Annotated in this window: 207 protein-coding genes, 7 tRNA genes, 1 pseudogene and 2 riboswitches (2 of these 217 only partly in view); of the genes and pseudogenes, 96 read left to right on the forward strand and 119 right to left on the reverse strand. The window is 65.5% G+C overall.

The features are described from left to right. Positions 1-516, forward strand: the 3' portion of a protein-coding gene (locus tag BMX43_RS05700) for an ABC transporter ATP-binding protein (RefSeq protein WP_091298307.1). It extends 1,569 nt beyond the left edge of the window; only the last 516 of its 2,085 coding nucleotides appear in the window; its start codon lies off the left edge, out of view; it ends in the stop codon at positions 514-516. Between the two features lie 43 nt (positions 517-559). Here BMX43_RS05700 and der read toward each other — a convergent pair whose 3' ends face one another. The 4 genes from der to BMX43_RS05720 form a co-directional block, all read right to left on the reverse strand. Further along, positions 560-2,038 (reverse strand): ribosome biogenesis GTPase Der, encoded by a 1,479-nt coding sequence (gene der / locus BMX43_RS05705; RefSeq protein ID WP_091298310.1) that lies wholly within the window; start codon positions 2,036-2,038, stop codon positions 560-562. Positions 2,039-2,095: 57 nt separating this feature from the next. After that, positions 2,096-3,442: an outer membrane protein assembly factor BamB family protein gene (locus BMX43_RS05710; protein ID WP_245749382.1), complete on the reverse strand. Its 1,347-nt coding sequence runs from the start codon at positions 3,440-3,442 to the stop codon at positions 2,096-2,098. A 38-nt stretch (positions 3,443-3,480) separates the two neighbouring features. Next, positions 3,481-4,128, reverse strand: coding sequence for a hypothetical protein (locus BMX43_RS05715; RefSeq protein ID WP_091298313.1), 648 nt, complete (start codon positions 4,126-4,128; stop codon positions 3,481-3,483). Positions 4,129-4,244: 116 nt separating this feature from the next. Continuing rightward, a complete protein-coding gene (locus tag BMX43_RS05720) occupies positions 4,245-6,170 on the reverse strand; it encodes an ABCB family ABC transporter ATP-binding protein/permease (protein ID WP_091298317.1) in 1,926 nt (641 codons plus the stop codon). Positions 6,171-6,257: 87 nt separating this feature from the next. Between BMX43_RS05720 and BMX43_RS05725 the strand changes: the two genes are divergently transcribed. Beyond that, a complete protein-coding gene (locus tag BMX43_RS05725) occupies positions 6,258-6,650 on the forward strand; it encodes an ArsR/SmtB family transcription factor (protein ID WP_091298320.1) in 393 nt (130 codons plus the stop codon). Here the strand turns inward: BMX43_RS05725 and BMX43_RS05730 are convergent. Beyond that, positions 6,623-7,876 (reverse strand): LysM peptidoglycan-binding domain-containing protein, encoded by a 1,254-nt coding sequence (locus BMX43_RS05730; protein WP_245749383.1) that lies wholly within the window; start codon positions 7,874-7,876, stop codon positions 6,623-6,625. The genes BMX43_RS05725 and BMX43_RS05730 overlap by 28 nt on opposite strands. A 100-nt stretch (positions 7,877-7,976) precedes the next feature. Between BMX43_RS05730 and BMX43_RS05735 the strand changes: the two genes are divergently transcribed. After that, on the forward strand, positions 7,977-8,531 hold the full coding sequence (locus BMX43_RS05735; RefSeq protein WP_091298326.1) for an LOG family protein: 555 nt from the start codon (positions 7,977-7,979) through the stop codon (positions 8,529-8,531). Here the strand turns inward: BMX43_RS05735 and rarD are convergent. From rarD to BMX43_RS05775, 8 genes are all read right to left on the reverse strand, one after another. Further along, positions 8,468-9,406, reverse strand: a complete 939-nt coding sequence (rarD, locus tag BMX43_RS05740) for an EamA family transporter RarD (RefSeq protein ID WP_091298329.1) — start codon at positions 9,404-9,406, stop codon at positions 8,468-8,470. The two genes, BMX43_RS05735 and rarD, sit on opposite strands and share 64 nt — an antisense overlap. Before the next feature lie 61 nt (positions 9,407-9,467). After that, complete coding sequence (locus BMX43_RS05745) at positions 9,468-9,911, reverse strand: baeRF12 domain-containing protein (protein ID WP_091298333.1); 444 nt, start codon at positions 9,909-9,911, stop codon at positions 9,468-9,470. A 137-nt stretch (positions 9,912-10,048) separates the two neighbouring features. After that, positions 10,049-10,651, reverse strand: coding sequence for a superoxide dismutase (locus BMX43_RS05750; RefSeq protein ID WP_091298337.1), 603 nt, complete (start codon positions 10,649-10,651; stop codon positions 10,049-10,051). Positions 10,652-10,784: 133 nt separating this feature from the next. Continuing rightward, positions 10,785-11,201 (reverse strand): hypothetical protein, encoded by a 417-nt coding sequence (locus tag BMX43_RS05755; RefSeq protein ID WP_091298341.1) that lies wholly within the window; start codon positions 11,199-11,201, stop codon positions 10,785-10,787. 217 nt (positions 11,202-11,418) lie between these two features. After that, a complete protein-coding gene (locus BMX43_RS05760; protein WP_091298345.1) occupies positions 11,419-11,970 on the reverse strand; it encodes a sarcosine oxidase subunit gamma in 552 nt (183 codons plus the stop codon). After that, complete coding sequence (locus BMX43_RS05765; protein WP_091298349.1) at positions 11,963-14,941, reverse strand: sarcosine oxidase subunit alpha family protein; 2,979 nt, start codon at positions 14,939-14,941, stop codon at positions 11,963-11,965. The genes BMX43_RS05760 and BMX43_RS05765 overlap by 8 nt, the downstream gene beginning before the upstream one ends. Then, positions 14,938-15,261 carry a sarcosine oxidase subunit delta gene (locus BMX43_RS05770; RefSeq protein WP_091298352.1) on the reverse strand — a complete coding sequence of 108 codons (324 nt, stop codon included), beginning with the start codon at positions 15,259-15,261 and terminating at the stop codon, positions 14,938-14,940. Before BMX43_RS05770 ends, BMX43_RS05765 begins: the two co-directional genes overlap by 4 nt. A gap of 82 nt (positions 15,262-15,343) precedes the next feature. Beyond that, positions 15,344-16,591, reverse strand: coding sequence for a sarcosine oxidase subunit beta family protein (locus tag BMX43_RS05775; RefSeq protein WP_091298354.1), 1,248 nt, complete (start codon positions 16,589-16,591; stop codon positions 15,344-15,346). A 207-nt stretch (positions 16,592-16,798) separates the two neighbouring features. Here BMX43_RS05775 and ccmI point away from each other — a divergent pair, with 207 nt between their 5' ends. The 3 genes from ccmI to BMX43_RS05790 are packed head-to-tail and all read left to right on the forward strand — an operon-like array spanning position 16,799 to position 18,724. After that, positions 16,799-18,016: a c-type cytochrome biogenesis protein CcmI gene (gene ccmI / locus BMX43_RS05780; RefSeq protein ID WP_091298356.1), complete on the forward strand. Its 1,218-nt coding sequence runs from the start codon at positions 16,799-16,801 to the stop codon at positions 18,014-18,016. Then, entirely contained in the window at positions 18,013-18,498 is a 486-nt protein-coding gene (gene ruvX, locus BMX43_RS05785; RefSeq protein ID WP_091298359.1) for a Holliday junction resolvase RuvX, read from the forward strand. The genes ccmI and ruvX overlap by 4 nt, the downstream gene beginning before the upstream one ends. After that, positions 18,491-18,724, forward strand: coding sequence for a DUF1289 domain-containing protein (locus BMX43_RS05790; RefSeq protein ID WP_091298362.1), 234 nt, complete (start codon positions 18,491-18,493; stop codon positions 18,722-18,724). The genes ruvX and BMX43_RS05790 overlap by 8 nt, the downstream gene beginning before the upstream one ends. 149 nt (positions 18,725-18,873) lie before the next feature. Here BMX43_RS05790 and BMX43_RS05795 read toward each other — a convergent pair whose 3' ends face one another. Continuing rightward, entirely contained in the window at positions 18,874-19,692 is an 819-nt protein-coding gene (locus tag BMX43_RS05795) for a sulfite exporter TauE/SafE family protein (protein WP_091298366.1), read from the reverse strand. 166 nt (positions 19,693-19,858) lie between these two features. Between BMX43_RS05795 and BMX43_RS05800 the strand changes: the two genes are divergently transcribed. Next, positions 19,859-21,055, forward strand: a complete 1,197-nt coding sequence (locus tag BMX43_RS05800) for a multidrug effflux MFS transporter (RefSeq protein WP_091298371.1) — start codon at positions 19,859-19,861, stop codon at positions 21,053-21,055. Here BMX43_RS05800 and dusA read toward each other — a convergent pair. From dusA to fabI (BMX43_RS05820), 4 genes are all read right to left on the reverse strand, one after another. Beyond that, complete coding sequence (gene dusA, locus BMX43_RS05805) at positions 21,040-21,981, reverse strand: tRNA dihydrouridine(20/20a) synthase DusA (RefSeq protein ID WP_245749397.1); 942 nt, start codon at positions 21,979-21,981, stop codon at positions 21,040-21,042. The two genes, BMX43_RS05800 and dusA, sit on opposite strands and share 16 nt — an antisense overlap. Positions 21,982-22,154: 173 nt before the next feature. Next, positions 22,155-23,339, reverse strand: a complete 1,185-nt coding sequence (locus tag BMX43_RS05810) for an acetate/propionate family kinase (RefSeq protein WP_091299076.1) — start codon at positions 23,337-23,339, stop codon at positions 22,155-22,157. Then, positions 23,336-24,730, reverse strand: coding sequence for a bifunctional enoyl-CoA hydratase/phosphate acetyltransferase (locus BMX43_RS05815; RefSeq protein ID WP_091298379.1), 1,395 nt, complete (start codon positions 24,728-24,730; stop codon positions 23,336-23,338). The genes BMX43_RS05810 and BMX43_RS05815 overlap by 4 nt, the downstream gene beginning before the upstream one ends. Positions 24,731-24,763: 33 nt before the next feature. Further along, complete coding sequence (fabI, locus tag BMX43_RS05820) at positions 24,764-25,522, reverse strand: enoyl-ACP reductase FabI (protein ID WP_091298382.1); 759 nt, start codon at positions 25,520-25,522, stop codon at positions 24,764-24,766. A 248-nt stretch (positions 25,523-25,770) separates the two neighbouring features. Here fabI (BMX43_RS05820) and BMX43_RS05825 point away from each other — a divergent pair, with 248 nt between their 5' ends. The 7 genes from BMX43_RS05825 (at position 25,771) to uca (ending at position 34,208) form a co-directional block, all read left to right on the forward strand. After that, positions 25,771-26,229, forward strand: coding sequence for an RrF2 family transcriptional regulator (locus BMX43_RS05825; protein ID WP_091298386.1), 459 nt, complete (start codon positions 25,771-25,773; stop codon positions 26,227-26,229). 128 nt (positions 26,230-26,357) lie between these two features. Beyond that, positions 26,358-26,467: riboswitch (guanidine-I (ykkC/yxkD leader) on the forward strand. Positions 26,468-26,561: 94 nt separating this feature from the next. Then, positions 26,562-27,608 carry a putative urea ABC transporter substrate-binding protein gene (locus BMX43_RS05830; RefSeq protein WP_245749385.1) on the forward strand — a complete coding sequence of 349 codons (1,047 nt, stop codon included), beginning with the start codon at positions 26,562-26,564 and terminating at the stop codon, positions 27,606-27,608. A gap of 13 nt (positions 27,609-27,621) precedes the next feature. Further along, a complete protein-coding gene (locus BMX43_RS05835) occupies positions 27,622-28,440 on the forward strand; it encodes an ABC transporter permease (RefSeq protein ID WP_091298392.1) in 819 nt (272 codons plus the stop codon). Beyond that, positions 28,437-29,270, forward strand: a complete 834-nt coding sequence (locus BMX43_RS05840; RefSeq protein WP_091298396.1) for an ABC transporter ATP-binding protein — start codon at positions 28,437-28,439, stop codon at positions 29,268-29,270. Before BMX43_RS05835 ends, BMX43_RS05840 begins: the two co-directional genes overlap by 4 nt. Before the next feature lie 10 nt (positions 29,271-29,280). Continuing rightward, positions 29,281-30,084 (forward strand): urea amidolyase associated protein UAAP1, encoded by an 804-nt coding sequence (locus tag BMX43_RS05845; protein WP_091298400.1) that lies wholly within the window; start codon positions 29,281-29,283, stop codon positions 30,082-30,084. A 7-nt stretch (positions 30,085-30,091) separates the two neighbouring features. After that, the gene (locus BMX43_RS05850; protein ID WP_091298405.1) at positions 30,092-30,688 is read left to right on the forward strand and encodes an urea amidolyase associated protein UAAP2; all 597 of its coding nucleotides are present in this window, start codon (positions 30,092-30,094) and stop codon (positions 30,686-30,688) included. A 4-nt stretch (positions 30,689-30,692) separates the two neighbouring features. Further along, positions 30,693-34,208: an urea carboxylase gene (gene uca, locus BMX43_RS05855; protein WP_091298408.1), complete on the forward strand. Its 3,516-nt coding sequence runs from the start codon at positions 30,693-30,695 to the stop codon at positions 34,206-34,208. A gap of 70 nt (positions 34,209-34,278) precedes the next feature. Here uca and BMX43_RS05860 read toward each other — a convergent pair. Then, a tRNA-Val gene (locus tag BMX43_RS05860) sits at positions 34,279-34,354 on the reverse strand. A 272-nt stretch (positions 34,355-34,626) separates the two neighbouring features. On the opposite strand from BMX43_RS05860, the gene BMX43_RS05865 reads away from it, so the two are divergent. The 14 genes from BMX43_RS05865 to BMX43_RS05920 all read left to right on the forward strand — a co-directional run bounded on the left by BMX43_RS05865 (position 34,627) and on the right by BMX43_RS05920 (position 49,045). Then, positions 34,627-36,159 carry a tyrosine-type recombinase/integrase gene (locus BMX43_RS05865; protein WP_139201530.1) on the forward strand — a complete coding sequence of 511 codons (1,533 nt, stop codon included), beginning with the start codon at positions 34,627-34,629 and terminating at the stop codon, positions 36,157-36,159. A gap of 143 nt (positions 36,160-36,302) precedes the next feature. Next, a complete protein-coding gene (locus BMX43_RS19765) occupies positions 36,303-36,458 on the forward strand; it encodes a hypothetical protein (protein WP_175482032.1) in 156 nt (51 codons plus the stop codon). A gap of 277 nt (positions 36,459-36,735) precedes the next feature. Further along, positions 36,736-37,323, forward strand: a complete 588-nt coding sequence (locus BMX43_RS05870; RefSeq protein WP_139201531.1) for a hypothetical protein — start codon at positions 36,736-36,738, stop codon at positions 37,321-37,323. Continuing rightward, entirely contained in the window at positions 37,320-37,577 is a 258-nt protein-coding gene (locus BMX43_RS05875; protein ID WP_091298416.1) for a hypothetical protein, read from the forward strand. Before BMX43_RS05870 ends, BMX43_RS05875 begins: the two co-directional genes overlap by 4 nt. 14 nt (positions 37,578-37,591) lie before the next feature. Next, positions 37,592-38,095 carry a hypothetical protein gene (locus BMX43_RS05880; RefSeq protein ID WP_139201532.1) on the forward strand — a complete coding sequence of 168 codons (504 nt, stop codon included), beginning with the start codon at positions 37,592-37,594 and terminating at the stop codon, positions 38,093-38,095. After that, positions 38,092-38,385, forward strand: a complete 294-nt coding sequence (locus BMX43_RS05885) for a hypothetical protein (RefSeq protein WP_091298422.1) — start codon at positions 38,092-38,094, stop codon at positions 38,383-38,385. Before BMX43_RS05880 ends, BMX43_RS05885 begins: the two co-directional genes overlap by 4 nt. Continuing rightward, positions 38,382-38,690, forward strand: coding sequence for a hypothetical protein (locus BMX43_RS05890; protein ID WP_091298425.1), 309 nt, complete (start codon positions 38,382-38,384; stop codon positions 38,688-38,690). The genes BMX43_RS05885 and BMX43_RS05890 overlap by 4 nt, the downstream gene beginning before the upstream one ends. 222 nt (positions 38,691-38,912) lie before the next feature. Further along, positions 38,913-39,251, forward strand: a complete 339-nt coding sequence (locus tag BMX43_RS05895) for a hypothetical protein (protein ID WP_091298428.1) — start codon at positions 38,913-38,915, stop codon at positions 39,249-39,251. Then, positions 39,248-39,520: a hypothetical protein gene (locus BMX43_RS05900; RefSeq protein WP_091298431.1), complete on the forward strand. Its 273-nt coding sequence runs from the start codon at positions 39,248-39,250 to the stop codon at positions 39,518-39,520. Before BMX43_RS05895 ends, BMX43_RS05900 begins: the two co-directional genes overlap by 4 nt. Before the next feature lie 237 nt (positions 39,521-39,757). Then, positions 39,758-39,919, forward strand: a complete 162-nt coding sequence (locus tag BMX43_RS19770) for a hypothetical protein (protein ID WP_175482033.1) — start codon at positions 39,758-39,760, stop codon at positions 39,917-39,919. A 21-nt stretch (positions 39,920-39,940) separates the two neighbouring features. Then, positions 39,941-43,312: a hypothetical protein gene (locus BMX43_RS05905; RefSeq protein WP_139201533.1), complete on the forward strand. Its 3,372-nt coding sequence runs from the start codon at positions 39,941-39,943 to the stop codon at positions 43,310-43,312. A gap of 950 nt (positions 43,313-44,262) precedes the next feature. After that, the gene (locus BMX43_RS05910) at positions 44,263-44,706 is read left to right on the forward strand and encodes a hypothetical protein (protein WP_091298436.1); all 444 of its coding nucleotides are present in this window, start codon (positions 44,263-44,265) and stop codon (positions 44,704-44,706) included. A gap of 1,058 nt (positions 44,707-45,764) precedes the next feature. Further along, on the forward strand, positions 45,765-48,557 hold the full coding sequence (locus BMX43_RS05915; RefSeq protein ID WP_139201534.1) for a phage tail length tape measure family protein: 2,793 nt from the start codon (positions 45,765-45,767) through the stop codon (positions 48,555-48,557). A gap of 11 nt (positions 48,558-48,568) precedes the next feature. Further along, on the forward strand, positions 48,569-49,045 hold the full coding sequence (locus tag BMX43_RS05920) for a hypothetical protein (RefSeq protein ID WP_139201535.1): 477 nt from the start codon (positions 48,569-48,571) through the stop codon (positions 49,043-49,045). Positions 49,046-49,439: 394 nt separating this feature from the next. On the opposite strand, the gene BMX43_RS05925 is transcribed toward BMX43_RS05920, so the two are convergent. The 3 genes from BMX43_RS05925 to lon form a co-directional block, all read right to left on the reverse strand. Beyond that, a tRNA-Val gene (locus BMX43_RS05925) sits at positions 49,440-49,514 on the reverse strand. 19 nt (positions 49,515-49,533) lie between these two features. Then, a complete protein-coding gene (locus tag BMX43_RS05930) occupies positions 49,534-50,016 on the reverse strand; it encodes an HU family DNA-binding protein (protein WP_175482034.1) in 483 nt (160 codons plus the stop codon). Positions 50,017-50,134: 118 nt separating this feature from the next. After that, on the reverse strand, positions 50,135-52,543 hold the full coding sequence (gene lon, locus BMX43_RS05935; RefSeq protein ID WP_091298446.1) for an endopeptidase La: 2,409 nt from the start codon (positions 52,541-52,543) through the stop codon (positions 50,135-50,137). A 333-nt stretch (positions 52,544-52,876) separates the two neighbouring features. Between lon and BMX43_RS05940 the strand changes: the two genes are divergently transcribed. Continuing rightward, positions 52,877-53,194: a Hint domain-containing protein gene (locus tag BMX43_RS05940; protein WP_091298449.1), complete on the forward strand. Its 318-nt coding sequence runs from the start codon at positions 52,877-52,879 to the stop codon at positions 53,192-53,194. Here the strand turns inward: BMX43_RS05940 and tgt are convergent. Beyond that, on the reverse strand, positions 53,191-54,321 hold the full coding sequence (gene tgt / locus BMX43_RS05945) for a tRNA guanosine(34) transglycosylase Tgt (protein WP_091298453.1): 1,131 nt from the start codon (positions 54,319-54,321) through the stop codon (positions 53,191-53,193). The two genes, BMX43_RS05940 and tgt, sit on opposite strands and share 4 nt — an antisense overlap. Positions 54,322-54,558: 237 nt before the next feature. Between tgt and scpC the strand changes: the two genes are divergently transcribed. Next, the gene (gene scpC / locus BMX43_RS05950; protein WP_091298457.1) at positions 54,559-56,064 is read left to right on the forward strand and encodes a succinyl-CoA:acetate CoA-transferase ScpC; all 1,506 of its coding nucleotides are present in this window, start codon (positions 54,559-54,561) and stop codon (positions 56,062-56,064) included. Positions 56,065-56,121: 57 nt separating this feature from the next. Here the strand turns inward: scpC and cydX are convergent, their stop codons facing one another. From cydX to BMX43_RS05965, 3 genes are read right to left on the reverse strand one after another with little or no spacing between them, the layout of a single operon-like run. Further along, on the reverse strand, positions 56,122-56,244 hold the full coding sequence (gene cydX, locus BMX43_RS05955) for a cytochrome bd-I oxidase subunit CydX (RefSeq protein ID WP_091298461.1): 123 nt from the start codon (positions 56,242-56,244) through the stop codon (positions 56,122-56,124). A gap of 13 nt (positions 56,245-56,257) precedes the next feature. After that, entirely contained in the window at positions 56,258-57,421 is a 1,164-nt protein-coding gene (gene cydB, locus BMX43_RS05960; protein ID WP_091298464.1) for a cytochrome d ubiquinol oxidase subunit II, read from the reverse strand. A gap of 5 nt (positions 57,422-57,426) precedes the next feature. Beyond that, positions 57,427-59,028 (reverse strand): cytochrome ubiquinol oxidase subunit I, encoded by a 1,602-nt coding sequence (locus tag BMX43_RS05965; protein WP_091298470.1) that lies wholly within the window; start codon positions 59,026-59,028, stop codon positions 57,427-57,429. Positions 59,029-59,327: 299 nt separating this feature from the next. On the opposite strand from BMX43_RS05965, the gene BMX43_RS05970 reads away from it, so the two are divergent. Beyond that, positions 59,328-59,816, forward strand: a complete 489-nt coding sequence (locus BMX43_RS05970) for an RrF2 family transcriptional regulator (RefSeq protein ID WP_091298474.1) — start codon at positions 59,328-59,330, stop codon at positions 59,814-59,816. Here BMX43_RS05970 and cobA read toward each other — a convergent pair. From cobA to BMX43_RS06015, 9 genes are all read right to left on the reverse strand, one after another. Further along, the gene (gene cobA / locus BMX43_RS05975; RefSeq protein WP_217643940.1) at positions 59,806-60,600 is read right to left on the reverse strand and encodes a uroporphyrinogen-III C-methyltransferase; all 795 of its coding nucleotides are present in this window, start codon (positions 60,598-60,600) and stop codon (positions 59,806-59,808) included. The genes BMX43_RS05970 and cobA overlap by 11 nt on opposite strands. Further along, a complete protein-coding gene (locus BMX43_RS05980; protein WP_091298477.1) occupies positions 60,597-63,299 on the reverse strand; it encodes a nitrate reductase in 2,703 nt (900 codons plus the stop codon). Before BMX43_RS05980 ends, cobA begins: the two co-directional genes overlap by 4 nt. Before the next feature lie 92 nt (positions 63,300-63,391). Then, positions 63,392-63,739, reverse strand: coding sequence for a nitrite reductase small subunit NirD (gene nirD, locus BMX43_RS05985; protein ID WP_425431777.1), 348 nt, complete (start codon positions 63,737-63,739; stop codon positions 63,392-63,394). Further along, a complete protein-coding gene (gene nirB, locus BMX43_RS05990; protein WP_091299090.1) occupies positions 63,736-66,168 on the reverse strand; it encodes a nitrite reductase large subunit NirB in 2,433 nt (810 codons plus the stop codon). Before nirB ends, nirD begins: the two co-directional genes overlap by 4 nt. Beyond that, complete coding sequence (locus tag BMX43_RS05995; RefSeq protein WP_175482035.1) at positions 66,168-67,814, reverse strand: ABC transporter ATP-binding protein; 1,647 nt, start codon at positions 67,812-67,814, stop codon at positions 66,168-66,170. Before BMX43_RS05995 ends, nirB begins: the two co-directional genes overlap by 1 nt. Before the next feature lie 5 nt (positions 67,815-67,819). Continuing rightward, complete coding sequence (locus tag BMX43_RS06000) at positions 67,820-68,911, reverse strand: ABC transporter permease (protein WP_091298484.1); 1,092 nt, start codon at positions 68,909-68,911, stop codon at positions 67,820-67,822. Between the two features lie 68 nt (positions 68,912-68,979). Further along, positions 68,980-70,335 carry a CmpA/NrtA family ABC transporter substrate-binding protein gene (locus BMX43_RS06005; protein ID WP_091298487.1) on the reverse strand — a complete coding sequence of 452 codons (1,356 nt, stop codon included), beginning with the start codon at positions 70,333-70,335 and terminating at the stop codon, positions 68,980-68,982. Positions 70,336-70,616: 281 nt separating this feature from the next. Further along, positions 70,617-71,771 (reverse strand): ABC transporter substrate-binding protein, encoded by a 1,155-nt coding sequence (locus tag BMX43_RS06010; RefSeq protein WP_091298491.1) that lies wholly within the window; start codon positions 71,769-71,771, stop codon positions 70,617-70,619. Then, positions 71,768-72,352, reverse strand: coding sequence for an ANTAR domain-containing response regulator (locus tag BMX43_RS06015; protein WP_091299092.1), 585 nt, complete (start codon positions 72,350-72,352; stop codon positions 71,768-71,770). Before BMX43_RS06015 ends, BMX43_RS06010 begins: the two co-directional genes overlap by 4 nt. A 419-nt stretch (positions 72,353-72,771) precedes the next feature. Here BMX43_RS06015 and BMX43_RS06020 point away from each other — a divergent pair, with 419 nt between their 5' ends. Then, on the forward strand, positions 72,772-73,182 hold the full coding sequence (locus BMX43_RS06020; RefSeq protein ID WP_091298495.1) for a hypothetical protein: 411 nt from the start codon (positions 72,772-72,774) through the stop codon (positions 73,180-73,182). 47 nt (positions 73,183-73,229) lie between these two features. On the opposite strand, the gene BMX43_RS06025 is transcribed toward BMX43_RS06020, so the two are convergent. From BMX43_RS06025 to pdxH, 4 genes are all read right to left on the reverse strand, one after another. After that, a tRNA-Pro gene (locus BMX43_RS06025) sits at positions 73,230-73,306 on the reverse strand. 41 nt (positions 73,307-73,347) lie between these two features. After that, entirely contained in the window at positions 73,348-73,839 is a 492-nt protein-coding gene (locus BMX43_RS06030; protein ID WP_091298499.1) for a DUF192 domain-containing protein, read from the reverse strand. Beyond that, a complete protein-coding gene (locus BMX43_RS06035) occupies positions 73,812-74,345 on the reverse strand; it encodes a cold-shock protein (RefSeq protein WP_091298502.1) in 534 nt (177 codons plus the stop codon). Before BMX43_RS06035 ends, BMX43_RS06030 begins: the two co-directional genes overlap by 28 nt. Before the next feature lie 115 nt (positions 74,346-74,460). Beyond that, a complete protein-coding gene (gene pdxH, locus BMX43_RS06040; RefSeq protein WP_091298504.1) occupies positions 74,461-75,072 on the reverse strand; it encodes a pyridoxamine 5'-phosphate oxidase in 612 nt (203 codons plus the stop codon). 133 nt (positions 75,073-75,205) lie between these two features. On the opposite strand from pdxH, the gene fabI (BMX43_RS06045) reads away from it, so the two are divergent. The 6 genes from fabI (BMX43_RS06045) (at position 75,206) to trpE (ending at position 81,921) form a co-directional block, all read left to right on the forward strand. Next, positions 75,206-76,027: an enoyl-ACP reductase FabI gene (gene fabI, locus BMX43_RS06045; protein ID WP_091298507.1), complete on the forward strand. Its 822-nt coding sequence runs from the start codon at positions 75,206-75,208 to the stop codon at positions 76,025-76,027. Next, positions 76,024-76,638 (forward strand): LysE family translocator, encoded by a 615-nt coding sequence (locus BMX43_RS06050; RefSeq protein ID WP_091298509.1) that lies wholly within the window; start codon positions 76,024-76,026, stop codon positions 76,636-76,638. Before fabI (BMX43_RS06045) ends, BMX43_RS06050 begins: the two co-directional genes overlap by 4 nt. A gap of 11 nt (positions 76,639-76,649) precedes the next feature. Beyond that, on the forward strand, positions 76,650-77,153 hold the full coding sequence (gene gpt, locus BMX43_RS06055; protein ID WP_091298513.1) for a xanthine phosphoribosyltransferase: 504 nt from the start codon (positions 76,650-76,652) through the stop codon (positions 77,151-77,153). 108 nt (positions 77,154-77,261) lie between these two features. Continuing rightward, complete coding sequence (locus tag BMX43_RS06060) at positions 77,262-78,440, forward strand: aminotransferase (RefSeq protein WP_091298516.1); 1,179 nt, start codon at positions 77,262-77,264, stop codon at positions 78,438-78,440. Between the two features lie 97 nt (positions 78,441-78,537). Continuing rightward, positions 78,538-80,403, forward strand: coding sequence for a peptidylprolyl isomerase (locus tag BMX43_RS06065; protein ID WP_091298521.1), 1,866 nt, complete (start codon positions 78,538-78,540; stop codon positions 80,401-80,403). A gap of 9 nt (positions 80,404-80,412) precedes the next feature. After that, on the forward strand, positions 80,413-81,921 hold the full coding sequence (trpE, locus tag BMX43_RS06070) for an anthranilate synthase component I (RefSeq protein ID WP_091298523.1): 1,509 nt from the start codon (positions 80,413-80,415) through the stop codon (positions 81,919-81,921). A 97-nt stretch (positions 81,922-82,018) separates the two neighbouring features. Here the strand turns inward: trpE and BMX43_RS06075 are convergent, their stop codons facing one another. After that, positions 82,019-83,419, reverse strand: coding sequence for a divergent polysaccharide deacetylase family protein (locus tag BMX43_RS06075; protein WP_281243115.1), 1,401 nt, complete (start codon positions 83,417-83,419; stop codon positions 82,019-82,021). 162 nt (positions 83,420-83,581) lie between these two features. Here BMX43_RS06075 and BMX43_RS06080 point away from each other — a divergent pair, with 162 nt between their 5' ends. The 7 genes from BMX43_RS06080 to lexA all read left to right on the forward strand — a co-directional run bounded on the left by BMX43_RS06080 (position 83,582) and on the right by lexA (position 89,129). Continuing rightward, positions 83,582-84,163: an anthranilate synthase component II gene (locus BMX43_RS06080; protein ID WP_091298526.1), complete on the forward strand. Its 582-nt coding sequence runs from the start codon at positions 83,582-83,584 to the stop codon at positions 84,161-84,163. Further along, complete coding sequence (trpD, locus tag BMX43_RS06085) at positions 84,160-85,173, forward strand: anthranilate phosphoribosyltransferase (protein ID WP_091298528.1); 1,014 nt, start codon at positions 84,160-84,162, stop codon at positions 85,171-85,173. The genes BMX43_RS06080 and trpD overlap by 4 nt, the downstream gene beginning before the upstream one ends. After that, positions 85,170-85,814 (forward strand): uracil-DNA glycosylase, encoded by a 645-nt coding sequence (locus BMX43_RS06090; RefSeq protein ID WP_175482036.1) that lies wholly within the window; start codon positions 85,170-85,172, stop codon positions 85,812-85,814. The genes trpD and BMX43_RS06090 overlap by 4 nt, the downstream gene beginning before the upstream one ends. 67 nt (positions 85,815-85,881) lie before the next feature. Then, entirely contained in the window at positions 85,882-86,694 is an 813-nt protein-coding gene (gene trpC / locus BMX43_RS06095; protein WP_091298531.1) for an indole-3-glycerol phosphate synthase TrpC, read from the forward strand. Then, on the forward strand, positions 86,695-87,171 hold the full coding sequence (gene moaC, locus BMX43_RS06100; protein ID WP_091298534.1) for a cyclic pyranopterin monophosphate synthase MoaC: 477 nt from the start codon (positions 86,695-86,697) through the stop codon (positions 87,169-87,171). Continuing rightward, on the forward strand, positions 87,168-88,343 hold the full coding sequence (locus BMX43_RS06105) for a molybdopterin molybdotransferase MoeA (protein ID WP_091298538.1): 1,176 nt from the start codon (positions 87,168-87,170) through the stop codon (positions 88,341-88,343). Before moaC ends, BMX43_RS06105 begins: the two co-directional genes overlap by 4 nt. Positions 88,344-88,424: 81 nt before the next feature. Beyond that, on the forward strand, positions 88,425-89,129 hold the full coding sequence (lexA, locus tag BMX43_RS06110) for a transcriptional repressor LexA (RefSeq protein ID WP_091298540.1): 705 nt from the start codon (positions 88,425-88,427) through the stop codon (positions 89,127-89,129). Here lexA and BMX43_RS06115 read toward each other — a convergent pair. Then, positions 89,123-91,225, reverse strand: a complete 2,103-nt coding sequence (locus BMX43_RS06115; protein ID WP_091299101.1) for a ComEC/Rec2 family competence protein — start codon at positions 91,223-91,225, stop codon at positions 89,123-89,125. The two genes, lexA and BMX43_RS06115, sit on opposite strands and share 7 nt — an antisense overlap. A gap of 111 nt (positions 91,226-91,336) precedes the next feature. On the opposite strand from BMX43_RS06115, the gene gltX reads away from it, so the two are divergent. The 4 genes from gltX (at position 91,337) to BMX43_RS06135 (ending at position 95,501) form a co-directional block, all read left to right on the forward strand. Further along, positions 91,337-92,752 carry a glutamate--tRNA ligase gene (gene gltX, locus BMX43_RS06120; protein ID WP_091298542.1) on the forward strand — a complete coding sequence of 472 codons (1,416 nt, stop codon included), beginning with the start codon at positions 91,337-91,339 and terminating at the stop codon, positions 92,750-92,752. A 76-nt stretch (positions 92,753-92,828) separates the two neighbouring features. Next, positions 92,829-94,124 (forward strand): citrate synthase, encoded by a 1,296-nt coding sequence (gene gltA, locus BMX43_RS06125; protein ID WP_091299104.1) that lies wholly within the window; start codon positions 92,829-92,831, stop codon positions 94,122-94,124. Between the two features lie 97 nt (positions 94,125-94,221). Continuing rightward, a complete protein-coding gene (locus BMX43_RS06130) occupies positions 94,222-94,956 on the forward strand; it encodes a heparan-alpha-glucosaminide N-acetyltransferase (RefSeq protein ID WP_175482037.1) in 735 nt (244 codons plus the stop codon). 59 nt (positions 94,957-95,015) lie between these two features. Continuing rightward, entirely contained in the window at positions 95,016-95,501 is a 486-nt protein-coding gene (locus tag BMX43_RS06135; protein WP_091298548.1) for a PaaI family thioesterase, read from the forward strand. Here the strand turns inward: BMX43_RS06135 and BMX43_RS06140 are convergent. The 3 genes from BMX43_RS06140 to BMX43_RS06150 all read right to left on the reverse strand — a co-directional run bounded on the left by BMX43_RS06140 (position 95,491) and on the right by BMX43_RS06150 (position 100,045). Continuing rightward, on the reverse strand, positions 95,491-96,567 hold the full coding sequence (locus BMX43_RS06140) for a DUF2235 domain-containing protein (protein ID WP_425431783.1): 1,077 nt from the start codon (positions 96,565-96,567) through the stop codon (positions 95,491-95,493). The two genes, BMX43_RS06135 and BMX43_RS06140, sit on opposite strands and share 11 nt — an antisense overlap. Next, positions 96,554-98,812, reverse strand: a complete 2,259-nt coding sequence (locus BMX43_RS06145; RefSeq protein WP_245749388.1) for a xanthine dehydrogenase family protein molybdopterin-binding subunit — start codon at positions 98,810-98,812, stop codon at positions 96,554-96,556. The genes BMX43_RS06140 and BMX43_RS06145 overlap by 14 nt, the downstream gene beginning before the upstream one ends. Before the next feature lie 87 nt (positions 98,813-98,899). Then, positions 98,900-100,045 (reverse strand): type III PLP-dependent enzyme, encoded by a 1,146-nt coding sequence (locus BMX43_RS06150; RefSeq protein ID WP_091298557.1) that lies wholly within the window; start codon positions 100,043-100,045, stop codon positions 98,900-98,902. A 214-nt stretch (positions 100,046-100,259) separates the two neighbouring features. Between BMX43_RS06150 and BMX43_RS06155 the strand changes: the two genes are divergently transcribed. The 6 genes from BMX43_RS06155 (at position 100,260) to BMX43_RS06180 (ending at position 106,865) form a co-directional block, all read left to right on the forward strand. Further along, complete coding sequence (locus BMX43_RS06155; RefSeq protein WP_091298560.1) at positions 100,260-100,691, forward strand: Lrp/AsnC family transcriptional regulator; 432 nt, start codon at positions 100,260-100,262, stop codon at positions 100,689-100,691. Between the two features lie 165 nt (positions 100,692-100,856). Then, positions 100,857-101,219, forward strand: a complete 363-nt coding sequence (locus BMX43_RS06160; protein WP_091299107.1) for a DUF1428 domain-containing protein — start codon at positions 100,857-100,859, stop codon at positions 101,217-101,219. Continuing rightward, a complete protein-coding gene (locus tag BMX43_RS06165; protein WP_091298563.1) occupies positions 101,216-101,971 on the forward strand; it encodes a VOC family protein in 756 nt (251 codons plus the stop codon). The genes BMX43_RS06160 and BMX43_RS06165 overlap by 4 nt, the downstream gene beginning before the upstream one ends. Positions 101,972-102,075: 104 nt before the next feature. After that, positions 102,076-105,168, forward strand: a complete 3,093-nt coding sequence (locus BMX43_RS06170; protein WP_091298566.1) for a valine--tRNA ligase — start codon at positions 102,076-102,078, stop codon at positions 105,166-105,168. A gap of 218 nt (positions 105,169-105,386) precedes the next feature. Beyond that, positions 105,387-105,719: a DnaJ family domain-containing protein gene (locus BMX43_RS06175; RefSeq protein WP_091298569.1), complete on the forward strand. Its 333-nt coding sequence runs from the start codon at positions 105,387-105,389 to the stop codon at positions 105,717-105,719. A 36-nt stretch (positions 105,720-105,755) separates the two neighbouring features. Further along, on the forward strand, positions 105,756-106,865 hold the full coding sequence (locus BMX43_RS06180; RefSeq protein WP_091298571.1) for a pyridoxal phosphate-dependent aminotransferase: 1,110 nt from the start codon (positions 105,756-105,758) through the stop codon (positions 106,863-106,865). A 3-nt stretch (positions 106,866-106,868) separates the two neighbouring features. Here the strand turns inward: BMX43_RS06180 and BMX43_RS06185 are convergent, their stop codons facing one another. Further along, positions 106,869-107,225, reverse strand: coding sequence for a DUF4177 domain-containing protein (locus BMX43_RS06185; protein WP_091298574.1), 357 nt, complete (start codon positions 107,223-107,225; stop codon positions 106,869-106,871). Between the two features lie 148 nt (positions 107,226-107,373). Further along, positions 107,374-108,885 (reverse strand): Asp-tRNA(Asn)/Glu-tRNA(Gln) amidotransferase subunit GatB, encoded by a 1,512-nt coding sequence (gene gatB, locus BMX43_RS06190; RefSeq protein WP_091298577.1) that lies wholly within the window; start codon positions 108,883-108,885, stop codon positions 107,374-107,376. A gap of 180 nt (positions 108,886-109,065) precedes the next feature. Here gatB and BMX43_RS06195 point away from each other — a divergent pair, with 180 nt between their 5' ends. After that, on the forward strand, positions 109,066-109,656 hold the full coding sequence (locus BMX43_RS06195) for a transglycosylase SLT domain-containing protein (RefSeq protein ID WP_091299110.1): 591 nt from the start codon (positions 109,066-109,068) through the stop codon (positions 109,654-109,656). Positions 109,657-109,783: 127 nt separating this feature from the next. Here BMX43_RS06195 and pepN read toward each other — a convergent pair whose 3' ends face one another. Continuing rightward, positions 109,784-112,336 carry an aminopeptidase N gene (pepN, locus tag BMX43_RS06200; protein WP_091298580.1) on the reverse strand — a complete coding sequence of 851 codons (2,553 nt, stop codon included), beginning with the start codon at positions 112,334-112,336 and terminating at the stop codon, positions 109,784-109,786. Beyond that, positions 112,333-113,169, reverse strand: coding sequence for a hypothetical protein (locus tag BMX43_RS06205; RefSeq protein WP_139201536.1), 837 nt, complete (start codon positions 113,167-113,169; stop codon positions 112,333-112,335). The genes pepN and BMX43_RS06205 overlap by 4 nt, the downstream gene beginning before the upstream one ends. 232 nt (positions 113,170-113,401) lie before the next feature. Here BMX43_RS06205 and BMX43_RS06210 point away from each other — a divergent pair, with 232 nt between their 5' ends. Together BMX43_RS06210 and BMX43_RS06215 are read left to right on the forward strand one after the other, a co-directional pair. After that, positions 113,402-114,121: an ATP-binding cassette domain-containing protein gene (locus BMX43_RS06210; RefSeq protein ID WP_175482039.1), complete on the forward strand. Its 720-nt coding sequence runs from the start codon at positions 113,402-113,404 to the stop codon at positions 114,119-114,121. Positions 114,122-114,189: 68 nt separating this feature from the next. Further along, entirely contained in the window at positions 114,190-115,482 is a 1,293-nt protein-coding gene (locus BMX43_RS06215) for an FAD-binding domain-containing protein (RefSeq protein ID WP_091298589.1), read from the forward strand. 7 nt (positions 115,483-115,489) lie between these two features. Here the strand turns inward: BMX43_RS06215 and BMX43_RS06220 are convergent, their stop codons facing one another. The 3 genes from BMX43_RS06220 to BMX43_RS06230 are packed head-to-tail and all read right to left on the reverse strand — an operon-like array spanning position 115,490 to position 116,748. Further along, positions 115,490-115,942, reverse strand: coding sequence for an SRPBCC domain-containing protein (locus BMX43_RS06220; protein WP_091298593.1), 453 nt, complete (start codon positions 115,940-115,942; stop codon positions 115,490-115,492). Between the two features lies 1 nt (position 115,943). Then, positions 115,944-116,417 (reverse strand): SRPBCC family protein, encoded by a 474-nt coding sequence (locus BMX43_RS06225; RefSeq protein WP_091298597.1) that lies wholly within the window; start codon positions 116,415-116,417, stop codon positions 115,944-115,946. Beyond that, a complete protein-coding gene (locus BMX43_RS06230) occupies positions 116,386-116,748 on the reverse strand; it encodes an ArsR/SmtB family transcription factor (protein ID WP_091298601.1) in 363 nt (120 codons plus the stop codon). The genes BMX43_RS06225 and BMX43_RS06230 overlap by 32 nt, the downstream gene beginning before the upstream one ends. 184 nt (positions 116,749-116,932) lie before the next feature. Here BMX43_RS06230 and BMX43_RS06235 point away from each other — a divergent pair, with 184 nt between their 5' ends. Further along, positions 116,933-119,095 (forward strand): malate synthase G, encoded by a 2,163-nt coding sequence (locus BMX43_RS06235; RefSeq protein WP_091298606.1) that lies wholly within the window; start codon positions 116,933-116,935, stop codon positions 119,093-119,095. A 111-nt stretch (positions 119,096-119,206) separates the two neighbouring features. On the opposite strand, the gene BMX43_RS06240 is transcribed toward BMX43_RS06235, so the two are convergent. From BMX43_RS06240 to cobS, 3 genes are all read right to left on the reverse strand, one after another. Beyond that, positions 119,207-121,006, reverse strand: a complete 1,800-nt coding sequence (locus BMX43_RS06240; RefSeq protein ID WP_091299114.1) for an aminopeptidase P family protein — start codon at positions 121,004-121,006, stop codon at positions 119,207-119,209. 81 nt (positions 121,007-121,087) lie between these two features. Beyond that, positions 121,088-122,956 (reverse strand): cobaltochelatase subunit CobT, encoded by a 1,869-nt coding sequence (cobT, locus tag BMX43_RS06245; protein ID WP_091298609.1) that lies wholly within the window; start codon positions 122,954-122,956, stop codon positions 121,088-121,090. 246 nt (positions 122,957-123,202) lie between these two features. Next, positions 123,203-124,189, reverse strand: a complete 987-nt coding sequence (gene cobS / locus BMX43_RS06250) for a cobaltochelatase subunit CobS (RefSeq protein WP_091298612.1) — start codon at positions 124,187-124,189, stop codon at positions 123,203-123,205. A gap of 211 nt (positions 124,190-124,400) precedes the next feature. Here cobS and msrB point away from each other — a divergent pair, with 211 nt between their 5' ends. Next, on the forward strand, positions 124,401-124,859 hold the full coding sequence (gene msrB / locus BMX43_RS06255; RefSeq protein WP_091299117.1) for a peptide-methionine (R)-S-oxide reductase MsrB: 459 nt from the start codon (positions 124,401-124,403) through the stop codon (positions 124,857-124,859). A 180-nt stretch (positions 124,860-125,039) separates the two neighbouring features. On the opposite strand, the gene BMX43_RS06260 is transcribed toward msrB, so the two are convergent. Beyond that, a complete protein-coding gene (locus tag BMX43_RS06260) occupies positions 125,040-125,669 on the reverse strand; it encodes a J domain-containing protein (RefSeq protein ID WP_091298614.1) in 630 nt (209 codons plus the stop codon). Between the two features lie 73 nt (positions 125,670-125,742). Here BMX43_RS06260 and BMX43_RS06265 point away from each other — a divergent pair, with 73 nt between their 5' ends. Then, on the forward strand, positions 125,743-125,994 hold the full coding sequence (locus tag BMX43_RS06265; protein ID WP_091299120.1) for a BolA family protein: 252 nt from the start codon (positions 125,743-125,745) through the stop codon (positions 125,992-125,994). Positions 125,995-126,004: 10 nt separating this feature from the next. Here the strand turns inward: BMX43_RS06265 and BMX43_RS06270 are convergent, their stop codons facing one another. After that, the gene (locus BMX43_RS06270) at positions 126,005-126,424 is read right to left on the reverse strand and encodes a SufE family protein (protein ID WP_091298618.1); all 420 of its coding nucleotides are present in this window, start codon (positions 126,422-126,424) and stop codon (positions 126,005-126,007) included. Between the two features lie 126 nt (positions 126,425-126,550). On the opposite strand from BMX43_RS06270, the gene BMX43_RS06275 reads away from it, so the two are divergent. Next, positions 126,551-127,006, forward strand: a complete 456-nt coding sequence (locus BMX43_RS06275; protein WP_091298622.1) for a hypothetical protein — start codon at positions 126,551-126,553, stop codon at positions 127,004-127,006. A gap of 64 nt (positions 127,007-127,070) precedes the next feature. Here BMX43_RS06275 and BMX43_RS06280 read toward each other — a convergent pair whose 3' ends face one another. From BMX43_RS06280 to BMX43_RS06290, 3 genes are all read right to left on the reverse strand, one after another. Then, complete coding sequence (locus tag BMX43_RS06280; RefSeq protein ID WP_245749389.1) at positions 127,071-127,550, reverse strand: gluconokinase; 480 nt, start codon at positions 127,548-127,550, stop codon at positions 127,071-127,073. Then, complete coding sequence (gene rnd, locus BMX43_RS06285; protein WP_091298625.1) at positions 127,547-128,710, reverse strand: ribonuclease D; 1,164 nt, start codon at positions 128,708-128,710, stop codon at positions 127,547-127,549. The genes BMX43_RS06280 and rnd overlap by 4 nt, the downstream gene beginning before the upstream one ends. A gap of 152 nt (positions 128,711-128,862) precedes the next feature. Then, positions 128,863-129,972 (reverse strand): NADH:flavin oxidoreductase, encoded by a 1,110-nt coding sequence (locus tag BMX43_RS06290; protein ID WP_091299128.1) that lies wholly within the window; start codon positions 129,970-129,972, stop codon positions 128,863-128,865. 99 nt (positions 129,973-130,071) lie between these two features. Here BMX43_RS06290 and BMX43_RS06295 point away from each other — a divergent pair, with 99 nt between their 5' ends. Next, complete coding sequence (locus BMX43_RS06295; RefSeq protein ID WP_217643938.1) at positions 130,072-130,485, forward strand: winged helix-turn-helix transcriptional regulator; 414 nt, start codon at positions 130,072-130,074, stop codon at positions 130,483-130,485. Here BMX43_RS06295 and purN read toward each other — a convergent pair whose 3' ends face one another. Together purN and purM are read right to left on the reverse strand one after the other, a co-directional pair. Further along, entirely contained in the window at positions 130,486-131,073 is a 588-nt protein-coding gene (purN, locus tag BMX43_RS06300) for a phosphoribosylglycinamide formyltransferase (RefSeq protein WP_091298628.1), read from the reverse strand. Then, positions 131,070-132,116: a phosphoribosylformylglycinamidine cyclo-ligase gene (gene purM / locus BMX43_RS06305; RefSeq protein ID WP_091298631.1), complete on the reverse strand. Its 1,047-nt coding sequence runs from the start codon at positions 132,114-132,116 to the stop codon at positions 131,070-131,072. The genes purN and purM overlap by 4 nt, the downstream gene beginning before the upstream one ends. 139 nt (positions 132,117-132,255) lie before the next feature. Here purM and BMX43_RS06310 point away from each other — a divergent pair. Continuing rightward, positions 132,256-132,331: transfer RNA gene (locus BMX43_RS06310), tRNA-Ile, on the forward strand. 737 nt (positions 132,332-133,068) lie between these two features. On the opposite strand, the gene BMX43_RS19450 is transcribed toward BMX43_RS06310, so the two are convergent. Continuing rightward, positions 133,069-134,442 carry a calcium-binding protein gene (locus BMX43_RS19450; protein ID WP_139201537.1) on the reverse strand — a complete coding sequence of 458 codons (1,374 nt, stop codon included), beginning with the start codon at positions 134,440-134,442 and terminating at the stop codon, positions 133,069-133,071. A gap of 416 nt (positions 134,443-134,858) precedes the next feature. Continuing rightward, positions 134,859-135,403: pseudogene (locus BMX43_RS06315) on the reverse strand (transposase family protein). A gap of 223 nt (positions 135,404-135,626) precedes the next feature. Here BMX43_RS06315 and BMX43_RS06320 point away from each other — a divergent pair. Continuing rightward, a complete protein-coding gene (locus BMX43_RS06320) occupies positions 135,627-136,136 on the forward strand; it encodes a hypothetical protein (protein ID WP_139201538.1) in 510 nt (169 codons plus the stop codon). Between the two features lie 71 nt (positions 136,137-136,207). Here BMX43_RS06320 and BMX43_RS06325 read toward each other — a convergent pair whose 3' ends face one another. The 6 genes from BMX43_RS06325 to BMX43_RS06350 form a co-directional block, all read right to left on the reverse strand. Next, positions 136,208-136,999, reverse strand: coding sequence for a Clp protease/crotonase-like domain-containing protein (locus BMX43_RS06325; protein ID WP_091298638.1), 792 nt, complete (start codon positions 136,997-136,999; stop codon positions 136,208-136,210). Beyond that, complete coding sequence (locus BMX43_RS06330) at positions 136,999-137,772, reverse strand: CPBP family intramembrane glutamic endopeptidase (protein WP_175482040.1); 774 nt, start codon at positions 137,770-137,772, stop codon at positions 136,999-137,001. Before BMX43_RS06330 ends, BMX43_RS06325 begins: the two co-directional genes overlap by 1 nt. Continuing rightward, positions 137,769-139,745 carry an alpha/beta hydrolase gene (locus tag BMX43_RS06335; protein ID WP_091298644.1) on the reverse strand — a complete coding sequence of 659 codons (1,977 nt, stop codon included), beginning with the start codon at positions 139,743-139,745 and terminating at the stop codon, positions 137,769-137,771. Before BMX43_RS06335 ends, BMX43_RS06330 begins: the two co-directional genes overlap by 4 nt. Before the next feature lie 224 nt (positions 139,746-139,969). After that, positions 139,970-140,512, reverse strand: coding sequence for a head-tail joining protein (locus BMX43_RS06340; protein WP_091298648.1), 543 nt, complete (start codon positions 140,510-140,512; stop codon positions 139,970-139,972). Further along, entirely contained in the window at positions 140,512-140,868 is a 357-nt protein-coding gene (locus BMX43_RS06345; protein WP_342711246.1) for a DUF2190 family protein, read from the reverse strand. The genes BMX43_RS06340 and BMX43_RS06345 overlap by 1 nt, the downstream gene beginning before the upstream one ends. A 276-nt stretch (positions 140,869-141,144) precedes the next feature. After that, positions 141,145-141,234, reverse strand: a tRNA-Ser gene (locus BMX43_RS06350). Positions 141,235-141,495: 261 nt separating this feature from the next. On the opposite strand from BMX43_RS06350, the gene BMX43_RS06355 reads away from it, so the two are divergent. From BMX43_RS06355 to BMX43_RS06385, 7 genes are read left to right on the forward strand one after another with little or no spacing between them, the layout of a single operon-like run. Beyond that, positions 141,496-142,386: an SPOR domain-containing protein gene (locus BMX43_RS06355; RefSeq protein WP_091298655.1), complete on the forward strand. Its 891-nt coding sequence runs from the start codon at positions 141,496-141,498 to the stop codon at positions 142,384-142,386. A gap of 47 nt (positions 142,387-142,433) precedes the next feature. Further along, positions 142,434-143,600 (forward strand): D-alanyl-D-alanine carboxypeptidase family protein, encoded by a 1,167-nt coding sequence (locus tag BMX43_RS06360; protein WP_091299136.1) that lies wholly within the window; start codon positions 142,434-142,436, stop codon positions 143,598-143,600. After that, positions 143,601-144,227 (forward strand): dTMP kinase, encoded by a 627-nt coding sequence (gene tmk, locus BMX43_RS06365; RefSeq protein ID WP_091298658.1) that lies wholly within the window; start codon positions 143,601-143,603, stop codon positions 144,225-144,227. Between the two features lie 2 nt (positions 144,228-144,229). After that, positions 144,230-145,360: a DNA polymerase III subunit delta' gene (locus BMX43_RS06370; protein WP_091298661.1), complete on the forward strand. Its 1,131-nt coding sequence runs from the start codon at positions 144,230-144,232 to the stop codon at positions 145,358-145,360. 3 nt (positions 145,361-145,363) lie between these two features. Next, positions 145,364-146,179, forward strand: coding sequence for a TatD family hydrolase (locus BMX43_RS06375; RefSeq protein ID WP_091298665.1), 816 nt, complete (start codon positions 145,364-145,366; stop codon positions 146,177-146,179). Then, entirely contained in the window at positions 146,179-146,976 is a 798-nt protein-coding gene (locus BMX43_RS06380; protein ID WP_091298668.1) for an MBL fold metallo-hydrolase, read from the forward strand. Before BMX43_RS06375 ends, BMX43_RS06380 begins: the two co-directional genes overlap by 1 nt. Continuing rightward, on the forward strand, positions 146,973-147,908 hold the full coding sequence (locus BMX43_RS06385; protein WP_091298672.1) for an AEC family transporter: 936 nt from the start codon (positions 146,973-146,975) through the stop codon (positions 147,906-147,908). Before BMX43_RS06380 ends, BMX43_RS06385 begins: the two co-directional genes overlap by 4 nt. A gap of 191 nt (positions 147,909-148,099) precedes the next feature. Here BMX43_RS06385 and BMX43_RS06390 read toward each other — a convergent pair whose 3' ends face one another. The 6 genes from BMX43_RS06390 to BMX43_RS06415 form a co-directional block, all read right to left on the reverse strand. After that, positions 148,100-149,038 carry an ABC transporter permease gene (locus tag BMX43_RS06390; RefSeq protein ID WP_091298675.1) on the reverse strand — a complete coding sequence of 313 codons (939 nt, stop codon included), beginning with the start codon at positions 149,036-149,038 and terminating at the stop codon, positions 148,100-148,102. Between the two features lie 96 nt (positions 149,039-149,134). After that, on the reverse strand, positions 149,135-150,382 hold the full coding sequence (locus BMX43_RS06395; protein ID WP_091298678.1) for an ABC transporter permease: 1,248 nt from the start codon (positions 150,380-150,382) through the stop codon (positions 149,135-149,137). 85 nt (positions 150,383-150,467) lie between these two features. Further along, positions 150,468-151,538, reverse strand: coding sequence for an ABC transporter substrate-binding protein (locus BMX43_RS06400; RefSeq protein WP_091298681.1), 1,071 nt, complete (start codon positions 151,536-151,538; stop codon positions 150,468-150,470). Positions 151,539-151,623: 85 nt separating this feature from the next. Further along, complete coding sequence (locus BMX43_RS06405) at positions 151,624-152,727, reverse strand: ABC transporter ATP-binding protein (RefSeq protein WP_091299139.1); 1,104 nt, start codon at positions 152,725-152,727, stop codon at positions 151,624-151,626. Positions 152,728-153,302: 575 nt separating this feature from the next. Next, positions 153,303-153,389, reverse strand: a tRNA-Leu gene (locus tag BMX43_RS06410). Positions 153,390-153,534: 145 nt separating this feature from the next. Next, positions 153,535-155,049, reverse strand: coding sequence for a peptidoglycan-binding domain-containing protein (locus BMX43_RS06415; protein ID WP_091298686.1), 1,515 nt, complete (start codon positions 155,047-155,049; stop codon positions 153,535-153,537). Positions 155,050-155,141: 92 nt separating this feature from the next. Between BMX43_RS06415 and lipB the strand changes: the two genes are divergently transcribed. From lipB to BMX43_RS06430, 3 genes are all read left to right on the forward strand, one after another. Further along, the gene (lipB, locus tag BMX43_RS06420) at positions 155,142-155,813 is read left to right on the forward strand and encodes a lipoyl(octanoyl) transferase LipB (RefSeq protein ID WP_091298690.1); all 672 of its coding nucleotides are present in this window, start codon (positions 155,142-155,144) and stop codon (positions 155,811-155,813) included. Between the two features lie 144 nt (positions 155,814-155,957). Beyond that, positions 155,958-156,368 (forward strand): c-type cytochrome, encoded by a 411-nt coding sequence (locus BMX43_RS06425; protein WP_091298692.1) that lies wholly within the window; start codon positions 155,958-155,960, stop codon positions 156,366-156,368. Positions 156,369-156,537: 169 nt separating this feature from the next. Continuing rightward, positions 156,538-158,208, forward strand: a complete 1,671-nt coding sequence (locus BMX43_RS06430; protein ID WP_091298695.1) for a cytochrome c oxidase subunit I — start codon at positions 156,538-156,540, stop codon at positions 158,206-158,208. A gap of 241 nt (positions 158,209-158,449) precedes the next feature. Here the strand turns inward: BMX43_RS06430 and BMX43_RS06435 are convergent, their stop codons facing one another. Next, positions 158,450-158,773, reverse strand: a complete 324-nt coding sequence (locus tag BMX43_RS06435) for a hypothetical protein (protein WP_139201539.1) — start codon at positions 158,771-158,773, stop codon at positions 158,450-158,452. Between the two features lie 96 nt (positions 158,774-158,869). Then, positions 158,870-159,175, reverse strand: a complete 306-nt coding sequence (locus BMX43_RS06440) for a hypothetical protein (RefSeq protein ID WP_139201540.1) — start codon at positions 159,173-159,175, stop codon at positions 158,870-158,872. Positions 159,176-159,340: 165 nt separating this feature from the next. Between BMX43_RS06440 and BMX43_RS06445 the strand changes: the two genes are divergently transcribed. Next, a complete protein-coding gene (locus BMX43_RS06445; RefSeq protein WP_091298703.1) occupies positions 159,341-159,838 on the forward strand; it encodes a DUF2244 domain-containing protein in 498 nt (165 codons plus the stop codon). A 110-nt stretch (positions 159,839-159,948) separates the two neighbouring features. On the opposite strand, the gene BMX43_RS06450 is transcribed toward BMX43_RS06445, so the two are convergent. After that, positions 159,949-160,407, reverse strand: coding sequence for a GatB/YqeY domain-containing protein (locus tag BMX43_RS06450; protein ID WP_091298706.1), 459 nt, complete (start codon positions 160,405-160,407; stop codon positions 159,949-159,951). A 189-nt stretch (positions 160,408-160,596) separates the two neighbouring features. Here BMX43_RS06450 and carA point away from each other — a divergent pair, with 189 nt between their 5' ends. Together carA and BMX43_RS06460 are read left to right on the forward strand one after the other, a co-directional pair. After that, positions 160,597-161,751, forward strand: coding sequence for a glutamine-hydrolyzing carbamoyl-phosphate synthase small subunit (carA, locus tag BMX43_RS06455; protein WP_091298709.1), 1,155 nt, complete (start codon positions 160,597-160,599; stop codon positions 161,749-161,751). Between the two features lie 96 nt (positions 161,752-161,847). Beyond that, entirely contained in the window at positions 161,848-163,722 is a 1,875-nt protein-coding gene (locus BMX43_RS06460) for a glycosyltransferase (protein ID WP_091298711.1), read from the forward strand. Here the strand turns inward: BMX43_RS06460 and BMX43_RS06465 are convergent. Next, entirely contained in the window at positions 163,719-164,354 is a 636-nt protein-coding gene (locus BMX43_RS06465; RefSeq protein ID WP_091299142.1) for a GntR family transcriptional regulator, read from the reverse strand. The genes BMX43_RS06460 and BMX43_RS06465 overlap by 4 nt on opposite strands. A gap of 116 nt (positions 164,355-164,470) precedes the next feature. On the opposite strand from BMX43_RS06465, the gene BMX43_RS06470 reads away from it, so the two are divergent. From BMX43_RS06470 to BMX43_RS06480, 3 genes are all read left to right on the forward strand, one after another. Next, on the forward strand, positions 164,471-165,115 hold the full coding sequence (locus BMX43_RS06470) for a pyrimidine 5'-nucleotidase (RefSeq protein ID WP_091298714.1): 645 nt from the start codon (positions 164,471-164,473) through the stop codon (positions 165,113-165,115). 73 nt (positions 165,116-165,188) lie between these two features. Beyond that, the gene (locus BMX43_RS06475) at positions 165,189-165,419 is read left to right on the forward strand and encodes a hypothetical protein (RefSeq protein WP_091298717.1); all 231 of its coding nucleotides are present in this window, start codon (positions 165,189-165,191) and stop codon (positions 165,417-165,419) included. A 63-nt stretch (positions 165,420-165,482) separates the two neighbouring features. Then, positions 165,483-166,679, forward strand: coding sequence for a UbiH/UbiF family hydroxylase (locus tag BMX43_RS06480; RefSeq protein ID WP_091298720.1), 1,197 nt, complete (start codon positions 165,483-165,485; stop codon positions 166,677-166,679). Positions 166,680-166,693: 14 nt separating this feature from the next. Here BMX43_RS06480 and BMX43_RS06485 read toward each other — a convergent pair whose 3' ends face one another. Beyond that, positions 166,694-167,152: an Lrp/AsnC family transcriptional regulator gene (locus tag BMX43_RS06485; protein ID WP_091298723.1), complete on the reverse strand. Its 459-nt coding sequence runs from the start codon at positions 167,150-167,152 to the stop codon at positions 166,694-166,696. Continuing rightward, positions 167,149-167,613: an Lrp/AsnC family transcriptional regulator gene (locus BMX43_RS06490; RefSeq protein ID WP_091298726.1), complete on the reverse strand. Its 465-nt coding sequence runs from the start codon at positions 167,611-167,613 to the stop codon at positions 167,149-167,151. Before BMX43_RS06490 ends, BMX43_RS06485 begins: the two co-directional genes overlap by 4 nt. Positions 167,614-167,736: 123 nt before the next feature. On the opposite strand from BMX43_RS06490, the gene ilvC reads away from it, so the two are divergent. Then, a complete protein-coding gene (gene ilvC / locus BMX43_RS06495; RefSeq protein ID WP_091298729.1) occupies positions 167,737-168,759 on the forward strand; it encodes a ketol-acid reductoisomerase in 1,023 nt (340 codons plus the stop codon). Between the two features lie 45 nt (positions 168,760-168,804). Here the strand turns inward: ilvC and BMX43_RS06500 are convergent, their stop codons facing one another. From BMX43_RS06500 to BMX43_RS06545, 10 genes are all read right to left on the reverse strand, one after another. Further along, the gene (locus BMX43_RS06500) at positions 168,805-169,710 is read right to left on the reverse strand and encodes a glycosyltransferase family 8 protein (RefSeq protein WP_175482042.1); all 906 of its coding nucleotides are present in this window, start codon (positions 169,708-169,710) and stop codon (positions 168,805-168,807) included. Beyond that, positions 169,707-170,408, reverse strand: coding sequence for a hypothetical protein (locus BMX43_RS06505; protein ID WP_091298735.1), 702 nt, complete (start codon positions 170,406-170,408; stop codon positions 169,707-169,709). Before BMX43_RS06505 ends, BMX43_RS06500 begins: the two co-directional genes overlap by 4 nt. 5 nt (positions 170,409-170,413) lie before the next feature. Further along, the gene (gene glmM / locus BMX43_RS06510) at positions 170,414-171,760 is read right to left on the reverse strand and encodes a phosphoglucosamine mutase (RefSeq protein WP_091298738.1); all 1,347 of its coding nucleotides are present in this window, start codon (positions 171,758-171,760) and stop codon (positions 170,414-170,416) included. After that, positions 171,757-172,782 carry a dihydropteroate synthase gene (folP, locus tag BMX43_RS06515; RefSeq protein WP_091298740.1) on the reverse strand — a complete coding sequence of 342 codons (1,026 nt, stop codon included), beginning with the start codon at positions 172,780-172,782 and terminating at the stop codon, positions 171,757-171,759. Before folP ends, glmM begins: the two co-directional genes overlap by 4 nt. A gap of 43 nt (positions 172,783-172,825) precedes the next feature. After that, positions 172,826-173,734 carry a dihydroneopterin aldolase gene (locus tag BMX43_RS06520; RefSeq protein ID WP_091299145.1) on the reverse strand — a complete coding sequence of 303 codons (909 nt, stop codon included), beginning with the start codon at positions 173,732-173,734 and terminating at the stop codon, positions 172,826-172,828. Between the two features lie 113 nt (positions 173,735-173,847). Further along, positions 173,848-174,534: a cell wall hydrolase gene (locus BMX43_RS06525; protein ID WP_091298742.1), complete on the reverse strand. Its 687-nt coding sequence runs from the start codon at positions 174,532-174,534 to the stop codon at positions 173,848-173,850. Positions 174,535-174,765: 231 nt separating this feature from the next. Next, entirely contained in the window at positions 174,766-177,306 is a 2,541-nt protein-coding gene (locus tag BMX43_RS06530) for a putative PEP-binding protein (protein WP_091298745.1), read from the reverse strand. Positions 177,307-177,406: 100 nt separating this feature from the next. Further along, positions 177,407-179,668, reverse strand: a complete 2,262-nt coding sequence (gene glyS / locus BMX43_RS06535) for a glycine--tRNA ligase subunit beta (RefSeq protein ID WP_091298748.1) — start codon at positions 179,666-179,668, stop codon at positions 177,407-177,409. After that, entirely contained in the window at positions 179,649-180,146 is a 498-nt protein-coding gene (locus BMX43_RS06540) for a DUF6446 family protein (protein ID WP_091298751.1), read from the reverse strand. The genes glyS and BMX43_RS06540 overlap by 20 nt, the downstream gene beginning before the upstream one ends. Continuing rightward, on the reverse strand, positions 180,143-181,078 hold the full coding sequence (locus BMX43_RS06545) for a glycine--tRNA ligase subunit alpha (protein ID WP_091298755.1): 936 nt from the start codon (positions 181,076-181,078) through the stop codon (positions 180,143-180,145). The genes BMX43_RS06540 and BMX43_RS06545 overlap by 4 nt, the downstream gene beginning before the upstream one ends. Positions 181,079-181,257: 179 nt before the next feature. Between BMX43_RS06545 and BMX43_RS06550 the strand changes: the two genes are divergently transcribed. Continuing rightward, positions 181,258-182,991, forward strand: a complete 1,734-nt coding sequence (locus BMX43_RS06550; protein ID WP_091298757.1) for a serine protease — start codon at positions 181,258-181,260, stop codon at positions 182,989-182,991. A 54-nt stretch (positions 182,992-183,045) separates the two neighbouring features. On the opposite strand, the gene BMX43_RS06555 is transcribed toward BMX43_RS06550, so the two are convergent. The 4 genes from BMX43_RS06555 to BMX43_RS06570 all read right to left on the reverse strand — a co-directional run bounded on the left by BMX43_RS06555 (position 183,046) and on the right by BMX43_RS06570 (position 187,698). Next, a complete protein-coding gene (locus BMX43_RS06555) occupies positions 183,046-184,494 on the reverse strand; it encodes a TrkH family potassium uptake protein (protein WP_091298760.1) in 1,449 nt (482 codons plus the stop codon). Positions 184,495-184,554: 60 nt separating this feature from the next. Next, positions 184,555-185,643 carry a GTP cyclohydrolase FolE2 gene (gene folE2 / locus BMX43_RS06560; RefSeq protein ID WP_091298763.1) on the reverse strand — a complete coding sequence of 363 codons (1,089 nt, stop codon included), beginning with the start codon at positions 185,641-185,643 and terminating at the stop codon, positions 184,555-184,557. A gap of 311 nt (positions 185,644-185,954) precedes the next feature. After that, positions 185,955-187,139 carry an O-succinylhomoserine sulfhydrylase gene (gene metZ / locus BMX43_RS06565; RefSeq protein ID WP_091298766.1) on the reverse strand — a complete coding sequence of 395 codons (1,185 nt, stop codon included), beginning with the start codon at positions 187,137-187,139 and terminating at the stop codon, positions 185,955-185,957. A 46-nt stretch (positions 187,140-187,185) separates the two neighbouring features. After that, a riboswitch (SAM riboswitch) is annotated at positions 187,186-187,263 on the reverse strand. 48 nt (positions 187,264-187,311) lie between these two features. After that, positions 187,312-187,698, reverse strand: a complete 387-nt coding sequence (locus tag BMX43_RS06570) for a nuclear transport factor 2 family protein (RefSeq protein ID WP_245749391.1) — start codon at positions 187,696-187,698, stop codon at positions 187,312-187,314. 75 nt (positions 187,699-187,773) lie between these two features. Between BMX43_RS06570 and BMX43_RS06575 the strand changes: the two genes are divergently transcribed. Next, the gene (locus tag BMX43_RS06575) at positions 187,774-188,472 is read left to right on the forward strand and encodes a glutathione S-transferase N-terminal domain-containing protein (protein WP_091298769.1); all 699 of its coding nucleotides are present in this window, start codon (positions 187,774-187,776) and stop codon (positions 188,470-188,472) included. Positions 188,473-188,576: 104 nt separating this feature from the next. Here BMX43_RS06575 and BMX43_RS06580 read toward each other — a convergent pair whose 3' ends face one another. The 3 genes from BMX43_RS06580 to ftsY all read right to left on the reverse strand — a co-directional run bounded on the left by BMX43_RS06580 (position 188,577) and on the right by ftsY (position 191,150). Then, the gene (locus tag BMX43_RS06580) at positions 188,577-189,179 is read right to left on the reverse strand and encodes an inner membrane-spanning protein YciB (protein ID WP_091298772.1); all 603 of its coding nucleotides are present in this window, start codon (positions 189,177-189,179) and stop codon (positions 188,577-188,579) included. A gap of 5 nt (positions 189,180-189,184) precedes the next feature. Then, positions 189,185-190,084: an EamA family transporter gene (locus BMX43_RS06585; RefSeq protein WP_091298775.1), complete on the reverse strand. Its 900-nt coding sequence runs from the start codon at positions 190,082-190,084 to the stop codon at positions 189,185-189,187. A gap of 73 nt (positions 190,085-190,157) precedes the next feature. Continuing rightward, a complete protein-coding gene (gene ftsY, locus BMX43_RS06590) occupies positions 190,158-191,150 on the reverse strand; it encodes a signal recognition particle-docking protein FtsY (protein ID WP_091298779.1) in 993 nt (330 codons plus the stop codon). A gap of 125 nt (positions 191,151-191,275) precedes the next feature. Between ftsY and BMX43_RS06595 the strand changes: the two genes are divergently transcribed. Together BMX43_RS06595 and BMX43_RS06600 are read left to right on the forward strand one after the other, a co-directional pair. After that, positions 191,276-192,328 carry an alkane 1-monooxygenase gene (locus tag BMX43_RS06595; RefSeq protein WP_245749392.1) on the forward strand — a complete coding sequence of 351 codons (1,053 nt, stop codon included), beginning with the start codon at positions 191,276-191,278 and terminating at the stop codon, positions 192,326-192,328. A 94-nt stretch (positions 192,329-192,422) separates the two neighbouring features. After that, the gene (locus BMX43_RS06600) at positions 192,423-192,815 is read left to right on the forward strand and encodes a hypothetical protein (RefSeq protein ID WP_091298783.1); all 393 of its coding nucleotides are present in this window, start codon (positions 192,423-192,425) and stop codon (positions 192,813-192,815) included. 6 nt (positions 192,816-192,821) lie between these two features. Here BMX43_RS06600 and xseA read toward each other — a convergent pair whose 3' ends face one another. Beyond that, complete coding sequence (gene xseA / locus BMX43_RS06605; protein WP_091298788.1) at positions 192,822-194,390, reverse strand: exodeoxyribonuclease VII large subunit; 1,569 nt, start codon at positions 194,388-194,390, stop codon at positions 192,822-192,824. A gap of 352 nt (positions 194,391-194,742) precedes the next feature. On the opposite strand from xseA, the gene purD reads away from it, so the two are divergent. Continuing rightward, positions 194,743-196,005 carry a phosphoribosylamine--glycine ligase gene (gene purD / locus BMX43_RS06610; RefSeq protein WP_091298791.1) on the forward strand — a complete coding sequence of 421 codons (1,263 nt, stop codon included), beginning with the start codon at positions 194,743-194,745 and terminating at the stop codon, positions 196,003-196,005. Between the two features lie 117 nt (positions 196,006-196,122). Next, the gene (locus BMX43_RS06615; protein ID WP_091298794.1) at positions 196,123-198,189 is read left to right on the forward strand and encodes a M10 family metallopeptidase C-terminal domain-containing protein; all 2,067 of its coding nucleotides are present in this window, start codon (positions 196,123-196,125) and stop codon (positions 198,187-198,189) included. Positions 198,190-198,195: 6 nt separating this feature from the next. On the opposite strand, the gene BMX43_RS06620 is transcribed toward BMX43_RS06615, so the two are convergent. Beyond that, positions 198,196-199,746: a pyruvate kinase gene (locus BMX43_RS06620; RefSeq protein WP_245749393.1), complete on the reverse strand. Its 1,551-nt coding sequence runs from the start codon at positions 199,744-199,746 to the stop codon at positions 198,196-198,198. A gap of 191 nt (positions 199,747-199,937) precedes the next feature. Between BMX43_RS06620 and BMX43_RS06625 the strand changes: the two genes are divergently transcribed. The 3 genes from BMX43_RS06625 to ptsP all read left to right on the forward strand — a co-directional run bounded on the left by BMX43_RS06625 (position 199,938) and on the right by ptsP (position 204,624). Continuing rightward, positions 199,938-200,828, forward strand: a complete 891-nt coding sequence (locus BMX43_RS06625; protein ID WP_091298798.1) for a bestrophin family protein — start codon at positions 199,938-199,940, stop codon at positions 200,826-200,828. 88 nt (positions 200,829-200,916) lie between these two features. After that, positions 200,917-202,176, forward strand: a complete 1,260-nt coding sequence (locus tag BMX43_RS06630; protein ID WP_091298801.1) for an aspartate kinase — start codon at positions 200,917-200,919, stop codon at positions 202,174-202,176. A gap of 204 nt (positions 202,177-202,380) precedes the next feature. Beyond that, on the forward strand, positions 202,381-204,624 hold the full coding sequence (ptsP, locus tag BMX43_RS06635; protein ID WP_091298805.1) for a phosphoenolpyruvate--protein phosphotransferase: 2,244 nt from the start codon (positions 202,381-202,383) through the stop codon (positions 204,622-204,624). Positions 204,625-204,702: 78 nt separating this feature from the next. On the opposite strand, the gene BMX43_RS06640 is transcribed toward ptsP, so the two are convergent. Together BMX43_RS06640 and BMX43_RS06645 are read right to left on the reverse strand one after the other, a co-directional pair. Further along, entirely contained in the window at positions 204,703-205,476 is a 774-nt protein-coding gene (locus BMX43_RS06640; protein ID WP_091298808.1) for an EcsC family protein, read from the reverse strand. A 45-nt stretch (positions 205,477-205,521) separates the two neighbouring features. Further along, positions 205,522-206,010, reverse strand: coding sequence for a GNAT family N-acetyltransferase (locus tag BMX43_RS06645; RefSeq protein ID WP_091299158.1), 489 nt, complete (start codon positions 206,008-206,010; stop codon positions 205,522-205,524). Between the two features lie 173 nt (positions 206,011-206,183). Between BMX43_RS06645 and BMX43_RS06650 the strand changes: the two genes are divergently transcribed. Then, positions 206,184-207,056 (forward strand): S-methyl-5'-thioadenosine phosphorylase, encoded by an 873-nt coding sequence (locus BMX43_RS06650; RefSeq protein WP_091298812.1) that lies wholly within the window; start codon positions 206,184-206,186, stop codon positions 207,054-207,056. Between the two features lie 292 nt (positions 207,057-207,348). On the opposite strand, the gene BMX43_RS06655 is transcribed toward BMX43_RS06650, so the two are convergent. The 10 genes from BMX43_RS06655 to coxB form a co-directional block, all read right to left on the reverse strand. Beyond that, the gene (locus tag BMX43_RS06655) at positions 207,349-208,743 is read right to left on the reverse strand and encodes an FAD-binding oxidoreductase (protein ID WP_091298815.1); all 1,395 of its coding nucleotides are present in this window, start codon (positions 208,741-208,743) and stop codon (positions 207,349-207,351) included. A gap of 25 nt (positions 208,744-208,768) precedes the next feature. Further along, the gene (locus BMX43_RS06660; RefSeq protein ID WP_091298818.1) at positions 208,769-209,353 is read right to left on the reverse strand and encodes a GNAT family N-acetyltransferase; all 585 of its coding nucleotides are present in this window, start codon (positions 209,351-209,353) and stop codon (positions 208,769-208,771) included. Next, positions 209,353-210,612, reverse strand: coding sequence for a M16 family metallopeptidase (locus tag BMX43_RS06665; RefSeq protein ID WP_091298821.1), 1,260 nt, complete (start codon positions 210,610-210,612; stop codon positions 209,353-209,355). The genes BMX43_RS06660 and BMX43_RS06665 overlap by 1 nt, the downstream gene beginning before the upstream one ends. After that, positions 210,609-211,994 carry a threonine synthase gene (thrC, locus tag BMX43_RS06670; RefSeq protein WP_091298825.1) on the reverse strand — a complete coding sequence of 462 codons (1,386 nt, stop codon included), beginning with the start codon at positions 211,992-211,994 and terminating at the stop codon, positions 210,609-210,611. Before thrC ends, BMX43_RS06665 begins: the two co-directional genes overlap by 4 nt. Before the next feature lie 9 nt (positions 211,995-212,003). Further along, positions 212,004-212,669: an SURF1 family protein gene (locus BMX43_RS06675; RefSeq protein WP_091299162.1), complete on the reverse strand. Its 666-nt coding sequence runs from the start codon at positions 212,667-212,669 to the stop codon at positions 212,004-212,006. A 98-nt stretch (positions 212,670-212,767) separates the two neighbouring features. Beyond that, positions 212,768-213,568: a cytochrome c oxidase subunit 3 gene (locus tag BMX43_RS06680; protein WP_091298827.1), complete on the reverse strand. Its 801-nt coding sequence runs from the start codon at positions 213,566-213,568 to the stop codon at positions 212,768-212,770. Positions 213,569-213,590: 22 nt separating this feature from the next. Then, positions 213,591-214,166 (reverse strand): cytochrome c oxidase assembly protein, encoded by a 576-nt coding sequence (locus tag BMX43_RS06685; protein WP_091298830.1) that lies wholly within the window; start codon positions 214,164-214,166, stop codon positions 213,591-213,593. Then, the gene (locus BMX43_RS06690; RefSeq protein WP_091298833.1) at positions 214,163-214,363 is read right to left on the reverse strand and encodes a hypothetical protein; all 201 of its coding nucleotides are present in this window, start codon (positions 214,361-214,363) and stop codon (positions 214,163-214,165) included. The genes BMX43_RS06685 and BMX43_RS06690 overlap by 4 nt, the downstream gene beginning before the upstream one ends. Before the next feature lies 1 nt (position 214,364). Continuing rightward, positions 214,365-215,312: a heme o synthase gene (cyoE, locus tag BMX43_RS06695; protein ID WP_091298836.1), complete on the reverse strand. Its 948-nt coding sequence runs from the start codon at positions 215,310-215,312 to the stop codon at positions 214,365-214,367. A 74-nt stretch (positions 215,313-215,386) separates the two neighbouring features. Then, positions 215,387-216,247: a cytochrome c oxidase subunit II gene (gene coxB / locus BMX43_RS06700; RefSeq protein WP_425431778.1), complete on the reverse strand. Its 861-nt coding sequence runs from the start codon at positions 216,245-216,247 to the stop codon at positions 215,387-215,389. A 167-nt stretch (positions 216,248-216,414) separates the two neighbouring features. Between coxB and tldD the strand changes: the two genes are divergently transcribed. Next, positions 216,415-217,836: a metalloprotease TldD gene (gene tldD, locus BMX43_RS06705; RefSeq protein WP_091299166.1), complete on the forward strand. Its 1,422-nt coding sequence runs from the start codon at positions 216,415-216,417 to the stop codon at positions 217,834-217,836. 6 nt (positions 217,837-217,842) lie between these two features. Here tldD and BMX43_RS06710 read toward each other — a convergent pair whose 3' ends face one another. Further along, the gene (locus tag BMX43_RS06710; RefSeq protein WP_091298842.1) at positions 217,843-219,051 is read right to left on the reverse strand and encodes a calcium-binding protein; all 1,209 of its coding nucleotides are present in this window, start codon (positions 219,049-219,051) and stop codon (positions 217,843-217,845) included. Positions 219,052-219,178: 127 nt separating this feature from the next. Further along, positions 219,179-221,494 (reverse strand): Tex family protein, encoded by a 2,316-nt coding sequence (locus BMX43_RS06715; RefSeq protein ID WP_091298846.1) that lies wholly within the window; start codon positions 221,492-221,494, stop codon positions 219,179-219,181. 186 nt (positions 221,495-221,680) lie between these two features. Here BMX43_RS06715 and BMX43_RS06720 point away from each other — a divergent pair, with 186 nt between their 5' ends. Further along, positions 221,681-223,756 carry a calcium-binding protein gene (locus BMX43_RS06720; protein ID WP_091298849.1) on the forward strand — a complete coding sequence of 692 codons (2,076 nt, stop codon included), beginning with the start codon at positions 221,681-221,683 and terminating at the stop codon, positions 223,754-223,756. 50 nt (positions 223,757-223,806) lie between these two features. On the opposite strand, the gene BMX43_RS06725 is transcribed toward BMX43_RS06720, so the two are convergent. Beyond that, positions 223,807-223,883 (reverse strand) — tRNA-His (locus tag BMX43_RS06725). A gap of 120 nt (positions 223,884-224,003) precedes the next feature. On the opposite strand from BMX43_RS06725, the gene BMX43_RS06730 reads away from it, so the two are divergent. Then, on the forward strand, positions 224,004-224,219 hold the full coding sequence (locus BMX43_RS06730) for a DUF6324 family protein (RefSeq protein ID WP_091298853.1): 216 nt from the start codon (positions 224,004-224,006) through the stop codon (positions 224,217-224,219). On the opposite strand, the gene BMX43_RS06735 is transcribed toward BMX43_RS06730, so the two are convergent. Next, positions 224,200-224,664, reverse strand: a complete 465-nt coding sequence (locus tag BMX43_RS06735) for an MmcB family DNA repair protein (RefSeq protein ID WP_091298857.1) — start codon at positions 224,662-224,664, stop codon at positions 224,200-224,202. The two genes, BMX43_RS06730 and BMX43_RS06735, sit on opposite strands and share 20 nt — an antisense overlap. Before the next feature lie 240 nt (positions 224,665-224,904). Here BMX43_RS06735 and BMX43_RS06740 point away from each other — a divergent pair, with 240 nt between their 5' ends. Further along, a complete protein-coding gene (locus BMX43_RS06740; RefSeq protein WP_091298861.1) occupies positions 224,905-225,135 on the forward strand; it encodes a DUF2798 domain-containing protein in 231 nt (76 codons plus the stop codon). 279 nt (positions 225,136-225,414) lie between these two features. Here the strand turns inward: BMX43_RS06740 and BMX43_RS06745 are convergent, their stop codons facing one another. The 3 genes from BMX43_RS06745 to BMX43_RS06755 all read right to left on the reverse strand — a co-directional run. Further along, complete coding sequence (locus tag BMX43_RS06745; RefSeq protein ID WP_091298864.1) at positions 225,415-226,245, reverse strand: DUF481 domain-containing protein; 831 nt, start codon at positions 226,243-226,245, stop codon at positions 225,415-225,417. A gap of 286 nt (positions 226,246-226,531) precedes the next feature. Continuing rightward, positions 226,532-226,858, reverse strand: coding sequence for a hypothetical protein (locus tag BMX43_RS06750; protein WP_091298867.1), 327 nt, complete (start codon positions 226,856-226,858; stop codon positions 226,532-226,534). A 90-nt stretch (positions 226,859-226,948) separates the two neighbouring features. Next, positions 226,949-227,101, reverse strand: the end of a protein-coding gene (locus BMX43_RS06755; RefSeq protein ID WP_175482043.1) for an META domain-containing protein. 246 nt of this gene lie beyond the right edge of the window; only the last 153 of its 399 coding nucleotides appear in the window; its start codon lies beyond the right edge, outside the window — the gene reads right to left on this strand; it ends in the stop codon at positions 226,949-226,951.

A 227,101-nucleotide genomic window follows, 5' to 3' on the forward strand; every position in this document is an offset into this window, starting at 1 on the left:
GCCGGAGGCGCCAAGATCGTGGTGGCGGACGAGCCGGTCAGCGCGCTGGATGTCAGCGTGCAAGCGGCAGTGACGGATCTGCTGATGGAAATCCAGCGCGAAAATCGCACCACGCTGCTGTTCATCAGCCATGATCTGAGCATCGTGCGCTATCTCAGCGACCGGGTGATGGTGATGTATCTGGGCCATGTGGTGGAAATCGGCAGCACCGATCAGGTCTTCGCGCCACCCTATCACCCCTATACCGAGGCGCTGCTGTCTGCCGTGCCCATCGCCGACACGCGGGTCAAGAAACAGCGCATCGTGCTGGAGGGTGACATTCCGTCGGCGATGAACCCACCGCCCGGCTGCCCGTTCCAGACGCGTTGCCGCTGGAAAGCGCAAGTGCCCGGCGGGCTGTGCGAGCGTGACATGCCGCCCGTCCGCACATTGGCGCCGGGCCATCAGATCAAGTGCCACCTGTCCGATGAAATCCTGCAACGAATGGCGCCGGTGATCACCATCGCCGCCGAGTGAGCCCGAATTTTCGCAGAAAATTCGCGGCCCACGGCGCGGTAATTCACCACTTCTGGTCGGGGTCTTTCGACGCCATGTGCTTGCGCAGGCGCGAAGGTGTGTGGAATTTGCGCTCGCGATACGGGTTCTTGTCGCCCTGCCCGCGGAAGGTGATGCGGATCGGCGTGCCCGGCATGTCAAAATGGTCGCGCAGCCCGTTCACCAGATAGCGCTTATAGCTTTCCGGCATCATGTCCGGGTGCGAGCACATGACGATGAAGCCCGGCGGGCGGGTCTTCACCTGCGTCATGTAGCGCAGCTTGATGCGCCGTCCGCCCGGGGCCGGCGGCGGGTGCGCCTCGGTCATCGCGCCCAGCCAGGTGTTCAGCCGCGCCGTGGTGATGCGGCGGTTCCATACGTCATGCGCCTTCAGGATCGCGGCATGAAGCCGGTCCAGCCCCCGCCCGGTCTTGGCCGAAACGGTGATCATCGGCGCGCCGCGCAACTGGGGCAGCAGCCGTTCGAACATCTCTTTCAGTTCGGCCAGCTTTTCCTGTTTCTCGTCTTCCAGATCCCATTTGTTCACCGCCACCACGACCGCCCGGCCCTCGGTTTCGGCAAAGTCGGCGATGCGCAGATCCTGAACCTCGAACGGAATCTCCACATCCAGCAGCACGACCACCACTTCGGCAAAGCGCACCGCGCGGATACCATCGGCCACCGACAGTTTTTCCAGCTTGTCGCTGATCCGCGCCTTCTTGCGCATCCCGGCGGTGTCGAAAATCCGCGTGGGCGTGCCCAGCCATTCGGTGCGCACCGAGATCGCGTCGCGGGTGATCCCGGCTTCGGGCCCGGTCAGCAGCCGGTCAAACCCGAGGATCTTGTTGATCAGCGTCGATTTTCCGGCATTCGGGCGCCCGATCACCGCGATCTGCAGCGGCTTGGCCAATGTGGGCTTGTGGGCTTCGAGATCAGCCTCTTCCTCGGCCTCCTCATCGCTCACATCCACATCGACCACCGGCGCATCGGCCACCGCGCGTTCGACGAAATCGGCGGCCAGCGGGCGCAGGATGTGATAGAGGTCGTCCATCCCCTCGCCATGTTCGGCCGACATGCGCACCGGCTCGCCCAGACCAAGGCTCCAGGCCTCGATCGCGCCGCCATCCCCGGCCTTGCCCTCGGCCTTGTTCACGCCAAGGATCACCTTGGCGCCGCGACGGCGCAGAATGTCGGCAAACACCTCGTCAGTCGGGGTGACTCCCATCCGGCCGTCGATCAGGAACAGGCAGATATCCGCCATATCCACCGCGCGTTCGGTCAGGCGGCGCATCCGGCCCTGCAGGCTGTCATCGGTGACTTCCTCCAGTCCCGCCGTGTCGATCACGGTGAAGCGCATGTCGAACAGCTTGGCATCACCTTCGCGCAGATCGCGCGTCACGCCGGGCTGATCGTCCACCAGCGCAAGCTTGCGGCCGACAAGCCGGTTGAACAGCGTCGATTTGCCCACATTGGGGCGGCCTACGATGGCGAGTGTAAAGGTCATCCAGCCCTCCGGGGGCGCGTCAAAAGGTCAAGCCCGTGGGGATACACGGGTTTGGTGTCAACGGAAAGCGTGAAGTTGCCCATCTGCGCCGACCACCAGTAGCATCCCCCCCGCCAGCGCCGGTTGCGCCGCAGCCCCGCCCGGGATCTGCGCGGTGGCGGTCAACGTGCCATCAGTGGGCGAGAAGAAGCGCAGCAGCCCGTCACCTGACGCGACCGCAATCCGCCCCCCCGCGAGAACCGGCCCGTAATGGGCGGTAATCGCCTTCAGCTTCTTGGGCTTGGTCGCCTCGAAATAAGGCATTTCGACCGACCAGACCCGCGCGCCGCTTGCCGCATCCAGGCGCACCAGCTTCGCCTCGTCATCCACGAGGAAAACCGATCCGCCCGCCAGCAGCACCGGCGCCAAGGCGGCTTCCGGTGCGCTCCACAGCGTTTCGCCGGTGCTGGCGGACAGCGCATAGCTGCGCCCGCCCGCATTGCCGACATAGACTGTATCTCCCGACACGACCGGGTCGCCGGTCACCTCGGTCGTCAGCGCATAGGCACGGCCCAGCCGCTGGCCCACGACGCGCGCGCGCCAGCTTTCCAGCCCGCCGGTTTTCAGCGCGGAGATCACCTCGCCCGATGCGGTCGGGAACAGGATCGCACGATCGGTGATCGCAGGTGCCGCAGCCCCCAGCATCCCCAGCGCCCCGGCACTGCCCGGCAATTGCCAGCGCACCTTGCCATCGGCGGTATCGACGGCCCAGCCAGAGCCGTCACGCCCGGCGACATAGACGGTATTCCCCTCGACCGCCGGGGCGCCGGTTACCGCGCTGCCCAGCCGCTGGCGCCAGATCACCCGGCCCGTGGCCGCCTCGGCTGCGATCAACTCGCCATAGCCGGTGGCTGCAAAAATCTTGCCCCCGCCAAACGCCAGCCCGCCCCCCGACACCTCCGAGGCCGCATCGCTGGCCGGTGTCAGATCGCTTTGCCACAAAGGCGTGCCGTTCAGCGCCGTGGCGTGCAGCCCCGCACGGGCATCAAGCGTGTAGATGCGCCCATCGCCCACAACCGGCGCGGCAGAGATTCGGCTGCGTCGGCTATTGCCCTCGCCAATCGGGGCAGACCAGACAAGTTGCGGTGCAGCACTCAGCGCACCATGCGGCATCAGGTGGCGGGCATTGCCGCCCCGCTGCGGCCAGTCGGCATTGGCCTGAGCGGCGGGCAGCGAGATCGGCGCCGACGCATTGGCGGGCTTGCCCGCCGGGTCTTTTGGCGCGGGATTCCCGGCGCTGGGAAGGCTTGCCTCAAGCGGCGTGCGCGGATCGAACCGCTCGCCGGGCAGGATCACTTCACGTTCACATGCGGCAAGCATAGCCATCAGGGCAAAGCCGGAGACAGCGGATTTCAGCAGCGACACGGTGGCGTCTCCCGTCTGTTGCGGTGCGGTCGGGCGGGTCAGCCCTGCTTCGGCTCGCCCCCAAGGGCGACAATCATCTGCGCGGCGCGGCTGCGCAAGCCCCCCGGCGCATCCTGATCGTCCAGCAGCGCCTGCAGGGCGGAAATCGCCGCTTCGGTCTTGCCGTCTTCGACCAGCAGATAGGCCAGTTGTTCGGCGGCCATGGTGCGGAACGGGCGGCCAGCGGCGGCCAGCGGCTCCAGTGCCGCGCGCCGATCCGCCAGCGGCATCTCGGCCCCGGCCACAATCACGCGGCGCAACGTCGCCAAGTCGTGCCAGATTTGCGGCAGGCTGGCATCGGCAATCACCTTGTCCAGTGCGACCAGCGTCGCCGCCCGGTCTTGCTGCGGGTCCGAAGACAGCAGCATCTGCACCAGCGCCGCCTGCTCGCCACGCACCGTGATCTTGTCAAGCGCCTCGCGCCGGGACTCGGGGGTCGGCGCCTCGATCGCGGTCAGCAGCGCATCGCCGAAGTCGCGCGCGGCGGCTTCACTGCGTGCCTTGGACCACTCGTTATAGGCGGCCCCGCCGACGATCCCGGCCACCAGCAGCACCCCGATCCAGCCATATTTGCGGAACATGGCGAAGAGCTTGTCGCGGCGCACCTCTTCGGTGACCTCGTCGATGAAACTTTCGGGGTTGCTCAAGGGTCTCTCCCATTCTTTGGCCCTGTCTTACACGCAAGCCCCCACGGTTGCCAAGCCCCGCCCCCCTTCGGCGCAAGACTGGCCCGATGCGACAGACCGGCGGTGGCGCAGTCAGATCAGACTTTCACGGCCCAATTGAACCGCCCATCCTTGGGCAGCGACGAGACATCCTTGCTTTCACCTACCGGCTCCGGCGACGGTTCATAGGGATGGGATTCGTCGGCATCCGCCTCGGCCTGACGCGCCCACATCGCAGCATAGCGCCCGCCCTGCGCCAAAAGCGCCTCATGGGTACCTTCCTCCAGCACACGACCCGCTTCCAGCACCACGATCCGGTCGGCATCGGCGATGGTGGACAGCCGGTGCGCGATGGTGATCACCGTGCGCCCCTGCCCCATTTCGCGCAAAGACGCCTGAATATCGCTTTCCGTCTGGGTATCCAGCGCCGAAGTCGCCTCGTCCAGCAGCAGGATCGGCGGGTTCTTCAGCAGGGTGCGCGCGATGCCCACCCGCTGTTTTTCACCACCCGACAGTTTCAGCCCGCGTTCGCCCACGGTGGTGTCATAGCCATCGGGCAACGACTGGATGAAATCGTGGATCTTGGCGGCCCGCGCAGCCCCCTCCACCTCGGCCCGGCTGGCTTCGGGGCGCCCGTAAGCGATGTTGTAATAGATCGTGTCGTTGAACAGCACGGTATCCTGCGGCACCACGCCGATCTGCGCATGCAGGCTGTCTTGCGTCACATCGCGGATGTCCTGTCCGTCGATAGTCACTGCGCCGCCCGTCACATCGTAGAACCGGAACAACAGCCGACCAACCGTGGATTTACCCGACCCCGATGGCCCGACCAGCGCCACGGTCTGCCCTGCAGGCACATCCAGCGTGATGCCCTTCAGGATCGGGCGTTCGGCGTCATAGGCAAAACGCACATCCTCGAACCGCACATGCCCGCCCGTGACGGCCAGCTTGGCTGCCCCCGGTTTGTCATTGATTTCCGCAGGTTGCAGTAGCAGGCCGAACATCTGCCCCATATCGACCAGCGCCTGCCGGATTTCGCGGTAGACGGTGCCCAGAAAGTTCAGCGGCATGGTGATCTGGATCATATAGGCGTTGACCATGACGAAATCGCCCACCGTCAACTGTCCCGCCTGCACGCCCTGCGCCGCCATGACCATGACGATCACCAGCCCCGTGGTGATCAGGAAGGCCTGCCCCGCGTTCAGAAAGCTCAGCGACTGGCCGGTTTTCACCGCCGCCTGCTCATATCCTTCCATCGCGCGGTCATAGCGGGCCGCCTCGCGGTTGGCCGCGCCGAAATAGCGCACGGTTTCAAAGTTCAGCAGGCTGTCGATCGCCTTCTGGTTGGCGTCAGTATCCTGATCGTTCATCTTGCGGCGGATCTGCACCCGCCATTCGGTGACCTTGAAGGTGAAGGCCACATAAAGCGCGATGGTGATCACCACGACCGCCATGTATTGCCAGCCGAACATCACCGCAAAGATGATCGAGACCATGGTCAGTTCAAGGATCAGCGGACCGATGGAAAACAGCATGAAGCGCAGCAGGAAATCGACGCCCTTCACCCCGCGCTCGATGATCCGGCTCAGGCCCCCGGTCTTGCGGGTGATATGATAGCGCAGCGACAGGCGGTGCATATGGGTAAAGGTTTCCAGCGCCAGCTTGCGCAGCGCGCGCTGACCAACCTTGACGAAGATTGCATCCCGCAACTCGCCAAAGGCCACCGCCCCCAGCCGCGCCAGACCATAGGCCAGCGTCAGCGCCACCGCCGTCAGCCCCATCAGGAAGGCCCCCGACGGCGCATCGCCCGCCAGCCGGTCCACCGCCGCCTTGTAGAAGAAGGGGGTCGTAACCGACACGATCTTGGCCATCACCAGCATGGCCAGAGCAAGCACGACGCGCTGCTTCACCCAAGTCTCGCCCTTCGGCCAGAGATAGGGCAGCACGCGGCGGATGGTAACCCAGCCCGAAGTGGCAGGGGTGCCCGCATCGGCGGAGGTGGCGGTAGAGGTCATGCGGCGCATTGTCGGTTCCTTGGCCCTGCGGCGTTGATTGCCGGGCGGGACTGGGTTACACAGGCATCAATTCAATGTTTCACGAGTAGTTGAACCATGGAGCGAAGTAAAGTCCTCTCGGCCCTGTCCGCCCTCGCTCACGAGGCGCGACTGGATCTGGTGCGCCTGCTGATCACACAGGGGAACGAGGGGTTGGCCGCAGGCGATATCGGGCGCAGGCTGGGCCTGCCGGCCTCGCGCTTGTCCTTCCATCTGTCGGCGCTGGAACAGGCCGGGCTGATCCGCTCGCGCCGGGTATCACGCAACGTGATCTATACAGCCGATCTGGCCGGAATCGGCGGGGTCATGTCTTACATGCTTGCCGATTGCTGCATGGATCACCCCGAGGTTCTGGCCTGCTGCGGTGCCAGTGCGCGGCACGCCCTGCACCGCGTGACAGAAGGCGATCCCGCCCCCCGCGATCATTGTTCGGGAATCACGAAAACCTGACCGGGATAGATGAGGTCCGGGTCACGGATCTGGCCCTTGTTGGCGTCGAACACCTTCACATACATCACGCCATCGCCAAACGTCTCGCGCGCAATGCGCCAGAGTGTAAAGCCGGGCTGCACGGTGACCGTTACCGGCGGGGCCGGTTCGGCAGATGCAGGCGAGGCTGCCGACACGACAGGCGTGTCGGTGGCGGGTGCTTCTGCGGAAGGTGCCGCCGGGGGCACAGCGGCCACCGCATCGGGTGCAGGTTCTGCCGCAGATCGCGGCACCGGCGTGCCAGTCGCGGCACGCGGCTTCAGCGCGGCAGCCAGCGCCTCAAGCGTTTCCCGCTGGAAGGGCGTCTCGAACCGGGCGCCGACCTTGCCCGCCGCATCAACCTGATCGGCGCGCAACGTATATAGCCCCGGTGCCACATCGCGCAGCACCGTGCTCCACGCCCCCGTGGCGCTTACAGGCGCTTCGCCCACCACCGCATTGTCAAGGTAAAGCCGCACCACTGCATCGGCAGTCCCCAAGCCTGAAAGCTGCACCGCGCCATCGGGGGTATAGGTGATTGCCGCAATGGTGACGCCACCCTCGGTGGCCGCTACCGGCCCCTGCAGCACCTTGGCACCGGCTTCACTCAGCAGGATCGCGGTCGGTGGTTCGGCGGCAGGCGGCGGCACGCTGCCTTCGGCACCCGAAGCCTCGGCCAGGGCGGGGCTGATCGGCTCCAGCACAACAGAGTCGGGTGACAGCAGCGGGCCCTCCGGCTGGATCAGCGCCAGCGTCAGGGTGCGCGGCGCATCGGAGGGGGACAACGAGAACATCGCCACGAAATCGCCCTGCCCGTTCGCGGTGACACGGGCTGCCTCGGTGCCATCCACACGCAGAGAAACGGAGCCCCCTGCAACCGCCCGCCCCGCCACCAGAGCCTCGCCCTCGGGGGTGATACGCACGGTGTCAAAGCTGGGGGGGCTGACCGGGGCCGGTTCAGGCTGGGCGGTGGCAGCCTCCGGGGCTGCCGGAGCTACAGGTGCCACGACTTCGGGGGCGGCAGAACTGGCAGGTGGCGCCGCAACTGGCGCGGCCAGCGGCGCCGGGGGTGCAGCCTCCGGCACCGGCTCAGGGCGTTGTGCATACCACAGCAGCACGGCCAGCGCAGCGACCCCAGCGACCAGTAGCGCCACTTGCGCAGCAGATCCCAGACCCGCGCCCCCCTGACCGTCACCCTTGTTCGCCATCGCCGGACGCTCCCCTTTTCGCCGTGTCTTGCCGCACCGGCTTCCTTTCGCCCAGAAACCCCGATACACCCGCGAAAGGCAACTGTTTTCAGGACATGCGATGACCACTCTGCGCTCTGTCTGTGTCTTCTGCGGCTCACGTCCGGGCATCCGCCCCGCCTATGTGCAAGCAGCGCGCGAAACCGGCGCCATGCTGGCCGCCGAAGGCTGGCGGCTGGTCTATGGCGCGGGCGATGTCGGACTGATGGGGGAGACGGCACGCGCCGCCATCGCTGCCGGGGCCGCCACCATGGGCGTCATCCCCACGCATCTGATGGGCAAGGAAATCGGCAAGCGCGATCTGACGCAGCTGGTGATCACCGAAGACATGCATGAACGCAAGAAGGTGATGTTCATGAACTCTGACGCGATCGTCGTGCTGCCGGGCGGCGCGGGCACGCTGGACGAGTTTTTCGAGGTGGTCACCTGGGCGCAGATCGGCCTGCACGGCAAACCGATCTTCCTGCTGGATACCGAAGGTTACTGGCAGCCGCTGGTGGCGCTGGCCCGCCATATCGTGGCCGAGGGGTTTGCCGGTGAAACCCTGCTGGATCAGGTGAGGGCGCTGCCTGATGTTGCGGCGCTGCGTATCGCCTTGCGCGCTGCCCTGTCCTGACGCAACGCCTCGGCACTGTACAGCGCAAGCCCCGCCCAGATCAGGCCGAAGGCCCCCGCGTGCCAGCGGGTGAACGGCTCGGCAAAGACCAGCACCGCCACAAGGAACTGGCCGGTGGGGTTGATATATTGGAGCAGGCCCAGCGTCGCCATCCGCACCCGCGCCGCCGCATAGGTGAACAGCATCAGCGGCCCCGCCGTCAGCACGCCGGAAAACACCAGCAGCGCGGCCGTGGCCGGATCATCAAGGAAATGCCCGCCAGGCCGCCCGCCCTCCAGCACCCGGCCGCTGCCCACCAGCCACAGCCACAGAACGGCCAGCGGCGCCAGCACCAGAACCTCGGCCGTGACCGAGGCGACCGGCGGGGCGCCCAACCGTTTTTTGACCAGCCCATACAGCCCGAAACTGCCCGCAATGGCCAGCGCGATCCAAGGCGCCACCCCCAGCCCCCAGGTCAGCACTGCCACCGCCAGCGCCGCCAGCAGTACGGCCATCCCCTGCCCCCGGCTCAACCGCTCGCCAAACGCGAAGACGCCCAGCAGCACCGCCACCAGCGGGAAGATATAATAGCCCATCGACGCTTCGACGGCATGGCCCGCCTGCACCGAATAGATGAACAGGAACCAGTTGGACGAGATCATAAGTGCCGCAAGTGCCACCCGCAGCAGTGTGACGCCGCTCAGCAGGCCGCGCAACTGGCGCAACTGCCCCTGCAGGGCCAGCAGAACGGCAAAGATCACCGCCGACCACAGCGTGCGATGGCTCAGCACTTCCAGCGGTGGCACATGGGCCAGTTGCTTGTAATAGAGCCCCGAGGCGCCCCAGATCAGGCAGGCCACAACCATGGCCAATACCCCTTTGCGCGCCTCGGTCATTTCATATCCCCCCACCTTGCCGTCCCGTTGTGCCGCAAACTCCGGTCAGGGGAAAGGGTTGTCAGCCCTCCAGCGCGGCGGCCACGATCTCGGCGATCCCGGCCATGGAATGTTTGGTCAGCGTCTTGTCCAGCTCTGCCAGCACCCGGCCCCGCAGCGCATCCGGCATCCGGTCGCGGATCGCGCCCAGAACCTGCGGCGGTGCGGCGATCACCATGTGGGTAAACGCACCGGCAGCGGCCTTTTTGCCCAGAAGCGCCAGCAGATCCACAACCATCTTTTCAGCATTCAGACGTTCAAAATCCGGCACCTCCAGCGCAGACTGGCGCGTGCCCATCGACTCATGCACCCGACCGGGCCGATCAGAATTCATCACAACCGCCGGTGCCGTCAGATGGTCAATCTCGCGCAGATCGGGGCGCCGCGTATCGCCCTCATTGCTCAGGATCATCGCCTTTTCGCTGTCGGCCACAATCACCCACAGCCCTTTGGTCAGCATCGCCATTCACGCCTCCTCGATTTCGGTTCAGCCACGCGCCCTGCCCTGTCACGCTACGCCCGGCCCGGCCCAAAAGCCAGCGAATCAAGATGCAAAAGGCCCGCCCGGTTTCCCGAACGGGCCTTTGCGCCAGAAGGCGACGATCAGAGCTTGGCGGCGACCGCTTCCCAGTTCACCAGCTTTTCAAGGAAGTTGGTCAGGTAGGCCGGGCGCTTGTTGCGGAAGTCGATGTAGTAGGAATGTTCCCACACGTCGCAGCCCAGCAGCGCGGTTTGCCCGAAGCACAGCGGGTTCACGCCGTTTTCGGTTTTGGTAACCTTCAGCGCGCCGTCCGCATCCTTCACCAGCCAAGCCCAGCCCGAGCCGAACTGGCCCGCGCCAGCGGCTGCAAAATCTTCCTTGAACTTGGCGACCGAACCGAACGCCTCGACCAGTGCCGCTTCCAGCACGCCCGGCATCTTCTTGTCTTCGCCCGGCCCCATCACTTCCCAGAACAGGTTGTGGTTCCAGTGCTGTGACGCGTTGTTGAAGATGCCGTTCTGGGCCACGGCACCAGCCGCATAGGTGCCCTTGACGATATCTTCCAGCGACTTTGCTTCCCATTCAGTGCCGGCAATCAGCTTGTTGCCGTTATCGACATAGGCCTTGTGGTGCAGGTCGTGGTGATATTCCAGCGTCTCTTTCGACATGCCAAGCGACGCCAGCGCGTCGTGGGCATAGGGCAGATCGGGAAGGGTGAATGCCATGGTCTCTCTCCTGTTCGAGATGGATTCCTTGGTGCCCAATAAGATACCCGAAGCCCGCAAGGTCAAGGGGCGGAAGGCAGATTTCCGAGAGGTTCTGTCGCCTTCTGCCGTCACCCCCCCGCCCCCGCCAAGGTCAGCCCTTGAGCTTGCACACCCCGTCGCCCCGAAAGTTGTTGGGGTAACCCAAGGGCTTGGCCGTCAACATGACCTTGCCGGTCGCCTTGAAGTAGCTCATGTAATATTGCATCGACACGGTGCGCTGATTGGCACGGTTCCGCAGGCCCTTGGCCTCCCAGCGGAAAGAGATCCGCTGGGCACTGTCGGTTACAAGACGACCGCCCGTGGGCTTGGCATTGTATTTATCCAGCACGGGATCCTGTACCACAACGGATTTCATGGCCGGATCATGGGCCACCGTGAACCCGGGTGGCACCCAGGATCCGCGCTGGCGCGCGGTGATGGTGCAGGAATAGGTGGTCACATCTGCCACTACGGGGCTTGCAAGAACAGCCAGCGTGAGAGTGGCAACCAGATATTTGATCTGAAACAATTTATACTCCTGGATGAACAGGATGCAGAATATAAACCCTGAAGCTGCATCGCAACCGGCCTGTCAATGTCGGCACCGCTTTTTCAAGGCGCGGTGTCGCAAGGGCTGCAACCAAACGATCATTCCAAGTATCCCCACGCGGCCGGCGGGATTGGCTCCGATCAACAGAAAAAGGGAAGGCACAGGCCCTCCCCTCTTCCATTCACTGTGCGCCGCTTCAGAACAATTCGGCGCCCGACTGGGCCGAATGGCGGAGCAAGCCCATCACATAGCCCGCAACAGAGCGGAAGCAGACCAGCGTATAGCCGCCATCCTGCTGCCAGAACGCCGCAGCCACCTGCGCCGCGCGCGACCGGCGCAACTCGCCCGGTTCCAGCGTGGCGTGATCGACGGGTGCCAGCTTCATCAGCACTTCTGCAGCCTTGTCGCCCTCGATGCGGAACACCGCCCGCGCATCCGACACATCGACCGCCAGATGGTGCTGGCCTGCCAGCTTTTCGGCCAGCGTGGCCAGCGCGGCCTTCACGCCGTCATAGGGCACGATCAGCAGATATTCGTCCGGGCTCATCCAGCCCGCGACATTGCCGCCGGCCAGTTCCACCCGGCGCTGTGCGGGCAGAGGGCAGCCGGTCACTGCCGTCACCGCCTCGGCCAGCCCCGTAACATCGGGCTTGGCACGCAGCGAAATCATGCCCAGCGGGCCGATCTCGCGGACATGGGCGAAACCGTCATAGCGGGCCCCGCCAAGGGCGCTTGCCACTTTAGACATTCTGCTTCTCCCCTTCCTTGTCGTAGAACACCGGATCGACGATCTTCACCTGCAGGGTGGAGCCATCCAGCCGCGTCATCTCGATCGTCTCGCCCACCCGGCTCAGCCCGCCCTTGACCAGACCCATCGCAATCCCGCGCTTCAGCGTGGGCGAGTAATAGGTCGAGGTCACGCGGCCCTGCGTGTTGCGTTGGCCATTGGCATTGGTGCCCGGCGCCGGCGCGATGGAGCCATCGGGGATGACCGATCCGTCCAGCGTTTCCAGCCCCACCAGTTTCCAGCGGTCCGGGCTGGCGAGGAACGGGCGTTCCTGCCCGCGCTTGCCCAGATAATCCGCCTTCTTCTTCGAAATCGCCCAGCCGAGGTTGAGGTCTTGCGGGATCACCGTGCCATCGGTTTCATCGCCGATCATGATGAAGCCCTTTTCGGCGCGCAGGACGTGCAGCCCTTCGGTGCCGTAGGGCATCATGCCAAACTCGGCCCCCGCCGTCACCAGCGCATCCCAGAACGCCCGGCCTTCGCTGGCCGGAACCGCGATCTCATAGGACAGCTCGCCCGAGAACGAGATGCGATAGGCCCGCACGCGGAACCCGCCCATCTCGCCATCCGCCCATTGCATGAACGGCAGCGCCTCTTTCGAGACATCCATGCCGCCCAGCTTTTCCAGCACCTTGCGGGCATTGGGGCCGACCACGGCGATCTGCGCGAACTGTTCGGTCACGTTGGCGGTGTAAACCTGCCAGTCCCACCACTCGCATTGCAGCCAGTCTTCCATCCAGGCATGGATGCGATCCGCCCCGCCCGAGGTGGTGTGGCACAGCCAGGTGTCCTCGTCGATGCGCGCCACCACGCCGTCATCCGACAGGAAGCCCTGCTCACTGCACATCAGCCCGTAACGGCATTTGCCGATGCCGAGGTTCGACATGACATTGGTATACAGCATGTCGAGGAACTTGCCCGCATCCGGCCCCTTGACGATGATCTTGCCAAGGGTGGAGGCATCGAGCAGACCGACATTGGTGCGGGTGTTGACCACCTCGCGATGCACCGCCTGTTCATGCGTCTCGCCGGGGCGCGGGTAGCAATAGGGGCGGCGCCACAGCCCAACCGGCTCGAAATAGGCATTATGCGCTTCGTGCCACGCGTGGATCGGCGTCTGGCGCAGCGGCTGGAAGATGTCGCCCCGCGCCTCGCCCGCCAGCGCCCCGAAGGTGACCGGCGTATAGGGCGGGCGGAAAGTGGTAGTGCCCACCTGCGGGATCGGCGAAGACAGGCTGTCGGCCAGAACCGCCAGGCCGTTGATATTGCTCAGCTTACCCTGATCGGTGGCCATGCCCAGCGTGGTATAGCGCTTGGTATGTTCGACCGAAGAATAGCCTTCACGCGCGGCCAGTTGCACGTCGCTGACCTTCACGTCGTTCTGGTAATCCAGCCACATCTTCATGCGCAGATCAATCGTCGCACCCTGCGGCATGACCCAGACCGGCTCCATCGCCGCCTCCACCGGGCCAGAGGCCACGGGGGCCACATCGCCGCCTGCGGCAGCGGTGGCATTGGCCAGCACATCGCCTGCCAGCAACACGCCCGAGGCCGCACCCGCGGTGACCACCAGTGCCGAACCGTCATGATTCAGCGGCGGGCGGGCCGGATCGGGGGCGAAATGCGCCTGCGCAGCATCCCAGTTCAGCTTGCCACCGCAATGGCTCCACAGGTGCACCACCGGCGACCAGCCACCCGACATGGCAACCGCATCACAGGCGATTTCTTCCAGAACGGCACCCTGACCGGCCTGCGCACAGATCGCAACCGAGGTGACGCGCTTGCCGCCCTTGACCTTGGCAATGGCCTTGCCTGCCTCGACCCGGATGCCCAGGGCGCGCGCCTTGGCCGGCAGATCGCCGGTCACGGTGGCACGGGCATCAAGGATCACCGGAACCTCCAGCCCCGCCTCTTTCAGCGCGATGGCGGTGCGATAGGCGTCGTCATTATTGGTCACGACCACCGTGCGGTCACCGGGCGCCACGGCCCAGTTCACCAGATAGTCGCGCATCGCCGCCGCCAGCATCACGCCGGGAATATCGTTGCCCGCAAAGGACAGCGGGCGTTCGATGGCGCCGGTTGCCGCGATGATCTGCCCGGCACGGATGCGCCACAGACGGTGGCGCGGACGCCCGTCGCCCGGCGTATGATCGGCGACCTTTTCATCGGCCAGCACATAACCATGATCGTAAGACCCCGCCGCCATGCAGCGCAGGCGCATCGTGACGTTTTCCATTGCTTCAAGGGCTTGAACGGCGTTCTTCACCCAAGCCTCGGCCGGGGTGCCGTCAATCTCCACCCCGTCCACCGGGGCACGCCCACCCCAATGCGCGGTCTGTTCCATCAGCCAGACGCGCTTGCCCGCCTTGCCGGCGGTCAGCGCTGCCTGAAGCCCGGCAATACCACCGCCCGTGATCAGCAGATCGCAGAAGGCATAGGCCTGTTCATACCGGTCGGCATCGCGGTCCTTCGGCACTTTGCCAAGGCCCGCCGACTGGCGGATGATCGGCTCGAACACATGTTTCCACGCCGCGCGCGGATGGATGAAGGTCTTGTAGTAGAACCCCGCCGGCAGGAAGCGCGCGGCGTAGTTGTTCAGCACGCCGATGTCGAATTCGAGGCTGGGAAAATGGTTCTGCGAGGTGCAGGTCAGGCCGTCGAACAGCTCGGTCGTGGTGGTGCGCTGGTTCGGCTCGAACCGGCCGCCCTCGCCCATGTTGACCAACGCGTTCGGCTCCTCGGCGCCCGAGGCGACGATGCCGCGCGGACGGTGGTATTTGAAGCTGCGGCCCACCAGCATCTGGTCATTGGCCAGCAGCGCCGCCGCCAGCGTATCGCCCTTGAACCCGCGCAGGCGCTTGCCGTTGAAGGTGAAATCCTGTGGCGCGGCCCGGTCGATCAGGCGGCCACCTTTTGCAAGACGGGTGCTCATTTGTAACCCTTCCAGTCGGGCCGTTTGGCCATGATCTTGGCGACGATATCGGCGGGCGGCTCGGTGGTCTGCGCGGGATAGGTGCCGAACACTTCCAGAGTCGCGGTGCAGCGCGCGGCAAGGAACCACTTGCCGCAGCCATAGGCATGGCGCCAGCGTTCGAAATGAACCCCCTTGGGGTTCTTGCGGGCGAACATGTAGGCCTCGAAATCCTCATCCGGGGAACCGGGCCCGAAACGCTTCAGATGCGCCTCGCCACCGGGGGCGAGTTCGGTTTCTTCGGCCTTCACGCCGCAATAGGGGCATTCAAGGATCAGCATGTCCGGGCCTCGTGCTTGCGGAAGCGCCGGGGGCTCTGCCCCCGGACCCCCGGGATATTTTTGCCAAGATGAAGGAGGGGCATCAGTGCGCCACCCCGGCTGCCACCGATTCGTCGATGAAGCGGCCTTCGCGGAAGCGGTACATGTTGAACTCTTCGGCCAGCGGCCCCGGTTCGCCCTTGGCAACCAGTTCGGCCATGGCCCAGCCGGAGCCGGGGATCGCCTTGAAGCCGCCGGTGCCCCAGCCGCAGTTGATGAAGCAGTTGCCCAAGGGGGTTTTGGAGATGATGGGCGAGCGGTCGCCAGTCATGTCCACGATGCCACCCCATTGGCGCAGCATCTTCAGGCGGCTGATCATCGGGAAGGTTTCGATCAGCGCGCGCAGGGTTTCCTCGATATGCTGGAAGCTGCCGCGCTGGGTGAAGTTGTTGAACCCGTCGGTGCCGCCACCGATCACCATCTCGCCCTTGTCGGATTGCGACATGTAGCCGTGCACCGTGTTGGCCATCACCACCACATCCATGCAGGGCTTGATCGGTTCCGACACCAGCGCCTGCAGCGCCAGCGATTCGACCGGCAGACGGAAGCCCGCCATGTCGGCCACCTGGCCCGAATGACCGGCGACGACGATGCCCAGCTTCTTGGTGCCGATGTACCCCTTGGTCGTATCGACCCCGGTGACAACGCCATTGGCCGAGCGCACGCCGGTCACTTCGCATTGCTGGATGATGTCCATCCCCATGGCGGAACAGGCGCGGGCATAGCCCCAGGCCACCGCATCATGCCGTGCCGTGCCGCCGCGCGCCTGATACAGCGCGCCCAGCACCGGATAGCGCGGGCCGTCAATATTCATGATCGGCACCAGTTCCTTGACCTTTTCCGGCCCGATCCATTCGGTGGTGACGCCTTGTAGGTTGTTGGCATGCACCGTGCGCAGATAGCCGCGCACCTCGTGATGGGTCTGCGCCAGCATCAGCAACCCGCGCGGGCTGAACATCACGTTGTAGTTCAGATCCTGACTCAGATCCTCGTACAGGCTGCGCGCCTTTTCATAGATCGCCGCCGAAGGGTCCTGCAGGTAGTTCGACCGGATGATGGTCGTATTGCGCCCGGTATTGCCACCGCCCAGCCAGCCCTTCTCGATGATCGCGACATTGGTGATGCCGAAATTCTTGCCGAGGTAATAGGCCGTGGCGAGCCCGTGGCCGCCCGCGCCCACGATGACGACATCGTAGGAGGACTTCGGCGCAGGCGAGGCCCAAGCCTTTTCCCACCCCTGATGGTAGCGCAGCGCCTCGCGGGCGATGGCGAAAACCGAATAGCGTTTCATGTGCGGTCCAACTCCCGGTTCGGGTATGGTCGAGATATGCGACAAACGGCAAAATGATCCGCCGCGCCAAGCGGCACAATCGGGAAAATTGCGACATGCCGTCGTTTCGCTTGGCATATGCGCCTTTGGTGCGACGCCAAGCCCCTTTTGCCGGGGAGCCCGAGCCGCTACATGAGGGGCAACAGGCGACGTGCGGGGTTTCGGCGGATGATGATGTTCTGGCTTGTGGCGGGGGCCCTGCTGCTGGCGGCGGCGGTGGCGCTCGTGCTTGGGGTACGGCGGGGCCGCGCGGTCGAGGCACCTGCCTTGCAGGACCTGCAGGTCTATCGCGATCAACTGGCCGAGATCGAACGCGATCTGGCCCGCGGCGTGATTGCGACGGAGGAGGCCACGCGGCTGAAAACCGAAGTGTCGCGCCGGATTCTGGAAACCGACCGCCTGACCCGTCAGGCAGGGGGCGCGGGCGAGACGCGCGGCCCCGGTGGCACCCTGCTGATCGGGTTCATCGTCCTGCTGCTGGCAGGCTCGGTGGCGCTGTATTGGCATCTGGGCGCGCCGGGCTATCCCGACATGCCGCTGACCGCGCGGCTGGCCCAGGCGGAAGAGCTGCACCGCAGCCGCCCCGATCAGGCCGCCGCCGAGGCCGATGCGCCCAGGCCACCTGCCGTTCAGGCCGAACCCGAGTTTCTGGATCTGATGGCCAAACTGCGCGCCACGGTGGCGCAGCGCCCTCAGGACATCCAGGGACGGCGGCTTCTGGCGCAGAACGAGGCGCGGCTGGGCGATTTCAAGGCGGCCTACACGGCGCAGCGGCAGGTGATCGATCTGCTGGGTGACAAGGCGACGGCAGAGGATCACGCCGGGCTGGCGGAACTGCTGATCTTCGCGGCGGGCGGCTATGTCGCGCCCGAGGCCGAGGCGGAACTGTCGAAAGCCCTGGCGCTGGACCCGCAGAACGGCACCGCGCGCTATTATGCCGGGCTGATGTTCGCGCAACTGGGCCGGGCTGACCGGGCTTTCGTGCTGTGGCGCGACCTGCTGGAAGGCTCGCCCGCCGATGCGCCGTGGATGCCAGTGCTGCGTGCCCGGATCGGCGAGATCGCCGACAAGGCGGGTGTGCGCTATACTCCGCCCGGCGCAGGCGTGAAGGGGCCGGATGCGGCGGCGCTGCAGGCGGCGGCAGGCATGGGCGCCGGGGACCGCGCGGCGATGATCGAGGGCATGGTGCAACAATTGTCGGATCGGCTGGGCAGCGCAGGCGGCTCGCCCGAAGAATGGGCGCAACTGATCAACGCGCTGGGCGTGCTGGGGCGCAAGGACGAGGCAGCGGAGCAATGGGCGGCGGCGCAGGCAGCCTATGCCGGGCAGGACGGCGCGCTGGCCACCATCGGTGCGGCGGCACAAGCGGCGGGGGTGGCACCATGAGCCATGACGATGCGGTGGAATTCGCAGCCGCGCTGCCGCCGATGCAGGCGCTGGCGGGCCTTGATTTCGGCGACAAGACCATCGGGGTGGCGGTGTCGGATGTGATGCGATCGGTCGCGACACCCTTGCTGACGATCCGGCGGGTGAAGTTCACGCAGGATGCCGAGGCGCTGCTGAAGATTGTGGCAGATCGGCGCATCGGCGGGCTGGTGCTGGGCCTGCCGCGCAACATGGATGGCAGCGAGGGACCGCGCGCGCAGGCGACCCGTGCCTTCGCCCGCAATCTGGCACGGCTCTGCCCCTTGCCCCTGCTGTTCTGGGACGAGCGTTTGTCCACCGTTGCCGCCGAACGGGCGCTGCTGGAGGCGGATACGTCTCGCAAACGTCGCGCCGAGGTGATCGACCATGTGGCTGCCGGGTTTATCCTGCAAGGGGCGCTGGACCGGCTGGCGCATCTGCGGCGGAGCATGTCGGATGAATAACGACGAGGTCTGGAAGCGCAACGAGGTGGAAAGCCCCTGTGTGAAGCTGTGTTCCGTGCATCCGGTGGAACGGATCTGCGTCGGTTGCCTGCGCACATTGGAAGAGATCGGCGCCTGGTCGCGGATGACGCCCGAGGCACGGCGCGCGGTGATGGCCGACCTGCCGGGTCGGGCGCCCCGGTTGCACAAGCGGCGCGGCGGGCGGATGGGGCGGCAAGAGGGCTGAGCCTTCGACGGAGCCCGGCCCTCGGGGGCATCGAGCCCCGTCGGCCCGATTGCCATGGCGCGCGGCGGTGCCGGGCTTGTCACCACAGGGCGGGACTGCGGCAGCGTCGGCGCCTCCGGCGGGGGTATTTTTACAAAGAAGAAGGCAGGTCAGAACCCCGCGACCTTGCGCAGCATGTTCAGCGCGACGAGGATCAGGAACACCGCAAAGGCGCGTTTCAGCGGTTTGGGGTTCATCGCATGGGCCAGCCGCACGCCGAGCGGTGTGGTCAGCAGCGTCATGGCCACGATCACCACGAAGGCCGGCAGGTTGACGGCGCCCAGCGTGAAGGGCGGCGCACCGTCGATCCGCATGGTCAGAAAGCCGATGGCGGACGGGATGGCGATGATGAGGCCGAAGCCAGAGGCGGTGCCGACGGCGCGGTGGATCGGCATGTTGTAAAGCGTCATCATCGGCACGCCGAACGTGCCGCCACCGATGCCCATCAGCACCGACAGAAAGCCCACCCCACCGCCAAGCGCCCATTTGCCGGGGCCGGTCGGCATCGCCTCGCCCAGCCGCCATTCGGCCCGGCCAAAAGCCATATAGGCGCCCGCGATCAGGCCCAGCACGCCGAACACCGCCTGCAGCGTGGTGGATTTGAGCTGCGCCGCCAGCAGGAACCCCAGCACCGCGCCCGTGCCGATGAACGGCGCCCAGCCCTTCAGCACATCCCAATCCACCGCGCCCTTGCGGTTGTGGCCGTTCACCGACCGCATCGCCGTGGCCATGATCGTGGCCAGCGAGGTGCCAAGGCAGACCTGCATCAGTTGCGGCCCGTCATAGCCCAGATGCGCGAAGGTGTAGAAGAACGCGGGCACCAGCACGATGCCGCCCCCCACCCCCAGCAGCCCGGCAATGACCCCGGCCACGCCACCGATGACGACCAGCAGCCCGAACAGCGGCAAAACGGTGATGAAATCCGGCATGGGTGCTCCTTGCAGCAATTCGGGGGCCAGCGTTCCGGCAGGTCAGGCTTAGCGCGCCGCTCCGGCAACGGCCAGAGCCGGATTGTCCTTGCCCACGCGAAAGGTTACTCTGCACTGCGGCATTTCGGAAAGTGCCGCCTTCCCCCTGTTGCCTGCGGAGACGGTCATGTCTGCTTCCCTGTTGCGCCCGGCGCTTGTGCTTGGGCTTCTGTCAGCCGTCGGCCCCTTTGCCATCGACATGTATCTGCCCGCCCTACCCGTGATCGGCGCCGATCTGGGCGCCTCGGTTCCGGTGATGCAGGGCACGATCACCGGCTATTTCGCGGCCTTCGGTCTGGCGCAACTGGTCTATGGCCCGTGGTCCGATCAGGTGGGGCGCAAGCTGCCGCTGTATGTGGGTTTGGCGATCTTTCTGCTCGGCTCGATCCTGTGCACGCTGGCGCCGACGGCGGGCTGGCTGATCGCCGGGCGTGTGGTGCAGGGCCTTGGCGGGGCGGCGGTGATGGTGGTGCCGCGCGCGGTGATCCGCGACATGCATACCGGGCACGAGGCGACGCGGATGATGGCGGCAATCATGCTGGTGATCTCGGTCTCGCCGTTTCTGGCGCCGCTGGCCGGGGCCGGGCTGATCCTTCTGGTGGAATGGCGGGCAATCTTTGGCGTGCTGGCCGTGGCGGCGCTGGTCTCTCTGGCGATGACGCGGCTGTTGCTGGCCGAAACCCTGCCGGTGGCGCAACGCCAGCCGGTCTCGCTGCGCGCGATGCGCGACGGTGCAGCCAAGCTGTTGACCCACAAGGGCTTCATGGCGCTGACCTTCCTCGGCGGTTTTGGCATGGCCAGCTTTTTCGTCTTCATCGCGTCGGCCTCGTTTGTCTATGCCGAGGATTTCGGGCTCAGCCCCACCCAGTTCTCGCTGGCCTTCGCGGTGAATGCGCTGGGGTTCTTTGCGGCGTCACAGATGGCGGCAAAGCTGGGACAGCGCTTCGGGGCGCAGCGGGTGATGGTGCGGGCGACGGCAGGGTTTGCGCTGTTCACCATTGCACTGTTCCTGCTGGCACTGGGCGGCGTGTCCGGGCTGGCGCTGACCATGGCCGGGCTGTTCTGCGCCAATGCCTGCCTTGGCCTGATCATCCCCACCGCCATGGTGATGGCGCTGGAGGAACACGGGCCGATCGCCGGTCTGGCCTCGTCGCTGGGCGGCACGATGCAAATGCTGGTGGGCGGCGCGATGACTGCCGCCGCCGCGCCGTTCTTCGATGGCACGGTGCTGCCGATGCTGGGGGCGATTGCGCTGTGCGGTCTGCTGGCGCTGCTGCTGTCGGCGCTGGTCGCCCGCTTGCCGGAGGTTCAAGCCAGCGCCTGAACCTCGGCCAGTGCCGCGTCGATCAGCGGCAGCCCCGCGCCGGGCCGCGACACGCCCTCGGACAGCACCCGCCGCCAGCCGCGCGCACCGGGCCGCCCGGTGAACAGGCCCAGCATATGGCGGGTGATCTGGTGCAGCCGCCCACCGCCCTCCAGATGCGCCGCGATATAGGGGCGCATCGCCTCCACCACGGCAAAGGCATCCGGTGCGAACCCGTCGCCCCACAGCGCATCCGCCCCGATCAGCGTGCTGCCCGGATCGTGATAGGCCGCGCGCCCGATCATCACCCCGTCCAGCCCCTGATCCAGCAGCGCGCGCGCCTGCGCAAGGCTCGCCACCCCGCCATTCAGACAGATGGTCAGGTCCGGGAAGCGCCGCTTCATCGCCAGCACCAGCGGATAATCCAGCGGCGGGATCTCGCGGTTTTCCTTGGGGCTGAGGCCCTGAAGCCAGGCCTTGCGCGCATGGATCACGAAATGCGTGACCCCGGCCGCAGCCACCGTCTCGATGAAGCGCGGCAGCACCTCCTCGGGGATCTGGTCATCCACACCGATCCGGCATTTCACCGTCACCGGCACATCGCTTTCCGCCCGCATCGCCGCCATGCAATCGGCCACCAGCGCGGGCCGCTCCATCAACACCGCGCCGAAACAGCCCGATTGCACCCTGTCCGACGGGCAGCCGCAGTTGAGGTTGATCTCGTCATAACCCCAGCCTTGCGCAATCGCCGTGGCCCGCGCCAGTTCCGCCGGATCGGAGCCGCCGAGTTGCAACGCAATGGGATGTTCTTCGGCGCTGAAATCCAGCAACCGGGGCTTCGGCCCATGCAGGATCGCGGGCGCGGTGACCATTTCGGTATACAGCATCGCGCGCCGGGTCATAAGCCGATGGAAGAAGCGACAATGGCGATCCGTCCAGTCCATCATCGGCGCGACCGACAGGCGATGCGCCATGCCCTGCCCCGTGTCCGGTTGATCGCTCTGCCCTGTCGCCTGCACTGCTGCCGTCTCCGCTCTGCTCGCCGTCTGCGGCTCGGGATGGGGCCGCGCGTGGCGGTGTCTTTAGGGCAAAACCGCCGGGGCGTCCACCGGCGGGCCGGTCAACCCTGTGCCAGCACGCGCCGCACGCCCTGCGCCACCACCAGTTCCTCGTTGGTGGGCAGCACCAGCACCGGCATCCGCGCGCCCGGTGCGCTGATCACCGTGGCATGGGCGCGGTTGGCATCCGCGTCCAGCGCGACCCCCATCCAGCCCAGATAATCGCAGATCAAGGCCCGGCACAGCGCCGAATTTTCCCCGATGCCTGCGGTGAACACCAGCGCATCCAGCCCCTGCAGCGCCGCCGCCAGGCTGCCCAGTTCCCGCGCCGCGCGATAGCAGAACAGCGCGATGGCCTCGCGCGCATGGGGGTCGGTGCTGCGCTCCAGCGTCGCCATGTCGTTGCTCAGGCCCGATACCCCCAGCAACCCCGCCTCGTGATACAGCAGATCCTGCACCGCCTGCGCGCTCATCCCCAGCGTCTGGATCAGATGCAGCACCACACCGGCATCCAGCGCGCCGCAGCGTTGCCCCATCATCAACCCGTCCAGCGCGGTGAAACCCATGGTCGAGGCAACGCTTTTGCGCCCCTGCATCGCACACATGCTGGCGCCATTGCCCAGATGCGCCACGATCACCCGCCCTTCCGCCTGCGCGCCAAGATGGTCAGGCAGGATGCCCGCGATATAGTCGTAGGACAGGCCGTGAAAGCCATAGCGCAAGATCCCCTCGTCGGCGAAATGGCGCGGCAGGGCGAACAATTGCGCCAGATGCGGCTGGCTGCGGTGAAAGGCCGTGTCGAAACAGGCCACCTGCGGCAGATCCGGCGCGCGCGCGGTCAGCGCGGCAATGGCATCGAGGTTGTGCGGCTGGTGCAGCGGCGCCAGCGGCGCCAGCGCCTGCAAGTCTGCCATGGTCTGCGGCGTGATCCGGCAGGGCGCGGCGAAGCGCTGCCCGCCATGCACCACGCGATGCCCCGCCGCAACGATGGCGATCCCCTCGTGGTGGCTGTCCAGCCAATCCACCAGCCGGGCGATCAGCGCGTGATGATCCAGCGCCGCCACATCGCCCATCGGCCCCGGCGCCATCGCCGCGCCATCCCCATCGCGCGCCGCGAACACCGCCCGCGTCCCGATCCCGGTGATCTTGCCGCCCAGCAGCGCCGCATCTTCACCCGCTCTGGCCGGATAGACCGCGAACTTGATGCTGGACGACCCGGCATTCAGCACTAGAACCGCGTCGCTCATGCCGCGCCCCCGGCCTTCCAATGGGTGTAAAGCTGCGCCAGCGCGCAAGAGGCCAGCCGCGATTGCGCCCCGTCGGACCGGCTGGTCAGGATCACCGGCACCCGCGCGCCCAGCACGATGCCCGCCGCATCGGCCCCCGCCAGATGGATCAACTGCTTGGCCACCATATTGCCCGCCTCCAGATCCGGCACGACAAGGATGTCGGCATCCCCCGCCACCTCCGAGGTGATCCCCTTCGCTTCCGCCGCCGCTTTCGACACCGCATTGTCAAAGGCCAGCGGCCCGTCCAGCACGCCGCCGCTGATCTGCCCGCGCTCCCACATCTTGCACAACGCTGCCGCATCAAGGGTCGAGGGGATTTTCGGGTTGATCGTCTCGACCGCCGACAGGATCGCCACCTTGGGCCGGGCAAGGCCCAGCGCACGGGCAAGGTCGATGGCGTTCTGGATGATGTCGCGCTTGGTATCCAGATCGGGAAAGATGTTGATCGCCGCATCGGTGATGAACAGCGGCTTGGCGTAATGCGGCACATCCAGCGCGAAGATATGGCTCATCCGCCGTTCGGTGCGCAGCCCGGTGGCGCGATCCACCATCGGTTCCATCAGCTCGTCGGTATGCAGCTTGCCCTTCATCAGCGCCTGCACACACCCCTCGCGCACCAGCGCCACCGCGCGCTCTGCTGCAGCATGGCTGTGCGGCACGTCGATCAGTTCCACCCCGTCAAGGCTTTGCCCCGTGGCCTGCGCCGCCGCTTCGATCTTCGCCCGCGGTCCGACCAGAACCGGCACGATCAGCCCCGCCGTCGCCGCCTCCAGCGCGCCTTGCAAGGACAGCGCGTCGCAGGGATGCACCACCGCCGTGCGCACCGGCGCCAGCTTGGCCGCCGCCGCGATCAGCGCCCGATGCCGGGCGCCCGCCGTATGCAAATGCAGCTCCGGCACCACGACGCGCGGGCGGCGCACCTTTTCTGTCGGTGCGATGACCTCGGCCTGCCCGGTGATCACCGGCAACCCGTCCTGATTGCTGCACAGGCAATCCAGCGTCACCTTATGGCTGTCCGGGTCCATCGCGCTGACCGTTACCCGCACCGTCACCCGGTCACCCAGCCCCACCGGGCGGCGAAAGCTGAGATTCTGGTTGAGGTAGATCGTCCCCGGTCCCGGCAATTCGGTGCCCAGCACCGCCGAAATCAGCGCGCCGCCCCACATGCCATGGGCAATGACCCGGTGAAACCGGTCCGACAGCGCATATTCCGCATCGACATGCGCCGGGTTCACATCGCCCGACATGGCGGCGAAGATCTCGATGTCTTCCAGCCGCAGCACCCGGCTTTGCTCGGCACTGTCGCCGATCCTGATTTCGTCAAACGTCCGGTTCTCGATGAATTGCACGCTTTCGCCCTTCCAGTTCCGGGTTGCGGCCCGTCAGGCCATGACATGATAACCCGCATCGACATAGGCGATATTGCCCGTGACACTGCGCGAAAGATCCGAGGCAAGGCCCGCCGCCATATTGCCCACATCCTCGATCGTGACCAAGCGCCGTTCGGGGGCGCGTTCGCGTGCCGCGTCGATCAGCGCATCGAAATGCGCAATCCCCGAACCGGCCCGCGTCATCAGCGGCCCCGGCGAGATGGCGTTGACGCGGATGCCCTCGGCCCCCAGTTCGGCGGCCATATAGCGCACCGCCCCTTCCAGCGCCGATTTCACCGGCCCCATGACGTTGTAATTCTCCACCACCTTCTCGGCGCCATAATAGCTGACCGTCAGCAGCGCGCCGCCGTCCGTCATCAAGGGCCGGGCCGCCCGCGCCAGCCGCAGGAAGGAATGCACCGAAACATCCATCGCCTCGGCAAACCCCTCGCGCGAACAGTCCACAATGCCGCCATGCAGATCCTCGGCGCGGCAGAAGGCGATGGAATGCAGCAGGAAGTCCAGCCGCCCCCATTTCTGCGCCACCGCCGCGAACACCGCCGCGATCTCGTCCTCGCTGCGCACATCCAGCGGCAGGAAAGGGTCGGCCCCCAGCGCCTGCGCCACCGGCTCCACAAAACGGCGGGCCTTTTCGCCCTGATAGGTCACCGCGATCTCGGCCCCTTCGCGCACGAAGGCCCGCGCGCAGCCGGTGGCGATCGACAGGTCGTTGGCAATACCCACGACAAGGCCACATTTCCCCTCAAGCATTCCCATGATCCGCTCCTGTCCCGCCTGCCGATGAAATTCTTGCCGGAACGCTGACACCTGTGCGTTTCCGCAATGTGACAGCCCTTGCCCGCCGCGCCGCAGCATCTGCCGCCTGTTTGAGGCCCCGGCGCCGGGGGCACGTTGATCCTGATCAATGCAACCGCAGAAAGATGGGCACGCGCAGGCCAATCGCGCGAATTCCGCATCTGCGAGTTGATTCTGCGCGCGGATGGTCTTAGGGCTGCGCCATGATCACGCAGAAAATGAAATATGCTCTGAAGGGCCTGCTGGCCCTCGCCGACGAGGCCGCGAAACCCGCGCCCGAGCCGCTGACGATCGAAGAGATCGCCAAACGCTCCGGTACGCCCAAGCGGTTTCTGGAACATATCCTGCTGGAACTGCGCAATGCGGGCTATATCAGCTCGATCCGCGGACGCTCGGGCGGCTACAGCCTTGTCACCGCCCCGGCCGAAATCTCCATTTCCGAACTGCTGCGCCTGATCGACGGCCCCATCGCCCCGCTGCCCTGCCTGTCGCGCCGCGCCTATCAGCGCTGCGAAGATTGCACCGACGAGGCCACCTGCCGCATCCGCAAGGTGTTTGCCGAGGTGTTCTGGTCTTACCTGCTGATCATCGAATCGCTGACGCTGGCCGACATGCTGCGCTCCGAAGCCGCCGCCGCGCAGGTGCTGGGCGCCACCGGCTGACCTTACCCCGCCCGCAGAATGCGCAGCGCGGCAAAAACGCGCTGCAAATACAGGCAAACCCTTGCCGCAGCCGCAGCATCCGCGCCGCGCCTTTGACAGCGCCGCCGCCCGGTTCCTAGCCTGAGGGTGAGTATAGCGGCTAGGGTTCCGGCATCATCCGATGTGTCTGGTCCGAGAGCTGCGGCTGGCGGGAGAGACATCCCCACCAGATGCACGGCGGGACAAAAACCCGGGAGACCTCGCAAAGCCAAGGGATTGGCGATGACGTGGTGTTTCCAATCCCTTCTCACAACCGAAAGGGATTGACGATGAAGACCAGCCGCAGAAGCACGATGGCCCTCCTTGCCGCTCTTGGCACTTTGGGCTTTCTGACCCCCGCCTTCGCCGCGCCGAAAACCGATTTCAAGGTCGCGTGGTCGATCTATGTCGGCTGGATGCCGTGGGGCTATGCCTCGGATACCGGCATCGTCAAGAAATGGGCCGACAAATACGGCCTGACCATCGAAGTCACCCAGTTCAACGATTACGTCGAATCGATCAACCAATACACCGCCGGCAGCTATGACGCCGTGACGCTGACCAACATGGACGGGTTGTCGATCCCGGCGGCGGGCGGGGTAGATACCACCGCCGTCATCGTCGGTGATTTCTCGGCGGGCAATGACGCGGTGCTGCTGAAAGGCCCCGGCACGCTGGCCGACATCAAGGGCCGCGACGTGAACCTTGTGGAGTTTTCCGTCTCGCATTACCTGCTGGCCCGCGCGCTGGACAGCGTGGGGATGACCGAACAGGACGTGAAGGTCATCAACACCGCCGATCCCGACATGGTCGGCGCCTTCCAGACGCCCGACGTGACCGCCATGGTCACCTGGAACCCGATGGTTGCCGAAATCGCCGCCCTGCCCGATGCCACCAAGGTGTTCGACAGCGCGCAGATCCCCGGCGAGATCATCGACCTGATGGTCGCCAATACCGAAGTGCTGGCCGACAACCCCGATTTCGGCAAGGCGCTGGCGGGCATCTGGTATGAAACCGCCACCCTGATGACCGCCGACACGCCCGAAGGCGCCGCCGCGCGCGCGGCGATGGGCGCCGCCTCGGGCACCGATCAGGCCGGGTTCGAATCGCAGATGGCCGCCACCAAACTGTTCGACAAGCCGGGTGATGCCGTGGCCTTCACCACCTCGCCCGATCTGCCCAAAACCATGGATCTCGTGCGCGGCTTCCTGTTCGACAAGGGATTGCTCGGCTCTGGCGCGCCCTCTGCCGATGTCATCGGGATCGAGATGCCGGGCGGCGTGGTGCTGGGCGATGCGGCCAATATCAAGCTGCGCTTTTCCGACACCTACATGAAACTCGCCGCCGACGGCGCGCTGTAAGCGGGCGCCGGATATGCGGCTGATCAATCAGCGGCTGTCACCGGGGGCGGGGGCCGTGCTGAAAACCCTGCCCTTCGTGGCGCTGGTGCTGGCCTATCTGCTGGGCTCGGCGCTGCGGCTGGCCGAAAACCCCAATGACAAGCTGCTGCCCGCGCTGACCACGCTGGCCGACGCGATCGACCGCATGGCCTTCACCGCCGATCCGCGCAGCGGCGCCTATCTGTTCTGGACCGATACCCTCGCCAGCCTCGGGCGGCTGGCGGCGGGGCTGGGCCTTGCCACCCTCATCGCGCTTCTGGTCGGCATGGCGGTGGGGATGCTGCCCGTCTTGCGCGCCCTGCTGGCGCCGTTCATCGGTTTTGTGTCGATGGTGCCGCCGCTGGCGCTGCTGCCGGTGCTGTTCATCGTGATGGGCTTAGGCGAGACATCGAAGATCACCCTCATCGTGATCGGCGTGGCGCCGATCATGGTCCGCGATCTGGCGCAGAAGGTGCTGGATCTGCCGCGCGAACAGATCGTGAAGGCCGAAACCCTGTCGGCCTCCACCTGGCTGATCGGGTTGCGCGTGGTGCTGCCGCAGGTGCTGCCCCGGTTGCTGACCGCACTGCGCCTGCAACTTGGCCCGGCCTTCCTGTTCCTGATCGCGGCCGAGGCGATTTCGGCAGACAGCGGCCTTGGCTACCGCATCTTCCTCGTGCGCCGTTACCTGTCCATGGACGTGATCTTTCCCTATGTCGCCTGGATCACCCTTCTGGCCGCCCTCGCCGATTACGGCCTCGACCGGCTGCGCCGCAAGCTGTTCCCCTGGTCGGAACTGGAGGGCGCGCGATGACCGCCCTGTCCATCGAAAACGTCTGGAAGGAATATGGCGACCAGATCGTGCTGGAAAACCTGACGCTGGAGATTGCGCCGCGCAGTTTCGTGGCGCTGGTCGGCCCGTCGGGCTGCGGCAAGACCACGCTGCTGCGGATGCTGCTGGGGCAGGAACAGCCGACCCGTGGGCGCATCCTGCTGGACGGAACCCCCTTGCCGCCCGAACCCGGCCCGGATCGCGGCGTGGTCTATCAGCGCTACTCGGTCTTTCCGCATCTGACGGTGCTGGGCAATGTGATGCTCGGGCCGGAACTTCAGGCCAACCGGCTGACCGGGCGCAGTTTCGGCGCCGCCCGCCGCGCGCTGGCAGATCAGGCCCGCGAAATGATCGCCGCCGTCGGCCTCGCCGGGGCCGAGGCGAAATACCCCGCGCAGCTTTCGGGCGGGATGCAGCAACGCCTGGCCCTGGCGCAGGCGCTGATGATGAAACCCCGCGTGTTGCTGCTGGATGAACCCTTCGGTGCGCTGGACCCCGGCATCCGCACCGAGATCCACCACCTGATGAAACGCCTGTGGAATGAACTGCCGATGACCGTGGTCATGGTCACCCATGACCTGCGCGAGGCGTTCACGCTGGGCACCCGCATCGTGGCGCTGGATCGCACCCGCTCGCGCCCCGAAGAACTGCTGCGCTACGGCGCCACGGTCACGAAAGACATCGCCATCTGGCCGCCGCGCGTCGCGGGCCGGGCCACGCTTTACGACACCGAACACCCACAGGCTCAGGACGACCTGACCGCCTTCGCTTCCCCGGCCGGGACGACCCGCCAGACCCCCAGCCTGATCTGAGGAGCTTGCCATGCATCTTCACCGCACCCCCGACCAGATCGCGGCCGACCGCCGCCGATACGAGGACCACCAGCGGCTCGGCCTCGAATTCTCGCCCCGCGCCCTGCCCGCCCCCAGCCCGCGCCCGATGCCCGCAGCCGAGGACGTGCTGACCACCGAAACCCTGCCAGGCGGCTGGTATACCACCCTGACACTGGCCAAGGGCGAGTGTCTGCGCCTCGCCCCCGGTGCGGCAGGCGCCAGCGTGGCGCTGGCCGCATGGTCGGCCCGCGACACCTCGGAACGGATGAACCTGCCCGACACGGTGAAGGTGCAATGGACCACCGAACTTACCAAGGGCCGGGTGATCTTTTCCGACATGGGCCGCGTGTTGCTGTCGATCACCGAAGACAGCTGCGGCGCCCATGATGCGCTGACCGGCGGCTCCACCCCCGCCACCATCGCGCGCTTCGGCGACCCCGCCCTGCGCAACACCCGCGACAATCTGGTGCTGGCCGCCGCCAAGCTGGGGCTGGACCGGCGCGACCTGCCTGCGGTGCTCAGCCTGTTCGCCCCCGTCCGCGTCGATGCTGCGGGCCGGTTCGAATGGCGCGCCGCGATGTGCGCCCCCGGCGACTGGGTGGAACTGCGCGCCGAAATGGACCTGCTGCTGGCGCTGTCGAACTGCGCCCACCCGCTCAGCCCTGCCGCCGCCGAGGTGCCGCCCGCGCTGACCCTCACCCACCTTGCCGCCCAGCCCGTCGCCGCAGACGACCTCTGCCGCACCGCCACCGCCGAGGCCATCCGTGGCTTTGAAAACAACGCCCGCGCCTGAGGTTCCCATGCAGCAGATCCACGACATCCCCGCCGAAAAGCCCTGGTCCGGTCTGGTGAAGAAAGGCCAGACGATCCGCATCGAGGATACTTATGGCCAGCAGGCCATCGACACGATCTTCTACAACGCCGCCGACTTTGGCGAACGCTATTCCAGCCAGGACACGCTGCACGCCCAGGGCGCGGCCTATATCACCACCGGCACGCCGATCATGTCCTCCGAAGGGCGGCTGATGCTGACCGTCACCGCCGATACCTCGGGCCGGCACGACACCTCGGCGGGCTGCTGTTCCTGCGAAAGCAACACCGTGCGCTTCGGGCACAGCACCCGCTATCTGCACGCCTGCCGCGAGAATTTCATTCTGGAACTGTCGAAACACGGCATGACCAAGCGCGACATCGTGCCCAACATCAACTTCTTCATGAACGTGCCGATCAGCCCCAATGGCGCGATGACCATCGACGACGGTATCTCTGCCCCCGGCGACCATGTGGAACTGCGGGCGGAAATGGATGTGCTCTGCGTCATTTCCAACTGCCCGCAGATCAACAATCCCTGCAACGGGTTCGACCCGACGCCGATCCGCGTCATCATCAAGGATTGACCCCATGTTCAGCAAAGTTCTTGTGGCGAACCGCGGCGAAATCGCGGTGCGGGTGATCCGCACACTCCAACGCATGGGGATCGCCTCGGTCGCCGTCTATTCCGATGCCGACCGGTTCAGCCCCGCCGTGCGGCTGGCGGACGAGGCGGTGCGCCTTGGCCCCGCCCCCGCGACGCAAAGCTATCTCAACATCAACGCGGTGATTGCCGCCTGCAAACAGACCGGCGCGCAGGCGGTGCATCCGGGCTATGGCTTCCTGTCGGAAAACATCGGCTTTGCCGAACGGCTGGCCGCCGAAGGCATCGCCTTCATCGGCCCGCGCCCCGAACATCTGTCGGCCTTCGGCATGAAACACACCGCCCGCGATCTGGCGCTGGCGGCAGGCGTGCCGCTGCTGCCCGGCACCGGGCTGCTGGCAGACGAATCCACCGCCGTGCAGGCCGCCGCCGAGGTGGGCTATCCGGTCATGCTGAAAAGCACCGCAGGCGGTGGTGGCATCGGGATGCAGCTTTGCGCCGACGAGGTCGCCCTGCGTGCCGCCTTCGCCACGGTGCAGCGCATGGCGCAGGCCAGTTTCGGCGACGCGCGGGTGTTTCTGGAACGCTTCGTATCCGCCGCCCGCCATGTCGAGGTGCAGGTGTTCGGCGATGGCGCGGGCCGGGTGATCGCGCTGGGCGAACGCGACTGTTCCTTGCAACGCCGCAACCAGAAGGTCATCGAGGAAACCCCGGCCCCCGGCCTGTCCACCGCCACCCGCGCCCGGCTGCACAAGGCGGCAACCGACCTGTGCGCCTCGGTGAACTATGCCTCGGCGGGCACGGTGGAATTCATCTACGACCCCACCCGCGAAGAGTTCTATTTCCTGGAGGTGAACACCCGCCTGCAAGTGGAACACCCGGTCACCGAAGCCGTGTTCGGGATCGACCTTGTGGAATGGATGATCCGACTGGCGGCAGGCGACTCCCCCCTCCCCGATGCCCCGCTGACCCCCAAGGGCGCCGCCATCGAAGCCCGGCTTTACGCCGAAATGCCCCATGCCGATTTCCGCCCCGCTGCCGGACGGCTGACCGAGGTGCGCTTCCCCGCCACCGCCCGCATCGACGGCTGGATCGAAACCGGCACCGAGGTCACGCCCTTCTACGACCCGATGCTGGCCAAGGTCATCGTCCACGCCGCCGACCGCCCCGCCGCCATCGCCGCCCTGCGCGCGGCACTGGCCGATACCGCCGTCTGTGGCATCGAAACCAATCTGGGCTATCTGCGCGCCATCGCCGGGTCCGATCTGCTGGCCTCGGGCGATGTCGCCACCACGGCGCTGCGCGATTTCGCCTTTGCCCCCGACGGGATCGAGGTTCTGGCCCCCGGTGCGCAATCCAGCCTGCAGGAACTGCCGGGCCGCCTTGGCCTCTGGCATGTCGGGGTGCCGCCCTCCGGCCCGATGGATACGCGCAGCTTCCGCAACGCCAACCGCCTGCTGGGCAACCCGCCCGACACCGCAGCGCTGGAGCTGACGCTGACCGGCCCCACCCTGCGCTTCCTCACCGCCACCCGCATCGCCCTGACCGGCGCACAGATGCGCCTGACGCTGGACGGCGCGCCCGTCACCGGCCCGGTGCTGGACGTGCCCGCCGGCAGCACCCTCACCATCGGCAAGATCGAAGGCGCCGGGCAGCGCGCCTATCTCGCCGTGGCGGGCGGCTTTGCCGCGCCGGAAATCCTCGGCTCCCGCGCCTGTTTCGGCTTGGGCCAATTCGGCGGCCATGCCACCGGCACGCTGAAAACCGGCGATGTGCTGCACCTTGCAGGCACCCCCTGCACCGCCCCCCAGCCGCTGGAGCCCGCCGATCTGACCACCGACTGGCAGGTTTCCGTTGTCTACGGCCCGCATGGCGCCCCCGATTTCTTCCGCGACAGCGACATCGCCACCCTGTTCTCCACCCCCTACGAGGTGCATTACAATTCCGACCGCACCGGGGTCCGCCTGATCGGCCCCACCCCGGAATGGGCGCGCAGCGATGGCGGCGAAGCCGGGCTGCACCCGTCCAACCTGCATGACAACGCCTATGCCATCGGCGCGCTGGATTTCACCGGCGACATGCCGATCATCCTCGGGCCTGACGGGCCGAGCCTTGGCGGCTTTGTCTGCCCCGCCGTGATCGCGGCGGAAGATCAGTGGAAAATGGGCCAGTTCCGCCCCGGCGACCGCATCCGCTTTACCCCCGTTGCCCGCCCCGCCGATCCGGTGGCCGGGCCTGCCTATCTCAACGCAGGCTCGCCGATCCTTGGCGGCACGCCCGATGCGCCGGTGCCGGTGGTCTATCGCCGTCAGGGCGACGACAATCTGTTGGTCGAATACGGCGCCATGACGCTGGACATCGAGCTGCGCCTGCGCGTCCATCTGCTGCAACAGGCGGTGCAGGCCGCCGGTCTGCCGCTGATCGACGTGACGCCCGGCATCCGGTCCTTGCAAATCCACTACGACAGCACCCGCACGAAACGTGACACCCTGCTGGCCGCCCTGACCGAAATCGAAGCGCAGCTTCCCCCGGCCGAGGCGGTCACCGTGCCGTCGCGCATCGTGCATCTGCCGCTGTCGTGGAACGACCCGCAGGCCGAACTGGCGATGCGCAAATATCAGGATCTGGTGCGCCCCGATGCGCCATGGTGCCCGTCAAACATCGAATTCATCCGCCGCATCAATGGCCTGCCCGATGAAGCGGCGGTAAAGCAGATCGTTCATGAGGCCAGCTATCTGGTGCTGGGTCTGGGCGATGTCTATCTCGGCGCGCCGGTCGCCACGCCGGTCGATCCGCGTCACCGGCTGGTCACCACCAAATACAACCCCGCCCGCACCTGGACGCCGGAAAACGCCGTGGGCATCGGCGGCGCCTATATGTGCATCTACGGGATGGAAGGCCCGGGCGGCTATCAGCTTGTCGGGCGCACCATCCAGATGTGGAACACCTGGCGCCGCACGCCTGCCTTCGCGCAAAACCCCTGGCTTCTGGATTTCTTCGACCAGATCCGCTTCTTCCCCGTCAGCCATGACGAATTGACCGAGGCGCGCGCCGCCTTCCCGCATGGCGGCTATCCGGTGCGGATCGAGGAGACCACCTTCCGCTGGGCCGACCACAAGGCCCGCTTCGCTACCGAATCCGCCAGCATCGCCGGGTTCAAGGCCACCCAGCAAACCGCGTTCGAGGCCGAGCGCGCCCGCTGGAAGGCACAGGGCCTTGATACCTTCGTGCCCGCCGACACTGGCCCCACAACGCCGCAGGACATTCCGCCCGGCTGCTCCGGTGTGGAAAGCCCGATCCCCGGCAATCTGTGGAAATTCGTGGTCGAACCCGGCGCACAGGTTGCAGCGGGCCAGACGGTGGCGATCATCGAATCGATGAAGATGGAAATCACCGTCGCCGCCCCCGCCGCCGGGCGCCTGCGCGAATGTCGCGCGGCACCGGGGCGCATGGTGCGCGCGGGCGATGTGATCGCGATTCTGGAAGACATGCCGGGGGCCTGACCGATGGCCCCGGTGGCAGCACCGCTGCCGGGGTCATCCCGCCGGGATGTGAGGTCGAACTATGGGAAAATGGTGGGCCGTGACGGACTCGAACCGCCGACATTCTCGGTGTAAACGAGACGCTCTACCAACTGAGCTAACAGCCCCCGCCTTTCACCTAACGGATTGCGGCGCGCATCGCAAGCCCTGCAAAACGATCCGGTCACCGCCCGACAAGCCGTTGGCATAAAACAAGAAAAGCGCAACCTGAGTTGCGCTTTTCTGTAACATGGTGGGCGATAACGTATTTGAAAGACGGACTTTTAGACAAAACCCTTATTTTATTGGAATTTTAAACTCAACAGTTGCGCTACAGGCCGCTTTCCACCATACAAATTGAGACAAACCACCATACACCTACCATACACGAGGCTCCCCCGTGCCCCCCAAAAGCACAAAAAACACCGACCTGCCGCCCTATGTTACCAAGACTCCTGCCGGGGCGTACAAGTATCAACGGCGGGTGCCGAAGCACCTGCAAGAAGCAATCGGCAAGCGCATGTGGGATTACTCCCTGACCAGCAACCCGGCTAACGCCTACCGTATGGCCGAGGTGTTCCGGGTCACTCATGACAGACAGATTGAGGGGCTAGAAAGCCCAGAGGCGAAAGCCCGCGAACACGAACTGTGGGAGGTCATAGATCATGCTCACAAACTGGACGATATGGCAGAGGTGTGGCGCAAGACGCCGGTAGAGCTAAAAGACGCCCGGTCCTTGTCCGCGTCAGCGGAACGCGACCGCCTGACTTCCTTCGCCGCCATCGCCTTCGGCATGACCATGCAGACGATTGTCGGACCCCAAACCGTGGTCAAATTTGAACCGCGCGACATCATCCACCCGACCGACCCCACAGACTCGATCATGTTCACCGCATACAAGAGCGCCTTAGAAGCGCGCCTTGCTCAGATCGTGCCTGCGGATTCTACAGACCCCATGCGGCTTTCGGTGCTGATTGAAGCCTACTCCAAGGCGCAAGCCGCTCGCCCGACCACTGCAAACGGATACAGACGCAAGATTGACAGGCTCGTACGCCATTCGGGGGATCATGGGCTAGAACACTATGACGAGTCCATTCTGCGCGCCTATCGGGATTACTTGATTGCAGGCGACCCGACAGCCAAACCCAAGCCTTTCTCACCCGTGAAGCCCGCAACCGTTCACCAATACTTCGCTCCGCTCAAGGCGATGTGGAAGTGGGCGGCGGACGAATACCCCGAACACAAGGAACTGACCTTTCCCCGCGTTCGCCTGCCCAAAGATGGCGACACTGTGGAAGATACGCGGTGGCAAGCCTTTGACGATCAGCAGATCAAGACCGTGTGGCGGGCGCTGTCCGCCGCGTGGGGTGACGATGGCGATACACGGCTGACGCCGTCCCGCCGCCGCGCCTTCCTTATGGCGGTTCGAGTCCTTTTATACACGGGCATGAGGCCTTCCGAAGTCTTCCGCCTGACGGCGGGAGACGTGAAAGACGGCGCAATCAACATCCGCTACACGAAGACCAAGCAGGCCCGGCGCATCCCGCTTGCCGCCGCCCTGTCCGACTTCCCCGACTTCCTCGCGGCGGGCGGTTTTGCAGCCGAGCTAGAGGCGGGGCGCAATCAGCTTTACGGCGGCAAGGTCCGGGGGAAGCCGACGACGCCGGAGTCGCTTGCCAAAACGCTGCGCGGTAACTTTGCCGAGGTGATCCATGGCGCGGGGATCATTCACCCCAAACTCGTGCTGTACAGCCTTAAGGACACGCTGATTGACCGCCTACAACGGCAAGGCGCATCCGATGACGTGATGCGCGGAATCATCGGTCACGTTGGCGGGCAAGGTAAGCTGCGGCATTACAAAACGCCTTTCGGGCAGTCGCCGCACGGCATGGCGCAGATGCGGGCTGCGCTGGACGCAATCGAATATTGGTGACGGAGGCCTCCCCTCGAAAATCAATATCGCGTATATAGAGGGAATCATATCGCAATATATGGAGCATTTCCGTGCGAGAACACTATCTAGCTAAGATCGCTGAATGCCAAAGACGGATTGCACACCTTAAGGAACAACCCTCATTGCGTGAGACGAAAGGAATGGTGGTGGGGGATCAACGGATCAGCGATGCCGAATTGCTGAATGCGGCGCAGCTAATCGAAATCGAGCGCAGGAAGATTGCAGAGTACCAGCGATACGCCGCCCTTTATGCCTTGCCCGCTGACGCGGGCACCTGATCGGCAAACCGCAGGGACGTTCCAGCACAGCACGCCACCACCCCGCCCGACCCGGCAGGGTGTTCGCATTTTCAGCCTGCCGTCACCCCGACCCGCCGGGATGCTGTGCAGCCGATCCGACCTGCCCCCGATCCTGCCCGCTTGCCGATCCTGCCCGCTTGCCGATCCGCCCCGCCACCGATCCACAGAATTGCCACTCCCCCGCGTCAGCGGGAAAATTCAGCTTCAAGCCCAAATTTTATGACTTGACATTTTGTGAACCGTTTTCGCAGCAAATTTGACTCTCGATTCGTTTTCTGTCATTGTGGGCTTAATCCGGGGACACCCCGACCAGAAACAATCGAGCGAATTCATGCCTCTAACCATTTCACGGCGAAAGCTTGCCCCCGCGTGGGGCGATTGCAACGCCATTACAGTTTCGCGCCGCCTAGCGGGTGTGCCGACCATTCACACCAGCACGAATGAGCACATCTATCTCTTGGCCGCTGTGCTCCCCCGCGTGAAAAAGCCGGAACACATCGCCCCGTTGTTCGCTGCGGCGACCGATGACTCGTCGCTGTATGTCGGCTCCGGGGCGGTCAACTACGCGCTGGCCGAACTTCTGGACCGCTGGCTAGCCCCAGAAATGCGCGCCCGATACCAGCGCGTCCGCGCGGGCATGGTGGCTGGGATCGCCGGGGCGCGTGGCGGGGCTGCCTATCTACCGCATATTGAGCTGATTCAGCTAAAGGCCCTGCATCACAGCGAAATCTTGCGCCATGTCGTTTTGGGCGCGCCGCTGATGGTCGATTTTTCAGCGTTCGCACCTGCCTTTGCGCTGGTTAACGGACAGTTTGAATCGTCCGAATTCGCAGGTGCAGCATGACCCGGGTTCAAGCCCTGCGCCAACTGGTCTTCACCTCGAAAAAGGCTTGCCAATTCCTTGACCGTGACCGGCCCGACGAGACGTTGAAGGACGCGCTTAACAATTCGTCGCAACTGGTGGGGGTGCTGATGCGCGGGGCGCGGCTGACCATCGAAGAAGTCAACCGGCTCGTCGATTCCATGCGGACTCGTGAGGGGTGGGTGGGTGCAACAATGAACGATGTGGAGGCCGTCCGCATGATGGCCCGGCACTGAAAACAGGAACGGAAATGTCTGATAACACAAATTTTTTCAATATGGTGAACGCTTCCCCCACCCTCACCGAACGGTGGGTCAAGGTGGCGGAAACCGTAGTCACCAGCGCCCGCGATCTATTCGGCGTCCACCTTGACCACGAGGATGTGGCCAGCCTCACCAGCGCGCGTGCATCGGTGCTAGGTGCCCACGATCTGGACGATTTCATGGCGGAGCTGTCCGCTCTGGAAAAAGTGAAGGCCCGGCAAGCCCCGCAGAGGCGGGAAGCGCCAAAGGCTTCCGCCACGGTTGCCCAGCACCACGGCACGGCGGGTGATGACGCCTACGCCCGCGCGGAAGAGCGGGCTGCGACACGGCGCTTCCACGAGGCCCGGAAAGCCGGTTTCCAGCCCCCCGCCGATGCGCCCCGGTTCGACCCGGCCAAGGCAAGTGACGTTGAGAAAATCCGCCACCTGATGACCATTTCGGACCCTTCGCGGAAAATCGCTCTGGCCCGTGCGTGGGGGCTAGCCGGATGAAGCTAGAAGAATTGCAGGACGCGGTTTTGGCATCGGACGGTGCGACCCGGATTCTTGAGGCCACCGCAGCCCTTCCATTCGATGACGATGCAACCGCCGCAATCCGCAGCCGCGTGGCTGTCGCATGGGAAGACCCCGAGGCGCTGGGGGATGCCCTGAACCGCGCCGCCGGGCTGTCACCAGACCAGATTTCCGCGCTGATCGCGCTGGACCGGGAAAGGTGGGATGCGCTGCTAGAAGAGAATGAGGCGCGCGAAGTCGCTGAAAACATAAGGAAAATGGCAGCATGAGCCGTTCCGACGAAATCTTGAATCGGCTCGTTTCGCTCACCCGCCGGGATTTTGTGGCAGCATGGGAGCGCGTCGGGACCGACGCGTTTCGGCTGCGGGCGTCCGGGGAAATCTTCACCCGCGCATGGGTAAACGCGGTGCTGCAAGAGGTCCACACCGGGGCCGATCTGGACGCCATGTTGCCCGCGCCGCCACCGCCGCCACCCGCCCCCGTAAGGGCGGGGGAACCTAGCACCGCCGCGCAATGGCGCAGCATTCGCGAAGCGGACGAGGCCGACACGCGCCGCACCCGTCGCCGCCGGTAATAACAGCCCGGCGGGGCGCAACATGCGCCCTTCGGAAGGGATGACGCCCCGCGTCATCTATGGCGCTGCCAAGCGCCAGCAGGCGGGACCATCAACCGCGCTTCACCCGGCCCGCCTGCACCTCTCTTTCACCACATCGGCGGCTTGTCGTGTGCCGCCGTCAGGCGGGGGCGAAAATCTCCAGCGCCCCCGCCGCCCTTCCAAAAATCCAAGAGACTTAAAATGACTGAACTTGATATTTCGCACATCGAAAACACCGTTGTTGCGGATTGCGCCCACCTTCTGAACGACCTGACCCACGACCGGCATCGCATCACGTGGCGCATATCTGGCGCGGATGTTGCGGCGATTGAAGCCGAAATCGGTGTGCGGCTGACCCGCCTAGTCCTGCGGCACGACAACTTCCGGCCCGCGCATGACGAATCAGACGATTGGGAAAGCCGGTGCAAGTACCGCACGACGGTGCAGAATGTCTGCCTGCGCCACCCTGAAGATTTTCGGATTGCGCTTGCTGAACTCGATGTTCGCGGGAGGCTGGCAACTGCGCTGGGGCTAGCATGAGCGCCCGCGACAAGCGACAGCAAGCCGAAGCTGACCACCGCCGCGCCGCACATCGGGACAAGTGGCGGGCGGCACATGCTGCCCGCGCCGGGTGGACCGGCGAAGACCGCGCGGCAGAGGCGGAGGCGTTGCAGGCGCAGATTCAGTCCATGGTCGAATCTGGCGCTGTGACCGTCTGCCCGCCCGATATTGCGCTGGCCAGCCGCACGACAGGCCACCCGGACACCGCGCGGCTAATTTCCGGGTGGGTCACCACCCCCACCCAGTAACGGATTCGTGATCTGGGGCGTTTGTGCCAATTTCCGGGCCGCATGTGACTTTTTGTTTTTGGCGCACCCCGCAAGCCGCTGATCTGCCCGCAAAAGGGATGTGACATTTTTCAGTTTAGCCTCAAGCCTGAAAGTCGGCTTCAAGCTTAACTTGCTGTTATTGCTATATTTTTTTCTAGACTCACCCCGCTTGGGTGTGCAAGGAATGCTGAACAACCCAAACCAAAGGAGACCCACATGACCGTCATCAACCTGCCCGCCCGCGCCGCCGCCGAAAACGAAATCATCATCCTCGCACATGAGCTGGTGCAGCGCGCCGAAGAGAACCCCGGCGGGGCCGTTGTGGCGCAGTTGGCCCGCCGGATCAGTGACACAGCCGATGCGCTGGCCCGGACCTAAGCAAAAGAAAGAAGACCTGACTTGAATAAACAGACCGCAACTGACTTCACCTTGCCGCCGGGCGTGATCGGGATTCCGCCCGATCTGGACGCCCGGCCCGACGCAGCGCCCGAGGTGGAAACCTTCAACGACGCTGAGCTTCTGGGGGCTGAAACCGAAGGCTACACGGCGCTGCTAGGTCAGCCTGCAACGCTGCTTCTCGGATCGCTCTACGGTGCCAAGGATCGAAACAACACGCAGGACGGAGACTGGTCTCCGGTCACCATGCCGTGGGTACAGTGGCTGATCGGTGGTCCCGGCGACAAGAACAACGCGCCGTGGGGCTTCACGCGGCACCCGGTGAACAAGGCCAAGGAAGGCGCTTGCGTTGTTCTAGGCTCTTCCATCGGCAAGGCCCGCAAGGCCAGCGCCATGGAAACCATGTATGCGATGGGGCTGGATATTGACGCAGGGTTCCCGCTCGACTCGATGCTCGACAAACTGGAAGAGCTGGGGCTGTTCTGTCTGGTCTACACCAGCCACAGCCACGGCAAGAGCGGCTTGCAGCTCAAGCATGGCGATGTGATCCGCAAGCTAAAGATCAAGCCCGCCGAATTGGACCTTTCACAGGTCCGCCGCTACCTGCGGGAGTTCGACAAGAACCGCTATGAAGAGACCTTCATTCAGGCGGTGACGATCAAGACCGCGAAGAAGCATGTGAAGGAAGGGCTGGTGATCGAACTCGACACGCCCCCCCTCGACAAGTACCGCCTGATTTTTCCGCTGGAACAGCCGGTCAAGCTGATGGACCTTGCCGACACGGAATCCGAATGGCTGGCGCTGTGGGAAGACAAGATCACCGGCCTAGCCCGCGAATTGCTGGGTGTCCACTTCGACACGAGCTGCACCGACCCTTCACGCCTGTTCTTCACGGCGCGCCACCCGAAGGACGCCGCAGACTGGTATTGCGCAGTCGTGCGTGGTGATCCGCTGCGCTTTGAAGATGTGCCGACCGTCAAGAAATCGACCTACCTGAACACGCGTAAGCCTCTTAACGCGTTCGAGATGGCAGGCGGGGTGGCGGATGCGGGGGACCGTCCTGCTCAGGCGCTGGCACCTTCGGGGGCGTCCCTGAACGACTGGCATTCCAAGGCCAAGGACCGCTTCCAGATGGCGGACCTTCTGGAAGACCTTTGCGCGGATCGGCTGCGGCCCGCGAGCAATGCACAGGGGCAGGTCCATATTGAGTGCCCGTTCGAACACGAGCATTCCAGCGAGGGCGGCACCGCCTGCGATGCGCGCAACGCTCTGGACAGTTCGTCCGGGTTCTGGACGTGGGGGTGCCACCATGACTCGTGTCAGGGGCGGCACAAGCTGGCGTTCCTTGAAGAGGCGTTGCGCCAGAACTGGTTCGATGAGGACCAGCTCTTCGGGGATTCCGTATACATGATGGACGGCCCGGAGTACGAAGACGAGGGAGACGACAGCGCCCCTGCGCCCGCCGATAGGACGGCGCGCCATGCTGTTGCCGCCGCATCCACGCGTGACGTTCTATTGTCGCTGGTGGAAGGGTTCGACCTAGACACGACAGAAGCCGAAGTCTGCGCCGTGATCCGGCAGGCGCTGGAAACCAAGGCGGACAAGGCCGCACAGGGGCGCTTGAAGGCCGCTGTCACCGGCAAGACCCCGATCAAGGCCAAAGCGTATAACGACCTGTGGAAGCAGGAAGCCGAAGCCGCCCGCAAGAAACAGAAACCGAAGGGAGATTCCGGCGCGGGCGAGATTGAAACCTGCAATATCAAGGACCACTTCCCCGACCAGACAGAATATGCCCGCCGCCGCATCCGCGAAGAGAACGAAGTGTCCCCCCGACTGTTTCAGTTCGGCGGTGCATATGTCACGGCTGACGCCGTCCGCCACCGTGTCCGCATGGCCGAAGGCCGGGAAAGCATGTTCTCGACGCTGGAAAAAGTGACCCGGTGGGAAACCCTCGTAAAGTTCGGTGACGAATACGTCCCCCGGCTGGTATCGCCGCCGGAAGCCGTGGTTCGGGCGCTCGCCATGGATCACACCTTTGCAGATTCCCTGCCGGAACTTCTGGCGGTGCCCTCGACGCCGTTCTTTGACGCAGAGGGACGGCTAGTTGCCGAAGATGGGTATCACGAAGGGGCAAAGGTGTACCTGGCGAATGGTGACTTGGAACTCCCCGGCGTCAGCCGGACCCCCACGCCGGAAGAGGTGTCAGAGGCCAAGCGCCTGATCGTGGAAGAGGTGCTGGCGGACTTCCCCCTTGGCGGGATGGATCGGGACCAGATCGTCGGAACCCTGACAGCGCCCGGCCCGAATGACCATGCAGTTACCCATGCCGTTGCCTTTGCGCTGTTGCCGTTCTGTCGTGATCTGATCGACGGGCCAACGCCGGGGCATATGTTCACGAAGCCCGGACCCGGCACAGGTGCGTCTCTTCTGGTGGATGCGCTGACCACGCTCGCCTTGGGGACGCCTGCGCCTGCCATGGCGCTGCCCGGCAAGCCTGATGAGATCGGCAAGACCCTGTCGGCAACGCTTGCCGAAGGCGCGAGCGTGATCCTGTTCGACAACGTGGGGCAGGCCATTGCCAGCACGGAATTGGCTTCCGCGATGACTGCACCGACCTATAAGGCCCGCATCCTTGGCAAATCGCAGACTGTGGAAGTTCCGGTTCGCGCCGTATGGGCCTTCACCGCGAACAACGTCACGGCTAGCAGCGAAGTGCTGCGGCGGCAGGTGCTTATCCCGCTGGACGCGGGCGTGCCCGATCCTGAAAAGCGGACCCCCGGCGGCGGGTGGCGACATGCCAGCCTGCGGAACTGGGTCAAGGACAACCGCCCGGCGCTCGTGGGGGCGTGCCTTACGCTCGTGCAGAACTGGGTGGCCGGTGGCATGGTCAAACAGAAGAGCGCCGTTATGGCGTCCTATGAGGAATGGGCCGGGATCATGGGCGGAATCCTAGCCGCAGCCGGTTTCCATGGCTTCCTTGATGGGCAGGAAGTGGAACGCAAGAAAGCCGCAGACGACACCGCAGACGGCTTGACGCAGCTTCTGTATGCCTTCGCAGAGTATCCAACTGGAACCCTGTTTCGCCCCGGCGGGAACCGTGCCTTCAAGGGGCAGAAGACTGTCAGCATTCAGGCGCTTTTGAACGGCGAAGACCGGGCGAAGATCGAACCGGGGGACGACAAGCCCGACCCGATTCAGATCAACGGTTGGGGCTATAGCTCGTTTGACGGGGCCTATAAGACGGCGGGGCGGATCACTAGCGGGATGAAGGTGTTTGTCCGCAAGCCGTATCAGGTGGAAGACCAGTTGCTGACCTTCACCGAACTGCCTGACAGTCGGGGCGGGGGAGTCGTGTACCAGATGGACAAGAAGTGAAGTGGAGAGGGCCGCCGTTAGGCGGTCTTTTCGTTTGCAGGGGTGACGCAGGGTGACGCAGGGGTTAAATCATTGTATTATAACGAAAAACAGGGGTGCAGGGGTGCGGTGTGTGCGTACGCTATATAGAAAAGACATATATTCACGATTTTCCCCTTTTTTGACGTGGACTCGCGATTAGGGGGGTCACCTACTATTTTAGTCAGGAATTATTTTGGTAAATATATTCATTCTCTATACATAAGCTATTAAAGATACCCCTGTTACCCCTGCTATCCATGCAAAGGCCTTATTTCATTGGGCCAAATCGTGTAGGGTACGAAACTGCACCCCTGCGACCCCTGCGCCAAACCACCCGCCGGGTGGGCGATACCCCCGCCACACAAGGCGCGCGGCGGGGGTATTCGTCAAAGTGTTACATCCACCCTTCCCGCGTGCAGTAGCACACCCGGCAATACAGCCCGTCGCCCGTGTCAACTTCGGACTCGCCGGTGCACCGATACGGGTTAGCGGCGTGACCTTCACAAGGCCCACCAAGCACGAACTCTGGCCAGATCGGCGGATCAAAGACAGGCCGCGCCTTGACCGCCTCACCTAGCTTGCGGAACGGGGGTTCCATGACCTCCAGTAGGGGAAATTCCAACTGATAGAGGCGTGGAGTAGAAGAAAATCCAATTTTCATGTTGCACTCCTTGTGCATGTTGCGATAAACACAACACAGGTCTTGGCGGACTTCTGTGTTAGTGCGATGATTCGGCATTGCCGAATTCGCACTATACACGCGAACTCACTACCGAGAAAACCCCCGGCACATTTTGCAAGTAAATTGAACCGCTTATGCGGTTCTATGCCGTAAGCCACCAGCTACAACCCTTCCCGCGTACCATCAATCTTGACTACACCCACGCCAGCGCTGTTCTGTATGTGTCGGGGCAAAACGCAGGTGTGACATGCAGCGACTGAGTGCGAAGGAAAAGCTGGGGCAGAAGGTGCTGGTGCGGACTATCAATGAGTTCCTGCGCCGCCGCCTGTTCACTCTTGAAGCGGGCGGAAACCACTGGGAAAACCCGGTGATTGAATTTGAAATGGCAGGCATCCCCGCAATCGCTAGCGTTGCCGACATAGGCCACGAAGAGCTGTCCATTCATGTGACACTGTGGCCGAATGCCCATGGCCGCGAATTCATTCGTGCCGCTGCACTACATTCCAGCCATCGCCTTGGGCGTGGTGGCTTCTATGCTAGTGCTTGGCTTGAACGTAAGAAGGGGGCTTGGCTCCAAACTTCTAACGGGTTGCCGAGTGTTTCCTGCACCCGTGATAGGCAGGGTGAGGTGGAGCGCCTGCCATGGGAAGAACCGTTGGGATTCAGCGCCGAGGGGAAGTTCTTTGTATGACCCCGAAAACCCCTCCCCAGCCGCCGCGCGTCACGACCACCCCGAAAAATCCGCCGAGGTTGCACTATACCCGACTAAGTGAGTCGTGATTCGCTGAATCGCCCCGATCTGCCCCCGAACCCGCTGACGCGGGCACCCCTCTTTCCCCCCTCTCTGACCACTATATGTTGTGTTTCGGCCCTCAAACCGGCCTGATAATCCCCACCACGCGGCACCACCACGAGCTAAGCCCTTGATTCCAATCAGATTCATTGATTCATATATGTGAATCTGAATATAACATAATGGGTGTTATCTGCCAAAGTGGGCCAAAAACCGCGCCAGATCGCCACCGCCACACCGATGCACAGACCTGCCAAACCGGCATCCTGGAGCGTCTCTGAGGGGGCAGAATGGGTGGCTGAAAGGACCGTTCCCCGCGTCAGCGGGGCAGAATCTAGCCCTATGCGGCTAAATGTGACATAGGCACAATATATAGCGACCGGGGGCTCCATTGGGGTAGTATCCGAAGCGAAAAAACGGCGTGCAGATACCGTAAGCGGGTTGCAGTCGCCATTTTCGGTTCCAATATCGCGATTTGGCTCCGATTGTCACCGGATCGGAGCCACACCGCCAAGGGCCTATGTGACCTTTCATTGCCCCGGTTCACATGGGCCTGTTTTGCCCGGTTTTCACCGCTGATCCATGCAACTTTCACTGCAACCGCAGGAAAAACGAGGTGCACCCCCCCGCCGGAAAGCTCTGCAACCGCGCCCTGCAAGTTGCAAAAAGGGGAGGTGCCGCCGAAACACTCCACCCCCTTTCCGAAACGCAAAACCCGACATTTTTTGTAAGCAATTTTCTGGAAAAGGTTGCATAGGCGGAAAACCGCCGATGCCGTTTAGTGGGTGCCAACTGCCTTCGGTGGTATCCTTCAATGGTCAAGTCAGTTGGTCGTCTTTGCGCGGGGCGGCAGACCATCGCCGCCCCGCGTGCCTTTCAACTGGCCCGAGCTTGACGCCTCACAACTGACAGCGCCGCCCGCCCCCGACCGGCCCGGCCAAGCGCAAAGACAGCACATGACCGTAAAAGAACACGAACTTCGCCTAAAGATTAACGCCGAAGCCGCGAAGGCAGGCGCGCGGGATTTCACGGCGGCACTATCCGCCGTCCGCAAGGCCGTGGAGGGCCTAGAACGCGGAACCGACGGCGCGTTTACCAAGCTCAAGAGCTTGAAGCCGCAGTTTGACGTTACGCCGATCACCAAGGCCACCACCGCCACCCGTGACCTATCATCGGCCATGGATCAGGCGGGCACCGCATCCGCCAAGATCGGCACCACCACCCAACGCGCATCCCTAGCCGCTTCCATGGCCCTGCGGCAGGCATCCACCAGCGCCCAGAAACTCGCCTTCCGGCTGGACGATCTGGGCGACACCGCCGCGCTAGATCAACTGGACGCAGGACTCGACCGTCTGCACGCGCAACTCCGCCGCGCGCCTGATCTCGCCGGGGTTCGCGCCGCGCGAAACGAATATGAAAATCTCCGCACCGAATTGACGCAGGCCGCAACCGCCGCCGAATATGCAAAAGGAGCGCAGGCCCAACTTGATCGCCAAGCGCGGGAATCCGCAGCCGCCGCCGATAAGCACGCCGCCTCGATTGCCAGCCTGCGTGCCGAGTTCCAGCCATTGTTCGCCGTCTCGAAACAGTATGAGGCGCAGCTAGACCGCATCGCCGCCGCCGAACGGGAGTCGATCCTCACCAGCGGACAGGCCGAGGCCGCGCGTCAGCGCGCCGCACAGGCCCTTCTGGTGGCAGGTAATGCCGCCGATACCTTCGCCGGTTCGGGTCGCAATGCAGCCTTCGCGGCGCAGCAGGTGGGCTTCCAACTGACCGATATTGCGGTGATGCTGCAAGGCGGCATGTCGCCCCTATCCATCATGATGACTCAGGGCGGGCAACTGGCTGGCACTTTCCAGACGTTGGGGAGCCGCGCCCAAGTTTTCACCGCCCTGAAAGCCGGTCTAATGGGCATGGTTAGCCCCATGTCGCTCATCACATTCGGCGCAATCGGGCTAGGGGCTGCCCTCTATTACGGCCTCTCAAAGGCCATTCCGCCCACAAGGACCCTATCCGAAGCCCTCTCTGATCTCGATTCCGCACTGTCCAAGGCCAAGACCACCAGCCGCGAGGCTGGGGACATGAATCACATGGTGGAGACGTACGGGGCTGCAACAAAGGAGGTGCAGGCCCTTGTCGCTGCCCGCCGTGACCTCGCCAAGCTGGATGCGCAAGACGCGCTCAAGGCCGCTCAGAAATCCTTGTATGAGGAATTCGGGGGCGTTGATATGTGGGATTCCTTGGCCGGGTTCGCCGACACCGCAGAAGGCCGCGCCCGGATGCTGGCAAGCCAGCTAGACCTGTCCGCCACCGCCGCAAAAGAGCTTGAAGCCGCGATGCAGAAGGCCCGGACAGCCACGGACGCCGAGTCGATGGCCACGCAATATGCAGCGATGCGGAAACAGATCGTGTTTTCCGCTGGTGGCATCGCCAAGTTGACCAAATCACAGAAAGCGTTCGTGAACGGGTTGACCGAAGCCGAGTCCAAGGCCCGTGAGTTTGTCGCGCTGGACATGGCCAAGCCGGTAACGACCGCCAAGACAGCCACAGACTCGCTGGCGGGTAGCATGGGCGGAGTCGCGGCTCAGGCCGAACGCGTGCTGAACACCTTGAAGGCGCTGGCGGGCGTAAAAATCAACATCAGCGCCCCCACCATCACGACGCCGACCCTGCCCAAGGCAACGCCGATCAGCACCGCCCCGGCAACAAGCGCCACCCCCGCCGCGCCGATCAGCACGGGTGGCGACATCTTCGCCAAGCTGACGAAAATTGAGGATGTGGCATATCGGACCCCCGCCGCGACCAAGCCCGCCGCCGCAATGACGGTAGGCGAGATGCAGGCCGTGATTACTGCCAGCGTGACCCACACCGGGGCAATGCAGGCCGAAAAGACCGCCGCCGAAGAGCTGACAGACTCGCTCAAGGAGCGCCTAACAAGTCTTCAAGCCGAGACACTGACCTTGCAGACCGTTGCGGCGGGCACCTATGCCACGGATGAAGCGGCGCGGCTCTATGCAGAAGCCTCGATTACCGCCACGGGCGGAATCGACCAGCAAACCGCCGCGATGATCCGCCAAATCGACGCCGCCGGGAAGCTGAACGAGGCCCTGACACGGGTTGCCCGTGATCCGGTAAACGACTGGATTCAGTCTGTGCCAACTTGGGTTCAGGCCGGGCAACAGATCGAAACACAGGCCCTTTCCAGCTTGTCGGATGCAATCGCCGGGCTTGCCACGACTGGCAAGTTTGACTTTGAATCGTTGGGTAACTCGATCTTGCAGACCGCCGCCAAGGTCGCGGCAGATATGGCCGTGCGGGAAATGGTGGGCTTGTTCGGCGGCAATATCAGCGGCACCGGCACCGGGGGTTTCGGCCTTGGCAACGTGCTGGGGGCGATGTTCGGCGGCACTGTCGGGGCCTTCTCAGAGGGTGGATATAGCACCCGGCCTGTCGGGTTCGCGCCCACGTCCGCAGCGAACTTCCACAATGCCCCCCACTTCGCGGAAGGCACCACCAACACCAGCGGGATTCCAGCCGTGCTACACCCCAACGAAGCTGTCATTCCGCTGTCGCGCGGGCGGAAGATTCCTGTGGAGATGGGCGACAGCGCAGGCGGGGGAACCGTGGTCCACATGCCGCAACACATCACCATTAACACGCCAGACGCAGACAGCTTCCGCCGCAGCAAGAAACAGCTTGCCGCCGATCTTGCAGAGACCGGGCAACGTGCCGTCCGGTCTATCCGGTAAGGAGTCCAGTCATGAGCGTAGTAATGAACGCGTCACAGTTCCTTGCCGGATTGGATGACGCCGAAGCCGAGGTGAAAATCATCATGCGCAACCGCGTCCGCCGATTGGTGGACGAGGGTTTGCGCCGGTTGCTTGCCAAGACCCCCGTGAACACGGGCGAAGCCGCGATGAACTATGTGGCGACAGGCGGCACCCCATACACCGGCCCGGTGAAACAGGCAGGCGACCCGGTGGAGCCGACGAACGACTTGCCATTGGGCGCAGAACGCCTGCGCCCAGCCGCCGAAGCTGTGGCCATTGCCACCATTGGCACAGTCGATTTTTCGGACCCGTTCAACGTCTTCTGGATCACCAACAAGGCTCCCCACATCGGGGGACTCGAAACTGGCAGCCTTCCGCAGGCCCCTTATTCGCCCCGCTCCCCGGCGGGCATGTTCGGTGTCACGATTGAAGAACTTGCGGCCATGCTCGAATCCGGGCGCATCTAGGAGTCCACCCATGACCTACGTTTCCCCACCCCCGCCGCATCCCCTTGGTCAGCACCGCCCGGCAATCCAGCGCGAGCTAGACCGGCGGGGCCTCGATTGGTCAGGCCGCAAGGTGCAGAGACAGCCACCACCCGAGGCAGAGGCAGAACAGCCCGGCGGGGAGGAAGATCAGGATTACAGTGAGGGGGATTGAGGCCTTTTGCGATTCGGCTTGAAGCTGAAAATGCGTGTCCGAGACGGGGGAGAAACTGCCCCAGAAACGGTGCATAGGCAGTTATCGGGGCACCAAATTCCACCATACCGCCACCATACAAAAAGGCCCGCTCTACCATACACGGTGAGCGGGCCTTCTTTTTAAGTGCTTGATTTTCCATGGGAAAATCTTGCGGTATAGTGGTGGGCGATAACGGATTTGAACCGCTGACATCTTCGATGTGAACGAAGCGCTCTACCGCTGAGCTAATCGCCCGATGTCGCGGTGTTTAGCCTTACTCTTCGGCCTCCGCAACCCCCTCTGTCACATCTTTTTTGCCCGCTTTCTTGCCCGGCTTCTTCTCGCCGCCCCGCTTCAGTTTCACGACCAGAAGCTCGCCATCCCCATCGGTTTTGCCCTTCTGGCGGCCGACCTTGGCCTTGCCCAGCGGCGGCAGGTTCAGATCCTGCCCCTTGGACAGGGCATCGCCAATCGCAGCCAGCGTCGCATCAACAACCTCGCGCACGCCCTTGCGGTTGATGCCGGTGGCCTGCACGACCAGCGTCACCAGATCCTTGGTCTTGAGCACTTCACCCGCCGGGGTCACGGTCACTTCGGGCAGGCCTTCCGGCGCGTCGCCCGTCAGCACCGGATCGGCACCGGCAGCCTCGGCCAGCGCAGCGGCCTTGGCGCGCGGGCCGGGGCGGGCAGCGGGGCTGCGGCGGGCGCGCGGTGCGCTCGATGCAGCGGGTTTGGCATTTGCAGGTTTCTTGGCCATCATGAGTCCCTGATATTTCTTGCTCTGCAGTGACCATAGGCCATTATTTACCCACTGGAAACAATAGCTTTGTGCCGCCGCCCATGGCAAAGGGGCGCGGTTTCCCGCGCCCCCCTGATCAATGCGCCAGTTGCCCGGCCTGCGGTTCCGGCGTGGTCTTGCGGGCCGCCGCCGCCGCTTCTTCTGCGGCCTCGTCCCATTCCACCGGCTCGGGGCTGCGGGTCAGCGCGAGCTTCAACACTTCGCGCACATGGGTCACCGGAATGATCTGCAGGCCCTGCTTCACATTCTCGGGGATCTCCGCCAGATCCTTCTCGTTTTCCTGCGGAATCAGCACCGTCTTGATGCCACCGCGCAGGGCCGCCAGAAGTTTCTCCTTCAACCCGCCAATGGCGCTGGCATTGCCGCGCAGCGTCACCTCGCCGGTCATCGCGATGTCCTTGCGCACCGGAATGCCGGTCAGCACCGAAACAATCGCCGTCACCATGGCCAGACCCGCGCTCGGCCCGTCTTTCGGCGTCGCGCCATCGGGAACGTGAACGTGGATGTCGATCGCCTCGAATTTCGGCGGTTTCACCCCGATTTCCGGGCTGATCGAGCGGACATAGCTCGACGCCGCCTCGATCGATTCCTTCATCACGTCGCCCAGTTTCCCGGTCGTCTTCATCCGGCCCTTGCCCGGCAGCTTCAGCGCCTCGATCTGCAGCAGATCACCGCCGACGCTGGTCCAGGCCAGACCCGTCACCACGCCGACCTGATCTTCCGTTTCGGCCAGACCATAGCGATAGCGTTTCACGCCCAGATAGCCTTCCAGCTTCTCGGGGCCTACTTCCACCGTCTTGGCCGTGCCCTTGACGATCTCGGTCACCGCCTTGCGCGCCAGCTTGGCGATCTCGCGTTCCAGATTCCGCACCCCCGCCTCGCGGGTGTAGGTGCGGATCATCTCGGTCAGCGCCTCATCCGTCACCGAAAACTCGCCCTTCTTCAGGGCATGGCCCTCGATCTGCTTCGGGATCAGGTGCCCCTTGGCGATCTCGCGCTTTTCGTCCTCGGTATAGCCGGCCAGAGAAATGATCTCCATCCGGTCCAGCAGCGGGCCGGGCATGTTATAGCTGTTGGCGGTGGTCAGGAACATCACGTTCGACAGGTCGTATTCCACCTCAAGATAGTGGTCCACGAAGGTCGCGTTCTGTTCCGGGTCCAACACCTCCAGCATCGCCGAGGCCGGGTCGCCACGGAAATCCTGCCCCATCTTGTCGATTTCATCCAGCAGGATCAGCGGGTTGGTGGTTTTCGCCTTTTTCAGCGCCTGAATGATCTTGCCGGGCATCGAGCCGATATAGGTGCGCCGGTGGCCACGGATCTCCGATTCGTCGCGCACGCCGCCCAGCGAAATGCGGATGAACTCGCGCCCCGTCGCCTTGGCGACAGACCGTCCCAACGAGGTTTTCCCCACGCCCGGAGGGCCGACAAGGCACAGGATCGGGCCTTTCAGCTTGGCCGAACGCGCCTGCACCGCAAGGTATTCGACGATCCGTTCCTTCACCTTGTCCAGACCGTAATGGTCGGCATCCAGCACCTTCTGCGCTGCGGCCAGATCCTTCTTGACGCGCGACTTCACGCCCCATGGCACGCCCAGCAGCCAGTCCAGATAGTTGCGCACCACCGTCGCCTCGGCGCTCATCGGGCTCATCGACTTGAGCTTCTTCAGCTCGGCATCGGCCTTCTCGCGCGCCTCTTTCGACAGGGCGGTCTTGGCGATCCGCTCTTCCAGCTCGGCCAGTTCGTTCTGCCCGTCCTCGCCGTCGCCCAGCTCCTTCTGAATGGCCTTCATCTGCTCATTCAGATAATATTCGCGCTGGGTGCGCTCCATCTGGCTTTTCACGCGGGATTTGATCTTCTTTTCCACCTGCAGCACGGACATTTCGCCCTGCATGTGGCCATAGACCTTCTCCAGCCGCTGCGAGACATCCAGCGTCTCCAGCAGCGCCTGTTTCAGCGCCACGTCGATGCCCAGATGGCCCGCCACCAGATCGGCCAGCCGCGCCGGTTCGCGCGTGTCCGAAACGGCGGCCAGCGCCTCTTCGGGGATGTTCTTCTTGATCTTGGCGTAACGCTCGAATTCCTCGGCCACGCCACGCAGCAGCGCATCGACGACCGCCTGGTCGCCCGCCACCTCGGCCAGCGGCTCGGCCTGCGCCTCGAAGAACGAGTCGTTGGTCAGGAAGCCGGTGATCTTCACCCGCGTCTTGCCTTCGACCAGCACTTTCACCGTGCCGTCGGGAAGTTTCAGCAATTGCAATACATTGGCCAAGACGCCGGTCCGATAGATACCGTCGGCGGCCGGATCATCCAGCGTGGGGTCAATCTGCGACGACAGCAGGATCTGGCGATCCTCCGCCATCACTTCTTCCAGCGCCCGGACCGATTTTTCGCGCCCTACGAACAGCGGCACGATCATATGCGGGAACACCACGATATCGCGCAGCGGCAATACCGGATAGCTGGGGGTAAGATGTTCGCTCATTCGCGTTTCCTTGTCTGGCAGGAAGACAGTGGCCCCGCTCATCGGCAGCCTTCGCCTCCCCCTGTCGCCCCTCATATCTGGGGGCCTGTCATCAGAGTGTCAACTCCACCACCGATCACTTTGCGCCCGCGCCCGGCGGGCTGCAAGCGGGGCTTCGGCGCAATTTGATGCGTGTCGCGCAACCCTTTGTCGCCCCTGCGGGAATTGTTGAAGAATGTCGCCCACTTGCCCCGCTTTTGCCACATTCAGCCGCAATCATGCCCCAATCGAACGGGTGCGCAGATGCCTGTCGATTCTTGTTGAGGCAGCAATACAACATCCAGTCAGGCGATCATGTTCCTGTATACAGTCAAGGCGCGCGGCAGCCAGCCGCGCGCATTTTCCATTCCCGCAGCGGCCCTGCCCGGCTTTGTCGCCGGCACGCTGATTGCAACCCCGCTGGGCGACATGCCGGTGGAACGGCTGGAGCCGGGCGATGCCCTGCTGGCCGCCGATGGCCGCATCCTGCCGCTGCGCAGCGTCAGCCGCCGCCTGCCAGCCGATGCCCCGCCCCAGTTCCATCTGGCCTGTGACCGGCCCGAGGTGCTGCTGGCCAATGGCCTGCCCGTGGCCACCCCCGGCCTGCCCCTCGCCCCGCCGCATCTGGCCTAAAGCGGCTCGATATCCCCCTCGGCGCGCTGCGCGTGGAACGCCGCCACGAAGGCCGCCAGCCGCTGGCCCGCAATCGCATCGCGCAGCCCCTGCATCAGTTCCTGAAAGTAATGCAGGTTGTGCCATGTCAGCAGCATCGAGCTGATGATTTCCTGCGATTTGAACACATGGTGCAGATAGGCGCGGCTGTAGTTGCGGCAGCACGGGCAGGTGCAATCTTCGTCCAGCGGGCGCGGGTCGTCCATGTGGCGGGCGTTCTTGATGTTCACCTGCCCCCGCCGCGTCCAGCCCTGCCCGGTGCGGCCCGAACGTGAGGGCAACACGCAATCCATCATGTCGATGCCGCGTTCCACCGCGCCCACAATGTCATCGGGCTTGCCCACGCCCATCAGGTAGCGCGGCTTGTCGGCGGGCAGATAGCCCGGCGCATAATCCAGCACGCCGAACATCGCCTCCTGCCCCTCGCCCACCGCCAGCCCGCCCACCGCATAGCCATCAAAGCCGATCGCGGTCAGCGCCTTGGCGCTTTCCTCGCGCAGCTCCGGCGTGACGCCCCCCTGCATGATGCCGAACAGCGCATGCCCCGGGCGGTCGCCGAACGCATCGCGCGACCGCTGCGCCCAGCGCATCGACAGCCGCATGGATTTCGCCACCTCTCCTTCCGTCGCAGGCAGCGCCGGGCATTCGTCGAAACACATCACGATGTCCGATCCCAGCAGCTTCTGGATCTCCATGCTGCGTTCGGGCGACAGCATGTGCTTGCTGCCGTCGATATGGCTGGAGAATTTCACGCCTTCTTCCGTCAGCTTGCGCAGACTGGCGAGGCTCATCACCTGAAACCCGCCGGAATCCGTCAGGATCGGCCGCTCCCAGTTCATGAACTTGTGCAACCCGCCCAGCCGCGCAATCCGCTCTGCCGTCGGGCGCAGCATCAGGTGATAGGTGTTGCCCAGCAGAATATCGGCACCCGTGGCGCGCACGCTTTCGGGCATCATCGCCTTCACCGTCGCCGCCGTGCCCACCGGCATGAAGGCGGGGGTGCGGATCTCGCCGCGCGGGGTCGAAATCACCCCGGTCCGCGCCGCGCCATCCGTGGCCTGAAGCTGAAAGCCGAATTTGCCGCTCATCGCATCTGTCCTTCTCGCAAGCGCCCTTTCCTGCGGCAAAGCGCGGGGCTTGCCAAGGGGCGGGCGGATATTTCCCGCCGCCTGCCGCCAATCCGCCCGCCAGCCCGGCGCCAAACGCATACCTCACCGCCACCCATGCATTCAGCGCATACCTGCCAAAACATGACAAAGCCCAAAGATCATGCTTTCAGAATACGATTGCATACCGCGACCGCCCGTCGCCCGAGGAGACCCGCCATGACCCGCATCCGCAACGCCGCCCTGCGCGCGAAGATCATGCCCGCCGAACAGGCCGCCGCCCTCATCCCCTCCGGCGCCGCCATCGGGATGAGCGGCTTTACCGGCTCGGGCTACCCCAAATCCGTCCCCCTCGCCCTCGCGTCGCGGATCGAGGCGGAACATGCCGCAGGCAACCCCTTCCGCGTCAGCATCTGGACCGGCGCCTCCACCGGCCCGGAACTGGACGGCGCGCTGGCCAAGGCCAATGGCATCGAATTCCGCCTGCCCTACAATTCCGATCCGATCGCGCGCGAAAAGATCAATTCCGGCCAGATGCAGTATTTTGACATGCATCTGAGCCAGGTGGCCCCCATGGCCTGGCAGGGCTTCCTTGGCCCCTTGGATACCGCGGTGGTCGAGGTGTCGGGCATCACCGCCGACGGCGCGCTGATCCCCTCCTCCTCCATCGGCAACAACAAGACCTGGCTCGACATCGCCGACAAGATCATTCTGGAGGTGAACAGCTGGCAAAGCGATGCGCTCGACGGGATGCATGACATCTATTACGGCACCGCCCTGCCGCCGCACCGCAAGCCCATCCCGCTGGTCAACCCCGATGACCGCATCGGCCAGCCGCATTTCCGGGTAGACCCGTCGAAGATCGTGGCCATCGTCGAAACCGACACGCCCGACCGCAACGCCCCCTTCGCCAAACCCGACGCCGTGGCCGAGGCCATCGCTGGCCATCTGCTCGATTTCTTCCGCCACGAGGTCGCGCGCGGCCGCCTGCCCGCCAGCCTGCTGCCGCTGCAATCCGGCGTCGGCAATGTCACCAATGCCGTGCTGGCCGGGCTGATCGACGGCCCCTTCACCAACATGACCGCCTTCACCGAGGTGATTCAGGACGGCATGCTGGACATGATCGAGGCGGGCAAGCTGCGCATGGCCTCGGCCACCGCCTTTTCGCTGTCGCCCGATGCCGCCCATCGCTTCAACGCCGAGGCGCACCGCTTCCGCGACAAGCTGATCCTGCGCCCGCAGGAAATCTCCAACCACCCGGAACTGGTGCGCCGTCTGGGCTGCATCGCGATGAACGGGCTGATCGAGGCCGACATCTACGGCAACGTGAATTCGACCCACGTCATGGGTTCGCGCATCCAGAACGGCATCGGCGGCTCGGGCGATTTCGCGCGCAACGCCTCTGTGTCGATCTTCATGACCCCCTCCACCGCCAAGGGCGGCAAGATTTCCGCCATCGTGCCACAGGCCGCACATGTCGATCACATTTCCCAGGACGTGCAGGTGATCGTCACCGAACAGGGGCTGGCCGATCTGCGCGGCCTGTCGCCGAAACAACGGGCCGAGGTGATCATCGCCAACTGCGCCCATCCCGACTATCGCCCGGCGCTGCAAGACTATTACCGCCGCGCGCTGGCCACATCCTACGGCAAGCACGCCCCCAACCTGCTGGCCGAAGCGCTGTCCTGGCATCAGCGCTTTGTCGAAACCGGCACAATGCTCTGAGCCGGGCCCACTGTAGAACAAAAGGGCCGGGGTCATCCCCCGGCCCTTTTCTGTTGCTCAGCGCCGCGTCTTGCGGTCACCGATCATCCGCTCATCTTCCTGCAACTCCAGCCACATCGCGTTCATCACGGCGAAGACAGCGGCGAGGGGAAGGCCCAGAAGCCAGGCGAAATACCACATGATCTCAGTCCTTTCAGTAAACGGAATGGCTGTTTTCAGTAACATCGGCCTCGGTCACCTTGCCCCACAGCACCTTGTAGACCCAGGCGGTATAGACAAGGATCAGCGGCATGAAGATCAGCGTCACCACCAGCATGATGAACAGCGTCAGATGCGAGGACGACGCGCCCCACACTGTCAGCGATGACCCCGGGTCCGACGAGGACGGCATGATGAAGGGGAACATCGTCAACCCGACCGACGAAATCACCCCGAGGATCGCCAGTTTGGAAAACAGCAAGGTTGACACCTCGCGCCCGGCGCGCAGGCCAAGGAAGGTCAGCAGGCCGCCCAGAATACCCAAGGCGGGCGCCACGGCAATCCACGGGCGGGCGCTATAGGCCGTCAGCCATGTCGCGGTTTTCGCCACCTCGAAATGCAGCGGGTTCGACGGCCCATCGGTCAGGTAATCGCCAACGATGCGGTAGCCTTCGATGCCATAAGCCAGCCACACCCCGGCCAGCGCATAGCCCGCCACCGCCACCAGCGCCGCGACAGCCCCATAGGCGCGGGCGCGGGCCTGCACCGTGCCTTCGGTCTTCAGCACCAGCCAGGCGCCGCCATGCATCACCAGCATCGCCAGCGACACCACCCCCGCCAGCAACGAGAACGGGTCCAGCAGGCCGATGAACTTCATGTACCACACCCCCTCATAGATCGTGTGCAGATCCTCGGTGAAATGGAACGGCACGCCCTGTATGACATTGCCCACCGCCACGCCGAACAACAGCGCCGGCACCGCGCCGCTGGCAAACAGCGCCCAGTCCCAGATGCTGCGCCAATTGGCCGAGTCGCGTTTGGAGCGGTATTTGAACGCCACAGGCCGCACGATGAACGCCGCCAGCACGACGAACATCGCCAGATAGAAGCCCGAAAAGCTGACCGCATACAGCGGCGGCCAGGCGGCGAAGATCGCGCCGCCACCCAGAATGAACCACACCTGGTTCCCCTCCCAGACCGGGCCGATGGTGTTGATCGCCACCCGGCGCTCCACATCGGTCCGCCCGACAAAGGGCAGCAGCGCGCCCACCCCCATGTCGAACCCGTCGGTCAGCGCAAAGCCGATCAGCAGCACGCCCAGCAGCGCCCACCAGATCACGCGCAGCAACTCATAGCTCAGAAGCTCATGCAAGATCATGCCCGTCACTCCGCAGGGGCAAAGGGCGCCGTCACGCGGCTGCCTTCAAGCCGCGCCCGATGCGCCGCCGCCCAGGTTTCGGTTTCCGCAACATCGAGGAACGGCCCCTTGCGGATGTATTTCAGCATCAACCCCATCTCGACCACGAAGAGCACCGTGTAGAAGATCACAAAGCCCGCCAGCGTCAGCGCCACCTCGGTCATCGACAGCGCGCTGACCGACAACGCCGTGGGCAACACCCCGTCCACCGTCCAGGGCTGCCGCCCGAATTCGGCGACGAACCAGCCCAGCTCTGCCGCGATCCACGGCGCCGGGATCATCCAGACCGCCAGCCGCAGCGCGGGGCGCGGGAACCGCGCGCCCCGGAAAGAGGATGTCCAGAAGAAGAAGAAATAGACCATCGTGCCGATGAAGCCGAAGCCCAGCGCCACCATCAGCCGGAACGCCCAGAACAGCGGCCAGACCGTCGGCACCGTATCATTTGCCGCCGCCTTGATCTGGTCTTCGCTGGCCTGCCGCGGATCATCGACATAGCGTTTCAGCAGGAAGGCAAAGCCCAGATCCGCCGCATGGGCCTCGAACCGCGCCAGCTCTGCCGGATCGGCCGCATCGCGCGCCACGCGGATCTGCATCAGCGCGTCATAGGCGATCTGCCCCGACCGGATCCGCGTTTCCGCCGCAGCCACCAGATCGTTGATCCCGGGGATCTCGGTCGTCAGCGACCGCGTGCCGATCAGCCCCATCGCATAGGGGATATGAATCGCATAATGCGTCTCGCGCGCCGCCTGATCGGGGAAGCCAAAGGCGGTGAAGGCCGCCGGGGCAGGCTCGGTCTCCCACATGCCTTCAATCGCGGCCAGTTTCATCTTCTGGCTATGCGTGGCGTTATAGCCGGACTCGTCGCCCAGCAGAACCACCGAAAACGCCGAAGCCAATCCGAAGGCCGAGGCCACGGTGATCGACCGCCGCGCCAGCTCCAGATGCCGCCCCTTCAGCAGATACCAGGCCGACACCCCGATCACGAACACCGAAGCCGTCACATAGCCCGCCGAGACGGTATGCACGAATTTCGCCTGCGCCACCTCGTTGAACAGCACGTCGAAGAACGAGGTCATCTCCATCCGCATCGTCATCGGGTTGAAGCTGGCCCCCACCGGGTTCTGCATCCAGCCATTGGCAATCAGGATCCACAGCGCCGAGAAGTTCGAGCCGATCGCCACCACCAGATGCGCCACCCGGCTCAGCTTGTCCCAGCCAAACAAGAACAGGCCGACGAAGGTCGCCTCCAGAAAAAACGCCATCAGCCCTTCAATGGCCAGCGGTGCCCCGAAGATATCCCCCACATAATGGCTGTAATAGCTCCAGTTCATCCCGAACTGGAATTCCATCGTGATGCCGGTCGCCACTCCCAGCACAAAGTTGATGCCGAACAGCGTGTCCCAGAATTTGGTGATCTGTCGCCAGATCGGGCGGCCGGTCATGACATAGACCGTCTCCATGATCGCCACGAGGATCGACAGACCCAGCGTCAGCGGTACGAAGAGGAAGTGATACATCGCAGTCATGGCAAATTGCAGCCGTGACAGCTCGATGATGCCGAATTCCATCTCTTGCGCTCCTTGTATCGGACCGGGCCGCGCGCCCGCCCCGAGAATACGCATTCAAATATTCGTATCTGATTCGCATTTCCGTTTATGGATATGCGTCAAACAAACCCGCATCAGCGATGCGACTTAACGCCCTTTCACTGTGGCGCGCTGCCGCAGCACGCCAGACCCGGCCCCGTGCCGCGCGACGAAACCTGCATCAACATTGTGAATTTGCCGCCCCACGATCTGATCTGGATCAGAGACGGCCCCCCGAAGCCGGATTACAGATTCAACAAACACCCCTGACCCGAGTCCTCATGCGCCTGACCACCCGCACCAACCTCGCCGCCCGTGTCCTGATGTTCTGCGGCATCAATCAGGGCCGCACCGTGCGTGCCGTTGAAATCGCGCAGACCTGCAACGCCTCGGAAAACCATCTGGCGCAGGTGATCAATCAGCTGCAGCAGTATGGGTTCGTGCGCACCCTGCGCGGGCGCGGCGGCGGCCTGCAACTGGCCCGCGCGCCCGAAACCATCTCGATGGGCGCGGTGTTCCGGGTGTTCGAATCCAGCCTGCCCTTCGCTGAATGTTTCTCGGAGCAAGACAATACCTGCCCGCTGACCGAGGTATGCCGCCTGCGCAGCTTCATCGCCCGCGCGGTCGAGGCGTTTTATCACGAGATGGATCTGGTCACGCTGGAGGATCTGATCCGCGGCAATTGCGGGCTGGCGGCCCTGCTGTCGCTGGCCGAAGACAGCCGCCCCCTCTGCCACCCGCCCGCCGAACCGCAGGCGCTCAGCGGTTAAGCGCCGCCTCCTGCGTCACCCCCGCCCCGGCGGCGATGTCGATCAGCACCAGCGCCGGATTGGCGATGCCCTGCGCCGCAATCAGCGTCGCCATGCCCGCCAGCCGCCCGCGCGCCACACGCTCCTCCGCATGGCCCACCTTGCTGATGATCGTCACCGCCGCCACCCCCGGCAGACCTGCCTCCAACAGATCCGCCTCGATCCGCGCCGCACAATGGATCGCCATATACAGCGCCAGCCGCGTGCCCGGCACCAGACTGGCCGCCAGATTGCCCACAGCCTCGCCGGTCAGCGACGTGCCCGTCGCCACCAGCAGCCGGTCAAACCGCCCCCGCTCGGTCAAGGGTTCACACAGCGAGGCCGCCGCCGCCGAGGCTGCCGTGATCCCCGGCACGATCTCCACCGGCACACCCGCCGCCCGCGCCGCGTCGATCTCCTCCGCCGCGCGGCCAAAGATCGACGGATCGCCGGATTTCAGCCGCACCACCCGCAGCCCCGCCTGCGCCGCCGTCACAATCGCCGCACAGATGCGCGCCTGCGACCAGCCGCCGCCGCCCACCTCTTTGCCCACATCGACCCGCCGCGCCCGCGCCGGGATCAGCGCCAGCACCTCGTCCCCCACCAGCCGGTCAAAGAACACCACATCCGCCGCCGCAATCCGCGCCACCGCCCGCCCGGTCAGCAGATCGGCCGGCCCCGGCCCGGCGCCGACAAGGCTGATCCGCCCCGCCACCGGCTGCCCCATGTCCGGGGTCAGCGCCGCAAGATCGGGATGCAGGCTCATTCCGCTGCCGCCTTCACCGCGGGCAGGTGAAACGTCACCAGCCGCGCCAGTTCCGGGCGGCACGATCCGCAATTGGTGCCCGCCTTCAGCGCCGCGCCAATCGCCGCCACGCTCAGACATTGGCCCGAGGCGACAGCGGCGGCAATCGTGTTCACCCCCACGCCAAAGCAGGAACAGACAATCGCCCCCGGATCGGGCCGGTCCGCCCCCGGCTGGCCCGCCAGCAGCTCTGCCCCCCCCTCGACGCCGATCTGCCCCACCAGCCAACTGCGCGCCACCGCCACCGGCTCCGGCGCCACGAACAGCGCCGCGCGCAACCTGCCGCCCTCCACAAAGGCCACCCGGAACCGCCCGCGCGCCGTATCGCGGTAAACCAGCGCCTCCACCTCTGGCCCCAGCCCGAACAGCGCCCGCGCATGGGCCAGCCAGTCCTGCGGCGCCACCAGCCCCGCCATTTCCGCCCGCATCCCGCCTTCCACCGGCGCCACCGCCCAATAATCGCAATCCGGGCGGAAGGCGCTGTCCGCAATGGCAAAGCCGTGCCAGACCGCCGCAAAGGGCGCAATCGCCACCGCCGCCGCCTTGCTTTCCGGCTGGCCGGAGACCGGATCGGTGATCCCCGCCACCAGCGCATCCACCCGCCCGGTCGGCGCTGTCTCGCCCGTCCAGTGCATCGGCGCGAAAGGGTGCCCCTCGGCCACCCGATCCGTCACCAGCACCCGCAGCACCGCCCGCCCCTGCGGCGAGGTCACCTCGGCCAGATCCGCCGCCGCCAGCCCCAGCCGCCCGGCATCCGCCGGGTGCAGTTCCAGAAACGGCTCTGCCAGATGCTGGCCCAGCCGGGGCGACAGCCCGGTGCGCGTCATCGTATGCCATTGGTCGCGGATGCGCCCGGTGTTCAGCCGGAACGGATGCGCAGCACTCAGCGCCTGCGGCGCACGCGGCACCACCGGCAGCATCCGCGCCTTGCCATCGGGCGTATGAAACCGCCCGTCGCCAAAGAACCGCCCGCCGCGCTGCCGCGCATTGGCGGGCCACAGGAAGGGCTGCAAGGCGTCATAGCCTTCGACCCCGATCGCCGCATGATCGGAAATGTCGAAATCGCTGCCCAAATCCCCGGCCACGCCGGACAGCGCCGCATATTCCGCAAAGATCGCCGCAGGCCCGGCCCAGTCGAACCCGGCAAAGCCCATCCGCTGCGCCACCTGCGCCAAGTGCCACCAATCCGCCCGCGCCGCGCCCGGCGCCGCCCGGAACGGCCGCTGCCGGCTGATCCGCCGCTCCGAATTGGTCACCGTGCCGTCTTTCTCGCCCCAGCCCGTCGCGGGCAGCAGCACATGCGCCAGCCGCGCGGTATCGGTGCGGTCGGTGATGTCCGACACCACCACGAACGCGCAGCCCGCAATCGCCTGCGCCACCCGATCCGCATCGGGCATCGACACGGCGGGGTTGGTGTGGATGATCCACAGCGCCTTGATCTGCCCGGCCTCCACCGCGCGGAACATGTCCACCGCCTTCAGCCCCGGCTTTGCCGCCATGACCGGCGCCCCCCAGAACCCCTGCATCGCCGCCCGGTGCCCGTCATTCTCGATCTCCAGATGGCAGGCCAGCATATTGGCCAGCCCGCCCACCTCGCGCCCGCCCATCGCATTGGGCTGGCCGGTCACGCTGAACGGCCCCATGCCGGGCCGCCCGATCCGCCCGGTGGCCAGATGGCAATTGGTGATCGCATTCACCTTGTCACTGCCGCTGGAGGATTGGTTGATCCCCTGACTGTAGACCGTCACCACCTTTTCGGTGCCCGCCCACAGCGCCAGAAACGCCGCCAGATCACCCGCCGCCAGCCCGGCCTCCGCCGCCCGAGCCTCACGCGCCACGGCGAGAGCGGCCTCGAACCCATTGACGTTTTTCAGAAATTCCACATCCAACCGCCCCGCATCCGCCAGATGCGCCAGCAGCAGGTTGAACAGCACCGCATCGGCCCCCGGCGCCAAGGCCAGATGCAGATCGGCAATGTCGCAGGTCGCGGTGCGGCGCGGGTCCACCACCACCACCTTCAGGCCGGGCCGCGCCGCCTTGGCCGCCACCAGCCGCTGATAGATCACCGGATGGCACCAGGCGAGGTTCGACCCCACCAGCACCACCAGATCGGCCTGTTCCAGATCCTCATACAACCCCGGCACGGTATCGGTGCCAAAGGCCCGCCGGTGCCCCGCCACCGAAGACGCCATGCACAGCCGCGAATTGGTGTCGATATTGGCCGAGCCGATGAAGCCTTTCATCAGCTTGTTGGCCACATAGTAATCTTCCGTCAGCAACTGCCCCGACACATAGAAGGCCACCGCATCCGGCCCGTGTTCGGCAATCGCCGCGCGAAACTTGCCCGCCACCAGATCCAGCGCGCTGTCCCAGTCAACCTCCCGCCCCGCCACGCGCGGCGCCAGCAGGCGGTCGGCCATGCCCACCGTCTCGCCCAGCGCCGATCCCTTGGAACACAGCCGCCCGAAATTCGCCGGATGCTCCGGGTCGCCCCGCACCTCCACCCCCTGCGCCGTCCGCCGCGCCAGCACGCCGCAGCCCACCCCGCAATAGGGGCAGGTGGTGCGGACTTCGGCGGCCTGCGCCCCCTCACCCCGACCCTCTCCCCCAAGGGGAGAGGGGGCAGCCCCGCCCGCTCCTGCCGTAGCAGCATCGCGCATCCCTCTCCCCTCGGGGGAGAGGGAGTGGGTGAGGGGCACGTCAGACAACCGTGTGAGGGGCACCTCAGACAGCCGCGTGAGGGGGGCGCCCGTCATGCCGCGCGCCCCTGCATCAGCCGCGCGCCGTCCAGCAGCACCCGGCCCGCCTCCACCCGCACCGGATAGGTGCCAACCTGCCCCTCATCCGCGCCTTGCGCCGTGCCGGTGCCCATGTCGAACACCCAGGCATGCAGCGGGCAGGTGACGGAATGGCCATGCACGATGCCTTCGGACAGCGGCCCGCCCTTGTGCGGGCAGCGGTCGTCCAGCGCGAACACCGTGTCATCCGCCGCGCGGAACACCGCCACACAGCCCGCGCGGGTTTTCACCACCCGCCCGCCTTCGCGCGGAATATCCGCCAGCGCGCCGATGTCGATCCAGGTTTCATGGGACATGTTCATTCCGCAGCCTCCCGCGTCAGATCCATCATCGGCGCCCAATCGGCCGGGCGCTGCGCATGTTCGGCCCAGGGGTCGCGGCGATAGACCGACTGGCTGATCTCGAACCGTTCGGCCAAAGCCTTGCGGTTCGCCAGATCCTCCACCACCTGCGCCTTGCACCAGTCCAGCCCCACCTTGGCCACCCATTTGTAGATGCGGTGCAGATAGCGGCTGTTTTCGCGGTAAAGCTGCACGAAGGCGGCAATCACCTCCATCGCCTCTTCCTCGGTGGCAACGGCGCACAGAAACTCCGTCTCCTTCACATCCATGCCCGCAGCACCTGCGACCGAGATCTGATAGCCACTGTCCACACAGACCACTCCGACATCCTTGCAGGTCGCCTCGGCGCAGTTGCGCGGGCAGCCCGACACCGCCAGCTTCACCTTGGCCGGCGTCCAGGATCCCCAGAGCAGTTTTTCCAGCTTGATGCCCAGCCCGGTGGAATCCTGCGTGCCAAAGCGGCAGAACTCCGACCCGACACAGGTTTTCACCGTGCGCAGCCCCTTGGAATAGGCATGGCCCGAAACCATCCCCGCATCGTTCAGATCGGCCCAGATCGCGGGCAGGTCTTCCTTCTTCACCCCCAGCAGGTCGATCCGCTGGCCGCCGGTCACCTTCACCATCGGCACGGCGTATTTGTCGGCGGCATCGGCAATGGCGCGCAGTTCGGCGGGCGTGGTGACACCGCCCCACATGCGCGGCACCACCGAATAGGTGCCGTCCTTCTGGATATTGGCGTGGTTGCGCTCGTTCACGAAGCGCGCCTGCCGGTCGTCGCGATAGTCCAGCGGCCAATCGGCCAGCAGGTAATAGTTCAGCGCCGGGCGGCACGAGGCGCAGCCGCCCACCGACCGCCAGCCCAACTCCTGCATCACCGCCGGGATCGACTTCAACCCCTGCGCCTTGATCAGCCGCCGCACATCCTCATGGGTGTGATCGGTGCATTTGCACATCGGCTGCGCCGCGGGCATCACGAAACTGTCGCCCAGCGTCACCGCCAGAACCTGCTCCACCAGCCCGGTGCAGGTGCCGCACGAGGCACTCGCCTTGGTGCTGGCCCGTACCAGATCCAGCGTATTGGCGCCGCCCTCGATGGCCGACACGATCTTTCCCTTGCAGACGCCGTTGCAGCCGCAGATCTCCGCCTCAGGCGGCAAGGCTGCAACGGCCGCCATAGGGTCCGCTTTGGCCCCCCCGGCAAAGCCCGGCCCGAAGATGAGCGTGTCGCGCATCCCGGTCACATCGGTTCCGTCCTTGATCAGGCCGAAGAACCACGAACCATCCGCCGTATCGCCATACATCACGGCGCCGATCAGCTTGTCGCCTTCCAGCACCAGCCGCTTGTAGACGCCGCGCCCCGGATCGCGGAACACGATATCCTCGCGCCCCGGCCCGTCGGCGAAATCGCCCGCGCTGAACAGATCGCAGCCGGTGACCTTCAGCTTGGTCGCGGTCTGCACCGGGCGGAACACCGCCTCGGCATCGGCCAGCGTCGCCGCCAGCACCTTGGCCTGATCATACAGCGGCGCCACCAGCCCGAACAACTGGCTGTTATGTTCCACACATTCGCCAATCGCGAAAATCGCCGGGTCCGAACTGCGCAGCTGGTCATCCACCACGATGCCGCGGTTCACCTCCAGATGCGCGTCATTGGCCAGCCGGGTTTCCGGGCGGATGCCCACCGCCATGCAGACCAGATCGGCATCATAGATCGTGCCATCGTCCAGCAGCACGGCCTCCACCCGCTCCTTGCCCAGAATGGCCTTGGTGGCCCCCTTGCAATGAACCGTGATCCCCCGCGCCTCCAGCGCCTTTTGCAGCAGATAGCCCGCCGCCGGGTCCAACTGCCGCTCCATCAGATGGCCCATCAGGTGGATCACCGTCACCTCGGCGCCGCGCAACTGCATCCCTGCCGCCGCTTCCAGCCCCAGCAGGCCGCCGCCGATCACCACCGCCTTGGCGCCCGGTTTCGCCGCCGCGATCATCGCATTGGTGTCTTCCAGATCGCGGTAGGTACAGACCCCCGGCAATTCCTTGCCCGCCACCGGAATGATGAACGGGGCCGAGCCGGTGGCGATCACCAGCTTGTCATAGGGCACCCCGCCCTGATTGGAGTAGACGATCTTCCGCTCGCGGTCGATCTTCACCACCGGCTCGCCAAAGCGGCAATCGACGCCCTGCGCCGCATACCAATCGGCATCGTGGGTCACGATGTCCGCATAGGTCTTTTCACCCGACAGCACGGGCGACAGCATGATGCGGTTGTAATTGCCGCGCGGCTCGGCGTTGAACAGCGTCACGTCATAACGGCCCGGGGCCGCCTCGATCAGATGTTCCAGCATCCGGCCCGAAGCCATGCCAGCCCCGATGATTACCAGTTTCTCAGCCATCATGCGGCATCCTTCTTGTGCGCGCCGTGTTCATATTCTTCAAGGAAGTCGAGGACTTCCTGCCGGTAGTGCCAGTAATCCGGATGGTCGAGCAGCCCCTTGCGGGTGCGCGGGCGCGGCAGCTTCACCTCGGTGATCTTGCCGATGGTGGCACGCGGGCCGTTGGTCATCATCACCACGCGGTCGGCCAGCAGAATGGCCTCGTCCACGTCATGGGTGACACAGATCGCCGTCACCTGCGTGCGCGACCAGACCTCCATCAGCACTTCCTGCAATTCCCAGCGGGTCAGGCTGTCCAGCATCCCGAAGGGCTCATCCAGCAGCAGCAGCTTGGGCGACAGCGCGAAAGCCCGGGCGATCCCCACCCGCTGCCGCATCCCGTTCGACATGTCGGAGGCCGATTTATCCATGCTGTCGGCCAGGCCCACACGCTCCAGATAATATTCCACCACCTCCTGCCGCTCGGCCTGGCTGGCTTTCGGGTAAACCTTGTCCACCCCGATGGCGACGTTTTCCTTCGCGGTCAGCCAGGGGAACAGGTTGGGCGACTGGAACACCACGGCGCGTTCCGGGTCCGCCCCCTCCACATGGTAACCATCCAGCTTGATCGCCCCTTTGGAGATCGCGTTCAGCCCCGCCGTCATGGTCAGCACGGTGGATTTGCCGCAACCGGAATGGCCGATCAGGCTGACAAACTCGCCCTTCTTCAGGGTCAGGTTGAAATCCTCCACCACGGTCAGCGGGCCTTTCGGCGTGGCATAGATCTTGTGAAGCTGCGAAAATTGCAGATAGCGCGCATCGGTGGCGCTTTCCGCCGCCTTGGCATAGGCGCCCGGCAGCGCATGGCGCGGCGTCACGTCCGGCAGGCGGCGGGTCTCGGCGGTTTTCGCGGCGATCCCCACATCCATCAGATAGGCGGTCACGGCGGCGCGCAGCGCCTTGAACTCCGGCGCCTCGTTCATCATCACCCGGTCGCGCGGTCGCGGCAGCGCCACGTCGAACACTTCGCCCAGCGTGCCATCGGGGTTGAGGCAGACGATACGGTCGGCCAGCACCAGCGCCTCGTCCACGTCATTGGTGATCAGCACCACGGTGCGCTGATCGTTGCGCCAGATTTCCTCGATCTCTGCCGCGACATTGGCCCGGGTCAGCGCATCCAGCGCCGACAGCGGCTCGTCCATCAGGATCACCTCGGGCTGCATCGCCAGCGCCCGCGCCACCGCCACCCGCTGCCGCATCCCGCCCGACAGTTCGGCAGGCTTGCGGTCCACCGCATGGCTCAACCCCACCATGCCGATATATTTCGTCACCAGCGCCGCGCGGTCGGCCTTGCTCTTGCTCTTGTGCACCGCATCCACCGCCAGCGCGATATTGCCCTGCACCGACAGCCACGGCATCAGCGCGTAAGACTGGAACACCAGCCCCCGCTCCGGCCCCGGCCCGGTCACCTTGGCGCCCTTGAACAGCACCTCGCCCTGATCCGGCAGCGCCAGCCCTGCCATCAGGTTGATCAGCGTCGTCTTGCCCGACCCCGAAAACCCGAGGATCGCCAGAAACTCGCCCTCGCGCACGTCCAGATCCAGATGCCGCAGCACAGGATGGTCGCCGTAGCCTTTGGAAACATTGCGGAATTCAAGAATACCCATGGCGCTCACCGGTTGTTCGTGAAGGTGAAGGCCGATTGCAGCGCATACATCACCCGGTCCAGCAGGAAGCCGATGATGCCAATGGTGAACACCGCCACCATGATCCGCGCCAGCGACTGCTGCGACCCGTTCTGGAACTCGTCCCACACGAACTTGCCCAAGCCCGGATTCTGCGCCAGCATTTCGGCGGCAATCAGCACCATCCAGCCCACGCCCAGCGACAGCCGCAGCCCGGTAAAGATCAGCGGCAGCGCCGAAGGCAGCACCAGACGGGTGATCTTGGTCCAGGGGCTCAGCTTCAGCACCTTCGACACGTTCACCAGATCCTTGTCGATCGAGGCCACGCCCAGCGCGGTGTTGATCAGCGTCGGCCACAGCGAACACAGCGTCACGGTTATCGCCGAGATCACAAAGCTTTTCGACAGCGCGCCCTCGCCCCCCGCATAGACCGCCGAAACGACCATGGTCACAATCGGCAACCAGGCCAGCGGCGAGACGGGTTTGAAGATCTGCACGATCGGGTTGATCGCCGAATTGGCGGTGGGCGACAGGCCCGATACGATGCCCAGCGGCACCGCAACCACCGTCGCGATCAGGAACCCGAAGAACACCGTCTGGATCGAGGTCCAGATCTGCGCGTAATAGGTGGGCTTGCCGGTATAGACCCGCGCCTTCACCTCATCCGCCTTGCCCTCGGCGACCAGCGCCGCGTTCTTCTCGGCCTGTTTGGCGTAGAATTCGGCCTCTTTCACCTTGGCGGCCTGCGCATCGGCATGCAGCACCGCCACCTGTTCCAGCACCGCCCCCGGCCCCGGAATGGCCCCCAGCGAGGTCTGCACCATCGGCGCAAGGCTGGCCCAGATCGCCAGAAACACCGCGATGGCCACCATCGGCACGCCCAGCAGCCGCCAGATGTCCTTGATCTGGCCTTTCGGGTTGTCGCCTGCAACCAGCCGCAGGATCGGCGTCACGAAGGGCAGGCCCAGCACCTTGAACCAGCCATCCAGCCGGTTGATGCGGGCGAAACGGCGGGCTTGGGCGGCCTCGCGCGCGGCGCTTTTGTCCTTGGACAGGGTGGTCGGATCTATCGCGGTCATCTCGCACGGTCCTCGCTGTAAAGATTGCTGGGAGACCCCGGCCCCTTGCGGGCCGGGGCTTGTGCGGCTCAGTTGACCGCGCCGCCGCTGACGGTCTGGCCGGTTTTCAGGCCGATGGTCAGGCTGTCGATATAGGCGTTGGGGGTCTTGCCGTCATAGGTCACGCCGTCGATGAACTCGGCGGTGGGTTCGCGGTAACCATCGGCATCGAAATCGAACATCTCGGCCGTCGCATGGCCGTCGGCGATCACCGCCTCGGCCGCCGCCTTGTAAAGCTCGGGCTTGTAGACAGATTTCGCGGTCTCGTCATACCAGCCATCCGCCTTGTCTTCGGCGATCTGGCCCCAGCGGCGCATCTGCGTCAGATACCACACGGCATCCGAGTAATAGGGGAAGGTCGCGTTATAGCGGAAGAACACATTGAAATCCGGGGCCGCGCGCTTGTCGCCCGCCTCGTATTCAAAGGTGCCGGTCATCGAATTGGCAATCACCGCCGCATCGGCGCCGACATATTCCGGGCGGGCCAGAATCTCCACCGCCTCGGCGCGGTTGGCATTGTCATTCTCGTCCAGCCAGATCGCCGCGCGGATCAGCGCCTTGGTCAGCGCCAGAACGGTATTCGGATTTTCCTCGGCAAATTGCGCCGTCAGACCGAACACCTTTTCCGGGTTGTTCTTCCAGATGTCCGCGTCGGTGATCACCGGCACGCCGATGCCCTTGGCCACCGCCGCCTGGTTCCACGGCTCGCCGACCGAATAGCCCAGGATCGTGCCCGCCTCCAGCGTCGCCGGCATCTGCGGCGGCGGCGTGACCGAAATCAGCACATCCCCCTCGATCTGCCCCGACACATCCTCGGGGCTATAGAACCCCGGATTGAGGCCCCCCGCCGCCAGCCAGTAGCGCAGTTCGTAGTTATGGGTGGAGACCGGGAACACCATGCCCAGATTGAACGCCTCGCCGCGGTCGGCATAGGCCTCCACCACCGGTTTCAGCGCAGAAGCCGGGATCGGATGCGCCGGCTTGCCATCGGCGCCCATCGGCACATGCGCCTTCATCTCGTCCCACACCGCGTTCGACACGGTGATCGCGTTGCCGTTCAGATCCATCGAAAACGGCGTGACCACCGCGCCCTTGGTGCCATAGCCGATGGTCGCCGCAATCGGCTGCCCGGCCAGCATATGCGCCCCGTCCAGCTCTCCGGCGATCACCCGGTCCAGCAGCACCTTCCAGTTGGATTGCGCCTCCAGCGTGACATACAGCCCCTCATCCTCGAAGAAGCCCTTTTCCTTGGCGATGGCCAGGGGCGCCATGTCGGTCAGCTTGATGAAACCCAGCGTCAGCTGGTCCTTTTCGATACCGGCGGTCTCGGCAAAGGCCGGATGGGCCAGCAGGGCGACGGAAAGCAGAAGCGAAGTGCGGAGCATATGGGTATTCCTTGGCTTTGCGAGAGGGGGCTTGCGGGCGGTGGAAGATTGGAAATGCGAAAAAGGCCGTCGACTCGCGCTGCATTCCATCAGGAGAACAGCGGGTCAGGCGGCCTTGCCTGTCGTCCCGGACTTTCGGGAAGAGGTCGAACGGAACGCCATTGCTCCGTCTTGAGATCAGATTGCCTGCCGATGGCGGTTCCGGTCAAGAAACTGTCGCAAAGGAACGGCGGGCAAAAGTCGCATTTTCTGCGCTGCGGCAATAACTGCCGCTTTTTTCATCACACCAGAAGTGCGGGGTCGAAAACCTGACCATCAAAGAAACGGTTGCGCGCCAGAATCACCGGATGTTTCATGCCCGGAACCTCCGACGCCCGCTCCAACCCGCCCTCGATCTTTTCCGAGGCGCGCGGCAGCGCAGCACCGGCTGGCCCCAGATGCTGGCGAAACAGGTCGCTGCGGAAGGTGGCGCGCGCCACCTCCGCCGCACCGCCCGGCGCGATGCCGAACCGCGCCGCCAGCCGCGCGCCGATCCAGCCCGCCTGGCTGCGCCACGGGAAATTCGCCGCCCCTTCATGCAGGGACAGGAATTGCGCCACCGGCACTTCCGGCCCCTGCGCCGAGACCAGCAACCGCCCGCGCAGCGCCCGGTCGATCAGTTCGGGCGGCACGTCCAGATAGCGCGGCTGCGCCAGAACCTCGGCCAGCGTCGTCAGGTTCGCCTCGTCCGCCGCCCATCGCGCCGCCCGCCAGATCGCGCGCAGCAACCGCCCCGCCGTCTCGGGCCGCTCTTCCATCCAGCCGCTGCGGCAGGCCAGCACCTTTTCCGGCGCCTGGCTCCAGATCGCAGCACCAGGCAACAGCAGCCGCGCCCCCGCCATCTCCACCGCATGGCTGCCCCAGGGCTCTCCCACGCAGAACCCGTCGATCTCGTCGGCGCGCAGCGCCTCGGCCATGCGCGGCGGCGGCACGGTGCGGATCTCCACCGCTACCCCCGGCGCCGCATGGTCCAGCCAGTAATGCAACAACTCCGCCTGCATCGAAAACGGGAAGGGCACGCCAATGCGCAGGCTACCGCCCAGACCGGCCACCGCCCGCCCCGCCGCCGCCGCATCGCCAAAGCCCACCGCCCCCAGCCGCGCCGCCACCGGCGCCGAAACCCCCAGCACCTGCCCGTTCAGCGACAGCACCAGCGCCGTTTCCAGCGGTTGCGCCCCGCCGCCCAGCCCCAGGGCCCGCGCCACCGGCACCACCGACAGCATCTGCGCCGCCACCACCTGCCCGAAATCCAGCATGTCGCGCAGCATCGACCAACTGGCCGCCGGGTGCAGATCCAGATGCAGCCCTTCTTCCTCGGCAAAGCCGAACTCCGCCGCCGCGATCAGCGGCGCCGCATCGACCAGCGGAATATACCCCAGCGGCAGCGTCACCGTCATCGCAGCAACTCCGCCGCCGTGACGATGGCCTGCGCCACCTCGATCAACCGCTTGCCCTGATCCATCGCCGCCTTGCGCAGCAGGCCGTAAGCTTCTTCCTCGCCGATGCCCTTGGCCCGCATGATCAGCCCCTTGGCCCGGTCGATCACCTTGCGCTCTTCCAGCGCCGCCTTGGTCGCCGCCAACTCGCTGCGCATCCGGCTGAACATGTGGAACCGCGCAATCGCCGCATCCAGCACCGGGCGGATGCGGTCCGGGCGCAGCCCGTCCACCACATAGGCGCTGACCCCCGCCTCGATCGCCGCCCGCGTCAGCCCGGTATCCGACCGGTCCACGAACATCGCCACCGGCCGGTCCATCGGGCCCGAAGCCAGCGCCAGTTCCTCCAGCACATCGCGCGACGGGCTGCGCAGGTCGATCAGCACCAGATCGGGGCGGTTTTCCGCAATGCGCCGCGCCAGCCCGGTTTCTTCGCCGATCACGGTGATCTTGTAATCCCCCGCCTCGCGCAGCGCATCGACGATCAGCAACGCCCGATCGCGATCCTTCTCGACGACGATGATGGACAGGGTTTCGATCATGCGCATCCTGCAGGTTAAGCTGTTGCGATCCGCCAGAACCGGCGCCGGGGCCAGCCCTTGCCGCAGAAGGCCGCCCAAGTTTCGCGCAATATTAAGGCAACCGCGCATGATTCGCGCAAAACGCCCGTAAATCAGGCATCCAGCAGATCAAAACACCGCAAACAAGGGCAGCCCCGGCCAGCGTCACAATCGCCCGGATTCGCCCCGAACTCAGGCCGATCCACCGCCACAAACCGCGCCCCCGCCGGCCGACGCCTTGGCCCCTGCTGAAATCCGACATCTGTCACAATTCGCAACACCATGAAAAAAAACGTATTAACCAGATATCTGTCGCATCCCCTGTCGGAAATCCGCGCGCCAGTCCCATTAAAGCCACATTTTCGGCGCAGGTTCGGAAACCACAGCGAAGGGGGAGACCGATGCTGATCAACCTGATCATCCGCACCGCGCGCATCAAGGCGCGCCGTCTCAATGTCAGGCCGCCTGCCAATCCCGAAAATGCCCTGAACGCCTTGCGCACAGGCGATGCGATCGATTCCACAGGCCGGACCCCCATGGTCACCGTAAAGATCACCACGGAATTCAAAAACCTTGTCGGCCAGCCCGAAGGCTCCAATGAACGGCGCGAATTCGTGACGCGGATCCCCTTCATCGACAAAGAGGAATCGCTGGCCTCTGTGCAGCAGCGCGCCGTCGCGCAGTTGCGGCGTGAACTGAGCCATATCGCCGACAGCCTGCAACAGCCTGCCGCTTGCGGAGCGCAAGGCCGCACGTTAGGCGCCGCCCAAGGATCAGCGGCGCTACGGGCCGCACCGGCCCGCCCCCGATGACAGGCAGCGCCGCAGAAAGCGGGCAAACTGCACTTCCGAAAATGGAATGGTCGGGGCGATAAGATTCGAACTTACGACCTACGGTACCCAAAACCGTCGCGCTACCAGGCTGCGCTACGCCCCGACTGACGCTCTCCTAGCCGGGAAGCCTTGCGATGAAAAGCCCTATTGCACATCACAGCGCCATGCGGCGGCGCCCTGTGCGATGGCGGGGTGGCGCAGCTCAGCGCCGGGGGCGATGCCCAGACCGGCGGCCAGCCCGGCATTGATCTCCAGCACATATTGTACGCCCGGCCCGCCGTCGATCGGCGTCTCGTCCAGCGGCACCGCGCCTGAATGGACCCGCGTCACCCGGCCCGCCGCATCGGCGAAAATCATGTCCAGCGGCAGCAGCGTGTTCTTCATCCAGAACACCGCGCGCTGCGGCGCCTCATAGACAAACAGCATCCCGGCCGATGTCGCCATGGTCTCGCGGAACATCAGCCCCTGCGCCCGTTCGCCCGCGTCATCCGCCACCTCGACCGAGAACTGCGCCCGCCCGAAGGGGCCGCGCAGATCCGCCATGCCGGGCGCACAAAATCCCTCGGCCAGCGCCGGTGCCGCCACCAGCGCCAGCAGCGCCGCGCCGATCAGATTTCGCGCGCCGCCGCTTCCCATGACACCACCTGAACCGCCATCCGTCCGCGCTTGCCCTCGATGATGCGCAGGCACACCGCCTCGCCCGCCGCCAGATCGGCAAAGCCCGACAGGCGCAGCACCTCGACATGCACGAACACATCCTCCGACCGGCCAAACACATTGGCAAAGCCGAAGCCCTTGGATTTGTCGAACCACTTCACCCGCGCCGGTTCCAGCGGACGAGCCGCGATCTCCTCGGGGGTGGTGGGTCCGTTCTCGTCGCCCAGCGGGAAGGACAGCCCGGCGGGCGCCTCGATCTTCAGCACCTCGACCGCCTGCACCCCACGCTGCGTATCCTGCACAGAGACGGAAATCGCGGTGCCGTCGGCGACAGAGCTTTGACCGTAATTGCGCAGCACATTCGCGTGCAGCAGAATGTCGGAGCCACCTTCATCTGCGACGATGAAGCCGAATCCCTTGACCGGATCGAACCATTTCACTTTGCCATGCACGGTTCGCGGCATGGCCTCGTTGTCTTCTGTCATTACAGAGCCGTTTCCCCAGAGTGAGCCCCTCAGAGTGTTCAATCGGCCAATCCACAGGCGGGTTCAAGCAAAAAACCGACGAAAAACCCATGCCAAATTTCACGAAGCGTGAAATTCAAGGGTTCAGCCGTTCAATTTTCCACGTATCTTCCAGCCCTTCGCGCCGCCAGACAAAGCGATCATGCAACCGAAAGGCCCCGTCTGCCCAGAACTCTATTTCCAGAGGGTGAATACGAAAGCCCCCCCAGAACGGCGGCCGCGGCGGATTCGTGCCCTTCAGCGCGGTGATTTTCGCCACCTCCGCCATCAGCGTTCCACGCGACGCCAATGGTTTCGACTGGTCCGAGGCCCAGGCCCCCAGCCGCGACTTCAGGCTGCGGCTGGCATAGTAGTCATCCGCCAGCGGCCCCTCCTCGCGCTCGGTGAGACCGCGCACCCGGATCTGGCGGCGCAGGCTCTTCCAATGCATCACGAAGGCGGCCTTGCCCGCCTGCGCGATCTCCTGCCCCTTGGCGCTGCCGTAATTGGTATAGAAAACAAAACCGCCCGGTGCCGCCACCTCGATCTCCTTCAGCAGCACCATCCGCACATTCGGCAGCCCCGCCGCATCCACCGTGGCCAGTGCAATCGCGTTCGGATCGTTGATCTCGGTCCCCTCCGCCTCGCTCAGCCAGCTTTGTGCCAGCGCAAAAGGGTTGTCGCCCGCAAAGATGCCCGTCCGGTCCATCGCCTTCTCCCTCGGTTAGCGCCCCATGCGTCGCATCTCTGCCCCGCGCAGGCAAGCGGCCAGAACGCCTTGATGCCCGCCGCCGGATCGCCTACACCTCATCCCCAGCCTGAATAACGCGACGAGGGAACCAATGGCGACAGGACTCATGGCCGGCAAACGCGGGCTCATCATGGGGCTGGCGAACGACAAGTCGATCGCCTGGGGCATCGCGAAAGCTTGCGCCGATCAGGGGGCCGAACTCGCCTTCTCCTATCAGGGTGATGCGCTGAAAAAGCGGGTCGAGCCGCTGGCCGCCTCCATCGGCTCCGATTTCCTCGCGGAATGCGACGTGTCGGATGAAGCCTCGCTCGACGGTCTGTTCGCCGCGATCAAGGACCGCTGGGGCGCGTTGGACTTCGTGGTCCACGCCATCGGCTTTTCCGACAAGTCGGAACTGCGCGGCCGCTATGTCGATACCTCTGCCGCGAACTTCCGCATGACGATGGATATCTCGGTCTACAGCTTCACCGCCGTCTGCCAGCGCGCCATCGCGCTGATGGGCCCGGGCGGCAGCCTGCTGACCCTCACCTATTACGGCGCCGAAAAGGTGATGCCGCATTACAACGTGATGGGCGTCGCCAAGGCCGCGCTGGAGGCTTCGGTGAAATACCTGGCCGAGGATCTGGGCAAGGACGGCATCCGCGTCAACGCCATTTCCGCCGGCCCGATCAAGACGCTGGCCGCATCTGGCATCGGCGATTTCCGCTACATCATGAAGTGGAACGAGCTGAACTCGCCGCTGCGCCGCAATGTGACGCAAGAAGAGGTCGGCAAGGCCGCGCTCTACCTGCTGTCCGATCTGGGCAGCGGCACCACCGGCGAAAACCTGCATGTCGATGCGGGCTATCACGTCGTCGGCATGAAGGCGGTCGATGCCCCCGACATCGACGTGGTGACGGGCCGCAAGGAATGACGCTCGCGGCCTTCCTCGCCGTCGCGCTGCTGCATCTGATGGCCGCCATCAGCCCCGGCCCCGCCGTGCTGATGGCCGCCCGCACCGGCGTGACCGAGGGGCTGCGCACCGGCGCCTTTCTGGCGGCGGGCATTGGCATCGGCGGGGTGATCTGGGCCGCCGCCGCGCTGTTCGGCCTCAATCTGGTGTTTCAGGCGGCCCCCGCGCTGCTCTGGGCGCTGAAGCTGCTGGGCGGCGCCTATCTGGTCTGGATGGCCTGGGGCATGTGGCGCGACGCCGCCACGCCGCTGGATCTGGGACAGGCCAGCCGCCTGCCCCGCTCGCCCGCCTCGGCCTTCCGGCTCGGCCTGTTCACGCAGCTTGCCAACCCGAAACCCGCCGTGCTGTTCTCGGCCATCTTCATCGGCACCGTGCCGCAGGGTACCGCGCCCTGGGTCTATGCCGCGCTTCTGACGGTCGTCTTCCTGAACGAAACCGTCTGGAACATCCTTGTCGCCCGCATCTTCTCGTTCGAGCGGACCCGCGCGGGCTATATCAGCCTGAAAACCGTGATCGACCGCAGCTTCGGCGGGCTTCTGGCCGTGCTGGGCATCAAGATCGCCGCCACCTGAGGAGCCTTCCGATGATCGACCGCCTGCCGCATGAAAAAGGCTTCCACGTTTCGTGGGATCAGATTCACCGCGACGCCCGCGCGCTGGCCTGGCGGCTGGATGGCAAGGGGCCGGACAATGGCGCCTGGAAGGCCGTGGTCGGCATCACCCGCGGCGGTCTGGTGCCCGCGATGATCGTCGCGCGCGAACTCGACATCCGCATCGTCGATACGATCTCGGTCAAAAGCTACAACCATCAGGCCCAGATGGAGGCGCGCGTCACCAAATCCCCGCAAGAGGAGCTGATGGGCGACGGCACCGGCATCCTGATCGTCGATGATCTGGTGGACAGCGGCAAGACGCTGGAACTGGTGCGCAAGCTTTACCCCAACGCGCATTTCGCCACCGTCTATGCCAAACCCTCGGGCCGCCCGCAGGTCGATACCTATATCACCGAGGTCAGCCAGGACACCTGGATCTTCTTCCCCTGGGACATGGCGCTGCAATACGTCCAGCCGTTCCGCGGCACCGATTAAGGCCCCCTCCGGCCTGTATCCCGGGCCGGAATCGCGCGGCACCACAGGTGCACGGGGGGTGCACGCCCGGTGTACGCCTGTCACCCCCCCTTTTCGCAGGTTTTCCCGATGACACTGCCGCTCAACCCCGCCATGGCCGCCACCTTCCCGCCCCCGGTGATGGAGGCGCGGCGCTGGCTGGCGGGCCTTGTGTTTACCGACGCGAAACCTCTGATCAATGTCAGTCAGGCCGCCCCGGTGGACAGCCCGCCCCTGGGCCTGCGTCAGGCACTGGCCGAGGCGGCGCTGAACGATCCGCAGGCGCATCTTTACGGCCCGGTGCTGGGCCTGCCCGCGCTGCGCGAAGAGATTTCTGCCCAATGGTCAGTGGCTTACGGCGGCACCATCGCGCCGTCGCAGGTGGCGATCACCCAGGGCTGCAATCAGGCCTTCACCGCCGTCATGTCCACGCTGGCCGGCGCGGGGGACGAGGTGATCCTGCCGACGCCGTGGTATTTCAACCACAAGATGTGGCTGGACATGCAGGGCGTGACCACCGTTCCGCTGGCCACCGGCCCCGATCTGTTGCCAGATCCTGAACGCGCCGCCTCTTTGATCACCCCGCGCACCCGCGCCATCGCGCTGGTCAGCCCCAACAATCCCGGCGGCGTCGAATATCCCGCTGATTTGCTTGCGAAATTCCGCGACCTTTGCCGCGCGCACGACCTCGCGCTGATCCTCGACGAAACCTATCGCGACTTTGGCAGCCGCGACGGGCGCCCGCATGATCTGTTCACCGATCCCGAATGGGATAACGTGTTGATTCACCTCTATTCCTTCTCCAAGGCCTACCGTCTGACCGGCCACCGCGTCGGCGCCATCGTCGCCTCTGCCCCCCGTCTGGCCGAGGTGGAGAAGTTTCTCGATACCGTGGCGATCTGCCCCAGCCAGTTGGGCCAGATCGGCGCGCTGTGGGGGATGCGCAATCTGGGCGAATGGGTCGCCGGGGAACGCGCCGAAATCCTGCGCCGCCGCGCCGCAATGATCAATGGTTTCAACGCGTTGGAGGGGTGGAAGCTGCTCGGTTGCGGCGCCTATTTCGCCTATGTCGAACATCCGTTCGCCGCGTCTTCGGCCGATCTGGCCAAGCGTCTGGTGCAGGAAGAAGCCGTGCTGATGCTGCCCGGCACCATGTTCCAGCCCGACAGCCACCCCGAAGGCACCCGCCAGTTCCGAATCGCCTTTGCCAATGTGGATGCGGCGGGGATTGCGGAAATGTTCAATCGGCTCAAGGTGTTCCGGGGCTAAGCTCATGTGACCGGCGCAGGGCGGTCCCATCCGCCCTTGCCGCAGCCCCGCCGAGCGCATAGAACCGTCGCCAAACCCAAGCGAGACAGGCCCAAACATGTCCCAAGACAGCACGACCGACAGCCCGAAACGCAAGCGGCGGGGGGCTTCCGTCATGGTCTGGGTGCTGCTGGCCATGGTCATCGGCGGCTTGGGCGGCTTTGGCGTCTCCAACTTCGGCGGCGGCCTGACCGCCATCGGCAGCGTCGGCGACCGCGACATCACCGTGAACCAATACACCCGCGCCCTGCAAAGCGATCTCAAAGCCTTCGGTGCCCAGCTTAACACTCAGATTTCATTGCAAGATGCGCTGAAGATCGGGCTGGATGGGCAGACGCGCGAAAAGCTGGTGACGACTGCCGCGATGGATGGCGAGGCGGATCGGGTGGGCCTGTCCGTCGGTGATATCCGCGTGGCAAAGGAAGTGACCGACATTGCCGCCTTCAAGGGCGCCGGTGGCACCTTTGACCGCGAGGCTTACCGCGCAACCTTGCAAAACAATGACTTGACCGAAGCCGAGTTCGAAACCGGCATCCGTGACGACCTTGCCCGCTCCTTGCTGCAAGGCGCGGTGACCGGCGGTTTTGCGGCCCCTTCGGTGCTGACCGACACGCTTTATACCCATATCGCCGAACGCCGCGGCCTGACCGTGCTGCCCCTGACCGAGGCCGATCTGCCCACCCCGCTACCCCCGCCCACCGATGCCGACCTGAAAGCGCATTACGAGGCGAATATCGCCGCCTTCACCAAGCCCGAAGCCAAGCGCATCACCTATGCTGCACTTCTGCCCGAAAAACTGGCATCCACCATGCCGGTGGACGATGCCGAGCTGAAAAAGCTCTACGAGACCCACCGCGACGATCTGGTCCGCCCCGAACGGCGGCTGGTGGAACGGCTGGTCTTCGGCACGGAAGATGAAGCGAAGGCCGCCAAAACCCGCCTCGACGCCGGGGAAGCCTTTGAAAAGATTGTAGAAGAACGCGGTTTGAAGCTGCTCGACATCGACCTTGGCGATGTGTCCAAGCCCGAACTGGGCGCGGCGGGCGAGGCGGTTTTCGCTCTGGCCGAACCGGGGATCGTCGGCCCGCTGCCCTCGGATCTGGGGCCTGCCCTGTTCCGGGTGAACGGAATTCTGGCCGCCGAGGAAACCACCTTTGAAGAAGCGAAAGCCGATTTGACCGTGGAATATCAGATGGATGCCGCCCGCCGCGCCATTGGCGACAAGCTGGAGGCGATCGACGATCTGCTGGCTGGCGGGGCCACGCTGGAAGACCTGTCGAAAGAACAGGGGATGGAGCTGGGCACAATCGACTTCTCGGCCCAATCCGACGAGAAAATCGCGGGCTACCCCGCCTTCCGCGAGGCTGCGACCGCCGTGCAGGAGGGCGATTTCCCCGAGGCCATTGCGCTGGACGATGGCGGTCTGGTGGCGATCCGCTTTGACAGCGTGGTGCCCGCCGCCGCCATCCCGTTTGACGACGCGCTGGAGGCTGTGACCGAGGGCTGGCACACGTCGGCGCTGCGCAAGGCACTGGCCGCCCGCGCCGCCGAGGTGAAGACCGCCGTCGAAGGTGGCACTTCGCTGGGCGCCTACGGTATCGCCTCTGTCACGCCGCAGATCGCCCGCGACGGCTTTGTGGAAGGCCTGCCGCCCGCCGCGCTTGCCATGGCCTTTACCCTGTCCGAAGGTGCTGTGCAGGTGATCGACATGCCGGACTTCGTGGGCCTGTTGCGCGTGGACAGCATCACCCCTGCCGCACAAGAGGGCGACGACGCTGCCGCGCTGAAAGGCGCGATTGCCGCGCAGGTGGAACAGACCTATGCCCGCGACGCGCTGCAACTGTTCGCCTCGGCTCTGGCCATGCAGGCCGGGGTCACCTTCAATCAGGCCGCGATTGACGCGGTTCATGCCCAGTTCCGCTAAGGCTTTGACATGTCTTTGATCCCTTCCTTCGAAGCCTTTGAACGCGGTTGGGCTGCCGGGCAGAACCAACTGGTCTATGCCCGTCTGGCCGCCGATCTGGACACGCCGGTCAGCCTGATGCTGAAACTGGGCGAGGCGCGGGCCGATACCTTCATGCTGGAAAGCGTGACGGGCGGCGAGGTGCGCGGGCGCTATTCGGTGGTGGGGATGAAGCCGGATCTGATCTGGCGCTGCCGCGGCGCGCAATCGGAAATCAACCGCGAAGCGCGGTTTGACCGCACGGCGTTCCAGCCGCTGGAAGGCCACCCGCTGGACACGCTGCGCGCCCTGATCGCGGAAACCCGGATCGAGATGCCGGAAGACCTGCCCGCCATTGCCAGCGGCCTGTTCGGCTATCTGGGCTATGACATGATCCGTCTGGTCGAACATCTGCCCGATGTGAACCCCGACCCGCTGAACCTGCCCGATGCGGTGCTGATGCGCCCCTCGGTCATCGCGGTGCTGGACGGGGTGAAGGGCGAGGTGACCATCGTGTCGCCCGCCTGGGTCGGATCGGGCCTGACGGCGCGGGCCGCCTATGCGCAGGCCGCCGAGCGGGTGATGGACGCGCTGCGCGATCTGGACCGCGCGGCCCCGGTGCAGCGCGATCTGGGCGAGGCGGCGCCGGTGGGCGAGATGACCTCGAACTTCACGCATGAAGGCTACAAGCAAGCCGTTGAAAAGGCGAAAGACTATATCCGCGCGGGCGATATCTTCCAGGTTGTGCCCTCGCAGCGCTGGTCGCAGCGGTTCGAGTTGCCGCCCTTTGCGCTGTATCGCAGCCTGCGGCGCACCAACCCCTCGCCCTTCATGTTCTTCTTCAATTTCGACGGGTTTCAGGTGATCGGCGCCAGCCCGGAAATCCTCGTGCGGCTGCGCGAGGGCGAGGTGACGATCCGCCCGATCGCGGGCACCCGCAAACGCGGCGTCACGCCCGAAGAAGACAAGGCGCTCGAACTGGACCTGCTGGCCGATCAGAAAGAGCTGGCGGAGCATCTGATGCTGCTGGATCTGGGCCGCAACGATGTGGGCCGGGTGGCGAAGATCGGCACGGTGCATCCGACCGAGAAGTTCATCATCGAACGCTATTCCCACGTCATGCACATCGTGTCGAACGTGGTGGGGCAGATCGCCGAGGGCGAGGATGCGCTGTCGGCGCTGCTGGCTGGCCTGCCTGCGGGCACGGTCTCCGGTGCGCCCAAGGTGCGGGCGATGGAGATCATCGACGAGCTGGAACCGGAAAAGCGCGGCGTCTATGGCGGCGGCGTGGGCTATTTCGCGGCCAATGGCGAGATGGATTTCTGCATCGCGCTGCGCACCGCCGTGTTGAAGGACGAGCAGCTTTATATTCAGGCCGGGGGGGGCGTGGTCTATGACAGTGACCCCGAGGCGGAATATCAGGAGACGGTGAACAAATCCCGCGCGCTGCGCCGCGCGGCCGAGGATGCCGGGATGTTTGCCCGGCGGGGCAACAGCTGAACCCGCAGACGGGGGGCTGTCTGCCCCCCGCGCCCCCCGAGGATATTTTCAAACAGAAAATGGGAAGGCCGGGGGATGACCCCGGCCTTTGGTCTGTTCAGCGGGTTTGCAGGATCGCGGTGAGCGGCGCGAGCGCCACCGAGCCTGCGCGCCCCTCGACCGACCATTCCAGCAGCGTGGCGATGGTTTCCGGCGTGGCATGGCCCAGCACGGCGACATGGCCGTCCTGGGCCGCCTTGAAGGCGGCGCGATCCAGATAGCGGCGGATCACCGGGCCGGTTTCGCCTGCGGCATCCAACTGGCGGAAGATCACGGCGGCGGGCACCGCCTCGCGCCGGGCGACCTGATCGGCTGCGTTCAGCCCGCGTTCAAAGGTGACGAGGCCGCGGCCCTGATCCTTGATCACCGGCACCACGGCACTGGCCAGCGGGCGGTCGTTCTGGAAGCCCCCCTCGGACAGATCGAGCACGGCGACGGCTTCGGGCAGGGCTTTGGCATTGGCCTCGAACGCCACGGCGATGTCTTCAGGTTTGGCACCTTTGGGCAGGCCGGTGGCCAGCATCACCACCTCTTTGCCCGCAGCGCGGTAGAGGGCGGCATGGGCTGCGGCTTCGGGCGAGGCCGGATCGAGGGCGATGGTGACGGGCAGCGGCAGGCTGGCAAGGGCCGCGCGATCCAGCCCCTCGGCGCCATCATCGACGAGAAGAACGGCGTAGAGCGGCTTGCCAGCCGGGTTGTCAAAACTCGCGGCGAAGCGGTGGACGGGGCGGGTGTCTTCGCCTTCGGGCGTGGCGGCTTCGGCGGCGGGCGCCGGGGCGGGCGTTGCGTCGATGGCAGGCAGGCGGTCGGTGGTCACGCCCTCCACGCTGGCAGGCAGGCCGGGTTCGGGCCGATCCAGCAGCGGTTCGGACGGCGCGGCGGGTTCGGCCGACGGGACTTCGACGGGTGGTTCCGGCAGATCAGGCGCCAAGGGCGAGGTGGGCGGCACCTCGTTGGGCAGCGGCGCGAGGGCGGCCTCTTCCTCGGGCGAAAGCGGCGGCACGGGGGGCAGATCGACTGGGCCGGGCACGGCATCGGCCTCGGCGCCGGCCATCGGGGCGGCAGGTTCGTCCGGGGTTTCGGGGGCGGCGGCGGGTGCGGCAAGCGCGGGCACGGCGGCATCGGGTGCGGGCGGCGCAGGGCTAACGGGCGGCTCCTGTGCCGCTTGCGGCGGCGGTACGGGTTCGGGCGGCGCAGGGGCAACCTCGGGGGCGGGTTCTGCCACGGGTTCGGTTGTCGCCTCCGGGGGTTCCGGCGGCGAGGCGACGGGCGCCGGTTGTGGCGGAACAGCAGGGTTGACCGCAGGCTCCGGTGCTGCGGCAACCGGGGCGCTGTCGCTGTTGGCAGGTGCTGCGACCGGGGGCACAACCTTCGGCAGCGGTGTCATTTCCGACAGAAGGGCAAGCCCGGTGATCGCGACCACGCCGCCCCAGATGAGCCCAGACACAAATCCACGCACGCCCTGCCTCCGATCCTTCTGACGGTTATCCCCGCCCTATGCCCTATTGGCGCCATGCCGGGCGGGTTTGACTTGACCTCACCGGGCGGCTCTGACCATGTATAGCGCGACGCCGCGCGGGGTTCACCCCCCAACCGACACCATTCTGCAAGGCCCCGCACCATGCTGCTGCTGATCGACAATTATGACAGTTTCACCTACAATCTTGTCCATTATCTGGGCGAATTGGGCGCGGATGTGCTGGTGAAGCGCAATGATGCGCTGGACGTGCAGCAGGCCATGGCGCTGCGCCCCGAGATGATCGTGCTGAGCCCCGGCCCCTGCGATCCGGCTGCGGCGGGCATCTGCCTGCCGCTGACCCATGCCGCAGCCGAGGCGAAGATCCCGCTGCTGGGCGTCTGCCTTGGCCACCAGACCATCGGCGAGGCGTTTGGCGGCAAGGTGGTGCGCTGCCATGAAATCGTGCATGGCAAGATGGGCGTGATGCATCACAACGGCACCGGCGTGTTCCGCGGCCTGCCCTCGCCTTTCCTTGCGACGCGCTATCACAGCCTGGTGGTGGAGCGTGACAGCCTGCCCGACTGTCTGGAGGTGACGGCCTGGCTGGAGGATGGCACGATCATGGGCCTGCGCCACAAGACGCTGCCGATTGAAGGCGTGCAGTTCCACCCCGAAAGCATCGCCAGCGAACATGGGCATCAACTGCTGAAGAACTTCCTCGATTCGGCCCGGGTGTCGGCATGAGCGAGCGGCTGAAACCGCTGATCGGCGTGGCGGCCACCCGTGCACTGACCCGTGACGAGGCAGAGACCGCCTTTGCCGCGCTGTTCGAGGGCGAGGCGACGCCCGCACAGATGGGCGGCTTTCTGATGGCGCTGCGCACGCGGGGCGAAACGGTGGATGAATATGCCGCCGCCGCCAGCGTGATGCGGGCCAAATGCCACAAGGTGCGGGCACCCGAAGGCGCGATGGATATCGTGGGCACCGGCGGCGATGGCAAGGGCACGCTGAACATCTCCACCGCGACGGCTTTTGTCGTGGCGGGCGCGGGGGTGGTGGTGGCCAAGCATGGCAACCGCAACCTGTCGTCCAAATCCGGCGCGGCGGATGCGCTGACCGAGATGGGGCTGAATGTAATGATCGGCCCCGATCTGGTGCAGCGCTGCCTGGACGAGGCCGGGATCGGCTTCATGATGGCGCCGATGCACCACCCGGCGATGCGCCATGTCGGCCCGGTGCGGACCGAGTTGGGCACGCGGACGATCTTCAACATCCTTGGCCCGCTGACCAACCCCGCCGGGGTGAAGCGGCAGTTGACCGGCGCCTTCAGCACAGCACTGCTGCGCCCGATGGCCGAAACGCTGCGGATGCTGGGGTCGGAAAAGGCCTGGCTGGTGCATGGCGGCGACGGCACGGACGAGCTTTCCATCGCGGCGTCCTCGCAGGTCGTGGCGCTGGACGGCGGGGCCTTGCGCGAATTCAGCCTGCATCCCGAGGATGCGGGCCTGCCCGAACATCCGTTTGAGGCGATCATCGGCGGCACCCCGGCCGAAAACGGCGCCGCCTTCCGTCGCCTGCTGGAAGGCGAGGCGGGCGCTTACCGCGACGCCGTGCTACTGAACGCGGCGGCGGCGCTCGTGGTGGCCGACAAGGCCGCAGGTCTGGCCGAGGGCGTGGAAATGGCGCGCGAGTCGATCGATTCCGGCCGGGCGCTGGAAAAGGTCGAAGCGCTGGTCGCGCTGACCAACGCGTGAGCGTCCCGCCTGCCCCGCCTGCCGCATGGGCGGATCTGCCGTTTTTCCGCGATGATTGGCCCGCCCTTTGGGCGCGGCTGCAAACGGCAGCGCCGTGGCAGCCCGCCGCGATGTTCCGCGCGCTGGACCTGACGCCGCGCGCGGCGGTGCGGGTGGTGATCCTGGGGCAAGACCCCTACCCCACGCCGGGCCGCGCCACGGGTCTCGCCTTTTCCTTCCCGCCGGGTGCGGCGCCGAAGGATTCGCTGCGCAACATGCTGACGGAACTTCAGGCCGATCTGGGCGTTGTCAAACCGGATGGCGATCTGACCGGCTGGGCGCGGCAAGGTGTGCTGCTGCTGAACGCGGTGCTGACCGTGCCGCTGGGCCAGGCCCATGGCCACAAGGGCTGGGGGTGGGAGCGGCTGGTGCAACAGGTGTTGCAGGCCACCGCCGCTGACGGGCCGCGCGCCTTCGTGCTGTGGGGCAACCCGGCGCAAAAGCTCTGCGCCAAACTGCCGCGTGACGGGCATCTGTTCGTGCAAAGCGCCCATCCCTCACCGCTGTCGGTCTATCGCGGCTTTACCGGATCGCGCCCCTATTCGCAGGTCAACCGCTGGCTGGCGGCGCAGGGTCAGCCAGAAATCGACTGGGCCGCCTGACCCGCACCGAAAGCCCGGGTTTTCAAGCCCCGATCACCACGCTACGACTGAGGCGAAGGAGACTGACATGAGCACCATTCTCGACCGTATCAAGGCCTACAAGCTGGAAGAGGTTGCCGCCCGCAAGGCCGCTCGCCCGCTGGCCGAGGTGGAAGCCGCCGCCAAAGCCGCCCCCAAGCCGCGCGGTTTTGCCCGCGCGCTGTCTGCGGCGGCGACCACCGGCTATGGGCTGATTGCCGAGATCAAGAAGGCCAGCCCGTCCAAGGGCCTGATCCGCGCCGATTTCGATCCGCCCGCGCTGGCCCGCGCCTATGAGGCCGGGGGCGCCACCTGCCTTTCGGTGCTGACCGACGGGCCGTCCTTTCAGGGCGCCGATGAATATCTGACGCAGGCGCATGACGCGACCAAACTGCCCTGCCTGCGCAAGGATTTCATCCATGATGCCTATCAGATCACCGAGGCGCGCGCCCTTTCGGCGGATTGCATTCTGCTGATCATGGCCTCGCTGGACGATGCCGAGGCGGCGGATCTGGAACAGGCCGCCTTCGCCCTTGGCATGGATGTGCTGATCGAGGTGCATGACCGCGCCGAGCTGGAGCGCGCCGCCAAGCTGAAATCGCCGTTGATCGGCATCAACAACCGCAACCTGCACACGTTCGAGGTGACGCTGGACACCACGCGCGATCTGGCGCGCCGTGTGCCGGAAGACCGGCTGATCATCTCGGAAAGCGGGCTTTATACGGCGGCCGATCTGGCCGACATGGCGCAATATGGCGCGCGCTGCTTCCTGATCGGCGAAAGCCTGATGCGGCAGGCGGATGTGACGGCGGCCACGCGGGCCATTCTGGCCAAGCCGCTGACCGCGCAAGGGGGGTCTTGAATGACGCTGACCCATTTCGATGCGGCGGGACACGCGCATATGGTCGATGTCTCTGACAAGCCGGTGACGGCGCGCATCGCCGTGGCGCGCGGCGCCGTTCGGATGAGTGCGGCGACGCTGGCGATGATCACCGAAGGCCGCGCGAAAAAGGGCGACGTGCTGGCGGTGGCGCGACTCGCGGGCATCATGGCCGCGAAAAAAACCGCTGATCTGATCCCGCTCTGCCACCCGCTGCCGATCACCAAGGTCGCGCTGGAACTGGTGCCCGACCCCGATCTGCCGGGGGTGGTGGTGGAGGCGACGGTGAAAACCGGCGGCCAGACCGGGGTGGAGATGGAGGCGTTGACCGCGGTCTCTGTTGCTTGCCTCACGATTTACGACATGGTGAAAGCGGTGGAAAAATCCATGCAGATCGAAGGCATACGCCTTATCCTGAAAGACGGCGGCAAGTCGGGCCGGTTCGAGGCCGACACATGATCCCGGTCGAGGAGGCGCTGGCGCGGGTGCTGGCCTTAGCCAACCCGATGCCGCTGGAACAGGTGGCGCTGGCGCAAGCCGCCGGGCGCTGGATGGCCGAACCCGCCTTTGCACGCCGCGATCAGCCGCCCTTTGCGGCCTCGGCGATGGATGGCTATGCGGTGTGCGGGCCGGTTGCCGTGGGCGACAGCTTCCGCGTGATCGGCGAGGCCGGGGCTGGCCATGGCTTTGCCGGTGCGATTGCTGTGGGAGAGGCCCTGCGCATCTTCACCGGCGCCCCGGTGCCCGAAGGCGCCACCCATGTCGTGCTGCAAGAAGATGTGCGGCGCGACGGCGAGGTGATCACGATTGCGGCGCTGTCATCGGGCGACAATATCCGCCCGCGTGGCAATGATTTTTCGGTGGGGGAACAGGTCGCGCCCAAGCGGCTTGCCCCCAATGATCTGGCGCTGCTGGCGGCGATGAACCTGCCGCAAGTGACCGTGCGCCGCCGCCCTGTCGTGGCGATCATCGCCACGGGCGACGAGTTGGTGATGCCGGGCGAAGACCCCGGGCCGGATCAGATCATCGCCTCGAATTCCTTCACCATCAAGGCCTTGGCCGAAGCTGCCGGCGCCGAGGCGCGTCTGCTGCCCATCGCCCGCGATACCGAATCCAGCCTGCGCGCCGTCTTCGATCTGGCCGAGGGCGCCGATCTGGTGGTGACGATTGGCGGCGCTTCGGTCGGCGACCATGATCTTGTGGCCAAGGTTGCCGGTGATCTGGGGATGGAGCGCGCCTTCTACAAGATTGCCATGCGCCCCGGCAAACCGCTGATGGCCGGGCGGCTGCGTGGGGTGCCGATGCTGGGTCTGCCCGGCAATCCGGTGTCGGCCATCGTCTGCGCCCATCTGTTCCTGCTGCCGCTGCTGCGCGCCATGCTGGGCGACCCGGCGCCACACCCCACGCCGCGCAAGGCCGTGCTGGGGGCGAATGTCGCGCCCACCGGGCCGCGCACCCATTACATGCGCGCCAGCCTGCAACCGGGCGATGGCCTGCCGCTCATCACCCCCTTCGCGCGGCAGGACAGTGCGTTGATCACCGTGCTGTGTGCAGCCGATGCGCTGCTGATCCGCCCCTTGGGTGACGCCGCGCGGCAGGCGGGCGAGACGGTGGAATATCTGCCGCTTTAACGCGAAGCGCTTGACACAAACCGGGAACACGGGCAGAACATATAGCCAACACCTGTGAAACCGGCGAAGGGAAACTGGCGGATGCTGACGCGCAAGCAACTGGAACTGCTGGATTTCATCCGCCTGCGGATGGACAAGGATGGCGTCCCCCCGTCTTTCGACGAAATGAAAGAAGCGCTGGACCTGCGCTCCAAATCCGGCATCCACCGGCTGATCACCGCGCTGGAAGAACGGGGTTTCATCCGCCGTCTGGCCCATCGCGCCCGCGCCATCGAGATCGTGAAACTGCCCGAGGCAATGGAACGGCCGGGGTTCAGCCCGAAACTGGTGGAAGGCGGGCGCCCTGCGGCTGCCCCCCCGATTGCCCCCCCGCCCGGTGCCATGCCGGTTGCAGCGGTTTATGCGCTGGAACTGCCGGTGATGGGTCGCATCGCCGCCGGCGTGCCGATCGAGGCGATTTCGGAAATCTCGCACCACATCGCCGTGCCGGGCAGCATGTTGTCAGGCTCCGGCCAGCATTACGCACTGGAGGTTCGGGGCGATTCGATGATCGAGGCGGGGATCAATGACGGGGATATCGTCGTGATCCGCGAGCAGTCTACCGCAGAGAATGGAGATATCGTCGTGGCGCTGGTCGAGGATGCCGAGGCGACGCTGAAGCGCTTTCGTCGCAAGGGCAACATGATCGCGCTGGAAGCGGCGAACCCTGCCTATGAAACCCGCGTGTTCTCCGATCACATGGTGAAGGTGCAGGGCCGCTTGGTCGGGTTGATCCGCAGCTATTGAAGCGCGGCCAGCCGTGGCGCGGGGGGCGCCAGAAAGCTGACCGGCAACGGTGGGCCAGATTTGCGTTGCCAGATCCGCCAGCTTTGACGTGCCGGTTGCAGGCGTAGCCGGTCGCCCTCCACCCACAGGGCCAAGCCACCACTGCGCCGCAGGGTGGCAAGGTCGATCACGCGACAGGGCCGTTCTGCCGCGGGCAGTTCGGCGGCCACGATCAGCAGGTCGGCCCCTGCACAGGCCGCGCCCACGCCTCCCAGCGCAGATTTGCCCCGCAACTGGCGGATGCGCCACCCCGCCAGCGTGAAGGCCCGTTGCTCTTTCGGGCCGGTAAACCCGGCCCGCGCCGCTGCCAAATCCTGCGCGGCAAGATCACCGTCATTCTCAAGCCAGCTTTGCGCCGCGAACCCCGCCCCGCGCCCGGCAGACAGCGCCCGCCCCTCTGGCCCCAGCAGCCCGACCAGCGCGGCATCCGGCGAAATCAGCAGATCAGGCCGCGTCGCCCCCACCCACAGCCCAAGTCCCAGTGCGATCGGTGCCAACCCCACCGCCCGCCCCCAGCCGCGCCAGACCGCAATCCAGATGCCGCCAAAGCTGATCAGCGGCAGCACCCAGCCACCCGGGGCAGGCACCGCTGTCACCGCGCCCTCCCACTGCGCCACCTGTTCGGCCACCGCGAGGATCCAGGCGCAGCCGCGTCCCATTACCCAAAGCGGCACCCCTTCAAGGCCCAGCGGTGCCAGCAACGCCGCCACCGCCCCCGCAGGCATCACCACGGCGCCCATCACCGGCACGGTCAGCAGATTGGCGACAAAACCGAAATCGGCGATCCGGTTGAAATGCGCCGCGCCATAGGGCGCCGTCGCGACCCCGGCCAGCAGCGAAGACAGCACCAGCGTGAACACCGGCAGCCCCCATCGCGGGATGCGCCCGCGCAGCACCCCACCCTCCAGCGCGCCAAAGCCGGCGATCAGCGCGGTGGTCGCGGCGAAAGACATCTGAAACCCGGCATCCAGCAGGCTTTCCGGTCGCGCCAGCAACAGCACCACCGCCGAAAGCGCCAGCGAGCGCAGCGACAGCGCCCGCCGGTCCAGCAACACCCCGGCCAGCATGACCGATACCATCAGGAAGGCGCGTTCCGTCGCCACATTCGCGCCCGACAGCAGCAGATAGAACCACGCCACCCCAAAGGACAGCACCGCCGCGATCTTCTTCGCGTTCACCCGCAGCGCCAGCGGCGGCACCAAGGCGAGTCCCGTGCGGATCAGCGCGAAGACGAAGCCGATCAGAAAGGCCATGTTCATGCCCGAAATCGCCAGCAGATGCGCAAGGCTGCTGGCCCGCAGCGCCGCCACCGCCTCACCGCTCAGCCCCGAACGGTCGCCGGTCATCACCCCGGCGGCAAAGGCGCCCGGGTCGCCCGGAATCGCCGCCTGCACCGCCGCCGACAGCCGTGTGCGCAGGCGGTTGACCCTTTCGGCCCCGGGCGCAGGCTCCTCCCACAGCAGCAACGGGTCGCGGCTGTAGCCGACGGCGCCCAGACGCTGAAACCAGGCCATGCGCTGAAAATCAAAGCCGCCCGGCTCCACCGCGCCTTCGGGTGGGGCCAGATGGCCGGTCAGTTGCACCACCTGCCCCGGTTCCAGCGCGACATCGGGCGGCGGGCCGTGCAGCGACAGGCGCACCCGCAAGGGCGTTCGCGCGGGCGGCACATCCGCCAGCACCACCTGATCCAGCGTCAGGCGCAGCGCGTCGCTTTGCGCCCGGTCAATCTCGATCACGCGGCCCTGCACCGGGCCGTAATAGCGAAAGCCCAGCACCGGAGCCTCCACCAGATGCGCGCGCAGCCCGGCGGCCAATACGCCCGCCGCGACGCATCCCAGCGCCACGCAGACCGGATGCGCCGCCTCTGGCCCCAGCCGCCACGCCAGCCCGCTGGCCAGCAGCACAGCCCCCGCCCCGGCATAGGTCAAAAGCCCCGGCTCCTCCGCCAGCCCGAACCACAACCCGATCCCCAGCGCCAGAAATACCGGCACCCAGGGGAACAGAATCCCCCGCGCTTCGGCCAGCGCCACCACCGGCCACAGCACCAGACGCCGCATCACCGGCCCCCGCGTGTCCACCTTGTTTCCAACCCTCCGCTCGCCTATCACAGCGCCAAAGATCGCAAGGCCCAAGCCTAGCCCCCCAAGGTTTCCGAAAGGTTAAGACCGATGACCGCCCATCCCGCAGACGCCCCCGTCGTCACCCGCTTCGCCCCCTCGCCGACCGGCTATCTGCATATCGGCGGCGGGCGCACGGCGCTGTTCAACTGGCTTTACGCCCGGGGCCGGGGCGGCAAGTTCCTGCTGCGGATCGAGGATACTGACCGCGAACGCTCCACCCCCGAGGCAACAGCCGCCATCCTGCGCGGCCTCACATGGCTGGGGCTCGACTGGGACGGCGAGCCGATCAGCCAGTTCGCCCGCCGCGACCGCCATGCCGAGGTGGCGCATCAGATGCTTGCAAGAGGAACGGCCTACAAGTGCTTCTCGACCAAGGAAGAAATTGATGCCTTCCGCGCCGAGGCCGAGGCGCGCGGTACCTATGCCCTGTTCCAGAGCCCGTGGCGCGACGCCGATCCCGCCACCCATCCCGACGCGCCCTTCGCCATCCGCATGAAGGCCCCGCGCGACGGCGAGACGGTGATCGACGATCAGGTGCAGGGCCGTGTGGTGATCAAGAACGAAACGCTGGACGACATGATCGTGCTGCGCTCGGACGCAACACCCACCTATATGCTGGCGGTGGTGGTCGATGACCATGACATGGGGGTGACCCATGTCATTCGCGGCGATGACCATCTGGTCAATGCCGCGCGCCAGCAGATGATCTATGATGCGATGGGGTGGGCGATCCCGGTCTGGGCGCATATTCCGCTGATCCACGGGCCGGATGGCAAGAAACTGTCCAAACGCCATGGCGCGCTGGGGGTCGAGGAATATCAGGCCATGGGCTATCCCGCCGCCGGGATGCGCAACTATCTCACCCGGTTGGGCTGGGCGCATGGGGATGCCGAGTTTTTCACCAGCGAACAGGCGAAACAGTGGTTCGACCTGAAGGGAATCGGTCGCGCCCCCGCCCGGCTGGATTTCAAGAAGCTGGAGAATCTCTGCGGCCAGCACATCGCGGCGGGTGCTGATGCAGCATTGCTGAGCGAACTTCAGGCCTATCTGGCCGCAAGTGGCCAACCTGCGCTGACGAACGCCCAGTCTGCATTGATGCTCAAAGGAATGTCTTCCTTGAAGGATCGCGCAAAGACCTTCCCTGAACTGCTTGAAAAAGCGCGGTATATTACCGTTTCTCGCCCAATTTCACGCGATGAGGCCGCCGAGAAATCGCTCGACCCGGTATCCCGTGGTATACTGAAATCGTTGACGCCGCAGTTGCGAAATGCTAGCTGGACGAAAGACGATCTTGAGGCCATTCTCACCGGGGCTGCTGCTGAAAACGGCATCGGCTTCGGCAAATTGGCCGCCCCCTTGCGCGCGGCCTTGGCCGGACGCACGGTAAGCCCCAGCGTCTATGACATGATGCTTGTCATCGGTCAGGACGAAACGATTGCGCGGCTGGAGGATGCCGCGGCCTGATCGCCGCACCCTCTGCCGGAATGATTTCGCGGCGGCGCCAGTATCGGTGCCGCCTGCCAACGCAGAGGGATGTGAGATGGCAGAACCGACCAGGACCGCAAAGCTGACAATTGATGACAAGGTCATCGACTTGCCGATCTATTCGGGCACCATTGGCCCCGACGTGCTCGACATCCGCAAGCTTTATGCGCAGTCCGACATGTTCACCTATGACCCGGGCTTCACCTCCACTGCGGCCTGCGACAGTGCGATCACCTATATCGATGGTGACAAGGGCGAACTGCTGCACCGCGGCTACCCGATCGACCAGCTGGCCGAGAAATCGCATTACCTCGAAGTCTGCTATCTTCTGCTCTACGGAGAGCTTCCGACCCTCGTCCAGATGAAGGATTTTGAAGGCCGCATCACGCGCCACACCATGGTGCATGAACAGATGCACAACTTCTTCCGGGGCTTCCGCCGCGATGCGCACCCGATGGCGACCATGGTCGGCGTCGTGGGCGCGCTGTCTGCCTTCTATCACGACAGCACAGATATCAACGATCCGTGGCAGCGCGAAGTGGCCGCGATCCGCCTGATCGCCAAGCTGCCGACCATCGCAGCGATGGCCTATAAATACTCGATCGGCCAGCCCTTCGTCTATCCGAAGAACTCGCTCGATTACGCGGCGAACTTCCTGCACATGTGCTTTGCCGTACCCTGCGAGGACTATGTGGTGAACCCGATCCTGGCCAAGGCCATGGACCGGATCATGACTCTGCACGCCGATCACGAACAGAACGCCTCCACGTCCACCGTGCGTCTGGCGGGGTCTTCGGGCGCCAACCCGTTCGCCTGCATCGCGGCGGGCATCGCCTGCCTGTGGGGCCCGGCCCATGGCGGCGCCAACCAGGCCTGCCTCGAAATGCTGCGCGAGATCGGCACCGTGGATCGCATCCCGGAATATATCCGTAAGGCCAAGGACAAGGACGATCCGTTCCGCCTGATGGGCTTCGGCCACCGCGTCTACAAGAACTTCGACCCGCGGGCGAAGGTGATGAAAGAATCGGCGGACGAAGTGCTGGGCCTGCTGGGCGTGGAAAACAACCCGACCCTGCAAGTCGCCAAAGAGCTGGAGCGGATCGCACTGGAAGACGATTATTTCGTCTCCAAGAAGCTCTATCCGAATGTCGATTTCTACTCGGGCATCATCCTGGATGCGATGGGCTTCCCCACCTCGATGTTCACGCCGATCTTCGCGCTGTCGCGCACCGTCGGCTGGATCTCGCAGTGGAAAGAGATGATCGGCGATCCCACGCAGAAGATCGGCCGCCCGCGTCAGCTCTATACCGGCTCGGCCTTCCGCAACTATGTGGATACCCATCACCGGTAATCGGTCACGAAACGATGAAGGGGCGGGCCGTGCGACGGTCCGCCCTTTTCCTTTGCGGGCGGGCGTGGCACCACGGATCAGCGCAGGAGGACGGGCGATGAAGGACAGGGGCCGGATCTGGCTGATCGACGCATGGCGCAGCCTTGCCTTGCTGTGCATGGCCACCTTTCATTTCACCTTCGATCTGCGCATGTTCGGGCTGTGGCAGCCGGGGCCGGGGGCGGCGCTGTTCCTGTATTACTACGCGCGGATGATCGCGGGCAGCTTTCTGTTCATCGCGGGCATGGGGCTGTGGCTGTCGCATGGGCAGGGCATCCGCTGGCCCGCCTTCCGGCGCCGGGCGCTGATTCTGGCGGGCAGTGCGGCGGCGGTGACGCTGGCCACCTGGGTCGTGATGCCGGACTGGTTCATCTTCTTCGGCATCTTGCATTGCATCCTTGTGGCCAGCCTGCTGGGCCTGCTGGCCCTGCCGCTGCCCGGCGCGGTGACGCTGGCGCTTGGCATCGGCGTGGTGGTGGCCTCCTACATCCTGCCGCCGCTCTACCCGCTCAACGACCCGTGGCTGCGCTGGCTGGGGATGCAGACCCTGCCCACCGCCTCGGTGGATCTGGAGCCGCTGCTGCCGTGGTTCGGCCCCTTCCTCGCCGGGATCGGCGTGGCAAAGCTGCTGGGCCCGGTCTGGCCCCGCCTGGCCGCCTTTCCCGCGCAACAGACGCCGCTGTTGCGCGCCCTCGCCTGGCCCGGCCAGCACAGTCTCGCCATCTATCTGATCCACCAGCCGGTGCTGTTCGGCCTCGTCTGGGCCTGGGTCTGGCTGCAGGGCGCGATCTGACGTTACGTCACGCCGCATAATCCGCTTTGCAGCCGCCGCCCCGCTTGCCACAAAAGGCCATGACCCAGACACCGCTTTTCGCCCAATCCCCCGCCGACCTGCCGACCCGCGACCAGTTGCTCTCGATGTCAGGCCTTGATTTCATGCAGGCCATGCTGGAAGGGCGCATCCCGCATCCGACCATTGCCGCGCTGATGGGCTATCGCATCACCACGGTCGAACCGGGCCGCGTCACCCTGACCGGCACGCCGGGCTTTCAGCACACCAACCCGTTCGGCGGCGTGCATGGCGGCTGGTATGGCACGGTGCTGGATACAGCGCTTGGCTGCGCCGTGATGACCGCCGTGCCCAAGGGCCGCTGGTATACGACGCTGGAATACAAGGTGAACATCACCCGCGCCCTGCCCGTCGGGATGGAGATGGAGGCCGAGGGCCTCCTCGATCACGCGGGCCGTTCGACCGCCGTGTCGCGCGCCACGATCCGCGGGCGGGCCGACGGGCGGCTTTATGCCAGCGGCACCACCACCTGCATCCTCATGGATTAGGCCGGGCGCTGCGCCGCATCCAACGCTTCGGCTCCACCTGCAAGGCGGTGGGGTGGATGCGTTCAGACCGGTCGCGCCCCACCACGCGCGGTTTGCGCAGCAGGAACATGCCGCCCCAGCGGTGCCATGTGCCCAGCATCGGCGCCGTCGCATCGCAGGGAAACCGATCCCGCCACCCGGCAGGCAGCACCAGCCCGCAGGCCGCCGCACGTTCCAGCATCCAGACCAGCGGAATGTTCGCCAAGGGCCGCGCCGCCTCGAACCCGCCCAACTGCCCTCCCACATCGCCATGCGCGCCGCGAAACCACACCTGTTCCACATTGCCCTCCCATCCCGGCGGGCACTCCCACAGCACCGGCTCGAACACCTCGCGCGTCTCGTGCAGCGCCAGCGCCTGAAAGCCGTGGCGGATGGAGCGGCCAAGCTGGTGGTCGTGAAAGGCATGGCGCCCCTCGGTCAGCATCCACAGCAGCGGCAGACGCAGCCCCAGCGCCTTCACCGTATCCCAGACGCCCACCATCTGAATCGGCGCCTCGGCATGGCAATAGGCTTTGGCGAAGGCGCGGGCAGCAAGGCTGTCGGGGTTGAGCTCATAGTGGCGCCAGGCCTGCACCACATTGCGTTCGGTCGCGGCGTCATGGCGCAGCAACCCGACCCGGTCGATCACGCCGGCAAGGCTGCGCACCGCATAGGCGCCGCGCGAATATCCCAGCAGGAAGATGCGGTCGCCGGGCCGGTAATGGCTGGCCAGATGGCCATAGGCGCGGCGGATCTGGCGGTTGATGCCCTTGCCCTGCATCACGTTCATCGCCTTGCCCACGCCCTCCCATTGCAGGCCCGGCTCGTAATACAGGCTGCGGCGATTGCCCTGCACCGTCTCGCGCAGCAGTTGGAACGCCCGGCCCGCATTGCTTTCCCGCCCCGGATGCAACGAGGCCAGCGTGCCATCCAGCACGATCACATGATCCACCCGCCCCCGCACCAACGCCACGGGCACATTGCCGATCTGTGTCTGCGCCACCGGATGGCGGCGCAACCAGCGGCCAAAGCGTTCAAACAGGCTCAGCTTGGGCCTCCACAATCGCGGCCCAGATCCGGCCGGGGCTATAGGGCATCTCCAGCCGCGCCCCCAGGGGCGCCAGCGCATCGCGCACCGCATTGGCCAGCGCAGGCAGCGCCCCCACCGTGCCCGCCTCGCCGCAGCCCTTCATCCCGAACGGGTTGGTGCGGGTCGGTGACGGTTCCGAAGCGAAGCGGATGAAGGGCAGATCGGCGGCCCGCGGAATCGCGTAATCCATGAAACTGCCGCTGAGCAACTGGCCCTGCCCGTCATAGGCGGCCTGTTCCATCACCGCCTGGCCAAAGCCCTGCGCCACCCCGCCATGCACCTGCCCCAGCACCAGTTCCGGCGCCATCAGCGTGCCGAAATCATCCACCGCGCAATAGCGATCCAACCGCAGCGCCCCGGTTTCGGGGTCGATCTCCACCTCGGCCAGATGCGCGCCATTGGGGAAACTGCGCCCTTGCAGCTTGATCTCGGCACTGTGGCGCAGCAGATCGGCCCGGCCCTTGCCCCGCGCCAGATCGGCGGCCTCGATCAATGTGAGCGCCAGATTGCGCCCCTCGGCCCGAAACACCCCTTCGGCAAAGCGGACCGGCTGCCCCTCTTGTTCACTCAGGAACGCCTCGAACGCCGCCACCAGCCCCGCGACCGAGGCGCGGATCGCCGTGCCCTGCACCGTGACCGACCGCGACCCGCCAGTGCCGCCGCCCTTGGCGATCCGGTCACTGTCGCCCTGCACCACGGTGATACGGTCTTCGGGGATGCCGGTCATTTCGGCCAGCATCCTTGTATAGACGGTTTCATGCCCCTGCCCGTTGGACTGCGTGCCGACAAACAGCAGCACGCCACCTTCGGTAAATTCCACCGTCGCCCCTTCGACCGGCGATCCCAGAATCGCCTCGACATACAGCGCCAGCCCCCGGCCCCGCAGCAGGCCCCGCGCCGCACTCGCCGCCCGCCGCGCCGGATAGCCCGCCAGATCGCTTTCCGCGCCGATCCGGGTGAGGATCCGCTGAAAATCGCCGCTGTCGATCTCCTCCCCCGTCCAGAAGCGATAGGGGAAGGCACGGATCACATTGCGCTCACGCAGGTCTTCCGCCGTCAGACCCAACTGGCGGGCCGCCTCATCCATCGCGCGTTCGATGGTCAGGATCGCCTCGGGCCGCCCGGCACCGCGATAGGCATCGACCGGCGTGGTGTTGGTATAGACCCCCACCGCGCGCAGATGCGCCGCCTGAATGTCGTAAACCCCGGTCAGCACCTTGGCGAACAGCTCTCCCTGAATCCCTTGCCCGAATTGCGCGCTATAGGCCCCAAGGTTTGACACAAGGTTGACGCGATACGCGGTGATGCGAAAATCGGCGTCAAATCCCAGTTCCGCCACCGCCACCAGATCGCGCCCGGCATTGTCCGACAGCATCGCCTCGCTGCGGTCGGAAAACCAGCGCACCGGGCGGCCCAGCAGCCGCGCGGCCTGTGCAATCGGCACATATTCCGGGTAGGTCGCGGCCTTCATGCCAAAGCCGCCGCCGACATCGGGGTTGGTCACCTGCACCGCGTCGGGGGGCAGGCCCAGATGGCGGGCAAGCTCGCCCTTCTGCACCCAGACGCCCTGCCCATTGACGCAGAAATGCAGCCGCCCGTCCCAGGTGGCAAAGGCACCGCGCGGCTCCATCGCCGCCACGATGATGCGGTTATGCACCACCTCCACCGTCACACGGTGGGCCGAACCTGCCAGCGCCGCCTCTGCCGCTGCCCCGTCGCCCTCCTCATAGACAAAGGCGCGATTGCCCGGCGCCTCGGGGAAGATCGCGGCCTCGCCTTCAAACGCCACGGCGGCGGGCAGTTCGGCGTAATCCACTTCGATCAGATCCAGCGCGTCGCGCGCCTGTTCGGCGGTTTCCGCCACCACCATCACCAGCGGCTCGCCGACAAAGCGCACCCGGCCCTGCGCCAGCACCGGGCGCTCCGGCGCCACCCCGCGCGTGCCATCGGGCTGGCGGGTGCGATGCGCCGCCATGCCCAGCACCACCCCCTGCGTCCGCAGATCCTCGGCCGTCAGCACCAGCGCCACACCGGGCGCCACCCGCGCGGCAGATACATCCAGCGCGGTGATCTCGGCATGGGCCATCGGGCTGCGCAGAAAGGCCGCGAACAGCGCGCCTTCCGGCACGATGTCATCCACATAGCGCCCCTGCCCGGTCAGAAACCGTGCATCCTCGATCCGCCCCTGTGCCCGTCCGAACATCTGCCATCCCCTTGTCCTGCCAGTGGAATGGTAAACGCCCGGCGGAACAAGTCCAGCCGGGCGTTGCATCAGAACGGAAACGCGGTGTCAGACCTTCAGCGACAGCACCGTGGCAATGGTCAGCTCGCCAAAGCCGTTGAACCGGGTGTTGGTGGCCAGCGAATAGGCCCCCATGCCGTGGATCACCAGATAATCGCCCTCGGCAATGTCTTCGGCCAGCATCAGCTCGCCCGGCAGACGGTCCACCGAATCGCAGGTCGGGCCGAACACGATGCGCGAGGCCAGCGGGCCGCCGCGCTTTTCGCCCGCGCCATTGACCACCTCGATCCGGTCGATCACGCCGACCAGCGGCAGTTCCGCCAGCGCGCCATAGACGCCATCGTTCAGGAACACATGCTCGTCGTCACGCACCGCCTTGACCTTGGCAATATGGGTGAACGCGTCACCGCACAGCGCCCGGCCCGGCTCGCAGACCAGCATCGGGCGCATGTCGCCGAACGCCTCGGACGCCACGCGGTCGATCAGCGCAAACGTGTCCTCGATCTGCGGCACCACGGCCTGCAGGCGGTGGTTCGGGAAGCCGCCACCGACGTTCAGCCGCGCAATCGCCACCCCGGCCAGCGCCGAGATTTCGGCGGCGGCGCGGATATAGGCCTCCCACGCATGGGGGTCGGTGCATTGCGTGCCCGGGTGGAAGGTCAGCGAGGGGATGAAGCCCGCCTCGTTCACCCGCTTCAGCAGTTGCGCCGAAAGCTCCACCGTCGCGCCGAACTTGGCGCCAAAGTTATAGGCCGCGCCCGCCACCGGCAGCTTGAACCGCACCGAGATTTCACAGCCTTCCGCCGGAACCATCTCGATCAGCTTTTCCAGCTCGGATGCCGAATCGACGGAATAGGATTTCACGCCCATCTCCACCGCCACGGCAATCTCGGCCCGCGCGCGCACCGGGTTGTTGTAATGCATCGCCGCATCGGGGGCCAAACGGCGGATCAGCCGCATTTCATTGGGCGAGGCCACGTCAAAGCCGCGGATGCCCGCTGCCGACAGGTTTTCGATCACCACTTCGGACGGGTTGGTTTTCACCGCATAGGTGACCATGCCCGGAAAGCCATCGATGAACCGGCGCGCTGCGGCCTGCAACACGGCGGGGGAAAAGAACAGCACCGGGTTTTCCGGTCTGACGGTGCGGATATATTCGGTCGGGTTGGTCCAGATCGTCTTGGAGAGTCCCATCGGCGTGCCCTTTCTGCCAACAGAACGCAAGGGCCATCGCCCGGAACCCATCCGGGAGCCAGCACCTGCGCGGTCATTACAACCAGGCCAGGTGCGTATGAGCCGCCCTTTTCCTGAAAACGTGGAATGCGCATATGGGGCACAACTTCACCGATGAAAACTACAAATATATAGTGTATGGGTGACAGAATGACGAAAAATGCGGGCACATTGCATGGATGAACTTGATCGCAACATTCTGGGGCTTCTGGGGGCCGATGCACGCATGTCGGTGGCCACTTTGGCGCGGCGGATGAAGGTCGCCCGCTCCACCGTGCAGGCCCGGCTGGAGCGGTTGGAGACGACCGGCGTGATCGCCGGCTATACCCTGAAGCTGGGCGAAAATGCCCGGCAGGGGCGGCTGCGCGCCTCGGTCCTGCTGACGATCGAACCCCGGGCGCAGGCCGCCATCCTCACGCGGCTGAAGGCAATTGCGGAAATCGAAAAGGTGTTCACCACCTCGGGCCGCTATGACCTGCTGCTGCAGATCGCGGCCCCTTCGACGCAAGTGCTCGATCAGGTGCTCGATCAGATCGGCGCATTGACCGGGGTTGTCAGCTCCGAAAGCCTGATCCACCTGTCCACGAAATTCGACCGGGCGGTGTGATCGCGCCAGCGCAGCGCGAACAGATCGACAACGGCCTGCCGCGATGCTGCCCCCGTCATGGCCCCGTCATGGCCTCGGCGGATCATGGCCATTTCATATAAGTTTTGGTTGCTTTTCCAGACGACCGGCGCAGCCTTGCAGGCACAAGCGATCAGGGAGATTGAAATGTCTTACATTGATGGATTCGTGATTCCCGTTCCCACCGCCAAACGCGAGGAATACCGCGCGCATGAGGAAAAGTGGTGGCCCACCTTCCAGAAACTCGGCGCGCTGTCGCTGGTCGTCTGCTGGGGCGACGAGGTTCCCCCCGGCAAACAGACCGATTTCCTGCGCGCGGTCGAGGCAAAGCCCGATGAAACCGTGGTGTTCTGCTGGATGACCTGGCCCGACAAGGAAACCCGCAGCGCCGCCTACAAGGTGATGGAGGCCGAGATGGACCCAACCCTGATGGCCGACATGCCCTTTGACGGCAAGCGCATGATCTATGGCGGGTTCGCGCCGATCCTGTCGCTGGGGGCAGCACAATGACCCCGCATCACGGCGCCCCCTGCTGGTATGAACTGACCACGCCCGATCTTGCCGCCTCTGGCACGTTCTACAGCGGGCTGCTGGGCTGGCAGATTGCCGATGCGGGGATGGAGGGCTTCACCTACCACCTCGCCAGCGTTGCGGGCACGATGGTCGCGGGCCTGTGGTCGCCCACCGATCCGATGCCCCATTTCTGGCTCTGCTACTTCGCCGTCGCCGATTGCGATGCGACGGTGGCGCAGGCCGTGGCCCTGGGCGCCTCGGTGCATCAGCCGCCGAACGACATTCCGGGCACCGGGCGCTTTGCCATCCTCGGCGATCCGCAGGGCGCGGGCTTCGGCATCCTGCAACCGCTGCCCGGTGGCACGGGCGGCGCCTTCGACCAGATGAAAACCGGCCATGGCAACTGGCACGAGCTGACGACCCCCGATCCCGCCGCCGCCCTCGCCTTCTACGGCGCGCTGTTCGGCTGGACCCAAAGCAGTGTCATGCCGATGGGCGAGCTGGGCGATTACCACATCATCGCCCGGCAGGGGCAGGACATCGGCGGCATCATGCGCCCGCCCGCCCCCGGACTCCCGCCCAACTGGCTGCCCTATTTCGGTGCCGCCGGGATCGACGCCGCCATCGCGCAGATCACCGCCAGCGGCGGCACTCTCATCAACGGCCCGATGGAAGTGCCCGGTGGCGCCTTCATCGCGCAGGCGCTGGACCCGCAGGGGGCTGCTTTCGCCGTCGTCGGGCCAAAGTAACCGCCCCGTATCCCCCACGGCGCGCGCGAGAGCCTTTCCCTTCGCGCGCGCTTTGGCTACACATCCGACGACTTGATAAGACCGCTCAAGACGGGGATGGACAGATGCCGATGGAAAAGACCTTCAACGCCGCCGAGGCCGAGGCCCGGATCTCGAAAGAGTGGATCGCGCGCAAGGTCGGCCGCGCCGGCGCCAATGCCAAACCCGGCCCGAACGGCGAACCGGCCAAACCCTTCTCGATCATGATCCCGCCGCCGAACGTGACCGGCGTGCTGCATATGGGCCATGCCTTCAACAACACCCTGCAGGACATCCTGATCCGCTGGCACCGGATGCGCGGTTTCGACACGCTGTGGCAGCCCGGCACCGATCACGCGGGCATCGCCACGCAGATGGTGGTGGAACGCGAACTGGCCCGCACCCAGCAACCCTCGCGCCGCGAACTGGGCCGCGAGGCGTTTCTGGAAAAGGTGTGGGAGTGGAAAGAGCAATCCGGCGGCACCATCATCAACCAGCTTCAGCGCCTCGGCGCCACCTGTGACTGGGACCGCGAGGCCTTCACCATGTCGGGCAATTTCCCCGAGGCTGTGATCAAGGTCTTTGTCGAAATGTATGAAAAGGGCCTGATCTATCGCGGCAAGCGGCTGGTCAACTGGGATCCCCATTTCGAAACCGCAATCTCGGATCTGGAGGTGGAGAACCTCGAAGTCGCGGGCCATATGTGGCATTTCAAATATGTTCTGGCCGACAAGCAAACCTATGAATATGTCGAAAAAGACGAAGACGGCAATGTGACGCTGCGCGAGACGCGCAACTACATCTCCATCGCCACCACCCGGCCCGAAACCATGCTGGGCGACGGCGCCGTGGCGGTGCATCCGTCGGACGAGCGCTATAAATCCATCGTCGGCAAGATGGTCCACCTGCCGCTGTGCGACCGCCTGATCCCGATCATCGCCGATGAATACCCCGATCCGACCTTCGGCTCGGGCGCAGTGAAGATCACCGGCGCGCATGATTTCAACGACTATCAGGTCGCCAGACGCAACACCCTGCCGATGTATCGGCTGATGGATACCCGCGCCCGGATGCGCGCCGATGGCGCCCCCTATGCCGAGGCCGTGGCCCGCGCCCGCGAAATCGCCGCCGGATCGCCCACCGATGAAATCGAAGTGGATGCGCTGAACCTCGTGCCCGAAAAATATCGCGGGCTGGACCGGTTCGAGGCGCGCAAGCAGGTGATCGCCGACATCAACGCGCTTGGCCTCAGCGTCTCGATCCTGACCCGCGAAATCGACGAGGAGACCGGCTCGGAACACCTGACCCGGGTGCCGGTGGTCGAAGCCAAAAAGATCATGCAGCCCTTCGGTGATCGCTCCAAGGTGGTGATCGAACCGATGCTGACCGACCAGTGGTTCGTGGACACCGCGAAGATCGTCGGCCCCGCCCTCGATGCCGTGCGCAAGGGCGACACCCAGATCCTGCCGGAGCGCGATGCGAAAGTGTATTTCCACTGGCTGGAGAATATCGAGCCGTGGTGCATCTCGCGCCAGCTCTGGTGGGGGCACCAGATCCCAGTCTGGTATGGTCTCGACATCTGGCCGACCGGCTTCCATGACGCCGAAGGCGATGACGCGCTGGACGAGGTGGAACTCTTCGCCCTGCTGGCCGACGGCGCCTATAACCATGCCGAGCCGGTCTATCACTGCGCCACCGATTTGGCTGCCGTGGGTGAAAAGTTCATGGACGATCTGGCCGCGCTGCCCGCGCCGCTGAACCATGCCCGCGTGGTGGAGGTGGCCGACCGCGCCGCCGCCGTCGAAACGCTGGCAAAGGCGCTGGCCGATTACGCCCTGACGCAAGACCCGACGCATCTCGTCTACCCGGTCTGGCGCGATGCCGATGTGCTGGACACGTGGTTCTCCTCGGGCCTCTGGCCGATCGGTACGCTGGGCTGGCCCGAAAACACCCCGGAACTGCAGAAATATTTCCCCACCTCGGTTCTGGTCACCGGCTTTGACATCATCTTCTTCTGGGTCGCCCGGATGATGATGATGCAGCTTGCCGTGGTCGGGCAAAAACCGTTCGGCACCGTCTATGTCCATGCCCTCGTCCGCGACGAGAAGGGCAAGAAGATGTCGAAATCGCTGGGCAACGTGCTGGACCCGATCGACCTGATCGACGAATACGGCGCCGATGCCGTGCGTTTCACCCTGACCGCCATGGCGGCGATGGGCCGCGACCTGCGCCTGTCGAAAGACCGCATCGCCGGCTATCGCAACTTCGGCACCAAACTGTGGAACGCCTGCCGCTTTGCCGAGATGAACAACGTCTGGGAAGGGCACGAAACCCAGGCCGCCCCGCCCGCCGCCACCGCCACCGCCAACCGCTGGATCATCGGCGAAACCGCCAAGGCGCTGGCCGAGGTCGATGCGGCGCTGACCGAATACCGCTTCGATCAGGCGGCAGATGCGCTTTACAAGTTCGTCTGGGGCAAGGTCTGCGACTGGTATGTCGAATTTGCCAAACCGCTGTTCGACGGCGATCAGGCCGAGGAAACCCGCCAGACCATGGCCTGGGTGCTGGATCAGTGCATGATCCTCTTGCACCCGATCATGCCCTTCGTCACCGAAGAGCTTTGGGCCACCACCGGCCTGCGCAAGGGTCTGCTGGTGCATACCGACTGGCCCACCTATGGGCCCGATCTGATCGACGCCGAGGCCGACCGCGAAATGACCTGGGTCACCGGCCTGATCGATGAAATCCGCTCGGCCCGCGCGCAGATGCACGTTCCCGTAAGCCTGAAGCTCGACATGCTGGCCACCGCCATGGATGCCACGGCCGCCGCCGCGTGGGAACGCAACGAGACGCTGATCAAGCGCCTCGCCCGCATCGAAAGCCTGACCGCCGCGGCGCAGGCTCCGAAAGGCGCGATCACCATCGCCGCCGAGGGCGCCAGCTTCGCCATCCCGCTGGAGGGCATCATCGACATCGGCGCCGAAAAGGCCCGCCTCGCCAAATCTCTGGAGAAGCTGGAAAAGGAAGCCGCCGCGTTGCGCGGTCGCCTCGCCAATCCCAAGTTCATCGAAAGCGCCAAGGAAGAGGTGGTGGACGAAGCCCGCACCAATCTGGAAGCCCGCGAGGACGAAGCCACCAAACTGCGCGCTGCCCTGACGCGGCTGGCCGAAATCGGCTGACAGCCGAATTTTCTGCGAAAATTCGCCGGGGGGCTTTCCGCCCCCCGCGCGCCTGCGGCGCTCCCCCTGTGGGTATTTTTACAAAGAAGAAGGCAGATACGCACTTTGTCTTCTTCTTCTTTGTAAAAATACCCACAGGGGGTGAATTGGCCGCAGGCCAAGAGGGGGGCAGTCGCCCCCCTCTTTTATTTTCGGGTGATTTGCAGCAGGGTCGTGGCATGGACTGGATCAACCGAGTCGCCGAACGGATGATGCTGCGCGCCCGGGCCGAGGGGAAACTCTCTGGCCTCAAGGGGGAAGGTAAGCCCTTGCCAGAACGGCCCGGCGATGCCTTCGTTTCGGCGGGTGATGCGGTGGGCTTTCGCATGATGGCCGAAGCCGGGGTCTTGCCGGAAGAGATCGTGCTGAAGAAACAGGTGATCGCGCAGCGCGCGCATCTGGCCACCCTCACCGATCCCGCGGCGCGCAAGGCCGCCATGGCCGAACTGGCCCGGCTGGAAATGCGGCAGGCGATTGCCGAGGAAAGCCGTCGCAGGTTCATGAAGGGCTGACTTGCAGCCCCGCCCGTTTCCGGCTGATATGCACGCATGGACCAGACGCCCCGTTACACCCCGCTCGCCGCCTCACTGCCCGCCTCTGTGCCCTTTGTCGGCCCGGAAACGCAGGAACGTGCCTCAGGCCGTGCCTTCACCGCGCGGCTTGGCGCCAATGAAAGCCTGTTCGGCCCCTCGCCCGCCGCGATTGCGGCCATGGCGCAGGCCGCGTCCGAGGTCTGGATGTATGGCGACCCGGAAAACCACGATCTGCGCGCCGCTTTGGCCGCGCATCACGGCGTGCGGCCCGACAATATCGTGGTGGGCGAAGGGATCGACGGGTTGCTGGGCTATCTCGTCCGCCTGACGGTGGCGCCGGGGGATGCCGTTGTCACCTCGGACGGCGCCTATCCGACCTTCAACTTCCATGTCGCGGGCTTTGGCGGCGTGCTGCACAAGGTGCCCTATAACGGTAACCACGAAGACCCCGAGGCGTTGCTGTCTTGCGCCGCCGAGCGTCGCCCCAAGCTGGTCTACATCGCCAATCCCGACAATCCGATGGGCTCGCATCATCCCGGCGCCACCATTGCCGCCATGCTGGACCACCTGCCCGAAGGCACGCTGCTGGTGCTGGACGAGGCCTATATCGACCTCGCGCCCCCTGGCACCGCGGCGGTGATCGCCGCCGATGACCCGCGCGTGATCCGCTTGCGCACCTTCTCCAAGGGGTATGGCATGGCCGGGCTGCGCGTGGGCTATGCCATCGCCGCGCCGGGGCTGATTTCGGCCTTCAACAAGGTGCGCAACCATTTCGGCATGGGCCGCATCGCGCAGGCCGGGGCGCTGGCCGCGCTGCGCGATCAGGTCTGGCTGGCCCATGTGCAGGCCGAGGTTGCCCGCGCCCGCGCCACGCTATCCCAGATCGCCACGGCAAACGGGCTGACGCCGCTGCCTTCAGCCACCAATTTCGTGACGATGGAGTGCGGGCGCGACGGCGATTTCGCCCGCGCCGTGCTGCGCGGGCTGATCGCACGCGGCATCTTTGCCCGGATGCCCTTTGTCGCTCCGCATGACCGCTGCATCCGCGTCAGTTGCGGCGACGCGGCGGCCCTGGCAGCTTTTGCCGAAGCCCTGCCCGCAGCCTTGGCCGAGGCGCGGGGCTGAGGCTCAGCCCTCGGTCGGCGCCGGGGCAGGCGCGGGCGTTGCGGGGGTCGTTTCCGGCGCTTTCACTTCGGGCGCCTTCACCGGCTCGGCGGTGCGGAACACGGCAACCGGCGGCGGCGCCACGGGCGCCAGCGCCCGGCGAAACACCAGCATGTTCTGGAACACCGTCGTCTTGCCGGTCAGCCCGGCGCGTTCCTCGCAGGGCAGCGTATCGGCGCGCAGATACTCCCACCCCTCGCGCCCCAATTCGTTCATCACCCGCATCAGCGCCTGGGCAAACCGCTCTTCCGCCGTTTTCAGCCCCTTGGCCTTCTCGCCCCGCTTCGGCGCAGGCACGACCCTGTATTCAAACTGTTGCATCTCAAAGCCTCCGGGCGAATCGCTGGCAGTCTAGTCGGATTTGCCGCCGCAGCGAGCCGCAGCCCGGCAGAAGCACAGGCCTGCGTCGCAGCGGCCACAGGCCCTGATTCTGGCCCCCGATCCGGGGGCGCCGCGAATCACCGGGGCCTCACAGCCCCAGCTTCGCCGCCACCATCGCATTCACCACCGCCGGATCGGCCTTGCCGCCCGTAGCTTTCAGCACCTGCCCGGTGAACCAGCCCGCCAGCTTGGCGTTGACCTTGGCCTTCTCCACCTGCGCCGGATTGCCCGCGATCAGCGCATCCAGCGCCGCCTCGATCGCCCCGGTATCGGTGACCGCCTTCATGCCGCGCGCCGCCGCCACTTCGGCCGGATCACCGCCCTCGGTCCACAGGATCTCGAACAGCTCTTTCGCCATCTTGCCGGTGATCTCGCCCTTGGAAAGCAGATCCAGCATCCCGCCCAATTGCGCGGCGGAAACCGGGCTGTCGCCGATCCCATGGCCTTCCTTGTTCAGCCGCCCGAACAGCTCGTTGATCACCCAGTTCGCCGCCGTCTTGCCATCGCGCCCCTGCGCCACCGCCTCGAAGAAGGCAGCACTTTCCAGATCGGCGGTCAGCACATTGGCGTCGTAATCGGTCAGCCCGAAATCGCCCATGAACCGCGCCTTCTTGGCATCCGGCAGTTCCGGCATCCGCGCGGCAATGTCATCGACCCAGGCCTGCTCGATCTCCAGCGGCAGCAGATCCGGGCAGGGGAAATAGCGGTAGTCATGCGCCTCTTCCTTGCTGCGCATCGACCGGGTCTCGCCCTTGTCCGGGTCATAAAGCCGGGTCTCCTGCACGACCTGCCCGCCATCCTCGACAATGGCGATCTGGCGGCGCGCCTCGTAATCAATGGCCGCCTGAATGAACCGCATGGAGTTCATGTTCTTGATCTCGCAGCGCGTGCCCAGATGCGAAAAGTCCTGCGTTTCCTGATACTTCTCGTATTGCCCCACCCGGCAGACCGATACGTTCACATCCGCCCGCAGATTGCCGTGCTGCATGTCGCCATCGCAGGTGCCAAGGTAGCGCAGGATCTGGCGCAGCTTCACCACATAGGCCGCCGCCTCCTCCGGCCCGCGAATATCGGGGCGGCTGACGATCTCCATCAGCGCCACGCCGGTGCGGTTGAAATCGACGAAGGACATCGCCGGGTCCATGTCATGGATCGACTTGCCGGCGTCCTGTTCCAGATGGATCCGCTCGATCCGCACCAGCCGCGCCACACCCGGCGCCATCTCCACCAACACCTCGCCCTCGCCCACGATGGGATGGTAAAGCTGGCTGATCTGATAGCCCTGCGGCAGGTCCGGGTAGAAGTAGTTCTTGCGGTCGAAGGCCGACCGCAGATGGATCTGCGCCTTCAGCCCCAGCCCGGTGCGCACCGCCTGTTCCACGCAGTACTCGTTGATCACCGGCAGCATCCCCGGCATCGCACAATCGACGAAGCTCACATTGCTGTTCGGCTCGGCGCCGACCGCGGTCGAGGCCCCCGAAAACAGCTTGGCGTTAGAGGAAACCTGGGCATGGATCTCCATGCCGATCACCAGTTCCCAGTCATGTTTCGCCCCGGCAATCACCTTGGGCTTGGGGGTTTCATAGGTCAGGTCGAGCATCGGTTTCCCCGGTAATATTGGGCGCAATCTTGGCCCCTTCATAGGCACCGCAGCCCCGCCCGGCAAGGCGCGACGGGCGGATTTTCGCCCATGCGGATTCTGCAGACTTGCCCCACCCGCCCCTTCGCAGGCAAAAAACCCGGGTCGCTCACGGAACGCGTCGCCACCGCAGGACTGCAGATGAAGCTGAAAGCCATGATGATCGCAAGTGCCCTCGCTGCCGCCCTCGCAGGCTGCACCACCGACAGCACCGACATCGTGAGCCGCGCAGCTCCCCCCTCCATGCGCTGGGACAGCCACCCCGAGGCTGCGGCCTGGACCGTGAACACCCTCATGGCCGTCGCCGAAGAAGATCAGGCGCTGGCCACCCGCGTCCCCGCCGACATCGCCACCTGGTGCCCCGGCTATACCGAAGCCAGCCTGATGGAACGCCGCGCCTTCTGGGTCGGCCTGATCTCGGCGGTCGGCAAATATGAAAGCAGCTACAACCCGCGCGCGGCAGGCGGCGGGGGCAAGTATATCGGCGTGATGCAGATCTCGCCCCGCTCCGCCGCCAATTACGGCTGCGACGCGACCAGCGCCGCGGCGCTGAAAGACGGCAAGGCCAATCTCGCCTGCGCGGTGGAAATGGTCGCCCATCATGTCGAAAAAGACGGCGTCGCCGTCGGCAATGGCCGTCAGGGCATCGGGCGCGACTGGATGCCCTTCCGCAAGGCCAATCTGCGCAGCGACATGGCCAACTGGGTCAAATCGCAAAGCTACTGCCAGTAACCGCGCGCCCGGCTGCCAAGCCCCCATTTTCTGTTTGAAAATATCCCCGCCGGAGGCACGCGCTTTTGCGGCGGCGCCAGCCGACGCAAAAGCTCATGACGTGCGCGCGCCAGCGCGCTCCTCAAGATCACCCCGCCAGCATCCGCCCGGCCATCTCGCCCAGATCCCGGCTCAGCCCCGGCGCGGCCATGATCCGCTCCAGCTCTGCCCGGATCAGCGCCTGCCGGTCCGCATCATAGCGCGGCCAGGTCTCGAACGCGGTGGACATGCGCGCCGCCGTCTGCGGGTTCTTCGGGTCCAGCCGCAGCAACCAGTCCGCCAGCAGCCGATAGCCCGCCCCGCTTGCGTGGTGGAAGCCCGCGTGATTGGCCGCCAGCGCGCCGATCACCGCACGGAAGCGGTTGGGGTTCTTCCAGTCGAAATCCGCCCGCGTGGTCAACCGTTCCACCACCGAAGCCAGATCCTGCGGCGCCGCGTGCAGCACCTGCACCATGAACCACTTGTCCATCACCAGCCGCTCGCCCGCCCAGCGCGCCTCGAAACCCGCCAGTTCCGCCGCGCCGCGCCCGGCCTCCAGCAGCACGGCCAGCGCCGCCAGACTGTCGGTCATGTTGTCGGCCTGCGCATAGGCCGCTTCCGCCGCCGCCCCGCCATCCAGCCGTGACAGCAGCGCCAGACCGGCATTGCGCAGCGCCCGCTTGCCCGCCTGTGCCGCATCCGGCGCAAACGGCCCCTGCACCGCCAGCCCCGCCATCAGCCCCGGCAGCGCCCCCGCCAGTTCCTGCGCCAGCGCCCCGGCCATCGCGCGCCGCGCCGCATGAATCCGCGCCGGATCGGGCACATGGCCCGCATCATGCAGCGTCGCCGCCATGTCATCCTCGCCCGGCAGCCGCAGCGCCAAGGCGCGGAAGGCCGGGTCCAGGCTCTCGTCCAGCGCCACCCGCGCCAGCGCCGCCAACCAGTCGCGGCTGACCTCGGCGCCCTCCACGATCATCCGCGCCAGCACGTCCTTGGCCAGGGCCCGCCCAGCCTCCCATTTGTTGAACGGGTCGGTGTCATGCGCCAGCAGGAAGGCCCGCTCCTGCGCGCTCACGTTGCGCTCCAGCACCACCGGCGCCGAAAACCCGCGCAGGATGGAGGCCACCGGCCGCGCCGCCAGCCCCTCGAAGCGAAAGCTCTGCACCGGCTCCACCAGTTCCAGCACCGTGGTCGGCACCACCTCGTCGCCATTGGGGTTCAGCAAGCCCACCGCCACCGGAATCACCTTCGCCCCCTTGTCAGGCTGGCCGGGCGTCGGCGGCAGCTCCTGTTGCAGCGTCAGCGTAAAGACCCCCTCGGCCCAATCCTCGGTCACCTTCACCCGGGGCGTGCCCGCCTCGGTATACCAGCGCTTGAACTGCGTCAGATCGCGGCCCGTCGCATCCTCGAACACGCGCAGCCAATCCTCGATCGTCGCCGCCTGCCCGTCATGCCGGTCGAAATACAGATCCAGCGCCGCCTTGTAGCCCGCCTCGCCGACCAGCGCCTTCAGCATCCCGATCACCTCGGCGCCTTTTTCATAGATCGTCGCGGTGTAGAAATTGTTGATCTCCACATAGGCATCAGGCCGCACCGCATGGGCCAGCGGCCCGCCATCCTCGCGGAACTGCCGCGCCCGCAGCGCCAGCACATCCTCGATCCGCTTCACCGCATGGCTGCGCATGTCGCCGCTGAACTGCTGGTCGCGGAACACCGTCAGCCCCTCTTTCAGGCAAAGCTGAAACCAGTCACGGCAGGTGATGCGGTTGCCGGTCCAGTTGTGGAAATATTCATGCGCGATCACCGCCTCGATCCGTTCGTAATCGGTATCCGTCGCGGTTTCCGGCGTGGCCAGCACGAGCTTGGAGTTGAAGATGTTCAGCCCCTTGTTCTCCATCGCGCCCATGTTGAAATCGTCAACCGCCACGATGTTGAACACATCCAGATCATATTCGCGCCCATACACCTGTTCATCCCAGCGCATCGACCGGATCAGGCTGTCCATCGCATAGGCGCAGCGCCCCTCGTCGCCCTGCCGCACCCAGATGTTCAGCGCCACCTCCCGCCCCGAGGCGGTGGTGAAGCTGGCCGAATGCGCCACCAGATCGCCCGCCACCAGCGCGAACAGATAGGCGGGCTTCGGCCAGGGGTCGTGCCATTCCGCCCAGCCCGGCCCCGCCGCCACGGGATTGCCGTTCGACAGCAGCACCGGCATCTCGCTTTCGATCCGCACATCGAAGCGCGCCATCACATCGGGCCGGTCGGGGTAGAAGGTGATCTTGCGAAAGCCCTCGGCCTCGCATTGCGTGCAATACATGCCGCCCGACATATACAGCCCCTCCAGCGCGGTATTGCCTTCGGGCGCGATCTCCACCTCGCTTTCCAGCACGAAGGGCGCGTCGGGCAGCGCTTGGGCCGCAATCGTCAGCCCCGTCGCATCGGGCGTGGCCTCCAGCGCAACCCCGTCCAGCGCCAGCGCGATCAGCCGCAACCCCTCGCCATCCAGCCGCAGATCGCCGCCCGGCCCTGCCGGATTCGGCGCCAGATGCAGCCGCGCCAACACCCGCGTCGCCTGCGGCGCCAGCCGGAAGGTCAGCTCCACCCGGTTCAGGACATGACTAAAGGGCTGATAATCAACAAGCTTGACGGGCGTCTGGGTCATGGCAATCTCCTTGATGCGCCGAAGGCTAGCGCATGGATCGGCAGGCGCAACCCGCGAATGGCCCCTGCGCGCGCCTCCACCCCACCCGCCCTGCGTCCATGCGACCCATCGACAAGCCGCCCCCGCCGCTGTGCTTTCGGCAGATCGACCGTCCCCCTGTTCATCCGCGCATCTCGCGCTACCCTGTCATCGCCAGACGCGCCCCGCCTCTGACCCGGCCGATAGAGCCCCCCGTGCCGCAGCGCCCTGCGCCCCACCCCCAGACCGAACCGCAGCAGGGCACAGCCATGGCGGCACCCGGCAGCGTCGCCCGCGCATTGGCGGCGCAAGCCACGCTCGGGCGGCAGGCGGCGCTGCTGACCACCTTCGGCCGCGCCGCCGCGCGCTATGGCGAACGGCTGACCGGCCATGACGCCACGCTGCGCGCGCTCAACCTGCTGCGGGCGCAGGTGTTCCGCGTGGTCGCGACGCGCGGGGTGACGGCCCTGCTGCGCCTGCGCTCTGCCGACGGGCTCAACCGGCTGACGGCGGATCTGGATGCGCTCGAAGGCGTGCTGATCCGGCTGGCCTTTCCGGCACTGGCAACCGGGGCGGCGCTGCTGACCGGCACGCTGGTCGTGGGCGCGCTGCTGGGGGCGGTGCCAGCCCTTGCGGTGCTGCTGTGTCATCTGGCCGGGCTGGGCACGGTCGTCGCCCTGTCCGGCAAGCCCTTGCGGCAAGCCGCCCGGCGGCACGAGGCGGCGCTGCAAGCCATCCGCGCCCGCAGCGCCGAGGCCGCCATCCTGCGCAGCGATGCGGCGATGCGCGGCGCGCTGGCCGACAGTGCCACCCATATTCTGGCCGCTGCCACCCGGCTGGATCAGGCCCGCGCGCAGATCGACCGGGCGGAACGCCGCGCCGGGGCAGTGCTGGCGCTGGCCGCCGCGCTGGCTGCAGTCGCCGTGCTGCTGCTGGCGCCCGCCGCCGCCGCCCCGTACAGGCTGGCCGCCCTTCTCGTGGCGCTGGCCATGGCCGAAGCGCCGCGCCTGCTGTGGCGCGGTCTGGCCGAACGCGGGCGGATGGAGCTTGCCGCCCGCCGCATCACCACCGAAACCGCCCCGGCAGACCCCGCCCGGCCCCGCCCCCCGCCACAGGCGCGCTGCTGGAGCTGCGCGCCCTCAGCCTGCAGAGCGCCCCGATGGCGCGGGCCGCCCGCTGTTCGCCCCGGTCAACGCGCGCCTGCAGCCGGGGGACTGGCTGGCCCTCGTCGCCCCCTCGGGCCATGGCAAATCCACCCTGCTCCTCGCGCTGGCCGGGCTGGTGCTGGCGCAGTCAGGCCAGATCCTGCTGCAGGGCCACCCCTTGGCCGACTGGCCGGAAGGCGCCCTGCGCGGCACCGTGACGCTGGTGCCGCAACGCCCGGCGCTGATCGGCGGCAGCGTGGCCGACAACCTCGCCCTAGCCGCGCCAGAGGCGACCCCCGCCACGATGCAGGCCGCCTTGGAAGCGGTGGCGCTCTGGCCCGCGCTGCTGGGGCGCGGTGGGCTGGGCTGCCCGCTGGGCGCAGGCGGCGCGGGGCTTTCGGGCGGCGAGGCCCGCCGTCTGGCGCTGGCCCGCGCCCTGCTGCGCCGCCCCGCCCTGCTGCTGCTGGACGAACCGACCGAAGGGTTCGATGCCGCCACCGCCCGCGCCGTGCTGCATGGCATCGCCTCCGCGCTGCCCGATACCGCCGTCCTGCTCGCCTCACACCGCGCCGCCGATGCCATGGGCGCCGGGCAGATCCTCACCCTGCGCCGGACGGGCTGACACACCCGGCCCGATATGGGTCGCATCGGGGCTTTACGAATCCCGGCCAGACGCTAGAAGTTTGTTCCATGAATGTTCTCATCTGGTTCAAACGCGATCTGCGGCTGGAAGATCAGCCCGCGCTGGCGCTGGCTGCCGCAAAAGGCCCGGTGCTGCCGGTGCATGTGGTCGATCCCGAAGACTGGGCGCAGCCCGATCGCGCCGCCCGCCACTGGGCCTTCGCCGCCGAAAGCCTGACCGATCTGCGCGCGGCACTGGCCGCCCATGGCGTGCCCCTGGTGCTGCGCACCGGCGAGACGGTGGCGGTGCTGGATCGCCTCGTGCGCGCCCATGCCATCACCGAGATTGTCAGCCAGGCCGCGCCCGGTACCGGCTGGGCGCAGGCGCGCGACCGCCGCGTTGCCGCCTGGGCGCGCAGCACCGGCCTGCGCTGGACGGAACTGCCGCCCGACGCCACACCCCCCGCCGATCTGCCCCCTCTCACCGCCACCGGCCCGGTGGAACCCGGCACCCTGCCCAGCGCCCGCGCGCTGCATCTGGCCGATGACCCCTGCCCCAACCGCCCGCCCGGCGGACGCCCCGCTGCCCTTGCCCTGCTGGACAGCTATCTGTCCACCCGTGCCGCCAGCCCGCGCGACTCCCGCCACCCGCCGCTGACCGCCGAGCGCGCCAGCGCCCGGCTGTCGGCGCATCTCGCCTTCGGCACGCTGGGCACAGCCGAGATCGCCACCGCCTGCGCCGCCCGTCTGGCCGAACGCCCCGGCCCCGCCATCGCCGCCGGGCTGCGCCACCTGCGCACCGGCCTCTCCTTACGCGCCGCCGCCCATGCCGCCGCCCTCTCGCCCCCCGCCCCGCGCCTGATCGGCGATGCCCGCCTGCGCCACGCGCTGGAACAGGGCGAAACCGGCCTGCCCTTCCTCGATGCCTGCCTGCGCTATCTGCGCGCCACCGGCTGGCTGAACCACCGCTGCCGCGCCCTTGTCGCCAGTGCCGCGCTGCATCACCTCGGGCTCGATCCCGCCGAAACCGGCACCTTCCTCGCCCGCCGCTGCCTTGATTACGACCCGGCGATCCATTGGCCGCAGATCGCCGCCCTTGCCGCCCCGCCGCGCAGCGCCGCCCACCCGGTGCGCGCCGGGCAGATGCTCGATCCGACTGGCGCCTTCACCCGCCGCTGGGTGCCGGAGCTTGCGCCGCTGCCCGACGCCCTGCTGCAAGAGCCGTGGAAATGGCCGGGCGCCAGAACCCTGCTGGGCCGCCGCTACCCCGAAACGCTGGCCAGCCTGACCCCCACGCCCCGCCCGGCGCTGCCCCAGCCCCGCCGCCCGGCCAGCGCCGCCCAACTGAGCCTCGATCTCTGAACGGCGCTCAGCCCGCCGCCATCCCCTCGGCCAGCGCCGCGAGCTTCGCCAATGTGGTCTGCCCCAGCGCCTCGGCACCAAAAGCCTTCGCCGCCGCACAAGAGGCCGCATCGGGGAAGGTCATCACCTGGGTGATCCGCGTGCCGCCCGGCTCTGCCACAAGCACCACCTGCACATGTTTGGCAGGCCCCGCATCGTCATCGGCATCCAGCCAGAATTCCAGTTTCTGCCCCGCGACCAGCCCGAAATAGCGGTGCCGGTTCGGCCAGACCCTGCCCTCCGGCCCGATCATGTCGAACCGCCAGATCCCGCCCTCGCCCAGCCGGATCTCTTTCGTCCGACATATGTAGCCCTCGGGGCCAAACCAGCGGGGCAGCAATTCCGGGTCCGTCCAGCAGCGCCACAGCGTTTCCGGCCGCACCGCGATCAACCGCGTCAGAGTGATTTGCCGCTCTTCCATCTCACATCCCCAGCGCCAGCGCGTCCAGTTGCGTGATCACCGTGCCCCAGCCGTCATAGAACCCCATATCCGCATGCTGCTTGGCCACCTCGGGCTTGCGGTGCATCGCGCGGGCAACATAGCGGGTGCCGCTGCCCTCGGGCTCCATCGTGATCACTGCCGTAAAGCCGAAAAACTCCGCCCGCGCCGGGCGCCAGCCTTCCTCCATCATGTCGGTCCAGACCAGCCGCCGCTCCGGCACCACGTCCAGAAAGCAGCCCTCGCCCGCCATTTCGCCATGATCGGGCACATCCATCACCGAATAGAACCGCCCGCCCGGCCGCAGGTCGATCACCACATCGCGGGTGATCACCGGCTTGGGCGCCCACCATTGTTCCAGCAACCGCGCATCGCTCCAGCAGCGCCAGATCTGCGCCGGGCTGGCCTGCAACAGCCGGTTGATCTCAAGATCGGTCGTCGGGTCGAACAGCGTCATCCTGCGCCTCCAGCGATAGGGCCAGCGCCTCCAGCCGGTCGGTCCTGCCCTCCCAGATGGCGCGCTGGCGGTTCAGCCAATGTTCCGTCGCCGCCAGCGCCCCCACCTGCACCGCGCAAAGCCGCGTGCGGCCGCGCTTTTCGCTGGCGATCAGCCCCGCCGCTTCCAGCACCGCCAGATGCCGCAGCACCGTGGGCAGCGCCATGCCGGTCGGCCCGGCCAGCACGGTCACGGGGGCCGGCCCTTCCAGCAGCCGCGCCAGCAGCGCCCGGCGCGTCGGGTCGCCCAGCGCCTGAAAGATGCGGTCCAGATCGGGGTCATGCAACGACATGCCCCCAGCCTGCCACCGCGCCGCCCACCTCGCAACAAAAACTTAGCCAATTCGCTAAGTTTTAGATTATCTCGAAAACCCGCAAAGTGTTTTCGTCCCCACCCAGAAACTCTGCCCCCCTGCCTTATTGCCTCGCCTGTGCTTTTTCCCCATGCTGCACCGCATCACAGCGACAGGAGCCCCCATGACCGCGCGCCTCACCAAACACGGATTGCAGATCGACGCCCGGCTGGTGGAGTTTGTCGAAACGCAGGCCCTGCCCGGCACCGGCCTCGCCGCCGATGCGTTCTGGGCCGGGCTGGCCGCAGGCGTGGCGCAATTCGGCCCGAAGAACCGCGCCCTGCTGGCCCAGCGCGAGTCGCTGCAAACCGCCATCGACACCTGGCACATCGCGCGCCGGGGCCAGCCCTTCGACGCCGAGGTCTACGAGGCGTTCCTGCGTGAAATCGGCTATCTGCTGCCCGAAGGCCCGGATTTCGCGGTGGAAACCGCAGGCGTGGACCCGGAAATCGCCACCATCCCCGGTCCGCAACTGGTGGTGCCAGTGATGAACGCCCGCTATGCGCTCAACGCCGCCAATGCCCGCTGGGGCAGCCTTTATGATGCGCTTTATGGCACCGATGCCCTGGGCGATCTGCCCAGCGGCAAGGGCTATGACGCCGCGCGCGGCGCCCGGGTGATCGACTGGGCGCGCGGCTTTCTGGATGACGCCGTGCCGCTGGCAGGCGCAAGCTGGCGCGCCGCGCGCGGCTTTGCCGTGACGGGCGGCGCCCTGATCGTGAAAACCGATCAGGGTGAAACTACCCTCGCCACCCCCGAAAGCTTCGCAGGCTTCAGCGGCGATGCCACCGCCCCCACCGCCTTCGTGCTGCGCCACAACGGCCTGCACATCGAAATCCGCATCGACGCCACCACGCCAACCGGCGCCACCGACCCGGCGCATATCTCGGATGTCCGCCTCGAATCCGCCATGTCCGCGATCATGGATTGCGAAGACAGCGTGGCGGCGGTGGATGCCGAGGACAAGGTGCTGGCCTATGGCAACTGGCTGGGCCTGATGAAGGGCGATCTGACAGAACAGGTCGCCAAAGGCACCACCACCTTCACCCGCCGCCTTGCCGCCGATGCCAGCTATACCGCCCCCGACGGCACCCCGCTGACCCTGAAAACCCGCGCGCTGATGCTGGTGCGCAATGTCGGCCACCTGATGACCAACCCCGCCATTCTGGACGCCGAAGGGCGCGAAATCGGCGAGGGTATCCTCGATGCCTATGTCACCACCCTCTGCGCCCTGCACGATCTGCAAAAAACCGGCGGCGCGCGCAATTCCGTCACCGGATCGGTCTATGTGGTGAAGCCCAAGATGCACGGCCCCGCCGAGGTCGCCTTCGCCTGTGAAATCTTCGATGCGGTCGAAGCCACCCTTGGCCTGCCCGCCCATACCGTGAAACTCGGCATCATGGACGAAGAGCGCCGGACCTCGGTCAACCTCAAGGAGTGCATCCGCGCCGCCCGCCACCGCGTGGCCTTCATCAATACCGGCTTCCTGGATCGCACCGGCGATGAAATCCACACCTCGATGGAGGCCGGGCCGATGATCCGCAAGGGCGACATGAAACACGCCGCCTGGATCAAAAGCTACGAAGATCGCAACGTCGATATCGGCCTCGCCTGCGGCCTGCGCGGCCGGGCGCAGATCGGCAAAGGCATGTGGGCGGCGCCCGATCTGATGGCCGCGATGCTGGATCAGAAGATCGCCCATCCTCGCGCGGGCGCCAACTGCGCCTGGGTGCCCTCGCCCACCGCCGCCACGCTGCACGCCACCCATTACCACCGCGTCGATGTGCTGGCCCGCCAGACCGAGATCGCCGCCGCCGGCCCGCGCGGCACGCTGCGCGACCTGCTGACGATCCCGCTGGCCGAGGGCCAGAACTGGTCCGAAGCCGAAGTGCAGGCCGAGGTGGAAAACAACGCCCAAGGCATCCTCGGCTATGTGGTGCGCTGGGTCGATCAGGGCGTCGGCTGCTCCAAGGTGCCCGACATCCATGATGTCGGATTGATGGAAGACCGCGCCACCTGCCGCATTTCTTCGCAGGCGCTGGCCAACTGGCTGCATCACGGCATCATCACCGCCGATCAGGTGCAGGCCGCGCTGCGCAAGATGGCCGCCGTGGTCGATCGCCAGAACGCGGGCGACGCCGCCTATACGCCGATGGCCCCCGGCTTTGACGGCACCGCCTTCAAGGCCGCCTGCGATCTGGTGTTCGAAGGCCGGGTGCAGCCCTCGGGCTATACCGAGCCGGTGCTGCACAAACGCCGGTTGGAGGTGAAGGCGGCGGCGCACTGACGCCCCCGCCCCGATGGCAAACAGAACGGGGGCAAGGCGCGTCGCCTGCCCCCTTCTTCTTTGCAAAAATACCCAAATCCCCGGCAGACGCCCCGCGCCGTCACGGCCGGTTCAGCCCAAAGGCGCGCAGGCCGCCGCCAGCCAGTCCCGCGCCGCCCCTTCCACCCGCGGCGCGATCTTGTCCCAGACCGTGGCATGATAGGCGTCCAGCCAGTCCCGCTCGCCGGGGCTCAGCATCGCCGAAACGATCAGCCGCCGGTCGAACGGCACAAAGGTCAGCGTCTCGAAGCTGAACTGCGCGCGCTTGTCGCCCAAGGCCTCCGCCTCCTGCACCACGATCAGGTTTTCCAGCCGGATGCCAAAGGCCCCCTCGCGGTAATAGCCCGGCTCGTTCGACAGAATCATCCCCGGCGCCAGCGGCACCTCCGACAGGCGCGAAATCCGCTGCGGCCCCTCATGCACCGACAGGAAGGCCCCCACGCCATGCCCGGTGCCATGGTCGTAATCCAACCCCGCCAGCCACAGCGGCGCCCGCGCCAGCGCGTCAATGTCGCGCCCGGCGATGCCTTTCGGAAACCGCGCCCGCGACAGGGCAATCATCCCCTGCAACACGCGGGTGTAACAGGCCGCCGCCTCGGCCCCCGCATCGCCCAGCGCCATCGTGCGGGTGATGTCGGTCGTGCCATCGGCATATTGCGCGCCACTGTCCACCAGCAGCAATTCGCCCTGCCGCAGCGGGCGGTTGGTCTCCTCGGTCACCCGGTAATGGATGATCGCCCCATTCGGCCCGGCGCCGCAGATCGTATCGAAGCTCAGATCATGCAGCGCATTGGTGGCGCGGCGAAACCCTTCCAGCGCGCTCACCACGTCAATCTCGCTCAGGCCCCCCTTGGGCGCCTCGGTATCCAGCCAGCACAGGAACTGCACCATCGCCGCCCCGTCGCGCAGATGCGCCGCGCGCATCCCGTCCAGCTCTGCCGCAGTCTTGCAGGCCTTGGGCAGGCGGCACGGATCATCGCCCCACACCACCTCTACCCCGGCGGCCTGCAATTCCTGCGATACCGCCAGCGGCGCCGACCCGCGATCCACCCGCACCGGCCCCGGCAGCGCCCGCAGCCCCGGCACGAACGCTTCGGGCGCACACAGCCGCACGCCCGCATCCAGATGCGCCCGCAGCGCCGCGTCGATCTTCGGGCCGTCCACGAACAGCGCCACGTCGCCCGCATCGTCCAGCACGGCAAAGGCGTGCAGCACCGGGTTGCGCGGCACATCGGCGCCGCGGATGTTCAGCAGCCAGCAGATGCTGTCCGGCAGCGTCAGCACCGCCGCCTTCTGCCCCGCCGCCCGCAACCCCTCGGCCAGCCGCGCCCGTTTCGCCAGACTGCTTTCCCCGGCCAGCGCCAGCGGATGGGCGAAGGCCCGGCCCAGCGGCGGGCCGGGCTGATCGGCCCAGATGGCATCCACCATGTTGGCACAGGCGCGCAGCGACACCGCCGATCCGGCCAGCGCCGCCTCCAGCCCCGCGATCTCCTCCGCCGTATGCAGCCAGGGATCGAACCCCACCACCCCTTCCGCCAGAGTGTCGCGAATCCACGGCCCCGGCTTCACCTCGGGCCAAGGGACCGGCGTGAACACCGCCAGATCCACCTGCCCGCGCACCTGCACCCGGTAGCGCCCGTCGATGAACACCCCGGCCACGCCCGGCAGCACGATGGCAAAGCCCGCCGATCCGGTGAAGCCGGTCAGCCAGCTCAGCCGTTCATCCCGCGCCGCGACATATTCGCCCTGATGCGCATCCGAACGCGGCACCAGAAACCCGGCCAGCCCCTCGGCCCCCAGCCGCGCCCGCAAACTGGCCAGCCGCGCCGCGCCCTGCGTCGGGTCGGCTTGCGAGGTGAATGTCTGAAACACCGCGATCCCCTTCATCCTGACAAAAATACTCTCGGGGTGAATGGGCGCCTTGGCGCCCAGAGGGGGGCGAGCCCCCCTGCCTTACCCGAATTTCCGCTGCGCCAGGGCCCGCTTGCGCGGATCGGCATCGAACAGCCCGGCCAGTTGCTCCGTCATCGCCCCGGCCAACTGCTCCACATCGGTGATGGTGACCGCGCGGTTGTAATAGCGCGTCACGTCATGGCCGATGCCGATGGCGATCAGTTCCACCTGCTTGCGCTTTTCCACCATGGCGATCACGTCGCGCAGATGCTTCTCAAGGAAACTCGCCGCATTCACGCTCAGCGTCGAATCATCGACCGGCGCGCCGTCGGAAATCACCATCAGGATCTTGCGCGCCTCACGCCGCATCGCCAGCCGCCGATGCGCCCATTCCAGCGCCTCGCCGTCGATGTTTTCCTTCAGCAACCCTTCCTTCATCATCAGCCCGAGGTTCGACCGCGACCGCCGCCACGGCGCATCCGCCGATTTGTAAATGATGTGGCGCAGATCGTTCAGCCGCCCCGGCTGCTGCGTGCGCCCCGCCGCCAGCCATTTCTCGCGGCTCTGCCCGCCCTTCCATGCCCGCGTGGTAAAGCCCAGAATCTCCACCTTCACCGAACAGCGCTCCAGCGTCCGCGCCAGCACATCGGCACAGATCGCCGCGATCGAGATCGGCCGCCCGCGCATCGACCCCGAATTGTCCAAGAGCAGCGTCACGCAGGTATCGCGGAACTCGGTGTCCTTCTCCTGCTTGAAGCTCAGCGGAGTCGTCGGGTTCGCCACCACCCGCGCCAGACGGCCCGCATCCAGCGTGCCCTCTTCCAGATCGAACAGCCAACTGCGGTTCTGCTGCGCCTGAAGGCGCCGCTGCAACTTGTTGGCCAGCCGGGACACAGCGCCCTTCAGCGGCTCCAGCTGCTGATCCAGATAGGCGCGCAACCGCTCCAGCTCCGCCGCCTCGGCCAGATCCTCGGCGCGGATTTCCTCATCGAATTCCGTGGTATAGACGGTATAGTTCGGGTCCGCGTCGGAATAGGGCGCAGGTGGCGGCGGCTCCAGAGGGGCCTCGCCCTCCGGCATCTCCGCCTCGTCGCCCTGCTCCATGTCGGCGCTGTCCTCCATGGTGACCTGCGCCTGCGACTGATCGTCCTGCTCCTCCTGCGAGCGTTCGGGAGAGGCCTCGGCCTCCTCTTCCTGCTGCTGCTCGTCGCCGGCGCTTTCCGGGCTGTCCTCGTCCTCCTGCGCCTGATCGTCGGCGCTGTCATCCGGGTCGTCCATGTCCGGGTCATCGCCCAACTGGTCGCCATAGCCCAGATCGGCGATCACCTTGCGTGCAAGCCGGGCGAACGCCGCCTGATCGTCCAGCGCCCCGGCCACGTTTTCCAACGTGCCGCCCGCCTGTTCCTCGATGAACCCACGCCACAGGTTCATCACGTTTTCCGCCGATTTCGGCAGATCGCGCCCCGTCGCCAGATGCCGCACCAGATAGCCCGCCGCCACCGGCAAAGGCGCATCCGCCGCCGTGCTGATCTGGCCATAGCCCTTGCGATCCGCCTCGAAGCCGATCTTGTGGTCGATGTTCACCGCCGTGCCCGGCATGGCGCGCGCGCCCAAAGCCTCGGCCCGCGCCACCTCCATCGCCTCATAGATCTCGCGCGCCAGATTGCCGGTCGGCGCATATTTTGCCGCCACCGCATCGTTGTGATAGCGCCGCCGCAGCGCAAAGGCGTCGGCCGTGCCGCGCGCCAGCATCACCTCGTCGCGCGTCATCCGGCGGCTGACCTGCGGCAGGCGCACCCCGTCCTTGGTCATGCCCGCAGGGTCCACCGAATAGGTGACGGTCATCTCCGGGTCATCGGCCATGGTCTTGGTGGCCTCGGCCAAGGCCTTCTTGAACGGATCGGCGGGGTTGTCGGTGGATTTTGTCATGGAAGGCACCTGTCACCGGCCCTGAAACAGAGCAAGAGTATCCCCGACGACATCGCGGGGAGGAGAGGGCAGCGGGGGGCTGTCTGCCCCCCGGTCCGCCTGCGGCGGCCCTCCCCCCGAGGATATTTTTCAACAGAAAATGAGAGCCGTGCGGTCCTGTCCATTTTCTGTCCGGAAATATCCTCGGGGGTTGAGGCGCGGCTTGCGCCGAGGGGGGCAGACAGCCCCCCTCGGCGCAAGCCGCCGTTATTTCATCGCCATGCTGGCCGCACTCTCCGGCAGTTCTTCGCCGAAGCAGCGCTGATAGAACTCGGCCACCGTCTGGCGTTCCAGCTCATCGCATTTGTTCAGGAAGGTCAGCCGGAAGGCATAGCCCACATTGCGGAAGATCTCGGCATTCTGCGCCCAGGTGATCACCGTGCGCGGCGACATCACGGTAGACAGATCGCCATTCATGAACGCGGTCCGCGTGAGGTCAGCCACCGTCACCATCTGGTTGATGGTCTTGCGGCCTTTCTCGGTGTTGTAATGCGGGCTCTTCGCCAGCACGATGGCCGCTTCGGCATCATGGCTCAGATAGTTCAGCGTCGCCACCAGCGACCAACGGTCCATCTGCGCCTGGTTGATCTGCTGGGTGCCGTGATAGAGGCCCGTCGTATCGCCCAGACCCACGGTGTTCGCCGTGGCGAACAGCCGGAAATAGGGGTTCGGCGTGATGATCTCGTTCTGGTCCAGCAGGGTCAGCTTGCCGTCATGCTCCAGCACGCGCTGGATCACGAACATCACATCGGCCCGACCCGCATCATATTCGTCGAACACGATCGCCACCGGATTGCGCAGCGCCCAGGGCAGGATACCCTCGTGGAACTCGGTCACCTGCTTGCCATCACGCAGCTTGATCGCATCCTTGCCGATCAGGTCGATCCGGCTGATGTGGCTGTCGAGGTTGACCCGCACGCAGGGCCAGTTCAGCCGCGCCGCCACCTGTTCGATATGCGTCGATTTGCCCGTGCCGTGATAGCCCTGGATCATCACGCGGCGGTTATAGGCGAAGCCCGCCAGAATCGCCAAAGTGGTATCGGGATCGAATTTATAGGTCGGGTCGATCTCCGGCACCCGGTCGGAGCGTTCGGCAAAGCCCTTGACCTTCATCTCGGTGTCGATCCCGAAGACCTCCCGGACAGAGATTTCTTCGGTGGGTTTTGCAATCTGGTCCAACATTCCGTCCGCCATACCATCGGGCGCCCCCAGCGGGGCGCGGTTCTTTCACAGGTTTTGTGGATCATAATGCAAGGGGCCGCAAGGGGAAGGCTGTCCCCGACACAATCGTCGCGAAATCAGCCCCGAAACCTGTCCCGCGCCTGCGCCCGGTCTCTTTTGCGTGATCGGTGAAACGAAGCCGCCCGCCCGGCGTATAGACAGACAGACGGAACAGGAGGAAACCATGAACCGCCGCACCCTGCTGACCAGTGCCCTCGCACTGCTTGCCGCCCGCCCCGCCTTTGCCGAAGGGCAATTTGAAATCACCCTGACCGAGGCCGAATGGCGCGCCCGCCTCTCGCCCGAGGCCTATGCCGTGCTGCGCGAGGAAGACACCGAACGCGCCTTCACCTCGCCGCTCAATGACGAAAAGCGCAAGGGCACCTTCCACTGCGCCGGCTGCGACCTGCCGCTGTATGCGTCGGAAACGAAATATGACAGCGGCACCGGCTGGCCCTCGTTCTGGCAGCCGCTGCCGAATGCCATCGGCACCAAAGAGGACAACACCTTCTTCAGCACCCGGACCGAGGTGCATTGCCGCCGCTGCGGCGGCCATCTCGGCCATGTGTTCAACGACGGCCCGCAGCCGACCGGCTTGCGCTACTGCATGAACGGCGTGGCGCTCAGCTTCAAACCCGCCTGAGCCACGGCCCCCGGCCCCGGGCGGCATCATCAGATCGGGATCTTTGCGTCAGGTTGAACCGTCTGCTTGTGGCTTTCACCCTGGCTCAAATACTCATCCTTCCCGCCGAAAAGGCAGGACCAAAGCGGCACAGGGGGTGTACGGGCGGTGTACGCCTGTCACCCCCCCCCCGTTTTCGACTCAATCGCGGAAATAGCGGCTTTCGCGGATCTGCTCCCAGGCCCAGACCACCTCTTGCAGCCGCGCCTCGTCATCGCGGTTGCCGCCGTTCATGTCGGGATGCAGGTCTTTCACCAGGCTCTTGTATTGCTTGCGGATCTCGGGGCGCGTCCAGGTGTCGCGGGCATCCAGAATCTCCAGCGCCTTGCGCTCGGTCGGGGGCAGTTTGCGGGTGACGTGGCTCACCACCTTGCCGGGGTTCTGCGTGCCCTTCTCGCCCAGGATCGCCATCGGGTCATCCACCCCCAACCGCGCCCAGGCCCGCCCGTCATCCTTCTGGCTGAACGGTTTGGTCTCCCGCTCCCAAACCCTTGCCTTGTCTAGGAATTTCTGGAATTCCTCATCGGATGTGCCGTTGAAGAAGTTCCATTTCAGGTTGTATTCGCGCACGTGATCCTTGCAGAACCAGAAGAATTCATCCAGCAGATCCGGCGATTTCGGCGCCCGGTACAGCCCGGATTCCGAACAGCCCGGATATTCGCACGCCTTCTGCGAGGTCTCGAACGCCCCCGACATGCCCCTCCGGCCCGTCTTGCGGCGCTTCTTGTCTGCCGACACGCGAAGGTCGAATTCAAAAGGGGGTTTCTGCATGGATAGGCCTTTCCGACTCGGAGGCGAGAGTTTAGGTCATTGCGCGCCGGATTGAAGGGGGTGAATGCCGAAAATGACCGTGGCCGATGAAATTTCTGCGCGGCTTTCCGCCGCCTTCTCTCCCGAAGTCCTTGAAATTCAGGATGATAGTGAAAAACACCGCGGCCATGGCGGCTGGCAGGAAGGTGGCGAGACGCATTTCAGCATCCGCATCCGCGCCGCGAGTCTGGCACCGCTGGGCCGGGTGGCGCGTCACCGGGCGGTGCATCAGGCGCTGGGGGATCTGACCACCCGCATCCATGCCATCGCGCTGGACATCGGCTGAACCCGCGCGTTCAGGCCGCGGCGGCAACCTTGCGGATCCGCTCCACCATGGCGCGCACCCCGTTGGAGCGTTGCGCCGACAGGTGCTCGTTCAGCCCCAGACGGCCCAGTTCCGCCACCGCATCAACCTGCCCCACCTCGGCAGAGGAAAGCCCCGCATACAGCGCGTGCAGGATGGCGATCAGCCCCTGCACGATCATCGCATCCGATGCGCCCTCGAAATCAAACCGCGCCGCAGCCCCCTGCCCCTCCAGCCTTGGCCGCAGCCAGACCTGGCTCGCGCAGCCCTCCACCTTGAAGGCAGGCACCTGAAAGGCTGGATCCAGCGGCGGGAAGGCCTTGCCCAGTTCGATCACATGGCGATAGCGGTCCTCCCAATCCTCCAGAAACTCGAAAGTCTCGACGATCTCTTCAAAGGCGGGGCTGGCCATGGCTGTCTCCTGTGCGTGGCCCAGAGCTAGGCTTTGCGCAGCAAAAGGTCCAGAGGGGCGCTTTTCAAAAGCCGCGTCATGCGCTAGCCAAGGACAGGCGCCAAAAGCGGCGCGAAAGGGTGAGGCATGAGAAAACCGCTGCTGGCCGCGCTGTCGCTGGTGATGTTCGTTTCCGCCTGCGGGTCTTTTCAGGATTCGCGTCTGAACCCGTTCAACTGGTTCGGCGGGGCAGAACCTGCCGCCCCGGCCCTGCCTGCGGCGAAACCCGCCGATCCGCGCCCGCTGGCCGCACGCATCATCGAGCTGAAGGTGGAACCGATGCCCGGCGGCGCCATCGTGCGCGCCACCGCCCTGCCGCCGACGCAGGGCTATTGGGATGCCGAACTGGTGGCGCTGGATCTGGGCGAAGACGGCGTGCAGATCTACGAATTCCGCCTCATCCCGCCGATCGAACCACTACCCGCCGCCACCCCGCGCTCGCGTCAGGTGACCGCCGCCGCCTATCTCTCGTCTGTCGCCTTGGGCCCGATCCGCGCGATCACCGTGCAAGGCGCCGAAAACGGGCTGAGCAGCCGCCGCTGACGCCTTCCCCGGCAGGCGTGGCGACGGGGGCTCGATGCCCCCGGCGGCGCGGCCCCCGGCTGGATCAGACGAGCGCGCGCAAGGCAGTGGCGAGCTGCGCTTCGAGCGGTGCCATGGCGTCCAGCACCAGGGCCCCCTCGCCGTCCGGCACTTCCAGCGCGGCAAACTGGCTGGCCAGCAGCCCGGCGGGCATGAAATGCCCGGTGCGCGCCACCAACCGCCCTGCCAGAAGCGTCTGAGGGGCCGCCAGATGGATCAGCCGCAAATCCGGCGCGGCCACGCGCAGCCGATCCCGGTAGCGCCGCTTCAGTGCCGAACAGGCCAGCACCACCGGCCCCGCCGCCAATGCCGCCGCACAGCGATCCAGCCAAGGCACGCGATCCGCATCATCCAACGGCTGGCCTGCGGCCATTTTCGCAATGTTTTCCGCCGGATGCAGATCGTCGGCATCCACGAACCGCGCGCCCAGCGCCGAAGCGAGCACCCGGCCCAGCGTGGATTTGCCGCAGCCGGAAACGCCCATCACCACGACGCGCAGGCTCACGCCAGCCGCACCACCCGCACGTCATTGCCCTTGGCCGACAGCGCGATCTCGCCCCGGCACAGCCGCAGCGCATCTTCGCCGAACGCCTCGTTCCGCCAGCCTTTCAGCGCGGGCAGATCGCGTTCACCGGCGGCAATCGCGTCCAGTTCCGCCGCCGAGGCGATCAGTTTGGCCGCCACGCCAAGGCTTTCGGATTTCGCCTTCAGCAACACGCGCAGCAGATCGGCCAGCGCCGGATTGACCTGCAACTGTTCGCGCGACAGGTCCGGCTTGGGCATGTCTTCGGGCTTCATCTCCAGCCCCGCCTTCACGGCGGCGATGATCCCGTCGGCAATATCGCCCCGCCGCCCCTCGCGCAGCAACAGGCGCGAGCGCCCCAGTTCCTCGTGATTGGTGGGCCGGGTGGAGGCGATCTCCAGCAGTGCATCATCCTTCATCACACGGGACCGTGGCACGTTGTTCTTCTGCGCATATTCCTCGCGGAACTGCGCCAGCGCCTTCACCAGCGCCAGAAACCGCCCCGAGGTGGTGCGGGTCTTCACCCGCTCCCATGCGTCTTGCGGGCGGATCGTATAGGTTTCCGGGTCGGTCAGGATCGCAAGTTCCTGCTGCACCCAATGTTCGCGCCCCGATTTGCGGATTTGCGCATCAAGGCTTTCGTAAACCACGCGCAGATGCGTCACATCGGCCAGCGCATATTCCTTTTGCGCATCCGACAGCGGGCGGCGCGACCAGTCGGTGAAGCGCGAGGTCTTGTCGAGGCTTTCCTTGGCGATCTTCTTCACCAGCGTCTCGTAGCCGACCTGTTCGCCATAGCCACAGACCATGGCGGCGATCTGCGTATCGAACAGCGGCACCGGGAAGCAGTTGCCTTCGACGAAGAAAATTTCCAGATCCTGCCGCGCGGCGTGGAACACCTTCACCGTCGCCTCGTGGCGGAACAGATCGTAAAGCGGTTCCATCGACAGGGCCTCGCCCCCTTCGATCGGGTCCACCAGAACCGCCTCGCCGGTTTTGCCGGGCAGCGCCATCTGGATCAGGCAAAGCTTCGACCAATAGGTCCGCTCGCGCAGGAATTCGGTGTCGATGGTAACATAGGGCTGGCTTTTGGCCGCCTCGCAAAAGGCGGCAAGCTCTTCGGTCGTTGTGATGGTGCGCATCGGCGTCTTTCGGGTCTGGGCTCGGGCAGAGCGTCACGGGGGCATCCCGTTCTTCCGCTATAGGCGGCAGGCGCCACCTTGTGAACCCTTTTTGGCCAACGGGCGCGGATCTTCGCCCGTTGGCCGGCTTTTCAGGCCAGTTTGGCCAGATCTCAGGCCAATTCGGCCAGATCCTTGGCATCAAAGCCCTTCAGATCCGTCATCGCGCCCTCGCGCACATGGCGCACCCAGCCCGGATCGCTGATCAGCGCGCGGCCCACGGCGACCAGATCGAACTCGTCCCGCTCCATCCGCTGCACCAGCTTGTCCAGCGGCGTCACCTGCGCGCCTTGCCCGCCGAAGGCGCCAAAGAAATCACCGCCAAGCCCGACCGAGCCCACGCTGATCGTGGCCGCCCCGGTCAGCTTCTTGGCCCAGCCTGCGAAGTTCAGGCCCTCTTCGCCGTCCAGTTCCGGGAATTCCGCTTCCCAGAAGCGGCGCTGCGAGCAGTGCAGGATATCAACCCCCGCCTCGACCAGCGGCAGCAGCCAGTCGGTCATCTCGGCCGGGGTCGTGGCCAGACGGGCGGCGTAGTCCTGCTGTTTCCACTGGCTGACCCGCAGGATCAGCGGGAAATCGGGGCCAAGGGCCGCGCGGGTGGCCTTGACGATCTCGGTGGCAAAGCGTGCGCGTTCCTTGATCGTGGCGCCGCCCCAGAGATCGCTGCGCAGATTGGTGCCCTGCCAGAAGAACTGGTCGATCAGATAGCCATGGGCGCCGTGCAACTCGACCACATCGAAGCCCAGCCGCTTGGCATCCACCGCCGCCTGCGCGAAAGCGGCAATCGTGTCGGCAATATCCTCTTCCGTCATCGCCACACCGCGCGGATCGGCGGGGCCGACCAGCCCCGACGGGCTTTCCACCGGCGCAACCGGCTGCCATTCCCCGGCCCGGGTCGAGCCGGTGTGCCAGATCTGCGGGCCCATCTTGCCGCCCGCCTCATGCACCGCGTCGATCACCCCTTGCCAGCCCGCCAGTGCCGCTTCGCCATGGAAGAACGGAATCCCCGGCAGATTGCGCGAGGCCGGGCGGTTGATCACCGTGCCTTCGGACAGGATCAACCCCACGCCACCTTCGGCGCGGCGGCGATAGTAATCGGCATTCTTTGCCGCCGGCACGCCTTCGGGTGCCATGCCCCGCGTCATCGGGGCCATCACGATACGGTTTTTCAGCTCCAGCCCTTTGAGCGCAAAGGGGCGAAACAGGGTTTCGGTTCCGGTCATCAACATGCTCCTGTTCAAACCTCGGCCTCTTAGGTATATTTTAGAGACTTGGTGTCAATGAGGCACCTTCAGATCACAAAGTCACCTCGGGGTAACCGCATGAACGACATGACTGTTTCCACAGCCGAATCCCAAGGCTGGAACACCGCCTGCATGGCGCATTTTCACGCGGAATGCCCGACGCGGGCGCTGTTCGACCAGATCGCCGACAAATGGTCGATCATGATCCTTGCGGTGCTGGAACAGGGGCCGCAGCGGTTCAACACCATTCGCCGCGCGCTGGAGGGGGTGTCGCAGAAATCGCTGACCCAGACGCTGCGGCGGCTGGAGCGCAACGGCCTTGTCACCCGCCGGGTTCTGGCCACCTCGCCCGTGGCAGTGGAATATGCGCTCAGCCCTTTGGGCGAAACGCTGATCCCGCCCTTCCGGGCGCTCTATCACTGGGTCAAGACCAGCATCCCCGCCGTCAATGCCGCAAGGGCGGCCTTTGATGCGCGGCAGGCCGAGGGCTGATTACAGCAGCACCGGCGTCCGGTCGCCTGCCGCATAGCGGCGCAGCACGGCGGGGTAGAGCTTGTGCTCCTGCACCAGCACCCGCGCGGCAAGATCGTCGGCGCTGTCGCCCGGCAGCACCGGCACCCGGGCTTGCCCCAGGATCGGCCCGTCATCCAGAACCGCCGTTACCTCATGCACGGTACAGCCCGCCTGCGTATCGCCCGCGTCAATGGCGCGCTGATGGGTGTGCAGGCCGGGGTATTTCGGCAGCAGCGACGGGTGGATGTTCAGCATCCGCCCCTCGAACCGCGCCACGAAAGCCGGGGTCAGCACGCGCATGAAACCGGCAAGGCACAGGATATCCGGCGCCGCCGCTTCGATATGGCGCAGCAATTCCGCCTCGAACGCCGCGCGGTCCTTGCCGAAGGCGCGATGATCCACCGCCGCCGTCGCAATCCCCGCCGCCTGCGCCTTGACCAGCCCCGAGGCGGCAGGATCGTTGGAGGCCACCAGCACCGCGCGGCCTTGATGGTCGCCGGTCATCGAATTGACCAGCGCCACCATGTTGGAGCCACCCCCCGAAATCAGGATGGCGACGCGCTTCACAGCAGTTTGCCCGAATAGATCACACCCTCGCCCGGCACCACCGTGCCCAGCCGGGTGACGGTTTCGCCCTCGTCCCGCAGCAGCGCTTCGATGGCATCGGCCCGGTCCGCCGCGACCACGGCAATCATGCCGATGCCGCAGTTGAAGGTTTTCAGCAGTTCCGGCTCGGTCATCCCGGCAGTTTCCGCCAGCCAGCGGAACACCGGCGGCAGTTGCCAGCTCGACAGATCAATGGCGCAGGCCAGCCCTTCGGGGATCACGCGCGGCGGGTTCTCGGTCAGCCCGCCGCCGGTGATATGGGCCAGCGCATGCACGCCGCCCGCCCGCACCGCCGCCAGCGCCTGTTTCACATAAAGCCGCGTCGGCGCCAGCAGCGCCGCCCCCAGCGTGCCGTCGCCGAACGGCGAAGCCGCATCCCAGCCCAGCCCCGAAAGCTCCACCACCTTGCGCACGAAGCTGTAGCCGTTGGAATGCACCCCGTTGGAGCCGAGGCCCAACAGAACGTCGCCCGCCTGCACGCCCGCAGGCATCTCGGTGCCACGCTCCATCGCGCCGACCGCAAAGCCCGCAAGGTCGAAATCGCCCTTGTGATACATGCCCGGCATCTCGGCGGTTTCACCACCGATCAGCGCGCAGCCCGATTGCACGCAGCCTTCGGCGATGCCGTTGATGATCCGCGTCGCCTCTTCGACATCCAGCTTGCCGGTGGCGAAATAATCGAGGAAGAACAGCGGCTCAGCGCCTTGACAGACCAGATCGTTGACGCACATCGCCACAAGGTCGATGCCGATCGTATCCACATTGCCGGTGTCAATGGCGATGCGCAGCTTGGTGCCCACGCCATCCGTCGCCGCCACCAGCACCGGATCGACATAGCCCGCGCCCTTCAGATCGAACAGCGCGCCAAAGCCGCCCAGGCCCGACATGGTGCCGCTGCGCGCGGTGCGCTTGGCGGCTGGCTTGATCCGCTCCACCAGCGCATTGCCGGCGTCGATATCCACGCCCGCATCGGCATAGGTCAATCCGTTCTTCGGCGTGGTCATGGCTGGCGGCTCCCGTTCGGCGATTCACATGCGCCTGCGCTTAGCGCAAGGCAGCCAGCGGAGCCAGTGGATTCCTGCCCCGCCCCGCGCGGCACAGCGACTTGACCCGCTGCCGCCATCTGCTAAACGGCAGAAGGCCGGGCCTGTAGCTCAATGGTCAGAGCAGGGCGCTCATAACGCCTTGGTTGGGGGTTCGAGTCCCTCCGGGCCTACCAACCCCCATATATTTCTCCTTTTCTTTCAGGTTGTTAGCTGAATTCTTGGCGAACCTTGCGGGGTGGTTCGCCAAATTTTGTTCCATCTTCGCCCCATGAGGCAGACGCGCAATAGCCGAGTCGGCAAGGCCCTTGCGCCCGAAATCGTCACAGTAACGCTGCGCCTCGGCCAAGGTGATGTGGCCGCTTACCGACATAATTTCGTGCGGCGACGCGCCCGCCTCGGCAATGCGGCGGCAGATTGCCTTGCGCAAGGCCTTGTCGCACCATTCGCGCATGTCATTGCCGAGGCTATCAGAAGGTCGTGGCGAAATAGTGTTCCCCACCTTTGCGCCCGGTGCGGTTCGGCCAATGTCAGAAAACGCGATGCTTTATACCCTGTATAACGCCGGGCTACAGGCCGGGCCACGGTCCACGGCTTCCGGCATACTGCCTCGACATGGCTCAAAGAACAGGAGTTCAATCGAGATTGGATCGAAACGCAATTGGCTCATGTCGATGGGGGAGTCCGTGGAGTATACAACTCGGCGGAATACCTGCGGCAACGTCGCACCATGATACAGGTTTGGGCCGACTTTCTGGCCGCGTTGCCCCGTCCAGATATGTCTGAAATGTTCAGCGACCTCCTAGGGTGAATAGGCCCGGCGCACTTTCGCACGCCGGGCCCGGCAGCCAAACAGACACCCTTTGCAGGACCAGGTGAGTGCATCGCTGCATCATTGTGGGCACAGGTTTACCTAAGAGAAAAAAGGAGGGGACCACATATCTTCATATAGTACATCAAAGTCAAAGTTGATGCTGTACTTTATGCCAATAATTAGGATCTCCGATCCATCATCCATTTCGACAAGTAAAGAACTTTGGCCTCCAGATTTATATCCCTTCACTTCCACAGCACCATCATCAATAGCTATTTTGTCAATTCCCACCAGAAAGTCAGCGATAGTATCGCGCGAGCCTGCTGCGCTTTTTCCAAAGTGAAATGTGTCAGCACCAGTGCCGCCAAACAGCATATCAGAACCATGGCCACCGTATATCTGATCCGCCCCAATACCTCCATATATTACATCAGATCCACTGTCACCCTGCAGGTGATCCCAGTCGTTGCCACCAAATAATGTATCTGAATTTGAGCCCCCATGTATTATGTCGCCTTGGCCTTCCCCATAGAGGATGTCTGATGATCCGCCTCCTGTTATTGTATCAAAGCCGTCCCCTCCCCAGACAGTATCACTACCATGACTAGAGAACATCATGTCGTCACCTGATCCGCCGTATATGTTATCCAAGCCGGCAGAGCTTGATATGAAATCATTATCGCCGCCGCCATACACCGTGTCGTCCCCTAGGCCCGTGGTTATCAAGTCATTGCCAATGTCTGCTTGCACTGTGACTGACTGATTGTCAGTAACAATATAGTCAGACTGATTGCCGCGCCCAGTGGTAGATATCTGAGTGGAGTCTAACGGTACAAAGATTGCAAAATCAAATTCAGATGGCGGGGGTACATATCCACCTCCTTGACCTGCATTCAACCTTAGAAATTCCCTAAGCTCAAACTCGAATACTTCCTTCGAAAAGTTAATTCTATCAACACCAAAGCTACCGACTCCGGTGTAGGCTCCCCTCGGGATATCGTCTAAGGTCTCAATTTCCGCCAAGACGGAGTTGGTTATTCTAACTGTATTCCCCATCAAGTCAAAGCCATTTCCCGTACCTAGGTTGTCAATATCTCCTCCGTTGTGAACTTTGTCTCTAATACCAAAAACATGCAGCATTTCATGCGCTATGATATGCGTTAGCGAGTACCCACTGACTTCCCCATTCAACCCGAGATAGGCCCTATTCTCATTATTTGGATTTATGTAGACATGTGGTGTGCGAACAAGAAACTCAGAAATTGGTCTCTCGTATATGAAGAAGCTATCTTGCTTTGTGGTGAAAGAGAATAGAATATCCGTTAGCGTGATTTTTGAAAGATATTTACCAGCCAGGGATGAGAATGTATCTGATTCGCATAACATACTGATGATGCCCTTGACCTTGCCTACTTGCGCAGCAGTCATGTTTTTAAATGAAATCTCAGCAATGAGATCATCCGCAAGTGTCATATTTTTTACTCCTGGCTAAGTGCCGTTAAATATTTTGGTGGGAAGGCGAGTCGATTATCTATATGGCCTATTGGTTGCAGCCCCCTCCCCCGTCCATGTGTTCCGCGGCATTTAAGAGGCTGTAAGTGCTAAGCGATGGCCTGCCTTGCGTAAACCATATCTCTTGGATCTTGGCCTTACAGATCTGATGCGAGTGTTTGCTCACCAGACCTCATAGTTTCGATGATTTTTGCGAAGCGTTCGATTAGGGATAGTTAGTGTGGCGGAAGGGGTGGCCGACAGCAGCATCATAGAAAATAAGAGCGCAACATGCGTCAAATCTTCCCTCATCGTATGGGGCATTATTTCACGAGCGGATACCGAAACAAGCTGATTCGTACGGCCTTCTGTCGAGGCTAGGCTCCAGGCATTGAACGTCAAAGCCAGAGCATGATGGTAGCGGCGAGGGCGAGGGCGGAGAGGAAGGTCTTTGTGCACCTGTCGTAACGTGTGGCGACGCGGCGCCAATCCTTGAGGCAGTCGAACATGATCTCGATCCGGTTGCGGCGGCGATAGCAGCCCTTGGCGACGGCGTGCAGCTTGGCGTACAGCCCGCCCTTCGTGCGCCCGCACTGATCGCCCCCCTTTTTCGCCCACAGGCTCGAAGCTGTGCGGTGCGCTTTCAGTTGGGTCGCGTCGATCATCACCATCTTCTGCTCGGTGCCCTCGAAGGCCAACCCCGCCATCATCCTGGCAAAGACCCCCATGTCGCCCCACCGCTTCCATAGTTTGTAGAGCGTCTTCGGCGGGCCATGCTCTCGAGGTGCTTCGTACGACCCCATCGCATCGCTATTTATGAATATTATTCCGATCAGCAATCGTCGGTCATCGATGCACAGCCTGCCATGGCTCTTCGGGAAAACGGCCGGAGCCAGTCCATCGGCTCGTCGGTCAGCCAGAAAAGGTTCAGGGGGCGGGTCATTTCAACATTCCTTTCTCGGGTCATCAACTTCTGTGGCCCAACGCCGCGCAGCATGTGGTCGGGCAGATCGGAATGAACGATGCTGCGCACGCCCCGCGCGCACTATCCAGATCGGGAAAGCCAGCCAGAAATTCGCGTTTCGGATAGCGGCAAAATCAGGCTTGCGGGAACATGACGCCATAGCGACAGGCAGAAAGCTGCCCCAACCGGAATGGAGAACGCCATGAACACGACGGTATTGCTGCGCCTTGCGCTGGCCACGGCTTGCGCGGTCGGAGCTGCGGCAGCGGCTCAGGCGAAGATCGTGGCCGAACCCGAGATGGCCGCCTTCTGCACCGGCGAGGCTGCGGCCAAGCTGGGCACCCGCCCGCGCAACATTCTCACGCTGCCGGTCGAGAAGTCCGGCGGAAAATACATCGTCTATGGCCAGAGCCCCGCCGAGGGTGCGGACGTGACAACCTTTGAATGCAAGTTCGGGTCAGACCGGAAATACCAGGGCATCAAGATCACCAGCCGCCCGGCGGGTGGCGCTTCGGCAGACAATGGCGGTGCGCCGCCTGCGGCCATGACGCGGTGCCGGGACATGGTCGGCGTTCCGGCCAAGGTCGAGACCGTCAGCCCGCTGCGCCCTGGTTTCACCGAGATCATCCTGCGCGAGAATGCCAGTGGCCGCCGCATTGCCTGCACCGCCTCGGATGCGGGCGAGATCACGGACTGGGTGGAGCTGAACTGACCACGGATTTTTCGTAGCAGGTAGCCTTGGAAAACGGGGCGGCCCTGATCAGTGCCGCCCCGACCATGTTCTCAGGGCTGGCAATCCTCGGGCGTCAGATGGATCAGCCAATGCGTGAAGGCCGGGCTGTCCTCATAGGCGCCCGGGCCTTCGTAGCGAACCGGCGGCAGGCCAAGCCGCGCCATGTCGGCGATGGAGAACCCCCAGCCAAGCTGTTCACCGCTGAGGCGGTCGTTGAACCGGTCGCCCACGCCACAGATGGCGAATGTGTCGTTGGCCAAGCCGATCCGGTCATAAAGTGCCTTCTCCTCGACGATCAGCGCCTCGAGCGTGGCCACCGCCTCGTCGAGCCAGGCCTCGAGGTCCATGGGGTTGCCAGCATCGTCCTTCATGTCCTTCGCCTGGTTTCCGACCACCTCGCGCATGTAGTCGCGCAGGCTCAGCCCCTTCTGATCGGCCGTGATCAGGAACCCCCGGTCGTTGCCATGCCAGCCGAGGAAGGCGTTTTCGCGGATGGTGATGCTGTTGGCACCGGGGGCAATGAAGTCGGCACAGGAAGAGAAGCAGCCAACCTCGATGGTCAGGTCGGGTTTCAGATCAGCGATGATCGAGCCTATGAAGATGCCGGGCTTGGTATCGCCACCGCCGGAATTGACGACCATTTTGGTGACCTGCCCGCCTGGCAGGTCGCGCACGGCATCGCTGAGTGCAGTCAGGCCTGCCGCGTTGATGCCGCCGATATAGGTCAGCGTATCCCCCTCGATCTTCACGATGGGGTTCGGATCGGTCGAGGGCTTCACGGGGGCCCAATCGGCGAAGGCGGGGCTGGCGGCCAGCAGGGCGGCAATGGCAAGGGCGCGCATCAGACATACTCCTTTCCGTAGTCGCGCCCGGTATCCCGCAGGAAGAACAGGCCAAGAAGAAGCAAGGGCAGGCTCATTACGATGCTGCCATAGTCGCCAAGGGCCGTGGGGGCCGCCGCCGCCCCCGCGCCTGCCGCTGCCGTGTCTCCCGCGGCCACAAGGAAGGTGCCCGCATCCCACAGCCCGTGCAGCACGATCCCGGTCCAGAGTGACCCAGTCCGCAGCCGCACGGCGGCAAGGAAGACCCCCGACAGGAAGGCCGCAACTGCCTGCAGCACCGCCCCGCGCAGATCGCCCGTCAGGAACACGTTCAGCACATGCATCGCCCCGAACAGGACCGACGAGCCAAGGATCGCCACCCAGATGCCATAGCTGCGGAACATCCCGCGCAGCCAGATACCTCGGAACATCACTTCTTCGGACCAGCCTACCATCATCGTATTGGCCAGGATGAACAGGGTGACACTTGCGGGTGGAAGCCCGGCGTTCAGCGCGCTGGCCGCGAACAGCGCCAAGAATAGAAGCCAAGGCCAGATCACCTTCAGCGTGCCGCGCTGCGGACCTTGCGTCAGACCAACGTCACGCCACCAGCGGAACAGGACCACAACCACCAGCAGGAACAGGCTTGCCGCGGCGAGGGACGGCGACAGCCCATGCTTCACAAGGTCGAGAAGGTCGATCCCCTCGGGTCCGGTACCTGCGATCTGGATACCGGAATTGATCGCCTGCCAGAGCAGATAGACACCAAGGGCGACAAGGGCTGTCAGTTTCATTTCGACCATGTCCCGTCAGGCAAAAGGAAAGCAGACGTCAGGGCTTGCGCGCAAGCATCGTTGATCGGCGCTTCGGGGTTCTCCAGGAAGGCCGCGCCGATATCCTTGGCGCATTGCGAAAAGGCCAGCGTGCCGTGGCCGGATTCGGGGAAGAACACCAGCCGCCCCTTCGGTAGCGACGAGACCATCCAGGCGCCCCAGCTTGGCGCGGTTTGGGTGTCGAAGGCGCCCTGCATGACAAGGGTCGGGATCGCTGCTGTCACCGGATCATGGAAGCCGGGGCGCGGTTGCGGCACGAACTCCTTGCACAAGTCGAAGAAGGTCGTATCCACAAGGCTTTCGAACATGCCCGCCAAGCTTGCCGGCCAGCCGAACTCGGTCTGCAGGCGCAGGCTGACGGCGGCCGCACCCTCGGGCGAGTTGATGTCCATGTCTTCCTGACAGGCGAACATCTGGGTCTGGAAGCCTTCCAGCAGCACCCGGTCAAGGGCCGCGTTGTCGGCCCCGACCCGGGCGAAGACCTGCGCAAGCTGTCCATCGCCTAGCATCCCCGCGAGCGTCTCCAGCCTTGCCAGCGTCTCGCCGGTGAACTGGCGCGATAGCATGTCCGCCAGCGCCGCCCGCGTGGGCGCCCCGGTCCGTAGGCGCAGGTAATCGGCGGCAAAGCTCACGCGGGCAAGCTGGTCGGGCAGATCCAATGCGGCTGCCTTCAGCGCGGCCTCGAACTCGTCCACCAGTCCGGCACCGCTGGCGGCGGCGGCACGATCAGCCTCCAGCCGCGACAGCATCGCCTCAACTGCTTTGTCGTTTTCGCGCCCCACCATCGCCAGCCGCAGCGCGGTTTCGGCAAAGGCCATCGCATCAGCATCAAGGCCGGTCAGCCCGGCAAGGGCGCTTTCCGGCGTCGGGTGGAGGGCGATCTTTTCGCTGGTCAGCGCGGTCAAGGTCGTGGCATCGCCGACCTCAAGCTCGGCCACCACTTTCGGGATGTATCCCGTCAGCCCCTGCAGCTTCGCCTTCCAGTTGTTGCGGCCATCGACCAATGTGAACAGTGCATCGGCGTTGATCTCGCCCTGGGGTGTCGCGATCGGCTGCGTCTCCAGCTTGGTGAACAGCGCCCAGAAACGGGTCTTCAGGTCGGGATAGGCGGCCGTGCATTTCGCATCCGCCGTGCATGCGTCAAAGATGCCCTGGATTGCCTCGGCATGGGGTAAGGCCAGCGTGTCGTAGATCGGCGCCTGCACGGGGGCGACCGAGTCCAGCACCACTGACCGAAGGCCTTCGGGGGCGGCGCGCATCACCTCTTGCCCCAGCTTGGTGCCGTAGGAAATGCCGTAGATGTTGTAGGTCGGATAGCCCAGCGTGTGCATCACCGCCTGCACATCCTGCGCGTTCTGCCAGGTGTTGATCTTGGTGATGTCCGCGCCCGAGGCGGCAATCTCGTCCAGACAGGCACGGGTCATCTTGCGCGTCAGCGCCACCGTGTCGCCCATGCCTTTCGTCGCCTGCACCAGCGCTTCGGGATCGGACGCGAGTGTGTCAAAGCACCGGGTCTCGGCAGACGCCGACTGATCCACCCCGCGCTGGTCAAAGGCCACCACATCGCGCCGGGTGCGCAGATGTTCAAAGAAAGTAGTGGTCAGCGAGGCGCGCGCCACGATCCCTACGCCGGGGCCACCGTGCAGATGCACCACTGCATCGGGAGCGGGCGCGAGGGACCGCGACTTGAAGATCATGAAGGCAAGGTCGATCTGGCGACCTTCGGGGTTTTCATGATCCTCGGGCACAGAAATCTTGCCGCAGGCCACGGTGCGGCCCTCGATCTCGAACGGGGCCAAGGGACGCGGGCAGGCCGTGGCCACCACTGGATAGCGCGGATCAGCGCCGCCAGCGGCGATCAACGGCAACAGCGGGTCCACCGGGGCGGGCGACGTTAGCGCAAGCACGAAGGCAACGATCTGGTCGGGGGTCATGTCCAGCTTTCCTGTTCGATTTTCCGACTGTCACGCTTTTGCTGCCCTGCGCCTATCCGAAACGCGAAATCCGGCTGCTGCAGGGCAGTTCTTCGCGTTGCGGATAGCGGCGAATCTGGTGGCAGCTACAAATCTGCGAAGACTGAATGTGGAGGCTTTCACCCGGCCGACCTGCCGGGTGTGATGTGCTATACGCGGGCGCGCCAGTGCTATTTCAGGGGCCACTATTCCGCCGCCGCAACGAAGGATGTGTTCCAATGAAACCAATCGTGTTCCATGCCATTTCGCTCCTTGCGTGCTCCATGCTTCCGGTTGCGGCCTGGGCCGAGGATGTCCCGCCATCCGTCACGATGGATGGGGCGGTGGCCATACAGGCTGCAACTTTGGCCGAAGGCACCCTGAACGAAGCTCAGGTCCAGGTGCTGAAGGATGTCGCGCACCAGAAAGCGGTCGTGCTGACCTGCGAAGGCTTTGCCATCGACGACGCCCGCTTTGCAGGCGTCTTCGAGACAGCCTATCCGACTGACGCCGAGTTTGAAGCGATGAACGAGGCAGGACAGGTTCACCTGCGATCGGTGATGATGCTGGTGTTGGGCACCTTCCTCGGAGGCAATGTAGACGCGGGTGGTTTCGGACCAGAGCCGCGCGTCGCCGAAGTCGGTGACAGCATCGGCACGCCGGGCGACGACGCGTACAAGAACGGGCGCGCCGCCGTCGGCGATGTAGACCGCGTCCCGCCCCATGTTCAGATCGGCGAAGGCGCCCATCAGAACGCGCCGTTCAGCCGCACCCGGCCGATCAGGTCTGTGGCCCCGCCTGCGACAGCCTCGGTCGCCACGCCGAACAGGGTGTTCGAGGTCGGGGTCTTGGCGGTCTGCTTGGCGGTGTAGTCCCAATAGATCTTGTCACCTGCGGCCCATGCCTGCGAGGCGACTTTTTTCAGATCATAGACGCCGACGAGCGCGGTTTCGACCGCTTCGCTGAGGGCGGCGGTACCAGCGGCAACGCCGAAGACTGAGCCCACGAGCAGGCCATCGCCGGAAGTGACGGCATTCCGCTGTGCAAACTGTCCTTCGTCAGGCCGAAGCGCTCTCATCGCAGTGGGCAATCTGAATCCGTTCATTGGCTCAGGACATTTCGATGGTGGTTCCGATCGGCACCCAGTTGAACTGTTCGAAAGCAACAGCTTGCTTCGAAGTATAAAGTGTTACTTTTCATCGCCTTGCGAAAAATTCACCAAAACGGCGAAGGCAACAGGTCTGGAGAATATCGACCCAGAGAGAACGATTTCTGACCATCTGGGGAATGTGCCGGTTAACAGCCACACCCGCATAACCCCCGAAAACAACGGAAAAATCCGGCCTCAGCCGGATCGGGAGAACGCTTTCTTGAGGGCAAGTGGCGGAAGCGGTGGGATTCGAACCCACGGTACGGTTCCCCGCACGCTAGTTTTCAAGACTAGAGCCTTAAACCACTCGGCCACACTTCCGACGCACCGGGCTTACATCCCCGCCCCCGGCTTCGCAAGACCCCGGTGCCCATCCAGACGCCCCATCCAGACCCCCGCCCCTCTTCTCGCCGCCCCCGCCGCCATGGCCGAATTTTGCCGAACCCGGCCTGCACCCTTTTCTCGCCGCCGCGCAGCGCGTATGATGCGGTGTGGTGTGCAGGCACCAAAGGCAGGGCCGCCCGCAAAGGCGGCGGTTGAATAGCGCGGCACGACAGAAGGCGCGCATCACGGGGGCTGAAAATGGCAGGAGCAGGGATCAGGCAGCTGATCTGGGCAGCAATGGCGGCAGGCGCGCTTTCGGCCTGTCAGGACGGGGGCAACCCCTTCACCGCGAAACCGGAACCCGGCGCGGATGCGCAGGAACCGGCGGCGAAGGCTGCGACCTCGGTCAAGCTGGTGGACCGCGATGTCGAGGCGCCCGAGGTGTTCCAGACCACCGACATGGCGCTGTGGGACGGGCGGCCCTCGCTGGGCGGCGTCTGGGTCGCCTCGCCCGATGCGAAAGACCCGGAACGGGTGATCCTGCGCAATACCGCCAATGGCAAATTCGTCATCGGCGCGCTGTTCCGCCGCGAGCGTGACAATCCCGGCCCGAAGCTGCAACTCTCGTCGGATGCCGCCGAGGCGCTGGGCCTGCTGGCCGGGGCGCCCGGCAAGGTGTCGGTCACCGCGCTGCGCCGCGAAGAGGCACCGGCCGTCACCGATGCCCGCAAGCCGCTGCTCGATGCGCCCGAAACCGCACAGGGCGAAACGCCTGCGGCCCCCGCCCAGTCCGGCGCAGCCCCGGCACCGATTGCGGCAGGCCCGGTCAACGGCCCCGCCGTGAAGGCCACGCCGGTCGCTCCCGCCGCCGGGGCCAAGCCCACGCCCGCCAAACCCGCCGCCCCTGCCCCCGCCAAACCGGCGGCCAGCGGTGCCTATACGCTGCAGATCGGCATCTTCTCGGTCGAGGCCAATGCCGAACGCGCCGTTGCCACGCTGAAGAAGGCCGGGGTTTCCGCCGCCATCCGCTCGGGCCAGACGCAGGGCAAGCCGCATTGGTCGGTCACCGCCACCGGCAATGACAAGACAGCCCTTCTCGCCAAAGTGAAGTCACTCGGCTTTACCGATGCCTATTTCCTGAAAAAATGACCCTGACGGGCCGCCCCTCCGGCGGCCCCCCAAGGACGGATACGCCCATGTTCAAGCGCCTCGCCTTCGCCTTCGCCCTGCTTTCCTCCACCGCCACCGCCGCACTGGCCTTCGAGACGCAGGCGCAGGCCGCCTGGGTCTATGACCTGACGACCCAGACCGTGCTGATGGACAAGAACGCCGACGTGCCCCGCCCGCCCGCCTCGATGTCCAAGCTGATGACGCTGAACCTGCTGTTCGAAGCGCTGCGCGATGGCCGCTATTCCAAGGACACCACCTTTGGCGTGTCGGAAAAGGCGTGGCGCATGGGCGGCTCGAAGATGTTCGTCAAGCCCGACGACCGGCCCACGGTCGAAGAGCTGATCCATGGCATCATCATCAATTCCGGCAATGACGCCTGCGTTGTGGTGGCCGAAGGGATGGACGGGTCGGAGGATGAATTTGCCAAGACGATGACCGCCCGCGCGCAGGCGCTGGGAATGACCCACGCGCATTTCGCCAATTCCTCGGGCTGGCCCGACCCGGCCCAGGTGATGAGCGCGTCGGATCTTGGCCTGCTGGCGGTGCGGCTGATCACCGAATTCCCGGAATATTACCCGTATTTCGCGATGACCACCTACAGCTACAAGGACCGCGTGCCCGCCAACAGCCAGAACCGCAACCCGCTGCTGAAGATCGAGGGTGGCGACTGGAAGGCCGACGGGCTGAAAACCGGCCATACCGAAGAGGCGGGCTATGGCCTTGTCGGCTCGGCGGTGCAATCGGGCGGGCGGCGCATCGTCTTTGTCATCATGGGCCTGCCCACCGACAAGGCCCGCGCGGAAGAGGCTGAACGTATCGCCAACTGGGCCTTCCGCGAATTTTCGATGAAAACCCTCGCCAAGGCCGGCACCCGCATCGCCGAGGCCGATGTATTTCTGGGCGATGCGCCGAAGGTTGGCCTCGTGCCGGCGCAGGACATCGAACGCCTGCTGCCCGCCGCCGCCGTCAACGGCATGACGGCCGAAGTGGTCTACAAGGGCCCGATCATGGCGCCGGTCACCGCTGGCACGCCAATTGCCGAACTGGTGGTGCATATCCCCGAAATGGCCGAGGCCCGCATCCCGCTGGTCGCCGAAACCGATGTGCCCAAGGGCGGCTTCGTCAAGCAATTGTCCACGGCGGCGCAGGTGCTGATCAAGCGCTTCCTGCCTGCGGACGCTGCGGCAAGCTGAATGGCGCAAGGGCGGTTTCTCAGCTTTGAAGGCATCGACGGCTCGGGCAAAAGCACGCAGGCGCGCCTGCTGGCCAGCGCCCTGCGCGATCTGGGGGCCGAGGTCGTGCTGACGCGCGAACCCGGCGGCAGCCCCGGCGCCGAGGAAATCCGCCGTCTGGTGCTGGAAGGCGACCCCGACCGCTGGTCGGCGGAAACCGAACTGCTGCTGTTCACCGCCGCCCGGCGCGACCATCTGGAAAAGACCATCCGCCCGGCGCTGGCGCGCGGCGCCGTGGTGATCACCGACCGCTTCGCCGACAGCTCGCGCATGTATCAGGGCATCTCGCGCGGCGATCTGGCCGCCACCGTCGATGCGCTGCACGCGCTGATGATCGGGGTGGAACCCGATCTGACCCTGCTGATCGACATCGACCCCGAAACCGGCCTGTCCCGCGCCGTGGCCCGTCAGGGCGTCGAACAGCGGTTCGAGGATATGGGCCTTGATCTGCAACGCAAGATGCGCGGCGGCTTCCTGTCGCTGGCCGCCGCCCACCCGGCCCGCTTTCGTGTGATCGACGGCGCCCGCCCGCCCGAAGCCGTGGCCGCCGATGTGCTGGCCACCGCCCGCGCGCATCTGGGGCTGTAACCATGCCCTCCGTCTATCTGGGCGATTTCCCCGAACCCGACCGCATCGAGGGCGCCCCGCATCCGCGCGAAACCGCGCATCTGATCGGGCACGAGGCCGCACAGGCCGAATTCCTGTCGGCCTTCACCGCAGGCCGCCTGCATCACGGCTGGCTGATCACCGGCCCGCGCGGGCTGGGCAAGGCCACCCTTGCGTGGAAACTCGCCCGCTTCCTGCTCGCCACGCCCGATGATGACGGCGGCATGTTCGCCCCGCCGCCGCCCACCACGCTCGACATCCCCGACAGCCACCCCGTCGCGCGCCGCCTCGCCGCCCTGTCGGAACCGCGCTGCTACCTGCTGCGCCGGGGCCTGAACGAAACGGAAAAGAACGTGGCGCAAGAGATTCTGGTCAAGGAAGTCCGCAAGCTGAAGGATTTCTTCGCACTCTCCGCCGCCGATGGGGGCCGCCGCGTCGCCATCGTCGATGCGGCAGACGAGATGAACACCGCCGCCGCCAATGCCCTGCTGAAACTGCTGGAAGAACCGCCCGCAGGTGTCACCTTCTTCCTGATCTCGCACCAGCCCTTCCGCCTGCTGCCCACCATCCGTTCGCGCTGCCGCGAATTGCGCCTGCACCCGCTGCCCGCCCCGCAGATGGCCGCGGCACTGGCACAGGCTGGCGCGGCGATCGACGCTCCCGATGCCATGGCGCAACTCGCCGGTGGCTCGGTGGGCGAGGCGATGCGCATCGCCAATCTCGACGGCATGGCGCTCTATCGCAACCTCATCAGCCTCCTCTCCGGCCTGCCCCGGATGGATCGCCCCAAAGCGCTGGCGCTGGCCGATACCGGCACCGGCAAGGGCAACGAGCCGCGCTTCGATCTGGCGGTGACGCTGATCGACCTGGCCCTCGCCCGCCTCGCCCGCACCGGCACGCTGGGCGCCCCCCCGCCCGAGGCGACCCCGGGCGAAGCGCAGCTTCTCGCCCGTCTTGCGCCCGACGCTTGGGCAGGCCGCGCCTGGGCCGACCTCGCCGAACACCTTTCCGCGCGCGCGCGCCGGGGCAAGGCCGTCAACCTTGACCCTGCCGCCCTTCTCATGGATATGTTCCTGCGGATCGAAGAGACGGCGGGCCAACTCGCCTCAAGGTGATACATGACCCCGCCTGACATCGTTGACAGCCACTGCCATCTCGACTTCCCGGATTTCGAGCCCGACCTGCCCGCCATCATCGCCGCCGCCCGCGCGGCCGGGGTGCGCCGCATGGTCACCATCTGCACCCGGCTGAAACACGAACCCCGCGTCCGCGCCATTGCCGAGGCCTATGACGGCGTGTTCTACGCCGCAGGCACCCACCCGATGAGCGCCGCCGAAGAACCGCTCGCCACGGTGGACCAGCTTGTCCAACTGGCGCGGCACCCGAAATTCGTCGGCATCGGCGAAACCGGGCTCGATTACCATTACACCGCCGAAAGCGCCGCGATCCAGCAAACCTCGCTGCGCCTGCATATCGAAGCCGCGCAGGAAACCGGCCTGCCGCTCATCATCCATGCCCGCGCGGCGGATGACGACATGGCGCGCATCCTTGCGGAAGGCTACCGCGCGCAGCCCTATGGCTGCGTCATGCACTGCTTCTCGTCCTCCGCCGAACTGGGCCGCGCCGCGCTCGACCTCGGCTTCTACCTCTCGATGTCCGGCATCACCACCTTCCCCAAGTCACAGGAGCTGCGCGACATCTTCGCCGCCGCCCCGCTGGATCGCATCCTGCTGGAAACCGACAGCCCCTATCTCGCCCCGGTCCCCTATCGCGGCAAACGCAACCAGCCCGCCTATACCGCCTTCACCGCCAAGACCGGCGCGCAGATCTTCGGCCTGTCCGAGGCCGAATTTGCCGCCGCCACAACCGCCAATTTCGACCGGCTGTTCCCCAAAGCCGCCGCCCCTGCGGCGCTGGAAACCGGGGCCGCCTGATGTATCGCTTCACCATCCTCGGCTGCGGCTCCTCCGGCGGTGTGCCCCGCCTCGGCGGCGATTGGGGCGATTGCGACCCGACCAACCGCAAGAACCGCCGCCGCCGCTGCTCTCTGCTGGTGGAACGCATCGGCGCCGAAGGCATCACCCGCGTGCTGATCGACACCTCGCCCGACATGCGCGACCAGTTGCTCGATGCGGGCGTGGGCACGCTGGATGCCGTCGCCTACACCCATTCTCATGCCGATCATGTGCATGGCATCGACGATCTGCGCCAGATCGTCTTCAACCTGCGCCGCCGCCTGCCGGTCTGGGCCGATGGCCCGACGCAAGGGGCGCTGCTGGATCGCTTCGCCTATGCCTTCGTGCAGCCCGAAGGCTCGCCCTATCCGCCGATCCTCGATCTGCACACCATCAACGGCCCCTTCACCATCCAGGGCGCCGGTGGCCCGCTGACGCTGACCCCCTTTGTCGCCGATCACGGCTCCATTGATGCCTTGGGCTTCCGCGTGGGCGGCCTCGCCTATCTGCCCGACGCGGTGCAGATCCCCGAGGAAAGCTGGCCCCATCTGACCGGCCTGCAAGTCTGGATCATCGACGCGCTGCGCCGCAAACCGCACCCGACCCATGCCCATCTGGCGCTGGCGCTGGACTGGCTGGCCCGCGCCGCCCCCGAACGCGGCGTGCTGACCAACATGCATCTCGACCTCGATTATGCCAGCCTCGCCGCCGAACTGCCCGCCCACATCACCCCCGCCTTCGACGGCATGGTGATCGAACTGCCCGCCGCGCCATGAGCGCATTGCTCGACGTCATCCTGCCGGTCTTTCTGGTGATCGGCGCAGGCTGGCTGGCGGCACACAGACAGATCATCAGCGCCGAGGGTGTAGACAGCCTGATGCGCTTTGCCCAAAGCATCGCCGTGCCGGTGCTGCTGGCGCAATCCATCGGCAAACTGAACCTTGGCGCCAGCTACGACCCGGCGCTGTTCATCAGCTTCTACGCCGGGGCCTTTTCGGGCTTCGGCCTGGGCTTTCTCGGCGCCCGACTGCTGGGCCGCCCCGCCACCGATGCCGTGGCCATCGGCTTTGCCGCGATGTTCTCCAACTCGCTGCTGCTTGGCGTGCCGATCACCGAACGCGCCTATGGCGCCGAGGCGCTGTCGGCCAATTTCGCCATCATCTCGATCCACTCGCCGCTGCTCTACGCCGTCGGCATCCTCGTGATGGAACTGACGATCAGCCATGGACGGGGCCTGCCCGCCCATCGCGTGGCACGGCAGGTGCTGCGCGCCATCGCCACGCAACCGATGGTGCTGGGCATCGCCGCCGGCCTCACGATCAATCTGTCGGGCCTGCCCCTGCCCGGCTTCCTGTGGGATGCGATGAAGATCATCTCCGGCGCCGCCATCCCCTGCGCCCTGTTCGGGCTGGGGGGCGTGCTGCTGCGCTACCGCCCCGAAGGCGACGGACGGGCCATCGCGCTGGTGGTCGCGCTCTCGCTGGTGCTGCACCCGCTGGTCACCTGGACACTGGGCACCCAGGTCTTCGCCCTGACCACCGACCAGCTCCGCTCTGCCGTGCTGACCGGCGCCATGGCCCCCGGGGTCAACGCCTATCTCTTCGCCCACAGCTACGGCGTGGCCAAGCGCGTCGCCGCCTCCGCCGTGCTGCTCGCCACACTCAGCTCCATCGCCACCATCTGGCTCTGGCTGCAGATCCTGCCCTGACCCCAGGATCCTGTCCTGACCCAGAATCGGCTCTCCTCCCGCTTTCATCTTGGCCCAAATATCCCGGGGGAGTCGCGCACAGCGCGACGGGGGCAGCGCCCCCGCGCACAGGCTCCGCCTGTGCTCCCAGTCCTGAAAAAGCCGGGGGCCTTTCGGCCCCCGGCTTTTTCAGGACATCAAAGTGACCCCGCTTATTGCGGTGTCACCCCCCGGATCCGCTCCGAGCGGCGGCGCAGCAATTCCACCGTGGCCAGCAGTGCGATTGAGATCAGCACGAGGATCGTTGCCACCGACAGGATCGCCGGCGAGATCTGTTCGCGGATCCCGTTCCACATCTGGCGCGGAATGGTCTGCTGCTCGGGGCCGGCGATGAACAGCACGGCCACCACTTCGTCGAACGAGGTGACGAAGGCGAACAGCGCGCCCGACACAACACCCGGCAGGATCAGCGGCAGCACCACCTTGAAGAAGGTCCGGCTGGGCGAGGCCCCAAGGCTGGCCGCAGCCCGGCTCAACGACTGGTCGAACCCGATCAGCGTCGCGGTGACGGTGATGATCACGAAGGGGATCCCCAGCGTGGCATGGGCCATCACGACGCCGGTATAGGTGGAGGTCAGCCGCCCGCAATCCATCCCCACGATGCCGCAGGGGCTGGAATAGAAGAAGAACAGCCCGGTGGCGATGATGATGATCGGCACGATCATCGGCGAGATCAGAACCGCCATGATCAGACGGCGATACGGCATCTCGGGGCGCGCCAGCCCCAGCGCCGCCAGCGTGCCCAGCGAGGTCGCCAGAATGGTGGACCAGAAGCCGATGATCACCGAATTCTTCGCAGCCCGCACCCAGGTTGCATTCTGCCAGACATCGGCCCACCAGCTCGAATCCCGCGCGGCATCGGGGGCAACCATGCCGAAGGTCAGCAGCAGGTCATACCAGCGCAGCGAATAGCCGCTGGGATCGAAGGTCAGCATCTTCGTGGTGAAGGTGAAATAGGGCTCGGCGTTGAAGCTGAGTGGCATCACGATCAGGATCGGCGCGATCAGGAAGACGAAGATCGCCACACAGATCGCGTGATAGGTGTAATACCAGACGCGCTCCAGCGGATCGGCATAGACGGGAAGAGCCATCGCTCGGGTCTCCTGACTGAGAGGTCGGTGGGGGCCTTGCCCCCACACCCCCAGGATATTTGGGCCAAGATGAAAGGGGAAAGGCGCGGTCGCGCCTCAGCCCAGTTTCAGTTTGTCGATGCCGACAAGCCGGTCATAGAGCCAGTAGAGCAGCAGAACCCCCACCAGCAGCATCCCCGACAGCGCGGCAGCCAGCGACCAGTTGGATTTGCTCATGTGGAACTGGATCAGGTTCGAGATCAGCTGCCCGTCCGCCCCACCGACCAGCGCCGGGGTGATGTAGTAGCCGACGGCCAGGATGAAGACGAGCAGGGCGCCCGCGCCGATCCCCGGCAGGGTTTGCGGCAGATAGATCCGGCGGAAGGTGGTCCAGCTCGTGGCGCCAAGGCTGCGCGCGGCACGGGCATAGCTCGGCTTGATCGTGCGCATCACCGAATAGAGCGGCAGCACCATGAAGGGCAGCAGGATATGCGTCATCACGATGATCGTGCCGGTCTGGTTGTAGATCATGGTGATCCGCCCATCCTCGCCGATCATCCCCAGCGACACGAGGATGTTGTTCACCACCCCCTGCCCCTGCAACAGCACGATCCACGAGGTGGTGCGCACCAGAAGCGATGTCCAGAACGGCAGCAGCACCAGGATCATCAGCAGGTTCGATTTCGCCATCGGCAGCGTCGCCAGCAGATGGGCGATCGGGAAGGCGAGGATCAGGCAGATGAAGGTGATCAGCCCCGACAGGATGAAGGTCTTGCCGAACAGCCACAGATAGATCCGCTCGTTTTCCGGCACCTGTTCGATGCCGCCATCGGCGCCACGGGCGCGGTCGGTGGCGATCAGATAGAAATCGGTGGTATAGGGGTTCGACGCGGCGCGCATCGCCTGCCAGATCACCGGCTCGCCCCATTTGGCATCCTCGGCCAGCAGGGCCTCCTTGAACGGCGGCTGCAGCTTGTCGGCTTTGCGCGCGGTCGCGGTGAACAGCGAGCGCGTGGCCGACACGGTGTAGTTGATCCGCGTTGCCGCCTCGCCTGCGGTCTTGTTCTTCTTCATTTCGGCCAGATCGGCGGCCAGCGCGGCAAAGGCCGCCTCATCAGGCTCGGTGCCCGAGGGATTGGCGGCAAACCAGGCCGACAGATTGGGCGCGGTGCTGGAAAAACCGTCGTGATAGATGGATCGGTGCAGCATCTGCCCGATGGGCAGGATGAAGCTGAACACCACGAACAGCAGCAGCGGCGCCACAAGGTAAAAGGCCTTGCGCCGGGCACGGCCTTGTGCGGATGCCAGCGCCGCTTTCAGCGGGCGGCCATCGGCAGTGGTCAAAAGCGGGGGAACGTCAGTCATCGTCAGTCCTTGTGCAAGGCTGAAGCGCGGCAGGATCTGCGGCAGGAAGCGCGGGCCGGGAGCGATCCCGGCCCGCAGGGGGCCATCAGTTGGCGGCGAGCCAGGCGTTGAAACGCTCGTTCAGCTCGGAATCGCGGTCCACCCAGAACTCGTAGGACGAGGGCAGCGCATTGGTCAGGTTTTCAGCCGAGGTCGGCATATGCGGCCCCATCTCGGTCTTGCCATCCTGATACAGGCCGACCAGCGGACCCGAGGATTTGCGCGCCGGGCCGTAAGAGATCCACTTGGCCTGATCGGCAAGGCGCTGGGTGTCGGTCGCGAAAGCCACGAATTTCTTGGCTTCTTCCAGGTTCGGGGCGCCCTTCGGGATCACGAACAGATCGTATTCCAGAACCTGGCCATCCCAGACCACCTGGAACGGCTTGTTCTCGGCCACGGCGGCGGCAAAGATCCGGCCGTTATAGGCGGTGGTCATCGCCACTTCGCCATCGGCAAGCAGTTGCGGCGGCTGCGCGCCGGCTTCCCACCAGATGGTGTCCTTCTTGATCTTGTCCAGCATCGCGAAAGCGCGGTCCAGCCCTTCCGGGGTTTCCAGCGTCGCATAGACATCCGCCGCCGGCACGCCATCTGCCATCAGCGCCATTTCGAGGTTGGCCTTGGCGCCCTTGCGCATCGCGCGCTTGCCCGGGAATTTCTCCAGATCGAAGAAATCGGCAATCGACTTCGGGCCTTCCGGGAATTTGGAGGTGTCATAGGCGAAGACGGTCGAGAACACGATGGTCGAAACCGCGCAATCGGTCAGCGCGCCCGGCAGGAAGTCTTCGGTGGCCGGGGTGCCATCGGGGGCGGCGGGCAGCATCGCCGGGTCGATCGTTTCCAGCATCCCTTCGTCGCACAGACGGATCGCATCGGCATATTCCACGTCGGCCACGTCAACGGTGACGTTGCTGGCTTCGACCATGGCCTTCACCGGGGTCGCCGGGTTGTCGGCGTCCACCATGTTCACCTTCACGCCGGTCTGCGCGGTATAGGGCTTGGCATAGGCTTCGAGCTGGCTCTGCGAATAGGCGCCGCCCCAGGACATCACGGTCACATCGGCCTGCGCGGCAAAGGCGACCGCCGTCAGGGCGGTGGAAAGGGTCAGAATTTTTTTCATATTTGGCTCCCAGGTTGTTGGACTTGTCTTTGCGCCGCGTCCTTACGGCTTGTCCGGGCAGGGCGTGGCAGCCCCGCCCGCAATCTTACATCGGTTCCAGCGCGCGGGCGTCCTGCGGATGCCAGCCGATCCTGATGGTTTCGCCCGGGCTCAGCTTGGTCTGGCCCAGCGTGTTGCGCATCTTCATCACGAAATCATCCGACCCCGCGACCTTCAGCCGGGCGCGCAGGATGTCGCCCATATAGATCACCTCGATCACCTCGGCGCCGATCATATGGGCACCGGGCGGCATCATCTCGGGCTTGAACTCCACCCGTTCCGGGCGGATCGAGACGAGGGTCTTCTGCCCCTTGGCCGTCACGTTCACCGGGGTCGCGTCGATCAGCTCGCCCGTGGCCAGCCGCACCAGCGCCTTGCCTTCCGAAAGCTCCTCGATCACGCCGGGCAGCTTGTTGTTCTCGCCGATGAACTGCGCAACGAAGCTGTTTTCGGGGCGTTCATACAGATCGGCGGGCGGCGCAAGCTGCTGGATCTTGCCATCGTTGAACACCGCCACGCGGTCGCTCATCGTCAGCGCCTCGCCCTGGTCATGGGTCACATAGACGACCGTGATGCCCAGACTTTCATGCAGGTGCTTGATCTCGAACTGCATGTGTTCGCGCAACTGCTTGTCCAGCGCGCCCAGCGGCTCGTCCATCAGCACCAGTGACGGGTCGAACACCAGCGCCCGGGCAAGCGCGATCCGCTGCTGCTGGCCGCCCGAAAGCTGCGCCGGGCGGCGGTTGATGAAGGAATACATCTGAACCATGTCCAGCGCCCGCTTCACCTTGGCTTCGCGCTCGTCCTTGCCCATGCCGCGCACTTCCAGCGGGAAGGACAGGTTTTCCCCCACCGTCATATGCGGGAACAGCGCGTAGTTCTGGAACACCATGCCGATGCCGCGCTTGTGCGGCGGCACGAGGTTGATGTTGCGCCCGTCCAGCCGGATTTCGCCGTTGGTCGCGGTCTCGAACCCCGCCAGCATCATCAGGCAGGTTGTCTTGCCAGAGCCGGACGGCCCGAGCATCGTCAGGAATTCGCCTTTCGCAATGGTAAGGTTCAGATCCTTCACGACCAGCGAAACGCCATCGTAACTTTTCTGAACATGGTCAAAAACGACAAAGTCGTTCGCGCGGGTCTCTGTGGCCACCCCGTTCTCCCCATGTAGCGGCAGGTTTTCCTGCACGTTCTCTTTGAATTGACTTAAGCGGAAGCCATGCCGCATTGCAACGGCCTTTTCTTCGCCCTTACTCTCACGGCTTGCGCGCCACAAAACGGGGAATAAAACGACACTTGAGCGGTTCTGAACGGCGTTTGTTCAGGCATTTCCCGCAGATCCGCCCCGCCGCAGCCGTCGCATTCAGTCCAGAAATCGACATTTGCGACGGATCTTTCCCCTTTCCTGACAGCGACTCGCCCAGAAATGGGGCGGTGCCACTTGTTTGCGCAGGGATATTGGGCACCCCGCACCAGATAAAAAGAATCAACTGTCAGGAAAGCGCCCACCCCCGCAAGACGCCACGCGCCGCAGCCACGCGCCAACCCGCACGGGCCGACACGCGGCGCATGGCCGGTGTGCCACGGCATACCGACACAGCCCCGCCCCATGCCCCGACCGGGCAAATTACGACATTGCGGTACAGCCCGGCCCACCCGCACGGCCCCCCAAACGGCAAGAGCGCCGGAGCCTTTCGGCCCGGCGCTCTTTGCGTATTCCCGAAGGAATGGTGCGGATGAAAGGACTCGAACCTTCACGGGTGTTACCCCACAGCGACCTCAACGCTGCGCGTCTACCAATTCCGCCACATCCGCATAGATTGGCTTGGTGGCCGCTGTTTAGCGAAGCGTTCCCGGGAAGAAAAGGGGGATTTCGCCGGGCCGCAAAAATTTTCCCCCGCCCAGGCTTCCCCCGCCCCGGCACCGGCAGGCGGGGCGCCGCAGCGCCCCTGCTCCCGTCTCAATTCCCCAGCACCAGCCGCGGCAGCGCCGTGGCGAAGGACACCGCCTGCCCGGCGGTGATCCCGCCCGAAGGCTGCACCGCAGCCTCGGTCACCGGCACAGGCTGCGGCACGGGCGCCACTGGCACAGATTGTGGCGCAGTTGCCACTGGCACAGATTGTGGCGCGGGTGCCACCGGCACGGCGGCCTCGATCACCGGCACAGGTGCGGGCGCAGGCACAGGCGCCACCAGCACCGGCAGGGCCGCTGCCGGGGCCTCGCTGCGCCCGTTCAACTGGAACACCGCCTTGCGGATCATCTCGCCCCGCTCCGGCGCCGATCCGGCCAGCGCGGGCGCCCCCGATCCCAGCGCCATCTCGTACCAGCCCTGCGCCAGATCCGGGCGCCGCGTGGCGCCGATCCCTTCGGCAAGATGGTGCCCGGCCAGTTCGGCATAGCCCGCCTCGCCCAACGCCGTCAGCACCAGCGCCGACCCCAACGCCACATCCATGTCATCCATCGCATAACCCGCCCCAAGGCAGATCTTCGACGTGCCCGAAAGCTGCGCCGGCGATTGCCCCGACACCGCGATGAACCCCGACACGCCCGGGATCACCTCGGTCGCGGGTTTCAGCGACACCGCATTGACATGCTCTTTCAGCACCGGCCCGAAGGCCTTGCACTGTTCGGCAATCTGCTGCGGCGTCACCCCGGCCAGCCCCTGCGTCAGCGTCTCGCCCTGCTGGATCGCCACGGCCCGGCTCAGACAGAACTGCTCCGACAGTGCCTGCGCCGGGTCGCTCAGCGTCGCCAGCGTCGCAAAGCCGCCATTGGCCGAGGTTTTCAGCGCGACCTGATTGCAATGCGAACTCAGCGACACCAAGGTCGCCCCGCCGAAAGACGGCAGTTGCGGCGCGGCGGGCGGCGCGACCGGCGCAGGTTCCGCCACCAGCGCGGGCAGCGCCGCAGGCGCCGCCCCCACAGCAGCGCCCACCGCCGCCCCGGCAGAGGTCACCGCCAGATTGCCCTGTTGCGACGGAATCCCCGCCATCTCGTCACGCTGCACCAGCAGCAGCCCCTTCATCCCCATCGGATGCGTGCCCGCAACCTGCATCACCTGCGGCCCGCCCGCCACGGCGCGGTGATAGGCCGTCACCAGGATCGTGCGCTCGTAATCCGTCAGCTGCCCGCTGGGCGGATAGCCCAGCATCGCCTGATAGGATGAAATCGCCCCCCGGCTTTTCGACCCCAGCACCCCGTCCGGTGCCCCCACCGGAAAACCGAAATGATTCAGCGCCGTCTGCACCTCGCGGTTCTGCTCGCGCTGCGCGCTGGACATCGTGGGCTTCTTCGGCGCGACGTAGGTCTTCTGCTGCGCCTTGCGCTTCTGCTGGTCTTTCACGATCGCCCCGCCGATCAGCCCGCCGACAATGGCCCCCGCAATCGCATCGCCCATATCCGCCCGCACAGGTTCGGCATGACCCAAGGCCAGCGCCGCCACGACGACAGTGGTTGCAACCCCCCTGACTTTCATCGCAAGACTCCTTCCAAAGAAACTGGATCAATGGGTCAAGCCTAGCACGCCCCCCCAAATCCGCAGCAAGTTTTTCAAGCGGAGCACGCGCCATGGTCGAATGGAGCCACCTGCCGGGCCTCAGCCCCTATGCCGAAACCCTCGCCGCGATGGAGGCCCGCGCCACCGCCATTTCCCGGGGCGAGGCGCCCGAGGCGATCTGGCTGCTGGAACATCCGCCGCTCTATACCGCAGGCACCTCGGCGCGGGCCGAAGATCTGGTCGATCCTGATCGGTTCCCGGTCTTTCCCGTGGGGCGCGGCGGGCAATATACCTATCACGGGCCGGGGCAGCGCGTGGTCTATGTCATGCTCGATGTGTCGAAACGCGGGCAGGATGTGCGCTGCTTCGTGCGCGCGCTGGAAAACTGGGTGATCGACACGCTGGCCGAATTCAACGTGAAGGGCGAAATCCGCCCCGGCCGCGTCGGCGTCTGGGTGCAGCGCCCCGACAAGGGGCTGGCCCCCGACGGATCGGTGCGCGAGGACAAGATCGCCGCCATCGGCATCAAGCTGCGCCGCTGGGTCAGCTTTCACGGCATCTCGATCAATGTCGAACCGGATCTGGGCCATTTTTCCGGCATCGTCCCCTGCGGTATCCGCGACCATGGAGTGACCAGCCTTGTCGATCTGGGCCTGCCCGTCACGCTGGCCGATCTCGATGCCGCGCTGATCCGCTGTTTCGATCCCGCCATGGCCCGCCTCGGCACCGCCTGCCCGACCTGATCGCCGCCCTGCGGCAACCGGCAAGGCGCGACACCCTGCCTCATGGCAAGACGGGGAGTCTGCACTTACGTCCCTCTTGAAATCAGGCCGGTCCCCGGGAACTCTCGGGGCGCTAGCGACCGCTCGCCAACTGGAGGAACCCGTATGAAACTTCTGACGACTCTCGCCCTCACCGCCCTGACGCTTGCCGCCCCCGCCTTTGCCGGTGATGCCGCCAAGGGCGAGGCCGATTTCAAGAAATGCAAAGCCTGCCACTCGATCATCAACGCCGCAGGCGAAGCCGTGGTGAAGGGCGGCAAGACCGGCCCGAACCTGTTCGGCGTGATCGGTCGCCCGGTCGCCTCGGTGGCGGATTTCAAATATGGCGAATCGATCCTCGCCGTCGGCGCCAAGGGCGTTGTCTGGGACGAGGCGATGCTGGCCACCTATGTCGCCGACCCCACTGCCTGGCTGGAATCGCAGCTCGGCCCGGATTCGGCCGCCAAGTCGAAGATGACCTTCAAGCTCGCCAAAGGCGGTGAAGACATGGCGGCCTACCTCGCCACGCTGAAATAAGCCCAACCCCTGCGACAAGCTGTCGCAGGGCACTTGCAATACCCTGCAGGTTTTTTGATCTGGATCAAAGTCTGCATTGCCGCCGTTGGATCGCCGCTCTAGAAATGGCGCATCCGGCGGCGGGATTCCCTTCCCGACCGCCTATTTAGGCAACAAACGGGAGGTGCCAATGGCCGACGCAGCCATTCATGGCCACGACCATGACACCCGCGGGTTCTTCACCCGCTGGTTCATGTCGACGAACCACAAGGACATCGGGATCCTTTATCTGTTCACCGGGGGCATCGTAGGCCTGATCTCGGTGCTGTTCACCGTCTTCATGCGCTACGAGCTGATGGAGCCGGGCGTGCAATACATGTGCCTCGAAGGCACCCGCTTCATCGCCGATGCAGCGCAGGCCTGCACGCCGAACGGGCACCTCTGGAACGTGACGATCACCGCGCATGGCATCCTGATGATGTTCTTCGTGGTCATCCCCGCGCTGTTCGGCGGCTTCGGCAACTACTTCATGCCGCTGCAGATCGGTGCGCCGGACATGGCCTTCCCGCGGCTGAACAACCTCAGCTACTGGCTCTATGTCGCGGGCACCTCGCTCGCCGTGGCCTCGGTGTTCTCGCCGGGCGGCAACGACCAGATGGGCTCGGGCGTGGGCTGGGTGCTCTACCCGCCGCTCTCCACCAATGAAGGCGGCTATTCGATGGACCTCGCGATCTTCGCGGTGCACCTGTCGGGTGCCTCGTCGATCCTCGGCGCCATCAACATCATCACCACCTTCCTGAACATGCGCGCCCCTGGCATGACCATGCACAAGGTGCCGCTGTTCGCCTGGTCGGTGTTCGTCACCGCCTGGCTGATCCTGCTGTCGCTGCCCGTTCTGGCCGGCGCCATCACCATGCTGCTGACCGACCGCAACTTCGGCACCACCTTCTTCCAGCCCTCGGGCGGCGGTGACCCGATCCTGTATCAGCACATCCTGTGGTTCTTCGGCCACCCGGAAGTGTATATCGTGATCGTGCCGGGCTTCGGCATCGCAAGCCAGGTGATCGCCACCTTCTCGCGCAAGCCGATCTTCGGTTACCTGCCGATGGTCTATGCGATGGTCGGCATCGGTGTTCTGGGCTTCGTCGTCTGGGCGCACCACATGTACACCGTCGGCATGTCGCTGACGCAGCAGGCCTATTTCATGACCGCCACCATGGTGATCGCGGTGCCCACCGGCATCAAGATCTTCTCGTGGATCGCGACCATGTGGGGCGGCTCGATCGAGTTCAAGACGCCGATGCTGTTCTCGCTCGGCTTCCTGTTCCTGTTCACCATCGGCGGCGTGACCGGCATCGTCCTGTCGCAGGCCGGGATCGACCGCGCCTATCACGACACCTACTATGTCGTGGCGCACTTCCACTACACCATGTCGCTGGGCGCCGCCTTCTGCATCTTCTCGGGCATCTATTTCTGGATCGGCAAGATGTCGGGCCGCCAGTACCCCGAATGGGCCGGCAAGCTGCACTTCTGGATGATGTTCATCGGCGCGAACCTCACCTTCTTCCCGCAGCACTTCCTGGGTCGTCAGGGCATGCCGCGCCGCTACATCGACTACCCGGAGGCGTTTGCCTACTTCAACAAGATCTCCAGCTACGGCGCCTTCCTGGCCTTCGCCTCCTTCGTGTTCTTCATCGGCATCGTGTTCTACACGCTGTTCTTCGGCAAACGCATCACCGAGAAGAACTACTGGAACGAATACGCCGACACCCTGGAATGGACGCTGCCCTGCCCGCCCCCGGAACACACCTTCGAGCAACTGCCGAAGCGTGAAGACTGGGACAAGGGTCACGCGCACTGATCCTGCCACCAGCGGAAACGAGAAAGGCCCCGGGGAAACCCGGGGCCTTTTGCCATGATCCCGCACCAACTCAGATCAGCGCGCCGGGGCCGTCAGATCAACCTCGCCCCTGCCGCACCAAGGCCAGCCCAAAGGCGACCAGAGTCAGGCCGGGGCAGTGCCTCATGCCCCCTCTCCGCCCGAACAGGGGCGCCGGACGATCCACCTGCCCCGCGCTCCGCACCGCGCAAATCCGCCGCCGTCACAGCGCCCCTTCGCTGCCCGTATACATGACCTGCTGCACCACCCCGTCATTGCTGGTCAGGCAAGACCACGGCGCCTCGGCCCCGGCGACCGTCGCGCGCACCTGCGTCCCCGCCTCCGACATCACGAAATCAAAGATCGCCACATCCGAAGCCTTGACCCCCACCTGCCGTGCAATCGCCGCCCGGCAGGCCTGATAGGCGGGCGAGGCCTTGTCCATCTCCGTCGGCGCAAGAACGATCTCCGGCGCGGGGCCGGTTTCAACGCATCCCGCCAGCAACAGCACCGCAAGCCCTGCGGTCAGGGAAAAAGCATACGTCACGTCACATCTCCTTATCGCCCCGACACCCGCTGTCGGCCCGCTCAGGCTGCCCGAACCGCCTCGCCCGCACTATCCACTATGCGCAAACCCGCCGCCTCACTCCTCGCAAGGATGCAGGATCTCCACCCGATAGGTGGTCTTGCCCGGCCCCGGGGGCGCTTCGGCAATCACGCTCACCAGCAGATCGCAATCCTGCACCCGTACCAGCCATTCATCATGGCCCTGCGCCGTGGTGCCGGTGTTCATCACCGCCCCGATCGGCGCCTGCCGCAGTTCCTCGGCCACCTCCGCACTTTGCAGGATCGCCGCGATCTTCTCGCCGCTGTCATAGAACCCCGACAGCGCCGCACAGGCCGGTCCCGCCGCCAGCAGCGCCCCGATCAGCACCCCCCGTTTCAGCATATCGCCCTCCTTGCCATGCCCGCCGACCTCACATCTCTCATGCCTATCCGCAATTTCCTTCATTTTCTGTTTCCAAATATCCTCAGGGGGTGAATGGGCGCGCAGCGCCCAGAGGGGGCGCGAGCGCCCCCTTTTCTTTCCGCCCGGCCCCGCTATCCTCGCCCCATGCCCTATGAATGGCTCCCCCCCTCCGCCGATGGCCCCACGGCACGGCTGCACCTCTGGCCCTACCGCTCGCTGCCGCGACGCGGCTTCGTCTGGTTCATCGGCGGCACCGCCGTGCTGATCGCCGTGCCGCTGCTTTCGGTGCTGGGGTCGCCGGTGCTCTGGGGGTTGCTGCCCTTCCTGCTTGCCACCATCGGCGGCATCTGGTGGGCGTTGGAGCGGTCTTACCGCGATGGCGAGATTGTCGAGGATCTGGCGCTCTGGCCCGACCGCATCACGCTGGTCCGGCATGGCCCGCACGGCCGGCGGCAGGACTGGCAGGCGAACCCCTATTGGGTCCGCGTCATCCGGCATGAACAGGGCGGGCCGGTGCCGCAGTATCTGACGCTGAAAGGTGGCACGCGCGAGGTGGAGATCGGCAGTTTCCTCGCCGAGGAGGAGCGCGTCACTCTGGCCGCCGAACTGACCGACCGCCTGACCCGCCTCCCCCCGGCCTGAGCCGCCTGCGCAAAAAGGCACAACGGCTGCGGCACCTTTGCGGTACAGGGGGTGTACACATGTCACCCCCCCTTTTCGGCCCGGCCCGCAGGTTCAGGCCCGCCGCAGGTTCAGGCAAGTTTATCTTTCACCATCGGACCGACCGCACCGAAATCCATCTGCCCGGTATATTTGCCCTTCAGCACCGCCATGACCTTGCCCATGTCACGAATCGAGCTCGCCCCCGCCTCGGCAATCGCCGCCGCAATGGCCGCGTCCACCTCATCCCCGGCAAGCTGCCGCGGCAGGAATTCGGAAATCACCGCAATTTCAGCGAGTTCCTTCTCCGCCAGTTCCAGCCGCCCGCCCTCTTCATAGGCGCGCGCGCTTTCCTGGCGCTGTTTGACCATGCGGCCCAGGATCGACAGGATCGCGGCCTCATCCACCTCGCCCGCCTCGCCCTCGCCCCGCAACGCGATTTCACGGTCCTTGATGGCCGCATTGATCAGGCGCAGCGTCGAAAGACGATCCGCCGCCTTCGCCTTCATCGCCTCTTTCAACCCCGTCTGAAGCAGATCGCGCAAGCTCATGGAACATCCATCCCCAGGTTTCTGTGGCGCAGACTCTACCCGCTCACGCGCTGTAACACAACCGGGGTAAATTCCCTCAAGTAATTGAAATCATTACACAAGACTTTTGCAGTTTCTGCACTTGCAATAGGCTTGACCCCGGGCGCCCCTGCCCTTAGGTTCCGCCCGGTTTACCCGGAGAGTCGCACCATGCCCAGCCATGCCATCCCCACCGCCTGCCTTGCCCTCGCAGACGGCACGATCTTCTACGGCAAGGGCTTCGGCGCAGTGGGCGAAACGGTGGCAGAGCTGGTGTTCAACACCGCGATGACCGGGTATCAGGAAATCATGACCGATCCCTCCTATGCCAGCCAGATCGTCACCTTCACCTTCCCCCATATCGGCAATACCGGCGTCACCGCCGAAGATGACGAAACGACCGAGCCGGTTGCCGCCGGCATGGTGGTGAAATGGGATCCGACCGAGCCGTCGAACTGGCGCGCCACCGCCGATCTGCAGACCTGGATGAAATCCAAGGGCCGCATCGGCATCGGTGGTCTGGATACGCGTCGCCTGACCCGTGCGATCCGCCAGCAAGGGGCGCCGCATGTGGCGCTTGCCTTTGATCCCGAAGGGAAATTCGACATCGAGGCGCTGGTCGCCAAGGCCCGCGCCTGGAAGGGCCTTGTCGGGCTTGATCTGGCGAAAGATGTGTCCTGCACCCAATCCTACCGCTGGGACGAGATGCGTTGGGCCTGGCCGGAAGGCTATACCAAGCGCGAAGGTGCGGGGCTGCGCGTCGTGGCCATCGACTATGGCGCCAAGCGCAACATCCTGCGCTGTCTTGCCTCGGCCGGGTGCGAAGTCACCGTTCTGCCCGCAACCGCCACCGCCGAAGACGTGCTGGCGCTGAACCCCGAAGGCGTGTTCCTGTCGAACGGCCCCGGCGATCCGGCAGCAACCGGGGAATATGCCGTGCCGATGATTCAGGGTGTGCTGAAAGCCGATCTGCCGGTGTTCGGAATTTGCCTTGGGCATCAAATGCTTGCACTGGCTCTGGGCGCCAAGACCGTCAAGATGGGCCACGGCCACCACGGCGCCAACCACCCGGTGAAAGAGGTTGGCACCGGCAAGGTCGAGATCACCTCGATGAACCACGGCTTCACCGTCGATGCGCAAACCCTGCCCGCAGGCGTGGTTGAAACGCATGTGTCGCTGTTCGACGGCACGAATTGCGGCATCGCGCTGGCCGGCAAGCCGGTCTTTTCGGTGCAGCACCACCCCGAAGCCAGCCCCGGCCCGCAAGACAGCTTCTATCTGTTCGAGCGTTTCGCCGAAGCGATGCGCGCCCGCCGCGCCGCCTGATCTTGTTCACGGCCTTGTCGGTAAGGCCGCGTTTGTTAACGCGGCCTTAACCCATCGTGCCGAAAACTGCCCCGGTCACAGATGAGGTGAGCCGGGGTGATCGAAGGGCGCCAGATCAAACCTACCGCAGAACGCGCAGCGGTGCTGCGCCCGCAGGTTCCCCTGCCGGATCAAGGGCTTGCCGCACTTCTGTTGCAAAGCAATGTGGTCACGGGGGATGATCTGCTGCGCGCGCTGGCCATCCAGCGCTCAACCGGCGCGCGGCTGGCCGATATCCTGATTCGCCGCCGGATGGTCAATGACCAGCAACTGTATCGCGCGCATGCGCGCTATTGGGGCACGGAATCAGTGGATCTGACCACAGATCCGCCCGACCTGCGGCTGATGGACCAGTTGGGTACCACCACCTGTCTGCGTGGCACCCTGCTGCCGTGGCGCAGGATTGGCGACATGACTGTCGTTGTCGCCTCCCATCCCGATGATTATACAGCGGAAAAATCTGCTCTCACCGCCTGTTTCGGCCAGACCACCCTCGCCCTCGCGCCCGCCCCGCAGATCGACGCACAACTTCTGGCCTTGCGCGGCGCCCATATGAACCGCGACGCGCTGCTGCAGGTGCCCGAGGCGGAAAGCTGCCGCGGTTGGGGCAGCGAACGGCAGATGCTGCTGGGCTGGCTGGTGGTGGTGTTGACCGCCCTTTGGCTGATGCTCGCCCCGATTTCGCTGGCACTGGTGCTGACCGGATGGACGATGACCACACTGGCCATAGCGGTCACGATGAAGTTGGCCGCTACATGTGCCGCGCTGCGCCCGCCCCCTTGCGAAGGGCCGCCGGTGCTGATCCCGCGCCTGCCGACCGTCTCGATCATGGTAGCGCTATACCGAGAGGCGGGCATCGCGCAGCGGCTGGTGCAAAGGCTTGGTGAATTGGACTATCCGCGCGATCTGCTCGACATCCTGCTGGTGGTGGAGGAGGAAGACCGGCTGACCCGCAACGCGCTGGCCGCCGCCGATCTGCCCGCCTGGATGCGCATCATCGTGGTGCCGGATGGCAAGCTGAAAACCAAGCCGCGCGCGCTCAACCACGGGCTGCGCGCCTGTCGCGGGTCGATCATCGGGGTCTATGATGCCGAAGATGCCCCCGACCCCGACCAGATCCGCAAGGTGGTGGAACGGTTTCACAATCGCGGCGCACAGGTGGCCTGCCTGCAGGGCGTTCTGGATTTCTACAACCCCCGCACAAACTGGCTAAGCCGTTGCTTTACCATGGAATACGCCACATGGTTCCGCCTGATCCTGCCGGGGATGGCGCGGCTGGGCTTCCCCATTCCGCTGGGCGGCACGACCCTGTTCTTCCGCCGTGCCGCGCTGGAGGAACTGGGCGCCTGGGATGCGTTCAACGTGACCGAGGATGCCGATCTGGGGATGCGCCTCGCCCGCCACGGCTATCGGACCGAGCTGATCGCCACCACCACGATGGAAGAGGCCAATTGCCGCGCCCTGCCCTGGATCAAGCAGCGCTCGCGCTGGCTGAAGGGTTATATGATGACCTATGTGGTGCATATGCGGCAGCCGCTCCTGCTGTGGCGCCAGCTTGGACCGCGGCAGTTTCTGGGCTTTCAGTGCATTTTCGTCACCACGCTGACCCAGTTCCTGTTGGCCCCGCTGTTGTGGAGCTTCTGGATTCTGCCTTTTGGCCTGCCACACCCGCTGATCGGGGTGCTGCCGCCTTGGGCGGCGCTGGCGATCAGCGTGATCTTCGCCCTGTCAGAGGCGCTGCAATTCGCCACAAGCTGGATCGCGCTGCGCCTGACGCCGAACCGGATGAACCCGCTTTGGGCCTTGATGCTGCATTTCTATTTCCCGCTGGGCTCGCTCGCCTCCTACAAGGCCGCGTGGGAAATGGTCACCCGGCCCTTCTGGTGGGACAAGACGAGCCACGGCCATTTCGAAGGATCGGGCCCCGCCTAGCGCAGGCGCAACTCGCCCGCATCGACACGCAGCCGCGTCTCGAACGCCTTGGAAATATGGGCTTTCAACGCGGCATAGGCGGCATCGCCATCGCGCGCCGCAATCGCCTTCACGATGTCGGCATGTTCGGCCATCGCCACCTCGTCGCGCCCTTCGGCGGCGAAGGAGGTATTGGCCATCAGCGCCATGGAGCGATGCACCAGATCCAGTTGCTGCACCAGAAAGCGGTTGTGCGAGGCCAGATGAATCTGCTTGTGGAACCGTTTGTTGGCCCGGCTTAGCGCGCGCGGATCGCCGCCCAGCAGCGCCCGGTCCTCCTCGACCATCGAACGGAGGACGCGAATCTCTTCATCCGTCGCGTGGCGGGCGGCAAGGCGCGCGGCCAACCCCTCCAGCTCGGTGCGCACGGCGTAAAGCTCGGCCAGCTGGTTGTGATCCAGCGTTGCCACGATCAGGCTGCGCCCGTCGCGCGTCAGCATCGACTGGGTTTCCAGACGCTGCAACGCCTCGCGCACCGGGGTGCGCGACACGCCCAGCCGCTCGGCCAGTTCCGATTCCACCAGCCGGTCGCCGGGCTTGTAGACCCCGGCTTCGATGGCTTCGAGGATCAGGGTATAGGCGTCTTTCTGCACGGGCCGCTCCTCCTTCGCGTCCGGCGACACTAAGCGCGGCCATGGCGCAGTTTCAACCCCACCATTCGGTCAGCCCTGCCATTGTCGCGCGGGGCACTTTGCGCTAGCTCTGCCCCATGATCGCACAAGCTTTCTCTCATGTCCGCCACTGGGTCTTTGACCTGGACAATACGCTGTATCCACCAGAAGCCCGCCTCTTTGATCAGATCGAGGTGAAGATGACCGCCTGGGTGATGCAGGCGCTGCAGGTGCAGAAGGCCGAGGCCGACCGGCTGCGCCGCCATTACTGGCAGCTTTACGGCACCACGCTGGCCGGGCTGATGGCCGAACACAACATGGACCCCGAGGGTTATCTGCACGCGGTGCATGACATCCGCTTTGACGCGCTGCAGCCCGACCCGGATCTGGCCGCCCAGATCAGCGCCCTTCCAGGGCGGCGGATCGTCTATACCAACGGGTCTGCCCCCTATGCCGAAAAAGTACTGGCGGCGCGCGGGCTTACCGGCTGTTTCCACGCGATTTACGGGGTGGAGCACGCCGGTTTCCGCCCGAAACCCGAACGCGCGGCGTTCGAGACGGTCTTTGCCCGCGATGGCGTCGATCCCGCCCGCGCCGCGATGTTCGAGGATGATCCGCGCAACCTCGCCGCGCCCCATGCGATGGGGATGCGCACCGTCCATGTCGCGCCCGAGCCGCATGAGGCGCCGCATATCGAACATCACACCGACGATCTGGGCGGGTTTCTGGCGCGGCTGCGCTGACCTGCGACAAGGTGTATCGTGGATTCACGTTTGCGCTGCGGCGATAACCGCCCCACGCAAACAGGAGATTCCCATGACCGCCCTCCCCTCGGCCCAGCCCGGCCTGCTCTCCCGCCTGCCCTTGGTGGGCTTCATCGCCCGTGACATCGGGCGCGACATCAATATTGTATTTTACCTGCTGACCATCCTCGTCACCGCGCTGGTGCTGGCGATCAAGACCTGGGGTCTGGTCGCGCTGGCGATGACTGCGCTGGCGGTGGTGCCGGTTTATTTCGTGCTGCTGATCCTGATCACCCGCGGCTGACGCCGTGTCGCGTGGACGGGTCGGCGCTTCTGCCCTATCTAAGGGCAAACGAAGGGGCGAGCCATGCGCGAGATGACCGATATCCTGATTTCCGGCGGAGGGGTTGCAGGCCTTGCCGCCGCCTGTGCCTTCGGCGCCGCCGGGTTCCGGGTGATCTGTGTCGAGCCGAACCCGCCCGTCACCGCCGCCGAGGCCGAAGGCTCTGACCTGCGCACCACGGCGTTTCTGCACCCCTCGATCCCGGTGCTGCAGGCGGCGGGGCTGTGGCAGCGGCTGGAACCCCATGCGGCGGCCTTGCAGATCATGCGCATTGTCGATGCCGGTGGGCCGGTGGCCGAACCCCGCGTGGTGAAGGATTTCGACGCCGCCGACCTTTCGGACAAACCCTTTGGCTGGAACCTGCCCAACTGGCTGCTGCGGCGCGAGATGCTGGCGCGCATGGCCGAGTTGCCCGGCATCACCTTCCTGCCGGGCGTGGCGACCGCACGGGTGCTGACGCGCGAGTCGGAGGCGCTGGTCACCCTGTCTGACGGGCGGCGGATCGCAGCGCGGCTGTTGATCGGCGCCGACGGGCGCGGCAGTCTGGTACGCGAGGCGCTGGGGATCGGGGTGAAGACCCTGCGCTATGGCCAGAAGGCGCTGGCCTTCGCGGTGCGCCACCCGATCCCGCATCAGAACATCTCGACCGAGATCCACCGCGCGGGAGGCCCCTTTACCTTCGTGCCCCTGCCCGACCGTGACGGCCAGCCTTGTTCGGCGGTGGTCTGGATGGATCACGCGGCAGAGATCGACCGGCGCATGGCCCTGCCGGTGGCGGCGTTCGAGGCCGAGATGATGGAACGCTCTTGCGGGCTGCTGGGGCCGCTGAGCCTTGTGTCGCGGCTGACAAGCTGGCCGATCATCGCGCAGATTGCGGAGAGTATGGCGGGGGAACGGGCGGCGCTGATGGCCGAGGCGGCGCATGTGATGCCGCCAATCGGCGCGCAGGGGCTGAACATGAGCCTTGCCGACCTGACGGCGCTGCTGGATCTGGCGCAGGCCGATCCCGAGGGTCTGGGCGGGGCCAAGATGCTGGCGGCCTATCACCGCAAACGGCATGGCGATGTGCAGGCGCGGGTGCTGGGGATCGACCTCTTGAACCGCGCCTCGATGCTGGGGGCGCAGCCGCTGCGCGACCTGCGGGCCGGGGCGCTGAACGCGCTCTATTCGGTGGCGCCGGTGCGGCGGACGCTGATGCGCGCCGGGATCGGCGTGCGCTGAGCGCTCAGCCGGGGTCAGCCCAGCGGGCCGGGGCGCGGTTCTTCGGTCAGCAGGACATTCGCCTCCACCTGCCCCACCCCCGGCAGGGTCATGATCCGGCGGCGCAGCACGCGTTCGAAATCGGCAATATCGCGGGCGACCACGCGCAGGCGGTAATCGAACAGGCCCAGAACGTGCTGAACAACCTGCACTTCAGGGATGGCCGCCACGGCGCGCTCGAAATCCTCAAGGCTGACACGGCCCTTGGTGGCCAGCTTGATGCCCAGAAACACCGTGACCCCAAACCCAAGCGCCGCGCGATCCACCGTGACGCGCTGCCCGGCGAGGATGCCCGCCTCCTCCATCCGGCGCACGCGGCGCCAGGCGGAAGGCTGGCTGAGGCCATGGCGGCGGCCCAACTCGCCAGCGGAAAGCGTGCCGTCGCGGGCCAGATCGCGCAGAAAGGCGCGGTCGGTATCATCCAGGTCGATCACAGCGGCAACCCCGCGGAATCCTTGATGGTCGAGATCAGCATCAGCGCCTCGATATCGGTGATATGCGGCAGGGTCAGGATGCGTTCGCGGTAGAGCTGCTGATATTGCGCCATGTCGCGGGCAAGGATGTTGAGCCGGACATCGACACGGCCAAGGAAAGTTTCGATGGCGATCACCTCGGGCACCGCCCGGGCGGCGGCGAGAAATTCATCGAAGGCACGCGGTTCGGTCTTGTCGAGCGAGAAGCGCAGCGAAACCTCGACCTCGTATCCCAGCGCGCGCCAGTCGATGCGCGCCTGCCGAGCGGTGATGATGCCCGCCTCGGTCAACCGCTCCAGCCGCCGCCAGCAGGTCGCTTGCGTGACCCCGGCGCGGCTGGCCAGTTCGGCGGTGGGCAAGGCCGGTTCGGCCAGAAGATGGCGCAGGATCCGCCGATCCGTATCGTCGATTTGAATGGACATTTCATCAGGCTTTCATTCGGCGCATGATCTTTTGCAGATTTCTCCAAATTCGTCAAATTTTGAACCTTTCGCCGCGCGGCATTCCCTATGGTGCCCACATCTTAATCAAGGAAGGATACGCCCATGCGCGTGTTTTACGATCGTGACTGCGATGTGAACCTCATCAAGGACAAGAAGGTCGCCATTCTCGGCTATGGCTCGCAGGGTCATGCCCATGCGCTGAACCTGCGCGATTCGGGTGCGAAGAACCTTGTGGTTGCACTGCGCGAGGGGTCGCCTTCCGCCAAGAAAGCCGAAGGCGAAGGCCTGAAGGTCATGGGCATTGCCGAAGCCGCTGCCTGGTGCGACCTGATCATGTTCACCATGCCCGACGAGCTGCAGGCCGAAACCTACAAGAAATATGTGCATGACAATCTGCGCGAAGGCGCCGCGATTGCCTTCGCCCATGGCCTGAACGTGCATTTCGGCCTGATCGAGCCGAAGCCGGGCGTCGATGTCATCATGATGGCCCCCAAAGGCCCGGGCCACACCGTGCGCGGCGAATACACCAAGGGCGGCGGCGTGCCCTGCCTGTTCGCGGTGCACAACGATGCCACCGGCAAGGCACAGGAAATCGCGCTGTCCTATTGCTCGGGCATCGGTGGCGGCCGTTCGGGCATCATCGAAACCAACTTCCGTCAGGAATGCGAAACCGACCTGTTCGGCGAACAGGCCGTGCTGTGTGGCGGTCTGGTCGAACTGATCCGCATGGGCTTTGAAACCCTCGTCGAAGCCGGTTACGAGCCGGAAATGGCGTATTTCGAGTGCCTGCATGAAGTGAAGCTGATCGTGGACCTGATCTATGAAGGCGGCATCGCCAACATGGATTACTCGATCTCGAACACCGCCGAATACGGCCAGTATGTCTCTGGCCCGCGCATCCTGCCCTACGAGGAAACCAAGGCCCGCATGAAAGCCGTGCTGACCGACATCCAGACCGGCAAGTTCGTGCGTGACTTCATGCTGGAAAACGCGGTTGGCCAGCCGACGATCAAGGCTTCGCGCCGCTCGAACGACGAGCATCAGATCGAACTGGTCGGCAAAAAGCTGCGCGACATGATGCCGTGGATCTCCAAGGGCAAGATGGTGGACAAGGCGCGCAACTGATCTGCGCCACAGCCGACGCAAAAGGGCGCCTTCGGGCGCCCTTTTTCATGCCATCCGCAGGGAGGCTTCGGCCTCGGCTTGCAGCGCCTTGTAGGCGGCCAGCCAAGGGCGACGCTTGGGGTGGAAGATCGGATGGCGGATTTCCCACGGGCGCAGGCGGCCGGTGAAATGCACCACCGCCGGGTCATCGCGCGAGGCGACAAAGGCGGCCCGTTCGGATTGCGGAAACGGGCTGCGCCCGGTCAGCCGGTTGCCCCAGAGCGTGTTCCATTCCGGCGCCAGATGGCGGATCTGGCCGCGAAACACCACATTCAGCCAGTTCTGGTCGTTGAAGCGCAACTGATACTGCTGGCGCAGGGCCACCGCCGCGCGCAGATCGCCCATGCGCGTATCCAGCCCCAGCGCCCGGATGCGCGGCAGATCGAACAGCACCACGCCGCTGTTGATGTAATCCGCCGCGTCCACCAGATGGCTGATCTTTTCCAGATCGCGCAGATGCCGCGCCGATTTGCGCGAAGGCAGCCAGCCATGCCCGGCCTTCTGGTGCAGTGCTTTCAGGATGCCGGGGTCGCGCACGGCGGCAATGGGGCGCTGGTCCGGGTCGGGGGCGAACAGCGGGCCAAGATCGCGGCGCACCATGGTATCGCCGTCCAGATACAGCGTCGGCGCCTCCAGCAGTTGCGGCAGGTTCAGCCGAGCCAGCGCGGTGGCGGAAACATGGCCCCCAACCGCCAGCGTGCGGTCAAAATCAATAAGTTGCACATGGATGTGTGCCTGCGGAAAAGCGGCGCGCAACCTCTCCACCGCCGAGGCAAGGGCCGGGATGACCTCGGTCACCAGAAAGCGCAGGGTGATATCGGCGGGGCGGTGTTTCAGCACCGACCAGGCCGAGATCAGCGAGGGCCGCAGATAGCCCGCATCGAAGACATAGGTGACATCCGCCCCGCTCATGCCCCAAGATCCGCGCCATGCAGCGCCGCCTCGATGGCGCGACATTCGTCATACAGCGCATATTCCTCTGCCAGACGCGGGCGCAAGACAGCGCGGCCGGCCTCGGTCAATTCGGTGCGGAACGCGGCAGAGGAGTGGCTGCGCGCGCTGTCCGGCTCGCGCAGCGGGCGGATGCCATAGGCGCGGGCGAAGGCGGGCAACAGGCGGCGCACGTTCTGGGTTTCGGCGCAGAACAGCACGCGCGACCGGGCCGCTGCCAGATGTGCTGCATCGCCGAAGAAGAAACCCAGGCCCCGTTTGAAATGGCCGACCTCGGCCAGAGCGGCCTCGGCGGCGCGGCGGTCGTCGTCTTCGCCCGCGAAGGCCTGCGCGAAGGCGTCAAAACTGGGAAAGCGGTTGAAACAGGCAGTCTCGGCCTCGGTCCACGGCGTATCGCGGGTGGGGCGCGAGAAGTTGCGGCGGCTGTCGAAGGCGGAATGCAGCCGCGTGATCGGGTCGCGGAACACGAAGCCCACCTTCACCTGCGGCCCGAAGCGTGCATCCACCCGGGCGAGGCTGTTGCCATGCGACAATTGCCGCACCAGGGGCGCCTCATACCAGCGGCGGTTGGCGGCGATCACATCGCCCAGCCAGGTGCCCCCGGTCTTGGGGATATGCAGCAGCACCTGCCGCGGGCGGAGATAGCCAAGCAGCGACACCGCGTTCAGACCGCAGCCTGCACGGCGGCGACGATCCCTTCGACCTCCTGGACCAGTAGCCCCTCGTCCTCACATTCGGCCATGACGCGGATCAACGGCTCGGTGCCCGACTTGCGGATCAGCACCCGACCTTTGCCGATCAGCCGCGCCTCGGCCTCGGCGATACGGGCCTGCACGCTTTTCACCGAAAGCGGCGCCTTGTCAGCGCCATAGCGGACGTTCTTCAACAACTGCGGCACGGTTTCAAAGCTTTGCACCAGTTCGGATGCCGGCTTTTCGGTCCGGGCCATCTCGGCCAGGAAATGCAGCCCGGCCAGCAACCCGTCGCCGGTGGTGGCGTAATCGGTCATCACGATATGGCCCGACTGTTCGCCGCCAAGGTTGAAGCCCCCGGACCGCATCCGCTCCACCACATAGCGGTCGCCGACGGCGGTGCGTTCAAGGTGCAACCCGCGCCCGGTCAGAAACCGTTCCAGCCCGAGATTGGACATGACGGTTGCCACCAGCGTGCCGCCGTTCAGCCGACCCTCCTCTGCCCAACGGGCCGCAAAGAGCGCCATGATCTGATCGCCATCGGCCACCCGGCCATTCTGATCAAGGATCATCACCCGATCCGCATCTCCATCCAGACAGATGCCGACATGCGCGCCATGCGCAACCACCGCCTCGGCGGCGGTCTGGGTGTAGGTCGATCCGCAGCGATCATTGATATTGGTGCCATTCGGGGTCACCCCCACCGGAACCACTTCGGCGCCCAACTCCCACAGCACATCCGGCGCAGCCTTGTAGGCCGCACCATTGGCGCAATCGACCACCACTTTCAGCCCGTCCAATCGCAGCCCCGCCGGGAAGGTGGTCTTGACGAATTCCTGATAGCGCCCGCGCCCGTCCTCGATCCGCTTGGCACGGCCGATATTGTCCGGCTGGGCGGGCGCGATCTCGCCCGCGAGGATCGCCTCGATCTCGGCCTCGGCCTCGTCGGACAGTTTGAAACCATCGGGGCCGAAGAACTTGATGCCATTGTCCTGATGCGGGTTGTGGCTGGCCGAGATCATCACCCCCAGATCGGCCCGCATCGAGCGGGTCAGATAGCCGACCGCAGGCGTCGGCACCGGGCCCAGCAGCAGTACATTCATGCCGGTGGAGGTCAGCCCCGCGGTCAGCGCGGTTTCCAGCATATAGCCCGACAGCCGGGTGTCCTTGCCGATCACCACGCGATGCGCCGACAACCTGCCCTCGCGGCGGAAATAGCGCCCGGCCGCCGCGCCAAGGCGCAGCGCCATCTCGGCGGTCATCGGATAGGTGTTTGCGCGCCCGCGCACCCCGTCGGTGCCAAACAGCTTGCGGCTCATGCGCCTTCTCCCTCAGGATTTCGTTCGGTGACAGAGCGCCACAGGGCCAGCGCCTGCCGCGTCTCCCAGACATCATGCACGCGCAACACCTGCGCGCCCTGCGCCACCCCGGCCAGCGCCACGGCAACGGACCCCGGCGCGCGGCGCGCGGCATCCGCCTCGCCCCCGATCGTGCCGATGAATTTCTTGCGGCTGACCCCCAGCAGGATCGGGCAACCAAGGCCGTGAAACAGGCTCAGGCCGCGGATCAGCGTCAGGTTATGGTCCAGCGTCTTGCCGAAGCCGATGCCGGGATCGACCATCACCCGTGCGCGCGGGATGCCCGCCGCCTCGGCCTCGGCCAGTTTGGCGGCGAGGAAATCATATACATCCAGCAGCACATCGTCATACTGCGGCGCCAGTTGCATGGTATCCGGCGTGCCCTGCGCGTGCATGATGCAGACCGGCGCGCCTGCAGCGGCGGCAACCCGCTTCAGATCGGGGTCATGGGTGAAGGCCGCCACATCGTTGACCAGATCCGCCCCCGCCGCCAGCGCGGCCTGCGCCACGGCGCCCTTGCGGGTGTCGATGGAAATCACGCTGTCGATGCCGCCCTCGCGCAATGCCGCGATCACCGGCGCGGTGCGGGCGATCTCGTCGGCCACCGGCACTTCCGCGGCGCCGGGGCGGGTGCTTTCACCGCCGACGTCGATGATCTCGGCCCCCGCGCCCACCATCATGCGCCCCTGCGCCACCGCGGCTTCGGGCGCCAGAAACTGGCCCCCGTCCGAGAAACTGTCGGGCGTGACATTGAGGATGCCCATCAGGCGCGGCGCCGCCATGCCAAGGCCTGCCAGCGGGGCACGCGGGGCGCTGAGCGCGCTGCGCGCCTCGGCAGGCAGGTCAGCGGCGGGGATCAGCAGCGCCGGGCGTTCCCGCTCCAGCACCTCGACCCGGTCAAACCACAGCCAGCCACCGGCCAGCGGCAGGGCCTCTGCCGGGCGGGCGGCATCGCTCATCGGGATGGGACGATAATAGATCATGCCTTCGCTTAGGCCCAACGCGGCAGGCAGGCAAGAGCGGCGCTCAGCCCCGCTCCACCCTCACGCGGCTTCCTGCCGGAACTGTTACATCGCCGTGAACGACAAAGCGCTCTGCCGCCGTCAGTTCCGCCAGCCACAGCGCCAGCGCCACCGGCACGCGCGACTGCGGGCCATCCACCGCATCCAGCACCAGTTTCGACGGCGCCCAGACGATCATCTTGCCGTGTTTCATCGCCCAGTCGATTTCGGTGCGCGTCGCCACCACCACGCAACGCGGATCGCGCGCGGCCAGCGTCCAGGCATTCTGCTCGATGGCCAGCAGGTCAATGCGGCGCTGAGTGGCGTTGTGGCCGGTCTCCGGGCGCGGCAGGTCGGGCAGGCCCACGGTCAGGATCACCGGCAGGCCCTGCGCCTGCAACGCGTCCAGCCGGGCAGGCAAGTCCGGCGCCACGATGCTGGCATTGTCAAAATAGGCCACCAGCGGGTGCAGGCTGGTCATCGCGCCTTCGCTGTCCACCGCGCGCAGCGGCGCCTCGGCGCGCGAGCGCACGACCTCGACCCCCAGGGCGCCCGGCCCGCGATCCAGTTTTTCGACCCGCACGAAGACCCGCATCGCCTGCGGTTCGACCAGAATCCGCTCTGCCACCTTCTCGGCCAGCGTTTCCAGCAGGTTCAGGCGCTCTTCGGCCAGTTCCGCCGCAATCGCCTCGGTGATCCGGTCATAGGACAGGATGCGATCCACATCGTCTTCCAGCGGCGCGGGATGCGGGCGCACCTCGACCACCACATTGAAGCGCAGGCGCTGGGTGCGGCCCCGTTCCTGCTGGAAGGCGCCGATGTCCGCCTCGACGATATGGTCGCGCAGAGAAATGCGGTCACGCGGGTCGGCGCCAGCCGAGGCTGCAGCACGTTCCTCCGGATGGGCGAAGGCGAGACGGATGTCGCTGATCATGGTGCCCTCCGGGCCGCTGGACTGGCGCGACCATAGCCGCATCGCGCCGCCTATGCCCCGCCCGCTTGCGGCAGGCAAGGGGCCGGAGCCGACATGGCTCCAGATAGCACGGGTTACTGCCGGTAGAACAGATGCGCGCCGATGGATGCGGTACGCTCGAAGCGGCGTGCCCAAGCGGGGCGGACCCCCGCAGTGTGGAAATGTGTGGCACCCGAGGTCAGCGCGCGCGGCGCCCCATCCAGCAGCAACCGGGCAATCTTGCCTGCATCCTGCCAAGCCCCCCGTTCGCTCACCCGGTCCGACTTGCCATCGCAGGTGAACGAGAACTGGCACCCACCACTGCCACGCTGGTTGACGACAGCGCACACGCTGTTGGGATAGGCCGGGCTGTCCACCCGGTTCAGGATCACCTCGGCCACGGCAAATTCGCCGCGCACCGTCTCGCCCCGTGCCTCGTGGTAGATCGCATTGGCAAGGCATTGCCATTGCGCATCGCCTGTGGCGACCGGCAACTGATCGAGAAAGCTCTTCTCGTAACTTATGAGCTTCGGGCCAGAAGCAATTGTCGGCGCATATTTTTTCGCCACCCCGGGTCTTTCGACCCGCTCGGCCAGCGAAGCCATCCGAGCCGGGGTCACCTGCCCAAGCGCGTTTTTTTCAACCCCAAGCAGGGATGCCATCCGCCCGCCCAGATTGACTGTCGGGTCATTCGATTGGCTCACCGTAACATCGGCGAAGGCCGCTCCGCTGAGGACAAGCGCGGCCCCGAGGGCTGCCGTCCAGCTTTGTAGCAAGCGCATTAACGTGTGTTCCCGGTCCTGTTGCAGCGCCGCCTGCGGGGGGATTTTTCACCGACCCAACAGGCAACAGTCGCGGGGCATAGCGCAAAACCGGGGCCTGAGTCCACCTATGTGGCATAATTGCAACATCGAATCAGCCGAATCTGGGCGGATTCCTGCCAATGAGACTTTGAAAAGCGCAAGAGAGAACCGACGAAAATCGCCAGTTCCGCCTTGTTTTTCAACGGATTTTCACTCCATCGGCTCGGTCAGCGCCAGATGTGCCGCTGCAAGCCGCGCAAGTGGAACGCGGTAGGGCGAACAGCTGACATAATCGAAGCCAGCCTTGCGGCAGAAGGCAATCGATTCGGGGTTTCCGCCATGTTCACCGCAGATCGAAAGGGTGAGATTCGGTCGCGTCTTGCGTCCGCGTTCGGCACCGATCAACAGCAATTCCCCCACCCCGTCCACATCCAGAATATGGAACGGATCCTCGGGGAAGACGCCCTGCTGGACATAGGTGTTCATGAAACGCCCGGCGTCGTCGCGGCTCAACCCATAGGTCATCTGCGTCAGGTCGTTGGTGCCGAAAGACAGGAACGCGGCGTGCTGGGCAATTTCGCCGGCCCGCAGGGCGGCGCGCGGCGTTTCGACCATCACCCCCAGCCGGAAATCGAAGGCTACCCCGGTCTTGCTGCGCACCGCCGCCGCAACCGCGTCGATCCGGGTCTTGACCAGCTCCACCTCGCGCCGGGCCGAAACCAGCGGGATCATGATTTCCGGCACCACAGGCTCGCCCCGCTGCGCGGTTTCCACCGTCGCCTCGAAGATCGCGCGCACCTGCATGTCATAGATTTCGGGCAGCACGACGCCCAGCCGGACCCCGCGCATCCCCAGCATCGGGTTGAATTCCGCCAGTGCCTCGGCCCGGCGCGTCACTTCGGACAGCGGGCGATCCAGCGCCTCGGCCAACTCGCGCAGGCCCTCGCGGGAATGGGGCAGAAACTCGTGCAACGGCGGGTCGAACAAGCGGATACAGACCGGAAGACCCCGCATGATTTCAAAGAGTTGCGAGAAATCCGCTCGCTGCATCGGCAGCAGTCGCACCAGCGCCGCCGCGCGGTCCTTGGGCGTGTCGGCAAAGATCATCTCGCGCATGGCGACAAGGCGATCCTCGTCAAAGAACATGTGCTCGGTCCGGCACAGCCCGATGCCTTGCGCCTTGAAATCGCGGGCGGTCTGGGCATCGGCGGGCGTGTCGGCATTGGCGCGGATGCCGATATCGCGGAACTCATCCGCCCAATCCAGAAGCTGGCGGAAAGCATCATCCTGCGCCGAAGGCAGCATGTCGGCCACGCCCACCAGCGCCTCGCCACTGGTGCCGTCCACCGTGATCACATCCCCTTCGCGGAAGATACGGCCATCGCGGGCCACCAGTTTCTTGTCGCGCACGTCCAGCTGCATATCCGAGGCGCCGACGATGCAGGGCAGGCCAAGCCCGCGCCCGATCACGGCGGCATGGCTGGTCATCCCCCCCCGCTCGGTCAGCACCGCCGAGGCAGAGTGCATGCCGCGAATATCCTCGGGCGCGGTTTCGCGCCGCACCAGAATACAAGGTTCCCCGCGCGAAGCCGAGGCCTGCGCGGCCTGCGAGCTGAACACGATCCTGCCGGTTGCCGCCCCCGGGCTGGCCGCGATGCCGCGCACGAACACATCGCGCGGCCCACGCGGATCGACCTGCGGGTGCAGCAGTTCCGACAGCGCGCGCGGTTCCACCCGCAGCACGGCCTCTGACGGGGTGATCACCCCGTCCAGCGCCAGCGCCACTGCGATCTTCAGCCCGGCGCGGGTCGAGCGTTGTACCTTCACCGCATCGAGAACGGCCAGCTTGCCGTCTTCGATGGTGAATTCGATCTGCATTTCCTCGCGCAGTTTCTGGCGGCAGGCAGCGCCGTGGCGCAACAGATCGGCAAAGACATCGGGGGCAAGCTCTTCCAGCGAGGGGCCGCGCGCATCACGGGTCAGATAGATTGCCTCGGTCTTGCTCAGCGCATCGCGGCCCTGGCTCTGCCCCAGATACCGGCCCTTGATCTGCGCGTCGCCGGTGACCGGATCGACAAACTGGATCACGCCCGAGCCGGAAATCCCCTGCCCGATCCCCTGCGCCATCTGCTGCACCACCAGCCCCAGCGCGGATTCCGCCGGGGCACCCTTGGCCTGCCGCAACAGGCGGGCAGTCGTGCCCTCCCACGCCCGGGCCATGGAGCGCAGCACGTCCGACAGTTGCCGCGCCGGATCTTCGGGGAAGGGTTCGTCCATCTCCAGCTTGTAAGAGCGCAGCGCATCATGCAGCCCCTCGGCGGTGGGCGGCAGCGCGTCGAACATGTCGGGGTCAAGCCGCGCGACATGGACGGCATAGCCCTGCACGAAGCGCAGATACAGCGCATCGGCGGCGGCCTTGCCATGGGTCAGCGCCAGCCGGTCATGCCGGGCGGCGTTGAACCCGATGTTGAGAATGGTGGCCGGGCCGCCCCAATCGGGGTTTTCCGGCGAGGGGCGGACCGAGATCAGCGGATCTGGGCCGAAATGTTCCAGAATGGCGCGGCAGTCGATCACCTGCCCCGAGGCGATGGCGCGCACCGAAGTGGCGGGCAGTGCCACGGTCAGCGGCACCGGCAGGTCAAGGCGCACCAGTCTTTGCAGGCACTTGGCCCGCCAGCCATGCAGCGCCGGGGTAATCCGGGCCGTGGGGGTGACGATGGTGAATTCGGGAAGAAGGTCGTGTTTCTGCACTGCGGCGGCCTTTCGGTTCGCGGGCAGAATACGCTTATCGCGAAGTCGCGCAAGCGGAGAGGTGGCGGGGGGCCGACGGCCCCCCGCAGGCCTTTTGGGATCAGCCTTCGACCTTGGTCAGATCGGCGACCTGCGCCACCAGCGCACGGATGCGGTGCAGCAGGTTCAGCCGGTTGCGGCGGACGATGGCATTGTCGCTATTGACCTGCACGGCGGTAAAGAAAGCGTCGATCGGCGCGCGCAATTTGGCCATGGCGGCCATGGCGGCGGCGAAATCCTCGGCGGCCATGGCAGGCTTGATCGCCGCCTCGCCCGCATCGAGCGCGGCAAACAGGGCGCGTTCTTCGTCGGTTTCCGCGAATTTCGGATCGGCGCCGAAGGAATACTCCACCCCGTCCTTCTGTTCGGCCTGGGTGAGGATATTGTTCGCGCGCTTGAAGCCTTGCAGCAGGTTGGTGCCGTCTTCGGTTTTCAGGAAGGCCTGCAACGCCTCGGCCCGCTTCACCAGCAGAGTGAGGTCGTCATTGCCGGGCATGGCGAGACAGGCGTCGATCACATCGTGACGGATGCCTTGATCGCGGAGGAAGACTTTTAGGCGGTCGTGGAAGAAGGTGAGGAGGTCGGAGACAAGTTCAGGCACACGCTCTTGCCGGTAAACACCCATCAGGCCGTTATCCATCGCGTCATCAAAAAACTTTGCAAACGCTTCAGGTGTGCCTCGAAATCTTTCAATCTGACCATCATACTTGTTGATGAAGTCCTCTGAAAATGTAGCACGCGCGTGCTTAACGGCGAGTAAGAAACTTGCCTGATTGGAGTTCAGTCTGCACCACTCTGACTCCGCCAAGCCGTCCCTAAACTGCTGTTCCAGCCCAACCCGCACCCCATTCCCCAGCACCAACCTAATCACCCCCAGCGCGGCGCGACGCAGCGCGAAGGGGTCTTTGCTCCCCGTGGGTTTCTCGTCAATCGCCCAGAAGCCGGTCAGCGTGTCGATCTTGTCGGCCAGCGCCACGGCCACCGATACCGGCTCGGTTGGCACGGCATCCGATGGCCCCAGCGGCGAGTAGTGATCGCGGGCGGCGTTGGCGACGGCTTCGGGTTGGCCCGCCTCCAGCGCGTAATAGCGGCCCATCGTGCCTTGCAGTTCCGGGAACTCGCCCACCATGGCAGAGCGCAGGTCCAGCTTGGCAATGCGGGCGGCCTGTTCGGCCTGATCGGCATCGGCGCCGACCAAGGGCGCGATCTCGCGCGCCAGCGCGGCGATCCGCGCGATCCGGTCGGCCTGTGACCCGAGCTTGTTGTGGAAGGTCACCGATTTCAGGCCCTCGACCCAGCCGGTCATCCCCGCCTTCGCCTCGCGCAGGTCATTCTCCCAGAAGAATTTCGCATCCGACAGGCGCGCCGACAGCACCTTCAGGTTGCCCTGCAGGATCGTAGCGCCATGGTCGGCGGTTTCGCGGTTGGCGACGGTCACGAAGCCTTCGATCCGGCCAGTTTTCGGGTTCTTGACCGAGAAGAATTTCTGATGTTCGCGCATCGAGGTTTGCAGAACCTCGGGCGGCAGATGCAGGAAGGCCTCGCCAATGGCGCCCATCAGCACCACCGGCCATTCCACCAGCCCGGCCACCTCGGTCAGCAGCCCGGCATCGGGCACGACTTCAAGACCCCGCGCAAAGGCCTGATTTTGCGCATCATTCCAGATATGTGCCTCGCGTTCGGCGCTGTCCAGCATCACGAAGGCGCGGCGCAGCTTGGCGGTGTAATCGTCAAAGCCCGTCACCGGGAAGCGCGCGGGCGACATGAAGCGGTGGCCGCCAGTGGTGTTGCCCGCCACGATGCCATCGACATTCAGCGGCACAACCTCGGCCCCGCCCTCATCGCTCAGCAGGCACAGGATGGAATGGAGCGGGCGCACCCAGCGCAGGTTGCCAGACCCCCAGCGCATGGATTTCGGCCAGGGGAAGGTGCGGATGGCGGTTTCCAGCACCTCGGCCACGATCTCGGCAGCCTTGCGGCCCGGCTTTTCGAGGACGGCGAAATAGACCTCGGCCTTCTTGTCGGCGCGTTTTTCCAACTGGTCCAGCGTCAGCCCCGTGGCGCGCAAGAACCCGTCAAGTGCGGCGGCGGGCGCATCGGTGCGCGGGCCCTTGCGTTCCTCGCGCACGGCGCGGCTTTCGGCGGTCAGGCCGTGAATCGTCAGCGTCAGGCGGCGCGGCGTCGAGAACGCCCCGGCGCTTTCATAGGTCAGCCCCGCCGCAACCAGCCCGTCGGTGACCAGTTTCTTCAGATCCTCGCGCGCACGCCCCTGCATCCGCGCCGGGATTTCCTCGGAGAAGAGTTCAATCAAGAGTTCGGGCATTGGGATCTTCTTTCAGCTTGTCGTTGAGCTGGTGCCAGGCGAAGGCGCGCCCGTCGGGAAAGACGGCGACAACACGATCGACACCCGGCACGATGTCTTGCACAGAAAGGAAGGCGATGGCTTCGCCGGTTTCCAGCGCGGTGGTGATCTGGCCCGCATCGAAACAGTCGAACCAGCCGGGCGCCACCAGCGGTTGGGCGGCGTCATAGACCTTGTAGGTCTCGGTCAGCATGGCTTGCGTCAGCGGCGTGTGGAAACAGGCGCGAAAGCGCAGCGGCGACGAGGTGGCGTCGATGCCCTGCACATTGTCGGCCAGGATCACCTCGGGCGCTTCGCCCAGGATCGGGGTCAGCGCGATTTCCGCCCCCGGCTCGAACCGCGCGGGTTCGTAGAAGGCGTAGACCTGCAGGTAATACATCGCGATACCGGCAACGGCAGCAATCACGACCAGCCCTCCTGCGACGATCTTGCCATTCACGCCACAGCCTCCACCGAGGCGCCCGCTTCGGTCTGCACAAAGGCATCGGCGCATTGCTTGGCAAGCGCGCGGACGCGGCCAATATAGGCCTGCCGTTCGGTGACGGAAATCACGCCGCGCGCATCCAGCAGGTTGAACAGGTGGCTGGCCTTGATGCACTGGTCATAGGCCGGGTGGGCCATGATGATCCGCTTGCCGCTGTTGGGGTCCGCCGGATCGAAGGCCAGCAAGCGTTCACATTCAGCCTCGGCCTCGGCAAAGTTGCGGAACAGTTTGTCGGTATCGGCACCGTCGAAATTGTGGCGCGAGTATTCTTCCTCGGTCTGGCGGAAGATATCGCCGTATTTCAGTGGGATGGGCGAGGACGGATCGTTGAACGGCATGTCCATCACATGGTCGATGCCCAGCACATACATGGCCAGACGCTCCAACCCATAGGTCAGCTCGCCCGACACCGGGCGGCAGTCATGGCCGCCGACCTGCTGGAAATAGGTGAACTGGCTGACTTCCATCCCGTCGCACCAGACCTCCCATCCCAGACCCCAGGCGCCCAGAGTGGGGCTTTCCCAGTCATCCTCGACAAAGCGGATGTCATGCAGCGCGGTGTCGATGCCGATGGCATCCAGGCTGCCCAGATACAGATCCTGCAGGTTCGGCGGCGAGGGTTTGATCAGCACCTGATATTGGTAATAATGCTGCAGGCGGTTGGGGTTCTCGCCATAGCGCCCGTCGGTCGGGCGGCGCGAGGGTTGCACATAGGCGGCGGCCCAGGGCTTGTTGCCAAGGCTGCGCAGCGTGGTCGCCGGGTGGAAGGTGCCCGCCCCCACCTCCATGTCATAGGGCTGCAGCACGGCGCAGCCCTGTGCGCCCCAGTAGGTCATCAGGCGCAGGATGATTTCCTGAAAGCTGCGGGGGGTATCGGCTGCGGGCATCTGGACCTCTCGGGCGGACCTTTTCGGAAAGCTGTGCTTCCATAGGCATCAGGCGCGAAAGCGTCAATGAGGGCCCGCTCGCGCAACTGTCAGAATTCGCCCCCCCATCGCCTGTTTGCACTGGCCGCGTGGCCCGTGTAACGCTGCGGGCAATTCGATGTGACAGGACATTAGCAGCAATGAAACACCTGATTTTTCTGCTCGGCCTTGTGATGCTGGCGGCCTTCGGATCGACGGCCCGGGCGCAAGAGCAGTTCTGGCTGCAGATCGAGGCGCAGCCCGGCCTTGCAGCGGCAGAGGATCGCGCGCGCGCCTATGCCGCGCTGTTCCCCGATGTGGCCGGGTTTTCGATGCGCAGCGGCTGGTTCGCCATCGCCCTTGGCCCCTATCTTCAACGCGACGCGGCCGAGGATCAACTGGGCAAGCTGAAACGCGAAGGCCTGATCCCCCGCGACAGCTTCATCGCCGAAGCGGCCACACTGGGCGCGCCATTCTTTCCGCAGGGCCTGACTCTGACACCGCCCGCCGCCGTGCCGGAGGTGGTGGCCGAACCCGCCCCGCCCGTTATCCCACCCGTCATCCCGATGGAGGAAACCCCGGAAGAAGCCCGCGCCGCAGAGGCTGCGCTGAGCCCCGAAGCGCGACAAGAATTACAGACCGCCCTGCAATGGTTCGGCTTCTATGCCGCCCGCATCGACGGCGCTTTTGGCCCCGGCACCCGCAAGAGCATGGCCGCCTGGCAAGAAGCCAACGGGCTGGAGCCGACAGGCATCCTGACCACCGCCCAACGCGACAGCCTGCTGGCCGCCTATGAGACGGCGCAAGCCGCCCTTGGCCTGCAACTGCTGACCGAGGAAGAGGCCGGGATCGAGATCACTCTGCCGACCGCGCTGGTGGAGTTCGACCATTACGAGCCGCCCTTCGTGCATTACCGCGCCAAAGGTGGTTCGGGGGTGAAGGTGATCCTAATCTCGCAACCCGGCGATCAGTCCACGCTGTACGGCCTCTATGACGTGCTGCAAACGCTGGAAGACGTGCCGCTGGACGGCCCGCGCAGCCGCTCCGAACGCAGCTTCACCATCGACGGGCGCAGCCCGATGGTGGCCAGCCACAGCTATGTCGAACTGTCGAAAGGGCTGGTGAAGGGCTATATGCTGGTCTGGGATCCGCGCGCCGAGGATGGTATGGATCGCGTGCTGGCGGCGATGCAGGCCAGCTTCCGCTCGGTCGGGGACAAGGCGCTGGACCCCGGTCTGGTGCCGATGGCCGAAGACAGCCGCCGCGGCCTGCTGTCGGGTCTGGAAGTGCGGCGGCCGGAATTTTCGCGCAGCGGCTTTTACGTCGATGCCGGGGGCGCCGTGCTGACCACGCGCGAGGCGGTGGAAGGCTGCAACCGTGTGACGCTGGATCTGCGGGTCGAGGCGGATGTGGTGTTTTCGGATGCGGCCACGGGGCTGGCGCTGCTGAAGCCACGCAGCCAGTTGTCGCCGCCCGCAGTTGCCGCATTGCTCAGCGGACAGCCACGCATCGGGCAAGAGGTGGCCGTGTCGGGCTACAGCTATGGCGACACCTTGCCCGCACCAACGCTGACCTATGGCGCGCTGGCCGATGTGAAGGGGCTGGATGGCGAAGCCGCGCTGGCGCGGCTGGAGATGGAGGTTCTGCCGGGCGATGCGGGTGGGCCGGTGCTGGATGGATCGGGCGCGGTGATCGGGATGCTGCTGCCGCGCGATGACAGCGCGCCACGCAAACTGCCCGCCTCGGTCAGCCATGCACTGCAAGCCGCAGCCCTTGCCCCCCGCCTTGCTGCTGCCGGCATCACGCCCCGCGCGGCAGAAAGCAAAGGCGCCTTGGCCCCTGAGGATCTGAGCCGCCTTGCCACCGGCATGACCGTGCTGGTTTCCTGCTGGTAAGTCCTGCCAAGGCGTAACGGCAAGGGCCGCCCCTCACCGGGCGGCCCTTTGCGTTCAGCCCCGCCAGAAGCGCGGCATCACCACCACGAAAATCGCCAGCAACGACAACCGCCCCAGCAACATGGTGACGATCATGATCCACTTCGCCGCCGTCGGGAAATCAATATAGGTGCCGGTCTCGGCCACCATCGGCCCGATCCCGTAACCGATATTCCCCAGAGACGACCAGATCGAGAAGATCGCCGATTGCAGATCGGCGCCGGTCAGCGTCAGACCCACGCTGAGCACCCCGATCAACAGGATGTAGCTGGTCACGAACATGGTAACCCCGTTGAGCGTTTCGGCATCCACCGAGCGTCCGGCATAGCGCACCGGCTCCACCCGGTGCGGCTCGGCGATCAGGCGCATCTGGGCACGCACCGCGCTCATCGCCACCTGCGTGCGGAATACCGTCAGCCCGCCGGAGGATGACCCCGAACAGCCACCAATCACCCCGACGACAAAGGCCACGACCAGCGCAAAGCCCCCCCAGCCGCCGAAACTGCCGGAAAAGAACCCCGTCCCGGTCATGATCGACACGATGTTGAACAGTGTCTCGCGGAATACCGGCTCGGGGCTGTCACCGCTGGTCAGCACGCGCCACGCCGTCACCGCCAGCGTCGCCGCTGCCATCCACACGACGTAAGAGCGCACCTGAGGGTCGCGCCACAAGGCGCCGCTGCGCCCGGTCACCATCTGCACATAGCGGATATAGGGCATGGCCGAAATCGCCATGAAGAAGGCCCCGGCATATTCCCCAGCCCCAGAATAGACGGAGAACGAACTGTCCTGCGGCGAAAACCCGCCAGTGGCGACCGTGGCAAAGGCATTGACCACCGCATCCAGCGCATTCATTCCGATCGCCTTGTAGACCAGCAGGCAAGCCACGGTCAGCCCGGCATAGACCCCCACCAGCGACAGCGCGATGTCACTGGCGCGCGGCAGGATTTTGCCGAAGGTGTCAAACCCCTCGGTCTTGAAGAACTGCATCCCCCCCACCCGCATCACCGGCAGGAAGATCATCGCGATGAAGGCGATCCCCAGCCCGCCCAGCCAGTTGAGCATCCCGCGCCACAGGTTCATGCCCGCCGGCAGGTCGGTCAGCCCGACAATCACCGTCGATCCGGTGGTGGTGATGCCCGACACTGCCTCGAAATAGGCATCGGTGAAAGACAGGTGCGGCGCCCCTAGCATGAGCGGCAGTGCCCCCGCCAGCGGGGTCAGCACCCAGATCCCGAAGGTCAGCAGAAAGGCCGAACGGATGTCAAAGGCGCGGCGCAGCGCGCCTTGCGTGGCCAGCGTTACACAGCCCCCCACCCCGGCTGTGATGATCGCCGCCTGCACCATGGCACTGGCATTGCCATTGTCCATCGCCCAGTCCAGTGCGGCGGGAATCAGCATCAGGCTGCCCAGAAGCAGCAACAACCGGCCAAGGATATTGGCGACAGGGGCAAGGTCGATCATGGTGGCGGAGCCTTGTCCGCCACCGGGGGTGAAGTCAAGCCACCGCTTGCAGGCTGCAAATCAGCCGATATGGAACAGCGTACCAAACAGGCGGGGGTCAAGGCTTGCCTGCGCAAAGGTCGGCCCCGAGGTCAGCAGGCTGACCGCATCATGGCTGTGCAGGCTTTCCTGATGGCTGGCCACCACCCGGAAATCGCCCACGCGGGGATCGGCCTGCAACTGCGCACAGAACAGCCGCGCCGCATCTTCGACAAAGATCGGGTTGGCGGCGTTCAACTCGGCAAAGGCCTGCTCGTCCTCGCGCTTTACCATGACCTGCGTTTCGGTCGGGACAGCGGCGCGGCACAATGCGATCAGATCCTCGAACCACAGGCAACGCCCCGGCTGCAGCACCACCGAAATCCGCGCGACGGAGCGCTGCGAATGCGGCGTGGCCAATTGCCCGCGCGTGCGGCGCGCATGTTCCGAAAGCTCCAGCGAACAGGGGCAGGTGCTGGAATAGACATAATCCAGATGCATGATCTTCAGACGCTCGCCCGCCCGATCCACCAGTTCCAGCGCGATGTCGTAATACTGCCAGCCCGACAGGCCGGACCGCAGCGAGGGCACCTTCACCGGAAAGGAAAACCGCATCTGGATGCGCGCATCGAAGCTTTCCAGATCGCGCTTGTAATCCTCCAGCGCGTGCTCGATCACATCAAAGCTGAAGTCCCGCTCGGCATGGGCATAAAACGACCGCATGATGCGGCTCATGTTGATGCCCTTCTTCTCGGCCTCAAGGCTCACCGTGCCCGTGACCGAGGTTTCCAGCAGCACCTCGCCCGCATCGCGGGTGCGATAACGGATCGGCAGACGGAAGTTGGAAATGCCGACATGCTGGATCTGGGTCTTGGCGCCCCGGATCAGGCTGGCAGGGCCGTTCTGCAGATCGGGCAGCGTGTCCTTGTAGGCGGCATCCACCCGGAACTCTGCCGGATAGTCGCGCACCAGATCGGGATAGCCATCCCCCAGCAAGGCCCTGGCGGACGGGTCTACCTCGGCGATCTCGCGATCCGTGGCTTTTCCGGCCCATTGCCGCAACAGGCGCAAAGCGGCTTCGGCCTCCTCGCGGCTGGGTTTCCGGTCGATCTCCGGCGTGTGGATATTCATCGCGCGCGCTCCCCGTGCAGATGCCATGGTCGCAGAGTCATCATATGGGGATTCTGTCCCCCGATCCAACCCTTGCCGATGTTCTACGCATCAAAGCCGACATCGGATCACCAAATTGCGGTGGCCAGACCAGCCCCATGCCGAAATCGCCCCGCCTCTGGCACGCGCCGGGGGGCTCTGCCCCGGACCCCCGGGATATTTTCAGACAGAAAATGAACAGAGCCGCACCGCCCGCATTTTCTGTCCGGAAATATCCTCGGGGGGTGAATTGGCCGCAGGCCAAGAGGGGGGCAGACAGCCCCCCTGCCTCGTTACACCTGATCCAGCGCGCGCTTCAGATCGGCGATCAGATCGCCCGCATCCTCCAGCCCGACCGACAGCCGGATCAACCCCGGCGTGATCCCGAGCGCGTCCTTCTGCGGCTGCGGCAGGCGCTGGTGGGTCGTGGTGGCCGGGTGGGTCGCAATGGATTTTGCGTCCCCCAGATTGTTGGAAATCTTGATGATTTCCAACGCGTTCATGAAGCGGAATGCCGCCTCCTTGCCCGCCGTGATGTCGAAGGCGATCATCGTGCCGCCCGAGCCCATCTGTGCCATGGCCAGATCATGCTGCGGATGGCTGGCCAGCCCCGGATAGATCACCCGGCCCAGCCGGGCATCGCCCTCCAGCGCCAGCGCAATCCTGGCGGCGCTGTCGGCCATAGCGCGGCAGCGCAGGTCCAGCGTCGCCATGCCATTCAGCATGATCCAGCTGGTGAACGGGCTCATCGAGCCGCCGGTGTGTTTCATGTAGGGCTCGGCCACCTTGCGCACGAACTCGGTCGTGCCGCAGATCACCCCGCCAAGGGCGCGCCCCTGCCCGTCGATATGTTTGGTGGTGGAATAGACGACGACATCCGCCCCCTGCTCCACCGCGCGGCTGAAGATCGGCGTGGCAAACACATTGTCCACGATCACCAGCGCCCCGGCCGCATGGGCAATCTCGGCCACGCCGCGAATATCCACCAGCTCCAGCGTCGGGTTCGACATGCTTTCGAAGAACGCGGCCTTGGTGACGCCCGGGCGCATCGCGGCGCGCCACTGGTCCAGATCGGCACCATCGACGAAGGTCACCTCGACCCCGAAGCGGCCCAGAACATCTTCAAGGATATACAGGCACGACCCGAACAGCGCCCGGCTCGACACCACATGATCGCCCGCCCGCAGCAGCGACACCAGCGCGCCATTGACGGCAGCCATCCCCGAGGCGGTGGCAAACGCATCCTCGGTGCCTTCCAGCGCCGCGATGCGTTCTTCGAACATCCGGGTGGTCGGGTTGCCGTAGCGGGCATAGATGAACTCGTCGCCCTCGATCTTGAGGAACCGCGCCTCGGCCGCCTCGGCGGTCGGGTAGACGAAGCCCTGCGTCAGAAAGATCGCCTCGGCCATCTCGCCATATTGGCTGCGGCGGCTGCCCTCATGCACCAAAGTCGTGCGCGTCTTCCAGTCCTTGCTCATGGCTGCCCTCCGGCAATAGAAAAAACCCCGAAGACCAAAGGCTCCGGGGCTCGCGTCCCTCACCCTTTTAGCGGAATGTTTAACGTGGCCCGCAATCCGGTCACAAAGCGCCACGGGTGGCGGCATACGCCTGCGGCGGCGCGAGGTCAACCGGGCGCGTGGCGCAGGCCGGTCAGACCGGGATGAAAGGCGCATCGCAGGGGGTATCCTGCGAGAAGATGTTGATCCAACCCGCCCCCGCGCGCTGCCAGATCGAACTGACCCACATCTGTTCCGCCGCCCCGCCTTTGGGCCGGGTATAGCGCGCGTGATAGGCCAGCAGCGCCACATCCGGCGCCAGATCCAGAACCCGCGCCTGCGTCAGGGTAAAAGTGGCCACGGTCGGCCCCTGCGCCAACTGCCCCGCATGATCGTCGCGCCCCGCAAAGCCATCCGGGTAAAGCCCGGTGAATTCGTCCGCCAGCAGCGCCGCATCCGCTGCTGGATCTCCCGCCACCAGCGCCTGCCAGACACGGGTTTCATGGGCCAGCAGATCTGCAAGCAGCCCGGTTTCGCACATCAACCCATCTCCCATCAGCGTGACTTGCACCTGCCCCGCAGATCCGCATCATGGCACGGCAAACAGGAGACCGCCATGACCGCCCCGATCGCGCTGCATTACTGGCCCACGCCCAATGGCCACAAGATCACCATCGCGCTGGAAGAACTGGGCCTGCCTTACGAGGTGACGCTCGTCAACATCGGCGCAGGCGACCAGTTCAAGCCCGATTTCCTGAAGATCGCGCCAAACAACCGGATGCCCGCCATTGTCGATCCCGATGGGCCGGACGGCGCGCCGATCTCGATCTTCGAATCCGGCGCGATCCTGCAATACCTCGCCCGCAAGACCGGCAAGCTTTACGGCAAGACCGAGCGGGAGCGGGTGGCAACCGACCAATGGCTGATGTGGCAGATGGGCGGCGTCGGCCCCATGGCCGGGCAGGCGCATCACTTCCTGAAATATGCCCCGGCGATGGACCCGCCGCAGGTGCTGCCCTATGCGCAGGACCGCTACCGCAAAGAGGTGGGCCGCCTCTATGGCGTGCTGGACCGCCAGCTTGCCGAGAAGGAATTTGTCACCGGCGCCGCGCTGACCATCGCCGATATCGCCATCTGGCCCTGGGCCATGGGGTGGGAAGGGCAGCAGCAGACGCTGGACGACAAGCCGCATCTGGCGCGCTGGCTGAACGCCTTGGGCGAACGCCCCGCCTTCCAGCGCGGCCGTGCTGTCGCCGCAGAAGCCCGCGCCCCGGTCATGGACAAGCAGGCGATGGAAACGCTGTTCAAACGCTAAGCAGCCCTTTGGGCCAAGCTAAAGACAGGGCGCGCGCCTTGCCCCTTCATCCTGGCCCAAATACTCATCTTGCCCCCCCCCGCCATCCGGCGCAGGCGCCGGGATCAGGGCTTTTCCTTCTCCACCGCATGGGCCTGCAACAGCTTGTTCTGGCTGATGAAGAACGCGAACAGGGCCGCAGGCAGGCCAAAGGTCTTGAACGTCACCCAGTTGTCGGTGGACATCAGGCGCCAGATCGCCTCGTTTGCAATCGCCAGGCCCAGAAAAAACACCGTGATGCGCTTGGTCAGGATCATCCAGCCTTCGGGCTGCATCGGCAGCGCCTCGCCCAGCAGATCCTGCAAGTAGCTTTCACCGCGCATCAAGCCAAAGCCCAGAGCGGCTGCGAACAGCAGATAGATCATCGTGGGCTTCATCTTGAAGAACCGCTCGTCCTGCAGCCAGACCGACAGCCCGCCGAAGATCACCACCAGAATGACGGTGACCACCTGCATCTTCGACAGCTTGCCGGTCAGCGCCCAGATCAACCCGGTGCAGATCACCATCAACGGGATGAAGGCGGCGGTGACCACCAGAAAGCCGGAATACTCTGCCCCGCCGATCAGGAAAGTGTGATCCTTCAGCCGGATATAGCCTATGAAGAAGGCTAGGATCGGCCCATATTCCAGCGCCGCCTTCACCCAGCCGTTCACCTTGCGCTCTGCCATGTCCGTCACCCCAGAATTTCCACCATGACCGCGCCTGCCGCGATCACCGTCATCAGCGCGATCTGCGCGCGCCCCACCTTCTCGCCCAGAACCAGCCAGCCGATCAAGGCGGCAAACACGGTCGAGGTTTCGCGCAGCACCGCCGCCTCACCCACCTTGTCCAGCCGCGTGGCCAGCATCACCGCGCCAAAGCTGAAATAGGCGACGAATGCGCCCAGCACACCCCGCCTCACCAAAGGTGTGATCTCATCCCGGCTCAGCGCCCACAGGCGCCGCCAGCTCAGCGCGGGCATCAGCAGCCCGTCAATCAGAAAGAACCACGCCAGAAAGGTGAACGGGTCAGCGGTGGCGCGGATGCCGTAAGCATCATAGGTCGTATAGGCCGCCACACACAGGCCGGTCAGTGCCGCAAAAAACAGCGCGGGCACCATCGTATCCCGCTGATCGCGGACATGGGCGAGGTTCCAGCCCGCCAGCCCGAGGATGCCAGCCGACAGCAGCGCCACCCCGGCCCATTGGCCAAGCGTGAAATGTTCGGCAAAGACCAGCGTGGCAAAGCCCACCGTCACCAGCGGCCCGGTGCCGCGCACCACCGGGTAGACCACGGTATAGGCGCCGCGCGCATAGGTCATCGCCTGAAACAGCTTGTAGACGGCATGGATCGCGAAAGCCCCCGCGAAGATCGGCCACATATGCGGCTCGGGCCAGGGCACGACGAACAGCGCAAAGGGGGCGGCGATGATGGCGTAAGAGGCATCAATCGCCGCGCGCGACAGCCAGGGATCATGGCGCCCCTTCTGCAACGCCCCGAACAGCGCGTGCAGCACCGCCGCCAGCAGGGCCAGCGCGAGGGCAAGATCATGCCCTTGCGGGCTGCCTTCAAGGCTGCGGAGCCAGTCGCTCATCTCGGGGTGTCAGCCGTGCCGGGGGGCTTTGGGCGCAGACGAAGGGAAGCGGTGCAGGGCATTCACGGCAGGATCAATCGCCAAGCCCGACCAGCGCGCGGGCAAAGTCTTCGGGATCGAAGGGGGCCAGATCGTCGATCTGTTCGCCAAGGCCGATGGCGTGGATCGGCAAGCCGAACTTGTCGGCAAGGCTGACCAGCACGCCGCCCTTGGCGGTGCCGTCCAGCTTGGTCATGATCAGGCCCGACACATCGGCCAGCTTGCGGAACGTCTCCACCTGATTCACGGCGTTCTGCCCGGTGGTGGCATCCAGCACCAGCAGCGTGTTGTGCGGCGCGGTTTCGTCCTTCTTGCGGATCACGCGAACGATCTTGGCCAGTTCTTCCATCAGGTCGGCACGGTTCTGCAACCGGCCCGCCGTGTCGATCAGCAACAGATCGGCGCCGGTTTCCTGCGCGCGGGTCATCGCGTCAAACGCAAGGCTCGCCGGGTCCGATCCTTCGGGCGCCGTCAGCACCGGCACACCGGCGCGCTGCCCCCAGACCTGCAATTGTTCCACCGCCGCCGCGCGGAACGTGTCGCCCGCCGCGATCACCACCTGCTTGCCCGCCGCGCGGAACTGCGAGGCCAGCTTGCCGATGGTCGTGGTCTTGCCAGAGCCGTTGACCCCCACCACCAGCACCACCTGCGGGCGTTTGGGGTAAAGCGGCATCGGGCGCGCGACCGGCGCCATGATCCGTGCAACCTCATCCGCCAGCGCGCGTTTCAGCTCGGTGGTGCTGATGCGGCGGCCCATCCGCCCCTCGGCAATATTGGCCGCCACGCGCAGCGCGGTATCCACGCCCATATCCGCCTGGATCAGCAGCTCTTCCAGGTTTTCGAGCATGGCATCATCCATCACCCGGCGCGGCTCGTCCGCCTCGCGCCCGATGATGCGGCCCAACAGGCCGGGCTTTGCCACCTCGGCCCCGGCGGCGGGGGCCTCTTCGATCAGCGCATCAAGGCTTGCGCCGATCTTGTCAGAGGACCGGAACATCCGGTCTTTCAGTTTCTTGAAGAAGGACATGGCCGCACCCCGGCTGGGACTATCCTTTCCCACCTAGTCGTTTCAGGCGCCGGATGGAAGGGCCGTAAGGACGCTGCGGCGCAATGGCGGCTGGCCCGGCGCGGGAGAACTGATAGGATGCGCCCATGACCCGTGCCCAGCCCTTGCCGCCGATGATCCTGTTCAGCCTCGCCGCGCTGTCGCCTTTGGCGCTGCTGCTTTGGGGCATCTGGATGGGCGGGCTCTGGGTGCTGCCGGGGCTCTTGTATATGGGGCTGCTGACCGCGCTGCTGGATCACCTGATCCCGCTGGTCGCTCCCGACGCGCCGGAAGGAGCCGAGTTTCCCGCCGCCGATGCGCTGCTGGTGGCGCTGGGGGTCGCGCATCTGGTGGCCTTCCCGCTGGCGGTCTGGGCGATTGCGGGCGACAGCGGCCAGTCGCTGGCGGCGCGGGTGGTGGTGTTTCTGGGCTTTGGCCAGTTCTTCGGTCAGGTGTCGAACCCCGCCGCGCATGAGCTGATCCATCGCGGCAGCCGGGGCCTGTTCCGGCTGGGCATGGCCGTCTATGTCACCCTGCTGAACGGCCACCACACCTCGGCGCATCGGCTGGTGCATCACCGCCATGTCGCCACCCCCGATGATCCGAACAGCGCGCGCGGGGATGAAAGCTTTTATGCCTTCCTGCCCCGCGCCTATTTCGGCAGTTTCCGCGCCGGGCTGCGCGCCGAAAATGCCCGGCGCGCGGTGCAGCCGGGGGGGCTGCACCCCTATGCGCTCTATATCGGCGGCGCACTGCTTTGCCTCGGCCTCGGCGCGCTGATCGCCGGGCTGCCGGGGCTACTGGTCTGGCTGGCGCTGGCGGCCTATGCCACCGCGCAACTGATGCTGTCGGATTATGTGCAGCATTACGGGCTCAGCCGCGCCCGCCTGCCCGATGGCCGGCTGGAGCCGGTGGGCGACCGGCACAGCTGGAACGCGCCGCACTGGTTCTCGTCAGGCGTGATGCTCAATGCCCCGCGCCATTCCGATCACCACGCCCATCCCGCGCGCCCCTACCCGGCGCTGCGCCTGCCGTCCCCCGACGAGGCGCCGTGGCTGCCCTATTCCCTGCCGCTCTGCGCGATGATCGCGCTGTTTCCACGCCGCTGGCGGCGGTTGATGCAGCCCCGGCTGGCCGCCTGGAACAACCGCACACCCTGAACCCCATACCTGGCCAAGCCCCGCTCACGGACCTGCGACTGGCCCTTTGCCGCCCCCTGTGCCACCCTTCCCCCGTCGCCACCGGAGCCCACACATGCGCCTTGCCCTCGCCGCCCTGCTGCTGATCCCCCTGCCCGCGCTCGCCGGTGATCCGCTGACTGCCGCCGAGTTCGAGGCCTATGCGCAGGGCAAGACCCTGACCTATGCGATGGGCGGGCAGGTGTTCGGCACCGAACAATACCTGCCCAACCGCCGCGTCCGCTGGGCCTTTACGCAGGATGTCTGCAAAGAGGGCTGGTGGTATGAAGAGGCCGGGCTGATCTGCTTTGCCTATGACGGCGAAAACGATCCGCAATGCTGGAAATTCTGGCAGGACGGCGCCCGCCTGAAAGCCCAGTTCGAGGGCGACCCGGAAGGCACCGAACTGACCGAGGTTGAACAGACCACCAAACCGCTCAGCTGCCCCGGGCCGGATGTCGGGGTCTGAGACGGCTTAGAACAGGCTGCCCTGATCCGGCCCGCCCGCCTTGCGACCGCGCGCCGGTTTTGCGGGCCCACCACCCACCACCAGCCGCCCGTCGCTGAACTCGATCTCCAGCACCGCGGCGCGTTCGGCGTCGGCCTTGCCCGTCACCACCGCGCCATCGCCGCGCACCACGGCATAGCCGCGTTTCAGTGTTTCGCGGTAGCCCAGCGTCAGGCGCATCCGGTCGGTCGCCTCCAGCCGTTCGGCCAGTTGCGCCAGCCGCCGCCCCGGGGCGGCATCAAGCCGCTGGCCCAGCAGATCTAGCCGCCCGCGCCCCACCGCAATGTCGCCCGACGCCCGCGCCAGCAGCCGCGCCAAGGCCGGGGCCAGGCGCGAGGCCCAGTTGTCCTGCGCCGCGACCGCGCGTTCCTGCCTCCGCGCCAGCGCCGCCAGCAGCCGCGCGCCCTGTGCCTCCAGCCGATCGCCGCGCCGCGCGATCAGGCCCCGCAGCGCCTCGGGGCGCAGACCAGCCCCCCGCGCCTCAAACGCCGCGCGTTTGCGCGCCACCGCCATGCCCAGCGCCCCGCCCAGCCGCTGCACCGCCGTATCAAACCGCTGCGCCGCCGTGCCGGTCAGCGTTTCCGGTCGGGGCAGCGCCCGCGACAGATCGCGCAGCCGCTGGCCCCGCAGGCCAAGCCCGCGCACCGTGGCCGTGCCGATCCGCGCGCCCAGCCCATCCACCGCCGCCAGCAGTTCCAGCCGCACCGGAACCGCCATTTCCGCTGCCGCCGTCGGCGTGGGCGCCCGCCGGTCCGATGCGAAGTCGATCAGCGTGGTATCCGTCTCGTGCCCCACCGCCGAAATCAGCGGGATCGCACTGGCCGCCGCCGCCCGCACCACGATTTCCTCGTTGAAGCCCCACAGGTCTTCCAGCGAGCCGCCGCCCCGCGCCACGATGATCAGATCGGGGCGCGGAATCGCCCCGCCCTCGGGCAGCGCGTTGAAACCACGGATCGCCGCTGCCACCTCGGGCGCGCAGGCCTGCCCCTGCACCGCCACCGGCCAGATCAGCACCCGGCGCGGAAAGCGGTCGCGCAGCCGGTGCAGGATGTCGCGGATCACCGCCCCCGAAGGCGAGGTGACAACCCCGATCACCCCCGGCAGAAACGGGATCGGCTTCTTGCGCGCCGGATCGAACAGCCCTTCGGCCTGCAAGGCCGCGCGGCGCTTTTCCAGCATCGCCATCAGCGCGCCTGCCCCGGCAGGCGCCACATCCTCGACGATCAACTGATATTTCGACTGACCGGGGAAGGTGGTCATCCGGCCAGTCGCCACGACCTCCATCCCCTCTTCGGGGCGGGTCTGCATCTTGGCCACCTGCCCTTTCCAGCTGATCGCCGCAATCACGCTGCGATCATCCTTCAGGTCGAAATACAGATGCCCCGAGGCCGGACGGCTGACCCGCCCTACCTCGCCCCGCACCCGTACCAGACCAAACTCCCCCTCGATCACCCGCTTCACCGCGCCGGAAAGCTCCGACACGGTATATTCGGGCTGGTTGCCGGGTTGGGCGGGGGGGTCTTCGAACAGGTCCATGACGGCTTTCTAAAGCAGGCCATCAAGGCTGCGCAACCACCGCCTTCGCCGTCCGGGCGGATACCATTCTGCCCTGACCGGCACGACCCGAACGGCGTACCGACGGGCTGTAATCCGGTTCACACCCACAAGGCGGCGCCTTGGTGCGCCAAAACCCAGGTGCACATACATGATCCACTCAAAGATACGAAGGACAAGAGCAGCCAAAAGAACAACCACGCGGTACCTCACCTGATTCTGCTTCACCTTGCACCGGCGCAGGTTAACAAGGGGTTTTCACCATCCCGCGCTTGCAACAGACCTGCCCCGCCCCTATGACGCCCCCAACCATCAGGCCAAGCGGGGTGCGCGCATGAATATCCTCATTCTCGGCAGCGGCGGGCGCGAACATGCGCTGGCATGGGCCGTGCAGCAGAACCCGAAATGCGACCGGCTGATCGTGGCGCCGGGCAATGCGGGCATCGCGCAACTGGCCGAATGTGCCAGCCTCGACATTCTCGACGGCGCGGCGGTCGTCACCTTCTGCGAAGAAAACGCCATTGACTTCGTGATCGTCGGCCCCGAAGCGCCCTTGGCCGCGGGCGTGGCCGATGCCACCCGCGCCGCGGGTATCCTGACCTTCGGCCCCAGCGCCGAGGCGGCCCGGCTGGAAGCCTCCAAAGCCTTCACCAAGGAAATCTGCGACGCCTGCGCCGCGCCCACCGCCGCCTATGCCCGCTTTACCGAGGCCGCGCCTGCCAAGGACTACATCCGCGCGCAGGGCGCCCCCATCGTGGTCAAGGCCGATGGTCTGGCCGCCGGCAAGGGCGTGATCGTGGCGATGACCGAGGCCGAGGCGCTGGACGCCATCGACGACATGTTCGGCGGCGAGTTTGGCGCGGCAGGCGCCGAGGTGGTGATCGAGGAATTCATGCAGGGCGAGGAGGCCAGCTTCTTCATCCTGACCGATGGGGTCAGCGCCCTGCCCATCGGCACGGCACAGGATCACAAGCGGGTGGGCGACGGCGACACCGGCCCCAATACCGGCGGCATGGGCGCCTATTCCCCCGCACCGGTGCTGACCGATGCCCTCGCGCAGCAGGCGATGGATGAAATCGTGCTGCCCACCATCCGCGAAATGTCGCGCCGCGGCACGCCTTATCAGGGCGTCCTCTATGCCGGGCTGATGATCGAGAACGGGCGCTCGCGGCTTGTCGAATACAACTGCCGCTTTGGCGACCCGGAATGTCAGGTGCTGATGATGCGGCTGGGCGCGCAGGCGCTGGACCTGCTGCAGGCCTGCGCCGAAGGGCGGCTGGGCGAAATGCGCGCCAACTGGGCCGATGACCATGCGGTGACGGTGGTCATGGCCGCGCGCGGCTATCCCGGCGCCTATGTGAAGGGGACCGAGATCAAGGGCCTCGACGCCCTGCCCGAAGACAGCCGCAACATGGTGTTCCATGCCGGAACGGCGGCGAAGGACGGCGCGATCCTCGCCACCGGCGGGCGGGTGCTGAACGTTACCGCGCGCGGCGACAGTCTGGCCGAGGCGCAGGCCCGCGCCTATGCCATGGTCGATGCGATCGACTGGCCCGAAGGGTTCTGCCGCCGCGACATCGGCTGGCGCGCGCTGTAAGCGCCCCCTGATCGCCCGTCGCGCAACACCATGCTTGCGCGACGGTGGTTTCCCCCGCACAGTTCGGCCATTCCCGCTTTCCGCCCAGCCAATTCCAGCCAGGACCGGAGCCGCAGCATGGCCAACGAACTGATTTCCGGGGCAAGCAGCTCCACCTACACCGTTCAGATCGACGATGTGGTCTATATGGACCCGACTGCCTCGATCACCATCCTTGCAACCACCGGCTCGGCCATTCAGGCTGCCAGCAGCGGCGATGGCGGCGTGTCGCTGTTTCTGGATGGCCGGATTGTCGGGCTGAATGATGCCAACCTGATCAACCTGATCGGCACCAGCAGCGCGAACAGCGTGCAGACCGGGGCAGACTCGCTGCTCCGCACGCGCGGCACGGCGATCTTTTCGGCCAGCATCGGCACGGTGGTCCGCCTGCATGGCGATATTCAGGCCGAAAGCGCGGTGCGCAGCACGGGCAAAGGGCTGACCCTGTTCAATACCGGCACAATCACCACCACCGACAACAGTATCGAGTTGAGCGGGTCGTCTGCACATATCGTGAATGCGGGCCGGATTGAATCGGGCAGGAACGGGATGGATCTGAGCCTCGGCTCCTGCATCATCGAAAACTCCGGCAGCCTGAGCGCAAACACGATCGGGATTGATGCCCATGGCGCCTTCAACACGATCACCAACACCGGCACGATCACCGCGCGCGATGCGATCCGCATCACCGATGACGCCCCGACCACGCTCTCCAGCAACGAGATCTTCAACAGCGGCACCCTGATCGGGCGCCTGAATGCGATCTCGGTCAGCGGTGGCCAGATCCGGGTCAACAATACCGGCCTTGCCGCCACCACGACCCCCAGCACCACTGCCCCCGAGGCGGCGATCACGCTCAACGGCACCAATGTGCAGGTCGATAATTCCGGCACCGTACAGGCGGCGGCGGGCGGCATCAGCGCCACCGGCAGCATCGTGGCCCGGATCGGCAACAGCGGCACGGTGATGGCCGAGACCGGGCTGAAAGCCGTGTCCACCTCGGGCGCCATCCTGCGCAATTCCGGCACGGTCGAGGCGGTGTTCACCGCATTGGTCGCCGAAGGGCCGGACCTGCATGTGGTCAATCGCGGCACGGCTTCGGGGCTGACCGGGCTGTCGGCGCTTGGCACGGCGGATATCCTGAACACCGGGCACATGCTGGGCACCGAAAAGGGTGTCTCGGTCTTCGGCTCGGGCGTATTGCGCAACAGCGGCACGATCATCGGCGGCACCGAATTCGGCGTATTGCTCAACACCGCATCCTTCCGGATCGAGAATGGTGGCGAGATTTCCGGCGAGGTCGGGGTGCAGGCCGGGTTCGGACTGACAGGCGCCACCGGCGCGCTGGTGCTGCGCAACAGCGGCAGCATCGCGGGCGACACGGCCGGGCTCTTGCTGAGCGACGTGACGCTGGCGCTGTGGAACGAGGGCACGATCACCGGCGGCGGGGTGGCGGGCATCGTCACCGATGCCACCACGCGCATCGTCAACTACGGCATGATCGGGGCGGCGGCTGGTGCGTCAGCGGTGGCCGAGGGGATCCTCACCGGCACGGGCGCCGACATCCTGCGCAATTTCGGCACGGTTTCCGGTCGGGTCCAGATGGGCGATGGCTCTGATACCGTCGTCAACCGTGGGTTCATCGAGGGTGAGCTGAGGCTTGGTGGCGGAGCTGACCGCTACGATGGGCGCAAGGGTCGGATCGAAGGGGGCATCAGCGGCGAGGCGGGCAATGATGTGCTGATCGGAGGCGCCGATGACGAGGTTTTTGGCGGCGGCGCTGACAGCGACAGCATCATTGGCGGCGAGGGCGATGACCGTATCTTCGGGGGCTCGGGTCGCGATACCTTGACGGGCGGCACTGGCGCCGATGATTTCGTGCTGAGCGCTGCCAGCGAAAGCCTGACGGCGACACCGGATTTCATTACCGATTTCGTGGCGGGCACCGATGATTTCGATCTGCGCGCACTTGGCGCGGGCGGCAGCTTCATCGGGTCCGGCGCTTTCACATCGCTGGCGCGGCAGGTGCGCTATGTGCAGGCAACCGGGCGGCTGGAAGGCGATGTGAACGGCGACGGTCTGGCCGATTGGGCCATGCTGATCACCAACCGCCCCGTGCTGACCGCGGCGGATTTCCTGTTCTGATCCGCCTCACCCCTGCCGCCACAGGCCCAGCGGGCCAAGCCGCGCGCGTTTCTTGTGCTGGTGGCGCTCCATCCGCCCCAGCACGCCGCGCAGGAAGGCCACGGCCTTTACCGCATGGGGGCCTTTGTTCAGCATCACCGCCTCGGCGCGCTGGCTCATCGCGGCATCGGTGACCTCGGCCCGCGTGGCCTGCCCCTCTTTCACCAGCGTCTCCAGCACCTGTGTCGCCCAGACCACCGGCACCTGTGCTGCCTCGCACAGCCACAGGATTTCCTCCTGAATCTCCGACAGCCGGTCAAAGCCGATTTCCACCGCCAGATCGCCGCGCGCGATCATCACCGCCACCGGCACCCGCCCGCCTGCCGCCACGATCAGATCGGGCAGGTTGCGCAGCGCCAGCGGAGTCTCGATCTTCAAGAGCAGCGCGGGCAGCGGCGCACCGTCGCAGCGCACCGCCATTTCTGCCAGCAGGGTTTCGACATCGGCCACCGTCTGCACAAAGGAATAGGCCACGATATCGGCATGGGGCAGCACGAAATCCAGCGCCGCGCGATCCTCGTCGGTCAGCGCGGGCACATCCAGATGCGCGCCGGGCAGGTTCACGCCCTTTTCCACCTTCAGCCGCATCCCCTTTTCGGGGGCCTGCGTCACCTTCAGCCGCGCGATGCCTTCGGCCACATGTTGCACCCGGGCGCGCAGCTTGCCGTCGTCGATCGACACTTCGCTGCCCACGACCAGCGCCTCCGCCAGCGCAGGATGGCTCAGCCGCAGCGCCAGTTCGCCGCGTGGCGCCTTGGCCCCCGCCTGCAGGATCAGGAAGGTGTCGCCCTCGCCCAGCCGTTCTTTCTCGTCGCCGTGCAGTTTCTGGATGCGAAACTTCGGCCCGCCCAGATCCATCGACACCGGCAGCCGCCGCCCCAGCACCGCCTCCGCCGCGCGGATATGGTGGATCATCGCCGCCCACATCTCGGACGTGTCATGGGCACAGTTGATACGGAAACAATCCGCCCCCTGCTGCGCCATCTGCAGCACCAGATCCGGCAGATCCGCCGCCACCCCCGGCAGAGTGACCATGATCCGCGTGCCCGGACCTGTGGAGCCCCCCCCGAACAGCGCATCCCGACGCGCCTCCAGCACGGCGTCGCCGCCTGAAATCGTCGCCGGATCGGGAAAGTTGGCGGGGGCGGCCCCCGTCAGGGCCGCCAGCACCGCGATCACCGCATCGACCGAAGGGCGCACATGCCCGTCGAGCCTGCCCAGCGTCGAAAGCCCCAGTTGCGCCAGCCGGTCCTGCAGATCGGCCAGATCGGCCCCGCGCAGAGCCAGCCAATCCGCCAGATTGCGGGCCGAGGCGCCGAACTCGGCCCGTTGCAACATCGGCGCCCAGGCCGCCATGCGGCGGTCGGCCTGCAGATCCATATCGCAGCGCAGCGCGATCAGATCACGCAGCAGCGCCGTGACGGCCACTCTCTGGCCCGCCGCCATGGTCACATCAGCCCCCGGTTGCCAGATGTCGCGCCCAACCCCAGCCTGCCCGCTTTCGCCCGCTTGGTCCACCGCCCTCGCCCCCATTGCCGCACCCCGCGACCGTCCGCCGCCCCTTTGGCCGCTAGCAGGCCAACACGACAGCTATGTGTCAGACGCCGTGGCGGCACGGCGTCATCTTGTCTCAGCCACCTGCCCCCTTGCGGTGTGTCCCCGCCCCGCCCTAGGAAGGCAGTCCGTCCAAATCCACCGGGAACCCCGCCATGATCGTCCGTGACAAGCCGAACGCGCTGCACCTGCTGTTTGCCGTGCGTGGCTCTGTCCTGCCGCATATCGCACCTGCGCTGATGATTATGATCAGCCTATCGGTGGCGCTGGTGCTGTGGGATCGTCATATCAGCCAGCTGCCGCATCTGAACAGTCAGCCCTTCGCCATGTTCGGCGTGGCCCTGTCGCTGTTTCTGGGCTTTCGCAACAACGCCGCCTATGACCGCTGGTGGGAGGCGCGCAAACTCTGGGGCGCGCTGGTTGCCGATGCGCGGGCTTTGGCGCGCGAGGCCGAACTGTTCCTGCCCGATCCCGCCACGCGCCAGTTGCTGCTGCGCCGCTTCCGCGCCTTTCTGCACCTGCATCGCTGTGCCTTGCGTGGCATCGCGCTGGACGAGGCAGCACTGCGCCAGCGCAACGCCGCACACCTGACCGCCACCCAGCCCGATGCCGCGCTGACCGAAATGAACGCGGCTCTGGCCGAGGCCTATCGCGCAGGCACGCTCAGCGGCTTTGGCGCGCAGACCCTTTCGGCCCGCATGGCCGCGATCAGCCTTGCCCAAGCCAGCTGCGAGCGGATCAAGCTGACACCGCTGCCCTATGTCTATTCGCTGCTGATCTTCCGCACGAGCTGGATCTACTGCCTGCTGCTGCCGCTGGCCCTGCTGGAAACCGCAGGCTGGCTGACGCCGGTCTTTACCGCCATTGTCGGGTATTCCTTCTTCGGTCTGGCCGAAGTCACCGAGGAATTGGCCCATCCCTTCGGCCAGACGGCCAATGCCCTGCCGCTGGATGCCATTTGCCGCGCCGTGGAAATCTCGCTGGCGCCGCATCTGGACGAAACCGCCCCCCCGCCCCTTCTGCCGCAAAACTACCGGCTGGACTGATCGGCGCCTTGCGACCTGCTAGTGCTTGCGCCCCCCCCGGCTTCTGTTATGTAGCCCCCGTTTGCAATGGCAGGAACGGGGGGTGGCCATGCCGCTTCTGGTGATGAAATTCGGCGGCACCTCGGTGGCCGATATCGCGCGGATCGAAAACGCCGCGAAGAAAGTGCAGAAAGAGGTCGAGCGCGGCTATGACGTGATCGTCATCGTCTCGGCCATGTCCGGCAAGACCAATGAACTGGTCGGCTGGGTCGAAGGCACGTCGAAACTGTATGACGCCCGCGAATATGACGCGGTTGTCTCCAGCGGCGAGAATGTGACCGCCGGCCTGATGGCGCTGCGCCTGCAGGAAATGGGCGTTCCGGCGCGCAGCTGGCAGGGTTGGCAGGTGCCGATCAACACCACCTCCGCCCATAGCTCGGCCCGTTTCGTGTCGATTCCGCGCGACAATATCGACGCGAAATTCGCCGAAGGCTTCAAGGTCGCGGTTGTCGCGGGTTTTCAGGGCGTCAGCCATGAAGGCCGGATCACCACGCTGGGCCGGGGCGGTTCCGACACCACCGCCGTCGCCTTCGCCGCCGCCTTTGGCGCCGAACGCTGCGACATCTATACTGATGTGGATGGCGTCTATACCACCGACCCGCGCATCACCTCCAAAGCCCGCAAGCTGGAAAAGATCGCCTTCGAGGAGATGCTGGAACTGGCTTCCCTCGGCGCCAAGGTGCTGCAGACCCGCTCGGTCGAGCTGGCGATGCGCTACAAGGTGCGTCTGCGCGTGCTGTCCTCGTTCGAGGATACCGACGAAACTTCTGGAACCCTGGTCTGCGACGAGGAGGAAATCATGGAATCGAAAGTCGTCTCTGGCGTGGCCTATTCGCGCGATGAAGCGAAGATCACCCTCGTCACCGTCGAAGACCGCCCCGGCATCGCCGCCGCGATCTTCGGCCCGCTGTCCGAAGCGGGGGTGAACGTGGATATGATCGTTCAGAACATCTCGGAAAAAGACTATGAAGATCACCCCGGCGCGGTGACCGACATGACCTTCTCTTGCCCGATCAATCAGGTCGCGCGCGCGCAGAAGGCGATGGAAGATGCCAAGGCCGCAGGCCTGATCAAATATGACGAACTGGTGGTGGACAGCGATGTCGCCAAGGTTTCGGTCGTGGGCATCGGGATGCGCAGCCATGCCGGCGTCGCCGCCACCATGTTCAAGGCGCTGGCCGCCGAGAATGTGAACATCAAGGTCATCGCCACCTCCGAAATCAAGATCTCGGTGCTGATTGACCGCAAATACATGGAACTGGCCGTGCAGGCGCTGCACGACGCGTTCGAGCTGGAAAAATCTGCCTGAATTCAGGCTGTTTGCCATATCGGGCCGCCCCGCAGCGATGCGTGGGCGGCCTTTCTCTTGTCCGTATCGCCACCGCTCTGCCCGTTCCTTCGGCGACGCCATGCCAGCGCGACACCACAACCCGCGCGACCCCGTTCCGTTTCCGCGCGACATATGATCTAAGGAAGCTGCCGGCAAACGACGGGACGGGATACTGGAAGCGAGATGACCGAACGCAGCGAAAGTGACAGCCGCAAACTGCTCAGGCGCTTGCGCGACAGTCTGGCGCTGCAGGGCAAGGGGCAGGACCGGCTGGACCGGATCACCCATCTGATCGCCGATTCCATGCGCACCGAAGTCTGCTCGATCTACCTGTTCCGCGACAGCGACACGCTGGAACTCTGCGCGACCGAGGGGCTGAAGAAAGAGGCCGTCCACCAGACACGCATGAAGCTGGGCGAAGGGCTGGTGGGCCGCGTCGCCCGCACCGCCACGCCGGTGAATACCGCCGATGCCCCGGCGGAAAAGGGCTTCCGCTACATGCCTGAAACCGGGGAGGAAATTTATTCCTCGTTCCTCGGCGTGCCGATCCAGCGGGTGGGCGAACGGCTGGGCGTGCTGGTTGTGCAGTCGAAAACCGCGCGGCAATTCTCGGATGACGAGGTTTATGCGCTGGAAGTCGTGGCCATGGTGGTGGCCGAGATGACCGAACTCGGTGCCTTCCTTGGCGATGGCGACGCGATGACGGCGCTGCACAAACAACCCAAGCTGTTCCGCGGCGCCACTGGGCAGGAAGGTGCCGCCGAAGGCCATGTCTGGCTGCACGAACCGCGCGTGGTGGTCACCAACCCCGTCGCCGACGACCCGCTGACCGAAATCGACCGCATCCGCGAGGCGGTGGGCCAGTTGCGCGTGTCGATCGACGATCTGCTCAGCGCCGAAAGTCTGGACAAGGAACAGCGGCAGGTGCTGGATGCCTACCGCATGTTCGCCAATTCGCGCGGCTGGCTGAAACGGATGGAGGAAGACATCGCGCGCGGCCTGTCCGCCGAAGCGGCGGTGGAAAAGGAACAATCGGCGGCGCGCGCCCGCATGGAACAGGTGCCCGACGCCTATCTGCGCGAACGGCTGAACGATCTGGACGACCTGTCGAACCGCCTGCTGCGCATCCTCACCGGGCAGGGCAGCGATACCGGCGCCACCCTGCCCGACGACCCGATCCTCGTGGCCCGCAATATCGGCCCGGCTGAATTGCTGGAATACGGGCGCAAGCTGAAGGGCGTGGTGCTGGAGGAAGGCTCGGTCGGCAGCCATGCCGCAATCGTGGCACGGGCGCTGGCGATCCCGCTGGTGATCCATGCCGAACGGATTCAGGGCGAGGCGCTGAACGGCGATCACATCCTTGTCGATGGCGACACGGGCCTCGTGCATCTGCGCCCCGACGACACCGTGGCCCGCAGTTTCCGCGACAAGATGGCGATGCAGGCCAAGGCGCAGGAGCGCTATGCCAGCCTGCGCACCCTGCCTGCGCAATCGAAATGCGGCACCACCACCCGGCTGCTGATGAATGCCGGGCTGATGGCCGATCTGCCCTCGATCGAAAGCTCGGGGGCCGAAGGCGTGGGCCTGTTCCGCACCGAATTGCAATTCCTCGTGCGCAACCAGATGCCCAAACGCGACGAGCTGGCCAAGCTTTACGCCCGGGTGATGGATGCCGCAAAGGGCCGCCCCGTGGCCTTCCGCACGCTGGACATCGGGTCCGACAAGGTGCTGCCCTACATGAAGCCGCAGGACGAGCCGAACCCCGCGATGGGCTGGCGCGCGATCCGCGTCGGGCTGGACAAGCGCGGCGTGCTGCGGATGCAATTGCAGGCGCTGATCCGGGCGGCAGCAGGGCGGTCACTGAAGGTGATGTTCCCCTTCATCTCGGAATACAGCGAATTTGCCGCCGCACGGGAAGAGCTGCTGCGCCAGCGTGACCGCGAGGCGGCCCTTGGCCGCGTGGTGCCCGCCGAATTGCGCATCGGTGCCATGCTGGAAACACCAAGCCTTGCCTTCGCGCCGCGCGCGTTTTTCGATCAGGCCGATTTCATCTCGGTCGGGGGCAATGACCTCAAGCAGTTTTTCTTCGCGGCGGACCGTGAAAACGAACGGGTGCGCAAGCGGTATGACACGCTGAACCTCAGCTTTCTGGGCTTTCTGGAGCAGATCGTGGCGCGCTGCGACGAAAGCGGCACCGCGCTGTCCTATTGCGGCGAAGATGCCGGACGCCCGGTGGAGGCGCTGTGCTTTGCCGCGCTGGGCGTGCGCACGCTGTCGATGCGCCCCGCCTCGATTGGCCCGGTAAAGGCGCTGTTGCGGCAGGTGGATCTGCGCGAGGCCCGCGCGGTGATCGAGTCAGCAAGGCGGCAAGGCGCCGAGACGGCGCGACCCGCGCTGATGGAGTGGCTGGCCACCCTGCCGGAATAGGCGGATGCAGAAAGAGGGGGCGCTGCCCCCGTCGCCTGCGGCGCCTCCCCCGGAGTATTTTTGCCAGGATGAAAGGGATCAGTCGGCGCGCAGCAGCGGGCGGACGGCCAGTGCCTCGGCAAAGCGGCGTTGCACCCGGTCGGGGTCATGGTCGCGGGCCAATCGCAGCAGCGCAAAGCGGATGCGCGCCAGTTCACGGTAGTGGTTGAGGAAGGCCGCGTTCAGCGCGGCCCCCGACAGCGCGCCCAGCACAGGCACCGCCTGTGCGGCGAGTTTCTGGCTCAGCGCGGCGGCAATCTTTGGCGCAAGGCTGGCGATGAGCTTTTGCAGCGCAGGCCCGCTCAGTGCCAGCCGGGCGCCGATGAAGGCGGTGTCGATGCCGTCATCCCCCGCAGCGGGGCTGCCCGAGGCGAAAACGCGCAGGATTTCGGCCCGGACCCAAGGCTCGGTCGCGTCAAACCCTTCGGCCTCGGCGGCACCGCGAATGGCGTTGAGGATCAGCGTGATGGTCAGCGGCAATTCGGCCAGCGAGGTGAAGATGCCGCCGGCGCCGCCCGCAGCCCCTGACAGGGCGGCGGCCAGCGGCGCGCCCGCCGGGCCAAGATCGGGGGCATGGCGGCCAAGGGCGGTGGCGGCAAAAGCCCGGTCCAGCGTGGCAAGGGTCGCCGCGTCGATCTGGCGGCGCAACCCTTCGGGCAGCAGCGCAAGGCGGCTTTCCAGCGAGCCGCCCAGCTTGTTGAGCAGGGAAATCAGCGGCCCACCGCCCCGCCGGGCGCGTTTCGCCAGCAGGGCGATTTCAACTTCGGGGAAAGGGTCGCGCGGCAGGGCCGGCAGGGGGGCATCATCGCTCATGGCCTGCAAGGTAAGGGCGGGGGCGCGCGGCTTCAATAGCGCAGATCAGGCGCGGGCGCGCGTCACCGGCCCTGTCACGCCGTTCCACGCGCCGCGCACCAGATCCAGCCCCAGCACGCGGTCGGGGTTGGTGGGCGGCGGCATCACCACGCCCTCCAGCTTGCGAAAGCCGAAACGCGCGTAATAGGGGGCATCGCCCACCAGCATGACCCGCTCCCAGCCCAGACGGCGGGCTTCAGCGAGGCTTTCATAGATCAGCAACCCGCCCAGCCCCTCGCCCTGCCGGGTCGGGTGTACCGCCACCGGGCCCAGCAGCAGCACGTCATGGTCGCCCACCTCGGCAGGCCAATAGCGGATCGCGGCGGCCAGTGTGCCGGTCTCGTCGCGCAGCACCAGGCACAGCGGCGCCACCGTCGCCACCCCGTCGCGCAGCCGGTAGGACGACAGCGCCGTGCGCCCCGGTGCAAAGCACAGGTCATACAGCGCCTCGACCTCCCACCAGTCGGCCTCGGTTTCCTCTTCGAGCTGATACATCGCGCGCCCCGACCGTGACTTGCCGCCCGCCGGGCAGGCCTTGCCCGGAGGAATCATTCGGTTCGCCGGGTAACATGCAAGGGTGACAGGGAAAAGGCGGAATGTCCGCGGGCGGCTTGTTGCTTGCGGCAGCGCGGCGAGCCGCTAATCTTGCCGCAAACAGGAGGGCGGTGATGCAGCGCAGGATCGGGGTGATCGGCGGGTCCGGGGTCTATCAGATCAGCGGGCTGGACGGGGCACAGTGGCGGCGGGTCGATACGCCCTGGGGCGCACCCTCGGACGAGATCCTCACCGGGCGGCTGGCGGGGGTGGAGATGGCATTTCTGCCCCGCCATGGGCGCGGCCATGTGCATAGCCCGGCCTCGGTGCCGTTCCGCGCCAATATCGACGCGCTGAAACGGCTGGGCTGCACCGAGGTGATTGCCGTCTCTGCCGTCGGTTCGCTGCGCGCGGATTTTCGCCCCGGTGACATGGTGGTGCTGGACCAGTTCATCGACCGCACCAGCGGGCGGGCCGGGTCGTTCTTCGGCACCGGCTGCGTGGCGCATGTCAGCCTTGCCGATCCGACCTGCGCGGCCTTGTCTGCCGCCTGCACGCAGGCGCTGCGGGCCGGTGGGGCCACGGTGCATGAGGGCGGCACCTATCTGGCGATGGAGGGGCCGCAGTTTTCCACCCGCGCGGAATCGCGGCTCTATCGCAGTTGGGGCTGCGATGTGATCGGCATGACGGCGATGCCCGAGGCGCGGCTCGCCCGCGAGGCAGAGCTGTGCTACGCCTCGGTCGCCATGGTGACGGATTACGATTGCTGGCACGACGGCCATGGCGCGGTGGATGTGGCGCAGGTGATCGCGGTGCTGACCGCCAATGCGGGCACTGCCAAGGCGATGATCGCGGCGCTGCCCGGCCTGCTGGGGCCTGCGCGCGCGCCCTGCCCCTGTGGCTGCGACCGCGCGCTGGATCACGCGCTGATGACCGCGCCCGAGCGGCGCGACCCGGCCCTGCTGGCGCGGCTGGATGCCGTGGCCGGGCGGGTGCTGGCACCGTGAGCGCGACCTGTCTGCCGATCATGGTAACCGATTGTTAACCCGACTCGGGCTACAGAGGGGTCAGCCGGGGCTTACCCACCCCGGTCCGGGCGCTGCTTGCAAACACACCCAACCCTAACCCCACCCCGCCGGCCCCAACCGGCGGGGTTCTTCTTTGCGGGCCCGGCCTTCGGGGGCATCGAGCCCCCTCAGGCCGATTGCCATGGCAGGCGGCACGGGCGTCGCGCTTGCCGGGCGTTGCTGTGGCGGGGGCGTTGATTTTGAGTATTTGGACCAAGGTGAAAAGGATGGGTCAGGCGCGCAGCACCGCACCGGGGTTCAGGATGCCCTGCGGGTCCAGCGCCGTTTTGATCGCACGCATGGCGGCGAGTTTGGCCGGGTCGCCATAGCGTTCCAGATCGCCGACCTTCAGGCGGCCCACGCCATGTTCGGCGCTGACCGAGCCGCCGCGCGCATGAACCAGATCATGGATGCAGCGCTTTACCGCCTCGCGCTGGTGTTCGTGATCCTGACGGCTGTGGCCGGGGCACGGGAAGACGTTGTAATGCAGGTTGCCGTCGCCCAGATGGCCGAAGCAGTTGATGCGGAAACGGTCGATCTGCGCCAGCGCCGGGCCGGCTTCGGAGAGGAAGCCCGGGATTTCCGACAAAGGCAGCGAAATGTCATGCGACGACACCGCGCCGATGCGGCGGTTCGCGGCGGGGATGGCCTCGCGCAGCGCCCAGAAACCGGCGCGCTGGCTGTCGGATTGGGCGATCACCCCATCCGTCACCAGATCGCCCGCCGCCACGGCCAGATCGGCCAGCGCCGCGGCAGGGTCCATCCCGGCGGGCAGGCCCAGTTCGACCAGCACCATCCAACCGGGCGCGGGGGCGAAGGGCTGGCGCACCTCGGGCATGGTTTCGCTGAGGAAATCGAGGCCCTGGCGGTGGATCAGCTCGAAGGCCGACACCATGCCGGGGAAGAGGCTTTGGGTCAGCGCCAGCAGGTGCAGCGCCGCGTCCGGACCGGGCACCACGAGGAAGGCCGCCCCTTCGGCGCCGGGCTGGGGGAACAGCTTCAGGCTGGCCGCCGTCAGGATGCCAAGGCTGCCCTCGGCCCCGATCAGCAGGTTGCGCAGGTCATAGCCGGTATTGTCCTTGCGCAGCCGCTTGAGGCCCTGCAGCACCGATCCATCGGCCAGCACTGCCTCCACCCCCAGACAGAGGTCGCGCGCATTGCCATAGCGCAGCACATTCACCCCGCCCGCATTGGTGGACAGCACCCCGCCGATCCGCGCCGTGCCCTGCGAGGCGATGTGCAGCGGGAACAGCCGCCCCGCCTGTGCCGCCGCCGCCTGCACCTCGGCCAGCGTGCACCCTGCCTCGGCCACCAGCACGTTTTCTTCCGGATAGACCGCGCGGATCGCCCGCATCCGCTCCAGCGACAGCAACAGGGGCATCGGGCCTTCGGTCATCACCTGCCCGCCGACCAGCCCGGTGCCGCCGCCCAGCGGCACCACGCCCACGCGGGCGGCGGCACAGGCGCGGATCACCTCGGCCACCTCGGCGGCATTGCGCGGGCAGGCGACCGCCGCCCCCTGCCCCGTCCAGCGCCCGCGCGGCTCTTCGACATCGGCGGGGCGTACGGCGCGCAACACGGCTTGCGGCAGACGGTTCAGGAAATCGGCATCGGCGGGGGTCAGCATCGGCACCTCTTGTGACTGGACCGGCTCAGCCCGCATCCGTGCGCCCGCGCCGATCCGAACGCAGGTTGGCGTAAAGCACATGGTTGCGCCAGCGGCCTGCGATCTGCAGATAACTTTGCGCCACACCTTCATATTTGAAGCCGGTCCGTTCCAGCACCCCGCGCGAGGGCAGGTTTTCCGGCAGGCAGGCCGCCTCGATCCGGCTCAGGTCCAGCACGGTGAAGGCGTGATGCACCAGCGCCAGAATCGCCTCGCGCATATAGCCCTGCCGCGCATGGGGCTGGCCGATCCAGTAGCCCAGCGTCCCCGCCTGCACCGGGCCACGGCGGATATTGTCCAGCGTGATCGCGCCCAGCAGCGCCTGATCCTCGCGCCGGATCAGCATCACCGGCAGCGCCGTGCCCTGCGCCATCGCCCGCCGCGCCCAGTAGACCCGGTTGGTAAACGCCTTGCGCGTCAGGTGATCGGGCGCCCAGACCGGCTCCCACGGGCTGAGAAAGGCGGCACTGTCCGCCCGCAGCCGCGACCAGTCCCGGTAATCGCCATGTTCCGGTGGCCGCAGCGTCAACCGCTCCGTCTCGATGCGGACCTTGCGGCGCAAGCCAAACATCAGGCGGCCAGACCTTTCCGGATTGCCTCCAGCCCCGGCGCATCCGATACCGGGCCATACAGCGCCAGAGCCGCCGGTGCAGCGCAAAGCTCGCCCGCATAGCGGCGCACATCCGCCGTGCTGACCGCGTCGATCTTGGCCACCGCCTCGTCCACATCGGGCACCCGGCCCCAGATCGCCAGCAGCCGGGCATTGCGTTCGGCCCGCGACGAGGGGCTTTCAAGCCCCATCAGCAGCCCGGCCTTCAACTGTGCCCGCGCGCGGGCCACCTCGGCCTCGGTCATGTCATCGGCGGCGCGTTTCAGCTCGGAAATGGTCAGGTGTGTCAGATCGCCGATTTCGGCGGCGCTGGTGCCCGCATAGACGGTGATCGAGCCGGTATCCTCATAGGCGCCCGATTGCGCGAAGATCGAATAGCACAGCCCCCGCTCCTCGCGGATCTTCTGGAACAGCCGCGAGGACATGCCGCCGCCCATCACCGTCGCATAGACCTGCGCAGTATAGACATCGGGGTGCCGATAGCCCGGCGCCTCGAAGGACAGGGCGAAATGCACCTGTTCCAGATCCTTGACCTCGCGCCGTTCGGCGCCGCCAAAGCGGGCGAGTTCGACATTCGGCGCGCCAACCGGGGTCAGCCCGCCGAAGATCGCCGTCGCCTGCGCCACGATGGCCTCATGGTCCACCCCGCCCGAGGCTGACAGGATCATCTGATCCGGCCCGTAATGTTCGCGCACGAACTGCACCAGATCGTCGCGGGTGAAATTCGCCACCCGCTCTTCCAGCCCCAGAATGGTGCGGCCAAACGGCTGATCGGGGTAGCTGACTTCCTGCAACCAGTCGAAAATGATGTCGTCGGGCGTATCCAGCGCCTGCCCGATTTCCTGCAGGATCACATGGCGCTCCGTCTCGATCTCTTTCGGATCGAACACCGGGTTCAGCACGATGTCGGAAATCACATCCAGTGCCAGCGCCACATCCGCGCTCAGCACCCGCGCATAATAGGCGGTCATCTCTTTCGAGGTATAGGCGTTGATATAGCCGCCCACATCCTCGATCTCTTCCGCGATCTGCAGCGATGTGCGCTTCGCCGTGCCCTTGAACGCCATATGTTCCAGGAAATGCGCGATGCCGTTCTGCTCGATCCGCTCGTGGCGCCCGCCCGCCGTGACCCAGATCCCGACAGAGGCGGATTTCAGCCCCGGCATGTCCTCGGTCACGATGCGAAAGCCGTTGGGCAGGGTAGCGATCTTCAGGGTCAACGCGCGATCCTTTCGCGGATGAGGGTTTGCAGCGCGGCCAGGTCATTGGGCACGCGTGTCACGCGCTCGTCCCGGTCGAACAGGTCAGACATGCGCGGCGGCAGTCCGGGGCGCAGGCCCACGGCGCGTTCCACCGCATCAGGGAATTTCGCCGGGTGCGCCGTGGCCAGCGTGATCATCGGCACCGCGCCCAGATGCTCCTCCGCCACCTTCACGCCCACGGCACTATGCGGGCACAGCACCTCGCCCGTTGCAGCAAACTGCGCCTGGATGGTGGCCAGAGTCTCCTCCTCGGAACAGCGGCCCGAGGCGAAAGTGGCGCGCAGCATTTCCAGCGCGCCCTGGCTGATCTTGAACCCGCCCGCCTTCAGTTCCGCCATCAGCGCGGCCACCGCCGCCCCGTCGCGCCCGTAAGCATCGAACAGCACGCGTTCAAAGTTGGAACTGACCTGAATATCCATCGAAGGCGAGATCGACGGCTTCACCCCGTCCATCGCATAGGCACCCGATTTCATCGCCCGGTCCAGAATGTCGTTCTGGTTGGTGGCGATCACCAGTTGCGCAATCGGCAGGCCCATCTGACGGGCGATATAGCCCGCGAAGATGTCGCCGAAATTGCCGGTCGGCACGGTGAAGCTGACTTCCCGATGCGGCGCCCCCAGCGACACGGCGCTGGAGAAGTAGTAAACCACCTGCGCCAGCACCCGCGCCCAATTGATGCTGTTCACCCCCGCCAGCCGCACGCCATCGCGGAAGGCGAAATCGTTGAACATGTCCTTCACACGGGCCTGACAATCGTCGAAATCGCCATCCATCGCCAGCGCATGAACATTCGCCTCGGACGGCGTGGTCATCTGGCGGCGCTGCACATCGGACACCCGGCCATGCGGGAACAGGATGAACACATCCACATTCGCCAGCCCGCGAAACGCCTCGATCGCCGCCGACCCGGTATCGCCCGAGGTCGCGCCGACAATGGTGATCCGCTCGCCCGATTTCGCCAGCGCCGCCTGCATCATCTGCCCGATGAGCTGCATGGCGAAATCCTTGAAGGCCAGCGTCGGCCCGTGGAACAGCTCCAGCAGGAAATGGTTGGGGCCAAGCTGCACCAAGGGCGCCCGCGCCGCATGGCCAAACCCGGCATAGGCCTGCGCAAGCAGCGTGCGGAACTCCGCCTCGGTGAAGGTGCCGCCCAGATAGGGCCACATCACGCGGAACGCGATCTCCTCATAGGGCAGGCTCGCCAGCGCCGCGATCTCGTCCGGGCGCATCTGCGGCACCGTTTCGGGCACATACAGCCCGCCATCGCGGGCCAGCCCGGTCATCATCGCTTCGCTGAAAGACAGAATCGGCGCCTGCCCACGGGTGGAGATATAGTGCATTGCGAAACCTCACGCGTTCCGGCGTCTGATACGCCAGAGAAACAGAACTGTCATCCCCAGCCAACCAAGCGCCAGCGAAAACCACGTCGCCGCATAGCCGAGATGATCATTGGGAATGGAGGATGTATCGACCGGTAGCGGTTCGATCTGCGGCACGACCGGATCGCGCGCGACAATCAGCACCGGGTCGGCGCGCAGCGCTTGCGCCATCGCGGGCACATCGCGGGCGAACCACAGCCCGGTCTTCGCATCCGGCTTCGGGGTGTAGCTGTCCACCTCCGACGGCCAGTGCAGATTGCCCAGCACCCGCACCGCCGCCTGCGGCAGATCGACCGCCTCGCCCTCGGCCACAAAGCCCAGATCGACCAGCACGCGCCGCCCGCCCGTCTCCATCACCGCGATCCGCCGATAGCCCGCCCCCACCATCTTGCGGCTGGCCAGCACGCGCAGCCCCTCGCCCGTCAGCACGCCTTCGGCCTGCACCGGCAGATAGCGGTCGCGCGGGTCTTGCGGATCTGCGGGCAGCGGCACCGGATCGGCCACGATCCGCGCCTCGATCTCGGCCAGCACGGCCTGTTTCCACTGCAGGCGCTGCATCTGCCATGTGCCCAAGCTGATCAGGATCGCAGCCCCGATCAGCCCGAACAGCAGCGGCAGGATCATCCGGCGATTCATCGCGCGCTCCTGAAAAAGCGAAAAGCGCGTGCCCATAACAGGCCCGCGCTTCCGAGGGAAGGGCAAAGCGCCGGGTCGCCCCGGCGCGGCCGGTTTACTTACTGGCCCCAGACGTAGACGGCGGCGAACAGGAACAGCCAGACCACGTCCACGAAGTGCCAGTACCAGGCGGCCGCTTCGAACCCGATATGCGCTTCCGGGGTGAAATGGCCCTTCAGCGCGCGGATCAGGCAGACGGTCAGGAAGATCGTGCCGATGATGACGTGGAAGCCGTGGAACCCGGTCGCCATGAAGAAGTTCGCGCCATAGATGTTGCCCGCGAAACCGAAGGCGGCATGGCTGTATTCGTAGGCCTGGAAGAAGGTGAAGATCACCCCCAGAACGATGGCGATGATCAGCCCGTTCACCAGATCCTTGCGGTTGTTCTCATGCACCAGCGCGTGGTGGGCCCAGGTCGCCGCCGCACCCGAGCACAGCAGGATCAGCGTGTTGATGATCGGCAGGTGCCACGGGTCGAAGGTCTGGATGCCTTCCGGCGGGAACACGCCGTCCACGATCGGGCTCAGCGGCCCCATCGGGTACAGCGCGTGCTTGAAGAAGCTCCAGAACCACGCCGCAAAGAACATGACTTCCGACATGATGAACATGATGAAGCCATAGCGCAGGCCGATCTTCACCACCGGGGTATGATCACCTGCATGGGCCTCGGACACCACATCGGCCCACCAGCCGAACATGACGTAAAGCACACCGACAAAGCCCACCAAGCACATCCAGGGGCCCTGGCCGTGCATCCACAGCACCCCGCCGAACAGCATGACGAAAGCCGCGACCGCGCCGAGAAACGGCCAGATCGACGGGGGCAGAACGTGGTAGTCGTGGTTCTTGGCGTGGGCCATTTTGGGTTCCCTCGTTGTCTTGTCAGTTGACGGCGCCCGGCGCCGGGGCGGTCAGTGCCGCCTGATCTGCCGGAATCGCGGTTTCGTGGAACGTGTAGGAAAGCGTGATTTCCTTCACGAACTTGCCCTCGGGATCGGTCACGATCTCGGGGTCTACATAAAAGGTCACGGGCATGATCGCAGTCTCGCCCGGTGCCAGAACCTGCTGCTCGAAGCAGAAACAGGCAATCTTGGTGAAATAGCCGCCCGCACTGTCGGGCGTCACGTTATAGCTCGCCGTGCCGGCAACCACCCGGTCGGTGGGGTTGTGCGCTTCATAGAAGGCCAGCCCGGTCTCGCCGATCTTCACCTTCATCGACACTTGCTGCGGCTTGAAATCCCACGGCATCCCCGCCTCTTTCGAGGCGTCGAACCAGACGGTCACTTCGCGGTCCAGCACAACATCCGGCGCCTTGGCCGATACGCCCACGGTTCCGGCGTAACCCGTCACCTTGCAGAACCAGTTGTAGAACGGCACGGCGGCGAAGCTGAGGCTCAGCATCCCTGCCGCAACGCCGACCAGCATCAGGCCGGTTTTCTTCTGCGGAGAGACACTCATCCGTTGCCCCCCGGCTGCGGCGCGGGCGTCATTTCCGGGCGCACCACATGGTCGAAGCCCTGCATCGGGTCGCCATTGGTCACCTTCACCACGGTCAGCCCGAAGACCAGCGCGACAAACCCCGCCAGCACCAGCCCAAGGCCCAGATTGCGCCCGAAGCGCCGCTTGTAAATCTCATGTTCCGGTTTGAACGCCATCTTACCAGCCCCCCATGCCCCAAGGTTTCAGTGCCGCTTCGGCAAGGAAGGCCCCGAAATGCAGGAAAAGATACAGGATCGAGAATTTGAACACCGACTTTTCGGTGGCATAGCCATCCGCCTCGGCCACCGCCTCGTCGCGCCGCCAGATCCGCCACGCGCCCCACAGGAAGCCCGCATTCAGCAGCGCCGACACCGCCAGATAGATCGGCCCGCCGATCGAGGTGAACCCAGCCGCCAGCGCGCAAGGCACCAGAGCGATGGTATAAACCAGAATGTGGTTGCGCGTCACGCGCTTGCCATGGGTCACCGTCAGCATCGGCACCCCGGCCTTTTCGTAGTCAGAATTCATGAACAGCGCCAGCGACCAGAAATGCGGCGGCGTCCACATGAAGATCAGCAGGAACATCAGGCAGGCTTCCAGCGACACCGAACCCGTCGCAGCCACCCAGCCCACCATGGGCGGGAAGGCCCCCGCCGCACCACCGATCACGATGTTCTGCGGCGTCGACCGCTTCAGCCACATCGAATAGACCACGGCATAGAAGAAGATCGTGAAGGCCAGCAACGCCCCGGCCATGATATTGGCGGCCAGCGACAGCATCATCACCGACAGGCCCGACAGCGCAAGGCCAAGCCCCAGCGCCTCGCCCGGCTGCACCAGGCCCGCCGGGATCGGGCGGCCCTTGGTGCGGCGCATCACCTGATCAATGTCCGCATCCCACCACATGTTCAGCGCGCCCGAGGCCCCAGCCCCCAGCGCAATGAACAGCACCGAGGTAAAGGCCACGAACGGATGCACATGCACCGGGGCCACCAGCAGCCCGACCAGTGCGGTGAACACGACCAGCGACATGACACGCGGCTTCAGCAGCGCAACATAATCGCCAAAGCCCGCCTCGACCGGGCCGGCCTCTGTCATGCCGCCATTGGCGTTGATGTCGCTCATGTTCTTCCGTCCCTCGGTTGGATCAGGCGGCGGGGCGCCCTGCCCCGCCGCCCGCCTGCCTTTGCGTCACGCGATCAGTTGTTCGCGGCGACCTGAATGGTGGCCGGTGCGGCGATGGACGACAGTTGCACGTCGCCACCCTTGGCCTTGGCCAGCCATTCGTCATATTTCGCCTGCGACACCACCTTGACGGTGATCGGCATGTAAGCGTGGTCCTTGCCGCACAGTTCCGAACACTGGCCGAAGAACACGCCTTCCATTTCCGCCTTGAACCACAGCTGCGCCAGACGGCCCGGCACCGCATCCTGCTTCACGCCGAAAGCCGGGATCGTCCAGCTGTGGATCACGTCGGCGCCGGTGACCTGCATCACGACGGTCTTGCCCACCGGCACCACCACGGCAGTATCGGTCGCCAGCAGGTAATCGCTGTCGGCATAGCCATACTGGGCCAGCTGATCGCGTTCCAGCTTGAAGCTGTCGAACGCCACATCCTCGCCGATATATTCATAGCCCCAGTACCACTGATAGCCGGTCACCTTGATGGTGATGTCCGCGGTCGGGATTTCCTGCTGCTTGAACAGCACCGGCAGCGAGAAGGCGCCGATGAAGACAAGGATGATGATCGGGACGATGGTCCACGCGATCTCGATCGGGGTATTGTGGGTGAAGGTCGCAGGCTTCGGATTGGCACGGCGGTTGAAGCGGATGAAGCTGTAGACCATCAGCGCCGTGACGAAGATCACGATGGCGCCGATGATATACAGCAGCATGTGGTCCAGCCCCTGCAGTTCACGGGCAAGTTCCGTCGCTGCAGGCTGGAAGCCCATCAAACCGTCCTTCGGATGGCCGATCACCGGCAGCTCCTGCGCAAAGGCGGCGCTTGCGGTGGCGGTCATGCCCAGAGCGAGACCGGAAAGGTTCTTCATGAGTCGCATGTTCGTATCCCGTTCGAAGTGCGGCTTTTTGTCCGCTTCTCGGTCCTGCCCGAAACTCGGGCAGAATCCCGTTGTTTATGTTGACGTTGAAACCATATTAGGCAGGCCACGACAAGCAAAACCGTGCGACAATCCGTCGCCAATTGATCGAGATCAAGGACACCCAGATGACCGCCAAAGCCTTCCGCCCGTTCGACATGTCGCTTGATGAAGCGGCGGCGCTGGCCGTGCTGCGACACGCTGTCGCAGGGGCGGATGACGGCGAATTGTATCTGGAACGCAAGCGATCCGAGGCGCTGGTGCTGGATGACGGGCGTGTGAAAACAGCCTCTTACGATGCCTCCGAAGGCTTCGGCCTGCGCGCCGTGCGCGGCGAGGTGGCGGGTTACGCCCATTCCACCGAGATTTCCGAAAGTGCCTTGAAACGCGCCGCCGAAACCGCCCGCCTTGCGGTGGGCGATGGCGGCGGCACGCTGGCCGATGCGCCCAAGGGCACCAATATCAAACTTTACACAGATGCAGATCCGATGGCCGATGCCACCTTCGCCGGCAAGATCGACCTGCTGCGCGAGATCGACGCCTATACCCGCGCGCTCGATCCGCGGGTGGTGCAGGTCTCGGCCACGATCAGCGCGGGCCTGCAGGAAATCGAAATCCTGCGCCCCGAGGGCCTGCGCTTTTCCGACATCCGCCCGATGGCCCGCATCAACATCTCGGTCATCGTCGAACGGAACGGGCGGCGCGAATCCGGCGGCATGGGCGGTGGTGGCCGCTACGGCCTTGCCCGGCTGATGGAGCCCGCGCATTGGCAATCCGTCGCGCGCGAGGCGCTGCGCATCGCGCTGGTCAACCTTGATGCCGTGCCTGCCCCGGCGGGTGTGATGGACATCGTGCTTGGCCCCGGCTGGCCCGGCATCCTGCTGCACGAGGCGATCGGCCACGGGCTGGAAGGCGATTTCAACCGCAAACAGACCTCGGCCTTTTCCGGCCTGCTGGGCCAGCGCATCGCGGCGCCCGGCGTCACCGTGCTGGATGACGGCACCCTGCCCGACCGGCGCGGCTCGATCTCGGTCGATGACGAAGGCACGCCCTCGGCCCGCAACGTGCTGATCGAGGACGGGATTCTGGTGGGCTACATGCAGGATCGCCAGAATGCCCGGCTGATGGGCGTGGCCCCCACCGGCAACGGGCGCCGCGAAAGCCATGCGCATATCCCGATGCCGCGCATGACCAACACCTACATGCTGGGCGGCACCACCGACCCCGCCGCGATCCTCGCCGATCTGAAAGACGGCATCTGGGCGGTGGGCTTCGGCGGCGGTCAGGTGGATATCACCAATGGCAAATTCGTGTTCTCCTGCACCGAAGCCTACCGCGTGCAGAACGGCAAGATCGTCGCCCCGGTCAAGGGCGCCACGCTGATCGGCGATGGCGCCACGGCGCTGAAGAACATCCGCGCCATCGGCAATGACATGCAGCTTGATCCCGGCATCGGCAATTGCGGCAAGGCCGGGCAATGGGTGCCGGTGGGGGTGGGCCAGCCCACGCTGATGATCGGCGGGCTGACGGTGGGCGGCTCGGCCGCCTGAGGCGGCTCAGGCGAACAGGAAATCCCGCACCCGCAACTCGTCGATCCAGGCGAATTCGACGATCATGTCGGTCGTCCGGTCGCCATCCGCGTCAATCCGCAGGTGGCGACCGTCATAGTAACACGAGGCCTGCCCGCCCCCGGTATAGTCCAGATCAGCCAGCTCCATCGCCCCGAAGGCGCGCAGGTCGATCTTGTCCACGCCCTTCTGGAACCCCTCCACCCGGTCAATCGTGGCGCGGGTCAGACCGCTATCCCCCAAAGCGAAATGCAGCACATCGGCCTGCGCGCGCTTTTCCCACAGTTGAAACGCATCCGCCCCGGCGCCCCCGGTCAGGTGATCGCCACCCTCGGCCCCGGCCAACGTGTCATTCCCCGCCTCGCCCGACAGCCAGTCCCGCCCGGTGCCGCCGTTCAGCACATCGCCCTCGGTGCCGCCTTCCAGCCGGTCCAGCCCGTCCCCGCCATACAGCGCATCCGCCCCGGCGCCACCGCGCAGCAGGTCGTCCTCCTCATCCCCGCTCAGCGTGTCATTCCCCGCCTCGCCCTCCAGCGTATCGGCGCCGGTGCCGCCACCCGCGCGGTCCTGCCCCTCGCCCGCAAAGACCAGATCATCGCCCTTGTCAGCCCAGATCCCGTCATCGCCCGCCCCGGCAAAAAACGTCTCGCTCCGCGCCGCGGCAAAGGCCCCGTCATATTTGCCCGATCCCAGACTGTCGGCCCCGGCCCCGCCCCAGATCACGCTGCGCCCGTTCAGAAAATAGTTCAGCCAGCCAGCCACATCGGCAATCGCCTCGTTGTCATTGCCATCCTCATTGGCATAGCGGCCATCCTCGATGCGGAACCCATAGTGATAGATGCCATCCGCCACCGTATCCACGAAGGCCCGCCCGCGAAACAGCAGCGTGCCGCCATCGTTCTGCAACAGATGAAACCCGGTCTCCACATCGCCGCTGTCATTGCCATGCGCCAGCCAGAACTCGCGCCACGGCTGGGCATTTTCATCCAGCCACAGCGCATCCGAGATCGCCTGCATATCCTCGGGCGAGATCACCCCGTCGTCATTCACCCCCGTCTGATCGATCATTTCGATCAGCACCCGGTTCAGCTCGGCCGCCGCCGCCAGCCCCTGCCGCAACTTTCCGGCAGATACCTGATCGACAAGCCCGGGGTCCGCCGCAAGGGCATCGGTCAGCGTGGTCAGGGAAAGGGTCATGGCAATTCTCGCTTGGGCAAATCACAGGGAACGGGCATGGCCCTGGCACAGCATCATGGCGCAACCATGGCAGCCCCGCCGCCCCGCTGAAAGACGCGCGGCAGGTAGCGCCGCGCGCCTCGGCGGATCACCGCCCGAACTTGCCTTTCAGCGCATCGGAAAAGGCATTGCCCCCGCCGCCCTGCGGCCCGGCCGATTTTGGCCCCGGCTTGCCCCCTTTCGGCGGCGGCGGCGCGCCCCGTTCGCGCACCTGTTCGCGCGCCTCGCCGCTGTCCTTCTTCATGGTCAGCCCGATCCGCTTGCGCGCCACATCGACCTCGACCACCCGCACCTTCACCACATCGCCCGCCTTCACCACCTCATGCGCATCCTTGATGAAGCGGTCGGCCAACTGGCTCACATGCACCAGCCCGTCCTGATGCACCCCGATATCGACAAAGGCGCCAAAGGCCGCGACATTGGTCACTGTGCCTTCCAGCATCATGCCCGGCTTCAGATCCTTGATATCCTCCACCCCGTCGGTGAAGGTCGCGGTCTTGAAGCTCGGGCGCGGGTCGCGGCCCGGTTTTTCCAGTTCGGCCAGAATGTCCTGCACCGTGGGCAGGCCGAATTTCGCATCGATGAAGTCGCGCGGGTTCAGCCGTTTCAGCGCCACCGCATCGCCCATCAGGCTGCGAATGTCGCGCCCGCAGGCCGCCACGATCTTGCGCGCCACGTCATAGGCCTCGGGGTGCACGCTGGAGGCATCCAGCGGCTCTTTCCCGCCGCTGATCCGCAGGAACCCCGCCGCCTGTTCAAACGCCTTCGGCCCCAGCCGCGCCACTTTCAGCAATTCGCGCCGCGTGGCGAAAGGCCCGTTGGCATCGCGGTGCGCCACGATCGCCTCGGCGAGGCTGGGCCCCACCCCCGACACCCGCGCCAGCAAGGGGGCGGACGCCGTGTTCAGGTCCACCCCCACCGCGTTCACCGCATCTTCCACCACCGCCTCAAGGCTGCGGCCCAGCCGGTGTTGATCCACGTCATGCTGATACTGGCCGACGCCGATGCTCTTCGGCTCGATCTTCACCAGTTCCGCCAGCGGGTCTTGCAGGCGCCGCGCAATCGACACCGCGCCGCGCAGCGACACGTCCAACTGCGGAAACTCCTTCGCCGCCAACTCGCTGGCCGAATAGACCGAGGCCCCCGCCTCGGACACGATCACCTTCACCGGCTTGGCGGCCCCGGCGGGCAACAGCGCCAGCAGATCCCCCACCAGCTTTTCCGTCTCGCGCGAGGCCGTGCCATTGCCGATGGCGATCAGCGCCACGCCATGCTTGCCGATCAGCCGGGCGATTTCGGCCTGCGCGCCGCGCAGGTCGTTCTTCGGCTGAAACGGATAGACCGTCGCCGTATCCAGCAGCTTGCCGGTGGCATCGACCACCGCCACCTTCACCCCGGTCCGGATCCCCGGGTCCAGCCCCATCGTGGCCTTGCCCCCCGCCGGCGCCGCCAGCAGCAAGTCCTTGAGGTTGCGGGCAAACACATGGATCGCCTCGGCCTCGGCCCGCTCGCGCAATTCGCCCATCAGGTCCAGCGACAGCGAGGTTTTCAGCTTCACCCGCCAGGCCCAGCTTGCCGCCTCGCGCAGCCACTGGTCGCCCGGCCCGGCACTGCCCGCCTGAAGTGCTGCGCCACAGGCGCGTTCCGCAGGAGACTGCCCGCGCGGCGCCTCTGCATCCACCTCCAGATCCAGGCTCAACACGCCTTCGTTGCGCCCGCGCAGCATGGCCAGAACCCGATGCGACGGCGCCTTTTCCCAAGCCTCCCGATGCGCGAAATAGTCCGAGAATTTGGCGCCCTCCGCCTCTTTCCCCGCAATCACGGTCGCCACAAGCTGCGCCACCTGTTTCATATGGCCACGCAGCCGCCCCAGCAGATCGGCATTTTCCGCCAACCCCTCGGCCACGATGTCGCGCGCGCCTTCCAGCGCTGCCTTCACATCCGGCACCGCCTCGGTGACAAACCCCGCCGCCAGCTTGGCCGGATCGGCGCTGCGATCCGCCAGCACCGCCTCGACCAGCGGCCCCAGCCCGTTTTCGCGCGCAATCATCGCGCGGGTGCGGCGCTTGGGCTTGTAGGGCAGGTAAATATCCTCAAGCTCGGCCTTGGTATCGGCCTTGCCGATCGCCGCCGCCAGCGCATCGGTCATCTTGCCCTGCTCGGTGATCGACCCGAAGATCGACGCCCGCCGCGCCTCCATCTCGCGCAGATAGGTCAGCCGCTCGGCCAGAGTGCGCAACTGCGTGTCATCCAGCCCGCCCGTCACCTCCTTGCGATAGCGCGCGACGAAAGGCACCGTGGCGCCCCCGTCCAGCAGCTCGATGGCCGCCGAAACCTGCGTGGCCTGCGCGTTGATCTCACGCGCGATGACAAGGGGAATACGGCGGGCGGGATCTTGAATCATGGGTCTTCCGTCACTGAATGGAAGCGCGACCATAGCCCCAACGCCCCGGAACGCAAGCCGCAGGCCCTTGCCGATCTCTCTGCGAAACATCCCCGGCCAGCCCGGCAGCCCGTGAAGCGCAACGAATCCTTGCTGAAATCCCCGACGCGTCCCCATCCTTGCCACATTTCAAGGGGGGAAATTGCCATGTCAGCCTTCACTCTGAACGATGCCCACCATACCAGCAGCCGCCTCGTCGGCTTTGTGGCAACCTCGGAGGGCGGTCTGGCCGCCATGTTTCAGGTGCGCGACGAAACCCCCTTTGCCGGGGGGGGCACCCTTATCACCCAGGGGTTCCGGCTGTCCGTCTTTGCCGAGGCGGATGATGGTGGCCTGTTTCAGGTCGGCAGCGATTTCGCGCCCCCCGGCCTGACCCTGCCGTTTGACGACAGCATCGCCGACCCGTTCCTGATCGCGCTGCAGGGCGGCGGCTTCGCGGCCTATGCCAGCCAGAACCCGTTCGACGAGACCGAGAACCAGAAGCTTCTGGTCCGGCAATTCGATTCCGAAGGCGTGTTGCTGGAAGCAACCGACCTGCAGCGCCCGGCTGTCGGGTTCGCCGCGCAGGTTTCGATCGGCTTCGGGGCGGGGCGGCAGCAGGGCTGGATCGAATCGTCTGGCACGGAACTGACGCTGATCGACCCGAAGACCGGCCTGCCGTTGCCCACCTCCTCCCCCCGCCCCGCCGACCTGCTGCTGGCCTCCGATCTGGGTTTCGATGGTGGCCACGTGCTGTCCACCGGCGGGCTGTTCTTCAATCAGGTTCTGCAATCCTATGCCCTGACCGAGGCCGCCCAGACCCCTGCCTATGACCTGACGGCGCTCGACACCACAATCGTCCAGCCAGAGATGTCGATCGCCGCAGGCAATGTGTTGCTGGCGGGAGGAGACAACTTCACCGCCCGCGCCGGATCCCGCTACGAGATCAACCTGTTCCGCCCCGATGAAACCGGCACGCCGCAGCAGGTGGTGCTGCAGAAATCCGGCTCCGTCGCCCAGGTGAAACTGGCGGAAATCGAGGGCGTCGGCTTCGCCGCCGTCTTCATCGCCGCCCCCCTTGGCGGCAGCGTGAACGAGATCACTCTGGCCGAACTGCGCCTGTTCGATTTCGACGGCGACCTGATCGCCCGCCGTGCCCTCACCGCCCCGCTGGGCATCCCCGTCGGCTCCCGCGACGATCTCGCGCTTCAGACGTTGGAGGGCGGCACCACCCCCGATCTGCTGCGCCTCGCCATCGGCTGGGTCGAGGGGACAGGGGGCAGCGAGGCCGGGCAGCAATGGATGGCCGAGGTGCAGCTTTTCGATGTGGCGCTGAACAATCATGGCACACTGATCAACGATTTCCTGCGCGGCTTCGGCAAGGGTGACCGTCTGGCCAGCGGCGCCGGAAATGACCGGGTGGAGGGCAGCGGCGGCAATGACACCCTGTTCGGCGAGGCCGATCACGACCGGCTCTCGGGCGGCGATGGTGCCGACCGGCTCGACGGTGGCACGGGCGATGACAGCCTGCTGGGCGGGGCGGACAATGACACCCTGTTCGGCGGCGAAGGGCAGGATGAACTGACCGATACCGAAGGCGCCAATGTGCTGGCAGGCGGCGCGGGCAACGACACCCTGCGCGGCGGCGCGGGCAATGACCGGCTGCGCGGCGATGACGATGCCGATCTGCTGCTCGGGCGGGCGGGGGCCGACAGCCTTGTCGGCGGCGCGGGCGATGACGGGATCGGCGGCAGCGAAGGCCGTGACACGCTGGAAGGCAGCGCAGGCGACGATACGCTGCAAGGTGGCACCGGCGGCGACCGTCTGGTGGGCGGCACCGGCCATGACCGGCTGGAAGGCAACGAGGGCGACGATACCCTGATCGGCGGCGCGCAGTCGGATCGGCTGGTCGGAGGCGAAGGCGCGGATGTGTTCCGTTTCCTGTCCCTTGCCGACTCCGGTCAGGATATCTCGCTCGACACGATCAACGATTTCTCTGCCGATGACATCGACATCATCGACCTGTCAAGGATCGACGCCATCGAGGGAAAGCCGGGCAACAACCGCTTCATCTTCATCAACGAAAACGCGTTTTCAGGCCGCGCGGGCGAATTGCGCATCGAGATCGACGACAGCATCAATACCACGATGATCTTCGGCGACACCGACGGCGACGGCGTATCGGATCTGAACATCGAGGTGCAGGGCACCGCCGTGCTGCAAAGCTTCTTCTTCCTGCTGTAAACAGACAAGCCCCCCCAAAGGGGTTGCCACAGTGCCTGCACGGGAAGGAATGGTACCGACGCCCCGGCTCGAACGGGGGACCCCCAGATCCACAATCTGGTGCTCTAACCAACTGAGCTACGTCGGCACTGGCGGCGATTTAGCCCTGCGCGCCGGGGATTGCAAGCCCCCTCTCGCGCTTGCCTTGATCCTTTTTCGGGGGTACGCCAAAACCACAAATCCAGACCCACAAGAAAATGAGGCCACCATGGGCATCGACAAGCAAAGCGACATCGCCGCCAATATCCAGATCGGCCCGACCGATCTTGGCATGGTGCGAATCTACATCGAGGCCGAGGGCGGCATCGAACTGCCGCTCGACTTCGACCCTGAAGAGGCCGAAGAAATCGCCGAGGAACTGCGCGCCGCCGCCGAGGCCGCCCGCGCCATGGGCGACAGCCGCCCTAAAGGTAAAACGCGCTGATCCCCGGATCGCGCAACACCTGCAGCCGCAAGGCGGCATGGCGGGCGAATTTATGCACCATCACCTTGCGCCGCGCCGGCGCAAGCGGGGTTTCGGGCGACATGCGCAGGATTTCCGCGCCGTAATCGTCGCCCACGATCAACCCGGTATCGTCAGGCAGGATCTCGGTCGGAAAAGCCCCGTCCACCGCCCAGAAAAAGCGGTCGCACCATTCCAGATAGTGATGCCACTTGCGATCCGCCGCATAATCGGCGCGGCCCGACTTGCATTCCACGATCCAGACCTCGCCCTTCGGACCCAGCGCCATGACATCGACGCGCAGGCCGGGCTTGGGCACCAGTTCTTCCACCGTCACGAAATCATGGCTGCGCAGATGGCGGCACACCCCGCGCGCAAGCCGCTGGCCGGGGGTGATGGGGACGGGATCGGACAAAACACCAGACATGACCCGAATATGAACAGACCGGGAACGGTTTGCAACCCCGCCGCTTGACGGATCGCCACACCGCGCCTATGCAAGCCCTGCCGAAAAATGTCTGGCCGGTTGGTTATCCCGGTCCCCGCCCTGTGGCGGGAGTGTCGCCGCAAGGCGAACCCACGGCGCCACCGATTCACCACGCTGGCGCTGCACAGACACGGGCCGAAACACGGACCCAAAACCACAGCGCCCCTCCGGGAGACGACGATGACCCATTCCACCCGCACGATCCTTACCGCGCAACTGCTGATTTCCGGCATGATGGCGGCGCTGATGACCGGCTTTTTCGGCCTGCTGACCCTCGGCCCCAGCGTCGAATTCCTGCATCACTGGGGTCAGACCTTTCTCACCGCCTGGCCTGTGGCCTTCCTGTTCTCGCTGGCCGTCGGGCCGCTGGCCTTCAAGCTCGCCTATCAGATCCACCGCATCTTCGGCTGATCCCCTTGCCGAAGCGCGCGCCCGCGCCTATGTCTGTACGTGGCGGGTGCTGCTCTTCGCGTGTGGGACACTTTTCCAGTGGCCGATAAGCAAATGAACGGGGGCTGGCTCTGGCAAGATCCTGGTCTTGTTACCTGGCGCCCACCTGAGACCTCTGGCTCTCGGGAAAACACGTCACCCACGGCCGCTGCGGGCCCGCCACTTTCCCCCGGCATACCGACCCATGAAAAAGGGGCAGGTTTCCCTGCCCCAGTCGCGATGAAAAGCGCCTGAACGGGCTTAGAACCCCATCACGAGCGACACGCCCAGCTTGTTGTCGGTGCGGACGTCGCGGCTGTCATTGTATTCGGTCAGATAGCTGACGCGGGTCGCAAACATGTCCGTCATCTTGAAGTTCACGCCCAGATCATTGTTGATCCGCAGCGCCGAATCCGACTTCAGGATATCGGTGTCATTGGTCGCGAAGATCGTCTCGTTGAACCTGTAGAAGAATCGCGACGAGGCGATGTAGCCCGTCTCTGTCGTGCTGTCGCCCAGCCCGTCTTCCAGATAGCTGACCCCGATCCCCGCCTGCAGGCGCCAGGTCATGTCGGGCGTGTTGTAGATACGGTAGCCCGGCCCCACGCCGATAAACCCGTCAATCGCGGTTTCCTCGGCCGTATCGGCCAGCCCGTCGCTTTCCACCCGGCCCAGCACAAAGCCATAGAGACTGTCGTTGAAATAGTAATTCGCGTCATAGACAGCGAACACATCCTCCTTGGTCGAGGTTCCGGCGTCATCGGCAAAGTCGATCGCCGCGCCCACCGTCTGCGCCCAGGGGCCGGATGCATAGCGCAGCCGTGCCCCGGCGCTCAGCTCCTGGCTTTCGTTGTTGCCAGTCTTGCCAGAATAGCCCAGCGACGCCGTGCCCGACAGGCCCGGGCGGAATTCCGGGTTGCCAAAACGTGCCTCGTCCTCGGCCTCGGCCAGATCGTCGGTGACAACCTCGTTGATGTCATCCAGCCGGTCATTCAGTGCCTCGGTCCCGGTCAGATCCTGCGCAAAGACAGGCGCCCCGGCGAGCATCAGTGCGGCGCAAGAGGCGCCGACGAAACGGAAGGTCTTGGTCATGGCGTTTCCTTTCAGGTGGAAGAAACCGCCGCAGCGCAATGCCGCGGCCTGTTCTGACAACTGGAGACCATGGGCCGCAGAACAAGGGCCGCGCCGTATCGGGCCGAATAGCGGCGGTGAACCGCCGGAACGGGCCACCGGGGACAGCGGTCCCCCGCCCAAAAGGGGCCGGTTCCCTGCGCTGCCCCTAGGGCACCCCACCGCCGCGTCCTTCCGGCAACAGATTGAAAGGCAATAAAAAAGCCCGGATAAATCCGGGCTCTGGCATCGTTTCGCCGAGAAAGGCTCAGCGGCGGCGCGTGACAATCCGCTGCGCCGGGCTTTCCGCCGCCACCCGAACAGGTTCCATCCGCATCTGCGGCGCACGGCGCCCGCCTTTCGGGCCGCTGTCATCCTCGGCCATGCGCATCACCGCGATGGCGAACTGCACCGCGCCGAACACCACGCCGTGAAACATCACCATCATGATCGCGGCCAGCCAGCCCATTTCGGTATCCAGCACCAGATGCCGCAGCCCGGCAATATCGGCCCAGACCAGCATTGCCACAAAGGCGACGGCCAGTGCAAAGCCGATGGCGACATGGGTGATATACAGACGGACCAGTTTCGGCATGGCAGACTCTCCTGTGGTCAGGCCTCCATGCTAGCACCCCTGCCGCAGACCGCCAGCGCCAAACCGTCGCAGGCCTGTCATTTTACCGTCTTACGGCGCACCCGGCACAAAGCGCAGGGTCCCGCCCTCCGGCCCGGTCAGAACCAGCGCCTCGCCGTCCAGCGCCGCGCCGGTCACGGCAGCCAGCGCCGCCAGATAGGCGCTTTCCGCCGCCAGATCGGGGCAGGCCATGCGGGTGGCGCC

The organism is Gemmobacter aquatilis, from assembly GCF_900110025.1.
GTDB lineage: Bacteria > Pseudomonadota > Alphaproteobacteria > Rhodobacterales > Rhodobacteraceae > Gemmobacter > Gemmobacter aquatilis.

Excerpts from the sequence above, each read along its gene's own strand:
- der (WP_091298310.1), bottom strand. The coding sequence starts at position 2,038 with ATGACCTTTACACTCGCCATCGTAGGCCGCCCCAATGTGGGCAAATCG.
- BMX43_RS05720 (WP_091298317.1), bottom strand. The coding sequence starts at position 6,170 with ATGCGCCGCATGACCTCTACCGCCACCTCCGCCGATGCGGGCACCCCT.
- BMX43_RS05725 (WP_091298320.1), top strand. The coding sequence starts at position 6,258 with ATGGAGCGAAGTAAAGTCCTCTCGGCCCTGTCCGCCCTCGCTCACGAG.
- BMX43_RS05730 (WP_245749383.1), bottom strand. The coding sequence starts at position 7,876 with ATGGCGAACAAGGGTGACGGTCAGGGGGGCGCGGGTCTGGGATCTGCT.
- BMX43_RS05735 (WP_091298326.1), top strand. The coding sequence starts at position 7,977 with ATGACCACTCTGCGCTCTGTCTGTGTCTTCTGCGGCTCACGTCCGGGC.
- rarD (WP_091298329.1), bottom strand. The coding sequence starts at position 9,406 with ATGACCGAGGCGCGCAAAGGGGTATTGGCCATGGTTGTGGCCTGCCTG.
- BMX43_RS05745 (WP_091298333.1), bottom strand. The coding sequence starts at position 9,911 with ATGGCGATGCTGACCAAAGGGCTGTGGGTGATTGTGGCCGACAGCGAA.
- BMX43_RS05750 (WP_091298337.1), bottom strand. The coding sequence starts at position 10,651 with ATGGCATTCACCCTTCCCGATCTGCCCTATGCCCACGACGCGCTGGCG.
- BMX43_RS05760 (WP_091298345.1), bottom strand. The coding sequence starts at position 11,970 with ATGTCTAAAGTGGCAAGCGCCCTTGGCGGGGCCCGCTATGACGGTTTC.
- BMX43_RS05765 (WP_091298349.1), bottom strand. The coding sequence starts at position 14,941 with ATGAGCACCCGTCTTGCAAAAGGTGGCCGCCTGATCGACCGGGCCGCG.
- BMX43_RS05770 (WP_091298352.1), bottom strand. The coding sequence starts at position 15,261 with ATGCTGATCCTTGAATGCCCCTATTGCGGCGTGAAGGCCGAAGAAACC.
- BMX43_RS05775 (WP_091298354.1), bottom strand. The coding sequence starts at position 16,591 with ATGAAACGCTATTCGGTTTTCGCCATCGCCCGCGAGGCGCTGCGCTAC.
- ccmI (WP_091298356.1), top strand. The coding sequence starts at position 16,799 with ATGATGATGTTCTGGCTTGTGGCGGGGGCCCTGCTGCTGGCGGCGGCG.
- ruvX (WP_091298359.1), top strand. The coding sequence starts at position 18,013 with ATGAGCCATGACGATGCGGTGGAATTCGCAGCCGCGCTGCCGCCGATG.
- BMX43_RS05790 (WP_091298362.1), top strand. The coding sequence starts at position 18,491 with ATGAATAACGACGAGGTCTGGAAGCGCAACGAGGTGGAAAGCCCCTGT.
- BMX43_RS05795 (WP_091298366.1), bottom strand. The coding sequence starts at position 19,692 with ATGCCGGATTTCATCACCGTTTTGCCGCTGTTCGGGCTGCTGGTCGTC.
- BMX43_RS05800 (WP_091298371.1), top strand. The coding sequence starts at position 19,859 with ATGTCTGCTTCCCTGTTGCGCCCGGCGCTTGTGCTTGGGCTTCTGTCA.
- dusA (WP_245749397.1), bottom strand. The coding sequence starts at position 21,981 with ATGATGGACTGGACGGATCGCCATTGTCGCTTCTTCCATCGGCTTATG.
- BMX43_RS05810 (WP_091299076.1), bottom strand. The coding sequence starts at position 23,339 with ATGAGCGACGCGGTTCTAGTGCTGAATGCCGGGTCGTCCAGCATCAAG.
- fabI (WP_091298382.1), bottom strand. The coding sequence starts at position 25,522 with ATGCTTGAGGGGAAATGTGGCCTTGTCGTGGGTATTGCCAACGACCTG.
- BMX43_RS05825 (WP_091298386.1), top strand. The coding sequence starts at position 25,771 with ATGATCACGCAGAAAATGAAATATGCTCTGAAGGGCCTGCTGGCCCTC.
- BMX43_RS05830 (WP_245749385.1), top strand. The coding sequence starts at position 26,562 with ATGGCCCTCCTTGCCGCTCTTGGCACTTTGGGCTTTCTGACCCCCGCC.
- BMX43_RS05835 (WP_091298392.1), top strand. The coding sequence starts at position 27,622 with ATGCGGCTGATCAATCAGCGGCTGTCACCGGGGGCGGGGGCCGTGCTG.
- BMX43_RS05840 (WP_091298396.1), top strand. The coding sequence starts at position 28,437 with ATGACCGCCCTGTCCATCGAAAACGTCTGGAAGGAATATGGCGACCAG.
- BMX43_RS05845 (WP_091298400.1), top strand. The coding sequence starts at position 29,281 with ATGCATCTTCACCGCACCCCCGACCAGATCGCGGCCGACCGCCGCCGA.
- BMX43_RS05850 (WP_091298405.1), top strand. The coding sequence starts at position 30,092 with ATGCAGCAGATCCACGACATCCCCGCCGAAAAGCCCTGGTCCGGTCTG.
- uca (WP_091298408.1), top strand. The coding sequence starts at position 30,693 with ATGTTCAGCAAAGTTCTTGTGGCGAACCGCGGCGAAATCGCGGTGCGG.
- BMX43_RS05875 (WP_091298416.1), top strand. The coding sequence starts at position 37,320 with ATGACCCGGGTTCAAGCCCTGCGCCAACTGGTCTTCACCTCGAAAAAG.
- BMX43_RS05880 (WP_139201532.1), top strand. The coding sequence starts at position 37,592 with ATGTCTGATAACACAAATTTTTTCAATATGGTGAACGCTTCCCCCACC.
- BMX43_RS05885 (WP_091298422.1), top strand. The coding sequence starts at position 38,092 with ATGAAGCTAGAAGAATTGCAGGACGCGGTTTTGGCATCGGACGGTGCG.
- BMX43_RS05890 (WP_091298425.1), top strand. The coding sequence starts at position 38,382 with ATGAGCCGTTCCGACGAAATCTTGAATCGGCTCGTTTCGCTCACCCGC.
- BMX43_RS05895 (WP_091298428.1), top strand. The coding sequence starts at position 38,913 with ATGACTGAACTTGATATTTCGCACATCGAAAACACCGTTGTTGCGGAT.
- BMX43_RS05900 (WP_091298431.1), top strand. The coding sequence starts at position 39,248 with ATGAGCGCCCGCGACAAGCGACAGCAAGCCGAAGCTGACCACCGCCGC.
- BMX43_RS19770 (WP_175482033.1), top strand. The coding sequence starts at position 39,758 with ATGACCGTCATCAACCTGCCCGCCCGCGCCGCCGCCGAAAACGAAATC.
- BMX43_RS05910 (WP_091298436.1), top strand. The coding sequence starts at position 44,263 with ATGCAGCGACTGAGTGCGAAGGAAAAGCTGGGGCAGAAGGTGCTGGTG.
- BMX43_RS05915 (WP_139201534.1), top strand. The coding sequence starts at position 45,765 with ATGACCGTAAAAGAACACGAACTTCGCCTAAAGATTAACGCCGAAGCC.
- BMX43_RS05920 (WP_139201535.1), top strand. The coding sequence starts at position 48,569 with ATGAGCGTAGTAATGAACGCGTCACAGTTCCTTGCCGGATTGGATGAC.
- BMX43_RS05930 (WP_175482034.1), bottom strand. The coding sequence starts at position 50,016 with ATGGCCAAGAAACCTGCAAATGCCAAACCCGCTGCATCGAGCGCACCG.
- lon (WP_091298446.1), bottom strand. The coding sequence starts at position 52,543 with ATGAGCGAACATCTTACCCCCAGCTATCCGGTATTGCCGCTGCGCGAT.
- BMX43_RS05940 (WP_091298449.1), top strand. The coding sequence starts at position 52,877 with ATGTTCCTGTATACAGTCAAGGCGCGCGGCAGCCAGCCGCGCGCATTT.
- tgt (WP_091298453.1), bottom strand. The coding sequence starts at position 54,321 with ATGAGCGGCAAATTCGGCTTTCAGCTTCAGGCCACGGATGGCGCGGCG.
- scpC (WP_091298457.1), top strand. The coding sequence starts at position 54,559 with ATGACCCGCATCCGCAACGCCGCCCTGCGCGCGAAGATCATGCCCGCC.
- cydX (WP_091298461.1), bottom strand. The coding sequence starts at position 56,244 with ATGTGGTATTTCGCCTGGCTTCTGGGCCTTCCCCTCGCCGCTGTCTTC.
- cydB (WP_091298464.1), bottom strand. The coding sequence starts at position 57,421 with ATGATCTTGCATGAGCTTCTGAGCTATGAGTTGCTGCGCGTGATCTGG.
- BMX43_RS05965 (WP_091298470.1), bottom strand. The coding sequence starts at position 59,028 with ATGGAATTCGGCATCATCGAGCTGTCACGGCTGCAATTTGCCATGACT.
- BMX43_RS05970 (WP_091298474.1), top strand. The coding sequence starts at position 59,328 with ATGCGCCTGACCACCCGCACCAACCTCGCCGCCCGTGTCCTGATGTTC.
- cobA (WP_217643940.1), bottom strand. The coding sequence starts at position 60,600 with ATGAGCCTGCATCCCGATCTTGCGGCGCTGACCCCGGACATGGGGCAG.
- BMX43_RS05980 (WP_091298477.1), bottom strand. The coding sequence starts at position 63,299 with ATGCGCGATGCTGCTACGGCAGGAGCGGGCGGGGCTGCCCCCTCTCCC.
- nirD (WP_425431777.1), bottom strand. The coding sequence starts at position 63,739 with ATGAACATGTCCCATGAAACCTGGATCGACATCGGCGCGCTGGCGGAT.
- nirB (WP_091299090.1), bottom strand. The coding sequence starts at position 66,168 with ATGGCTGAGAAACTGGTAATCATCGGGGCTGGCATGGCTTCGGGCCGG.
- BMX43_RS05995 (WP_175482035.1), bottom strand. The coding sequence starts at position 67,814 with ATGGGTATTCTTGAATTCCGCAATGTTTCCAAAGGCTACGGCGACCAT.
- BMX43_RS06000 (WP_091298484.1), bottom strand. The coding sequence starts at position 68,911 with ATGACCGCGATAGATCCGACCACCCTGTCCAAGGACAAAAGCGCCGCG.
- BMX43_RS06005 (WP_091298487.1), bottom strand. The coding sequence starts at position 70,335 with ATGCTCCGCACTTCGCTTCTGCTTTCCGTCGCCCTGCTGGCCCATCCG.
- BMX43_RS06010 (WP_091298491.1), bottom strand. The coding sequence starts at position 71,771 with ATGACGGTGACGCTGCCGCTGGGGTATATTCCGCTGGTCGATGCGGCG.
- BMX43_RS06015 (WP_091299092.1), bottom strand. The coding sequence starts at position 72,352 with ATGATCGAAACCCTGTCCATCATCGTCGTCGAGAAGGATCGCGATCGG.
- BMX43_RS06020 (WP_091298495.1), top strand. The coding sequence starts at position 72,772 with ATGCTGATCAACCTGATCATCCGCACCGCGCGCATCAAGGCGCGCCGT.
- BMX43_RS06030 (WP_091298499.1), bottom strand. The coding sequence starts at position 73,839 with ATGGGAAGCGGCGGCGCGCGAAATCTGATCGGCGCGGCGCTGCTGGCG.
- BMX43_RS06035 (WP_091298502.1), bottom strand. The coding sequence starts at position 74,345 with ATGACAGAAGACAACGAGGCCATGCCGCGAACCGTGCATGGCAAAGTG.
- pdxH (WP_091298504.1), bottom strand. The coding sequence starts at position 75,072 with ATGGACCGGACGGGCATCTTTGCGGGCGACAACCCTTTTGCGCTGGCA.
- fabI (WP_091298507.1), top strand. The coding sequence starts at position 75,206 with ATGGCGACAGGACTCATGGCCGGCAAACGCGGGCTCATCATGGGGCTG.
- BMX43_RS06050 (WP_091298509.1), top strand. The coding sequence starts at position 76,024 with ATGACGCTCGCGGCCTTCCTCGCCGTCGCGCTGCTGCATCTGATGGCC.
- gpt (WP_091298513.1), top strand. The coding sequence starts at position 76,650 with ATGATCGACCGCCTGCCGCATGAAAAAGGCTTCCACGTTTCGTGGGAT.
- BMX43_RS06060 (WP_091298516.1), top strand. The coding sequence starts at position 77,262 with ATGACACTGCCGCTCAACCCCGCCATGGCCGCCACCTTCCCGCCCCCG.
- BMX43_RS06065 (WP_091298521.1), top strand. The coding sequence starts at position 78,538 with ATGTCCCAAGACAGCACGACCGACAGCCCGAAACGCAAGCGGCGGGGG.
- trpE (WP_091298523.1), top strand. The coding sequence starts at position 80,413 with ATGTCTTTGATCCCTTCCTTCGAAGCCTTTGAACGCGGTTGGGCTGCC.
- BMX43_RS06080 (WP_091298526.1), top strand. The coding sequence starts at position 83,582 with ATGCTGCTGCTGATCGACAATTATGACAGTTTCACCTACAATCTTGTC.
- trpD (WP_091298528.1), top strand. The coding sequence starts at position 84,160 with ATGAGCGAGCGGCTGAAACCGCTGATCGGCGTGGCGGCCACCCGTGCA.
- trpC (WP_091298531.1), top strand. The coding sequence starts at position 85,882 with ATGAGCACCATTCTCGACCGTATCAAGGCCTACAAGCTGGAAGAGGTT.
- moaC (WP_091298534.1), top strand. The coding sequence starts at position 86,695 with ATGACGCTGACCCATTTCGATGCGGCGGGACACGCGCATATGGTCGAT.
- BMX43_RS06105 (WP_091298538.1), top strand. The coding sequence starts at position 87,168 with ATGATCCCGGTCGAGGAGGCGCTGGCGCGGGTGCTGGCCTTAGCCAAC.
- lexA (WP_091298540.1), top strand. The coding sequence starts at position 88,425 with ATGCTGACGCGCAAGCAACTGGAACTGCTGGATTTCATCCGCCTGCGG.
- BMX43_RS06115 (WP_091299101.1), bottom strand. The coding sequence starts at position 91,225 with ATGCGGCGTCTGGTGCTGTGGCCGGTGGTGGCGCTGGCCGAAGCGCGG.
- gltX (WP_091298542.1), top strand. The coding sequence starts at position 91,337 with ATGACCGCCCATCCCGCAGACGCCCCCGTCGTCACCCGCTTCGCCCCC.
- gltA (WP_091299104.1), top strand. The coding sequence starts at position 92,829 with ATGGCAGAACCGACCAGGACCGCAAAGCTGACAATTGATGACAAGGTC.
- BMX43_RS06130 (WP_175482037.1), top strand. The coding sequence starts at position 94,222 with ATGAAGGACAGGGGCCGGATCTGGCTGATCGACGCATGGCGCAGCCTT.
- BMX43_RS06135 (WP_091298548.1), top strand. The coding sequence starts at position 95,016 with ATGACCCAGACACCGCTTTTCGCCCAATCCCCCGCCGACCTGCCGACC.
- BMX43_RS06145 (WP_245749388.1), bottom strand. The coding sequence starts at position 98,812 with ATGTTCGGACGGGCACAGGGGCGGATCGAGGATGCACGGTTTCTGACC.
- BMX43_RS06150 (WP_091298557.1), bottom strand. The coding sequence starts at position 100,045 with ATGGGACTCTCCAAGACGATCTGGACCAACCCGACCGAATATATCCGC.
- BMX43_RS06155 (WP_091298560.1), top strand. The coding sequence starts at position 100,260 with ATGGATGAACTTGATCGCAACATTCTGGGGCTTCTGGGGGCCGATGCA.
- BMX43_RS06160 (WP_091299107.1), top strand. The coding sequence starts at position 100,857 with ATGTCTTACATTGATGGATTCGTGATTCCCGTTCCCACCGCCAAACGC.
- BMX43_RS06165 (WP_091298563.1), top strand. The coding sequence starts at position 101,216 with ATGACCCCGCATCACGGCGCCCCCTGCTGGTATGAACTGACCACGCCC.
- BMX43_RS06170 (WP_091298566.1), top strand. The coding sequence starts at position 102,076 with ATGCCGATGGAAAAGACCTTCAACGCCGCCGAGGCCGAGGCCCGGATC.
- BMX43_RS06175 (WP_091298569.1), top strand. The coding sequence starts at position 105,387 with ATGGACTGGATCAACCGAGTCGCCGAACGGATGATGCTGCGCGCCCGG.
- BMX43_RS06180 (WP_091298571.1), top strand. The coding sequence starts at position 105,756 with ATGGACCAGACGCCCCGTTACACCCCGCTCGCCGCCTCACTGCCCGCC.
- BMX43_RS06185 (WP_091298574.1), bottom strand. The coding sequence starts at position 107,225 with ATGCAACAGTTTGAATACAGGGTCGTGCCTGCGCCGAAGCGGGGCGAG.
- gatB (WP_091298577.1), bottom strand. The coding sequence starts at position 108,885 with ATGCTCGACCTGACCTATGAAACCCCCAAGCCCAAGGTGATTGCCGGG.
- BMX43_RS06195 (WP_091299110.1), top strand. The coding sequence starts at position 109,066 with ATGAAGCTGAAAGCCATGATGATCGCAAGTGCCCTCGCTGCCGCCCTC.
- pepN (WP_091298580.1), bottom strand. The coding sequence starts at position 112,336 with ATGACCCAGACGCCCGTCAAGCTTGTTGATTATCAGCCCTTTAGTCAT.
- BMX43_RS06205 (WP_139201536.1), bottom strand. The coding sequence starts at position 113,169 with ATGGGTGGCACTGTCGGCCAGCGCGCCGCGCATCGCCGCATCGCTGCG.
- BMX43_RS06215 (WP_091298589.1), top strand. The coding sequence starts at position 114,190 with ATGAATGTTCTCATCTGGTTCAAACGCGATCTGCGGCTGGAAGATCAG.
- BMX43_RS06220 (WP_091298593.1), bottom strand. The coding sequence starts at position 115,942 with ATGGAAGAGCGGCAAATCACTCTGACGCGGTTGATCGCGGTGCGGCCG.
- BMX43_RS06225 (WP_091298597.1), bottom strand. The coding sequence starts at position 116,417 with ATGACGCTGTTCGACCCGACGACCGATCTTGAGATCAACCGGCTGTTG.
- BMX43_RS06230 (WP_091298601.1), bottom strand. The coding sequence starts at position 116,748 with ATGTCGTTGCATGACCCCGATCTGGACCGCATCTTTCAGGCGCTGGGC.
- BMX43_RS06235 (WP_091298606.1), top strand. The coding sequence starts at position 116,933 with ATGACCGCGCGCCTCACCAAACACGGATTGCAGATCGACGCCCGGCTG.
- cobT (WP_091298609.1), bottom strand. The coding sequence starts at position 122,956 with ATGACAAAATCCACCGACAACCCCGCCGATCCGTTCAAGAAGGCCTTG.
- cobS (WP_091298612.1), bottom strand. The coding sequence starts at position 124,189 with ATGGCGGACGGAATGTTGGACCAGATTGCAAAACCCACCGAAGAAATC.
- msrB (WP_091299117.1), top strand. The coding sequence starts at position 124,401 with ATGAACCGCCGCACCCTGCTGACCAGTGCCCTCGCACTGCTTGCCGCC.
- BMX43_RS06260 (WP_091298614.1), bottom strand. The coding sequence starts at position 125,669 with ATGCAGAAACCCCCTTTTGAATTCGACCTTCGCGTGTCGGCAGACAAG.
- BMX43_RS06265 (WP_091299120.1), top strand. The coding sequence starts at position 125,743 with ATGACCGTGGCCGATGAAATTTCTGCGCGGCTTTCCGCCGCCTTCTCT.
- BMX43_RS06270 (WP_091298618.1), bottom strand. The coding sequence starts at position 126,424 with ATGGCCAGCCCCGCCTTTGAAGAGATCGTCGAGACTTTCGAGTTTCTG.
- BMX43_RS06275 (WP_091298622.1), top strand. The coding sequence starts at position 126,551 with ATGAGAAAACCGCTGCTGGCCGCGCTGTCGCTGGTGATGTTCGTTTCC.
- rnd (WP_091298625.1), bottom strand. The coding sequence starts at position 128,710 with ATGCGCACCATCACAACGACCGAAGAGCTTGCCGCCTTTTGCGAGGCG.
- BMX43_RS06290 (WP_091299128.1), bottom strand. The coding sequence starts at position 129,972 with ATGACCGGAACCGAAACCCTGTTTCGCCCCTTTGCGCTCAAAGGGCTG.
- BMX43_RS06295 (WP_217643938.1), top strand. The coding sequence starts at position 130,072 with ATGAACGACATGACTGTTTCCACAGCCGAATCCCAAGGCTGGAACACC.
- purM (WP_091298631.1), bottom strand. The coding sequence starts at position 132,116 with ATGACCACGCCGAAGAACGGATTGACCTATGCCGATGCGGGCGTGGAT.
- BMX43_RS19450 (WP_139201537.1), bottom strand. The coding sequence starts at position 134,442 with ATGACACTTGCGGATGATCTCATTGCTGAGATTTCATTTAAAAACATG.
- BMX43_RS06320 (WP_139201538.1), top strand. The coding sequence starts at position 135,627 with ATGAACACGACGGTATTGCTGCGCCTTGCGCTGGCCACGGCTTGCGCG.
- BMX43_RS06325 (WP_091298638.1), bottom strand. The coding sequence starts at position 136,999 with ATGCGCGCCCTTGCCATTGCCGCCCTGCTGGCCGCCAGCCCCGCCTTC.
- BMX43_RS06330 (WP_175482040.1), bottom strand. The coding sequence starts at position 137,772 with ATGAAACTGACAGCCCTTGTCGCCCTTGGTGTCTATCTGCTCTGGCAG.
- BMX43_RS06335 (WP_091298644.1), bottom strand. The coding sequence starts at position 139,745 with ATGACCCCCGACCAGATCGTTGCCTTCGTGCTTGCGCTAACGTCGCCC.
- BMX43_RS06340 (WP_091298648.1), bottom strand. The coding sequence starts at position 140,512 with ATGGGCGCCTTCGCCGATCTGAACATGGGGCGGGACGCGGTCTACATC.
- BMX43_RS06345 (WP_342711246.1), bottom strand. The coding sequence starts at position 140,868 with ATGAACGGATTCAGATTGCCCACTGCGATGAGAGCGCTTCGGCCTGAC.
- BMX43_RS06355 (WP_091298655.1), top strand. The coding sequence starts at position 141,496 with ATGGCAGGAGCAGGGATCAGGCAGCTGATCTGGGCAGCAATGGCGGCA.
- BMX43_RS06360 (WP_091299136.1), top strand. The coding sequence starts at position 142,434 with ATGTTCAAGCGCCTCGCCTTCGCCTTCGCCCTGCTTTCCTCCACCGCC.
- tmk (WP_091298658.1), top strand. The coding sequence starts at position 143,601 with ATGGCGCAAGGGCGGTTTCTCAGCTTTGAAGGCATCGACGGCTCGGGC.
- BMX43_RS06370 (WP_091298661.1), top strand. The coding sequence starts at position 144,230 with ATGCCCTCCGTCTATCTGGGCGATTTCCCCGAACCCGACCGCATCGAG.
- BMX43_RS06375 (WP_091298665.1), top strand. The coding sequence starts at position 145,364 with ATGACCCCGCCTGACATCGTTGACAGCCACTGCCATCTCGACTTCCCG.
- BMX43_RS06380 (WP_091298668.1), top strand. The coding sequence starts at position 146,179 with ATGTATCGCTTCACCATCCTCGGCTGCGGCTCCTCCGGCGGTGTGCCC.
- BMX43_RS06385 (WP_091298672.1), top strand. The coding sequence starts at position 146,973 with ATGAGCGCATTGCTCGACGTCATCCTGCCGGTCTTTCTGGTGATCGGC.
- BMX43_RS06390 (WP_091298675.1), bottom strand. The coding sequence starts at position 149,038 with ATGGCTCTTCCCGTCTATGCCGATCCGCTGGAGCGCGTCTGGTATTAC.
- BMX43_RS06395 (WP_091298678.1), bottom strand. The coding sequence starts at position 150,382 with ATGACTGACGTTCCCCCGCTTTTGACCACTGCCGATGGCCGCCCGCTG.
- BMX43_RS06400 (WP_091298681.1), bottom strand. The coding sequence starts at position 151,538 with ATGAAAAAAATTCTGACCCTTTCCACCGCCCTGACGGCGGTCGCCTTT.
- BMX43_RS06415 (WP_091298686.1), bottom strand. The coding sequence starts at position 155,049 with ATGAAAGTCAGGGGGGTTGCAACCACTGTCGTCGTGGCGGCGCTGGCC.
- lipB (WP_091298690.1), top strand. The coding sequence starts at position 155,142 with ATGGTCGAATGGAGCCACCTGCCGGGCCTCAGCCCCTATGCCGAAACC.
- BMX43_RS06425 (WP_091298692.1), top strand. The coding sequence starts at position 155,958 with ATGAAACTTCTGACGACTCTCGCCCTCACCGCCCTGACGCTTGCCGCC.
- BMX43_RS06430 (WP_091298695.1), top strand. The coding sequence starts at position 156,538 with ATGGCCGACGCAGCCATTCATGGCCACGACCATGACACCCGCGGGTTC.
- BMX43_RS06440 (WP_139201540.1), bottom strand. The coding sequence starts at position 159,175 with ATGCTGAAACGGGGGGTGCTGATCGGGGCGCTGCTGGCGGCGGGACCG.
- BMX43_RS06445 (WP_091298703.1), top strand. The coding sequence starts at position 159,341 with ATGCCCTATGAATGGCTCCCCCCCTCCGCCGATGGCCCCACGGCACGG.
- BMX43_RS06450 (WP_091298706.1), bottom strand. The coding sequence starts at position 160,407 with ATGAGCTTGCGCGATCTGCTTCAGACGGGGTTGAAAGAGGCGATGAAG.
- carA (WP_091298709.1), top strand. The coding sequence starts at position 160,597 with ATGCCCAGCCATGCCATCCCCACCGCCTGCCTTGCCCTCGCAGACGGC.
- BMX43_RS06470 (WP_091298714.1), top strand. The coding sequence starts at position 164,471 with ATGATCGCACAAGCTTTCTCTCATGTCCGCCACTGGGTCTTTGACCTG.
- BMX43_RS06475 (WP_091298717.1), top strand. The coding sequence starts at position 165,189 with ATGACCGCCCTCCCCTCGGCCCAGCCCGGCCTGCTCTCCCGCCTGCCC.
- BMX43_RS06480 (WP_091298720.1), top strand. The coding sequence starts at position 165,483 with ATGCGCGAGATGACCGATATCCTGATTTCCGGCGGAGGGGTTGCAGGC.
- BMX43_RS06490 (WP_091298726.1), bottom strand. The coding sequence starts at position 167,613 with ATGTCCATTCAAATCGACGATACGGATCGGCGGATCCTGCGCCATCTT.
- ilvC (WP_091298729.1), top strand. The coding sequence starts at position 167,737 with ATGCGCGTGTTTTACGATCGTGACTGCGATGTGAACCTCATCAAGGAC.
- BMX43_RS06500 (WP_175482042.1), bottom strand. The coding sequence starts at position 169,710 with ATGAGCGGGGCGGATGTCACCTATGTCTTCGATGCGGGCTATCTGCGG.
- glmM (WP_091298738.1), bottom strand. The coding sequence starts at position 171,760 with ATGAGCCGCAAGCTGTTTGGCACCGACGGGGTGCGCGGGCGCGCAAAC.
- folP (WP_091298740.1), bottom strand. The coding sequence starts at position 172,782 with ATGATCTATTATCGTCCCATCCCGATGAGCGATGCCGCCCGCCCGGCA.
- BMX43_RS06520 (WP_091299145.1), bottom strand. The coding sequence starts at position 173,734 with ATGATCAGCGACATCCGTCTCGCCTTCGCCCATCCGGAGGAACGTGCT.
- BMX43_RS06525 (WP_091298742.1), bottom strand. The coding sequence starts at position 174,534 with ATGCGCTTGCTACAAAGCTGGACGGCAGCCCTCGGGGCCGCGCTTGTC.
- glyS (WP_091298748.1), bottom strand. The coding sequence starts at position 179,668 with ATGCCCGAACTCTTGATTGAACTCTTCTCCGAGGAAATCCCGGCGCGG.
- BMX43_RS06545 (WP_091298755.1), bottom strand. The coding sequence starts at position 181,078 with ATGCCCGCAGCCGATACCCCCCGCAGCTTTCAGGAAATCATCCTGCGC.
- BMX43_RS06550 (WP_091298757.1), top strand. The coding sequence starts at position 181,258 with ATGAAACACCTGATTTTTCTGCTCGGCCTTGTGATGCTGGCGGCCTTC.
- BMX43_RS06555 (WP_091298760.1), bottom strand. The coding sequence starts at position 184,494 with ATGATCGACCTTGCCCCTGTCGCCAATATCCTTGGCCGGTTGTTGCTG.
- folE2 (WP_091298763.1), bottom strand. The coding sequence starts at position 185,643 with ATGAATATCCACACGCCGGAGATCGACCGGAAACCCAGCCGCGAGGAG.
- metZ (WP_091298766.1), bottom strand. The coding sequence starts at position 187,139 with ATGAGCAAGGACTGGAAGACGCGCACGACTTTGGTGCATGAGGGCAGC.
- BMX43_RS06570 (WP_245749391.1), bottom strand. The coding sequence starts at position 187,698 with ATGTGCGAAACCGGGCTGCTTGCAGATCTGCTGGCCCATGAAACCCGT.
- BMX43_RS06575 (WP_091298769.1), top strand. The coding sequence starts at position 187,774 with ATGACCGCCCCGATCGCGCTGCATTACTGGCCCACGCCCAATGGCCAC.
- BMX43_RS06580 (WP_091298772.1), bottom strand. The coding sequence starts at position 189,179 with ATGGCAGAGCGCAAGGTGAACGGCTGGGTGAAGGCGGCGCTGGAATAT.
- BMX43_RS06585 (WP_091298775.1), bottom strand. The coding sequence starts at position 190,084 with ATGAGCGACTGGCTCCGCAGCCTTGAAGGCAGCCCGCAAGGGCATGAT.
- ftsY (WP_091298779.1), bottom strand. The coding sequence starts at position 191,150 with ATGTCCTTCTTCAAGAAACTGAAAGACCGGATGTTCCGGTCCTCTGAC.
- BMX43_RS06595 (WP_245749392.1), top strand. The coding sequence starts at position 191,276 with ATGACCCGTGCCCAGCCCTTGCCGCCGATGATCCTGTTCAGCCTCGCC.
- BMX43_RS06600 (WP_091298783.1), top strand. The coding sequence starts at position 192,423 with ATGCGCCTTGCCCTCGCCGCCCTGCTGCTGATCCCCCTGCCCGCGCTC.
- xseA (WP_091298788.1), bottom strand. The coding sequence starts at position 194,390 with ATGGACCTGTTCGAAGACCCCCCCGCCCAACCCGGCAACCAGCCCGAA.
- purD (WP_091298791.1), top strand. The coding sequence starts at position 194,743 with ATGAATATCCTCATTCTCGGCAGCGGCGGGCGCGAACATGCGCTGGCA.
- BMX43_RS06615 (WP_091298794.1), top strand. The coding sequence starts at position 196,123 with ATGGCCAACGAACTGATTTCCGGGGCAAGCAGCTCCACCTACACCGTT.
- BMX43_RS06625 (WP_091298798.1), top strand. The coding sequence starts at position 199,938 with ATGATCGTCCGTGACAAGCCGAACGCGCTGCACCTGCTGTTTGCCGTG.
- BMX43_RS06630 (WP_091298801.1), top strand. The coding sequence starts at position 200,917 with ATGCCGCTTCTGGTGATGAAATTCGGCGGCACCTCGGTGGCCGATATC.
- ptsP (WP_091298805.1), top strand. The coding sequence starts at position 202,381 with ATGACCGAACGCAGCGAAAGTGACAGCCGCAAACTGCTCAGGCGCTTG.
- BMX43_RS06640 (WP_091298808.1), bottom strand. The coding sequence starts at position 205,476 with ATGAGCGATGATGCCCCCCTGCCGGCCCTGCCGCGCGACCCTTTCCCC.
- BMX43_RS06645 (WP_091299158.1), bottom strand. The coding sequence starts at position 206,010 with ATGTATCAGCTCGAAGAGGAAACCGAGGCCGACTGGTGGGAGGTCGAG.
- BMX43_RS06650 (WP_091298812.1), top strand. The coding sequence starts at position 206,184 with ATGCAGCGCAGGATCGGGGTGATCGGCGGGTCCGGGGTCTATCAGATC.
- BMX43_RS06655 (WP_091298815.1), bottom strand. The coding sequence starts at position 208,743 with ATGCTGACCCCCGCCGATGCCGATTTCCTGAACCGTCTGCCGCAAGCC.
- BMX43_RS06660 (WP_091298818.1), bottom strand. The coding sequence starts at position 209,353 with ATGTTTGGCTTGCGCCGCAAGGTCCGCATCGAGACGGAGCGGTTGACG.
- thrC (WP_091298825.1), bottom strand. The coding sequence starts at position 211,994 with ATGCACTATATCTCCACCCGTGGGCAGGCGCCGATTCTGTCTTTCAGC.
- BMX43_RS06675 (WP_091299162.1), bottom strand. The coding sequence starts at position 212,669 with ATGAATCGCCGGATGATCCTGCCGCTGCTGTTCGGGCTGATCGGGGCT.
- BMX43_RS06680 (WP_091298827.1), bottom strand. The coding sequence starts at position 213,568 with ATGGCCCACGCCAAGAACCACGACTACCACGTTCTGCCCCCGTCGATC.
- BMX43_RS06685 (WP_091298830.1), bottom strand. The coding sequence starts at position 214,166 with ATGAGTGTCTCTCCGCAGAAGAAAACCGGCCTGATGCTGGTCGGCGTT.
- BMX43_RS06690 (WP_091298833.1), bottom strand. The coding sequence starts at position 214,363 with ATGGCGTTCAAACCGGAACATGAGATTTACAAGCGGCGCTTCGGGCGC.
- cyoE (WP_091298836.1), bottom strand. The coding sequence starts at position 215,312 with ATGAGCGACATCAACGCCAATGGCGGCATGACAGAGGCCGGCCCGGTC.
- coxB (WP_425431778.1), bottom strand. The coding sequence starts at position 216,247 with ATGCGACTCATGAAGAACCTTTCCGGTCTCGCTCTGGGCATGACCGCC.
- tldD (WP_091299166.1), top strand. The coding sequence starts at position 216,415 with ATGACCGCCAAAGCCTTCCGCCCGTTCGACATGTCGCTTGATGAAGCG.
- BMX43_RS06710 (WP_091298842.1), bottom strand. The coding sequence starts at position 219,051 with ATGACCCTTTCCCTGACCACGCTGACCGATGCCCTTGCGGCGGACCCC.
- BMX43_RS06715 (WP_091298846.1), bottom strand. The coding sequence starts at position 221,494 with ATGATTCAAGATCCCGCCCGCCGTATTCCCCTTGTCATCGCGCGTGAG.
- BMX43_RS06720 (WP_091298849.1), top strand. The coding sequence starts at position 221,681 with ATGTCAGCCTTCACTCTGAACGATGCCCACCATACCAGCAGCCGCCTC.
- BMX43_RS06730 (WP_091298853.1), top strand. The coding sequence starts at position 224,004 with ATGGGCATCGACAAGCAAAGCGACATCGCCGCCAATATCCAGATCGGC.
- BMX43_RS06735 (WP_091298857.1), bottom strand. The coding sequence starts at position 224,664 with ATGTCTGGTGTTTTGTCCGATCCCGTCCCCATCACCCCCGGCCAGCGG.
- BMX43_RS06740 (WP_091298861.1), top strand. The coding sequence starts at position 224,905 with ATGACCCATTCCACCCGCACGATCCTTACCGCGCAACTGCTGATTTCC.
- BMX43_RS06745 (WP_091298864.1), bottom strand. The coding sequence starts at position 226,245 with ATGACCAAGACCTTCCGTTTCGTCGGCGCCTCTTGCGCCGCACTGATG.
- BMX43_RS06750 (WP_091298867.1), bottom strand. The coding sequence starts at position 226,858 with ATGCCGAAACTGGTCCGTCTGTATATCACCCATGTCGCCATCGGCTTT.